The organism is Actinoplanes sp. URMC 104 (assembly GCF_051386375.1).
Lineage (GTDB): Bacteria > Actinomycetota > Actinomycetes > Mycobacteriales > Micromonosporaceae > Actinoplanes.
Genome location: NZ_JBPQTO010000011.1, coordinates 1,517,364 through 1,742,839, shown reverse-complemented (window position 1 = coordinate 1,742,839; position 225,476 = coordinate 1,517,364). Strand labels below are relative to the sequence as shown.

The 225,476-nt window shown below is 71.1% G+C and carries 200 protein-coding genes and 4 pseudogenes (1 of these 204 only partly in view); 105 read left to right on the top strand and 99 right to left on the bottom strand.

Annotated features, from left to right (window positions below):
• Nucleotides 1–153: 153 nt before the first annotated feature.
• The 3 genes and pseudogenes from ACSNN8_RS33770 to ACSNN8_RS33760 all read left to right on the top strand — a co-directional run.
• Nucleotides 154–487, top strand: a pseudogene (locus ACSNN8_RS33770) (ATP-binding cassette domain-containing protein); the annotation flags it as partial.
• A 6-nt stretch (nt 488–493) separates the two neighbouring features.
• Nucleotides 494–778, top strand: coding sequence for a hypothetical protein (locus ACSNN8_RS33765; protein ID WP_436655608.1), 285 nt, complete (start codon nt 494–496; stop codon nt 776–778).
• Nucleotide 779: 1 nt separating this feature from the next.
• Nucleotides 780–3,272: an ABC transporter permease gene (locus tag ACSNN8_RS33760; protein ID WP_436654146.1), complete on the top strand. Its 2,493-nt coding sequence runs from the start codon at nt 780–782 to the stop codon at nt 3,270–3,272.
• A 373-nt stretch (nt 3,273–3,645) separates the two neighbouring features.
• Here ACSNN8_RS33760 and ACSNN8_RS33755 read toward each other — a convergent pair whose 3' ends face one another.
• Both ACSNN8_RS33755 and ACSNN8_RS33750 read right to left on the bottom strand, forming a co-directional pair.
• On the bottom strand, nt 3,646–4,371 hold the full coding sequence (locus tag ACSNN8_RS33755; RefSeq protein WP_436654144.1) for a GAF and ANTAR domain-containing protein: 726 nt from the start codon (nt 4,369–4,371) through the stop codon (nt 3,646–3,648).
• Nucleotides 4,372–4,414: 43 nt separating this feature from the next.
• The gene (locus ACSNN8_RS33750) at nt 4,415–5,143 is read right to left on the bottom strand and encodes a GAF and ANTAR domain-containing protein (RefSeq protein WP_436654142.1); all 729 of its coding nucleotides are present in this window, start codon (nt 5,141–5,143) and stop codon (nt 4,415–4,417) included.
• 663 nt (nt 5,144–5,806) lie between these two features.
• Between ACSNN8_RS33750 and ACSNN8_RS33745 the strand changes: the two genes are divergently transcribed.
• Together ACSNN8_RS33745 and ACSNN8_RS33740 are read left to right on the top strand one after the other, a co-directional pair.
• Nucleotides 5,807–6,085, top strand: coding sequence for a hypothetical protein (locus ACSNN8_RS33745; protein ID WP_436654140.1), 279 nt, complete (start codon nt 5,807–5,809; stop codon nt 6,083–6,085).
• A 292-nt stretch (nt 6,086–6,377) separates the two neighbouring features.
• A complete protein-coding gene (locus ACSNN8_RS33740; protein ID WP_436654138.1) occupies nt 6,378–7,109 on the top strand; it encodes an ATP-binding protein in 732 nt (243 codons plus the stop codon).
• A 325-nt stretch (nt 7,110–7,434) separates the two neighbouring features.
• Here ACSNN8_RS33740 and ACSNN8_RS33735 read toward each other — a convergent pair whose 3' ends face one another.
• Together ACSNN8_RS33735 and ACSNN8_RS33730 are read right to left on the bottom strand one after the other, a co-directional pair.
• Complete coding sequence (locus ACSNN8_RS33735; protein WP_436654137.1) at nt 7,435–10,881, bottom strand: AMP-binding protein; 3,447 nt, start codon at nt 10,879–10,881, stop codon at nt 7,435–7,437.
• Nucleotides 10,882–11,048: 167 nt separating this feature from the next.
• Nucleotides 11,049–13,043, bottom strand: coding sequence for a sensor histidine kinase (locus ACSNN8_RS33730; RefSeq protein ID WP_436654135.1), 1,995 nt, complete (start codon nt 13,041–13,043; stop codon nt 11,049–11,051).
• 68 nt (nt 13,044–13,111) lie between these two features.
• Between ACSNN8_RS33730 and ACSNN8_RS33725 the strand changes: the two genes are divergently transcribed.
• Together ACSNN8_RS33725 and ACSNN8_RS33720 are read left to right on the top strand one after the other, a co-directional pair.
• Nucleotides 13,112–13,765 carry a response regulator transcription factor gene (locus ACSNN8_RS33725; protein WP_436654133.1) on the top strand — a complete coding sequence of 218 codons (654 nt, stop codon included), beginning with the start codon at nt 13,112–13,114 and terminating at the stop codon, nt 13,763–13,765.
• Nucleotides 13,766–13,867: 102 nt separating this feature from the next.
• Nucleotides 13,868–14,554 (top strand): DUF998 domain-containing protein, encoded by a 687-nt coding sequence (locus tag ACSNN8_RS33720; RefSeq protein ID WP_436654132.1) that lies wholly within the window; start codon nt 13,868–13,870, stop codon nt 14,552–14,554.
• Between the two features lie 186 nt (nt 14,555–14,740).
• On the opposite strand, the gene ACSNN8_RS33715 is transcribed toward ACSNN8_RS33720, so the two are convergent.
• Complete coding sequence (locus ACSNN8_RS33715) at nt 14,741–15,754, bottom strand: LacI family DNA-binding transcriptional regulator (RefSeq protein ID WP_436654130.1); 1,014 nt, start codon at nt 15,752–15,754, stop codon at nt 14,741–14,743.
• Nucleotides 15,755–16,030: 276 nt separating this feature from the next.
• Between ACSNN8_RS33715 and ACSNN8_RS33710 the strand changes: the two genes are divergently transcribed.
• The 4 genes from ACSNN8_RS33710 to ACSNN8_RS33695 all read left to right on the top strand — a co-directional run bounded on the left by ACSNN8_RS33710 (nt 16,031) and on the right by ACSNN8_RS33695 (nt 20,564).
• Nucleotides 16,031–17,302 carry an ABC transporter substrate-binding protein gene (locus ACSNN8_RS33710; RefSeq protein ID WP_436654129.1) on the top strand — a complete coding sequence of 424 codons (1,272 nt, stop codon included), beginning with the start codon at nt 16,031–16,033 and terminating at the stop codon, nt 17,300–17,302.
• A 63-nt stretch (nt 17,303–17,365) separates the two neighbouring features.
• The gene (locus ACSNN8_RS33705; protein WP_436654127.1) at nt 17,366–18,298 is read left to right on the top strand and encodes a carbohydrate ABC transporter permease; all 933 of its coding nucleotides are present in this window, start codon (nt 17,366–17,368) and stop codon (nt 18,296–18,298) included.
• A gap of 2 nt (nt 18,299–18,300) precedes the next feature.
• Nucleotides 18,301–19,197 (top strand): carbohydrate ABC transporter permease, encoded by an 897-nt coding sequence (locus ACSNN8_RS33700; protein ID WP_436654125.1) that lies wholly within the window; start codon nt 18,301–18,303, stop codon nt 19,195–19,197.
• Nucleotides 19,194–20,564, top strand: coding sequence for a GH1 family beta-glucosidase (locus ACSNN8_RS33695; RefSeq protein WP_436654124.1), 1,371 nt, complete (start codon nt 19,194–19,196; stop codon nt 20,562–20,564). Before ACSNN8_RS33700 ends, ACSNN8_RS33695 begins: the two co-directional genes overlap by 4 nt.
• Nucleotides 20,565–20,612: 48 nt before the next feature.
• Here the strand turns inward: ACSNN8_RS33695 and ACSNN8_RS33690 are convergent, their stop codons facing one another.
• A complete protein-coding gene (locus ACSNN8_RS33690) occupies nt 20,613–21,959 on the bottom strand; it encodes a diguanylate cyclase domain-containing protein (protein ID WP_436654123.1) in 1,347 nt (448 codons plus the stop codon).
• A 161-nt stretch (nt 21,960–22,120) separates the two neighbouring features.
• On the opposite strand from ACSNN8_RS33690, the gene ACSNN8_RS33685 reads away from it, so the two are divergent.
• The 8 genes from ACSNN8_RS33685 (at nt 22,121) to ACSNN8_RS33650 (ending at nt 30,325) form a co-directional block, all read left to right on the top strand.
• Nucleotides 22,121–22,693: a HEAT repeat domain-containing protein gene (locus ACSNN8_RS33685; RefSeq protein ID WP_436654121.1), complete on the top strand. Its 573-nt coding sequence runs from the start codon at nt 22,121–22,123 to the stop codon at nt 22,691–22,693.
• A gap of 60 nt (nt 22,694–22,753) precedes the next feature.
• Nucleotides 22,754–22,933 carry a hypothetical protein gene (locus tag ACSNN8_RS33680; RefSeq protein WP_436654119.1) on the top strand — a complete coding sequence of 60 codons (180 nt, stop codon included), beginning with the start codon at nt 22,754–22,756 and terminating at the stop codon, nt 22,931–22,933.
• 299 nt (nt 22,934–23,232) lie between these two features.
• A complete protein-coding gene (locus ACSNN8_RS33675; protein ID WP_436654117.1) occupies nt 23,233–23,406 on the top strand; it encodes a hypothetical protein in 174 nt (57 codons plus the stop codon).
• A gap of 541 nt (nt 23,407–23,947) precedes the next feature.
• Nucleotides 23,948–25,195: a hypothetical protein gene (locus tag ACSNN8_RS33670; RefSeq protein WP_436654115.1), complete on the top strand. Its 1,248-nt coding sequence runs from the start codon at nt 23,948–23,950 to the stop codon at nt 25,193–25,195.
• Between the two features lie 433 nt (nt 25,196–25,628).
• Nucleotides 25,629–26,729: a calcium-binding protein gene (locus ACSNN8_RS33665; RefSeq protein ID WP_436654113.1), complete on the top strand. Its 1,101-nt coding sequence runs from the start codon at nt 25,629–25,631 to the stop codon at nt 26,727–26,729.
• A 67-nt stretch (nt 26,730–26,796) separates the two neighbouring features.
• Nucleotides 26,797–27,678 carry a helix-turn-helix transcriptional regulator gene (locus tag ACSNN8_RS33660; protein ID WP_436654112.1) on the top strand — a complete coding sequence of 294 codons (882 nt, stop codon included), beginning with the start codon at nt 26,797–26,799 and terminating at the stop codon, nt 27,676–27,678.
• Nucleotides 27,668–29,917, top strand: a complete 2,250-nt coding sequence (gene bglX / locus ACSNN8_RS33655; RefSeq protein ID WP_436654111.1) for a beta-glucosidase BglX — start codon at nt 27,668–27,670, stop codon at nt 29,915–29,917. Before ACSNN8_RS33660 ends, bglX begins: the two co-directional genes overlap by 11 nt.
• 78 nt (nt 29,918–29,995) lie before the next feature.
• Nucleotides 29,996–30,325 carry a hypothetical protein gene (locus ACSNN8_RS33650; protein ID WP_436654109.1) on the top strand — a complete coding sequence of 110 codons (330 nt, stop codon included), beginning with the start codon at nt 29,996–29,998 and terminating at the stop codon, nt 30,323–30,325.
• A 106-nt stretch (nt 30,326–30,431) separates the two neighbouring features.
• On the opposite strand, the gene ACSNN8_RS33645 is transcribed toward ACSNN8_RS33650, so the two are convergent.
• The 3 genes from ACSNN8_RS33645 to ACSNN8_RS33635 form a co-directional block, all read right to left on the bottom strand.
• A complete protein-coding gene (locus ACSNN8_RS33645; protein WP_436654107.1) occupies nt 30,432–31,883 on the bottom strand; it encodes a HAMP domain-containing sensor histidine kinase in 1,452 nt (483 codons plus the stop codon).
• On the bottom strand, nt 31,880–32,554 hold the full coding sequence (locus tag ACSNN8_RS33640) for a response regulator transcription factor (protein WP_436654105.1): 675 nt from the start codon (nt 32,552–32,554) through the stop codon (nt 31,880–31,882). Before ACSNN8_RS33640 ends, ACSNN8_RS33645 begins: the two co-directional genes overlap by 4 nt.
• A 79-nt stretch (nt 32,555–32,633) precedes the next feature.
• Complete coding sequence (locus ACSNN8_RS33635) at nt 32,634–33,131, bottom strand: winged helix-turn-helix transcriptional regulator (protein ID WP_436654104.1); 498 nt, start codon at nt 33,129–33,131, stop codon at nt 32,634–32,636.
• 103 nt (nt 33,132–33,234) lie between these two features.
• Between ACSNN8_RS33635 and ACSNN8_RS33630 the strand changes: the two genes are divergently transcribed.
• The 3 genes from ACSNN8_RS33630 to ACSNN8_RS33620 are packed head-to-tail and all read left to right on the top strand — an operon-like array spanning nt 33,235 to nt 36,859.
• Nucleotides 33,235–34,578, top strand: a complete 1,344-nt coding sequence (locus ACSNN8_RS33630; protein ID WP_436654102.1) for a carotenoid oxygenase family protein — start codon at nt 33,235–33,237, stop codon at nt 34,576–34,578.
• Between the two features lie 4 nt (nt 34,579–34,582).
• A complete protein-coding gene (locus tag ACSNN8_RS33625) occupies nt 34,583–35,923 on the top strand; it encodes a DHA2 family efflux MFS transporter permease subunit (protein ID WP_436654100.1) in 1,341 nt (446 codons plus the stop codon).
• A 9-nt stretch (nt 35,924–35,932) separates the two neighbouring features.
• On the top strand, nt 35,933–36,859 hold the full coding sequence (locus ACSNN8_RS33620; protein WP_436654098.1) for a LysR family transcriptional regulator: 927 nt from the start codon (nt 35,933–35,935) through the stop codon (nt 36,857–36,859).
• Here ACSNN8_RS33620 and ACSNN8_RS33615 read toward each other — a convergent pair.
• Nucleotides 36,826–37,434 carry an NAD(P)-dependent oxidoreductase gene (locus ACSNN8_RS33615; protein WP_436654097.1) on the bottom strand — a complete coding sequence of 203 codons (609 nt, stop codon included), beginning with the start codon at nt 37,432–37,434 and terminating at the stop codon, nt 36,826–36,828. The two genes, ACSNN8_RS33620 and ACSNN8_RS33615, sit on opposite strands and share 34 nt — an antisense overlap.
• Nucleotides 37,435–37,666: 232 nt before the next feature.
• Here ACSNN8_RS33615 and ACSNN8_RS33610 point away from each other — a divergent pair, with 232 nt between their 5' ends.
• From ACSNN8_RS33610 to ACSNN8_RS33575, 8 genes and pseudogenes are all read left to right on the top strand, one after another.
• The gene (locus ACSNN8_RS33610) at nt 37,667–38,428 is read left to right on the top strand and encodes a sulfite exporter TauE/SafE family protein (protein WP_436654095.1); all 762 of its coding nucleotides are present in this window, start codon (nt 37,667–37,669) and stop codon (nt 38,426–38,428) included.
• A gap of 80 nt (nt 38,429–38,508) precedes the next feature.
• Nucleotides 38,509–39,105 (top strand): DedA family protein, encoded by a 597-nt coding sequence (locus tag ACSNN8_RS33605; protein ID WP_436654093.1) that lies wholly within the window; start codon nt 38,509–38,511, stop codon nt 39,103–39,105.
• Between the two features lie 9 nt (nt 39,106–39,114).
• The gene (locus ACSNN8_RS33600) at nt 39,115–39,432 is read left to right on the top strand and encodes an NIPSNAP family protein (RefSeq protein ID WP_436654091.1); all 318 of its coding nucleotides are present in this window, start codon (nt 39,115–39,117) and stop codon (nt 39,430–39,432) included.
• A 42-nt stretch (nt 39,433–39,474) separates the two neighbouring features.
• Nucleotides 39,475–40,563: an FAD-dependent monooxygenase gene (locus tag ACSNN8_RS33595; RefSeq protein WP_436654090.1), complete on the top strand. Its 1,089-nt coding sequence runs from the start codon at nt 39,475–39,477 to the stop codon at nt 40,561–40,563.
• Nucleotides 40,564–40,586: 23 nt separating this feature from the next.
• On the top strand, nt 40,587–42,329 hold the full coding sequence (locus ACSNN8_RS33590) for a CocE/NonD family hydrolase (RefSeq protein WP_436654088.1): 1,743 nt from the start codon (nt 40,587–40,589) through the stop codon (nt 42,327–42,329).
• 156 nt (nt 42,330–42,485) lie between these two features.
• Nucleotides 42,486–42,680: pseudogene (locus tag ACSNN8_RS33585) on the top strand (RNA polymerase sigma factor); the annotation flags it as partial.
• 199 nt (nt 42,681–42,879) lie between these two features.
• On the top strand, nt 42,880–43,044 hold the full coding sequence (locus ACSNN8_RS33580) for a sigma factor-like helix-turn-helix DNA-binding protein (protein WP_436655504.1): 165 nt from the start codon (nt 42,880–42,882) through the stop codon (nt 43,042–43,044).
• The gene (locus ACSNN8_RS33575; protein WP_436655502.1) at nt 43,044–44,198 is read left to right on the top strand and encodes a CU044_5270 family protein; all 1,155 of its coding nucleotides are present in this window, start codon (nt 43,044–43,046) and stop codon (nt 44,196–44,198) included. Before ACSNN8_RS33580 ends, ACSNN8_RS33575 begins: the two co-directional genes overlap by 1 nt.
• Nucleotides 44,199–45,017: 819 nt before the next feature.
• Here the strand turns inward: ACSNN8_RS33575 and ACSNN8_RS33570 are convergent.
• Genes ACSNN8_RS33570 through ACSNN8_RS33560 form a run of 3 tightly spaced genes read right to left on the bottom strand, consistent with a single transcriptional unit; the run spans nt 45,018 to nt 50,473 of the window.
• On the bottom strand, nt 45,018–47,981 hold the full coding sequence (locus ACSNN8_RS33570) for a Z1 domain-containing protein (protein ID WP_436654087.1): 2,964 nt from the start codon (nt 47,979–47,981) through the stop codon (nt 45,018–45,020).
• Nucleotides 47,981–48,967: a PD-(D/E)XK motif protein gene (locus ACSNN8_RS33565; protein ID WP_436654085.1), complete on the bottom strand. Its 987-nt coding sequence runs from the start codon at nt 48,965–48,967 to the stop codon at nt 47,981–47,983. The genes ACSNN8_RS33570 and ACSNN8_RS33565 overlap by 1 nt, the downstream gene beginning before the upstream one ends.
• Nucleotides 48,968–48,970: 3 nt before the next feature.
• Nucleotides 48,971–50,473: an ATP-binding protein gene (locus tag ACSNN8_RS33560; protein ID WP_436654083.1), complete on the bottom strand. Its 1,503-nt coding sequence runs from the start codon at nt 50,471–50,473 to the stop codon at nt 48,971–48,973.
• A 773-nt stretch (nt 50,474–51,246) separates the two neighbouring features.
• Here ACSNN8_RS33560 and ACSNN8_RS33555 point away from each other — a divergent pair.
• Nucleotides 51,247–52,194, top strand: a complete 948-nt coding sequence (locus ACSNN8_RS33555; protein WP_436654081.1) for a hypothetical protein — start codon at nt 51,247–51,249, stop codon at nt 52,192–52,194.
• 309 nt (nt 52,195–52,503) lie between these two features.
• On the opposite strand, the gene ACSNN8_RS33550 is transcribed toward ACSNN8_RS33555, so the two are convergent.
• Genes ACSNN8_RS33550 through ACSNN8_RS33540 form a run of 3 tightly spaced genes read right to left on the bottom strand, consistent with a single transcriptional unit; the run spans nt 52,504 to nt 57,000 of the window.
• Nucleotides 52,504–54,423: a DEAD/DEAH box helicase gene (locus ACSNN8_RS33550; protein ID WP_436654079.1), complete on the bottom strand. Its 1,920-nt coding sequence runs from the start codon at nt 54,421–54,423 to the stop codon at nt 52,504–52,506.
• A gap of 55 nt (nt 54,424–54,478) precedes the next feature.
• Entirely contained in the window at nt 54,479–55,822 is a 1,344-nt protein-coding gene (locus tag ACSNN8_RS33545; RefSeq protein WP_436654078.1) for an ATP-binding protein, read from the bottom strand.
• Nucleotides 55,819–57,000, bottom strand: a complete 1,182-nt coding sequence (locus ACSNN8_RS33540; protein WP_436654076.1) for a hypothetical protein — start codon at nt 56,998–57,000, stop codon at nt 55,819–55,821. The genes ACSNN8_RS33545 and ACSNN8_RS33540 overlap by 4 nt, the downstream gene beginning before the upstream one ends.
• A 297-nt stretch (nt 57,001–57,297) precedes the next feature.
• Here ACSNN8_RS33540 and ACSNN8_RS33535 point away from each other — a divergent pair.
• A pseudogene (locus ACSNN8_RS33535) lies at nt 57,298–57,511 on the top strand (IS256 family transposase); the annotation flags it as partial.
• Here the strand turns inward: ACSNN8_RS33535 and ACSNN8_RS33530 are convergent.
• From ACSNN8_RS33530 to ACSNN8_RS33510, 5 genes and pseudogenes are all read right to left on the bottom strand, one after another.
• Nucleotides 57,510–57,605 (bottom strand): annotated as a pseudogene (locus ACSNN8_RS33530) (haloacid dehalogenase); the annotation flags it as partial. The pseudogenes ACSNN8_RS33535 and ACSNN8_RS33530 sit on opposite strands and share 2 nt — an antisense overlap.
• A gap of 394 nt (nt 57,606–57,999) precedes the next feature.
• Complete coding sequence (locus ACSNN8_RS33525; protein WP_436654074.1) at nt 58,000–59,319, bottom strand: MFS transporter; 1,320 nt, start codon at nt 59,317–59,319, stop codon at nt 58,000–58,002.
• A complete protein-coding gene (locus ACSNN8_RS33520; protein ID WP_436654072.1) occupies nt 59,319–60,275 on the bottom strand; it encodes an extracellular catalytic domain type 1 short-chain-length polyhydroxyalkanoate depolymerase in 957 nt (318 codons plus the stop codon). Before ACSNN8_RS33520 ends, ACSNN8_RS33525 begins: the two co-directional genes overlap by 1 nt.
• Before the next feature lie 123 nt (nt 60,276–60,398).
• On the bottom strand, nt 60,399–62,321 hold the full coding sequence (locus tag ACSNN8_RS33515; RefSeq protein ID WP_436654070.1) for a helix-turn-helix domain-containing protein: 1,923 nt from the start codon (nt 62,319–62,321) through the stop codon (nt 60,399–60,401).
• 23 nt (nt 62,322–62,344) lie between these two features.
• Nucleotides 62,345–63,112 carry a 3-hydroxybutyrate dehydrogenase gene (locus ACSNN8_RS33510; protein ID WP_436654068.1) on the bottom strand — a complete coding sequence of 256 codons (768 nt, stop codon included), beginning with the start codon at nt 63,110–63,112 and terminating at the stop codon, nt 62,345–62,347.
• A gap of 152 nt (nt 63,113–63,264) precedes the next feature.
• Between ACSNN8_RS33510 and ACSNN8_RS33505 the strand changes: the two genes are divergently transcribed.
• Genes ACSNN8_RS33505 through ACSNN8_RS33485 form a run of 5 tightly spaced genes read left to right on the top strand, consistent with a single transcriptional unit; the run spans nt 63,265 to nt 67,829 of the window.
• Entirely contained in the window at nt 63,265–64,464 is a 1,200-nt protein-coding gene (locus ACSNN8_RS33505) for a substrate-binding domain-containing protein (protein ID WP_436654066.1), read from the top strand.
• Nucleotides 64,465–64,483: 19 nt separating this feature from the next.
• Entirely contained in the window at nt 64,484–65,269 is a 786-nt protein-coding gene (locus ACSNN8_RS33500) for an ABC transporter ATP-binding protein (RefSeq protein WP_436655500.1), read from the top strand.
• Nucleotides 65,266–65,970 carry an ABC transporter ATP-binding protein gene (locus ACSNN8_RS33495; protein ID WP_436654065.1) on the top strand — a complete coding sequence of 235 codons (705 nt, stop codon included), beginning with the start codon at nt 65,266–65,268 and terminating at the stop codon, nt 65,968–65,970. The genes ACSNN8_RS33500 and ACSNN8_RS33495 overlap by 4 nt, the downstream gene beginning before the upstream one ends.
• Nucleotides 65,971–66,837, top strand: a complete 867-nt coding sequence (locus tag ACSNN8_RS33490; protein ID WP_436654063.1) for a branched-chain amino acid ABC transporter permease — start codon at nt 65,971–65,973, stop codon at nt 66,835–66,837. It begins immediately after the preceding gene.
• Nucleotides 66,834–67,829 carry a branched-chain amino acid ABC transporter permease gene (locus ACSNN8_RS33485; RefSeq protein WP_436654062.1) on the top strand — a complete coding sequence of 332 codons (996 nt, stop codon included), beginning with the start codon at nt 66,834–66,836 and terminating at the stop codon, nt 67,827–67,829. Before ACSNN8_RS33490 ends, ACSNN8_RS33485 begins: the two co-directional genes overlap by 4 nt.
• Nucleotides 67,830–67,924: 95 nt before the next feature.
• On the opposite strand, the gene ACSNN8_RS33480 is transcribed toward ACSNN8_RS33485, so the two are convergent.
• From ACSNN8_RS33480 to ACSNN8_RS33445, 8 genes are all read right to left on the bottom strand, one after another.
• Nucleotides 67,925–68,275, bottom strand: coding sequence for a hypothetical protein (locus tag ACSNN8_RS33480; RefSeq protein ID WP_436654060.1), 351 nt, complete (start codon nt 68,273–68,275; stop codon nt 67,925–67,927).
• Nucleotides 68,276–68,565: 290 nt separating this feature from the next.
• On the bottom strand, nt 68,566–69,399 hold the full coding sequence (locus tag ACSNN8_RS33475; protein ID WP_436654058.1) for an alpha/beta fold hydrolase: 834 nt from the start codon (nt 69,397–69,399) through the stop codon (nt 68,566–68,568).
• Nucleotides 69,400–69,460: 61 nt separating this feature from the next.
• Nucleotides 69,461–71,416, bottom strand: coding sequence for an SDR family NAD(P)-dependent oxidoreductase (locus ACSNN8_RS33470; RefSeq protein ID WP_436655498.1), 1,956 nt, complete (start codon nt 71,414–71,416; stop codon nt 69,461–69,463).
• A 103-nt stretch (nt 71,417–71,519) separates the two neighbouring features.
• A complete protein-coding gene (locus tag ACSNN8_RS33465; RefSeq protein WP_436654057.1) occupies nt 71,520–72,494 on the bottom strand; it encodes an alpha/beta fold hydrolase in 975 nt (324 codons plus the stop codon).
• A 44-nt stretch (nt 72,495–72,538) separates the two neighbouring features.
• A complete protein-coding gene (locus tag ACSNN8_RS33460) occupies nt 72,539–73,258 on the bottom strand; it encodes an alpha/beta fold hydrolase (protein WP_436654055.1) in 720 nt (239 codons plus the stop codon).
• Between the two features lie 96 nt (nt 73,259–73,354).
• Complete coding sequence (locus ACSNN8_RS33455; protein ID WP_436654053.1) at nt 73,355–73,714, bottom strand: cupin domain-containing protein; 360 nt, start codon at nt 73,712–73,714, stop codon at nt 73,355–73,357.
• 17 nt (nt 73,715–73,731) lie between these two features.
• Nucleotides 73,732–74,640: an alpha/beta fold hydrolase gene (locus tag ACSNN8_RS33450; protein WP_436654051.1), complete on the bottom strand. Its 909-nt coding sequence runs from the start codon at nt 74,638–74,640 to the stop codon at nt 73,732–73,734.
• A gap of 65 nt (nt 74,641–74,705) precedes the next feature.
• Nucleotides 74,706–75,542 (bottom strand): alpha/beta fold hydrolase, encoded by an 837-nt coding sequence (locus ACSNN8_RS33445; protein ID WP_436654050.1) that lies wholly within the window; start codon nt 75,540–75,542, stop codon nt 74,706–74,708.
• On the opposite strand from ACSNN8_RS33445, the gene ACSNN8_RS33440 reads away from it, so the two are divergent.
• The 3 genes from ACSNN8_RS33440 to ACSNN8_RS33430 are packed head-to-tail and all read left to right on the top strand — an operon-like array spanning nt 75,511 to nt 78,933.
• Nucleotides 75,511–76,161 carry a response regulator gene (locus ACSNN8_RS33440; protein ID WP_436654049.1) on the top strand — a complete coding sequence of 217 codons (651 nt, stop codon included), beginning with the start codon at nt 75,511–75,513 and terminating at the stop codon, nt 76,159–76,161. The two genes, ACSNN8_RS33445 and ACSNN8_RS33440, sit on opposite strands and share 32 nt — an antisense overlap.
• Nucleotides 76,148–76,834, top strand: a complete 687-nt coding sequence (locus tag ACSNN8_RS33435; protein WP_436654047.1) for a response regulator transcription factor — start codon at nt 76,148–76,150, stop codon at nt 76,832–76,834. Before ACSNN8_RS33440 ends, ACSNN8_RS33435 begins: the two co-directional genes overlap by 14 nt.
• The gene (locus tag ACSNN8_RS33430) at nt 76,831–78,933 is read left to right on the top strand and encodes a GAF domain-containing protein (RefSeq protein WP_436654045.1); all 2,103 of its coding nucleotides are present in this window, start codon (nt 76,831–76,833) and stop codon (nt 78,931–78,933) included. Before ACSNN8_RS33435 ends, ACSNN8_RS33430 begins: the two co-directional genes overlap by 4 nt.
• 1 nt (nt 78,934) lies before the next feature.
• Here ACSNN8_RS33430 and ACSNN8_RS33425 read toward each other — a convergent pair whose 3' ends face one another.
• From ACSNN8_RS33425 to ACSNN8_RS33410, 4 genes are all read right to left on the bottom strand, one after another.
• Nucleotides 78,935–81,055 (bottom strand): GAF domain-containing sensor histidine kinase, encoded by a 2,121-nt coding sequence (locus ACSNN8_RS33425; RefSeq protein WP_436654043.1) that lies wholly within the window; start codon nt 81,053–81,055, stop codon nt 78,935–78,937.
• 65 nt (nt 81,056–81,120) lie between these two features.
• Nucleotides 81,121–82,098 (bottom strand): aldo/keto reductase, encoded by a 978-nt coding sequence (locus ACSNN8_RS33420; RefSeq protein ID WP_436654041.1) that lies wholly within the window; start codon nt 82,096–82,098, stop codon nt 81,121–81,123.
• Nucleotides 82,095–82,994 (bottom strand): S41 family peptidase, encoded by a 900-nt coding sequence (locus ACSNN8_RS33415; RefSeq protein WP_436654039.1) that lies wholly within the window; start codon nt 82,992–82,994, stop codon nt 82,095–82,097. The genes ACSNN8_RS33420 and ACSNN8_RS33415 overlap by 4 nt, the downstream gene beginning before the upstream one ends.
• 76 nt (nt 82,995–83,070) lie before the next feature.
• Nucleotides 83,071–84,321, bottom strand: coding sequence for an MFS transporter (locus ACSNN8_RS33410; protein ID WP_436654038.1), 1,251 nt, complete (start codon nt 84,319–84,321; stop codon nt 83,071–83,073).
• A 201-nt stretch (nt 84,322–84,522) separates the two neighbouring features.
• On the opposite strand from ACSNN8_RS33410, the gene ACSNN8_RS33405 reads away from it, so the two are divergent.
• From ACSNN8_RS33405 to ACSNN8_RS33365, 9 genes are all read left to right on the top strand, one after another.
• On the top strand, nt 84,523–85,383 hold the full coding sequence (locus tag ACSNN8_RS33405) for a rhodanese-like domain-containing protein (protein WP_436654037.1): 861 nt from the start codon (nt 84,523–84,525) through the stop codon (nt 85,381–85,383).
• A 121-nt stretch (nt 85,384–85,504) separates the two neighbouring features.
• A complete protein-coding gene (locus tag ACSNN8_RS33400; protein ID WP_436654035.1) occupies nt 85,505–86,491 on the top strand; it encodes a helix-turn-helix domain-containing protein in 987 nt (328 codons plus the stop codon).
• 87 nt (nt 86,492–86,578) lie between these two features.
• The gene (locus ACSNN8_RS33395) at nt 86,579–87,682 is read left to right on the top strand and encodes an aminopeptidase (RefSeq protein WP_436654034.1); all 1,104 of its coding nucleotides are present in this window, start codon (nt 86,579–86,581) and stop codon (nt 87,680–87,682) included.
• 84 nt (nt 87,683–87,766) lie between these two features.
• Entirely contained in the window at nt 87,767–88,870 is a 1,104-nt protein-coding gene (gene nemA / locus ACSNN8_RS33390) for an N-ethylmaleimide reductase (RefSeq protein ID WP_436654032.1), read from the top strand.
• 64 nt (nt 88,871–88,934) lie between these two features.
• Nucleotides 88,935–89,339: a hypothetical protein gene (locus tag ACSNN8_RS33385; protein WP_436654030.1), complete on the top strand. Its 405-nt coding sequence runs from the start codon at nt 88,935–88,937 to the stop codon at nt 89,337–89,339.
• A gap of 148 nt (nt 89,340–89,487) precedes the next feature.
• Complete coding sequence (locus ACSNN8_RS33380; RefSeq protein WP_436654028.1) at nt 89,488–90,984, top strand: S8 family serine peptidase; 1,497 nt, start codon at nt 89,488–89,490, stop codon at nt 90,982–90,984.
• Nucleotides 90,985–91,172: 188 nt separating this feature from the next.
• Complete coding sequence (locus tag ACSNN8_RS33375; RefSeq protein WP_436654026.1) at nt 91,173–91,838, top strand: hypothetical protein; 666 nt, start codon at nt 91,173–91,175, stop codon at nt 91,836–91,838.
• A 118-nt stretch (nt 91,839–91,956) separates the two neighbouring features.
• A complete protein-coding gene (locus ACSNN8_RS33370) occupies nt 91,957–92,466 on the top strand; it encodes a GNAT family N-acetyltransferase (protein ID WP_436654024.1) in 510 nt (169 codons plus the stop codon).
• Between the two features lie 164 nt (nt 92,467–92,630).
• Complete coding sequence (locus ACSNN8_RS33365) at nt 92,631–94,199, top strand: diguanylate cyclase (protein WP_436654023.1); 1,569 nt, start codon at nt 92,631–92,633, stop codon at nt 94,197–94,199.
• Between the two features lie 20 nt (nt 94,200–94,219).
• Here ACSNN8_RS33365 and ACSNN8_RS33360 read toward each other — a convergent pair whose 3' ends face one another.
• Genes ACSNN8_RS33360 through ACSNN8_RS33330 form a run of 7 tightly spaced genes read right to left on the bottom strand, consistent with a single transcriptional unit; the run spans nt 94,220 to nt 102,213 of the window.
• Complete coding sequence (locus ACSNN8_RS33360; protein WP_436654022.1) at nt 94,220–95,455, bottom strand: iron-containing alcohol dehydrogenase; 1,236 nt, start codon at nt 95,453–95,455, stop codon at nt 94,220–94,222.
• 1 nt (nt 95,456) lies between these two features.
• Nucleotides 95,457–96,926 carry an NAD-dependent succinate-semialdehyde dehydrogenase gene (locus tag ACSNN8_RS33355; RefSeq protein ID WP_436654020.1) on the bottom strand — a complete coding sequence of 490 codons (1,470 nt, stop codon included), beginning with the start codon at nt 96,924–96,926 and terminating at the stop codon, nt 95,457–95,459.
• Nucleotides 96,923–97,999: an ABC transporter ATP-binding protein gene (locus ACSNN8_RS33350; RefSeq protein WP_436654018.1), complete on the bottom strand. Its 1,077-nt coding sequence runs from the start codon at nt 97,997–97,999 to the stop codon at nt 96,923–96,925. Before ACSNN8_RS33350 ends, ACSNN8_RS33355 begins: the two co-directional genes overlap by 4 nt.
• A complete protein-coding gene (locus tag ACSNN8_RS33345; protein WP_436654017.1) occupies nt 97,999–99,066 on the bottom strand; it encodes an ABC transporter ATP-binding protein in 1,068 nt (355 codons plus the stop codon). Before ACSNN8_RS33345 ends, ACSNN8_RS33350 begins: the two co-directional genes overlap by 1 nt.
• The gene (locus ACSNN8_RS33340) at nt 99,066–99,953 is read right to left on the bottom strand and encodes a carbohydrate ABC transporter permease (RefSeq protein ID WP_436654015.1); all 888 of its coding nucleotides are present in this window, start codon (nt 99,951–99,953) and stop codon (nt 99,066–99,068) included. The genes ACSNN8_RS33345 and ACSNN8_RS33340 overlap by 1 nt, the downstream gene beginning before the upstream one ends.
• The gene (locus tag ACSNN8_RS33335) at nt 99,953–100,861 is read right to left on the bottom strand and encodes a carbohydrate ABC transporter permease (protein WP_436654013.1); all 909 of its coding nucleotides are present in this window, start codon (nt 100,859–100,861) and stop codon (nt 99,953–99,955) included. The genes ACSNN8_RS33340 and ACSNN8_RS33335 overlap by 1 nt, the downstream gene beginning before the upstream one ends.
• Nucleotides 100,858–102,213 carry an extracellular solute-binding protein gene (locus ACSNN8_RS33330; protein WP_436654011.1) on the bottom strand — a complete coding sequence of 452 codons (1,356 nt, stop codon included), beginning with the start codon at nt 102,211–102,213 and terminating at the stop codon, nt 100,858–100,860. The genes ACSNN8_RS33335 and ACSNN8_RS33330 overlap by 4 nt, the downstream gene beginning before the upstream one ends.
• A 384-nt stretch (nt 102,214–102,597) precedes the next feature.
• Between ACSNN8_RS33330 and ACSNN8_RS33325 the strand changes: the two genes are divergently transcribed.
• The 3 genes from ACSNN8_RS33325 (at nt 102,598) to ACSNN8_RS33315 (ending at nt 104,803) form a co-directional block, all read left to right on the top strand.
• Nucleotides 102,598–103,341, top strand: coding sequence for a GntR family transcriptional regulator (locus ACSNN8_RS33325; RefSeq protein ID WP_436654009.1), 744 nt, complete (start codon nt 102,598–102,600; stop codon nt 103,339–103,341).
• An 86-nt stretch (nt 103,342–103,427) separates the two neighbouring features.
• The gene (locus ACSNN8_RS33320) at nt 103,428–103,991 is read left to right on the top strand and encodes a DJ-1/PfpI family protein (RefSeq protein ID WP_436654007.1); all 564 of its coding nucleotides are present in this window, start codon (nt 103,428–103,430) and stop codon (nt 103,989–103,991) included.
• 41 nt (nt 103,992–104,032) lie between these two features.
• Nucleotides 104,033–104,803: an alpha/beta fold hydrolase gene (locus ACSNN8_RS33315; protein ID WP_436654005.1), complete on the top strand. Its 771-nt coding sequence runs from the start codon at nt 104,033–104,035 to the stop codon at nt 104,801–104,803.
• Between the two features lie 6 nt (nt 104,804–104,809).
• Here the strand turns inward: ACSNN8_RS33315 and ACSNN8_RS33310 are convergent, their stop codons facing one another.
• The 3 genes from ACSNN8_RS33310 to ACSNN8_RS33300 form a co-directional block, all read right to left on the bottom strand.
• On the bottom strand, nt 104,810–105,901 hold the full coding sequence (locus ACSNN8_RS33310; RefSeq protein ID WP_436654003.1) for a glycosyltransferase: 1,092 nt from the start codon (nt 105,899–105,901) through the stop codon (nt 104,810–104,812).
• A 108-nt stretch (nt 105,902–106,009) separates the two neighbouring features.
• Nucleotides 106,010–107,149 (bottom strand): endo-1,4-beta-xylanase, encoded by a 1,140-nt coding sequence (locus ACSNN8_RS33305; RefSeq protein ID WP_436654001.1) that lies wholly within the window; start codon nt 107,147–107,149, stop codon nt 106,010–106,012.
• Between the two features lie 191 nt (nt 107,150–107,340).
• The gene (locus ACSNN8_RS33300) at nt 107,341–108,081 is read right to left on the bottom strand and encodes an SDR family oxidoreductase (protein WP_436653999.1); all 741 of its coding nucleotides are present in this window, start codon (nt 108,079–108,081) and stop codon (nt 107,341–107,343) included.
• 157 nt (nt 108,082–108,238) lie between these two features.
• On the opposite strand from ACSNN8_RS33300, the gene ACSNN8_RS33295 reads away from it, so the two are divergent.
• Complete coding sequence (locus ACSNN8_RS33295) at nt 108,239–109,165, top strand: NADP-dependent oxidoreductase (RefSeq protein ID WP_436653997.1); 927 nt, start codon at nt 108,239–108,241, stop codon at nt 109,163–109,165.
• Between the two features lie 10 nt (nt 109,166–109,175).
• Here the strand turns inward: ACSNN8_RS33295 and ACSNN8_RS33290 are convergent, their stop codons facing one another.
• Nucleotides 109,176–110,081: a diguanylate cyclase domain-containing protein gene (locus tag ACSNN8_RS33290; protein WP_436653995.1), complete on the bottom strand. Its 906-nt coding sequence runs from the start codon at nt 110,079–110,081 to the stop codon at nt 109,176–109,178.
• A gap of 297 nt (nt 110,082–110,378) precedes the next feature.
• Here ACSNN8_RS33290 and ACSNN8_RS33285 point away from each other — a divergent pair, with 297 nt between their 5' ends.
• The gene (locus ACSNN8_RS33285; RefSeq protein ID WP_436653994.1) at nt 110,379–110,585 is read left to right on the top strand and encodes a DUF397 domain-containing protein; all 207 of its coding nucleotides are present in this window, start codon (nt 110,379–110,381) and stop codon (nt 110,583–110,585) included.
• Between the two features lie 14 nt (nt 110,586–110,599).
• Here ACSNN8_RS33285 and ACSNN8_RS33280 read toward each other — a convergent pair whose 3' ends face one another.
• The 4 genes from ACSNN8_RS33280 to ACSNN8_RS33265 form a co-directional block, all read right to left on the bottom strand.
• Nucleotides 110,600–111,409 (bottom strand): helix-turn-helix domain-containing protein, encoded by an 810-nt coding sequence (locus ACSNN8_RS33280; protein ID WP_436655496.1) that lies wholly within the window; start codon nt 111,407–111,409, stop codon nt 110,600–110,602.
• Nucleotides 111,410–111,476: 67 nt separating this feature from the next.
• Nucleotides 111,477–112,277 (bottom strand): SDR family NAD(P)-dependent oxidoreductase, encoded by an 801-nt coding sequence (locus ACSNN8_RS33275; RefSeq protein WP_436653992.1) that lies wholly within the window; start codon nt 112,275–112,277, stop codon nt 111,477–111,479.
• 49 nt (nt 112,278–112,326) lie between these two features.
• Nucleotides 112,327–112,788, bottom strand: coding sequence for a DUF427 domain-containing protein (locus tag ACSNN8_RS33270; protein ID WP_436653990.1), 462 nt, complete (start codon nt 112,786–112,788; stop codon nt 112,327–112,329).
• A 70-nt stretch (nt 112,789–112,858) separates the two neighbouring features.
• The gene (locus ACSNN8_RS33265) at nt 112,859–114,151 is read right to left on the bottom strand and encodes an outer membrane protein assembly factor BamB family protein (protein ID WP_436653988.1); all 1,293 of its coding nucleotides are present in this window, start codon (nt 114,149–114,151) and stop codon (nt 112,859–112,861) included.
• Between the two features lie 116 nt (nt 114,152–114,267).
• Here ACSNN8_RS33265 and ACSNN8_RS33260 point away from each other — a divergent pair, with 116 nt between their 5' ends.
• From ACSNN8_RS33260 to ACSNN8_RS33245, 4 genes are all read left to right on the top strand, one after another.
• Nucleotides 114,268–114,663: a GntR family transcriptional regulator gene (locus tag ACSNN8_RS33260; RefSeq protein WP_436653986.1), complete on the top strand. Its 396-nt coding sequence runs from the start codon at nt 114,268–114,270 to the stop codon at nt 114,661–114,663.
• Nucleotides 114,660–115,532, top strand: a complete 873-nt coding sequence (locus ACSNN8_RS33255) for an ABC transporter ATP-binding protein (protein WP_436653984.1) — start codon at nt 114,660–114,662, stop codon at nt 115,530–115,532. Before ACSNN8_RS33260 ends, ACSNN8_RS33255 begins: the two co-directional genes overlap by 4 nt.
• Nucleotides 115,529–116,467: an ABC transporter permease subunit gene (locus ACSNN8_RS33250; RefSeq protein WP_436653983.1), complete on the top strand. Its 939-nt coding sequence runs from the start codon at nt 115,529–115,531 to the stop codon at nt 116,465–116,467. Before ACSNN8_RS33255 ends, ACSNN8_RS33250 begins: the two co-directional genes overlap by 4 nt.
• Nucleotides 116,468–116,537: 70 nt before the next feature.
• A complete protein-coding gene (locus tag ACSNN8_RS33245; protein ID WP_436653981.1) occupies nt 116,538–117,362 on the top strand; it encodes an SAM-dependent methyltransferase in 825 nt (274 codons plus the stop codon).
• 101 nt (nt 117,363–117,463) lie between these two features.
• On the opposite strand, the gene ACSNN8_RS33240 is transcribed toward ACSNN8_RS33245, so the two are convergent.
• Nucleotides 117,464–117,652: a hypothetical protein gene (locus tag ACSNN8_RS33240; protein WP_436653979.1), complete on the bottom strand. Its 189-nt coding sequence runs from the start codon at nt 117,650–117,652 to the stop codon at nt 117,464–117,466.
• Between ACSNN8_RS33240 and ACSNN8_RS33235 the strand changes: the two genes are divergently transcribed.
• The 15 genes from ACSNN8_RS33235 to ACSNN8_RS33165 all read left to right on the top strand — a co-directional run bounded on the left by ACSNN8_RS33235 (nt 117,626) and on the right by ACSNN8_RS33165 (nt 137,688).
• Nucleotides 117,626–118,165, top strand: coding sequence for an alpha/beta fold hydrolase (locus tag ACSNN8_RS33235; RefSeq protein ID WP_436653977.1), 540 nt, complete (start codon nt 117,626–117,628; stop codon nt 118,163–118,165). The two genes, ACSNN8_RS33240 and ACSNN8_RS33235, sit on opposite strands and share 27 nt — an antisense overlap.
• A 146-nt stretch (nt 118,166–118,311) precedes the next feature.
• Nucleotides 118,312–120,984 carry a hypothetical protein gene (locus ACSNN8_RS33230; RefSeq protein ID WP_436653976.1) on the top strand — a complete coding sequence of 891 codons (2,673 nt, stop codon included), beginning with the start codon at nt 118,312–118,314 and terminating at the stop codon, nt 120,982–120,984.
• 229 nt (nt 120,985–121,213) lie between these two features.
• Nucleotides 121,214–122,728, top strand: a complete 1,515-nt coding sequence (locus ACSNN8_RS33225) for an APC family permease (protein WP_436653975.1) — start codon at nt 121,214–121,216, stop codon at nt 122,726–122,728.
• Between the two features lie 3 nt (nt 122,729–122,731).
• Entirely contained in the window at nt 122,732–123,853 is a 1,122-nt protein-coding gene (locus tag ACSNN8_RS33220; protein WP_436653974.1) for an LLM class flavin-dependent oxidoreductase, read from the top strand.
• Nucleotides 123,850–125,043, top strand: coding sequence for an acyl-CoA dehydrogenase family protein (locus tag ACSNN8_RS33215; protein WP_436653972.1), 1,194 nt, complete (start codon nt 123,850–123,852; stop codon nt 125,041–125,043). Before ACSNN8_RS33220 ends, ACSNN8_RS33215 begins: the two co-directional genes overlap by 4 nt.
• A 12-nt stretch (nt 125,044–125,055) precedes the next feature.
• Nucleotides 125,056–126,255: a GNAT family N-acetyltransferase gene (locus tag ACSNN8_RS33210; protein WP_436653971.1), complete on the top strand. Its 1,200-nt coding sequence runs from the start codon at nt 125,056–125,058 to the stop codon at nt 126,253–126,255.
• Nucleotides 126,255–127,631 (top strand): LLM class flavin-dependent oxidoreductase, encoded by a 1,377-nt coding sequence (locus tag ACSNN8_RS33205; protein ID WP_436653969.1) that lies wholly within the window; start codon nt 126,255–126,257, stop codon nt 127,629–127,631. Before ACSNN8_RS33210 ends, ACSNN8_RS33205 begins: the two co-directional genes overlap by 1 nt.
• On the top strand, nt 127,628–128,926 hold the full coding sequence (locus ACSNN8_RS33200; protein ID WP_436653968.1) for an NtaA/DmoA family FMN-dependent monooxygenase: 1,299 nt from the start codon (nt 127,628–127,630) through the stop codon (nt 128,924–128,926). Before ACSNN8_RS33205 ends, ACSNN8_RS33200 begins: the two co-directional genes overlap by 4 nt.
• A 176-nt stretch (nt 128,927–129,102) precedes the next feature.
• Entirely contained in the window at nt 129,103–130,713 is a 1,611-nt protein-coding gene (locus ACSNN8_RS33195; RefSeq protein ID WP_436653966.1) for an ABC transporter substrate-binding protein, read from the top strand.
• Nucleotides 130,713–131,669: an ABC transporter permease gene (locus ACSNN8_RS33190; protein ID WP_436653964.1), complete on the top strand. Its 957-nt coding sequence runs from the start codon at nt 130,713–130,715 to the stop codon at nt 131,667–131,669. The genes ACSNN8_RS33195 and ACSNN8_RS33190 overlap by 1 nt, the downstream gene beginning before the upstream one ends.
• Nucleotides 131,666–132,523 (top strand): ABC transporter permease, encoded by an 858-nt coding sequence (locus ACSNN8_RS33185; RefSeq protein WP_436653962.1) that lies wholly within the window; start codon nt 131,666–131,668, stop codon nt 132,521–132,523. Before ACSNN8_RS33190 ends, ACSNN8_RS33185 begins: the two co-directional genes overlap by 4 nt.
• A gap of 16 nt (nt 132,524–132,539) precedes the next feature.
• On the top strand, nt 132,540–134,204 hold the full coding sequence (locus ACSNN8_RS33180) for a dipeptide ABC transporter ATP-binding protein (protein ID WP_436653960.1): 1,665 nt from the start codon (nt 132,540–132,542) through the stop codon (nt 134,202–134,204).
• Between the two features lie 2 nt (nt 134,205–134,206).
• Nucleotides 134,207–135,457 (top strand): acyl-CoA dehydrogenase family protein, encoded by a 1,251-nt coding sequence (locus ACSNN8_RS33175; protein ID WP_436653958.1) that lies wholly within the window; start codon nt 134,207–134,209, stop codon nt 135,455–135,457.
• A 35-nt stretch (nt 135,458–135,492) separates the two neighbouring features.
• Nucleotides 135,493–136,380: a hypothetical protein gene (locus tag ACSNN8_RS33170; RefSeq protein ID WP_436653957.1), complete on the top strand. Its 888-nt coding sequence runs from the start codon at nt 135,493–135,495 to the stop codon at nt 136,378–136,380.
• 15 nt (nt 136,381–136,395) lie between these two features.
• Nucleotides 136,396–137,688 carry an NtaA/DmoA family FMN-dependent monooxygenase gene (locus tag ACSNN8_RS33165; RefSeq protein ID WP_436653955.1) on the top strand — a complete coding sequence of 431 codons (1,293 nt, stop codon included), beginning with the start codon at nt 136,396–136,398 and terminating at the stop codon, nt 137,686–137,688.
• A 70-nt stretch (nt 137,689–137,758) separates the two neighbouring features.
• Here ACSNN8_RS33165 and ACSNN8_RS33160 read toward each other — a convergent pair whose 3' ends face one another.
• A complete protein-coding gene (locus ACSNN8_RS33160; protein WP_436653953.1) occupies nt 137,759–138,748 on the bottom strand; it encodes an NAD(P)H-binding protein in 990 nt (329 codons plus the stop codon).
• A 70-nt stretch (nt 138,749–138,818) separates the two neighbouring features.
• Between ACSNN8_RS33160 and ACSNN8_RS33155 the strand changes: the two genes are divergently transcribed.
• Nucleotides 138,819–139,814 carry a helix-turn-helix domain-containing protein gene (locus ACSNN8_RS33155; protein WP_436653951.1) on the top strand — a complete coding sequence of 332 codons (996 nt, stop codon included), beginning with the start codon at nt 138,819–138,821 and terminating at the stop codon, nt 139,812–139,814.
• 188 nt (nt 139,815–140,002) lie between these two features.
• Here the strand turns inward: ACSNN8_RS33155 and ACSNN8_RS33150 are convergent, their stop codons facing one another.
• From ACSNN8_RS33150 to ACSNN8_RS33140, 3 genes are all read right to left on the bottom strand, one after another.
• The gene (locus ACSNN8_RS33150) at nt 140,003–140,482 is read right to left on the bottom strand and encodes a DoxX family protein (RefSeq protein WP_436653949.1); all 480 of its coding nucleotides are present in this window, start codon (nt 140,480–140,482) and stop codon (nt 140,003–140,005) included.
• A 105-nt stretch (nt 140,483–140,587) separates the two neighbouring features.
• Entirely contained in the window at nt 140,588–141,568 is a 981-nt protein-coding gene (locus tag ACSNN8_RS33145; protein WP_436653947.1) for an Lrp/AsnC family transcriptional regulator, read from the bottom strand.
• Between the two features lie 29 nt (nt 141,569–141,597).
• Complete coding sequence (locus ACSNN8_RS33140; RefSeq protein WP_436653946.1) at nt 141,598–142,239, bottom strand: alpha/beta fold hydrolase; 642 nt, start codon at nt 142,237–142,239, stop codon at nt 141,598–141,600.
• Nucleotides 142,240–142,483: 244 nt separating this feature from the next.
• Here ACSNN8_RS33140 and ACSNN8_RS33135 point away from each other — a divergent pair, with 244 nt between their 5' ends.
• From ACSNN8_RS33135 to ACSNN8_RS33125, 3 genes are all read left to right on the top strand, one after another.
• Nucleotides 142,484–143,374: a hypothetical protein gene (locus ACSNN8_RS33135; RefSeq protein WP_436653944.1), complete on the top strand. Its 891-nt coding sequence runs from the start codon at nt 142,484–142,486 to the stop codon at nt 143,372–143,374.
• A gap of 195 nt (nt 143,375–143,569) precedes the next feature.
• On the top strand, nt 143,570–144,403 hold the full coding sequence (locus ACSNN8_RS33130) for a helix-turn-helix transcriptional regulator (protein ID WP_436653942.1): 834 nt from the start codon (nt 143,570–143,572) through the stop codon (nt 144,401–144,403).
• Nucleotides 144,404–144,465: 62 nt separating this feature from the next.
• Nucleotides 144,466–144,945, top strand: coding sequence for a nuclear transport factor 2 family protein (locus ACSNN8_RS33125; RefSeq protein WP_436653941.1), 480 nt, complete (start codon nt 144,466–144,468; stop codon nt 144,943–144,945).
• 31 nt (nt 144,946–144,976) lie between these two features.
• On the opposite strand, the gene ACSNN8_RS33120 is transcribed toward ACSNN8_RS33125, so the two are convergent.
• Nucleotides 144,977–145,909: an NAD-dependent epimerase/dehydratase family protein gene (locus ACSNN8_RS33120; RefSeq protein WP_436653940.1), complete on the bottom strand. Its 933-nt coding sequence runs from the start codon at nt 145,907–145,909 to the stop codon at nt 144,977–144,979.
• A gap of 105 nt (nt 145,910–146,014) precedes the next feature.
• Here ACSNN8_RS33120 and ACSNN8_RS33115 point away from each other — a divergent pair, with 105 nt between their 5' ends.
• From ACSNN8_RS33115 to ACSNN8_RS33105, 3 genes are all read left to right on the top strand, one after another.
• The gene (locus ACSNN8_RS33115; protein WP_436653939.1) at nt 146,015–146,926 is read left to right on the top strand and encodes a LysR family transcriptional regulator; all 912 of its coding nucleotides are present in this window, start codon (nt 146,015–146,017) and stop codon (nt 146,924–146,926) included.
• Nucleotides 146,927–147,010: 84 nt separating this feature from the next.
• Entirely contained in the window at nt 147,011–148,423 is a 1,413-nt protein-coding gene (locus ACSNN8_RS33110; protein WP_436653937.1) for an FAD-binding oxidoreductase, read from the top strand.
• Between the two features lie 69 nt (nt 148,424–148,492).
• Nucleotides 148,493–150,295, top strand: coding sequence for a BTAD domain-containing putative transcriptional regulator (locus ACSNN8_RS33105; RefSeq protein ID WP_436653936.1), 1,803 nt, complete (start codon nt 148,493–148,495; stop codon nt 150,293–150,295).
• A gap of 27 nt (nt 150,296–150,322) precedes the next feature.
• Here the strand turns inward: ACSNN8_RS33105 and ACSNN8_RS33100 are convergent, their stop codons facing one another.
• A complete protein-coding gene (locus ACSNN8_RS33100; RefSeq protein ID WP_436653935.1) occupies nt 150,323–151,549 on the bottom strand; it encodes a PQQ-dependent sugar dehydrogenase in 1,227 nt (408 codons plus the stop codon).
• Between the two features lie 115 nt (nt 151,550–151,664).
• Between ACSNN8_RS33100 and ACSNN8_RS33095 the strand changes: the two genes are divergently transcribed.
• Nucleotides 151,665–152,924: a hypothetical protein gene (locus tag ACSNN8_RS33095; protein ID WP_436653934.1), complete on the top strand. Its 1,260-nt coding sequence runs from the start codon at nt 151,665–151,667 to the stop codon at nt 152,922–152,924.
• A 28-nt stretch (nt 152,925–152,952) separates the two neighbouring features.
• On the opposite strand, the gene ACSNN8_RS33090 is transcribed toward ACSNN8_RS33095, so the two are convergent.
• The 7 genes from ACSNN8_RS33090 to ACSNN8_RS33060 form a co-directional block, all read right to left on the bottom strand.
• Nucleotides 152,953–153,783 carry an SAM-dependent methyltransferase gene (locus ACSNN8_RS33090; protein WP_436653932.1) on the bottom strand — a complete coding sequence of 277 codons (831 nt, stop codon included), beginning with the start codon at nt 153,781–153,783 and terminating at the stop codon, nt 152,953–152,955.
• A gap of 502 nt (nt 153,784–154,285) precedes the next feature.
• A complete protein-coding gene (locus ACSNN8_RS33085) occupies nt 154,286–155,872 on the bottom strand; it encodes an acyl-CoA dehydrogenase family protein (protein WP_436653931.1) in 1,587 nt (528 codons plus the stop codon).
• A gap of 236 nt (nt 155,873–156,108) precedes the next feature.
• Nucleotides 156,109–156,654, bottom strand: a complete 546-nt coding sequence (locus ACSNN8_RS33080) for a GAF domain-containing protein (RefSeq protein ID WP_436653930.1) — start codon at nt 156,652–156,654, stop codon at nt 156,109–156,111.
• An 82-nt stretch (nt 156,655–156,736) separates the two neighbouring features.
• Complete coding sequence (locus ACSNN8_RS33075) at nt 156,737–157,312, bottom strand: GTP-binding protein (RefSeq protein WP_436653928.1); 576 nt, start codon at nt 157,310–157,312, stop codon at nt 156,737–156,739.
• Nucleotides 157,290–157,664: a DUF742 domain-containing protein gene (locus ACSNN8_RS33070; RefSeq protein ID WP_436653926.1), complete on the bottom strand. Its 375-nt coding sequence runs from the start codon at nt 157,662–157,664 to the stop codon at nt 157,290–157,292. Before ACSNN8_RS33070 ends, ACSNN8_RS33075 begins: the two co-directional genes overlap by 23 nt.
• Nucleotides 157,661–158,095, bottom strand: coding sequence for a roadblock/LC7 domain-containing protein (locus ACSNN8_RS33065; protein WP_436653924.1), 435 nt, complete (start codon nt 158,093–158,095; stop codon nt 157,661–157,663). The genes ACSNN8_RS33070 and ACSNN8_RS33065 overlap by 4 nt, the downstream gene beginning before the upstream one ends.
• A gap of 34 nt (nt 158,096–158,129) precedes the next feature.
• Complete coding sequence (locus ACSNN8_RS33060; RefSeq protein ID WP_436653922.1) at nt 158,130–159,479, bottom strand: sensor histidine kinase; 1,350 nt, start codon at nt 159,477–159,479, stop codon at nt 158,130–158,132.
• A gap of 297 nt (nt 159,480–159,776) precedes the next feature.
• Here ACSNN8_RS33060 and ACSNN8_RS33055 point away from each other — a divergent pair, with 297 nt between their 5' ends.
• Nucleotides 159,777–160,241 carry a cupin domain-containing protein gene (locus tag ACSNN8_RS33055; protein ID WP_436653920.1) on the top strand — a complete coding sequence of 155 codons (465 nt, stop codon included), beginning with the start codon at nt 159,777–159,779 and terminating at the stop codon, nt 160,239–160,241.
• A gap of 15 nt (nt 160,242–160,256) precedes the next feature.
• On the opposite strand, the gene ACSNN8_RS33050 is transcribed toward ACSNN8_RS33055, so the two are convergent.
• Genes ACSNN8_RS33050 through ACSNN8_RS33035 form a run of 4 tightly spaced genes read right to left on the bottom strand, consistent with a single transcriptional unit; the run spans nt 160,257 to nt 165,009 of the window.
• The gene (locus ACSNN8_RS33050) at nt 160,257–160,826 is read right to left on the bottom strand and encodes a TetR family transcriptional regulator (RefSeq protein WP_436653919.1); all 570 of its coding nucleotides are present in this window, start codon (nt 160,824–160,826) and stop codon (nt 160,257–160,259) included.
• Nucleotides 160,827–160,877: 51 nt separating this feature from the next.
• Nucleotides 160,878–161,327 carry a hypothetical protein gene (locus tag ACSNN8_RS33045; protein ID WP_436653918.1) on the bottom strand — a complete coding sequence of 150 codons (450 nt, stop codon included), beginning with the start codon at nt 161,325–161,327 and terminating at the stop codon, nt 160,878–160,880.
• Between the two features lie 29 nt (nt 161,328–161,356).
• Nucleotides 161,357–163,705 (bottom strand): family 78 glycoside hydrolase catalytic domain, encoded by a 2,349-nt coding sequence (locus ACSNN8_RS33040; protein WP_436653916.1) that lies wholly within the window; start codon nt 163,703–163,705, stop codon nt 161,357–161,359.
• A 5-nt stretch (nt 163,706–163,710) separates the two neighbouring features.
• Nucleotides 163,711–165,009 carry an MFS transporter gene (locus ACSNN8_RS33035; protein WP_436653914.1) on the bottom strand — a complete coding sequence of 433 codons (1,299 nt, stop codon included), beginning with the start codon at nt 165,007–165,009 and terminating at the stop codon, nt 163,711–163,713.
• A gap of 102 nt (nt 165,010–165,111) precedes the next feature.
• Here ACSNN8_RS33035 and ACSNN8_RS33030 point away from each other — a divergent pair, with 102 nt between their 5' ends.
• The 5 genes from ACSNN8_RS33030 to ACSNN8_RS33010 all read left to right on the top strand — a co-directional run bounded on the left by ACSNN8_RS33030 (nt 165,112) and on the right by ACSNN8_RS33010 (nt 170,469).
• Nucleotides 165,112–165,915 carry an IclR family transcriptional regulator gene (locus tag ACSNN8_RS33030; RefSeq protein ID WP_436653912.1) on the top strand — a complete coding sequence of 268 codons (804 nt, stop codon included), beginning with the start codon at nt 165,112–165,114 and terminating at the stop codon, nt 165,913–165,915.
• Between the two features lie 72 nt (nt 165,916–165,987).
• Nucleotides 165,988–166,830, top strand: coding sequence for an amidohydrolase family protein (locus tag ACSNN8_RS33025; RefSeq protein WP_436653911.1), 843 nt, complete (start codon nt 165,988–165,990; stop codon nt 166,828–166,830).
• On the top strand, nt 166,827–167,591 hold the full coding sequence (locus tag ACSNN8_RS33020) for an SDR family NAD(P)-dependent oxidoreductase (RefSeq protein ID WP_436653909.1): 765 nt from the start codon (nt 166,827–166,829) through the stop codon (nt 167,589–167,591). Before ACSNN8_RS33025 ends, ACSNN8_RS33020 begins: the two co-directional genes overlap by 4 nt.
• 10 nt (nt 167,592–167,601) lie before the next feature.
• Complete coding sequence (locus ACSNN8_RS33015; protein WP_436653908.1) at nt 167,602–169,239, top strand: (2,3-dihydroxybenzoyl)adenylate synthase; 1,638 nt, start codon at nt 167,602–167,604, stop codon at nt 169,237–169,239.
• Nucleotides 169,240–169,293: 54 nt separating this feature from the next.
• Entirely contained in the window at nt 169,294–170,469 is a 1,176-nt protein-coding gene (locus tag ACSNN8_RS33010; RefSeq protein WP_436653906.1) for a glycoside hydrolase family 1 protein, read from the top strand.
• 15 nt (nt 170,470–170,484) lie between these two features.
• Here ACSNN8_RS33010 and ACSNN8_RS33005 read toward each other — a convergent pair whose 3' ends face one another.
• Complete coding sequence (locus tag ACSNN8_RS33005) at nt 170,485–172,431, bottom strand: amino acid transporter (RefSeq protein ID WP_436655494.1); 1,947 nt, start codon at nt 172,429–172,431, stop codon at nt 170,485–170,487.
• 265 nt (nt 172,432–172,696) lie between these two features.
• Between ACSNN8_RS33005 and ACSNN8_RS33000 the strand changes: the two genes are divergently transcribed.
• Together ACSNN8_RS33000 and ACSNN8_RS32995 are read left to right on the top strand one after the other, a co-directional pair.
• Entirely contained in the window at nt 172,697–173,605 is a 909-nt protein-coding gene (locus tag ACSNN8_RS33000) for an ABC transporter ATP-binding protein (RefSeq protein ID WP_436653905.1), read from the top strand.
• Complete coding sequence (locus tag ACSNN8_RS32995) at nt 173,602–175,185, top strand: ABC transporter permease (protein ID WP_436653903.1); 1,584 nt, start codon at nt 173,602–173,604, stop codon at nt 175,183–175,185. The genes ACSNN8_RS33000 and ACSNN8_RS32995 overlap by 4 nt, the downstream gene beginning before the upstream one ends.
• On the opposite strand, the gene ACSNN8_RS32990 is transcribed toward ACSNN8_RS32995, so the two are convergent.
• From ACSNN8_RS32990 to ACSNN8_RS32965, 6 genes are all read right to left on the bottom strand, one after another.
• Entirely contained in the window at nt 175,182–176,813 is a 1,632-nt protein-coding gene (locus ACSNN8_RS32990; protein ID WP_436653901.1) for a PAS domain-containing protein, read from the bottom strand. The two genes, ACSNN8_RS32995 and ACSNN8_RS32990, sit on opposite strands and share 4 nt — an antisense overlap.
• 90 nt (nt 176,814–176,903) lie before the next feature.
• Nucleotides 176,904–177,197 (bottom strand): chorismate mutase, encoded by a 294-nt coding sequence (locus ACSNN8_RS32985; RefSeq protein WP_436653900.1) that lies wholly within the window; start codon nt 177,195–177,197, stop codon nt 176,904–176,906.
• Between the two features lie 78 nt (nt 177,198–177,275).
• Nucleotides 177,276–178,661, bottom strand: coding sequence for a non-reducing end alpha-L-arabinofuranosidase family hydrolase (locus ACSNN8_RS32980; RefSeq protein ID WP_436653899.1), 1,386 nt, complete (start codon nt 178,659–178,661; stop codon nt 177,276–177,278).
• Between the two features lie 54 nt (nt 178,662–178,715).
• A complete protein-coding gene (locus ACSNN8_RS32975) occupies nt 178,716–180,122 on the bottom strand; it encodes a glycoside hydrolase family 43 protein (RefSeq protein ID WP_436653897.1) in 1,407 nt (468 codons plus the stop codon).
• Nucleotides 180,119–181,753 carry a glycoside hydrolase family 27 protein gene (locus ACSNN8_RS32970; protein ID WP_436653895.1) on the bottom strand — a complete coding sequence of 545 codons (1,635 nt, stop codon included), beginning with the start codon at nt 181,751–181,753 and terminating at the stop codon, nt 180,119–180,121. Before ACSNN8_RS32970 ends, ACSNN8_RS32975 begins: the two co-directional genes overlap by 4 nt.
• A gap of 3 nt (nt 181,754–181,756) precedes the next feature.
• A complete protein-coding gene (locus ACSNN8_RS32965; RefSeq protein ID WP_436653893.1) occupies nt 181,757–182,860 on the bottom strand; it encodes a ricin-type beta-trefoil lectin domain protein in 1,104 nt (367 codons plus the stop codon).
• A 307-nt stretch (nt 182,861–183,167) separates the two neighbouring features.
• Between ACSNN8_RS32965 and ACSNN8_RS32960 the strand changes: the two genes are divergently transcribed.
• Nucleotides 183,168–185,243, top strand: coding sequence for a family 43 glycosylhydrolase (locus ACSNN8_RS32960; RefSeq protein ID WP_436653891.1), 2,076 nt, complete (start codon nt 183,168–183,170; stop codon nt 185,241–185,243).
• 39 nt (nt 185,244–185,282) lie between these two features.
• Here the strand turns inward: ACSNN8_RS32960 and ACSNN8_RS32955 are convergent, their stop codons facing one another.
• On the bottom strand, nt 185,283–185,750 hold the full coding sequence (locus ACSNN8_RS32955; RefSeq protein ID WP_436653890.1) for a nucleoside deaminase: 468 nt from the start codon (nt 185,748–185,750) through the stop codon (nt 185,283–185,285).
• Nucleotides 185,751–185,836: 86 nt separating this feature from the next.
• On the opposite strand from ACSNN8_RS32955, the gene ACSNN8_RS32950 reads away from it, so the two are divergent.
• Both ACSNN8_RS32950 and ACSNN8_RS32945 read left to right on the top strand, forming a co-directional pair.
• Nucleotides 185,837–188,071 (top strand): penicillin acylase family protein, encoded by a 2,235-nt coding sequence (locus tag ACSNN8_RS32950; protein ID WP_436653888.1) that lies wholly within the window; start codon nt 185,837–185,839, stop codon nt 188,069–188,071.
• Nucleotides 188,072–188,113: 42 nt separating this feature from the next.
• Complete coding sequence (locus ACSNN8_RS32945) at nt 188,114–189,346, top strand: alpha/beta hydrolase family protein (RefSeq protein WP_436653887.1); 1,233 nt, start codon at nt 188,114–188,116, stop codon at nt 189,344–189,346.
• A 51-nt stretch (nt 189,347–189,397) separates the two neighbouring features.
• On the opposite strand, the gene ACSNN8_RS32940 is transcribed toward ACSNN8_RS32945, so the two are convergent.
• Entirely contained in the window at nt 189,398–190,111 is a 714-nt protein-coding gene (locus tag ACSNN8_RS32940; RefSeq protein ID WP_436653885.1) for a helix-turn-helix domain-containing protein, read from the bottom strand.
• A gap of 223 nt (nt 190,112–190,334) precedes the next feature.
• Between ACSNN8_RS32940 and ACSNN8_RS32935 the strand changes: the two genes are divergently transcribed.
• The 9 genes from ACSNN8_RS32935 to ACSNN8_RS32895 all read left to right on the top strand — a co-directional run bounded on the left by ACSNN8_RS32935 (nt 190,335) and on the right by ACSNN8_RS32895 (nt 197,647).
• The gene (locus ACSNN8_RS32935; RefSeq protein ID WP_436653884.1) at nt 190,335–191,006 is read left to right on the top strand and encodes a DUF4097 family beta strand repeat-containing protein; all 672 of its coding nucleotides are present in this window, start codon (nt 190,335–190,337) and stop codon (nt 191,004–191,006) included.
• A gap of 137 nt (nt 191,007–191,143) precedes the next feature.
• Nucleotides 191,144–191,833, top strand: a complete 690-nt coding sequence (locus tag ACSNN8_RS32930; protein ID WP_436653882.1) for an alpha/beta fold hydrolase — start codon at nt 191,144–191,146, stop codon at nt 191,831–191,833.
• A gap of 67 nt (nt 191,834–191,900) precedes the next feature.
• Nucleotides 191,901–192,554, top strand: coding sequence for a trimeric intracellular cation channel family protein (locus ACSNN8_RS32925; RefSeq protein WP_436653880.1), 654 nt, complete (start codon nt 191,901–191,903; stop codon nt 192,552–192,554).
• A 68-nt stretch (nt 192,555–192,622) separates the two neighbouring features.
• The gene (locus ACSNN8_RS32920) at nt 192,623–193,300 is read left to right on the top strand and encodes a GntR family transcriptional regulator (protein WP_436653879.1); all 678 of its coding nucleotides are present in this window, start codon (nt 192,623–192,625) and stop codon (nt 193,298–193,300) included.
• A 46-nt stretch (nt 193,301–193,346) separates the two neighbouring features.
• A complete protein-coding gene (locus ACSNN8_RS32915; RefSeq protein WP_436655492.1) occupies nt 193,347–193,475 on the top strand; it encodes a MerR family DNA-binding transcriptional regulator in 129 nt (42 codons plus the stop codon).
• Between the two features lie 15 nt (nt 193,476–193,490).
• Nucleotides 193,491–194,162 (top strand): MerR family transcriptional regulator, encoded by a 672-nt coding sequence (locus ACSNN8_RS32910; protein ID WP_436655490.1) that lies wholly within the window; start codon nt 193,491–193,493, stop codon nt 194,160–194,162.
• Between the two features lie 47 nt (nt 194,163–194,209).
• Nucleotides 194,210–196,468, top strand: coding sequence for an AAA family ATPase (locus ACSNN8_RS32905; protein ID WP_436653877.1), 2,259 nt, complete (start codon nt 194,210–194,212; stop codon nt 196,466–196,468).
• A 47-nt stretch (nt 196,469–196,515) separates the two neighbouring features.
• The gene (locus ACSNN8_RS32900; RefSeq protein ID WP_436653876.1) at nt 196,516–197,241 is read left to right on the top strand and encodes an alpha/beta fold hydrolase; all 726 of its coding nucleotides are present in this window, start codon (nt 196,516–196,518) and stop codon (nt 197,239–197,241) included.
• 40 nt (nt 197,242–197,281) lie between these two features.
• Complete coding sequence (locus ACSNN8_RS32895; protein ID WP_436653874.1) at nt 197,282–197,647, top strand: nuclear transport factor 2 family protein; 366 nt, start codon at nt 197,282–197,284, stop codon at nt 197,645–197,647.
• A 16-nt stretch (nt 197,648–197,663) separates the two neighbouring features.
• Here ACSNN8_RS32895 and ACSNN8_RS32890 read toward each other — a convergent pair whose 3' ends face one another.
• The 19 genes from ACSNN8_RS32890 to ACSNN8_RS32800 all read right to left on the bottom strand — a co-directional run bounded on the left by ACSNN8_RS32890 (nt 197,664) and on the right by ACSNN8_RS32800 (nt 215,489).
• Nucleotides 197,664–198,254, bottom strand: coding sequence for a hypothetical protein (locus ACSNN8_RS32890; protein ID WP_436653872.1), 591 nt, complete (start codon nt 198,252–198,254; stop codon nt 197,664–197,666).
• Between the two features lie 173 nt (nt 198,255–198,427).
• Nucleotides 198,428–199,069, bottom strand: a complete 642-nt coding sequence (locus tag ACSNN8_RS32885) for a DUF4360 domain-containing protein (RefSeq protein WP_436653871.1) — start codon at nt 199,067–199,069, stop codon at nt 198,428–198,430.
• Between the two features lie 252 nt (nt 199,070–199,321).
• Nucleotides 199,322–200,098 (bottom strand): TIM barrel protein, encoded by a 777-nt coding sequence (locus ACSNN8_RS32880; RefSeq protein WP_436655488.1) that lies wholly within the window; start codon nt 200,096–200,098, stop codon nt 199,322–199,324.
• Between the two features lie 2 nt (nt 200,099–200,100).
• Nucleotides 200,101–201,099 carry a sugar phosphate isomerase/epimerase family protein gene (locus tag ACSNN8_RS32875; RefSeq protein ID WP_436653870.1) on the bottom strand — a complete coding sequence of 333 codons (999 nt, stop codon included), beginning with the start codon at nt 201,097–201,099 and terminating at the stop codon, nt 200,101–200,103.
• Nucleotides 201,096–201,506: a C-glycoside deglycosidase beta subunit domain-containing protein gene (locus ACSNN8_RS32870; RefSeq protein ID WP_436653869.1), complete on the bottom strand. Its 411-nt coding sequence runs from the start codon at nt 201,504–201,506 to the stop codon at nt 201,096–201,098. Before ACSNN8_RS32870 ends, ACSNN8_RS32875 begins: the two co-directional genes overlap by 4 nt.
• Entirely contained in the window at nt 201,493–202,440 is a 948-nt protein-coding gene (locus ACSNN8_RS32865; protein WP_436653868.1) for a sugar phosphate isomerase/epimerase family protein, read from the bottom strand. Before ACSNN8_RS32865 ends, ACSNN8_RS32870 begins: the two co-directional genes overlap by 14 nt.
• Nucleotides 202,437–203,375, bottom strand: coding sequence for a sugar phosphate isomerase/epimerase family protein (locus ACSNN8_RS32860; protein ID WP_436653867.1), 939 nt, complete (start codon nt 203,373–203,375; stop codon nt 202,437–202,439). Before ACSNN8_RS32860 ends, ACSNN8_RS32865 begins: the two co-directional genes overlap by 4 nt.
• Nucleotides 203,372–204,733 carry an MFS transporter gene (locus ACSNN8_RS32855; protein WP_436653866.1) on the bottom strand — a complete coding sequence of 454 codons (1,362 nt, stop codon included), beginning with the start codon at nt 204,731–204,733 and terminating at the stop codon, nt 203,372–203,374. Before ACSNN8_RS32855 ends, ACSNN8_RS32860 begins: the two co-directional genes overlap by 4 nt.
• Nucleotides 204,730–206,235: a GMC oxidoreductase gene (locus tag ACSNN8_RS32850; protein WP_436653865.1), complete on the bottom strand. Its 1,506-nt coding sequence runs from the start codon at nt 206,233–206,235 to the stop codon at nt 204,730–204,732. Before ACSNN8_RS32850 ends, ACSNN8_RS32855 begins: the two co-directional genes overlap by 4 nt.
• Entirely contained in the window at nt 206,232–207,701 is a 1,470-nt protein-coding gene (locus ACSNN8_RS32845) for a GMC oxidoreductase (RefSeq protein WP_436653864.1), read from the bottom strand. The genes ACSNN8_RS32850 and ACSNN8_RS32845 overlap by 4 nt, the downstream gene beginning before the upstream one ends.
• Complete coding sequence (locus tag ACSNN8_RS32840) at nt 207,698–208,078, bottom strand: C-glycoside deglycosidase beta subunit domain-containing protein (RefSeq protein ID WP_436653863.1); 381 nt, start codon at nt 208,076–208,078, stop codon at nt 207,698–207,700. The genes ACSNN8_RS32845 and ACSNN8_RS32840 overlap by 4 nt, the downstream gene beginning before the upstream one ends.
• Complete coding sequence (locus ACSNN8_RS32835) at nt 208,078–209,058, bottom strand: sugar phosphate isomerase/epimerase family protein (RefSeq protein ID WP_436653862.1); 981 nt, start codon at nt 209,056–209,058, stop codon at nt 208,078–208,080. The genes ACSNN8_RS32840 and ACSNN8_RS32835 overlap by 1 nt, the downstream gene beginning before the upstream one ends.
• Nucleotides 209,055–209,675, bottom strand: a complete 621-nt coding sequence (locus ACSNN8_RS32830) for a hypothetical protein (RefSeq protein ID WP_436653861.1) — start codon at nt 209,673–209,675, stop codon at nt 209,055–209,057. Before ACSNN8_RS32830 ends, ACSNN8_RS32835 begins: the two co-directional genes overlap by 4 nt.
• A 247-nt stretch (nt 209,676–209,922) precedes the next feature.
• Nucleotides 209,923–210,255 carry a hypothetical protein gene (locus tag ACSNN8_RS32825; RefSeq protein ID WP_436653860.1) on the bottom strand — a complete coding sequence of 111 codons (333 nt, stop codon included), beginning with the start codon at nt 210,253–210,255 and terminating at the stop codon, nt 209,923–209,925.
• Entirely contained in the window at nt 210,252–211,187 is a 936-nt protein-coding gene (locus tag ACSNN8_RS32820) for a sugar phosphate isomerase/epimerase family protein (RefSeq protein ID WP_436653859.1), read from the bottom strand. The genes ACSNN8_RS32825 and ACSNN8_RS32820 overlap by 4 nt, the downstream gene beginning before the upstream one ends.
• A gap of 72 nt (nt 211,188–211,259) precedes the next feature.
• Complete coding sequence (locus tag ACSNN8_RS32815; protein WP_436653858.1) at nt 211,260–212,093, bottom strand: carbohydrate ABC transporter permease; 834 nt, start codon at nt 212,091–212,093, stop codon at nt 211,260–211,262.
• 10 nt (nt 212,094–212,103) lie between these two features.
• Nucleotides 212,104–213,048 (bottom strand): carbohydrate ABC transporter permease, encoded by a 945-nt coding sequence (locus tag ACSNN8_RS32810; protein WP_436653857.1) that lies wholly within the window; start codon nt 213,046–213,048, stop codon nt 212,104–212,106.
• Nucleotides 213,033–214,328, bottom strand: a complete 1,296-nt coding sequence (locus tag ACSNN8_RS32805) for an ABC transporter substrate-binding protein (RefSeq protein ID WP_436653856.1) — start codon at nt 214,326–214,328, stop codon at nt 213,033–213,035. The genes ACSNN8_RS32810 and ACSNN8_RS32805 overlap by 16 nt, the downstream gene beginning before the upstream one ends.
• A gap of 243 nt (nt 214,329–214,571) precedes the next feature.
• Entirely contained in the window at nt 214,572–215,489 is a 918-nt protein-coding gene (locus tag ACSNN8_RS32800; protein WP_436653855.1) for a LysR family transcriptional regulator, read from the bottom strand.
• 94 nt (nt 215,490–215,583) lie between these two features.
• Between ACSNN8_RS32800 and ACSNN8_RS32795 the strand changes: the two genes are divergently transcribed.
• The 4 genes from ACSNN8_RS32795 (at nt 215,584) to ACSNN8_RS32780 (ending at nt 220,615) form a co-directional block, all read left to right on the top strand.
• Complete coding sequence (locus tag ACSNN8_RS32795; RefSeq protein WP_436653854.1) at nt 215,584–216,813, top strand: ROK family transcriptional regulator; 1,230 nt, start codon at nt 215,584–215,586, stop codon at nt 216,811–216,813.
• A 214-nt stretch (nt 216,814–217,027) separates the two neighbouring features.
• Nucleotides 217,028–217,912 carry an MFS transporter gene (locus ACSNN8_RS32790; RefSeq protein WP_436653853.1) on the top strand — a complete coding sequence of 295 codons (885 nt, stop codon included), beginning with the start codon at nt 217,028–217,030 and terminating at the stop codon, nt 217,910–217,912.
• Nucleotides 217,909–218,358 carry an MFS transporter gene (locus tag ACSNN8_RS32785; RefSeq protein ID WP_436653852.1) on the top strand — a complete coding sequence of 150 codons (450 nt, stop codon included), beginning with the start codon at nt 217,909–217,911 and terminating at the stop codon, nt 218,356–218,358. Before ACSNN8_RS32790 ends, ACSNN8_RS32785 begins: the two co-directional genes overlap by 4 nt.
• 4 nt (nt 218,359–218,362) lie before the next feature.
• On the top strand, nt 218,363–220,615 hold the full coding sequence (locus ACSNN8_RS32780) for a glycoside hydrolase family 3 C-terminal domain-containing protein (protein WP_436653851.1): 2,253 nt from the start codon (nt 218,363–218,365) through the stop codon (nt 220,613–220,615).
• 48 nt (nt 220,616–220,663) lie between these two features.
• On the opposite strand, the gene ACSNN8_RS32775 is transcribed toward ACSNN8_RS32780, so the two are convergent.
• From ACSNN8_RS32775 to ACSNN8_RS32755, 5 genes are all read right to left on the bottom strand, one after another.
• Nucleotides 220,664–221,020: a hypothetical protein gene (locus ACSNN8_RS32775; RefSeq protein ID WP_436653850.1), complete on the bottom strand. Its 357-nt coding sequence runs from the start codon at nt 221,018–221,020 to the stop codon at nt 220,664–220,666.
• A 124-nt stretch (nt 221,021–221,144) separates the two neighbouring features.
• Nucleotides 221,145–222,404 carry a ricin-type beta-trefoil lectin domain protein gene (locus ACSNN8_RS32770; RefSeq protein WP_436653849.1) on the bottom strand — a complete coding sequence of 420 codons (1,260 nt, stop codon included), beginning with the start codon at nt 222,402–222,404 and terminating at the stop codon, nt 221,145–221,147.
• Between the two features lie 246 nt (nt 222,405–222,650).
• On the bottom strand, nt 222,651–223,481 hold the full coding sequence (locus ACSNN8_RS32765; protein ID WP_436653848.1) for a carbohydrate ABC transporter permease: 831 nt from the start codon (nt 223,479–223,481) through the stop codon (nt 222,651–222,653).
• Between the two features lie 2 nt (nt 223,482–223,483).
• Nucleotides 223,484–224,416, bottom strand: coding sequence for a carbohydrate ABC transporter permease (locus tag ACSNN8_RS32760; protein WP_436653847.1), 933 nt, complete (start codon nt 224,414–224,416; stop codon nt 223,484–223,486).
• A gap of 63 nt (nt 224,417–224,479) precedes the next feature.
• On the bottom strand, nt 224,480–225,476 hold the 3' portion of the coding sequence (locus ACSNN8_RS32755) for an ABC transporter substrate-binding protein (protein ID WP_436653846.1). The gene runs 296 nt beyond the window's last position; 997 of the gene's 1,293 nt are visible here — the last part of the coding sequence; its start codon lies beyond the right edge, outside the window; its stop codon occupies nt 224,480–224,482.

The following is a 225,476-nucleotide window of genomic DNA, read 5'->3' as shown; positions in this document are numbered from 1 at the left end:
CGTCGTCAGTCACCGCTGTACGACCCGGGAGGAGATCCCCCATGAGCATCAGCGCCCGCAACCTCGTCAAGACGTACGGCCGGGGTGACACGGCCGTCCGTGCCCTCGACGGCGCGAGCCTCGACATCCCCGGCGGGACAGTTCGCCGCCGTCATGGGCCCGTCCGGGTCCGGCAAGTCCACCCTCATGCACGTCCTCGCCGGCCTCGACGACGCCGACGCCGGCGTGGTGCGGCTCGGCGACGTCGAGGTGACCGGGCTGAGCGAGCGGCGGCGCACGCTGCTTCGCCGGGACCGCGTCGGGTTCGTCTTCCAGAGCTTCAACCTGGTGCCGACGCTCACCGCCGCCGAGAACATCGCGCTGCCACTGACCCTCGCCCGGGCGGCGGCCGGACGAGGAGTGGCTGCGCCGGCTGGTCGCCACGCTCGGGCTGGCCGAGCGGCTCGGCCACCGGCCCGCCCAGCTCTCCGGCGGCCAGCAGCAGCGGGTCGCGGTGGCACGGGCGCTGATCGGGCGGCCGGAGATCGTGTTCGCCGACGAGCCCACCGGCAACCTCGACTCCCGGTCCGGGGAGGCGCTGCTCGGCTTCCTGCGGTACGCGGCCGGAGAACTCGGCCAGACGATCGTGATGGTCACCCACGACCCGAACGCCGCATCGTACGCCGACCGGGTCGTCTTCCTGGCCGACGGCCGCGTGGTCGACGAGGTCGCCGCGCCCACCGTCGGCGAGGTCCTGTCCCGGATGACCGGGCTCACCACCACCTCCGAGGAGCTCTGAGATGCTGCGTCTCATCGTGCGCAACACCCTGGCCCGCCGGGCCCGCCTGGCGTTGACCGTGTTCGCCGTGGTCCTCGGCGTCACGTTCGTGAGCGGTGCCCTGATCCTCACCGACACGTCGCGCCGGGTGCTCGACGACCAGTTCCGCACCGCGACCGCGGGGGTCGACCTCACCGTCCGGGACGCCGCCGCCTTCGGCTCCGCCATGGGGGTCGAGGTGAAACGCGACCCGCTGCCGGCGGAGATCCTGGACCAGGTCCGCGCGGTGGCCGGGGTGGCCGCCGCCGAGCCGATCGTCCGCGGCTCCGGCCTCGTCAACAGGATCGTCCCGTCCGGGCCGACGCTGTTGCAGTCCTGGACCGCGCCGCCGGTCGGCGCGTTCCCGCTGCGCGCGGGGCGGGCGCCCGCGGCCGACGGCGAGGTGGTGATCGACGTGGCGACCGCGACGGGTCACCGGATCGCGGTCGGCGACAGTGTCACGGTCGCGGGGGAGCGGGCGCGGGTCGTCGGCCTGGCCGGGTTCGGCGACCGGGACGGCCTGCCGGACAGCACCGTCGCGCTGGTCACGCTGCCCGCCGCCCAGCGGATCCTCAGGACCGGGATGACCGAGCTGGCCGTGACCGCGGCCGGCGGGGTCGATCCCGCCGGCCTGCAGCGGCGGATCGGCGCGGCCCTGGGCGCCGGATACGAGGTGACCGCGAGCCGTGACCTGGCGGCCGCCGCGTCGGCGAGCGCGCAGAACCAGATCGGCTACCTGCAGGTCATGCTGCTCGCCCTGGCCGCGGCCGGCCTGCTGGTCGGCGCGTTCCTGATCGCGAACACCTTCTCCATCGTGGTCACCCAGCGCACCTACGAGCTGGCCGTGCTGCGCGCCACGGGGGCCACCGGCCGCCAGGTGCTCGGCTCGGTGCTGGGCGAGGCGCTGCTCACCGGCGTCGTCGCGTCGGCGCTCGGCCTGGCCGCCGGGACGGGCGCGGCGTCCGGGCTGCGCGCGCTCGCCGGCGCGTTCGGGATCGCGCTGCCGGACGGCGCGATGGTGGTCGGCGCCCGTACGGTGCTGCTCTCGTTCGCCGTCGGCGTGCTGGTGACCGTGCTCGCCGCGCTGGGACCGGCCCGCCGCGCGGCCCGCGTCGCGCCGGTCGAGGCGATGCGCCGGTCGACGGCCGCCGAGCCGATCGGCCGGGCCCGCACGATCGCCGGGCTGATCGCCGTGGTCGCCGGTGTTGCCGGAATCGCCGTCGCCGGCACCATGGCGCTGCTGGGCGCGGCCGCGGTGACGCTGATCGTGGGGCTGACCCTGGCCGGTCCGGCCTTGGCGCCGCCGGCGGCCCGGCTGCTGGGCCGGCCGCTGCACGCGCTCGGCGTGCCGGGACGGCTGGCCCGCGAGTCGGCGGCGCGCACGCCCCGCCGTACGGCCGCGACGTCTCTGGCCTTGGCCCTCGGGCTGGCGCTGGTCAGCTTGACGGCGGTGCTCGCCACGTCGGTCCGCGACTCGGTGAAACGAACCTACGCCGAGACCATCACCGCGGATTTCGTGGTGGAGAGCGCCCGCAACGAGATGCTCGGCGGACTGCCGATGGCCGCCCATCACCACATCGCCGAGCTGCCCGAGGTCGCGGTGGCGTCCCGGCTGCGGTACGGGCACTGGAAGGACGGCACGACGACGGCCGCGCTCACCGCGGTCGACCCGGACACACTGCCGGAGGTTGCCACGCTCACGCTCACCGCGGGGCGGCTCGACGCGCTCAAGTCGGGCGGGATCGTGCTCGCCGAGCACGTCGCGGCCGAGCGCGGGATCGGCGTGGGTGACGCGCTGGCGATGACCTTCTCCCGTACGGGAGACCAGAAGGTGAAGGTCGTGGGCCTGTTGCGGGACCGGGACGCGCAGGCGCTGCAGACCGACTACGTCATCTCGCTGGCCACGTACGAGCGGCACTACGCGGAGGACGTCGACGCCGGCGTGTTCGTGAAGCTGGCCGGCGGCGTGCCGGCCGAGGCGGGCGAGCGGGCGCTGACGGCGGCGCTGGCGGACCTGCCGACCGTGCAGGTGCGTGACCAGGCGGCCGCGGTCGCCGGGCGTACGTCCACCATCGACCAGGTGCTCGGCCTGGTGACCGCGCTGCTGCTGCTCACTATCGTGATCGCGCTGCTCGGCATCACCAACACCCTGGCCCTGTCGGTGTTCGAACGGACCCGGGAGATCGGGCTGCTGCGGGCGGTCGGCATGACCCGGTCCCAGCTCCGCACGACGATCCGTGGTGAGGCCGTGCTGATCGCCGCGGTGGCGACCGTGACGGGGGTGGTGCTGGGCGGCGGGCTGGGTGCAGCAGCGGTGACGGCGCTGGGCTCGACGGTGGGGGCCTCGGTGGTCCTGCCCGCCGGCCGGCTGGCGCTGATCGTCGCGCTCACCCTGGCCGCCGGCCTGGTCGCGGGGCTGCTGCCGGCGCGGCGGGCGGCCCGCCTGGACGTCCTCGACGCGATCGCCGCTCAGTAGACCCAGCGCAGGTCCGCCGCGATCGCCGGCGGGGACACGCCGCGGTAGCGGTCCGCCTCGGCACGGCGGACCGCTACCACGGGGTCTTCGGAGAATGACGCAGCAGGACCTCGATGCAGACCCGCCGGGCCCGCGACCCGGTCACAGCGAACTGGAGGTGGCCACCCTGCTCGGGCGCGCGGTGGGTGACCTGTTGGAGTGTGACCGGCACCGGACCCGCCACGTCCTCACGGGACTGCCATCACCGCGACCCGAGAACCGGCTGGAATGTCGGTGAACCGCCGAGTCAGCGCCGAGCCGGCCGCCGGCGACGCTTGAGGGCAGGGTGGGATCGGGCCAGGCGCCTGCATCATCGGCACGACACCCGGCGCCGTCACCGGCCTCCCAGATCCGGCAGGTTCGGCAGCCCGGTGACGATGGTCTCCGCGACCTCGCTGAGGCGCCGATTGCGCCGACGGGCGAAGTCACGGATCTGCTTGAACGCGTCGTCGGGACTCACACCGCGGGCCTGGGCGACGATGCCCTTCGCCTGCTCGATGAGGACGCGACTGTGCAGGGCGCCCTGCAGCTGGCTGGTGAGCACTTCGCCGCGGCGGATGGCGCGTTCCTGCAGCAGGCCGATCACGGCGACGTCGGCCAGTGATTGCACGATATGGGCGTCCGCCTCGTCCAATTCGGTGGTGCTGCCGAACACGCCCATCGCGCCGATCACCTCCTTACGCAGCCGCAGCGGAAAGGCGTGCACCGACTCGAAGCCGGCCAGGGCAGCGCGCGGTGCGAACCCGGGCCACTTCTCCGTCGCCGCGGCCAGGTTCACGTTGGTCACCGGCCGAGCCGTGCGGAACGCGTCCAGGCAGGGGCCGTCGCCGTACTGCAGCTGGAACAACTCCATCAGGCGGGCGCTCTCGTCGGAGGCGGCCATGAAGGCCAGCCGATCGCGGTCGTCGGCGAGCATCAGTCCGACCTCACCGGTCTCGAACAGGTCGGCCACCCGCCGGGTGAGCATCTGCAGGAACTCGACCACGTCGAACTCGTCGACGAGCGTGTCGGCGACGTCGACGAACAACGTGGCCAGCCGCTCGGCGGAAACAGTCGTCACAGTGGTCTACCGCCCCTTCTGGCGAATACCGGACCGACGGTGGTCACGACCGGCCGTCATCGAACCGAACCCTACGCGTCACCACGTCGAACGCGATGTCTCCCAAGGGTTTGTCCTCGGCGTAGGCGTAAGCCCGCAACCGGGCCAGCGCATCCGCCAGGGAGATACCCAACTGCACCGCCACCATCCCTTGCGCCTGGAACAGTTCCGCCCGCTGCCCGACCACCTCGTCGTCCAGGCCGTCGGCGGCCGTTCCCGGCGCCGCCCGCGCCTGACCGTCGAGCAGGGTCGTCACCGCCACGTCGGCGAAGGTCAACGCGTCACGGAGCTCATCGGCCGTCAAGGAGCCCACCTCGCCGCGGAAGACGTCGAGGGCTCCGAGGCGGGCCGCGCCGATCTGCAGCGGGAAGGCGAACACCGCCCGAACCCCGTTGTCGTGCAGCGCGGCGGCGTAGCCCGGCCATCGCTTCACCGCCCCGGCCGAGAGGTCGGGGACGAGCAGCGGGCGGCGACTGGCCATCGCGTCCAGGCACGGACCCTCGCCGAGCGAGAACTGCAGCTCTTCGAGCGGCTCGTAGGCCGGCTGCGACACCGCGGCCACGCCCGGCATCCCGTTGCCGGCCAGCACGCTGACGCCGGCGCCCGAGGCGAACAGGGCCCGCTCGGCAGCGCTGCACAACCGGCGCAGCGTCCCGGCGACGCCGCGGCCGTCGGCGGGACGTGTCGGCTCGTCCGTGACCAGGCGGTTGACTCGGGCCGTGCGCTCATCCACGCCGGTCACCCGGTGGTCCGTCGTGCTGCGCCCGTACGGCTGGAGGATGGGAGTGGCTCGTCATGGCGGTGCCTTTCCCTAGGTGGGGAACCGCCGGGGACCAGGGCAGCAGCATGTCCGATGTCAGCTGGTGGGCGTCACGCTACGCCGCCGGCGCAGCCACGTCGTGGGGCGGGTGAGAGGTTCGCTCGAGCCACCGGAGCGTACGGGTCCGGCGGCGTTCCGGATGCTGTCGCGGGCGGCGGTGGCGACGGCTTGCGGGGCCTTCGAGCGGCGACCGGTGAGCTGGGCAGGAACGGAAAGAATGGGGTGGGGCGTAAATGCCGAACGGCGACCCGCTGAACCAGTCGGGCCGCCGTCAGACAAGACTCATGATCAGAGCGTGCGAATGTTTTCCGCCTGCGGGCCACGCTAAAAACGGAAAAGCGCCTGGATGGATCTTCGATCCATCAGGCGCGAAAACGTCTACGGAAATCAAAACTGCAACAAGGGTCACCGTAGCACAGAAATGGCTCGGATTACGGCTGGCCGCTTCGCAGTTTTCCGCACGGCACCGGTTCGGCTGATCACGCGGCCGCAGAGTGCGGCCCCGCACTGGTGGTATCGCTGTTCGGGCATCTGCTGGGCCACCGCCTGCACGGCGGGGACGGCTACGGTGAGGCCATGACGACCTACTCTGGCCCGGCAACGCTGGTTCTCGTCGACGGAGCGCGCGTCGCCGGGGTGGCCTCGTTACGGACGAACGATCGTGGAGACCTTTTGGGCTGGACCGGTTCCTTCCGGCCGGACCACGTCAGCGACGAGCTCCGCAGCGCCACCGACGGACTGGAGCTGGAGCTGCCTGACGAGGGAACCGGGAAGGTGGGCGTCACCGGCATGCGGCGTCTCCTCGCGACTCAGGTCCTGCTGTCGCTGGTCGGCCGCGGGCCGGCACCGTTCTGAAAACGGCGGTGCCTGCTTTGTCCTCGTGAAGCTTGCGTTCGCAGGTGCCACCGCCTGAGAGCGACGACCTTGGTCCGGTTGTATGTTTGTCCCACGTGGGGGAGACCTTTCCTCGCCGGCTGCTCCGGTCCCTGGCAGTGCACCCGTACTGACAGAGTGCCCGGGAGTAGCCGTGCTTGGGGATCATCGTCCCGTTCCGCTTGATCATGCCACCATCCCTGGGCGCGATGGCGAGGCTCCGCCGGAGTCTCCTTATCTGCTCTCCACCCGGGCCGACGGGCGCGGTGTGGCGGTGGCCTTCACCGCCGACGCGACCTCCGCGGTGGTCGAGATGACCCTGCACGGAGGGTGGTCACCGCACTTCGGGGATCAGATCTCCGCCTGTTTGCGGCTGTGTCTGGCCGGACCGTCCGTCTCCGTCATCATCGACCTGCACCATCTCGATGATCCGTCGGGCCTCAGCATGCCGTTCTGGATGGCGGCGTGGGACCGCGCCCGGCTCGCCGCGTCGCCGGTCGACCTGGTGTTCTGCCTGTCCGGCACAAGTGCGCTGGGCCGGCGGTTGCGCGTGGCCGAAGGGCCGCGATCGCAACTGTTCGCCGGTGTGGCGCAGGCGCGGCTTGCCGTCGCCACGCTGGTGTCCCCACGCGACCGGTTACAGGCGCGGCTGGCGCCGCGACCCGAATGTGTCCGCGCTGCCCGTGATCTCGTCAAGCAGGCTTGCCGAGCCTGGGACCTGTCCCATCTGCTGCTCGACACCTCGCTGATAGCGTCCGAGCTGGCCAGTAACGCCGTCGAACACGCCCGCACCGACTTCGTCGTCACGCTGTTCCGGCAGGGCGGCCGGCTGCACGTAGCGGTGCACGACGGCGCGGCCGGGCTGCCGCGTCTGCATCGATCGGCGCCGGCCGGTCCCACCGCATCGCCGCGTGGTCGCGGCCTGCCGCTGGTCCATGCGATTGCCGCCGCGTGGGGGGCCATGCCGGCTCGTGGCGGCAAGGTGGTGTGGGCCACGCTGACGTGACCGGGTCGGTTCCGCTCGCCGTCAGGCCGGATTTCTGGCCCGCGGGCCGAGTAGCCGGTCCGCGGCGCATCCAGGTACCTGCCGCCGCCCGACCTGGGGTCGGCGATCCGTGTCGCGCCGGGCACCCACAGGTCGGTGCCGCCGATCTCGTCGACGGCCTGCCCAGGCCCCACGTGCGCGAGCGGGAGCCGGACCGGATCGGCCGGTGCGAACGGGGACTCGAACGTCTCGTCGAGGCTCCCGGTCATGGTCGTCCCCATGCCTTCTCCACGGTTCCGGTCAGGTGCGGCGAAGAGGCGGAAGCGGTTGGCGGCATGGACGGCACCTACCGCGACGTCCGACGGGCCGGGACGCCCGTGCCGCTTCGGATCAGGTGGTGGAGCTCGTTCCGGAACCGGGTCATCCACTGATCGATCTCGGCTCCGGCCCACCACAGCCGCCGGGGTGAGTACTCCCAGACGATGCGGGTCGTGCCGCCGACGACTGCGCATTCGACGTAGAGCGGCGCTCGCCGGACGCCGGCCCCGGGCTCACGCACGTCACCGATCGCGGCCGCGCTCAGAGAGAAGAGGCCGCTGCGGCTCCGCGTCGGCATCTCGCCCCGGAAGTTGAACGAGAGCGTCGGAGCCGGCGCCTCGCGGATGCTCTGTCGCAGGTCCGGATCGTCGTTCAGATATTTGAGGCCTTCGAACGACAGACCGGCGGACGGGACACCGGCGAGCCGCTCGCTCACCGCGGTCAGCGTCTCGGCCGGCGCCTGGGACCGGCTGTCGTCGAAGGCGAGCGGGAAGGTGCAGTGCAGATCGCCGGCCGTCCGCGAAAGATCGAGGCCGTGCACCGCTGTCTGTCTCCCCGAGCCGGAGAGCTCGACCACGAGACGGCCGCAGCTCCACTGGCGCTGAGCGGTCCGCACCAGCGCCGTGAGCAGGGTGGTGGCGAGCGGTGCCCGGCCCGCCTGCGGCCCGGTCCTCCGTACGTCGCGGAGCGCGCGCGTCTCCTCGGGCGGCAGGCTGTGGCGGGCGGTGACCAGGTCCTCCATCTGCACGCCGGGATGCGCAAGCGGGTCGAAAGTAGCCGGTGGTGGCACTGCCAGCTGGGTACGCCAGAACTCCAGATCCGCCTTCGCGCCGCGGCGGGCGAAGTCGTTCATCCAGCCGGAGAACACCTCGAAGCGCGCCGATGTCCGGGCCGGCCGCAGGGCCTCGCCCTGTTCGTCCAACCGGCAGAGCTGGTCCAGGTCGTCCAGCAGGATGCGCAGCGTGACCCCGTCCATGACGAGGTGGTTGACCGCGAGGAACAGTCGTTGCCTCGAGCCGTTCTGGATCAGAAGGAGACGCATCAGCGGGCCGTGCTCGACGCTGACGCGGCGGTGCTGCTCGGTGAGGAGCGGCGGTAGCGCGTCCGGCCGGTCGAGCGTGACCGACTCGACGGTGAAACTGCCCTCGATGTCGCCGTAGCGCTGCGTGAATCGGCCGTCGTCCCGGCGGAACCGCAGGCGCAGCGCCTCGTGCCGGGCGACCAGCGCGAACGCGGCCCGGCGGAGGCGGTCCGGGGTGAGCCGCCGATGGACGTCGAGCATGACCGTACGGGTCCACCCGTCCCATCGCCCCAGCTCCAGGGCGTGCTGCTGCGCGGCGCTGAACGGGACGTCACCGGAGTCCGGAGCTTCGACCGGCTCGGACGGCGCCGGCTCGAAGTGCCGTACCACCGAGATCGCTATCGCCCGCAGGGTCGAGTCGTTGCTGAAGCTCGCCGCCGGGATGCGCGCTCCGGTCCGGTGCTCGACGCGCTGGGCCAGATCGATCAATCCCAGCGAGTCGAGGCCGACGTCGAGGAGCGGCCGATCCACCGATACGTCGTTCGGGTCGGTCAGGTGCAGCACCTCTGCGACTTCGGTCTGCAGCAGCCGGAGCACGTACTCCGGTTCGCCACCCGGGCCCGCCCGGGGCGACGTGTCCCGCGTCGGGCGCTGTTCCAGGATCGCCGACGAGCGCAGCGAGCCGACCGTCCACTGGCGCTTGCACTGTGTGCGCCGCAGCTTCCCGCTGGTCGTCTTCGGAATGCTGTCCGGTCTCATCAGCAGGACCTCATGACACTGCACCCCGCAGTGCGAGGTCACCGCGGCCCGGATCGCCGAGGCCGCGCGGTCCAGCGGGATCGCCGCCCCGCTCCGCAGGACCTTCCTGCGCAGCTCGGCCGCCACCACGACCCGCTCGACGCCGTCGACCCGCACCCCGAAGGCGACCGCGTTGCCCGGTCGCAGAATCGGGTCGGCCGCCACGACCGCCGCTTCCAGGTCCTGCGGATGGATGTTGCGGCCCCCGACGATGATGAGGTCCTTGAGGCGGCCGCAGAGGAATACCTCGCCGTCGTCGCCGATCACCCCGAGGTCACCGGTCCGCAGGAAACGGCGCCCGTCGTCCGGGCCGTTCCCGGTCGCCGGGCGCGCGGCGAAGACGGCCGCATTTTCCTCCTCGGTCCGTCCCCAGTAACCGCTGGACACACTCGGACTGGAGATCCACAGCTCACCGACGGCGTAGGGTGGCCGCGGCCGCCGGGTCACGGGGTCGACGGCGATCACCGAGACACCCCACTCCGCGTCGGGCACGCCGCTGCCCACGAGCGTCACCGTGGGTGCGCCGGGGGCCGGCGCGACGATCACGCCGTCGCGATCCAGCAGGGCCCGATCCCCGTGGAGCAGCGTCGGCCGCCGGCCGACCCGGCCGCAGACGAACAGCACGGCCTCGGCCATGCCGTAGACGTTGCCGAACGTCGCCGGATCGAAGCCCATCCGGCCGAGCGCGGCTTCGAAGCGGTCCATGGTGGCGACCAGCATCGGCTCACCGCCCTGCAGGGTGGAGCGGACCGACGAGAGGTCGAACGCGTCGCCGTCGCGCAGCCCGCGCAACACGTAGTCGTAGCCGAAGTTCGGCCCGGCGATGTGCGTGCCGCGGTAGCGATCGATCGCCTCGAGCCAGAGACGCGGGGCGGCCAGGAAGGTCGTCGAGGAGAAGGCGATACAGCGCGCCCCCGTGTACATCGCGTTGAGGATCCCGCCGGCCAGCCCCATGTCGTGGAACAACGGCACCCAGCCGACGAGCACCGACTCGCTGTCGACCCGGGTGTTGCGCGCGATCAGCTGAAGATTGTGCGTGAGGTTCCGGTGCCGCACGACGACGCCCCTGGGCGCCGACGTCGAGCCGGAGGTGTACTGCAGGTACACGACGTCGTCCGGGCCGAACCGGGCGGCCGCGCGGGCCAGCCGGGCAGCGGCCGCCTCCGGATCGGCGCGTTGGACGCGATGGGACAGCAGCCAGGCGAGGTCGGGCCAGCTCGACCTCTCGCGGCCGCGCCAGCGGCCCGCCACGCCGTCGCGTACCGACGCCAGCGTGGCGAGCGCGCGGTACCTCGCATGGGTGAGGGCGACGCGGGCGCCGCTGTCCTCGGCGATGTGCCGGAGCTTCGGCAGCTCCCGATCGAGATGCCGCGGGTCGGGGCTGGCCACCGGGACCGCGATAGCGCCGAGGAGCATGCACCCGAAGAAGCTCGCGACGAACTCCAGACCGTCGGGCGGGAAGATGAGCAGCACGCGGTCGCCGGGCGCGACCCCGGCCTCCTGCAGCAAGTCGGCCGTGCCGGCCGCCCGCCGCACGATCTCCTGGCGGTCCGCCGCGTCGATCTCCCGCCCGTGGCGATCGAGAAACGTGTAGAGGGGCGCCCCGGGAGCGGCGTCGAGGCGCTCGACCATGGTGGTCAGCAGGCTCGCGGACATCCGGCACTCCGATGGACGGGGAAGTGACTCGTTTGGACGCTACACCTGTCAACCTGCAGGGGGACCGGTCCTGCTGTGGAGCGCGTCCACCGTACGCCTGTTGCCGCGGCCGAATAACCGGATCAACTGTGCCCCTTTGATCGACGCGTACGGTCTCACGGTCCGGCTCACCCGCCCTGTCCGAGCCGCAGGGTGCCCGCGATGCGGGTGCCGGCGCCCGGCGCGGCGTCGATGCGGAGGACGCCGCCCACCGCGTTCAGCCGGTCGGCCATCCCGACCAGGCCCGTGCCGTCGCCGGCTGCCGCCGGGTCGAAGCCCGGCCCGTCGTCCTCGACCAGGAAGTCCAGCCGCCCGCCGGTCGCGGTGAGCCGCACGGTGATGGTCGCGCCGGCCGCGTGTTTGACCGCGTTCTGCATCGCCTCGAGGATCGTGAAGTAGACCGCCAGTTCGGTGTTCTCCTCCAGCCGTAGGCCGGCTGCGCCCGGGTCGGCGTCGACGCGCACGGTCGCCGGCGCGGTCCGCGCGCGGGCCCGCAGCGCCGCGGCCAGCCCGCGGGCGGCCAGGACCGGCGGGTAGATGCCGCGGGCCAGGTCGCGCAGGTCCTGCAGGCAGCGGTCGAGGTCGTCGCGGGCTCGCTGGAGCGCGGCCGGGTCGTCTCTCGCCGCGTTCAGGCTGACCGCCAGTGCGGTCATGTGCTGCTGGACCCCGTCGTGGATGTCGCGTTCGAGGCGGCGTCGCCCGCGCGCCTCGGCGGTGACGATGCGGCGCCGGCTGGCGTCGAGCTCGTCGAGGCGGGCGGCCAGCCGGCCGGCCAGGATCACCCCGCGCAGCGCGGGTCCGGCCTGGGTGGCCAGGTCGGCCAGCAACCGCCGGTCGCCGGCCGACAGCGGCCGGTCCGGCGACGGCCGTACGGCCACGTCGCCGACCAGCTCGCCCAGGTGCCGCACCGGGATCTCCACCAGGTCGTCGGGCTCGTCCGGCGCGGCCGGGAACCACACCTCGGCGGCCGCGTCCGTCCCGGTGAAGGCGCGTACCCGGGCGGCCGGGACGCCGAGGCCGGAGGCCAGCGTGCGCGCGGTCCGCGGCAGCACGTCGTCGACCGCCGGCGCCTCGGCGAGCTGCTGCGGCAGGGCGGCCAGCACCTCGTACGGGGTGGCTCGCACGCCCAGCACCAACCGCCGCGCCGCTCGGCCGATGCGCTCCTTGACCGGCGCGAACAGCACCGCGACCAGCGCCGTGACCACGACCGTCGGCAGCAGCGCGGGCGCCGTCGTCGCCGAGCCGGCCAGCCGGGCCGAACCGACCACCACGCCGACGTACACCGATGTGATCAGCACGGTCAGCGCGGCGTACACGATGGCCGTGACCAGCACCTGGTCCAGATCCCACACCCGGTAGCGCAGGGCGCCGACGATCAGGGCGGCGGGCAGCGCGACCGCCACCGCGGCCACGAAGCCGGCCACACCCACGCCGTGCAGCCCGGGCAGCACCTGCACGATGAGGAAGATCGCGGCGAGCGCACCGGCCAACGCCACCGGCACCAGCCGGCGGCGCTCCTCGCCGCGGGCCCGGGCCAGCCGGACGACGAGCTCGACCACCGCGGCGAGCAGGAGCAGCAGGCCGAGGGAGGTGATGATCTCCAGCAGGCCGGCCACCCGGTCCGCGGCGGCTACCGGCAGAAGGCCGCGCCACGGCAGCTCACGGCCGTACGACTCGTCGGTGACCGGGCCGGGGCGGATCAGGTTGAGCACGACCGCGGCGGTGATCAGCAGCAGCCCGGCGGCGACGGCTGGGCGCCACCGACGCGAGGGCAGCCGGCCGTCCGGGAACAGCAGCAGGAGCAGCGCGACAGGCACCGGGAAGAACAGCGGATCGAGGGCCAGGCCGAGCACGCCGAGCAGGGTGGGACCGTCCACCGCGTACGCCCGCAGCCCGAACTCCAGGGTGACCGCGCCGCCCGCCGTGAGCAGCAGCGGGCCCAGGATGTTGGCCGGGCGCAGCGCGGTGAGCAGCGCGCCGGTGAGGCCGAAGCTGAGGCCGGTGGCCAGCGAGGTCAGCACGAACAGGTGGGCGCCGATCCGGATGTCGAGGACCGCGCCGGTGACCGCGGCCACGGTCAGCAGCGCGGCGCCGCAGGCGCTGAGACGGGCTCGCGTACTCATGGCTTGCAGTGTGCCGGTCGGTGCGGCGGCGACGCAGTGGTGCACGCACCACGATCTATTGTCGTGCGGTGAGCGTGCGCGTGGTGATCGCCGAGGACAGCCTGCTGGTCCGGGCCGGTCTGCAGAGCCTGCTCGAGGCCCACCCCGAGGTGAGCGTCGTGGCGGCCTGCGCCGACCTGCCCGAGGTGCTCGTCGCGGTCGAGCGGCACGAGCCGGACGTGGTGCTCACCGACATCCGGATGCCGCCGTCGATGACCGACGAGGGGGTCCGCCTGGCCACCCGGCTGCGCCGCGAGCGGCCCGGCACCGGCGTGGTGATTCTCAGCCAGTACGACGATCCGGAGTTCGCGCTGGCCGTGCTGGCCGACGGCTCACCCGGGCGGGCGTACCTGCTCAAGGAGCGCATGTCGGACGCGCAGCAGCTCGTCGGCGCGGTGCTCGCGGTGGCCGCCGGTGGCTCGGTGGTCGATCCCAAGGTGGTCGACGCGCTGGTGCGCGGCAGTGCGGGCCGCTCGCCGCTGGCCGCGCTGACCGCTCGCGAGCGTGACGTGCTGGCGTTGATGGCGACCGGGAAGGACAACCGGGCCATCGCGGCGGCGCTGTTCCTGACCGTGCGCGCGGTGGAGAAGCACATCAACGGCATCTTCGCCAAGCTGGGGCTGGCCGAGGAGGCCGAGGTGCACAAGCGGGTGAAGGCGGTGCTGCTGCACCTGGCCGGATAGTGGTGCCTGCACCACCGTCGTTCTCGTGCCGGCACACTGCTGCCGGGGGCGCCGTGGCGGAAGTCTGTGGAGGCAGACAGCAACCTCCACGGAAGGACCACGATGTCCACCCAGCTCGAGACCCCGGCCCGTACGCGATTCCGGTCGATCCCGGCCCGCGTCGGCATCGCCGGCCTCGCCACCTTCTTCGCCGCGTCGGTCGTCGCCGCGGCCCTGACCCCCGGCTACCGCACCACCCGAGACCCGATCAGTGCCCTGGCCGCCCACGACGCCCCGTACGCCGGTTTGATGATCTTCGGGTTTCTCGCCGCGGCGATCGGACTAACCGGCACCGGCCTCGCGCTGGCCCGGCGCTTCGGCGCCACGCTGTCGGGGCGGATCGCGACCGGCCTGGTGCTGCTCGCGGCCGGGTCGATGGCGGTGGCCGGGGTGGCCCGGCAGGACTGCAACGCCGTCCTGCCGACCTGCGTCGACTACGACGAGGCGGCGCTCGCGTCGACCGGCTTCTGGATCCATCAGTACGTCTCGCTGGGGCTGTTCCTGCTGCTGGTGATCGCGATGTTCGTCCTGGTGCGCGCCGTGCGCCGAACCCCTGGCCTCGAGTACCTCAAGGTCCCGGCGCGGGTCGTGGCGTACGGGTCGCTGATCCTGACCGTGGCGACCGTGACGGTCGGCTTCGGCGACTACAACGGGCTCGTGCAGCGTCCCTACCTGGCCCTGCTGTTCGGCTGGCCGCTGCTGCTCGCGACCGTCACCGGCCGCGGGTCCTCGTCGAGCCCCAGCAGGTAGAGGGCCACTCTGCCCTCGTCCACCGTGTCGACCAGGCGGCGTGACGCCTCGTCGCCGGCATCCGTGCCGGCGCGCGGGCGTCGCGCCGCCCGGTCGCGGCGCAGGCGCAACTCGAAGCCCGCCGGCTGTTCCCGGATGATCAGGCCGCTCGCAGGACGACCACGCAACACCGAGCGAGCCGAGCGCTCAGGTCGAGCCGCGCAGGATCAGCGTGGTGGGCAGCGTCGTCGGTTCCGGTGGGGTCGCCGTGCCGGTGAGCATGGCCAAGAGGGACTCCGCGGCCGCTGTGCCGAAGCCGGTCTTGTCCTGCGTGACGGTGGTCAGGCCGGGCGGGATCAGCGCCGCCACCTCGATGTCGTCGAAGCCGATGACGGCGACGTCGTCGGGGACGCGCAGGCCGGCCTCGCGGATCGCCTTGATCGCGCCGACCGCCATCTCGTCGCCGGCGGCGAACACGGCGGTCGGGCGGGGGTCGCGGGCCAGCAGCCGCGTCATGGCGGCGTGCCCGCTGTCCAGATAGAAGTCGCCGGCCACGACGTCGTCCTCGGCCAGGGCAATCCCTGCCTCGGCGAGCGCCTCCCGGAAGCCGGCCAGGCGTTGTGCGGCCGGCCAGTTACCGGCCGGGCCGGTGATGGTGGCGATGTGCCGGTGACCGCGTTCGATCAGGTGTGCCGCGGCCAGCCGGCCGCCCCCAGCGTTGTCGGACGTGATGTAGGTGCAGGTCGGCCCGGTGAAGCGCAGGTCGAGGGCGACACAGGGCACCTCGGCGTCGACCAGGGCCAGCACCGCGGGGTCCCGGCTGCCGTTGTCGATGATGACCACGCCGTCGACGTTGTGGCGCTGGACGGCGCGCAGGAAACGCCGCGGGTCGGCCGGGCCGGCGCCCGGGTCGGGAGCGAGCATGAGCAGGTGCAGGCCGTGCGCGCTGAGCGCGCTCTTCAGCGCGACCAGGATGTCCTGCAGGAACGGATGCCGCCAGCCCGGGCGGCGATGGTCGGTGTCCCAGACGAGGCCCACCATGTTGGACTTCTTGGTCGCGAGGGTGCGGGCCGACTCGTTCGGCAGGTACCCGATCTCGACGGCCATGCCGAGAACGAGCTGGCGCGTCTGCTGGCTGACCACCTCCGGAGAGTTGAAGACGCGCGACACGGTGGCGACGGAGACGCCGCACCGACGCGCCAATTCTCTGATGCTGGACACGGCGAACACCCTAATGTAACCGGTTTCAAAAACGTAACAGCCGGGCGTCGCGCGAGTCAACACAGTGGATCGCGTTACCGTTTCGTGACTTGACGGAAGCGGCACCGATCGATGCAGACTCTTGGCTCAAGGGGCGACACCCACCCCCTCGAAGCGATTCTCCGGCCGCATCCACGCCGGCCTCTCTATCGACTCAGCTCGTTCGAAACTCCAGCTCTGCAGCATGTAACCGGTTTCATGTAACCGATTACATCAGATGAAAAGGGGAGAATTGTCATGCTCTTGTCTCGATCCGTGCGGGCCCTGACCGCGGCGGCGGCCGCCGCGGTGATGCTGACGGCCTGCGGCTCCGGCGGCGATGAAGGCGGCGCCGGTGACGGTGGCAACGTCACGCTCAACGTCAACCTGTTCGGCAACTTCGGCTACGAGGAGCTGTACAAGGAGTACGAGAACGCGAACCCCAACGTCAAGATCAAACAGAGCACGGCCGCCTACAACGATCACCACCGCAACCTCGCCACGCACCTCGCCACCAATTCGGGCGCCGGCGACATCGAGGCTGTCGACACCGGCTTCATCGCGCAGATGCGCGAGGCCGGCAAGCAGTTCACCGACCTCGGCACCGAGCGCCAGTCGGAGTACCTGCCATGGAAGTGGCAGGCGTCGCTGACCAAGGACGGCCAGCAGATCGGGTACGGCACCGACGTCGGCGGCCTGGCCATCTGTTACCGGCGTGACCTGTTCGGAAAGGCCGGCCTGCCCACCGACCGCGATGAGGTCTCCGCGTCGTGGGCGAGCGGCTGGGACAAGTACATCGAGCAGGGGAAGAAGTACACCGAGAAGGCGCCGGCCGGCACCGCGTTCTTCGACGGCGCGGGCGCGCTGTACAACGCCGTCATCGGGCAGGCGCCGGTGGGCTTCTACAGCGAGGACAACACCGTCGTCGTCGGCAGCAACCCCGAGGTGCGCAAGGCCTGGGACCTGGTCGTCCGGGCGGTGCAGAGCGACCTGTCCGCCAAGCTGATCGAGAGCTCCCCGGAGTGGAACAACGGCTTCGCCAAGGGCCAGTTCGCGACCATCGCCTGCCCCGCCTGGATGATGGCCAAGATCAAGGACCAGTCCAAGAACGCGGCCGGCAAGTGGGACGTGGCGGCCGTGCCCGGCGGCGGCGGCAACTGGGGCGGCTCGTACCTGACCGTGCCCAAGCAGGGCAAGCACGTCGAGGAGGCGAAGAAGCTCGCCGCCTGGCTCACCGCGCCCGAGCAGCAGGCCAAGGTGTTCACCTCGAAGGGGCTGCTGCCCTCCATCCCGGCGCTGTACGACAAGCCGGAGATCGCGCAGTACAAGGACCCGTTCTTCAACGACGCGCCGGTCGGCAAGATCTTCACGACGGCCGCGAAGGAGTTGAAGCCGCAGTACCAGGGCCCGCGCACCGGTGACATCCAGACCACCATCCGCGACGGCCTGGTGCGCATCGAGCAGGGCAAGCAGAGCTCCGACGAGTCCTGGCAGCAGACGGTCAGCGACGTCGAGCGCCTCGCCAAGTAGCCCATCCGCACGGCCGGCGGTCCTCGAGGATCGCCGGCCGCCCCGGCGAGAAAAGGATCGACCATGGCCATCCCTGCGCTGACCGCCCGCCGGGCGAGACTGAACCGGCTCGACACCAAGGGCTCGCCCTACCTGTACGTACTGCCGTTCTTCCTGCTCTTCGGCGCGTTCGGGCTCTTCCCGCTGATCTACACCGGATACGTCTCGTTCAACGACTGGAACCTTCTCGACGCCGGCGAGCATGAATGGGTCGGCCTGGCGAACTACCGCGAGCTGCTGCAGGATCCGTACTTCTGGAACGCGCTCGGCAACACGCTGAGCATCTGGGTGCTGTCCACGGTGCCGCAGCTGCTCGCCGCGCTCTGGATCGCGCATCTGCTCAACCACAAGCTGCGGGCCCGCACCAGCCTGCGCATGGGCGTGCTGCTGCCGAACATCACGTCCATCGTCGCGGTGACGATCGTCTTCACCCAGCTGTTCGGCCGCGACTTCGGCATGGTGAACTGGCTGCTCGGCGTCGTCGGCATCGGCCCGGTCGACTGGCAGGCCGACACGTGGAGCTCCCACCTGGCCATCTCGATCATCGTGGCCTGGCGCTGGACCGGCTACAACGCGCTCATCTACCTCGCCTCCATGCAGGCTGTTCCCCATGACCTGTACGAGGCCGCGGAGCTTGACGGCGCGTCGTCGGCGCAGCAGTTCTGGAAGATCACGGTGCCGATGCTGCGTCCGACGATCATCTTCACCGCGGTGATCTCGACGATCGGCGGCCTGCAGATCATCGCCGAGCCGCTGCTGTTCGCCGGCAGCTCGACGCCCACGGGCGGCTCCGACCGGCAGTTCCAGACGGCCGCGCTGTTCATGTACGAGCAGGGCTTCCGTGAGTTCCGGTTCGGCTACGCCTCCGCGATCGCCTGGACGCTCTGCCTCGTCATCGCGGTCTTCGCGATCGCCAACTACCTGATCACCCGGCGCATCGCCAACGACGAGGAGTAGTCGTGACCGTTCTCGCCGACCCACCGTCCACCCGCGCCGAGACACCGGCGCCGCACGGCCGGGCACGCCGCCGCAGTTTCGGCTATCCGCGCCGGGCCTCGGTCTGGACCTACGCCGCCCTGCTCGCCGTCGTGGCCGGATCGGTCTTCCCGCTCTACTGGTCGCTGGTCGTGTCGTCGCAGACCAGCGATGCCGTCGCCAAGGTGCCGCCGGTCCTGATCCCGGGCGGGCACCTGTTCGACAACATCGCGCGGGTCTTCGACTCCACCGACTTCGCCGAGGCGCTGCTCAACTCGTTCATCGTCAGCGGCTCGGTGACGCTCTCCGTGGTCTTCTTCTCGACGCTGGCCGGATTCGCGTTCGCCAAGCTGCGCTTCCGCGGCCGCAAGGTGCTGCTCGTCGTCGCCATCGGCACGTCGGTGGTGCCGCAGCAGCTCGGCATCATCCCGCTCTACCTGCTGATGGCCGAGTTCGGCTGGACCGACCGGCTCGCCGCCGTGATCGTTCCCGGCCTGGTCACCGCGTTCGGCGTCTTCTTCATGACGCAGTACCTGGGGCGGGCGGTGCCCGACGAGCTGCTGGAGGCCGGGCGGATCGACGGCTGCGGCACGTTCGGCCTCTTCTGGCACGTCGTGCTGCCGGCCGCGCGCCCCGCGGCGGCGGTGCTCGGCCTGTTCACCTTCATGCAGGCGTGGAACGACTTCTTCTGGCCGCTGGTCGTGCTGCAGGACAACGCCACGGTCCAGGTCGCGCTCTCCTCGCTGGCCAGCGGCTACACCACCGACTACACCCTCACCCTGACCGGCACGCTGCTGGCCACCCTGCCGATCCTGGTGATCTTCATGGTGCTCGGCCGGCAGATCGTCGGCGGCATCATGCAAGGAGCGATCAAAGGATGACGGACTCGGAACTGCCGCGGATGCCGGCCGGGTTTCTCTGGGGCGCCGCCACGGCGGCGTACCAGATCGAGGGGGCGGTGGCCGAGGACGGCCGAGCCGACTCCATCTGGGACACGTTCAGCCGGCGCCCGGGCGCCGTCGCCGACGGGAGCTCCGGGGCTCATGCCTGCGACAGCTACCACCGCTGGCGCGACGACGTGGACCTGCTCGACGGCCTCGGCGCGGACGCCTACCGGTTCTCGGTCGCCTGGCCGCGGATCGTGCCGTCCGGCGACGCCGAGGTGAACAAGCCGGGCCTGGACTACTACGACCGCCTCGTCGACGCCCTGTGCGAACGCGGCATCCGGCCGTTCGTCACGCTCTACCACTGGGATCTGCCGCAAGCGCTCGAGGACCGGGGCGGCTGGCGTGTGCGGGACACGGCGGAGCGCTTCGCCGAGTACGCCTCCGTGGTCGCCGGGCGGCTCGGCGACCGGGTGGGCGACTGGATCACGCTGAACGAGCCGTACTGCTCGTCGATCGTCGGCTATGCCGAGGGCCGGCACGCGCCGGGCGCCACCGAGGGCCACGGCGCGCTCGCGGCCGCCCACCACCTGCTGGTCGGGCACGGCCTGGCGGTCGCGGCGGTCCGGGCCGCCTGCCCGGGCGCCCGGGTGGGCATCACGCTCAACCTGTCCCCGGCCGTGCCGGCGAGGGACACCGAGGCGGATCGGGAAGCCGCGCGGCGGATGGACCTGATGGTCAACCGGCAGTTCACCGATCCGGTGCTGGGTGGCGCCTACCCGGACGGGTTCGACCGGCTGTACGCCGGGGTGAGCGACCTGTCGTTCCGCCGTGCCGGCGATCTCGAGCTCATCGGCGCCCCGCTGGACTTCCTCGGCGTGAACTACTACTACCGGATCCATGCCGCCGCCGCGCCGTACGAGCAGGCTGATCCGGCGCTGCGCACGGCCTGCGACATCGGCGTACGGTCCGTGCCGCGCGAGGGGGTGCCGGTCACCGACCTGGGCTGGCCGATCGAGCCGCGGGGCCTGACCGACACGCTGACCGATCTCGCCGGCCGCTTCCCGGGCCTGCCCCCGATCTACGTCACCGAGAACGGTGTCGCCGAGGTACGCGAGGATCCCGGCGCGGATCCGGACCGCATCCGATTCATCGCCACGCACGTGGCTGCCGCTGCCGAGGCTGGCGTGGACCTGCGCGGCTACTTCTACTGGTCGCTCATCGACAACTTCGAGTGGGCCCGGGGGTACGGTCCACGCTTCGGCCTGGCCCATGTGGACTATCGGACCGGGAACCGCACACCGCGGGCCAGCTACCACTGGCTGCGGGACCAGCTGGCCCGGCAGCAGGCCACCACCGTGTGACGACGCGGCCGGCGGGCGCCGAGCACCCGGTCGCCCGCCGGCCCGCGCTCAGCGCCGTTCCAGGACGGTGGCGAGCCAGATCTGGGTCTCCGCGCCCTCCACGATCTGTTCGGCGAGGTCGGTGGCTTCGGTGCCCGCTGCACTCGGCAGCAGAACAGCGAACTCGTCACCGCCCAGCCGCGCGACCGTGCCGGCTTCGCCGACCGCGCGCTCGAGGCGGCGGCCCACTTCGATGAGCAGCGCGTCACCCGCTGCGTGTCCCAGCCGGTCGTTGACGCCCTTGAACCCGTCAAGGTCGATCAACAGGACCGACGGGGGCCGCTCGGCGGACACGGTGGCGCACGCGGCGGACACACGCTCGTAGTAGAGGGATCGGTTCGCCAGGCCGGTGAGCGGGTCGTGGGTCGCCTGATGTTGCAGCAGGCTGCGGTGCTCGTGCAGCGTGGCGATCAGCCGCGGCTTGTCCCGGAACGCCAGCACTTGGCGCCCCACCACCAGCGTGGTCACCACGACCGAGGCGACCACCACCGGGATGCTGTACCGCCCGGTCGTCGCGGTGGTCAGCAGCAGCGCGTCGATGGCCGCCACCGCGGCGTACGGCAGCAGGTTGAACCGCCGGCCGGAAGTCTCTCGCAACGCGCCGGTGGCAGCCTGCGGTTGCAGGGCCGCCCATCCCACCAGGACGCCCTCGACCGTGCTGATCAGGGGACCGACGCCGAGCCATCGGGCGTCGCCCTCCAGCAGACGCGTGACCGCCGAGCTCAACGCGCCGACCAGCACGAGCAACCCCAACGCCTGCAAGGACGGGCGGGCGACGGCGTCCGTGCCGGCGATCACCAGCTTGACCACGGCCAGCACGGCGACGAGGCAGATCACACAGAGCACCAGGGGGACGAGGATGGTACGCAGCTGGGGGTCCGAGCCGATCATCGGTCGGATCTGGAACTCCCACAACACGGTGGCCGCCACGGCCATGACAGTCGCCGCGTCGAGACCGAGCCGCAGGGTCTCGCTCTGGCCGCGGCGTGCGGCCGGCAGCCGCAGGGCCGCCCAGATCATCACCAGCAGGCCGATCCCGATCGGGACGACGGCCGCGACGATCAGCGGGACGGCCGCCCGTACGAGATGGGTGTTGATGCCGTTGAGCAGGCAGGCGCCGGGGGTCACCAGGGCCGTGGCCACCGCGATGTGCCGCCAGAACCGCGCGCCCGCCGGGGCCAGGCCCGCGGACTTCGCGGTGCGCCAGGCCGCCCCGGCCCCGACCGCCAGCGCGACACCGCCGGGGAGCCAGCCGAACCACGTGAGGGTGCCGGGAACGAGCGCCTGCACCACCAGCCACAGCAGAGCGGCCGCGGTCGCCGACCACAGCCATGCCTCGGTGACGCGGAACTGCATTCTCTGGCCTCCTGATTCGCAAGCGCCTATCGGCATCCCGCGACCGCGGATGAGAAGCCGGGACAAACGTGGCCCGTAACGCGGAAGCGTTCGGACCGGCGAGTGAGCGGGCGCGTATCGCCGCGCCCGCCGGTAGGACCGATGATCAGTACGCTTGGGCCATGTCGGTGACCCTCGACGAGCTGTTGCGTGCGCTCGCCGCGGCGGGTCCGGGTGAAGATGTGTCGCCGCTCATGGATGACATCGAAGCGCTCGTAGCAGAAGACCCGGACGGTAGCCGCTCCGCGGTCTTGTCCTTTGCCGATGACGGGGGAGTGCGGCTGTGGTTGGTCGGCTTGCTCGCAGATCCGCGTGATTTCGATGTTCTCGCGGCGGCCCTGGCCGATCCCCGGCTGCGGGCTACGGCGTTGGAAGGCCTCATGAACCAACCCGACGTCGACCGGGTCGACGCTGTGGCTCGGAGGTTGCTCGACGACGCCGACCCGTTGATCCGCTCCCGGGCTGCGGGCATGGTGGCTTTCCGGGCGGGACCCGGGGCGCTCGACGTGTTGCTGCCGCGGGCTGACGATCCGGTTGCGCATGTTCGGATGGTTCTCGGCTGGTACCTGGGCGGGCTGGGTGACCCGGTGGCCGAACCCACCCTTCGTGGGTTGCTCGCCGACCCGGACGACCAGGTGCGAGCGTTCGCCGCTCGCGGCCTCGCGAGGCTGAACAGGCAGGGGTCTCTCCCATGACTCGGCTGGTTCAGCATCCCGCTGCTCATCGGCGCCGAGAACGCGCTCGACGCCGGCCAGATGTCGGTGTTCTTCTGCGATGCCCGCGACGACCTGATCCGCGAGCAGAATTACCTGCGCACGCTGCTCAGCCGCGTGTACGCGTTCATCAGCTCGGCCGCTCCGGACGACTGCTCGTCGTGCGCCATAGTGCTCCTTGAGAGAAACGGGAACGGCCCCACACTGAGTCACCGCACGTAGTCGGTGCCGGCGATGTCCACGGTCGCGCCCCGTGCTGCGCCGGGAACGACCCGACGCCAGAAAGGCGATCACCTCCGCGACGTCCTCCGGCAGTGTGGGCTCGTCCAGCGGAGGGCATTGCGCAACTCGTCGTCGAGCTCGCCAGCGGAAAGGCCGATCGCCACCCACCGTGGCGCAACGACTACGCGAGGATGGGACGCTGTGCAGGCTTCACCGTGTCGATCCGGTAGTCGATGCTGCGTCTGCGTCTACTCGCGTTCCGGTGCTGAGCGTCCAGGACACCGGCGGCCGCTCGCCGGGTGAGCGCATTGACCTGGACGCGGCGCCCGTCGTGGCGGCCGCCGAACTGCCACTGCCACGGCTTGGTCGCCAACGGCTACAACGCCAAGCAGATCGGCCTCTACGGACTGTTCGGCTCGGCGGCCGCCGGTTTCTCGCCGACCAGTTCGGCTCGGATCTCCCATGGTGGCTGATCACCTTCATCGCCATGGCCATCATCGCGGTGCTCGGCTACCGGCAGGTCGACCTGTCGGTCAAGGTGCTATCCGTGCTGGTGGCGGCAGAGTTCGTCATCCCGCCGATCCTGCCGGCTCCAGTGCCAGAAACCGTGTTGAGATTGCCCACACATGCGGATTCTTCAACCAGTCTGCGCCGCGTAACTGCGGTGATGTACCCGGCGATCGCCATATCATACGGCGTACCCGTCCACACTCCCTGCCCCGCCCGGCAACAGCTGCGCGATGAACGGCGTACCGCGCCGGCGCCTCCGCTGAGGAGGCTGATGGCATCACTTGAGTCAGCAGGCGCAGCCGACCGACTCATCCATGCAGCCGTAGCAGGAGCCGTTCGATCGGACCGCAAGCGGTGTTATCGAACGGCACCTGACCGTGGCCCCACGGCTCGGTGCCGTAGCTCAACGATTACAGCGACGGGCGTAATGCGCGAAGGTGGCTCAGGACTGCTCACTTACGTACCGCTTGGTTCGAGCCGGAGGATTCTAGCGGCGGTCACCCCATGACCTATTTCACCAAGTATTTTACCGAGGTGGTGGGAGAAGGTATTGCCAGTGAGCCTTCTACGCTGCGTCTCAACCCGATCTACCTGGAAGTGCATGCACGTCTGGTATCTGACGGCAAGCCCGCCCCCACTCGCCGAGCCTCTGATACCGCGGACGAGTTTCCCTTCGCTCGGAACGTATCGACGGTGGCGCGGGTGACTGGTCCCGACCGTATCAACCTCGAGTCGAGTCTCGCCGCTAAAGAGAAGGAATTGGAAGACGCTCGATTGGAGCGGCGGCAACTCGCCGAGCAACTCGCTGAGCTGCGCATGCTCCTAGACGCGACGAGGCAGCGACGTACAGTATCTTCAGATAACGCTTTGGCCGACGTCGAGCAGCAGGCTGGCACTCTCGCCGAGGAACTCCACCAGGCCGAGCGCCGAGTCCATCAAGATGAGCTGCTGGTTGAGGAGATGAGCCGTGCTGTTGCTGGCGAGACGTCTGCCATGCCACACCAAGAACCAAGGCCGACTCGCGAATGGATCCGGCGCAACGCTGCCCGTTTTGCGGTTGCTGCCCTGGGCGTCGCTGTGCTCATCGTCACCGTGATTCTCATCGCGAATAAACAGTTCGATCGCGGCAATGCCACTAAGTCAGGCGACGTTCCCGTCAACTTGCCGTCCCGTGATCAATCCGGCAGAGCCGCGCCTTCGTCAGCCAATGACGGCATTTCAGCCACAGGGGTATCGAGCGGTGAAACCGCTTACTTGCATGAACCATCGGTGCTTTACATGGCCTCGGCCCCGTGGCGCCTACAAGTTACGGGATCGTCTTGTTCGGTATATCTGCTGAATGACAACAACGAAGAAGTGGGCAGCGTTTACAGCCGGAGCGAAAAGTCAACAACGCACTGGTTGCAAGTTCGCCAGACGGGCCTCTTCCGATACCAGGTCTCCAAGCAGTTTGACTGCAAGGCGCGCGTCGTTCCAGGCGCAAGTGTGGCCTCGTTGCCGGCTCGCATCATCAGATCCGCATCCGACTCACTAGAAATCAAGGTCGTCGGCAAGATCCACGTCGTCGCGACGCCGGTTGAAGACCAATGCGATGTCACTGTCCGTGACAGTAGCACGGGCAATCCGTTGAAATTTAAAATCGGTCTTCCTGGTGAAGTGCTTAAGTTCGACGCTGACACGGGCGGGAAGAAATTGTACGTCAGTGCGGGTGTAAGTAATTGCACGGTTTCCGTCAGTGGGATCGCCACCTGACGGCGCAGATTGCGTTCCTTCATCTCTGCTTTCGGAATTGCTTCCAGTAGTAGGTGATCGAGCGAGCGAAATGGTCACCGCTCTGGACCACTTGCATCAGGTGGCACCTACTGTGCGCTCCTCTTGGAGTGACCGCATGAACACTCGGGAAAACTGCGAGCGTCAGAACTAAGGGTCAATTCGCCTCCGTATACAGACTGAGCCATGACGGTGCGCGCGTTCATTGCTTGAGCATGCATCGGTGCTGTTGGTAGGTGTTGGACATCATCAGTGCGAGTCCCGGTGGATTCGGCTCGGCGCGGGAGCCGGTCCGAGTCGCCGGCTGGGCAGCTACTCGACCGGCTCGTCGTACCGGTCCCCGCCCTGGGCATCGACCGTCGCGATGCGCACGAGCGGTTATGATCCCTGCTCCGAGCGACCACGGGGAGATCAGATGCGGCACATCGGCAAGATTGTCACGGCACTGCTGGGGGCCGGTGGGCTCGTCGCCCTCGTGGCGGTGGCGACACCGGCGCAGGCCGCCACCAACGGGCTTGCCACCGTGGTCGACGGAAAGATCGTGCAGTACCAGGCCGGCAAGGGCCGCGTGAACGGCGTGGTGTTCAGCCGCTCCGGCAACACGGTGACGATCGACGACCGTACGACGATCACGCCCGGCAAGGGGTGCAAGGCCGTGGACGCGACGACCGTCCGATGCTCGGCTGCGAGAGTGTGGTGGGTGCGGGCCTATCTGTACGACGGCAACGACACCGTGGTCAACAAGGCCGACGTGCCCATCTCGGCCGACGGCGGCACGGGCAACGACAAGATCGTCGGCGGGCCGTGGACGGACATCCTCAAGGGCGGCGCCGGCGCCGACGCCATCTGGGGCATGGACAACCACGACGAGATCGACGCGGGCGACGGCAACGACCGGGTGTCCGGCGGGAACGGCAACGACACGATCAAGGACGGTCCGGGTACGGACATCGTGCTCGGCGGCAACGGCAAGGACGAGTTCCTCGCCGGCCCGGGCAACGACACGTACAACGGTGGCCCGGACGGCGACGGGTTCGTCCCCTCCCAGCCCTCCAGTGACCAGGTCAAGGCGGATGCGGACCGGTTCATCGGCGGCCCCGGCCCGGACGGGATCAACTATTACAATTACCGCACCGGGGTGCGCATCGACGCGGACGGCGTGACCGGCGACGACGGCATGCCCGGCGAGCGCGACACGATCGGCGCCGACATCGAATCCCTGGTCGGCTCGAAGGGGGCCGACTGGATCGGCGGCACCGCCCGCAACGACGACCTCACCGGCGCGCTCGGCAACGACACCATCTACGGCTACGGCGGCAACGACTCCGTCGACGGCAATCAGGGCGCCGACAAGCTGTATGGCGGCGACGGCGACGACGTCCTCAACGGCACGGACGACGACGACCCCGACACCGCCGACCGTCTCGAGGCCGGCGCCGGCGTCGACACCTGCTACCTGACCGCCGGCGACGTCCCCGTCGACTGCGAGCGCACCGTCGGCCCACAGCTTCCGTAGGTCAGCGGAAGGTGGTGGCTGGCACGAGCATCCCGGGCGCCGGCACCGGGGAGTAGGGGGTGAAGTCATGGACCGGCTACAGATGTCCAGCTTCCTGCGGGTGCGCCGCGAGGCGCTGCAGCCGGAGGAGGTGGGGCTGCAGCGGGGGCCACGGCGCCGCACCGGTGGGCTGCGGCGCGAGGAGGTGGCCGCGCTGGCCGGCATCTCGGCCGACTACTACAGCCGGATCGAGCAGCAGCGCGGGCCGATGCCGTCCGAGCAGTTCCTCGCCTCGCTCGCCGGGGCACTGCACCTGAGCCCGTTCGAGCGCGACTACCTCTTCCAGCTCGGCGGTTTCGCGACGCGACCGCGTGACCACCACGACGGCGTCAGCTCCACCCTGCGGCGCGTCCTCGACGGCCTCACCGATGCGCCCGCGCTCGTGATGACCAATCTCGGCGAGGTGCTGATGCAGAACGACCTGGCCAAGGCCCTGATCGGTGACTACACCCGATTCACCGGCCTGTCCCGCTACCTGGTCTACCGCTGGTTCACCGACCCGGCGGCCCGCGACCTGTTCCCGGTCGAGGACCACCGCAAGCGGGCCGGGTCTTCACCGCGGACCTGCGGATCGAATATGCGGCCGACCCACCGGCCGGCCCGGCGAGATCGTCGCGGCGCTGCTCGAGGCGAGCCCCGAGTTCGCCGAGATCTGGCAGCTGCACGAGGTGGACGTCACCCACTACCTCGACCTCAGGCGCTACCGGCACGCCACGCTGGGCGAGCTGGAGCTGTACGCCCCCGCTGCTGGACGTCGACCACGCCCAGTACATGCTGGTCTACGCCGCCATTCCGGGTTCCCCGAGCGACGACAAGCTCAAGCTCCTGCCCGGCCTGGTCAGCGATGTATGCCCTCGTCATGGCCGGGTACATCCCCAGTGTCGAATCCTGGAGACGCCATGACCAGTGAACCGGTGGACCACCAGCACACTGCCGCTCGTGTCGACGAGCTGCTCAGCCGCATGACGCCGGCCGAGAAGGCCGGTCAGCTGACCCAGTACTTCTACTTCAAGCTGCCGGCCGGCGCGCAACCCGACGCCGCGCTCGGCATCGATCCCGACGCTCAGCCGCGTGCGGTCGAGGAGGCGCTGGCCCGCGGGGAGGCCGGGTCGCTGTTGTTCGTCACCGACCCGGCCGAGATCAACCGGCTCCAGCGGCTCGCCGTCGAGGGCAACCGGCTCGGCATCCCGGCGCTGTTCGGCTTCGACGTCATCCACGGTCTGCGCACCATCTTCCCGGTGCCGATCGCGATGGCCGCGTCCTGGGACCCGGAGATCATCGAGCGTGGGCAGGCGGTCGCGGCCCGTGAGGCCCGCGCGGTCGGCATCCACTGGGCGTTCGCCCCCATGGTCGACGTCGCCCGTGACCCGCGCTGGGGCCGCATCGTGGAGGGCGCGGGCGAGGACCCGGTGCTGGGCGCCGCGGTCGCCGCCGCCCAGGTGCGCGGCTTCCAGAGCCCGGGCGGCATCATCGCCGGGCCGAAGCACTTCGGCGGCTACGGCGCCGCGCTCGGCGGGCGGGACTACGACGAGGTCCACCTGTCGGACGAGGAGCTGTGGAACGTCTACTTCCCGCCGTTCCAGGCCGCCGTCGAGGCCGGCGCCGGCAACGTGATGACCGCGTACATGGACCTCAACGGCGTACCGGCGTCGGCCAGCCACTGGCTGTTCACGCAGGTGCTGCGCGACACGTGGGGCTTCGACGGGTTCGTCGTCAGCGACGCCAACGCCGTACGCAATCTGGTCACTCACGGCTTCGCCCCCGATCTGACCGAGGCCGGTGCGCGGGCGGTGACCGCCGGCGTCGACATGGAGATGGCCATGACCGACCCGGCCTACGCCCACCTGCCCGACGCGGTGCGGGACGGCACGGTCCCGGAAGAAGTGCTGGACCAGCGGGTACGGCGGGTGCTCGAGGCGAAGGCCCGGCAGGGGCTGCTCGACGATCCGTACGTCGACGAGGAGCGCGCCCGCGAGGTGCTGGCCGATCCGGCCCACCGGGAGGCGGCCCGCGAAGCCGCCCGGCGTTCGGCCGTGCTGCTGCGCAACGAGGGCGACCTGCTCCCGCTGGATGCCGGGACGCTGACCTCGATCGCCGTGCTGGGCCCGCTCGCCGACTCGCGCCGCGACACGATCGGGCCCTGGGTGTTCGACTACGACCTGGACGAGACCGTCACGGTCCTCGACGGCATCCGCGCCGCCGCCGGTGACCGGGTGCGCGTCGACTACGCGCAGGGCGTCCCGGTCGTGTCCCGTACGTTCCCGTCGCTGTTCGACATGTTCGGCGGCAACACGCCCAGCGACCCGGAGGGTTTCGACCCCGAAGCCGAGCTCGCGCGGGCCGTCGAGGTCGCCGCCGCGGCCGACGTGGCCGTGGTGGTCGCCGGCGAGTGGCAGAACATGATCGGGGAGGCCGCGTCCCGATCGTCGATCGAGCTGCCCGGCCGCCAGCTCGAGCTGATCCGGGCCGTCGTGGCCACCGGCACCCCCACCGTGCTGCTGGTCATGAACGGCCGCCCGCTCGACCTGCGCTGGCCGGCCGAGCACGTGCCGGCCATCCTCGACATCTGGTACCCCGGCAGCCAGGGTGGCGCCGCCGTCGCCGACCTGCTCTTCGGTACGGTCTCGCCCGCCGGCAAGCTGCCCTTCACCTGGCCCCGCACCGTCGGGCAGATCCCGATGATCTACTCGCACACCCGGTCCCACGAGCCGGAGAACCAGGCCCGCCGCTACTGGGACGAGGCGAGCACCCCGCTGTTCCCGTTCGGGCACGGGCTCAGCTACGGCCGCTTCACCTACACCGACCTCACCGTCGACCAGCCCGGCGTCGACCTCGACGGCACCGTCACCGTGACCGCCGAGGTCACCAACACCGGCGACCGCGAAGCCGCCGACGTCGTGCAGCTGTACCTGCACCAGCGCCACGGCACGGCGTCGCGGCCGGTGCGTGAGCTCAAGGGCTTCCAGCGCGTCGTCGTAGCGCCCGGCGAATCCCGGCGTGTCACCTTCACCGTCGGCCCCCAGCAGCGGCGCTACTGGCACACGTACGCCCGTGACTGGGCCCTCGACCCCTCGACCTTCGACGTCTGGGTCGGCGGCGACTGCACCGCCGACCTGCACGGCAGCTTCGAGGTGGTCGCCAAGTCCTGACGCCCACGACACAACGTCGGCGACTTCATGGCGCGCCCCCGGACGGGCCGGCCCGCGCGTGATGGTTGAGTGATCGGCATGCGGATGCCGGGAATCGTCAGTGTGGCGCTTGTGGCCGTCGCCGGGCTGGGTGGCGTGGGAGCCTGCGGCGGGAACGACGACAGCACGCCGCAGCGGCGGATCGAGGTGTGCGTCGCGGCTGAGGGGCAGCGGCGCGACGGTGATCGGACCGAGGTGGAGTTCCGGCAGGACGGCGCTGTGCTGGCGCACGGAGCGATCGAGGTGGGTGGCAGTTTCGCCGCTCCGGTGCCGGCGGACGCCTCAGTCGGCATCTTCGTGGACGGCAAGCCGTACGGCGACAGCCCCGCGAGCTCCGGCGACACCTCGTTCGGGTGTCCGGCCGCTTGACCCCGCTACGCGCCGCGTCGAGCAGAAGCAACCCCCAGGCTGTCCCCGTCCCGTGGCGGAGCCGCCGGACGGGCGGCACTCGCCGGCCGACCGGGAGGAGCCCGCGCTACAACGGTGAGCGCGTCCGCACGGACGAGATCCGGGACGGGCTCAGGCCCGTCCCGGATGCGGCCGGAAGGTCGACCCGCAGCAGCGCGCCACCGCGTGCGGATCGGGCGACGGTGACCCGGCCGCCGTGCGCGTCGACGACCCGCTGCACGATCGACAACCCCAGGCCGGATCCCGGCAGTGCCCGGGCGCTGTCGGCACGGTAGAACCGGTCGAACACCCGCGGCACGTCGGCGGCGTCGATGCCCGGCCCGGCGTCGTCGATCTCGAGCACCGCCGACGCGCCCTCGGTGCGGAGCCGGACCTGGACCGGCTGATCCGCGGGGGACCACTTGCCGGCGTTGTCGATGAGGTTGAGCACCGCCCGCTGGAGCGCGGCGGGACGCCCGCTCACCCACACGGGCGTGACGTCGAGCGCGATCTCGATGTCGGGCGCACGGGAACGCGCGCGGGTCACGCCGGCCACCACGACGTCGGCGAGGTCGAGCAGCTCGGTGCTCTCGTCGGTGACGTCACCGCGCGCCAGGTCGGTCAGCTCGGCGGCGAGGGTGCTCAACTCGGCCACCTGGGCGCCGAGGTCGTTGAGCAGCCGGGTCCGGCTCTCCGCCGGCAGCGCGCTGTCCAGGGTGCCCCGCCGATCGAGCCGGATCAGCAGCTCGACGTTGAGGCGCAGGCTGGTGAGCGGGGTCTTGAGCTCGTGGGCGGCGTCCTCGGCGAGCAGCCGCTGGGCCCGCCGGGAATCCCGGAGCGCGGCGAGCATGTCGTTGATCGACTGGATCAGCCGCCGGATCTCCCCGCCGCCCTCGTCCGGGATGTCGGCGTCGAGGTCCCGGGTGTGCGCGACGCGGACCGCGGCGGCGGTCAGCCGGTCGATCGGGGCCAGCCCGGCCCGCGCCACGGTCCGCCCGACGAAGGCGCCCCCGGCCACGCAGAGCAGCCCGATCAGCAGCATGCCGAACCCGAACTGGTTGATCGGGCTGTCGTCGGCAAGGTCGGCCACCTGGACCGCGCCGTCGCCGACCCGCAGCGTGTAGACGCGGTATCCGTCGTTCCAGTCGGTCGACTCCAGCAGGTCGGTAGCCGCGCCTTGCGCCACGCGCCGGGCGTCCTCGCTGACCGGGGGCAGCGCGGGCTGGCCGGCCGGCGTCCGGGTCGAGCCGTCGGGCAGGATGACCCGCACCAGCCTGCCGGATCCCGGGTACGGCGGCAGCGGGACCTGCGCCAGGCCGGCGCGCTCCGCGTTCGTTGCCAGGACGCGGGAGTCGGCGTGCAGCTGATCCGCGGCGGTGGCCCGTAGCTTGCGGTCCATCAGCTCGCTTGCCACCTGGAAGGACACGAACACGCTGACCGCGATGGCCGTCGCCGCGATCACCGTCATCCTGGTCCGCAACGACTGCCGGCGCCACCACCGGGTCCACCGGCGCGGCCCCCGGCCCCCGGACCCGGTCACGGAGGGGTCTCCCGCAACGTGTACCCCAGGCCGCGCAGCGTGTAGATCAGTCGCGGCTCACCGTCAGCCTCCAACTTGCGGCGCAGGTAGCTCACGTACACCTGAAGGTTGTTGGCGGTGGTGCTCATGTCGAAACCCCAGATCGCTTCGAACAGCGCGTCCCGGGTCAGCACCCGGGTCGCGTTGCGCACGAGGACCTGCAAAAGGGAGAACTCGGTCCGGGTCAGGTGCAGCGACCGCCCGCCCCGCCACGCCTCGAACCTGTCGGGATCGAGCCGGACGTCGGCGAACGTCAGGAGCTGTGAGTCGTCGTCGCCCGGCACGCGGCGGCGCAGCAGGGCCCGGACCCGGGCCAGCAACTCCTCGGTGGCGAACGGCTTGGGGAGATAGTCGTCGGCGCCCGCGTCCAGCCCGGCGACCCGGTCGGACACCTGATCCCGGGCGGTCAGCATGAGCACCGGCAGATCCCGGCCCGCCGCCCGCAAACGCCGGCAGGTCTCCAACCCGCCGAGGCGGGGCATCATCACGTCGAGGATCAGCAGATCCGGCCCGTCGCGACCGACCCCGTCGAGCACGGCGAGACCGTTGGCGACGGTGCTGGTGTCGTAACCCTCGACCTGGAGCACCCGCTCCAGCGACTCACGGATGGCCGCCTCGTCATCCGCGATCATGATCTGCACGTCGGCCCGCCCTTCCCCCTCGGCGCTTTCCGCTCATCCTCCTCGATCAACCTGAGGCCGGCATTAAGGTTCAGGCCTGCCGCATCGCGCTGGTGGGGGAGACGGTCACCTCGTCCAGCGGTACGGGATGACCCTCGGCGCACCTGACGGAGATCTTCACGGGCGCGCCGCACTCGGAGTGGCTCAGTTCCACCGGTGGCAGGCCGTCCGGGAACAGGTACTTCGACCCCCAGCGGTACAGGCCGAGGATCACCGGCGACAGGTCGCGCCCCATGCGGGTCAGCCGGTACTCGTACCGGGTCCGCCGGCCCGGCTCCCGGTACGGCTGTCGTTCCAGCAGGCCGGCCGCCGTCAGCTCGCGCAGCCGGGCGGCGGCGATCGCCTCGGTGATGCCGACCCGCTGGGTGAAGTCGTCGAACCGGGTCGTGCCGAAGTACGCCTCCCGCATGATCAGCATCGCCGACCGCGTCCCGACGATCTCCAGCGCCCGGCCGGCCGGGCACTGGTCGGCGCTCCAGGACAGCCGGTCCGACAGCTCGTCCACGAAGTTCGCGTGACCCTCACTCATCGCCCCAGCGTAGCCACGGACATCGGCGGTGCGGCGAAGGCTGGCTTGACACCACTAAAGTCAGCTTCTAGCCTCCGTTGCAGACAGCGACGGAGGGGGACCCTTGAGCTACCTGCCGTACGTCAGTGACCACTACCTTCCGGTGCCCGACGAGATCGAGGCGACCGACCTGAAGATCAGCGGCGTCCTGCCGCCCGAGCTGAACGGCCGCTACCTGCGCAACGGCCACAACCCGAAGCCCGGCATCACCCCGGCGCACTGGTTCCGGGGCAGCGGGATGCTGCACGGCGTCGAGCTCGCCGGAGGCCGCGCCCGGTGGTACCGGAACCGGTGGGTGCGGACGCCGGCCCTGGACGGCGCCCCGCTGGTGCGCCCGGACGGATCGGTGGACCTGACCGCCAGCGTCGCCGGCACGCACATCATCGAGCACGGTGGACGGCTGCTGGCCCTGCAGGAGGCGAACCTGCCCTTCGAGGTCACCCCCGGCCTGGACACGGTCGGGCCGTACGACTTCGGCGGCAAGCTCACCTCGGCGATGACCGCCCACCCCAAGCAGGACCCGGTCAACGGCAACCTCTACTTCTTCAGCTACTCGCCGTTCCCGCCGTACCTGACCTATCTCGTGGCGGACGCCGCCGGGACCATCGTGCGCAGCGAGGTGGTCGAGGGCGCCGGCCCCAGCCTCATGCACGACTTCGCGATCACCGAGACCAGGGTGGTCTGGCTCGACCTGCCGGTCGTCTTCGACCCGGCGGAGACCTCCGGCATCCCGTACCGATGGCACGACGACTACCCGCCCCGGATCGGCGTGATGGCGCGCGACGGCTCCACCGAGGTCACCTGGATTCCGGTCGAACCCGCCGCCGTGCTGCACACCACGAACGCCTACGACGGCCCCGACGGCACGGTCGTCCTGGAGGGCCCGCGGTACGACCGGGCCGGCTGGGAGACCTCCTGGAAGTGGTGGGTCGGCTCACCCGGCTGCCCCGACGTCCCGGTCACCGGCGCGACCGCCACCCGCTGGGTGCTCGACCCGGCCCGCGGCACGGCCGTGCACACCGAGCTCGACGACCTGTCCACCGACTTCCCGACCATCAACAACGACCGGTTGGGCCGCGCCAGCGCGATCAGCTACCACGCCGGCTTCCCCGGCGCCGGGCTGCACGAGTACGCCCTGGTCAAACTCGACACCCTGACCGGCGAACGTTTCGTCAGCCCCGCCGGTCCCGGCCGTCAGCCCGGCGAGGCGGTCTTCGTGGCGGCCGAGCACGGCGTGGCCGAGGACGACGGCTGGCTGCTCACCATCGTCAGCGACCTGCGCGAGAACGCCTCCGAACTGCTCGTCCTCGACGCGCACGACCTGTCCGTGACGGCGTCCGTCGCCCTGCCGCGGCGGGTGCCCAGCGGCATCCACGGTTCCTGGATCCCCGACTCCCGCCTCGGTTGACCCGATGACAGACGTACGGGAAAGCACCGGCCGCAGCGCCTGGACCGCGCTCACCTTCCTCGCCGCGGCGCAGTTCCTCGTCGTTCTCAGCACCTCGATCGTGAACATCGCGCTGCCTCAGGTGCGCGACGGCCTGCACCTGTCGGCGTCCGGACTGTCCTGGGTGGTCAATGCGTACGTGCTGATCTTCGGCGCGCTGCTGCTGCCCGGCGGCCGGATCGCCGACCTGGCCGGCCGCCGCCGGCTCTTCCTGGGTGGGCTCGCGCTGTTCACCGTGGCCGTGGCGGTCGCGGGTCTGGCCGGCTCCGGGGCGCTGCTGATCGTCGCGCGGGCCGTGCAGGGCATCGGCGCTGCGTTGCTCGCCCCGGCGGCGCTCGGCCTCGTGCTGGCCACCTTTCCGCCGGGCCGGGAACGCGGGCGCGCGCTGGGCGTGTGGGGTGCCGTGTCCGGGGCCGGCGGCGCGGCGGGGGTGCTGCTCGGCGGGGTGCTCACCCAGGCGTTCGGCTGGCGCGGCATCTTCCTGGCTACCGTCCCGCTCGGCGTCGCGGTGCTGGTCGGCGCGGCGCTCACGGTCCGGCCGGACCGGCCCGAGCCCGGGCATCGCCTCGACCTGCCCGGCACGGTCTCGCTCACCGCGGGGCTGTTGCTGCTCACGTACGGGGTGGGTGGCGTGCCCGCGGCCGGGCCGACGGTCGCGCTGATCGGCGGCGTCGTGCTCCTGGCGGTGTTCGTCGCCTGGCAGGCCCGCGCCGCCGATCCGCTGATCCCCCTCCGGGTCGCCCGGATCCGTGCGGTGGCCGGCGCGAACCTGACCATGCTGCTGCTCGGCGCGGTCTGGATCGGCCTGTTCTACGTGCTGCCGCTGTATCAGCAGCAGGTGCTGCACTACTCCCCGTTGAAGGCCGGCCTGACGCAGCTGCCGATGGCCATCATGATCATGGTCAGCTCCTGGGTCACGCCCTGGCTCGGCGCGCGTTTCGGCGCCCGTGTCACGCTGACCGGCGGGTTCGGCGCGCTCGCCGGGGGTCTGCTGTGGATTTCCCGTACGCCGGCCGACGCGGACCTGCTCCTCGACCTGATCGCGCCGACCCTGCTCGTCGGCCTCGGCCTGGGCATCGCGTTCGTCCAGCTCACCGGCCTGTCCGCGAGCGGGGTGGCGCCGGCCGACTCGGGGCTGGCCGGAGGCCTCATCAACGCCACCCGGCAGATCGGCGGTGCGGTCGGCCTCGCCGTGCTGACCGTCCTCGGCGGCTACGGCCGGCCGTTCGTGGCCATGGCCGCCCTCGGCGCGGTGGCCCTCGTGGTATCCGTCGCCGTCATCCGGCAGCGCATTCCGGAGAGGTAATTTACCCGGGTGCAACTGGATCTGAACCTGCTGGTCGTCCTCAACGCTCTGCTCGAGGAGGGAAGCGTGATGGGCGCGGCCGAGCGGCTGCACCTGTCGTCGCCCGCGATCAGCCGCAGCCTCGCGCGGCTCCGGAAGCTCACCGGTGACGACATCCTGGTCCGCGCGGGAAACACGATGGTTCCGACTCCTTATGCAACGGCGATCCGGGACGACGTCGGCCTGGCGCTCCGCCAGGCACAAGCCGTGCTGGTGCCGAACCGCATGCTCGATCTCGACCGGCTCGAGCGCACTTTCACGCTGCAGTGCCACGACGGGCTCGCCACGGCGCTGGCGCCGGCGCTGCTGCGCAACGTGCAGGAGGCTCCCGGCGTGCGGCTGCGGATCCTGTCCGAGAACTCCTTCGACACGGATGAGCTCCGGCGCGGACGCGTCGATCTCGAACTCCGTCAGGACCGCCCGGAGTTGTCGGAGTTCCGCTCCGAGACGCTCGGCTCCGACCCCCTGGTGGTGGCGATGCGGTCCGGGCATCCCTGCGCGGAGCACCTCGATCTGCGCGCGTACGCCTCGTATCCGCATGTGGTCGTGTCGAGGCGGGGCCGCCTCACCGGGCCGATCGACGAAGTGCTCGCCGCGGAAGGCCTCCGGCGTCAGGTGACCGCGGCGGTGACAACCGGCACCATGGCCCTGCACGTGGCCAGCCAGAGCGACCTGCTGGTCACCACGACCGCGCTGGTCAGCCGCCCCCTCGTCGAGGCGTTCACCATGATCAGCCGACCGTTGCCGGCCCCGTTCCCGCCGGCCTCGATCAATAGCGTCTGGCACCAGCTGCACGACTCCGACCCGGCCCACGCGTGGCTGCGTGGCCGGGTACGGGCCGCGGTCACCGAGGTCGTCGCCGCTCAGGCGGAGAGCGGCACGGCGACGGCGCCGTAGAAGCGGGACGTCTCGGCCTCGTCGAGCATCGCCGCGGCGACCGTCGCGCGGGAGATCTTCTGGGAGAAGTCGAGCGGGGGCGCGTCCGCCAGGCCGACCGTGCGCCGGTCCGGACTTTCCGGCCCTTCGCCGAGCAGGCAGGCGTGAAAGACCGTGCCGCAAGCGGCAAGCACGAAATCGTCGGCCCGCACCTTGTCGGCCAGGCGATCACCGAGCATCGCGCCGAGGCTCTCGGCCGCCTTCCCCGCCGCCCCGGCTGACCTGCCCGTGCCGTATGCGCCGAGCCAGATGATGCGCCGGGGCCGGGCGGCGATGACCGCGTTGGCGCCCGCGGCGAGGACGCCGGCTCGATCTGTGCCGAGAGCGGACAGGACGACGGAGTCGGCGTCGATGACGGCGGCGATGCTCCCGGCATCTTCGACGTCGGCGGCGGTCTTGCGCAGGGCAGGGGAGTCCGCGACGGCGATGCGTGCCGGATCGCGCGCGATGGCGGTGACGGTGTGGCCGCGTCGCAATGCCTGCCGGACGAGCTCCGCGCCGGTACGCCCGGACGCGGCAAGAACAGTGAGATTCATGCCGGCCACGGTAAGCAGCCACCATCGGATATATCCAATGCGTATTCGTTAAGTGGCCGTTAACCGCCACGCATGTGCGGTCCGGCGCGCGATTGCGTGGCAGTAAACGGCCGCTTCACCAGAGCGCACTGGCCTTCCCGGGAGGCGCGTCCTAACGTTTTCGGCGAGGCGGTCGCCGAATTCTTTTGTGTATGCGGCCGGACCGTCACTATTCCCAGGGATATCGGCAACCATGGTTGGACACGTACTCCTGCTGCTTGTCGCCGGCGTGGTCGCCGGTGGAATCAACGCCCTGGCCGGTGGCGGCGCGCTGATCACCTTTCCCGCTCTGATGGCGACCGGCCTGCCGTCGGTCCAGGCGAATGTCACCAACTCGGTCGCGGTGTTCCCCGGCGTCGTCTCCAGTGTGCTGGGCGGCCGCGCCGAGCTGGCCGGTCGGTGGTACCGCATTCCGGCGATGATGCCTGCCTGTGTCGCCGGCTCGGCGGCCGGCTGCGCCCTGCTGCTCAGCACGCCCGCTCGCACGTTCGAGCTGCTCGTGCCGTTCCTGGTGCTGGGCGCGGCCGCGACGCTGTTCTTCCAGGAGCGCCTGCGCGGTCTGGTCGGGCAGCCGCGGACGCAGAGCCCTCGCCGCCGGGCGGTCACCCTGCAGGTGGTCGTCTTCGCCGGCGCCGTCTACGGCGGCTACTTCGGTGCCGCGCTGGGCGTGATGTACGTGGCCGCGCTGGCCCTGGTGCTCGACGAGACGCTCACCCACATCAACGCCCTCAAGAACGTTCTCACCGTCACCGTGGGCGCCGTCACCGTGCTGGTCTTCGCCGTCTTCGGACCGGTCGACTGGCCGGCCGTCCTGATCCTGGCCCCCGCGGCGGTGGTCGGGGGCTACGCGGGCGCGGTCCTGGCCAGACGCCTGCCCGGCCGTCTCCTGAAGGCCCTCATCGTCACCTTCGGCACCACGATCGGCCTGGTCTTCCTGGTCCGTGCGTTCACCTGAATCCACACCGAATAAGAAAGGGTCTCCATGAGAAACAGAGACAGAGCACGACCGGCCCCGTTGTGCCGGCCTCGAGCCTCATGATCAACTGGATCGAGCTGGCGGAGTCGTTGGCAATCTCCCCGTGGCTGTACCTGGTTCTCCTGTCGGTGTCGCTGCTGGACTCGTTCCTGCCGCTGATCCCGAGTGAGCCCGTCGTCATCATCGCCGGCGTCTTCGCCGCCACGGGCACCACCGACCTCCTGCTGGTCATCGCGGCCACGGCCGCCGGTGCGTTCCTCGGTGACCAGGTTCCCTACGCGCTCGGCCGGGGGCTGAGCACCCCCATCACGAGGCGGCTTCCGCCCGGCTCCAAACGGCGCGCGACGCACGACTGGATTTCCCGGCATCTCGCGACGCGAGGCGGATTCGTCCTCGTGAGCACCCGGTTCATTCCGGTCGGCCGCTATCTCGTCACGGTCACCAGTGGGATGGTGCGATACGACTACCGGCAATTCCTCCTGTACACCGCTCTCGGAGGGACTGCCTGGAGCACCTATACCGTCCTGACGGGTTATCTGGGCGGCACGCTCTTCCAGGACAACGCATTGCTGGCCTTCGCCTTCGGTCTGGGACTCGCTCTCGTGCTGACCGGCGTGGTGGAGGCGATCCGGCGGATTCGCGTCCGCGACGCTTAGGAGCTCAGAATGTTTTACGAGATTCGCCGCGAGACGGCCCTGCCGGGGTGCGGCAAAGAACTGGCCCGATGGATGGACGAGCAGACGATTCCGTTCCACGAGGCGCACGGGATGACCGTCACCGGGGCGTTCACCGAATCGGGCGAGGAAGACGTCTTCGTCTGGATCCGCCGATTCCACAATGACGAGCAACGACAAGAAGTCCTGGAGCGGGTGCACCGGGACCCGCTCTTCGAGTCCGAGATCAAGCCTCGGATCGGGGAGCTTCTGGCAGCCGACGCGGTGACCGTGCGACTGGTGCCGACCGCGCACTCCCGGCTCCGCTGACGACCGACCGATGATGTCCAGTCCATTCAGGAGGTAAGAGACGTGCGTGCAGTAATCGCCGGAGCCGGGGTCGTCGGGCTCACCACCGCCATCGCGTTGCAGAGGTCCGGCATCGAGACGGAGGTCCACGAACAGGCACCCGAGATCCGGGCGGCCGGTGCCGGGCTCGGGCTGTGGGCCAACGCCTTGGCGGTCTTCGACGAGCTGGGACTGGGTGACCGGCTACGGGCCATCGGCAAGCCGGCGGAGATGTACTTCCGCGACCACACGGGCGAGCTGATCCATCCGCCGGGCTTCTCGGCGGACGATCACCGGTACCTGCTCGTGCACCGCGCCCGGCTGAGTGAACTGCTCGCCGACGCGGTCGGCAGGGACAACATTCGCCTGAACTCGCGACTGATCGGCTACGACGAGACCGATGCCGGCGTGGACGCCCGCTTCGACGACGGGACAACCGTCACGGCGGACCTCCTGGTCGGCGCGGACGGCGCGTACTCGGTCGTTCGTTCCCTGTTGCTGCCGGGCAGCGACGCCGTGAAGCACGAGGGGCATCACGCCTGGCGCGCGGTCGTCCGGCCGCCGGACGGCGTCACCATCGAGCGGGGCGTCATCGTGCTCGGGGAGAAAAGAACCCGCGGCGGGTACGTGCCCACCGTCGACGGCACGGTGTACTGGCTGGTCAACCAGTTCGACGCGGAACCGCTGCACGGTACGCCGAAGGAGCAGGCCGCGGAACGCGCCGCGTTCCTCGACACGACGGGCTGGAATCCGGCCCTGCCCGCCCTGATCGAGGCGACGCCGGACGACCAGGTGCTGCACAACCAGATCATGCTGGTTCCGCCGTTGCCGCGGTGGGTGTCGCACCGGGTGGCTCTGGCCGGGGACTCCGCTCATGCGCTTTCCCCGCACATCACCGCGGGTGCGTCGCTGGGAGTCGAGGACGGGCTGCTGCTCGCCCGGCTGCTCAGCTCGTCCGACGGGGTGCCCGGCGCGCTGGCCGCCTACGAGCAGGACCGGATTCCGCACTACCGCAGGGTCAACGAGTTGTCCAAGAGGGTGGAGGACTCCGCGACGCCGGAGGAGTTCGCGGCCAACTACGTAGCCTTCAGCCACTGGATGATCAGTCGATGATGGCGCCGGACAGGGATGGCCCGATGGGCTTGTGCATAGACACCGCCGTCGCCGTGCCGATGTGCGACGGTGTCACGCTGGCGACCGACCTGTGGCGGCCGGCCGGAACCGGTCCGTGGCCGGTCCTGCTCGCCCGTACCCCGTACGGCCGGACCTCCACCGCCCACCTGGGAAACCCGAAGCTGCCCGACATCCGCGCCCTCGTGGACAGCGGCTACCTCGTGGCCGTCCAGGACGTACGGGGCACCGGGGCCTCGCCCGGGCTGATGGAACCGCACCGCTTCGACCGGAGCGACACAGTCGACACGATCGCCTGGATCGCCCGCCAGGCGTGGTGCGACGGCACTGTGGGGATGTGGGGTGCGTCGTACATGGGATTCGCGCAATGGCGGGCGGCAGCCGAGGCCCCGCCGGCGCTGCGCGCGATCGCTCCGATGATGACTTCGGCGGACATGTACCGGGCCTGGTACTCGGCCCAGGGCGCGGTGTCGCAGGGCACGCTGTTCAACTGGTCGGCGCGCATGGCGGTGGCCAACCTGTCGCGCCCGCAGAGCAACGGCCCTTCGGATCAGCGGGACGCGGCCGAGATCCGGGCCGCGCTCGATGACGCCGGCATCCTGTACTCGCTGCCGGTCGGCGTCCGGGGCGCGCTCCTGCGGGGGCTGCCCTGGCTCGGGGAGATGCTCGCCCACCCGGGCTACGACGGCTACTGGGAGGCACAGTCGGCGTTGGAGCGCAGGTCGGCGATCACCGTCCCGGCGCTCAACGTGACCGGCTGGTACGACGTGTTCGCCGGTGAGGTCGTCCGCTCGTACACCACCATGCGACGCGCCGGCGGCAGCGTGGCCGCCCGGGAGGGTCAGCAGCTCATCATCGGCCCGTGGGGCCACGGCGACGGCGCCGACCAGGGGATCTTCCCCGATCGCTCGTTCGGGCTCGCGGGGTCCGTCAAGGCCGCGGCGATGACGCAAGCCCATCTACGGTTCTTCGACCGGTGGGTGCGGGGCCGCACGGGGGTGGATCCGGGTGCCCGGGTACGCATCTTCGTGATGGGGCTGGACCGGTGGCGCGAGGAGGACGATTGGCCGCTGCCCGACACCCGGTACGAGGACTACTTCCTGCACGGTTCGGGACGGGCCAACACCTCGGAGGGCGACGGCCGGCTGCACCGCAGTCCCGCCACCGACGCCGCCGCCGACCTGTTCTCGTACGATCCCCTCGACCCGGTCCCGACCGTGGGCGGAGCGACGCTCGGCGCCGACGGACCCGCCGGCCCCGCCGATCAGGCGGCCGTGGAAGGTCGCGGCGACGTGCTCTGCTACACCAGCGACCACCTGGAGCAACCGCTCGAGGTCACCGGTCATGTGGCCCTCACCGTGCACATGTCCTCGACGGCGGTCGACACCGACGTCACGGGAAAACTGGTCGACGTCTTCCCGGACGGTCGTGCCGTCATCCTCTGTGAAGGCCTGTGCCGGATGCGGTATCGCGCCGGCGTCGGCCGGCCACAGCCGCTGGAACCCGGGGCGATCGTCGAGGCCACGGTCGACATGGGCATCACCTCGAACGTCTTCGGTCCCGGCCACCGCATCCGGCTCGAGGTGTCGAGCAGCAATTTCCCGCGGTACGACCGCAACCCGAACAACGGCGGCACCCTCGCGTCCACGACGGCGACCCGGGTCGCCCTGAACCGGATCTTCCACGGACCGGCCCACCCCAGCCGGCTGACGCTGCCGGTGATCACGAGGCCCGATGAGCGCCTGTGAAGGCGATCGGGGGGTTCGGGCATTCATGGTTGTCCGAAACCACGGAGCCTGGGAGGCCCGCCTCGTGAACCATCCTTGACCGCCCTCGACGCCCGCCGGCTGCGGCGCCGGGCCGGCAGCGCCCAACCGGACGCCGCCGGCCAGGACGCCGCGGCCGTGCTCGCCTCGCGGGCCGACCCCGACCGGTTCGCTGTTCTGTTCGACCGGTACTTCGCCGAACTCCGCAACTACGCGGCCGGCCGGCTCGGCGCCGAGCGGGGCGACGACGTGGCAGCCGAGACGTTCCTGGTCGCCTTCCGCACGCGGGAACGCTTCCGGACCGACATGCCGGGCGGCGGCAACGTCCGCGCCTGGCTCTACGGCATCGCCACCAATCTGATCCACCGGCAGCGCCGCGACGAGGATCGTCGCTACCGCGCCCTGGCCCGGGCGGGCGCCGTCGCCGAAAGCGCCGTGCCCGGCGACGACGCGACAGTCGCCCGCGTCACGGCCGGCGCGCTGCAGCCCGCGCTGGCGCGCGCTGGCCGCCCTGCCCGCCCGGGATCGCGACGTGCTGCTGCTCACCGCGGTCGCCCAGCTCGACTACGCCGAGGTGTCGCTCGCGCTGGGCGTGCCGCCGGGCACGGTCGGTTCCCGGCTCACCCGCGCCCGCCGCGCCGTCCGCGCGGCACTCGGCGGCGACGACCCCACCCGCATCGACGAAGGGAAACCGTGATGGAACCCGAGAACCAGATGATCCGCACGCTGCTCGCCGTTCCACCGCCGTCCGCGCACACCACGACCGCCGCGCGCCGCCGGCTCACCGACGCCATCGCGGGCCGGCGACCGACGCGGCGGCGCACGCCCTCGTGGCGGTTGTCGCTGGCCGGCAGCGGCCTGGCCGCGGTTGCCGCCGCCGGTGTCGCTCTCGCCATGGCGGCCGGGACCGGAGGCCCCGCCGGGCTCGGCGTGACCGGCAGCGGCGGCGCCCCCGGGGTGGCGGCGCCACCGGCCGGCCCGCAGGCGGACGCCGGCGCCCCCCAGCTGCTGCTCGCCGCGGCCGAGCGAGCCGACAGCACCGCCGGAACCGGTCGCTACTGGCGGGTCGCCCGGATCACGCAGGGCGCTCTGTATCTGCCGGTCCATGCCGAGGGCGAGACCTTCTTCGTCTCCGAACGCCGGCTCACCGAGACGTGGACGCCGCGCGACCACCGCGAGCCGGCCTGGGAGGGACGCCAGTCGCTGGGCTTCCGGCCCCGCACCGCCGAGGATGTGGCGGCCTGGAAACGCGCCGGTTCGCCCCGTACCTTCGACCTCGGCCCCGCCGACAGCGCGGGGGGCGGCCACGTCATCCGCCGGATGGGCCCCGGCAAGGCCGAGCTGACCCGCACCACCGGCGACTACGCCAGCACGTACGGCCCCCTGGCCCTGGCCGACCTGCCGACCGACGCGGCGAAACTGCGGGCCGCCGTCGACACGCTGATCGAGAAGCGGGGCGCCGAGGCCACCGACCCCGCAGTGTTCGCCCTGCTGGGCACCCTGCTGACCGACGCCCCAGCGCAACCAAAGCTGCGCGCCGCCGCTTTCACCGTGCTGTCCACCCTGTCCGGCGTGATGAACGCCGGCTCCCGCGCCGACGTCACCGGCCGCACGGGCGTCGCGCTCGAGCTGAAGCAGGCCGTCAAGCAGCCCGGGGGCGGAACGTTCGTCGACCGCTCGTGGCTGATCCTCGACCCCCGGACATACCAGCTGCTCGGCGGCGGCATGCAGGGAGCGGTGACCGGCAAGGACGGCAAGCCCGACATCTCCAGCGGCGGCAAGGAGTCCTCGACGGCGGTCGTCACCGCGCAGTGGACCGACCAGCACCCGGCCGCCCCGCGCGGCCGCTGACCTCCGTGCCAGGCGGGCCGGGCGATCAGCTCCGGCCCGCCGAAGGCCTTCGCGAGAAGAAGCCGGTTAACTGGCTCGCCGCGGGTCGACAATCGGCGGAGATCCGCCGGGGTGACAACGGCGACAAGTGTTTGTGGCCTGACTTGTATGTCACCCCTCGGTCGATCTGGCCGTCGAGCTCCGCCCGATCGCGTGAACCAGCGTCGTCGAGGAGAAGCAGGCTGGTGAAGGCGTCCGTGATGGCGTCGAGCTGATCGGCGCTCATCGGCTGCGGGGGTGCCTCGGGGGTCAGCGCCATACCTCCGGTGGCGGCGCCGTGGTCACTGTCCCATGCACCCTCGGTGCAGCATTCCAGGCTCAGTAACGCACACTCCCCGGCTCTCCGACTCGATCGCCGTGGAGACCCCGCGATGACCAACGACCGCGCCGCCGATACCGACCACCTCTACGCCTACTCGACGACCGACCCGGCCCGCATTGACTGGAGTCGCTACTTCACGAGGAAAGCCAACGACATCCCGCGCCACGGTGTCCGCTTCTCCTCCGAGCCGGCAGAAACCCGTGCTGACGGCTCTTTCCGTGTGGTCCGCGTCGATATCCAGGGCTTGTCCGCCACCAGCGGCGCCACGTTGAAGGGCCGGTTGGCCCACCAACCGCGGCTCCGTCGGCGGTCGTCACCCCGACGGCGGCGCCCACCGCGGCAGCATCTTCCTCCACCACGTTGGCAAGACCCTAGCTAGTTCGCAACACACACTTAGCTGCGGAGGGGATATTCCCGGTTAGCGCAAGGTTCCGCCAATCGAGTCAGATGCCTCCGTGTCATGCCGAATCAGCGGCGGGAACGACGACGTCGCTTTTCTTGTCTGACACTACGACGCCATATTGGATAAGGTCCTGCCTGCTGCGCACAGAAGCATCAGGAACCCGCAACGAGATGAGTCCTACAACGTCAGATCGATCAACGTGGGTCTGCTCCGTGGTTTCGGGCTGGTCGGCAACGAGTGAAATGACCAGCACGCCGCGGGTGCTGCTCTTGCCGAGCTCCGGGAAGTCTTTCCCTTCGGCCACCGGGCTCGCAGACAGGAGGTTGCGCTTGTTTTCACCGGTGAAGTCGATGCGGGGAGGTTGACGACGCGCACGTTTCCAGATTGGTGCTTCTCTGCCCAGCTCATCAAACCACAGCATGCGTCCAGGGGATTGCCTTTGCGGCCAGACGATTGCCCAGTCCGTGATGCGGCCGTTCTTGGCTGCCGTGACGATGAAGTTTTTCAGTGGTTTGATCACCGTGGAATAGTCAGGGTGCCAGTTGAGCGACTCAAAATAGGTAAGGAAGTTGGCCGCGTCAATAGTACCGACTTTGGCCGTCTGAGTCCTAGGGAATCCGTCGTCTGTGTATGGCAGGACCGCGTCTTGGGTTGCAATTCTCAGCAGCGGCAGGATGACGTTTTCTAGGTTGGCCTGGTGCTTTTCTTTCTCGTCTCTGGGTGGAATTGAGTACAGCTGATGGAAGGTACCGACCGATGCGCGGGACTTTACCACGGCATTGAACATTTTGTTCCTCGCGGTCGGTTTAAGCCATGGTAAGTGTTGGCTTACCAGCGGCGGAATCTGCCGCGGCTCGACGAGAGGCTGACCGTCCTCGTCGAAGCCGGCGTACTTGGCCAGCTCGTCGCGAAAAGTTTCTTCGTCAAGGAGCAGGGCTTCGAACGCCTCGTACAGGTCAACCTTTGAGTCGCGTCGAATGTACAGCCGTACCAAATCGCGATAGCCCTGCCGAAAGCCGAACCAGCGCCCGGCTTGCATGAGGGTGTCGGCCTGTCCAGCTTTGCGGCGGAAGAACGACACTGTTAGGCCTTCGACGGTGAACCCGCGGCTGAGTTTCGTGCCGCCGACCAAAATGCGCCAAACCATGCCTGCGTCGAAGTCGAGCGCCTCTTGCTGGTCTTGGACGGCTTTATCTGAGTTCACAACGAGGACGGGGTCTAAGCCTCCGCTCGTCATCTCAGCGGTGGCTTGTGCCACAAAGTGTTTTATCTCGTCGAAGCTCGCCGGCGTCGGCTCGCCGTCAGCGCGGGCGGCCATCACCGGGAGGAAGTCGTCGTCGAAAAGCTTGCGTAGCCGTGCCAGCCCTTCCCCGGAAGTAAATTTGCCGTTGTTCCATAGTGAGCGCATGACAATGGCCGACTGATGTTGAGCGATGTTGGTCACGTCTTCGTGTACTAGCATCGTATGGTGCCTGTAGCGGTGGCCGTTTATGGATTCCCGATATTTCTTGATGGCGCCGCTTAAGACCCAGGCATCGAGTGCTTCGCTGAGTTCATTTCTGCGCAGGTCAGGATCATGGTCGGGGTTGCCTCGGACAGAACGAATAAACGCTAATTCGTTGGAGGTAGCGACCGTCTTTTGGACGTTTTCCCAGTCGCGGTCTACGTCGTGAAACTCTTGCACGCCCATATATCCGTCGGGCCGCGGCAACGAGAGCACGAAGTCTGATGGGAATAGGTCGCTGTCGTCATCAGGGTCAATGAATACGTTGGCGAATGGGGTAGCAGTATAGCCGACATACTGCGCGCGTGGCACGATCCTCATCATCTCTGTGATGAGTTTGTTGATTGTCGTCCGGTCCTTGGATTTCTTTGGGTCCGTGGTGTCGATCGACGCGAGGTCTGATTCGTCATCGACGATGAGCGCGGGGAGCTCGTTGAGCATGGTTTGCAGAGGCCGCAGATCTTTGATGAGCTTCCTGAGCGGCGCCGGGTTTTTCTTCACGACGACCACGTAGGCGTCTACGTGGAAGAGGTTCTCCGGAGCGTTAAGAGGCTTAGTCTTGTCGTGCCGCTCGTAGCGAAGCTGCGACATCCCTTGGGGAAGGCTCTTGTAGTCGTGGTGATGTGTTGTAACGCGACGGATCCGTGCGACCCCAGGCTGGTTTAGCGCTATCTCGGAGTGCCGGACAAACTTTTCGGCAATCCAGTCTTCGTCCTGCTGGTAGTCAAGGCCCTTCGCGACGTCAGGGTCGGTGGGATCCTGGCCGGCCAGCACGTTCTCGACGCCAATGAGTTCCATGTCGATACGGCGCTGGGTCTGAGCACGAAGAATCTCAATCGTGCCGGTCATGACAACGATCAGGCGGTATCCAGCGTCGATCGCCTTCGCGATGACGCCGGTGAAGTTTGCCGTCTTACCGCTCTGCACGTAGCCGACGACAAGTCCCTTGGTCTGCTTGACCTCGGCCCGCGTTGGATCGGTGAGGCGCTCGACCACCGAGCTGGTGCTCCGATCAAGCGTGATGATCGACGACGTCGGCCACTTCTTAACCTCGGCGAGGTACTTTTCGTAGTCGTCCCAGTAGAGGCTACTTCGCTGTGGCCTGGCCTCGTCGTACCAGGGCTCAAACTTCCGGCTAATATTAATGATGCCTTCGCTGTGGAGCGGAATGATGGCCCGAATCGCCTCCTCGGCGGCAGGTGATAGCTCCAACGCCTTGGCCACCGCGAGCCGCCGGGCGATCGTTCCTGAGCTAGTCTCGGCGCCATCGGGCCCAGGCACCATGACGTCATCGCTGGCATCCCACTTGGCGAAGGCCAAGCGCAACGCGATTAAGGCGTTGTCGTTGACCGGCGCGGTCTGAACAAAGTCGACCAGTTCCTTCTCCGAGACTTGACCGCCGAACATGGCGAGTGCCGGAAGCAGCGGTCGAGGAGCTTGCTCAGCGAAGCCTTGGAGTAGGTTGCGCAATGCGATCGTCCACGCTGGCGTCGCCTCACCTTGAGCCTCGGGCATCAGTGGTCCTCCTCAAGAGTGACAAAATCGGCGAGCGGTTCGGGCAGTGCGCTGGGCGTGAAGTCTGTGAGGTCGAGGCGGTAGGAGAGGTCGGAGATCGCCTTAAAATTCGGGATGACTTCGGCGAGTCGTGCCGCTGTCAGAGCGGGGAAGCGGTCATCCACGCCGAAGGCGCGGGGATGGTTCCGTTTCATCCAGTAGGTGTTGTAGAGCCCCACGTCCGCGTCCTCCCACCCCATTGCCTCAAGGGCGGCGTCCACCTTCGGGCGATGGCCGCCTGACTTCGCGCGAACGCTGGAGACCATCTGGCCGAGCGTCGCTCCGCCCTGATGGTTGCTGCGAGTGAGCTGTATGGAGATGACACTCAGTGGAACATTTCGCAGCGGCACCAGTTGTGTGAACCCGTGCATCATGTGACGTCGGTGCTCGCCTGAGGTGGTCTTGACCTCGAGGTGGACGTCGCTGAACACGAAATCGTGCTCTTCCGACAGCGGGCCCTGCCAGGCTTCCACAGCGGGACCTGCGCCGATCTTCTCGATAAGGAAGTCGAGGACGATCAGCTCGCCGAAGAGTCCGACCTCCTGCTCGGCGCTAAGCCCGGCCTTTCCCGCGAAAAGATCGCGGTGTTTCGCGATGGCCGTGGCCACTGCGGCGGCCAACGGCTGCTGGTGCAGCTGTAGCTGGTCGGCGACGCTGGTGAGCAGGCCGTACGCACCGTGCACGTTGCCCTCGACCGAGACCGTCAGCTCGCCGACGTTCTCATCGTCGGAGTTGACTGGACTAAAGGAGATGTTGCGCCACTTAGCGACGTCGGGCTCTGGAGGCGTAAAAGCGGTGAGGAGGGTGATGGTCCCGTGGACCGGGTGGAGGTCAAGTTTGCACAGCGGCGTCCCCGCAATCGGCAGCACCATTGGATGGCCGGACGTCCAGATGATGTCGACGTTTGCCATGGATAGGTGACGGGCGTCGTCCGACTGTTCAGTCATCCCTCACTCACCCCGCATCTCCTCTTCAGCGGTGACAGCCGCGCTGAGGATCGCGCGCCACAGCGAGATATTGTCTTTGTCTTTCGGTCCCAGGTGCGAACCTTCGAAAACTTCATGTGTCAGGAGGAACAGCAGCGCCTTGACGAGCGGCGCGTCGTTCAGGCTTCCCCGTTCCGGAGCAAACAAGTAGCGATAGCGAGAGTTGATCCAGAGGGTGCTGTTGCTAAAGTCTACGTCGATGAACTCCCCCTCGGGGAGCTTCTTCCATTGCAGGTTGAGTGAGTCCGACCGAAGCAACGGCAGCTCTGCCTCAATTGATCTGCGTAGCTTCGGCGCGAATCCCTTCTTGGGGGCAATAACGGGCTGTCGCTTGCTGACCCGTCGATTTCCCTCTGCGTAACAGGTCTCGGCATCCTTGAGATACGCGTCGAAGGTCGTGCCGTCCGCGGCTGCGGCATGCGCCAGCGCATCCCGGAAGATCGGTTCGAATCGAAGGCCGGCCTTCTCAGGGTTCATGGTGAGGAAGAAGCCGATCGCGGACTCGTCGTCGAGCACCACACGTGCGAGCTGCCGCTGGACCGAGGAGTTGGCGGCCTGCGACCACCCACCTACTTGAAGGAGGCGATCATTGCGGTAGATGTAGAAGCCCTGGAAGCGCTCACCCGACTTACCCTGAATCCGAAAGCCCGGAATGTCGACCTTAGGCGGCCAGATGTGGCAAAGCAGCGCTACCTTTTGCCCACCAGATTCGGCGACGATGGTCTTAGGGTAGTCGGGATGCCCAGATCTGGCGTAGCCGAAGGGGTCAATTGCCCTCACGGGCATGCCGATGCCCTCGTCGGCGTACTGCACTTCATCCACGAGGATCTCGATGGTGAGCGCGTCCTTAGTGATAAGGCGGTGGAAGGTCACGCCTAGGTGCGAGCGTAGGCTACGTTCCGCGTTCGCCATCCACGTGCGAGCCTCCTCGGTGTTGGCGCCGTGGTAAGCGCCACGAAGCTCGCTCCACACAACCGACGTTCCGCGGCCGGCTCCTGTTACGCGCTTGCGCTGAGCCTTCGCGTCCGCGGCGGCTTCGTCCGACAGAATTTCACACGAAAAGTCTTTGGAGAAATCAGTTCGCCGGATACGGCGCCCGACGGGCGTCGCTCCATCCTTCGACGACCAAATGGTCAGGACATCGGCGTGCCCAAACGATGCAGCCTTCATACCGATGCCAAAATGGCCGAGGTCATTGATGGCGTACTCGCGACGGTGGCCCAGAGTCATCGCCTTGTCCGCTGCCGCGCCGTCCATCCCTGTACCATTGTCGATCACTTGAACCTGGACGAGTCGGTCGGTTTCGGTTAGGAGACGGATGGTCACCTTGGTCGCCCGAGCGTCCAGGCAGTTATCGACGAGGTCCGCGATCGCTGACTCTAGGCTGTAATGGGCGCCGAGGCTTTTGACCAGGCCGGCATCCGGTTTTAGCCTGATGGTCTCAACGACATCCTCGCCGCTTACCATACGACATCCTCACATTCCTCATTCGCCAGTCGAACATTCGACCGTCTTCCTCGAATCACCCTGCCGGGCCCGTGCTGATCCAGCGCAGCTCTCCGCGAGGACCCTTAGCGCGAGCTCGGCGCCTTCGATCCCTGTCAAGCGCGACCTTACGGCGGACGGCCCCACCCGCTGTCTGTCGGCCTTTGTCTGCCATCGCTGCAGGTTCGGCGAGGCGAGTCTCGCATCCGTGCTTGCATAAAGCACGCGCGACCCGGATGTCTTTCGCTCCATCGGCAGCACGAAGCATTGATGGTCGGGGCAAGGCCGACGATAGGTATCGTCGATTCGGTCGCGAGCGGCGTCCGCACCCCACGCGGGCCTGCGCTGCGCGCGACTGTGTCGAACGACTGCATCTGCCGGCACGAACGCGAAGTGTGCTGGGCAGCGGGGCGTTCGCGCCGGACGCCTTTGTTGGTGGCGCGTCGCCCGTTGGCAGGTTCTCGCGGCAGCGTAACTTCGATCAGCGTAACCTTCTGCGGCACCTTACTCCTCGCCCGCGGCGCTCATGGCCTGTGATCCCCTTTGGCATATAGCGTACCGATAAGCGTTGCCGCGACACGGGCAGTGAGCCCGGTCGGATTTGGCCGCTGAACCTGTAATCTGAAGCCTCGACCGACATGTGGCGACGTTTGAGACTGGAGTGGAATCTGAGTTCGTTGCTTCGTCTTGGATGTAGCACGGGCCCGACGACGGATCTGCGTAGCGTCATGGGCTGATGTTGATACCGTCACTGCATGGTCAACTCGTGGAATCTCTTACCGGGCGACTATCTAACCAGGCAGGAACGAGCTGTCCGGTTCGGGGGTTCGACCATGGGCGGAATTCAGCCGTCAGCCAGATCGCCCCACGTGTTCGTGTACAGCGACCCGGCTGAAGGCCATCAGAACGGATACATCTTCGATGGCTGGTCTAAAGACCGGTCGGTCTTCCTCTACACCGGCGAGGGACGACACGGAGATCAGAAGCTAATCTCAGGAAACGCGGCAATTCTCAACCATAAGCAGCAAGGACGAGTCCTGCGTGTCTTTGTGGCCGACGGCAAGGTGGAAAACAGCGGCGCCAAGAATCAGCTCTATATCGGCGCCTTCGAGGTTGACAACGAGATCCCCTATGTCGTCGAGCGGGCCCCCGACGCCGACGGCATCCAACGTTCCGTCATCGTGTTCCGGCTTCGTCCCATGTCGGACCCAATCATTCGTGAGGCCGACATCAGCGAGACCGACGACGCGCCACAGGACACCGAGTCCGCCCTGGTAGACCTCAAGGTGCCAGTACCGGTGGGTTTTAGACGCGTGAGTCAAGAAGAGGCGGTGGTAGAAAGGCGGGAAGCCGATCTGGTTCAGCGTTATGCGCGGAGTCTGGGCCCCGCGGGCTTGGAACTGAAGCGGTGGAGAATTCGGCCCGGGGGTTCCCTGCTCACCCTGTACACCGGTCCGTACTACGTCCAGAAACGCGAGCTGTACGAGGCGAAGGCGTCCAGTACACGCGAGGACATCCGGATGGCGTTGGGCCAAATATTTGATTATGAGCGATGGATCTCGCCGCGGCCCATCAAGAAGGCCGTTCTCACGCCGAGCAAGCCGGCCCCCGATCTCATCGACCTTCTTCACCACTTTGACGTCGGTGTCGTCTTCGAAACAGCGGACGGGACGTTCCGACGACTCGACCCGCCCCTGCGGTGACCAAACGCTTCAGCGGCAGGGAGGGTCGCAAGAACCTGCGTGCCTCTGGATCCACTGCTCGCCTCTACCGGCGACGAAGTTTCTTCATAACCTTCGCTACTCGTTCGAGAATGGCTGTTTGCTCCTTCCGCGGGCGTTCCGGCCGAAACTACCGCTGATGTGGCGAGGCCGGCCACATTCGGTCAGGGGAGTCGTTGTGCTGCCTCAGCCAGGGCCGCGCGGGCGCCGGCTACGTCGTAGGCCTTGCTCGCGAAGTCTCGGATCGCCAGTGCCTTCGGCAAATAGTGGCCGTACTTACCGACGGCCTTCTCACCGACTCGGGTGACGAGCATGTCTGGCGACGGCTCGTCGTCGTCGAGCAGGTCGTGCACTGTTTGCTTCACGACATCGACAGGTGCATCGAACTCCAAGCCCACGGGGCTGGCTACCACTTCGAGGCCGCCGTGCGTCGAGATACGGCGGCACGGTGTCGTCGGCGTAGATTGCGCGCATTCGGCGGCGAACTGCCTTATGCACAGGCGGACCGCCCTTACCTGACCAGGTAACCGGCTGTCCATGCCCGGCGGGTTCGACATCAGCCGACCACCCGCTCTCGTGTACGGCAACCACACGCCACGGCATGCCCCCGAACGCAATTAGATCATTGCCGCGCAGTGGGTGTTCGATGCCGATCGAGCCGAGTGGTCGTCCGCGATGCAGCAACGTCAGTTCGGGTTGCGCGGCGAACGCGACGACGAAATCACGGTCGTTGACTATCGCGTGGCCCGCCTCGTCGAGCAGCAGCAGGCCAAGCCGGTCTTGTCGGATGAGCTGCTTGGCGGCCATCGCTCGCAGCAACGCCTCGAAGTCGGTTGGGCTGATGCTCCGCCATGGGCCTGCGGCGCACAGTAGGCGCCATGCCTGCCGGGCGGAGCAACCGTTGGCGTCGGAGAGCAAGGCTAGGACCTGCTGGACCAAGGTGGATAACCCTAACGGCGCCAAGTCGGGCGGCTCCACCCAATCCTGCTCATTGATTAAAGCAATGATCGCGAGCGTTTCGACAAGTCCAGCTCGGAGAAGATCGGCAATGGCCGGGCCATCGTCGGTGGGCTTCTCTGTGACGTGCACACGAAGAGTGGGGCGGGCGCCGTCGCGGCGTCCGCTGCGTCCCAGGCGCTGCCGCAACGACCCGGCGGAGACGCACGCGTCAACTTGAATCACGCGGTCGAGGTCGGGAAGATCAACGCCCAGTTCCAGGGTGCTAGTGCAGACCACCGTGGCGTCGGCAACGGTGTGTATGGCGTGTTCGGCGGCGTGCCGTAGAGCCGGGGAAAGCGAGCCGTGATGGGTGAAGAACCTGTCGGCTCGGTGGGTACCGGTGACCTCGGGGTCACGAAGGAGTGCCGCCAATTGCTCGACCTCGCGCCTGCTGCGGGCAAATACCAAGCTGCGGCGCCCGCGAGTCTCAGCATCCACTCGCCGGGCAATCTCGAGACGTTCGCGAGGCGCCACGTCTTTAGCTCGGAGTGCCTTCTGCTGCTCGTCGGTCATGTTGTAGCTGTCGACGTCGGCGTCTTGGTGGTCGTAGCCGTAGACAACGACATCGAGGTCGAAGCCCTCCGGATTGTCGGCACGCAGCACGAGTACCTTTTCGCCTCCGCCGGGGCGCAGAAAGCTCGCCATCGTGGCTGCGTCGGATACCGTGGCGCTAAGCGCGATGCGCGGGATCCGGCGAGCGAGGCGCAGGTCCATATGACTGAGCAACGCCTGCAGCTGGTGGCCGCGGTCGGTACCCGCGAACGCGTGGATTTCATCCACCATGAGATAGCGCAGGTTGCGCGCAGCACGCATGAACGTCTCCGGCCGGCGGAGTAGAAGGCTTTGCAGCGATTCCGGCGTGATGAGCAGAGCAGCCGGCGGGTGGCGCAAGGCCTCGCTCTTCCGAGCTTGTGAAATGTCGCCATGCCAGGGCTTGACGCCGAGATTGAGACGCTGACCGTATCGGCTCAGTCTAACCGCTTGATCATTAATCAACGCTTTGAGTGGGCTGATGCAGATGGCGCCGATCCCGCCATGGTCATCGTGGAGCAGTCGGCTGAAGACGGGCAGCCAGGCCGCCTCGGTCTTGCCGCTCGCGGTTCCAGAGATGATCAGTACGTCTCGGTCAGCGGCTAGGACAGGCGCGGCGGCTTGGATTTGTATGGGCCGGAGGTGACGCCATCCAAGGTCGGCTCTTACTAGCTGCTGCACCCGCGAATGCAGGACACGGAAAGCGGCTTGCTCACCGGCCGAGTCCGTGATGGCGCTAGAGTGTGAAATGGGAGAGCTCATCGCCGGCCTGTTCTGACGACTGCGCGGCCAAGGCGGTGAAATTATGGTCCATCCACTCGGGGCCGTCGCCTATCTGATCCCGGTCTTCCTTGACCTCCACCTGACCCAGGAGGTCGTGCCACTGCTGCCCGCGGTTCTGCGCGAGGATGTCGAGAAAATGCAGCCAGGTGCGGGTGGCCTCGCGCGGAGTCACGCTGCTCAGGCCACCCAACTGGTTGCCGGCGTGCGTGAGGAAAGCCCGCAGCGCGGTCTGTAAGTCAGGAAGAGGATCACGGTTGTTGTTGCTGCAGTAGACGCGATGGACATTTTCTAGCAGCACCCACAGATCTTCGGGTGAGAGCTGGTCCAGCCGCAGAACCGGGGAGGCCGTATCACGAAGACCGGGACGGTGGAACTCATTGTGGGACAGGCGCTGCCGCAACGCGCCGTAGCTATACAGTCCCCGGATCGGATCTGTCACGAAGTCGGGCGTGCCAGCCAAGATCACCATGAGGTTGGTGGCGTGTCCACCGTGCAAGCTGTTGACGATCGACAAGATTTGTTCGTAGTTCTGGTCCCGGGTGGGCTTATTCAGACGGGCCAGCACCGCCAACTCATCCAGCAGCACGACCAGACCGCCATAACCGGCCTTCTTCACAAGAAGCGCCATCAGCCGCAACATCGGGTACAGGTCGGCGTCACCGATGATGCCGCGCACGCCGAGGGCTTGGCGGGCCTCGGTGGCGGTTCGGTACTCGCCGCGCAGCCACCGCAGGGCGGCCTCGCGTAAGTGGTCGTCGTGCTGGCGGACGCCGCGCCAGTAAGCGAGCACGACATCGGCGAACTCGTGGCCGCTGCGGTACTGCGTCAGGTCTGCGAGTCGCTCACGGACAATGTGTTCGACGTCGCGCTCGACGCGGCGGCTTTCTTCCTGGGCCGAGCTGACGAAACGTTCCAGCACTTCCGCCATGCCGCCACCGCCAGGCTGGCTCTTCGTGCCGGCAGAGGCGACGAGAGAGGAGAAAAGGGTGCGAACCCGTCCTCCGGTGCCGTAGAGCCGGGCGTCCTGCGTGACATCGGTGCTCATCGTCACGCAGCCAGCGTTCTGCGCCGCATTCTTAATTACTTGCAGGAAGAACGTTTTGCCGCTTCCGTATTCACCGACAACGATGCGAATGGCCGCTCCGCCGTCGCGTATTGCGCGGATGTCTTCTGAGATGGCTGCCACTTCGTCGCCGCGGCCGACTTGAAGGTGGTGCAAGCCCCGCCCAGGCACCACGCCGGCTCGGAGTGCATTCAAAATGAGTTGGCGATCCCGCTGGCGCACCGGTGTGCTCATGCCAAGAGTTCCTTGAGGTAGTCGTCGATCCAGAGGCAGCCGTCGTCTTCGTCGACCTCGACCACCGCGGTCTCGACGCCGGCGCCGGCGGCCTCGGATTGTTCGACTGCCCAGTCGTTGATCCGGCGGATCACCTCGAGCGGCACCAACCCCAGCCGTTCAGCGTGCAGGCGAAACTCCGACAGGCCGAACCGGTCAGTACGGCTGAGCATCGTGGCGAGCGCGAGCAGACCAGGCGATAGACCCGTAGGTGAAGAGTCTGCCGGGAATGGAGCGTCACCTGGCCGTGCTCGCTCCTCCGCTTCCTCTAGGGCTGCGAGCGTCGCCTGGGCGCGCTGAGTTTCCGCTCGAATGACTTCCAGCCGTTCCGTATCCACCAACGTGGCGAGATTTTCCGCGCTGATGCTGACGGGTGTGTCGGCGTGGACAACGACGGGGATGTCTGCCGCGGTCGGCACGAGTGTCTGCGCACCGTTGTCGAAGGCCGCCGGCATAGCAAACACTGCCGGCACGGCGGGCGCAGGGGCCGTGGGCGGCGCACTCTGGCTTAGGTCCAGTCGGGTTAGAACGGCGAGCGCCGCCGCCCGGACGTCGCGCATATCGCGCAGCAGCCGTTGGGTCTCACGTTCTAGCTCATCGAGCGTGCTCAGCATCGTGATCGCGGTCTTGAGAGAGGTGTTGGCGCTGCGTACCATCGCGGGTATCTGAGCCGCGGTAGGTTCGGGGATTTCAGGTGGCTCAAGGCGAGCTTCGCCGCCATTCTCCATCTGGTCTGCTTTGACCACATCGACACGGACTTCATCGACCGACGCTGTGACGTCAGCCGGTGGCCTTGACGGGCTCGGATCGTGTACGTGCCCCGAGAACGCGTTGTCCCGGAAGCTGGTCTGGTCGGCTGGCCAGGCGTAGGGCACCAGGCCCAGAGAGCCGAGCATGTCTTCGTCTGCCGGTCCCAGGTCCTCGGCGCCGTGTGCCAACAGCCAACGAGTCAGCGCGGCCAGGGTTTCCCGATCTGCGAGCTCATCGCGGCTTGCGCGCTGGAAGTTACGCAGCCGAAAGACTGTCTCGTAGTCGCCAGGCCGATTCGTGGGACCGCAGATGGCGACGAGCTGACGGTGAGGCTGATTGACGACGTCCACCCGCCTGCCTTCTACGAACAGGGCGTCGTCTCGCTCCATGACTACGCTCCTAGCTGGCGTCCCCTTGCCCGCGGGGGTCGGTCCCCTCACCGTATACGCCTCTTCGGGTGCCTTATTGCTCTTTCAGTGAGTTAAGAGCGATGTTGCCGGCCAACGGGAGGCTTATGCCGTCCTCGCCGATGGGCTGCTGACCCCCGATGACGACCGAGTGCCCAAGAGATCGCCTCGCTCGAGCTGACACCGCCATCGTGCGTGTTGTCGGCCAGCAATTGGTCACCCTCGGGCACGGCGGCGCGTAACTATCGCCGCCTAGCCCAAGCTGGTCGTAGGGCGACCTCCGTGTCCGCCAGGGGCCTGACCGCCAGCGAGATCCGGACCCACCTAGCCGAGGTTTACGGCACTGACGTGCTGAAGCAAACCATCTCCACCATCACCTATCGCGTCCTGAAGCGATGGACGGAATCGCGGCGACGGCAAGGTTGCCAACCGGCTCCTGTATGTCGCACTGGCCGTCACCGTCGAAGGCACCCACGACATCCTCAGACTGTGGCGATGGTAGCGCCGAACATCGCGGAGAAGGTGTGCCGTGGTACGCCGAGGCAGTCGGCCCGGGCCCCGTACTCCCGGGTCTCATCGACAAGCACTCATCCACGTCGAACGCCCATGACACGGATCGTAGGTCGCTCCTGGACCGGCAGGATGCGATGCGGCCGCGAGAGTCGGACTTGCAATCTCGCACGAGCTTGGCCGGATCAAGAACAGCCGCAGATCCGAGATTCCAGACGGCCCGGCCGCAATTGGCGCACTTATCCGGGTCGAGGCGCTCCGGGATATCGAGAGTGCGTTCGCGGCGGGCGCTATTCGGCATGGCAACAGTGGCATAGCGAGGAACCTCAGTATGGCGGGCCTTTCGTGTTTGCTGCACCTGCCGACGCGGTCGCGCCGCCGCCGCTCCGCCGAGTGAGGCCTCGACCACATTCGCGCATTCGTCGGTCCGCCCGCCGCGGCCAGGTGGGCGACACGCCGCTGCGGTGGCGGTCACGAGATGATGCGGTCGTGGCTCAGCGACGACCGGGCCGTTTCGCGGGCGGCCACCACCGCGATGACGGTGAGCAACGACGCGACCGACATGTAGATCGCGACGGCGGTGGTGTTCGGGTGCTCCGTGCTGCCCAGCAGCTTCACGGCGACGATGGGGGCCAGCGCCCCGGCGAAGACCGAGGCGAACTGGTAGCCGACGGAAGCGCCGGTGTAGCGCACAGAGGTGCCGAACAGCTCGGAGAAGAAGGCGGCCTGCGGGGCGTACATGAGGGCGTGCAGGAGCAGGCCGACGATCACGGCGACGGTGATCAGACCCTCCGACCGGCTGCCGACCAGACCGAAGAAGACGAACGACCAGACGGCGACGCCCACGGCGCCGGCCAGGTAGAGCGGGCGGCGGCCCACCCGGTCGGACAGGGCGCCGATGAGGGGGATCGCCACGAACTGCACGACGGATCCGATCAGCAGCGCCTGAAGGATCGTGCCGCGGTCCGAGGAGGAGCCGGCGTACGTGGTGAGGTACGTGATGGAGATGACGGTGAACAGGTAGTACGAGATGTTCTCGGCCAGCCGCATGCCCATGGCGACGAAGACCTCGCGAGGGTAACGGCGGACGACCTCGAGCAGGGGCTGATGGCGTTCGGCGAGCCGGTCGCGGGCCGCGAGGAACAGCGGTGACTCCTCCACGGACAGCCGGACCCACAGGCCCAGCAGCACCAGGACGGCGCTGAGCAGGAACGGGATGCGCCAGCCCCAGGCGTTGAACGCCTCGTCGGACTGCACGGCGGCCAGCACCCACAGCACGCCGGTGGCGAGCAGGTTGCCCAAAGCCACGCCCGCCTGCGGCCAGGAGGTCCACAGTCCGCGGCGGCCGTCGTCGCCGTGCTCGGCCGCCATCAGGACCGCACCGCCCCACTCGCCGCCGACGGCGAAGCCCTGCGCGAGCCTGCAGGCGAGCAGCAGGATGGGCGCGGCCACGCCGATGGTGGCGTAGGTGGGCAGCAGACCGATCGCGACGGTGGCGAGGCCCATCGTCATCAGCGAGACGATGAGCATCTTCTTGCGGCCGACCCGGTCGCCGAAGTGGCCGAAGACGATGCCGCCGAGTGGACGGGCGACGAACCCCAGGGCGTACGTGCCGAAGGCGAGCAACGTCGCGGTGGCCGGCTCGGAGGTGGGGAAGAACAGCTTGCCGAAGACGAGCGCTGCGGCGGAGCCGTACAGGAAGAAGTCGTACCACTCGACGGCGGTGCCGACCAGCGACGCGAGAACCACCTTCACCAGGGAGGTGCGCGGGGTCGTGGTGTTCGTCGACATCAGATGCCTCCTCGCGGCTGGGTCTCATCGGTGAGCCCGAAGAACCGGGCGACGTGGTACGACGAGCAGATGGAGTCCGGATAGTAGGCGCCGGTGACGCCGCACTGGTCCTCCGCGCTGCCCGGGTGGACCGGCGTGCCGTGCCCGATGCCCGGCACGCGGTCGAGCTCGACGGCGGGCTGCCCGTGCGGCCCGGCGTAGCGCTCCTGGACGGTGCCGCCGGGAAGGGTCGTCGTGGTGGTCGGGGCCTGGGAGATCTCGTGGACGTCGGTCCACTGGTCGCGCAGCTCGGTGGCGTTGGCCGGAACCACGGTGGTGTCCGCCGTGCCGAACCAGATCGCCGTACGCGGCCACGGCCCGGCGTATCCGGGATGAGCGGCCCGGACCAGGTCGCCCCACTGCGCCGGCGTACGGGTCTGAGCCTGGTACTGGCAGATGATGCCGCAGCCGTAGGGCAGCCCGGCGATCACCGCCCCGGCGGCGAACACGTCAGGGTAGGCGGCCAGCATGGCTGCCGTCATCGCCCCGCCCGCCGACAGCCCGGTGACGTACACCCGCTGCGGATCGGAGCCGTAGTGGGTGACCGCGTAGTCCACCATCTGCCGGATCGACAGCGCCTCGCCCCGGCCGCGGGTGATGTCCCCGGCGGTGTACCAGTTGAAGCAGCGCAGCGGATTGTTGGCGGCGGTCTGCTCGGGCAGCACCAGAGCCACCCCGTACAGGTCGGCGTACTTGTCCCAGCCGGAGTGGGTGTAGTACTCGTCGGCGCTCTGCGTGCAGCCGTGCAGTGCCACTACCAGGGGACGGCCCGGGGGCAGGCCCGCCGGCACATGGCCGAACATCCGCAAGGCCCCCGGATTGGTGCCGAATCCGTGCACCTCGGTGAGCGTGGAGGCCGGCGCAACCGCCGATCCCAGGATGAGCGCGGCCACCGCCGTCGCGAACCAAGCCCGCACGTCCGACCGCCTCCTGTGATCGGGGACACATCGTCAAGCGACGATATTCCTCCCGCGTCGCATTTCCGATGGCTGATCAAGCCACATGGACCCGAGCCCTTATATGGCTGATCGACATGCTGCTCAGCCCGTGGGCGGCCGGAGGCACCCGCGCATCCGGTGCAACCGGAGGGCGAGCCTGACGTCGAGCGAACGGTCCGGATCCTGCCAGCCCGCGCCGAGCAGCTGACCGATGCGGTCCAGCCGCTGGCTCACCGTGTTGACGTGCACGTGCAACGCCTCCGCGGCGCGCGCCAGGCTGCCGCCGGCCGCGAAATAGGCGTCCAGCGTCGGCACCAGCGAGGTGCCGCGCCGCCGGTCGTACTCGATCACCGGCCCGAGCACGTCCGCCAGGAAGCCCGCGGCGTCGTACTGCCGGCCCAGCAGGAGGCCGACATAGCCGAGGTCGGCCGTGCCCGCGCCGGCGCCGGTCCGGCCGAGTGCCACCAGGGCCTGGACGCAGTGGTCCGCCTCCCGGCACGCCGTCGCGACCGCGGCGGGGTCGCTGGTGGGTCCGGCGCCGCCGGCGGTGACCGGCCGGCCGAGACAACGGGTCGCCTCCCTGGCCACCAGCCGCGCGGCCTGCCCGGGGTCGGCGCCCGGCAGCAGGAAGGTCATCCGCCCGTCACGAGCCATCGCCAGGCCGCTGTGCGAGGCGGCGAACCCGCGCGCCCACGAGGTAGCCTGCTGCCGGGACCCGGCCTGGGCCTCCTCGGCGACCACCACCACGTGCGGCGCGTCCAGATCCACGCCGACCCGCCGGGCCCGCGCCCGCAGCGCGTCCGGGTCGCGGGCGGGCCGGCTGATCAGGTCGTCGAGCAGCTCGCCGCGCACCTGGCCCTCGGCCTCGGCGACCGTGTGCCGGAACAGCAACAGCAGCGCGGTGATCTGCGCGGCCCGTTCCAGCGTGCGCTGGTCCGCCTCCGCCAGCGGCTGCGGCGGCTGAAAGACCAGCGCGCCGAGGTTGTCGGCGCCGGCCACCACCGCCGCGACGTACAACTCGCCGCGGCGCACGCTGCGCCTGGTGCCGCGCGAGGCCGCGACCGCTTCGGCCACGGCCTCCGGGTCCAGCGCCGGCAGGCCACCGGTCCAGGACGCGGACTTGGCGGTCGCCAGTTGCCGCCCCTGGGCGTCGAACACGAGCAGCGCCCCGTCGAGCACGTCGACCAGGTCCCGGGCCACGTCCTCGACCCCGCCGCCGCGCAGCACCAGCGCCGTCATCCGGTCGTGCGCGGCGGCGGCCCGTTCGACCGACTCGCTGTGCGCCCGGATGACCGCGTTCGCGGCGGACAGCTCCGACAGCGCCGTCTGCGTCTCGGTGAGCAGCCGGGCGGCGTCGATCGCCACCGCCGCGTGCGCCGCGAGCGACACCAGCAGCGAGACCTCCTCGCGGGCGAAGGGCCGCTCGGTGCGGTTGGCGGCGAACAGCACGCCGATCACCCGGGACCCCAGCCGCAGCGGCACGCCGAGGATGGCCACCAGCCCCTCGTCGGTCACGCCACCGTCGATCTCGCTGGTGTGCTGGAACCGCGGGTCGCCGGCGTAGTTGGCGGTCGCGTAGGGCGTGCCGGTCAGCGCGACCAGTCCGCCCAGGCCCGCGCCCGGGGGCAGGCGCAGGCTCTGGAAGCTGGCCGCGACGGAGCCGTCGGTGATTCGCATGTAGGTGTCGCCGCGGTCGGGGTCGTTGAGCGTCAGGTACGACACGTCGGCGTTGAGCAGGGTGCGAGCGCGGTGCACGATGGCCCGCAGGACGGCGTCGAGCCCGCGGAGGCCGGCCAGGTCACCGGCCGTGTCGTACAGCGCGGACAGTTCCTCCTCGCGCCGGCGGCGACGGTCCAGCAGGGCCCGGACCTGCAGCGCCCGCAGTTTGATGCGCTCGAGTTCCGCGAGGTCGTCGGCCGGCTCGCCGCGCATGCGGGCGGCCAGGAGCGGCTGCTCGAACTCCACCGGCGCCGCTTCCCGGGCCAGCAGATCGAGGAACTCCAGCGCGGACCCCATGGGAGGCATTCTGCGCGAACCGGGCCGCCGTGTCAGTGCGCGGTCCAGCCGCCGTCCAGCGGGATCGACGCGCCGGTGATCAGCGTGGCCGCCGGAGTGCACAGGTAGGCCACCAGTTCGGCCACGTCCTCCGGCTCGATCAGCCGCTTGATGGCGGCGCGCTCCAGCATGACCTTCTCGATCACCTCCGCCTCCGGAATGCCGTGCGCCGCGGCCTGGCCGGCGATCTGCCGGTCCACCAGCGGGGTCCGGACGAAGGCCGGGTTGACGCAGTTCGACGTGACGCCGCGGCCCGCGCCCTCGAGCGCGATCGTCTTGGACAGGCCCTCCAGGGCGTGCTTGGCGGTCACGTAGGCGGCCTTGAACGGCGAGGCGATGAGCCCGTGCACCGACGAGATGTTGACGACCCGGCCCCACCCCCGGGCGTACATGTGCGGCAGCGCGTGGCGGGCCAGCCGGAACGGCGCCTCCACCATCACCTTCTGCAGGTGGGCGAACCGGTCGGGCGGGAAGTCGGGCAGCGCGGCGACGAACTGCAGGCCGGCGTTGTTGACCAGGACGTCGACCTCCGCGTCGAGGGCGTCGACGGCGTCCGGATCGGCGAGGTCCGCGGTGACGGCCCTCCCGCCGATGGCCGTCGCCACCTCCTTGGCCGAGGCCTCGTCGACGTCGACGACCAGCACGAGCGCGCCGGCGGCCGCCAGCCGCGCCGCGCAGGCCCGCCCGATCCCGCTGCCGGCGCCGGTCACCATCGCGGTGCGCCCGGTGAGGTCGAGGGCCACCACCTCTGTCGTCGTCATGGCGCCGAACCCTACGACGACCCCGCCGTACCGGCCATGGCCGCCGGCCACATAGCACGGCCCGCTTGTGTGGGTTCCGCGGCCATGGATCGGTCTCGATGTTCGTCCTAGCGTGGGCCAACGCAGAACGTCGATGGAACGAGAGGCCTCCGATGAGTGGATCGGCGACATCCCGGCGCGCACTGCTCGCCGGTGCCCTGCTGACCGCGGCCGCCGTCGTCACGGCGGGATGCGGCAGCCCGCAGGAGGCGGCGACCGGGGGAGACGCGCAGGCGCCGCTGAGCGTGGGGATCGTGTACTCGAAGAGCGGTCCGCTGGCCAGCTACGGGCAGCAGTACGTGGAGGGCTTCCAGGCCGGCCTCGCGTACGCCACCGGCGGCACCGGCAAGGTCGGCGGCCGCGACGTCTCGGTCACCTACGCCGACGACGCCGGCGACCCGGTGAAGGCCGTGGCGGCGGCCAAGGACCTGATCGGCAAGGGGACCAAGGTGCTCGCCGGCTCGACCGCCTCCGGCGTCGCGCTCCAGGTGGCGCCGCTGGCGGCGACCAACAAGGTGTTGTTCGTGTCCGGGCCCGCGGCGGCCGACGCGATCACCGGCCTCAACCGGTACACGTTCCGCTCCGGCCGGCAGTCCTTCCAGGACGTCCAGACGGCCAGGAAGTACCTCGGCGCCGGCCGCAAGGTTCTCGTGTTCGCGCCGGACTCCGCCTTCGGCAAGTCGAACGTCGCCGCCGTCAAGGCAGTCCTCGGCGGCGCCGGCGCGACCGTGAGCGACATCGCCGTGCCCGCCACCGCCACCGACTTCACGCCGTTCGCCGGCCAGATCAAGGCGGCGGCGCCCGACCTCGTCTTCGTCGCCTGGGCCGGCAGCACGGCCAGCGCCATGTGGCAGGCGCTGGACCAGCAGGGCGTGCTGTCCTCGACGACCGTGGTCACCGGACTCGACATCCGGGCCACCTGGCCGGCCTTCGGCGCGGCCGGGGCGAAGCTGAACCTGCTCGCCCACTACTTCGACGGGGCCACGGACAACGCCGCCGAGCAGGCGCTGGCCAAGGCGGTGCCGGGCGGCCGGACGGACCTGTTCCACCCGGACGGCTTCGCCGCCGCCCAGATGATCGTGCACGCGCTCGAGGCCGGCGGGGGAGACGTGGAAAAGATGATCACCTCGCTGGAGGGGTACAGCTTCGAATCCGTCAAGGGCAAGCTGACTGTGCGCGCCGGGGACCATGCCCTGCTGCAGCCGATGTTCCAGGCCAAGCTCACCGGCAGCGGCGACGCGATGACGGCCACCTCGGTCGCCACGGTCAGCGACGCCGACACCGCGCCGCCCGCGGCGGCCATGAAGGGCTGACCCGGTGACCGGACCGGCCATGACCCGCGGGCACACGGCGTCCCCGCCCACCGGCGAGCCCGCCGCGCTGCTCGTCGACCGGGTGTCCTGGCAGATCGGCGGCGTACGGATCGTCGACGACGTCACGCTGCAGGTCGCCGCGGGGGAGTTCCTGGCGCTCATCGGCCCCAACGGGGCGGGCAAGACGTCGTTGTTCAATCTGGTCAGCGGGCTGACCCGGCCCACCTCGGGCCGGGTCGTGCTCGGCGGCGCCGACGTCACCCGGGCCAAGCCGCACCAGCGGGCGCGCCGCGGTCTGGGACGCACCTTCCAGACCTCGGCCGTCTTCGGATCGCTGAGCGTGGCCGAGAACGTCGCGCTGGCCCTGCACGCCCGGCGGGGCAGCGCCGCCCGGCCGTGGGGCCGGCGGGCGGACCGGGAGGTCACCGCCGATGCCGGACGCATCCTCGCCGAGGTCGGCCTCGACAGCCGAGCGGGACAGACGGCCGCCTCGCTCGCGCACGGCGACAAGCGGAAGCTGGAGATCGCCCTGGTGCTCGCCGGCTCACCCCGCCTGCTGCTGCTCGACGAGCCGATGGCCGGGGTGAGCGCCGAGGACGTGCCGGGGCTGGCCGCGGTCATCAAGGGACTCACCGCGGGCGGCGACCGCAGCGTGCTCATGGTCGAGCACCACATGGACGTGGTGCTCGAGCTCGCCGACCGGGTCGCCGTGCTGCACCACGGCGCCCTGCTCGCCTGCGACACGCCGGCGGTGGTCATGGCCGACGCCGGCGTGCAGGAGGCCTACCTCGGGGAGCCGTTGTGATCCTCCGCGTCCGCGACCTGTCGGCACACCTGGGCGGCTCGCACATCCTGCAGGGGGTGACCTTCGACGTCGCCCCGGTCGGCGTGACCGCGCTGCTGGGCCGCAACGGCGCGGGAAAGACCACGACGTTGCGGGCGGTGCTCGGCGAGGTCCCCGCCGGAGGCTCGGTCGAGTTCGGCGGCGAACAGGTCCTCGGCCGGCGCACGCACCGGCTGGTCCGGGCCGGCCTCGCGTACGTGCCGGAGGACCGGTGCGTGTTCGCCGGCCTCACCGTCGCCGAGAACCTGCGCCTCGCGGTCCGTACTGCAGACCCCGACTACGCCACGGTGTACGACCTGTTCCCGGAACTGCGGCAACGCTCCGGCCAACGGGCCGGCACCCTGTCCGGCGGGCAGCAGCAGATGGTCGCGCTGGCCCGGGTCCTGCTCAACCGCAACCGGCTCCTGCTCGTCGACGAACCCACCAAAGGCCTGGCGCCCGCGGTCGTCACCGCGGTCGCCTCCGTGCTCGCCAGGGTCGCCGAGCGGGTGCCGATCCTGCTGGTCGAGCAGAACCTCGCCGTCGTGCGCCGGCTCGCCACCGAGGCGGTGGTGCTCGCCGCCGGCCGGGTCGCCTGGACCGGCCCCGCCGGCGACCTGCTCGGCGACGCGGGCCGGACCAGGACGCTGCTCGGCGTCGGCACGACGACCCGGGGAGCCTGAATGGCCACAGTGACCCTCCTCCTGCTGACCGGCCTGGGACTGGCCGCCCTCTACTTCCTCATCGCGTCCGGCCTGTCGCTGGTGTTCGGGCTCGCCGGGGTCCTGAACTTCGCCCACGGGCTGTTCCTGTCGGTGGGCGCGTACGCGACCTGGTGGGCGGCGCCGCGCTGGGGGCTCGCCGCCGCCGTGGCGGTGGGCGTCGCCGCCGGCGCGGTCACCGGAGCGCTCGTCGAGGTGGTGCTCATCCGCCCGCTCTACCGCCGCCCCACCGAGCAGGTGCTCGTCACCGTCGGACTGTCCCTGGCCGGGGTGGCCCTGCTGCAGTCCGTGTGGGGAGCCGATCCCCGGTCCTACCCGCGGCCCGCCTGGGCCTCGCGGGTCACCTCGGTGGGCGACGCTCAGGTGCCCGACGACCGGTTCCTGCTGATCGGCACCGCGCTGGTCGTTCTCCTCGCCCTGCTGGCCTTTCTGCGCTGGACCCGCTACGGGCTCATCATCCGGGCCGGGGTGGAGAACCGGGCCATGGTCAGCGCCCTCGGCATCGACGTCCGTCGCGCGTTCACGCTGGTCTTCGCCCTCGGTGGCGCGCTGGCCGGCACGGCGGGGATCCTCGGCGGCATGTACTTCGGCTCGGTGTCGCCGGGCCAGGGCGGCTCGCTGTTGATCTTCGCGTTCATCGTGGTCGTCATCGGCGGGCTCGGGTCGGTCACCGGATCGGCGGTGGCCGCCGTCGCGGTCGGACTGCTCCAGCAGTTCGTCAACTACTACGGCGCCGCCGGAGCCGGGGACGTCGCCGTGGTCGCCCTGCTCGCGGTGGTCCTGCTCCTGCGCCCGTCCGGCCTCGCGAGAACGGCGGCACCGGCATGACGAGACTCCTCAGACGCGCGCTGCCCGCGCTCGTGCTCCTGGCGCTGGTCGCCCTGCCGTACTCCACCGTCGGGGTGCCCGTCCTGTTCGACGGGGCGCTCAACGCTCCCGGCACCCTGCAGATGCTGGCGATCTGCCTCGTCTTCGGGGGCCTCGCGCTCGGCTACGACCTGCTCTTCGGCCGGACCGGCCTGCTGTCGTTCGGCCACGCCCTCTACATAGCCGCCGGCGCGTACGGCACGGGCATCCTGGTCACCCACGCGCGGTGGCCGCTGTGGGCGGCGGTCGCCGTCACGGTGCTTGCCACGGCCGCCTTGGCGGCGCTGCTCGGTGCTGTCGCCCTGCGGACGACCGGGATCGCGTTCGCCATGGTGACGCTGGCCTTCGCCCAGGTCGCCTGGATCGTCGTCGGCCGCGACCCGGGCGGGCTGACCGGCGGGGAGGAGGGCCTGCCGCTGGACGCCGCCGGGCTGCCCGCGGCGCTGGTCGGCGTGGCCAACACCGCCGACCTGTACTGGCTGGCGCTCGCGTTCCTGCTCGTCGTGGTCGTCGTGGTGCACGGCATCGACCGGGCGCCGCTGGGCCGGGTGCTGACCGGCCTGCGCGACGACGAACGCCGCGTGGCGGTGCTCGGACTCTCGCCGTACCGCCTGAAGCTGGGCACCTTCGTGCTGGCCGGCGCGCTGGCCGCGCTCGGCGGGGCGGTCCACGTGCTGATCGTGGGCGGGGCGTCGCCGCACCTCGCCTCGGCGGACCTGACCCTGTCGCTGATCGTCATGACGGTGCTCGGCGGCGCGGGCACCCGCTGGGGCGCAGTGGTGGGCGGGGTGGCGTACGCGTACCTCGATCAGCGGCTCACCCAGGTCGGCGGTGGCCTGCCCGGCCCGTTGGGGCAGCCGCTGTTCATCCTCGGTGCCCTGTTCGTCCTGGCGGTGTACTTCGCCCCCGCCGGCCTGACCGGCATCGCCCGGCTCGTCCGCCGGACGGCGTGACCCCGCCTTTCGCGCCGGGCTCGTTCCGGCCTCGGACACGAGGCCGGCTCGATCTCGAGGTCGCCGAACGGTGAGCCCCTCGTCGCTCGGAGCCGCTAATGACGCCGTGGGCCGCGCCGCTCGGTACGTGCCTTCCCGGACCTGCGCGGCCGCGCCGGCGGGTCGGATGGGGCGTCGACCGCGCCGGGACTGGAGAACATTATCGGAGCAACCGTGGGGCGTACGGGCTCCGGCGGTGGCCAGGACGACGCCACGATCATGGTTCCGGTGACCGACGCGGAGGGTGCGACGACGTCGAGCATCTGCTGCGCCTGTCCGGCGTCGATGCCCCGGCTCGGATCGATGCGCACGCCTGCTGCATCGGCCACATCCTCGACATCGTGGCTGGTGACCGGTGCGGCGACGAGATCGCTGAGCCGTCGGGCCAATTCCTGCACGCTGATCATGCGCTGCGTTCCTTTACTGCTGATGACGTGACAGAGCCAACACCGCCGCCGGTTCGCTCCAGAACCTCTGCACAGGCTAGGCGTGCAGGCCCGCCGCGCGCTGATGGGATGCACGGCGGAGCAGCGGAGAAGTCGATAGAGGCCGCTGCGGAGGCCGTCGGGCGCGTTCGGCAGCGCTTCTGGGCCGGCATGGTGACCATCGCCGTCCGGAACCGGGCGGTCATTTCCTACCCTACTGGTCATTCGACGCCGCGTGGTAGGGGGGTCCGGACCGGTCAGGTCGCCGGGCGTCAGAGGACTTCGCCGAGGAAGGATCGCAGATGGTGACCGATCTCCGTGCCGTGCGTCTCGAGCGCGAAGTGGCCGGCATCGAGCAGGTGAATCTCGCCGTCCGGAAGGTCCCGCCGGAACGCCTCGGCACCCGCGGCACCGAAGATCTCATCATTTCTGCCCCAGGTGACCAGCAACGGCGGCTGGTGCATGCGGAAGTACTCCTGGAACGCGGGATAGGCGTCGAGGTTGAACTGATAGTCCCAGAAGAGCTGTAGCTGGATCGCATCATTGCCGGGCCGGTCCAGGGCCGCCTGGTCGAGCAGCCAGGTCTCCGGCGCTATCCGGTCGAGGCGTTCGACCGGGACGCCATGCGTGTATTGCCAGAACGTGGTTTCCTTGGTCAGGTATCTGCGGACGCTGGCCTCATTGGCCGGGCGGTCCTTCGCGTGTGCGAACAACCTGTCCCAGAACGGTGTGAAGCCCTCGACGTAGGCGTTGCCGCTCTGGCTGATCAGGGCGGTGATCCGGTGTGGGTGGCGACTGGCGATCCGCAGACCGATCGGTGCTCCGTAGTCGTGGATGTAGACGGCGAAGCGCTCCAGGCCGAGCTGATCGATGAACGCGTCGGTGACCTCTGCGAGAGAGTCGAAGCTGTACGTGAATTCGGTGACGGACGGCATCGATGACCGGCCGAAACCGATGTGGTCAGGGGCGATCAAATGGTATTCGTCCGCCAGGGAGGAGATCAGGTTGCGGAACATGTGTGAGCTGGTGGGAAAGCCGTGCAGAAGCAGGAGAGTCGGTTGTGACGGGTCGCCGGCCTCCCGGTAGAAGACCTCCAGGCCGTTCACACTCGCCGTCCTGTAATGAGTGCCGAAGGGGCTCATTGCTCTTCCTCCTGGTTCATGGCGGCTACTCGTTGATGCCCACGGCTGCGGCGGAGATCGCCCAGATGCGTTCGGCGTTTTCCGGGTTCAGGGAGTACGGCGCGACGCTGCGGTTGAGCTCGTCGACGTCGGCGGGTCGCTGGTCGGTGGGTACGGCTTCCTGGTTGTCGTTGAAGTACCGTCCGCTGATTCCTTCCAGCTGCGGCGAGGCTGCCAGCAGGACGGACGTCGAGGCGCCCTGCTCGGTGGTCTTCTGCAGTTCCACCGGGGTGGCGAGCTTGCCGCCGACATGGCGCTGCAACGGGGTCGCGATGGCACCGGGGTTGACCGCGTTCACCGTGATGCCGTCGTCGCGCCAGCGCGCGCCTGCCGCCACGGCGAACAGATTCACCGCCGTCTTCGATTGGGCGTACGCGAGCGTGGCGTCGTACGGGCGGAACTTGAAGTTGATGTCGTCGAAGACGACCGGCGAGAACAGGTGGGCGGACGAGCTGAGGCAGACGACCCGGGCCCCGCCTGCTGCAGCGAGGGCGGGATGCAGCCGCGTGGTCAAGGCGAAGTGACCGAGGTGGTTGGTCGCGAACTGGAACTCCCAACCCTGCGGGTCGGGTGTCAGCGACGGCAGTGCCATGACGCCTGCGTTGTTGATCAGCAGGTGCAGCGGCCCACGCCACTCGGCAGCGAATGCGGCGATCGACGCGTGGTGGGTCAGTTCCAGCTGCCGGACCTCGACGCCGCGACCGATGTCCTCGGCCACCTGGCGGCCGCGCTCGGTGTCGCGGACAGCCAGGGTGACCGCTGCGCCCCGGCGAGCCAGCGTGCGGACCGTCTCGACGCCGATGCCGGAGGCCCCGCCGGTGACGACGGCCCGCTTGCCGGTGAGGTCGATGCCCGCAGAGACCTCGTCAGCCGTCGACCTGGCCCCGTACGGCGTGGTGATACGCATGTCTTCTCCTGGCGGAAGGGGAATCCGGCGGCTGGGACAATCCTCAATCCGTGGTGGATCCCGCGGCCCGTGCCAGATCGCCGGCGTCGGCGGAGGCGACGTGCTGGTCACGGATGGCAGGTAGGAGGCGTTGGCGAGGCGCCGGACGGTGCGGACGCCCAGCGCCGCGACCGCGAGGGTGAGCACCGCGAGGAGCGCCATGGCCCAAGCGGTCCGGTCCGGGACCTGCTCGGCGCCCAGCCAGTTGACCGCCAGGGAGAAGGCGGCCGCGTACGAGAACGAGTAGGCCCACCAGCCGGGGCCGAACGGAACTTGCCGATAGACCGGGAACAATCGCAGCTGGACCAGGGCCATCAGGGCGGCGTAGCCGGCCAGCCCCGCGGCGACCGCATCGATGCGCCCGCCGTTGACGAGGAACCACGCGTTGCCCGCCACCACCGGAGGTGCCATCTCGATCGCGATCGTCGGACGCAGTGCCGACGACAGGGCGGGCGCGGTGAACAGGCGTACCAGGATGATGGAGCCCAGAATGAGCCAAGAGATGGTGCCGTAGCCGAACATCACCATGGCCAGGGTGTCGTAGCCGAACACCGCGCAGCCGCCGGCGGCGATCAGGCCGCCGGCGACCGTCGGCAGCAGGTATCCGGGGTGCCATTGTGCGAGCTGGAGATCGGCGACGATCCATTGACCGGAGAACCAGCTGCCGGCCGCCACGGTCAGCACCAGGGCAACCACGAAGACGGCTTCACCGGCGGCCCTGGCGTGGCCGCCGAGGGCGATGCCGAGCAGCATCGGCACGATCACGATGAGAGCGGTGAACGGCGCGAAAGCGGGGTCGCTCACCTCTGTCCGCAGCCGGCCACCACGGATGACGTTGTCGGCGTACCAGATCAGGGTGGCCAGCCAGACAACCGCCGCAATGATCCACAGGGTGTCGGCCGGCCACCGCGGTGTCCCGGCGACGGCATGTCCGGTCGACCAGGCCTGGGCGAGACCACAGACACCGAAGGACGTCCCGAACGTGTTGGGGGTCACCCGGTATGCGGGCTTGCGGGTCGGCCTCACTGTGTCCAGCCTTTCGGGAGAGGCGATGCCGGCGTGGTGCGCGCTCACGATGGGACCTCGCTGTCCCGGTCGGTCAGCGGATGAACTCGAGCAGCTCCGCGTTGAACTTCTCCCTTTCGTCCACGTAGACGGCGTGGCCGGCGGTGTCGAACGTGACCAGTCGTGCGTCACGGATGCCCGCCGCCAACGCCCGGCCGTGATCCAGGGGCACGATCTTGTCGTTGATGGCGTGGAACACCCGCGTCGGCACTCTCACCCGGGCCATGTCCGGGGTCAGATCGTCGTCGCGCAGGGCGATCAGACCGGCCCGGCTGGCCTGCAGCGAAGCCTGATCGAGGCATTGCCGTTCGAAGAACTGCAGGAAGGGGTCCGAGGCGATGTCGGTGTGGGTGGAGAAGAAGTTCGCCGTCAGGCCCCGGATCGTGGCCGCCCGGTCGGTGGCGTAACCGGAGATCAGGCCGGCGATCCCCGCGGCGAGGTCGGCGGATTTCGGGCCGTACACGTACCGGGGCGCCGAGGCCTCGGCCAGCACCAGCTTGCCCACGCGGCTGCCGAAACGTGCCGCATGGCGAAGCGCGATCGCGCCGCCCATCGAGTGCCCGACGAGCGTGACGTCCCGCAGCGACAACGCCTCGAGCACCTTGAGGATGTCGCGTGCCCAGACGTCGTAGGTGTACGGGCCGTACGGGGCGTCGGACAGCCCGAAGCCGCGCAGATCCAGGCCGATGGCCCGGTATCCGTGGTCGGCGAGGAAGAGATAGTTGTACTCGAAGGTCGTGGAAGCCAGCGGCCAGCCGGGAACGAACACGACCGTGCCACGGCGGCCGCCGTTCAGGTCGGAGACGTTGACCTCCACTCCCGGGGCCACCGGGATGCGGGTGCCGCCGGGGCCGCCCGAGGTGCGGGACGCGCCCTCCGCCGGCGACGCTCCCGTCCCGGCCACGGCTGCCGCCGTCAATGCGGCTCCCGTTCCGGCGCTCAGCACCGCGCGGCGGGAGGCCCCACGCCGGCCCGCCGCGTTCTCGTCCGGTTCGCTCTGCTGGTTCATGGGTGTGCTGCCCTTCGTCGTGGTGGTGCGGTCCTCGCCAGGCGTCAGGCGTCGGCGAGGTCGCTGCTGGCGGCGGCGTCGAGGATGATGCGGGCGGTCTCGGCCGGATGCGAGATGCCGACCACGTGAGAGGCGCCCGCGATCTCGACCGTGCTGCGCGCCTTCGCCCGGGCTGCCATGATCCGATGGGCGCCGACGGGAATGTTGTGGTCGAGCTCGCCGAACAGGAACCAGCTGGGCACCGACTGCCACAGCGGCTGATCGCCCGACGGCTCGGCCAGGGCGCGGTCGGTGACCGGACGCTGGGTGATGGCCATCAAGCGGGCCTGCTCGGCAGGCAGATCCGCGGCGAACTGATGGTGGTACCTGTCCGGTGCGATGTAGGTGTCCGCGCCGCCGGCGGCCGACGGCACGGGTACGAGCGTCTCGGCGAGGGTCGACCCGGGTGCCAGCGCTGACGCGTCAGCGCAGCTCTCGCCCGGTTCGAGAGCGAAGCCGGCGATGTAGACGGCGCCGACGACGTGGCCCGGTTCCGCGGTGACGTTGGTGATGACCGCACCGCCGTAGGAGTGACCGGCCAGAAGCACCGGGCCGTCGACGGTGGCGACGAGCTCACTCAGGAGCGTCGCGTCCGTGGCGACGCTGCGGAGTGGGGTGGCGAAGGCGATCACCCGGTGTCCCGCAGTGGTCAGGGGTTCGAGTATGCCGTTCCAGCTGGACGACTCGGCGTAGGCGCCATGAACGAGAATCACCGTCGGTCTCATCGTGTGTCCCTTCCGGAAAGCCCGCCACGTCGACGGGCGATGCGAGGTTGGCGAGGTGCGCGGGCGGCAACTGTCGGGCCCCGCCGGCGGCGGGCGTCAAGGCACGAACGTGGCCAGGGGTTGTCCGACCTCGACGAGGTAGGTCGACAGCATCACCCCGGTGTCCGGGCCGAGGTCGGTGGCGTTGTGCGGGGTGCGAGGTGGGATCAGGAAGCCGTCACCCGGATGCAGGGTCAAGGTCGTCCGATCGCGGATCTCCATCCGGACCGTGCCGGCGACGATGTAGCCGACCTCCTCACCCGGGTGCACGTGCCAGCCGGACGAAACACCGGCGGGGATCTCGGTGCGCACCTGGACGATCTCCCGGCCGGGTACGGACGAGCTCCGGCGCAGGGTCTCGGTGCGCTTCAGGGTGGCGGCGAGCTCGTCCGCCTGGTCGACAGCGTCGGATGACATGGTGAAACCTCCTGAGGTCACGCGCTCGGAAAGGGTGCCGGCCGGCGTTCGAGAAAGGCGGACAGGACCTCCGCGGTCGCCTCCGGCTGGTCCTCGACGACGAAGTGGCTGGTAGGCATCGCGCGGCCGGTGACGTCCTGCGCCCAGGGCCGCCAGACGTCGAGCACGTCCCCGTAGAAGCGGGGCAGTGCTCCGTCCGCGCTCCACACCGCGAGCAGGGGGCAGCCGATTCTCCGGACGCCCCGGTCGGCGTCGTCGTGGCGGCGATCGACCGTCGCGCCGGCCCGGTAGTCCTCGCAGATGGCCCGCACGGTGCTCGGGTCGTCGAGCAGCGCACGATATCCGGCCATCAGCTCGGGCGGGTACCGGTGCGGTGCACGGCCGAGTCCCAGGGCGCGGACGTGGAAGTCGAAGAAGGCGGCCGGGTCGGCGGCGATGAGCCTCTCCGGCAGCGGCGCCGGTTGGGCGAGGAAGGCCCAATGCCAGTACCCGAGCGCCATCTGCGCGTCGGCGCGCGCCCACACCTCACCGGTGGGCACGACGTCGATGACGGCGGCGGCGCTGACGCGGTCAGGGTGGTCGAGAGCCATCCGGTACGCGACCCGTCCGCCCCGGTCGTGCCCGGCGACGGCGAACTGCTCGTGGCCGAGCAGGCTCATGGCCTGGACGAGGTCCGCGGCCAGCGCCCGCTTGGAGTGCGGCACGTGGTCGGCGGCCGGTGCCGGGCGGAAGGATCCCCCGTACCCGGGCAGATCCGCCGCGACGACGGTGAAGCGTTGCGCCAGCATGGGGGCGGCGGCGTGCCACATGGCATGGGTCTGCGGGTAGCCGTGCAGGAGCAGCAGTGGCGGTCCCTGCCCCGCCACCCGGGCGAAGATGGAGCCTCGGGCGGTCCGCAGGCCGTGCTGCACGAATCCGTCGAACATGACGTCGTCCTCTCACTTCGCGGCGAGCGCCGCGCGCCGGAAGTGGGCGGCCCGGTCGACGGACATCAGGACGCTCCGAGAAAGGCGAGGAGTTCGCGGTTGACCTCTTCGGCGTGGGTGAGAGACATCAGGTGCGGGCCGCCGTCGATCTCGACGTAGCGCGCGGCCGGCAGGGCCGCGTGCATGCGCCGTCCCTGACCCTCGATCGACAGGATCCGGTCCGCCGTGCCGTGCAGCACGAGCGCCGGGATGTCGATGCGCTCGAGGTCCTTGTGAAAGTCGTCCAGCCAGGTCACCGGGCACGCCCAGGTGGCTTCCGGGGACGCGTCGGCGCCGGCGTTCCACAGGTTGCGGACGGCTTCCTCGCTGACCCGCTTGCCGAGCAGCTCGTCGAGGTTCACCATGTCGCCGATCAGGCCGGTGAGCCAGGCCGGCCGGTCGTGCAGGATGGCCTGCTGCACACCGTCGACGCCGGCCCGGTCGACACCGTTCGGGTTCTCCTCGGACTTGCCGAACGAGGGGGCGAGGCTCTCGATGAACACGCAGGACCTGAGCCGCCCGGTGCCGTTGACGCCGATGTACCGGGCGACCTCGCCGGTGCCGAGGGACAGGCCGACCAACGTCACGTCGTGCAGGTCGAGCGAGGTGAGGACCTTGTCGAGGTCCGCGGCCAGCGTGTCGAAGTCGTAGCCGCCGGCCGGCCGGCTGGATCGCCCGAAGCCGCGCCGGTCGTAGGTGATCACCCGGTGACCCGCGGTCAGCAGCGTGTGCACCTGGGGCTCCCAGGAACGGCTGTCGAACGGCCAGCCGCTGATCAGAACGACGGCCGGTCCGCTGCCGTGGTCCTCGTAGTAGAGGTCGATCGATGTCGTGTTCTCCGCGCCGACGGTGATGGTGGACATGTGTGCTCCTCGGTCGTCCGGTCTGATCTCAACCTCGCAACCACCGGGCCGGCCGAACAGCCGGTGCACCGGAGAAAGGGTCCGGTCGTCCCGGAACAGGAATCCGGCTGGCCTGGTGATCTGCGTCGATTCGCTTCCCGGGCTCCGCCGGACCGTCGGCGGCCGCGACACCGGATCGGTGGCGGAAGGCAGTTTTCCGGCCAGCCCTACCGTCACCGTGGCGCTGCGCTGGGAGGATGAGCTGATGCAGGGCTCGATCCTCGTCGTCGACGACGACCCGTCCCTCCGCGGGCTGGTCGTGCGCATCCTGCGGAGCTGGGGGCACACCGAGGTCGGCGAGGCCGGCTCGGTCGCCGAGGCACTCGCTTACGCGAAGGTCAGGCATCCCGGCATCGTGCTCGTCGACATCGGCCTGCCGGACGGTGACGGCTTCTGCCTCACCCGGCAGCTGACGGAGCGGGTCGGGGCCACCCGCGTCGTGATCTTCTCCTCGGACGCCGACCCGTCGAACACGGTCGCCGCGGCGCGGGCCGGAGCGATCGGCTTCTTCCCGAAGGACGAATTGCTGAGCCCCGCCTTGCAGCACCTCATCGAGGAACGGGCCGATGAAGACCAATGACGCCGGGCGACCGCTGCGGGTAGCGATCGGCGAGGACGATGTGCTGCTCCGCGAGGGCGTCGCCCGCATCCTCACCGGCGCCGGGCTCGACGTCGTCGCCCAGTCCGGCGATGCCGACGACCTGCTGCAGCGCACGCTCGCGTACCGCCCCGACGTGGTCGTCGCCGACGTCAGGATGCCACCCCGGCGGGAGGACGACGGCTTGCGCGCCGCGATGGAGCTGCGCCGGCGGTCGCCGCAGATCGGCGTGCTGATCTTGTCTCAGTTCTGTGAGCCGGCCTACGTGATGGATCTCGTCGGTGATCGGCCCGAAGGCGTCGGGTACCTGCTGAAGGAACGGGTGGGCGACGTCGCGGCTTTCCTCGATGCCGTCACCCGTGTGGCAGCCGGTGGCAGCGCGCTCGATCCCGAGGTGGTCGTCCGGATGCTCGGCCGCCGGGCCAGAGAGGGCCCGCTGAAGCCGCTGACGCCGCGTGAGCTGGCGGTGCTCGCGGCGATGGCCGAGGGGATGTCCAACTCGGGAGTGGCGGAAAGCCTGCTCATCAGCCACGCCTCGGTCGAGAAACACGTGACGTCGATATTCCGCAAGCTGCGCATCGCCCCGACCGACGGCGAGCACCGGCGGGTTCAGGCCGTCCTGACCTACCTGCGTGCCGGCGACCGCGGGCGATGAGGCCCGGCGTCGCGCAGAGCCAGGCGGCCCTGCGGCGGGTGACGGCGATCGCGGCCGCGGGCGAACCGCCCGAGGCGGTCTTCCAGGCTGTCACCGCGGAGATCTCCGCACTGCTGGACGGCGCGCTCGTCGCACTGACGAGGTTCGAGGGTGATGGCACCGACTCCGTCATGGTGGCGCAGACCGGTGGTCACGTTCACGTCGGTGCACGGCAACACCTGGCGGGCGACGGAATCGCCCTCCGGCTGTGGAGGTCGGGCCGTGCCGAGCGTATCGACGACTACACCCGCGTCTCCGCACCGACCATGGCGACGGATCTGGGTGTACGGGCCGTCGTGGCCGTTCCGGTGACCGTGGACGGAAGTCTCTGGGGTGCTCTCAGCCTGAGCTCCACCACCGATCCGCTGCCGGCCGGCACCGAGGACCAGCTCGAGCTGTTCGCGGAGATCGTCGCGGCGGCCGTGGTGAGCGCAGCGGCTCGAGAAAGCTTTCACGCCCTGGCCGACGAGCAGGCCGCGTTGTTGCGTGTCGCGGCGCTGGTGGCACAGCGGGCGGGCGAGAACGAGATCTTCGAGGCCGTCGCCACGGAGGCGGCCGGGCTCATGCACGACGAGCCGACCACGTTGGTCCGGTACGAAGGCGGCCGTACGTTCACGGTGCTCGCTCACCGCAACGGGCGCGCTCCGGTCGGCACCCGGTACACGGTCCCGGTCGACGACGCCGGCACCTCGGCCGAGGTGTTGCGGACGCTGAGACCGGCCCGGCTGGATCGCTACGATCTGGTCGCTGAGCACAGTTACGCCTTCCGGAACTTCGAGTGCGGGTCGAGCGTCACGGTCCCGATCATGGTCAACGGGCGGCTGTGGGGTGCACTGGGCATCCTGAACGATGGCCGGCGGTTGCCGGCCGACACCGAGCAACGCCTCGGCAAGTTCGCGCAACTGGTGGCGTCGGCCCTGGCCAACGTCGAGGCACACGCCGAGCTCGAGCGGTTCGCCGCCCGGCAGTCCGCCCTGCGCCGGGTCGCCGAACTGGTCGCCCGCGGCGCCGACCTGGACGAGGTCTTCGGCGCCGTCGCCACGGAGGGGTCGAACATCCTGGGCGAACTGGCCGCGAACCTCTTCCGGTACGACGGCATTCACTGCACCGTGGTCGCCTCGTGCCGGAGTTCCGTGCCGGTCGGGTTCCGAACCCGCGCCGACGGTGACTCGGCCGGCGCTCGCCTGCGTCGAGCAGGGCGGCCGCTGCGGTTCTCGACGCTGGACGGGACCGATTCCGCCGGGAACGCCGGCGCTCTCGGCATCGCGGCGATGGTGGCCGTGCCCATCCTCGTGGAAGGGCGCCTGTGGGGCGGAGTGTCGACCACCACATCGGGGGAGCCGCCGCCGGCCGGCGCGGAGGAGCAGCTCACCGAGTTCGCCGAGCTCGCGGCGGCCGCCATCGCCAACGCCGAGAACAAGGAGAAGCTGCGGGCGTCGCGGGCGCGGGTGGTGGCGACGGCCGACGAGGTACGGCAGCGACTGCAGCGTGACGTGCACGACGGCGCCCAGCAGCGGCTCGTCCAGACGGTGCTGTTGCTGAAGCTCGGCCTGGACGCGGCCGGCCGGGGCGAGGACGTTGTCGCTCTCATGCGCGAGGCCCTCGTGAACGCGGAGCGCGCGACGGTGGAACTGCGCGACATCGTGCACGGCATCCTCCCGCTGGCACTGGCCCGCGGCGGCCTGCGCGCCGGGATCGACTCGCTGGTCACCGCGGCCGCAATTCCCGTCGACCTCGACCTCGCTCTGCGGCCTCTTCAGCGGTTGCCGGGTGATGTCGAGGTGACCGCCTACTTCGTGGTCGCCGAGGCGTTGACCAACGTCGTCAAGCACGCCGACGCGACCCGAGCCCGGGTGGCTGTCATCGGTGGCGCCGACCGGCTCGTGGTCGAGGTCACCGACGACGGCGCCGGGGGCGCCGACCCGCGCGGTGGCTCGGGTCTGACCGGCCTGGCCGACCGGGTCGACGCCCTGAACGGCACGATGACGCTGACGAGTCCCGCCGGCGGGGGCACGACGGTCCGGGTCAGCCTGCCTGTTCCGGGCTCGGATCCGGCGTGAGTCACGCGGTGGAGGCGGGCGGGTCGCCGATCGGCAGCGTCGCCTCGACGGTCGTGCCCTGCCCCGGCGGGCTGCTGATGCGCAGCTGACCGCCGCGCGCCTCGACACGGTCGGACAAGCCGGTGAGACCGGAACCCGCTCCGGCGCGGGCGCCGCCCACGCCGTCGTCGCCCACCACGATGCGGATCGCTCCGGCGTCGAGGCCGGCCCGGACCCAGGCGCGGCCGGCCTTCGAGTGTTTGACCACGTTGGTGAGCGCCTCGGCGACGATGAAGTATGCTGTGGTCTCGACGTCCACGGACAGGCGCGGCACCTCGACGGCGATGTCCACCGGCAGTGCCAGGTCATCCAGGAGCGACTCCAGGCCTCCACGAAGGCCGCCCCGGGCGAGCGCCGCCGGAAGGATCCCGCTGACGATCTCGCGAAGTTCGTCGGTGGCCCGCTGGGCGTGCTTGAGCGCGTCCTCGACGTAGTGAAGGCCGGCCGGCACGTCGCCTTGGACGAGAGACTGCCGCGCCAGCTTCAGGGTGATGAGCGTGTGGACGAGGCGTTGCTGGGCGCCGTCGTGCACATCGCGCTGCAGCCGCCGTCGTGTCTCGTCCGCCGTCGCCAGAACCCGTGCCCGGGAGGCGACGAGCTGAGCGCGGCCCGTCGCGTTGCCCACCGCGGTGCCGACCAGGTTGGCGATCCGCTGCAGCCGGTTCTCGCTGCCCCGGGCAAGTGGCCGGTCGGCCGAGGTGGCGGCGAGCATTCCCCAGACGTGGCCGTCCACGATGATCGGTGCGGCGACGCCGGCCGCGAGGTCGTGCTGCCGGGCGAATGCGGCGTTCGGTTCGACGCTGAAGTCGTCGACGCGCACAGCCCGCGCTGTCCGCCGGACGCGGTCCGGCAAGGTCGCCGGCGCGTACGCGATCCGGGTCCCGGGTGGCGCCGGCCCATCGCGCCGGCTGATCACTGTCATGGCCTCGCCCTCCTCGAATCGGGCCAGGGTCATCGGCCGGCCGTCCAGGAGTTTCTGCGCCTCGGCGGCGACGGCTGCGAACACCGCATCGGACGGTCCGCCGCGAGCCACCTGTTCGGCGACACGCAGCAGGGCCGCCTGTTCGTCGGCGAGCGCCTGGACCTCGGCCCGTGCCTGCGAACTGGTGATCGCCGTACCGGCCACCTCCGCGAAGCGCGACAGGGTCTCCTCGGTCTGCGGCGGAAGCGCACGACGCCCCGCCGCGACCAGTACTCCCCACAGCCGGTCCTCCGCCATGACCGGAGCCGCCGCGCTGGCTCGGTAGACGGCGGCCACGCGCGCCCACCCGCCGGACATGTCCGTCAGGTGGTCGACCCGGGCCGCCCGCCCGGTGCGCCAGACCTGCTGGGTAGCGCCGTCACCGCCGCCGTGGGCGCTCATCCCCACCACGAACCCGTCCGGCGGATGGTGGACCGCGACGACGTCGGTGGCTCCGTCCGGCCCGAAGCGCAACAGCGTCGTGAACGACACGCCGACCAGACCCGCCGCCTCGGTGACGACCGCTTCGAGCACCAGCTCGGGCGAGGCGTCCCGCGCCGCCAGCCTTGCCACCCGCCGCAGCGCCTCGGCCACCCGTTCGAGCTGCTCGCGGCCCTGGGCGTTGGCGATGGCGATGGCCAGCAGCTCGGCGAACGGGACGAGTTGCCGCTGCGTGCCCGGCGGCAGCGTCCCGCCGTCCGTCACACCGACGGCGATCACGCCCCACGCCTGCCCGTTGACGATCACCGGGGCGCCGGCCGACGACCGCGGGCCCCAGCCCAGCACCAGGTCGTCCGGGGCCCCCGCTGGGTCCCGGTGGTCCGTGATCTCGCCCGGTTGCCGGATCTGCTCCGTCAACCGGGCGAGGGTGCCGGATCCGGATGGACGCCGCACGCCGATGCGCCGGTATCCGGTGGACCCGGCCCACCGGCCGATCACCGTGACCGTGTCGTCCCCGTGCTCCTGCACCAGGACGGCCTCGGCCGCGACCAGCGAGCCGACCTCGGTCACCACTGCCTCGAACAGCTCCTCATGGGCGGGCCCGCGAGCCACCAGCGTCGCCACCCGCCGCAGCGCTGCCTGCTCGGCGGCTGAACGCCACGGATCCGATTCGTCTGCCATGGATACCCCCGGCTCATCATGCGCCCGGGTGCCGGTCCGGCTCCAGCGTCGACCGGCCGCACCGACTAACGGGGCGAACTGAGGGCGGACGAGACGAGGGTGTCGATCTCCCGCACACTCGCCGCATCGAGGGGGCCGAAGCTGAGGGCCGCCGCGTTCTCGACGGCCTGCGCGACGGTCCGGACACCGGGGATCGGGACCACGGCGGTGCTCTTCGCCCACAGATAACCCAAGGCCCCCTGTACGGGCGTCCGCCCGCCCGCGGTGAGGATGTCCAGCACGCTGTCGCGGGCCCGCAGGTATCTGGCCATGCTGCCCGCGCGGAAGTAGTCCCAGTGCGGCGTGACGGCCCGTACGTCGTCCGGTGTGTCGATGCCGTCATGGCGGTACTTCCCGCCGAGAAGCCCCATGGCCAGAGGCGACCTCGCGAGGTGGACCCAGCCCAGCGAAGCGGCGCGCTCGGCGAGGACGAGGTCGCCCTCGAACAGGTTGAACTCCGATTGCACGGCCGCGGCGCCGGCCGAGAGCGCCAAGCGGCCGACCACCCTCCCGGCGGGATCGCTCGTTCCGAACCACCGGATCTTGCCGGCGTCGACGAGTCCCTCCAGCGCCGCCACCACCTCGTCCAGGTCGGTCGACTGCTCGATACCGCCATGGATCTGGTACAGGTCGATGGCCTCCACGTTCAGACGGCGGAGGCTGGCCTCGCAGGCTCGGCGAATGTAGGCCGGCGACACGTCGCTGCCGCCCGCGCGACCGGTCCCTTCGTCGAAGGTGAGCCCGAACTTCGTCGCCACACGGACGCGGTCCCGGCGCCCCGCGAGTGCCTTTCCCACCACCCTTTCGCTTCGCCCGGTGCCATAGCTGTCGGCTGTGTCGATCAGCGAGACGCCGCCGTCGATGGCGGCGTGAAGGGCGCGCACCGACTCGCCGTCGTCGACGGCGCCCCAGCCGGCCTGTCGGCCCCCGTAGGTCCAGGGGCCGCCCAGCGCCCACGTTCCGATCCCCAAGGGCGAAGCCGGATCGAGCTTCGACGGTGTCATCGTCCACTCCTGAGAAACTCGAGCCCCTTGGCCGGGGCATCGTCGGGATCGCATTCGACGTCGGGCCGGACCCCCTTGCCCTCCCAGTTCGTGCCCGTCCGGGTGTCCGTCACCGTGGCCTCGGGTACGAGAGCCCGGACGTACGGAGTGAGTCCGATCGGCGTCACGTGGTCGGCCGCGCCCGCTGTCGCCTCCCCGAGCACCGAGGCCCGCCCGAAGGTCTGGAGGTGGTAGGCCAGCGCTTCCCCCGAGGAGTAGGTGCGGCGGCTGACCAGCACGACCACTGTGGCGTCCGGCTCCAGCGCCGCGCCCGACGGCTGGGGGGTGGTCCACCATTGGCGGGTCTGCCGGCGGGAGGTCACGGTCGAGATCTGCTGCGCCTGCTCGCCCAGGAGGTGGCTGATGATGTGGGCCACCGTGCCGGGGTCGCCGCCGCCGTTGCGGCGCAGGTCGAGCACGAGGCCGCGCGAGCCGCGGATCAGCCGGAAGGCGGCATCGAGGTAGGGAGCCGCATGGACGATCGGGTCGAGGTTGTCGATCGTCAGGAGCGCGTAGTCGTCCGCGGTCCGCTCGACCTTGCTGACCCATGCCGCCCTCGTTTCGACCTCGGCGCGGGTGACGGGCGGCCAGCCCTGCGGCTCCCGGTCGACGGCGAGGGTCCCGTCCGGCACGTACTCGAGGGTCAGGTGTCGCGCGTAGCGGTGGATGACCTGCTCGAGCTCCGGGAGCCGGCGAGCGGTGACCGGAGTCGGGTCGCTGCCGAATCGGCTGGTCAGCTCCGCCGCGAGAGCCGAGAACCGCTGTTCCTCGGGGGCGAGTTCCCGAAGCCAGAACACCAGTCGCTCGACCAGGGTGTCGAGGCCGGTAGGGATCGCTGACGGATGATCAGTGTGCATGTGCAGTCCTGTCTGTGGTGCTGTCTCGTTGCCGGCGTGAGTGTTGCGTGTCCGCGCGGGCCCTCCCAGCGAGTTCTCACTCCGCATGCCGCATGGCCGCGGCCGACAGCGGCACGAAGCACGCCGCGGCCAGGACGGCGGCGACGACCGTCACGGCGCGCAGGCCCAGCAGTTCTCCGATCGCGCCCGCGAGCAGGGTGCCGACCGGCAACGCGCCCCACGACGCGAACCGGTGTACCGAGGTCGCGCGGGCCCGCATGGCCGGAGCGCTGTGCACCTGCCGCAGCGTGACCGCGTTGACCGCGAACGCGCCCTGCCCGACCCCGATGACGAACACGCCGAGTCCCAGGACCGCTTGCGCCGGCGCTCCGGTCGCCGTGCCCGCGATCGCGATGCCGAGAACCGAGGGAAAGGCGGCGAGCAGAAGGATCATGCCCCGGCCGTACCGCCGGTTGAGGGGTGCCGAGAGGATGCCGCCCAGCGGATAGCCGCAGGCGCCGACGCCGATGGCCAGGCCGAGCCGGCTCGGCGACAGGTGAAGGTCGCGAACGGCGAACAGGACGAGCGTCGCCTCGAACATGGCGGACCCGATGTTGTAGGTGGCGCCCGCCCACATGATGCCCCTGAGAACCGGTCTGCCGTTGACGTATCTGAAGCCCTCGGTGATCGCGGCACGCATCCCGATCTTCGCGATGGCCGGCTCGACGGAGGGTCCCGCACGCCGTCGGTACGACACGGCCAGGGCGGCGAGCGTCACGACGCTGAGGACGTACGTTCCCACGTCGAGCACGAGGGCGCCGACCAGGGACACCGTGCTGATGAGGAACCCGCCCAGGGCGGGCCCGGCGAGCAGGCTGGTGGACTCGGAGAGCGAGAGCCGGAGGTTGGCGGCGTGCCAGTGTCGCGGATCCTCGACGACCTCGGGGACGTACGACTGATAGGCGACCTGGAAGAACACGGTCGCCACGCCGACCGCGGTGACGGCGCCGGCGAGCGCCACCAGCGAGATGCGCTCCTGCGAGGCGAGCATCAGGACGACGACGGCCAGTGCCGTTCCCCGGGCGACGTCGGCGCCCATCATCGACCGGGCCAGCCCCAGCCTGGTCACCCAGACGCCGGCTTGCAGCCCGATGACCAGAAACGGCAGCTTCAGCAGGGTCGCGAGGACGCCGACCTCGAAGGTCGACGCGCCGGCATGGACGGTGGCGACGAGCGGTAGGGCGATCAGCGTGACCTGGTCCCCGAGGAGCGAGGCGGACTGTCCGGCCCACAGCAGGGTGAACCGATGTCCGATCCGGGAGGCAACGAGCGACGGGCGACCAGGCATGGTCATCAGAGTCGCCGAGGTTGCCGCGACCGAGCAGGGGCCGGCAGGCCACCGTGTGATCGCATCGCGCCAACCGTGGGCGCCCCGTCGGGATTGTTTTCGGCCGAATCCGGGCGGCCCGTGACCTGCGTGCCCCTGTTCGGCCCGCCGCACGATGCCGAAGGCTCGACCGCAGGACTGCCGAGCATCCCGGAGGCTCCCGTGGACCCTGACCGCCGACCCGACCCCGTGCCCGCCCGGCTCGAGGGCCGTGGGCTGCCGCCGTGGGAGGTGCCCGGCCCGCCCTTCCTCCTCGACGGCGGGACAGGGTTCGAGGGGCGCCTGTGGGCCGAGCTCGTCCATGCGATCGTCGACCAGCTCCTCGACGAGATCTTCGGCGTCGACCCGCTGGGGGAGTGCTATCCCGAGACGCCCGCGGAGGCTCGCCGTCTCGTCGATTGGCTCAGCCGTCACTGCGACACACCGCCCATCCTCGAGGGCGGCCCCGACGACGGCCGGGTTCTTTGGCTGGATCCGAGCATCGGCCGTCGCTCGCGGATCTCCCGCGACGATCGCCGGCAACGAGATCCTCGGAGCAACACAGCAGACCTCAGGAGGAACGAGATGACCCTGGTCACCCCCAACCGCACCGTCGAGATCCCGGCCGCCGCCCCGGAGGTGGCGGCCCGGCACTTCGAGGCCCGGCTCGCCTTCGAGGCCGACCCCGCCGACGTGGCGTCGGCACTCGCCTCCGGCACGCCCGGCTTCACGCTCATCGACTGCCGCCCCGAGGGCAACTACACCAAGGCGCACATTCCCGGCGCCATCAACGTCCCGTGGCCGACGATCGACGACGCGGTCGCCGCATCGCTCCCGGAGGGACTGCTGATCACCTACTGCTGGGGGCCCGCCTGCAACGGGGCGACCAAGGGCGCGATGCTGCTCGCCGCCTCGGGCCGGAGCGTCAAGGAGATGATCGGAGGCCTCGAGTACTGGATCCGCGAAGGCAACCCGACCGAAGGCAGGCGGCCGCTGACGGACCCGCGGCAGGCGACCCCCGCCGACTTCGGTCTGGTCGTCTGACGCGAGGCGCCGGTCTGCGGCACCGCCACGGCCGTCGAGGTGAGAAACCCTGGCCGGATCTGATCGAGCGATGGCGCTGCAGCCCTCCGGCCGTGGCCGCGCCCGACCGTACGATCGGATCGTGCCAGATCACCGAGTTGCCGTCGTGGTGCCGCAGACCTTCACGCTCTTCGAACTGAGCGTCGCGATCGAGGTGTTCGCCGTTCCGCGGCCCGTCTCCGCGCGCACCGACTGGTACGACGTCTCGATCTGTACCGGCCGGCCCGGGGGCGCGGCGGCGCGCGGAGGGCTGTTCACCGCCGTCATCCAGCACGGCATGGAGGCCGTCGACGCCGCCGACACCGTCATCGTTCCCGAGGCTCGCTCCGTCGACGACCCGGCCGACCCCGAGGTTCTGGACGCGCTGCGACGGGCCCACGCTCGTGGCGCTCGAGTGGCGTCGTTCTGTTCGGGAGCGTTCGTTCTGGCTGCCGCCGGCATCCTGGACGGGCGGCGAGCGACCACCCACTGGAGGTACGCCGCCGACCTGGCCGCTCGCTACCCGCGCGTCCGGGTGGACCCGGACGTCCTCTACATCGACGAGGGCAGCGTGCTGACCTCGGCCGGGACGGCGGCGGGGGTCGACCTCTCGCTTCACATGGTGCGGCACGACCACGGAGCCGGCACCGCTCGCGAGATCGCCCGGGCGATGGTCGTGCCGCCGCACCGGGAGGGCGGCCAGGCCCAGTTCATCATGACGCCGATCCCCACCCGGTCCGACAACGGCGACGGGGTGGCGCAGGTGCTGGAACACGTGAGCAACAACCTCGACCAGGACCTGTCCCTCTCGGAGATGGCGTCCATGGCGTTCATGTCGCCCCGCAACTTCTCCCGCCGGTTCCGTGAGGTCACCGGCACCACCCCGAACCGGTGGCTGTTGCAGCTGCGGCTGACCCGGGTCAGGGAGCTTCTCGAGGAGACCGACGAGCCGATCGAGCGCATCGCGATCGCGGCCGGCTTCGGCAGTCCGGTGACCCTGCGCCACCACTTCGCGGCCGCGCTGCACACGTCGCCGAGCGCGTACCGCAAGTCCTTCCGGACGCACGCGGCCGGTGCTCGCGCCTCCTGACGGCAGGGGAGCCGGGTGTCCGGATCCGGCCGCCCTCGGGCGCGGGAGCCACTGTCGGCGACAGGCGCCGGTTGACACGATCGGCCCATGATCGATGACGACGTCGCCTGCCGGCGGCTGGCGGAGGTCCTTGTCCATCATTCCGTCCGGGTCCGGCCGGGGGATCTCGTGCTGGTCAGGGCGACGGGGCCGGAAGCCGAACCTCTGGTACGCGCGCTGGTGCGCCGTGTGCTGGCCAGTGGGGCGACCCCCGTGCCGTACGTCCACCTCGCCGACGAAGACTCCTTGATCCTGGACGGTACGGCCGATCCCGAGCAGTGGCGGGCGCCCAACCCGCTGCTCGCATGGGCCTACGACCACGTCGACGTCGTGATCCGGATCGATGCGGACTCCGACCCGGCCGGCTTGCGCACGAGAACACCGCAGGAGCAGCAAGCGCGCCAGAACACCCGCTACTCCCTCATCTACCAGCAGCTGCGCCGCCTGGAAGAGGGAACCCTGCGTCGCGTCACCACCCACTACCCGACCAGGGGCTACGCCGCGATGGCCGGCCGGGATCCCGAGCGGTACCGGGCCATGGTGTGGTCCGCCATGCTGCTCGACGCCGAGGACCCGGTCGCCGAGTGGGAGGCGATGCACGCCAGGATGGCCCGCCGCGCCGCCGTGATCCGGGACGGGGCGGTCATGCGCGTCGAGGGCGACGGCGTCGATCTGACCATGGACCTCGGGCAGCGACCCGTCGACGTCGCGCACGGCAGGCAGAACATGCCGGACGGCGAGATCGACTTCGCGCCGCTGGAGACGAGCGTCAACGGATGGATCCGCGCCACGGAACCCGCCTTCATCCACGACGCCCGCGTCGAGGACCTCTGTCTGCGGTTCGAGCAGGGGCGGGTGGTCGAGTGGCGCGCGTCGACGAACGAGCAGGTCCTCGCGGCGAGCCTCGGGTTCGACGACGCCGCCGGCCGGATCGGCGAGATCGGCCTCGGCATGAACCCGCGGCTGGTCGAGCCCGTGGGGATCGAGCTGTTCGACAACAAGATCGCCGGCATGTTCTCGGTGTCCCTGGGTCAGGGACACGTGCCCACCGGCAGCGCCAACGCCTCCCCGGTGCACTGGACCTTCCTGCACCTGCTCGACGGCAACACGCGGATACGGGTCGACGACGTCGACCTCCTGGAGGCGACCTGACCGGCGGCCCCCTGGCCGGATACGGCCCCTCCACGGCGCGTCCGCCACTGTCAGGCGGCGACGACAGTCGGCATGATCGACTTCATGAACCACGATCACCACCTGTCACTGTTCGAGCCCCTGACCCTCGGCCCGATCACGCTGGCCAACCGCGTCGTGATGGCCCCCCTCACCCGCATGCGGGCCGACCGGCCGGGCGACGTGCCCAACGCGCTGATGGCCGAGTACTACCGGCAGCGGGCGAGCGCGGGGCTGATCATCTCCGAGGGCACCCAGATCTCCCCGCAGGGCAAGGGGTACATGGACACGCCCGGCATCCACACCGACGAGCAGGTCGCCGGGTGGCGGCGGATCACCGGGGCCGTCCACGCCGAGGGCGCCCTGATCGCGGCGCAGCTGTGGCACGTCGGTCGCGTCTCCCACGAGTCGTTCACCGGCGAGCTGCCGGTCAGCGCGTCGGCCGGCCCCTACCGCAACCGCACGACCGTCCGCGGCGCGGACGGCTCACCGACCCGCGTCGACTGCCCGATCCCGCGCGCCCTGCGGCTCGACGAGATCCCCGGCATCGTCGGGGACTACCGCCGCGCGGCACGCAACGCCCGGGACGCCGGCTTCGACTTCGCCGAGATCCACGCCGCGCACGGGTACCTCCTCCAGCAGTTCCTGGCGGCCGACAGCAACCAGCGCACCGACGAGTACGGCGGCAACCTGGCCAACCGCGCCCGGCTGACGCTGGAGGTGCTGGACGCGGTCATCGAGGCCTGGGACGCCTCGCGGGTCGCGATCCGCATCTCTCCCATCGGCGCGTTCAACGGGCTCGAGGATCCCGAGGGCGCGGAGATGGGCCTGTACCTGGCCGAGGAGATCGGCAGGCGCCGCGTCGCGTTCCTGCACCTCTCCGAGCCGGACTGGGCCGGCGGCCCGGTCCTCGACGAGGACTACCGCAAGCAGCTGCGCGCGGCGCACCCCGGCCCGATCGTCGCGGCGGGCAACTACACCGCCGAGAAGGCCACGTCGCTGCTGCAGGCGGGCCTGATCGACGCCGCCGCCTTCGGCCGCGCCTTCATCGCCAACCCCGACCTGCCGCGCCGGCTGCGCGAGTCGCTGCCGCTCAACGCGCCCGACCAGGCCACGTTCTACGGTGGCGGCTCCGCCGGATACACCGACTACCCGGCCTGGAGCGCGTGATCCCGACCGGGTGACTTCGGCCGGCGGGGGCTCCGTCCGCCGGGGCGGTGGGTATGGCGGGGCGATGGGCATGATGACTGGTTACCGGTGGCGTCGCGGTGCCGCCGCCTTCGCGCTGACCCTGCCGGTGTGGGCGGCGACCGGCTGTGACCAGCGGTCGGTGCTCGTGGCCGAGTCCTCGCACGCTTCCGCGGCCGGGCCGGATGCGAGCGAGCGGGAGGCCTGCGCGGAGTTCCGGTCGGGGTGGCGGCGGGCCACCGACACACCGGCGCGGTTGCAGCTCGCCGACTCGGTCGACCGGCGGGCGCGGGGCGCCGACAGCCCGGCGCTGACGGAGAGTGTCGCGGCGATGGGGCGCAGTGCCGACGACGGTGACCGGGCCTGGCGTGCCGCGGCGGCCGATCTGCTGCGCACCTGTGGCCGGGCGGGGTCGAGCACCACGGCACCGGCACTGCCGGTCACCGGTTGAGTGCGGCCCCCCCCCGGCGGTCGGTCGCCGGGTGACCGTTCGGTCGAGGCGGGCAACCGACCGGCCACCTCTGCGGCAACTCGTTCACAACCGGGGCAACGCTGCCGACGGGGCGGGGCACACAGTCACGTCGTCGAAGGAGCAGCAGTTGAGGAGCAAGGTTCGTCTCCGGGCAGCCGGGGCGACCGTCGTCACCGCGGCCGCCCTGCTACACCCGGGCATCGCGGATGCCGCCACCACGACGTCGCCCAGCGACTACAACTACACCGCCACCGCGACCGCGTTGCCCGACGTCCGCCGGATCATCCGTGACGACGTGGCGGCCGCGGCGGGCTACACCGGCAAGGGCGTCGGGATCGCGCTCATCGACACCGGTGTCGTCCCGGTCGCCGGGCTCACCAGCGGCAACGTGGCCAACGGGCCGGACCTGTCGCTGGAGTCGCAGATTCCGGGGCTGCTGCGCCGCGACACGTACGGTCACGGCACCCACCTGGCCGGCATCATCGCGGGCCGTGACGCCGCCGGCGGCACCTTCACCGGCGTGGCGCCCGACGCCAAGCTGCTCTCCCTCAAGGTGGGCGCGGCCAACGGCGCGGTCGACGTCACCCAGGTGATGGCCGCCGTCGACTGGGTCGTGGCGCACCGCAACGACGACCCGGCCAACCCCATCAAGGTGCTCAACCTGTCGTACGGCACCGACAGCACGCAGAGCTGGGTGAGCAGCCCGCTGAGCGAGGCCGTGGAGAACGCGTACCTGGCCGGGATCAGCGTGGTCATCGCCTCCGGGAACACCGGCGGCAACATCCTGAACCCGGGCTCGAACCCGTACATCATCACCGTCGGGGCGACCGACCCGCAGGGCACCACCAACCCGGCCGACGACACGGCGGCCTCGTTCAGCAGCCTGGGCGCCAACACGAAGGAGAACGCGCCGGACGTGATGGCGCCGGGCCGCTCGATCGTGTCGCTGCGCGACCCCGGCTCGTACGCCGACGTCAACTACCCGTCCGCCCGCGTGGGGGACCGGTTCTTCAAGGGCAGCGGCACCTCCCAGGCCGCGGCCGTGGTCAGCGGCGCCGCCGCCGTGCTGCTGCAGAAGTATCCGACGCTGTCGCCCATGCAGGTCATGTGCTACCTGAAGGCCACCGGCACGCCGGTCGCCGGCTCGTTCGCGCCGCAGATCAACCTGCAGACGGCGATCCGGTCGACGCTGACCGGGTGCAGCCAGAGCGGCAGCACGATCACCGGCACCGGCAGCATCCAGAAGGACCGCGGCTCCTCGCAGGTGACCATGGGCGACGGGATCGCGCTGACCGGCGAGCGGGACATCTTCGGACCGCTGAGCACCACGACCTGGGCCGCCGCGAGTGCCGCCCGCACCTCGTGGAACGGCGGCGACTGGATGGGCCACTCGTGGACCGGCGCCGGGTGGACGACCACCACGGACGGGCAGGCGAACTGGTCCGGAAAGGCCTGGTCGGGCAAGGCGTGGTCGGGCAAGGCCTGGTCCGAGGTCGCCTGGGCGGGGCAGACCTGGTCGGGCAAGGCGTGGTCCGGCAGCTCCGGAACCGCGCCGAACTGGAGCGGGGCGGCCTGGTCCTCGACCGGCTGGCTCAGCGCCGGCGACAAGGGCTGGTTGTTCTGACATTCCCCCGGACGGTGGGTGCCCGCACGCGGGGCACCCACCGGCCTTCGTCACGGAGCTCGAGCGCCGGACGTTCGCGACTTCCGGCGCTGGTTCAATGACCTCGAGAAGTAGTTCGCACCAACACCCTGCGGAGGTTCCAGCAACCGGTGGACCGTAGAGATCATCTCCATGAGTTGCTCCTGCGGATGCTGGCCCCGCTGGTGATGGCGCCGCTGGGACCACGGACCGTGGATCAGGTGCGCCTCGGGGGTGTCGTTCGCGCTGGTGCCGATCGGACGCGAGTCGTCCTGCTGGCCGGTGCTCAGGCGCAGGCCGGCGTCGCCGTCGAGTTCTCTCTCGTCGCCGAAGACGGCACCGAGCTCGACGTGGACGCCGCGACCGACTGGCTACGCACGCTCACGGCCGCTGCCCTGCGCGCCGGGGCGGGTCAGCGCGACAGCCACGGCAACGTGATCCTTTCCGCCGGCGAGCTGGGTTTCACGCCGCGTCATCGACCCGTCGAGTACGACGTCAACTACTTCACCATGCTGCGCCAGCTGCTCTACGGCGGTGGGATCCTGTGGTTCGAAGACATCTGCACCCTGGAAGGGTTCCTGCTCGCCGGGCCCGGACGGCACCGGCTCTACATCAAGAGCACCGATACCGGCATGATCACGGGGATCGACCTGCCCCTGACGGCAGCCGACGGCACCGTCCGACCCGGCCAAGGCGGCACCTTTCCGACGGTGCTGCCCTCGCTGGTCCGCGATGGTCAGCTGCGTTGTCAGCCCGAGGTCGCGGCCGCCGACGACTACTGCTCGACCCTCTACGACCTGAGCGGCTGGGTGGGCGACGCGGTGGACGCCGGCTGAGCCCGTCGTCCTCGGCGAGTGGCTCGGCAGCGCCGGGCAGGCCGACCTGCCCCGCATCAAGCGGTTCGGCTCCGAATATCGCTGTCGTGCACTGCCGGCGGCTTCCTATGGTCCTCGGATGAGGATCACGCTGCGAGCTCTGACGGACAGAGACATCGAGGCGCACAACGCGGGCGAGGACGAGCACACCGTTCGCTGGCTGAACGGCGCCCCCGGCACCACCGAGACGACGGCCGCCCACTTCACCAAGCTCGCCGACAACGCTCGCGCGGGGTGCGGCAAGCGAGGCTTCGGCGTGTGCCTCGATGACCGTCTCGCCGGGTACGTCGACTGCGACCCGGATGTCGTCGACGGCCTGGAACCCGGCGATGTCAACATCAGCTACGCCGTCCACCCGTGGGCCCGCGGACGCGGAGTCGCCGGTGAAGCAGTACGCCTCATCCTCGAGTACATGCGTGAGAACCGGATCGGCACGCGCGCCGCCATCCGAGTCGACCCCGGGAACGTCGCATCCGTCCGCGTCGCCGAGAAGTGCGGCTTCATCTACGTCCGCGACTTCACGTCCGGCACCGACGAGCAAGCCGATGGGACCCCGGCAAGAATGCGGCTCTACAGGCACGACTTGTAGGCACCCGGCTGCCTCGACCAGCCCCGGACTTGAGGATCAAGCACTCTTCCCGGGACAGAACCCGGACTTCACGGACGAAGCCCACCCGCCGTCCGTCTTCCTCAGTGAGGGAAATGCAACCGGAAAACCCTCGCGACGGCGGTCCGGATGTCGATACGGCTGGCATGAGTGCGGTCGGCAGCGAGGTGGGCGCTGACGCGCTTGCCCGGCTGCTGGATGATCTTGAGGCGTATCAGGGTCATGACATCGAGGCCAACCTGGCGTCGGCGACGGCGATCGAGCAGGCGGCCCGCGAGGGCGGAGACGTCGTCCTGCAGCTGCGGGCCCGGCTGGTGCAGGCCGACATGGCCCAGCGCAACGGGGACCGCGGCGGCGCCGCGCAGGTGTTCCTGGAGGTTCAGCGGCGGGCGCAGGACATGCAGGCGCCCGCGCTGCTGGCCCGCAGCCATTTCCACCTGGCGCTGACGTACAGCTACCTGGGCGACCACGCGGCGAGCCTCGAGCACGCGATCAGCGCCGTCGAGCAGCTCGACGACCAGGCCTCGCCGGGGCTGCGGCTGATGTACCTCATCCGGCTGGCGAACGCCCTCGGCGACGTGGGGTCCATCGACGCGGCCCGGGAGCGCTACCTGCAGGCCGAACGGCTGGCGACCTCGATCAACGACCTCACGCGGCGCCTGCTGGTGCTCAACAACCGTGCGTACACCGAGTTCGAGGCAGGCGAGCTCGCGGCCGCCGCGGCCGTCGTCGAGCGCATGCACCCGGTCGCGGCGGCGCTGGGCCGCGACTTCCTCATCGTCGAACGCGACACCATCGCCAACATCCAGATCGGGCTGGGGGAGTACGCGGCGGCCGAGCGGACCCTGCTGTCGGTGACCGACTCGCCGCTCTGGTACGAGGTGCACGACCTCGCCGAGGCGACCCTGACGCTGGCCGGCGCGCAACGTCGTCTCGGCGCGCTCGACCGCGCCCAGCGGAGCCTGGACCGCGCCCGCACGCTGTGCGAGGAGCGGGAGCTGACCGGCGTACGGGTGCGGGTCATGGCCGAGCAGGCGGAGCTGCACGCGGCGACCGGCGCGTTCGAGCAGGCGTTCGCCGAGTACAAGCGCTACCACGCCGCCGGCGAGGAGCTGCGGTCGGCGCAGCAGGAGGCACGGGCGCACACCCGGCAGGTGATGTTCGAGACCGCGCAGGCCCGCGACGACGCGCGGCGCTACCGCGAGCAGGCGCTGCGCGACCCCCTCACCGGGCTGCGCAACCGGCGCTACGTGGACGACCACCTGCCCGCCGCGGCCGCGCTGGCGGCCGAGACCCGCTCACCGCTGACCCTCGCGCTGGTCGACGTCGACCACTTCAAGCGCATCAACGACACGTTGTCGCACGACGTGGGCGACGAGGTCCTGGTCGCCGTGGCGCAGGTGCTCACCTCCGTGCAGCAGACGGTGGCGGACAGCGGCTTCGTCGCCCGCATGGGCGGTGAGGAGTTCCTGGTCGTGCTGCCCGGGGTGGCCGGCGGGCAGGCGGCCGGCCCGTTGGAGGCGCTGCGCAGGGCGGTCGCCGCGCACCGGTGGGCCCCGCTGACCGGCGAGCTGCCGGTCACGGTGAGCATCGGTGCCACGACGACCGCCGGCGACGACGCCCTGACCGCCCTGCTCGCCGACGCCGACCGCATGCTGTACGCCGCCAAGCGCGGCGGCCGCGACCGCGTGATGGTGCTGCCCCGCGCGGTGTGACGACACGCGGGGCAGCTCGCCTACTGTCTCGCCCGGGTCAGGACGAGCCGGGTCCGGTCCCCGGCCCAGGCCGCCTCGAGAAGCGCGGTCAGGCCGGCGGGGTCGGTCGGGCCCGGATGGTTCTGGATCAGGCGGGTGACACCGCCGGCCATCTCCGCGAAGCGCGGGAGATCGGCGCGGGACACGCCGATGTCCGCCAGGGTGGCAGGGATGCCGATGTCGGCCAGGAGCTCGTCGAGCCAGGCGAGGAACACGTCCGCGGCCTCGGCGTCCGAGGCGCCGGTCACGTCGAGCCCGCACACCCTGGCCAGGATGGCCAACCGGTCGCCGACGGCGTCCCGGGCCGCCTCCAGCGCGTAGGGCAGCAGCAGCCCGACGCCCAGGCCGTGCGGCGTGTGCGTGGCTGCGCCGATGGGGTACTGCAGGGCGTGCGGGGCCCCGTTCCCGGCGTGGGAGAACGCGAGCCCGGCGAGCATGGACCCGTACGACATGTCGGCGCGCGCCTCCGTGTCGCCTCCGTCCTTGACGGCTCGGCGCAAGCTGCGGGCGATCCGCTCCGCGGCCTGCAGCGCATAGTGGTCGGTGATCGCGTTGCGCCCGAGGAAGACCTGCTCCACCGGGTCGCGTGGTCCGTGCGGCCGGGGTCGTGCGGTGTAGCTCTCCACCGCGTGGCAGAACGCGTCGATGCCGGAGTGCGCGGTGACGGTCGCAGGGCAGCTGTAGGTGAGCTCGGGGTCGACGATGGCGAAGTCCGGCACGAGGTGGACGCTGGAGACCCCCACCTTCAGCTCGCGGCCGGGGTCGGTCAGCACCGAGACGGGGGTGAGCTCGGAGCCGGTGCCGGAGGTCGTCGGGACCGCGACGAGAGGGGTCGTCGGCCCCGGCACCTTGGACTCGCCGTAGTAGTCGCGCGGCGTCCCACCGTGGCACCGGACGACGCCGACGATCTTGGCAAGGTCGATCACCGTGCCACCCCCGATGGCGAGGATGACATCGGCGTCCACCTCGGCGGCGGCCGACACGGCGAGGGCGACGTCGGTGAGCGGCACGTCCGGGGTGGCGTCGGAGAAGACCTCGACGGCCTGGACCTTCTCCCGTACGGCGGCCACGATGCCGGCCACGCCCGGCTGCCGCAGGAGGACCTGGTCGGTCACGATGAGGACGCGCGAGCCGAGCTCGGACACCACTCGGGGGATGTTCTGCGCGACCCCTTCGCCGATGATCAGCTGGCGCGGTCCGCGGACGGTCTCGAGCATGTCAGAACCCCTCAGGTAGGTCGATCGCCGCGTAGGTGAGGTCGAGGTACTCGGAGATGCCCTCGTGCGACCCCTCCTTGCCGATCCCGGACTGCTTCACGCCGCCGAACGGGGCGGACGGGTCCGAGATCAGACCGCGGTTGATGCCGAGCATCCCCGTCTCGAGCCCCTCGGCGAACCGCAGCGCCCGCTGCAGGTCGCGGGTGAAGACATAGCCGACCAGGCCGTACTCGGTGTCGTTGGCCTTGGCCATCACCTCGACGTCGGAGGTGAACGAGACGATCGGCGCCACCGGTCCGAAGATCTCGGTCGCCAGCATCCGCGCGTCCTCGGGCACGTCGACGACGACCGTGGGCGGGTAGAAGTGGCCCGGCCCGTCCGGGCGCCTGCCGCCCACCACGACCCGGGCGCCGCGATCGACCGCGTCGGCGACGAGCTCGTCGATCTTGGCGACCGAGGCCTCGTCGATCAGCGCCCCGACGTCCACGCCGGCGTCGAGACCGTGGCCCACCGACAGCGCGGCCATCCGCTCGGCGAAGCGGGCCGTGAACTCCTCGCGCACCGGCTCCTCGACGTAGATCCGGTTCGCCGCGATGCAGGACTCCCCGATGTTGCGCATCTTGGCCACCAGGGCCCCGGCGACCGCGACGTCCAGGTCGGCGTCGGCACACACGATCAGGGCCGCGTTGCCGCCCAGCTCCATCGAGGTGCGCAGCACGTTGTCCGCGGCCTGCCGCAGCAGCACGCGCCCGACCTCGGTCGACCCGGTGAACGAGAGCTTGCGGGTCCGGCCGTCGGCCAGCAGCGCGGAGACCACCTCGCCCGAGCGCTTGGTGGTCACCACGTTGACGACGCCCGGGGGAACGCCGGCCTCCTCCATGATGCGGGCCAGCAGCAGCATGGTGAGCGGCGTCTGGGCGGCCGGCTTGGTGATCGTCGTGCAGCCCGCGGCCAGCGCCGGGGCGATCTTGCGGGCGCCCATGGCCAACGGGAAGTTCCAGGGCGTCACGAAGACGCACGGCCCGACCGGCTTCGGCACGGTGAGGACGCGATAACCGCCTGCGGGGGCGGTGTTGTAGCGCCCCTCGACGCGTACCGCCTCCTCAGCGAACCAGCGGAAGAACTCGGCGCCGTACGCCACCTCGGCCCGGGCCTCGGCGAGCGGCTTGCCCATCTCGAGCGTGATCAGCCGGGCGACCTCCTCGGACCGCTCGGTCAACGCCCGGTACGTCGCGGTCAGCAGCTCCGACCTTGTGCGCGGCGGGGTCGCCGCCCACTGCGCCATGGCCTTGCTCGCCGCGTCCAGGGCGGCCAGCCCGTCGGCCACGCCGGCGTCCGCCACCTCGGCGATGGTCCTGCCGGTGGCCGGGTCCTCGACGGCGAAGGTGGCTCCGCTCGCGGCGTCGCACCAGGCGTCGCCGATGCGGAGCCGCCGGTGCTCCGGGGCCAGGACGTTCGTGGGGTCACTCATCGCGTCGCCTCCTGCAGCGACAGCCCGCTGCTCGCATCGAACAGGTGCGCACGGTCGAGGTCGACCGTGACGTGCAGTCGCTCACCCGGCGTACCGGTGACGGTGGGCCGAGCCTTGACCTTGAGCATCTCCGTCCCCACCCGGACGTCGACCACCGTCCGGTCCCCGAGCGGCTCGATCCCGTAGAGCTCGCCCGGCAACGACACGTCCCCGCGGTGCTCGACGGAGACGTCCTCCGCCCGCAGGCCCAGCAGCAGCGGACGACCGTTCTCGGCCGTGGCCCAGCGCGGCCGGGGCAACGTCCAGCCCTGCGCACCGACCAGGCGGTCCCCCTCCGCGTGGCAGGCGAGCAGGCTGATCGCCGGGCTCCCGACGAACCCGGCGACCCACTGGTTGGCCGGCCGCTCGTACACCTCGGCCGGCGTGCCGACCTGCTGCACCTTGCCCTCCTTGAGGACCGCGACCCGGTCGGCCATGGACAGGGCCTCGACCTGGTCGTTGGTGACGTAGACGAAGGTCGCTCCGAGGCTGCGGTGGATGCGGGTGAGCTCGGTACGCATCTCGACGCGCAGCTTGAGGTCGAGGTTGGTCAGCGGCTCGTCCATGAGGAACGCGCGCGGGGTGCGGACCAGGGCCCGGGCCAGGGCGACCCGCTGCATCTCACCGCCCGACATCTGCGCGGGACGACGCTGCAGCAGCCGTTCGATGTGCAGCAGGCTCGACATCCGGTCGACGGCGGCGGTTATCTCGCTCGAGGAGCACCGGCGGGCCCGCAGCGGCGAGGCGATGTTCTCGTACGCCGTGCGCCGCGGATAGAGCGCATAGTTCTGGAAGACCATGGCCAGGTCGCGGGCGGCCGGTTCGTCACCGGTCGCGTCCCGCCCGTCCAGATGCACCGACCCGGCGTCGAGCTTCTCCAGGCCGGCGATCGCTCGCAGGGTCGTCGTCTTCCCGGCCCCCGAGGGTCCGAGCACGACGAAGAACGATCCCTCCGGCACCTCCAGCGTCACCCCGTCGAGAGCCTGGACCTTGCCGAAGGACTTGCGCAGCCCGTGCACTGCCACGGTTCCCATCAGGCCACCAGCTCTTCCGTGCGTACGTCGTACACCGCCGGGGTTCCACCGGTGTGCCGCAACCCGACCGGCGCGTCGGCGGCGAAACGAACGGTCGGCGCCATCCGGACCCGCACGTCGTGCCGGCCGCCGTGGTCGACCACGTAGATGATCTCGTCGCCCAGCCACTCCGCCGAGATCACGCGGGCCGGGATCGTACGGTCCGCCCCCGGTGCGGTGACCTCCAGCGCCTCCGGCCGGACGCCCGCGACCAGCTGCCGGTCGCGCGGCAGCCCGGACGGTGGCGTGAGGGCCAGCCCGCCCTGGCCGCGCAGCTTCCCGTCGGCCACCTCCACCTCGATCAGGTTCATCGGCGGGGAGCCGATGAACGCGGCGCAGAACAGGCTCGCCGGGCGGTTGTAGACCTCCAGCGGCGTGCCGACCTGCTCGACGCGGCCCTTGTTGAGGATCGCGATGCGGTGCCCGAGCGACATGGCCTCGACCTGGTCGTGGGTGACGTAGACCATCGTGGTCCCCAGCTCCGCCTGCAGGTGCTTGATCTCCGTACGCATGTCCGCCCTCAGCTCCGCGTCCAGGTTGGTCAGCGGCTCGTCCATGAGGAACGCGCGCGGTCGTCGCACCAGGGCGCGAGCCAGCGCGACGCGCTGCTGCTCCCCGCCGGACAGCCGGCTCGGCCGCCGGTCCAGCAGCGGACCGAGCCGCATCAGCCGGGCGGCCTCGTCGACGCGCTCGCGCACCTCCGCCTTGGGCAGTCCCTCGGCCCGCAGCGGGAAGGCCAGGTTGTCGCGGGTCCTCAGGTGCGGGTAGAGGGCGTAGAACTGGAACACCATCGCGATGTCGCGCTCGGCGGGCGGCAGGCCGTTGACCAGCGTGTCGCCGATGTGGATGTCGCCGGTCGTCTGCCTCTCCAGGCCGGCGACGGCCCGCAGCGTGGTGGTCTTGCCGCAGCCCGACGGGCCGAGCATCACGAACAGCTCGCCGTCGCGGATCGACAGGTCCACCTGGTCGACGGCGACCGTGCCGTCCGGGTAGCGCTTGTGCAGGGCGGTCACCTCGATGCCGGCCATCAGCGTCGCACCGCCCCGAGCGTCACACCGGCGACGAGGTGCCTGCGCACCAGGTACGCGAAGACGAGCACCGGCAGGGCGAACACCACGGAGGAGGCGGCCACCAGACCCCAGTCCACGGTGGTGCCGCCGATGAGCCCGGCGATGGCGGGTGGCGCCGTGCGCACGCTGTCGCTGGAGGTGAGGAAGATGGCGAACACGAACTCGTTCCACGAGAAGATCAGGGCGAAGACCGCGGTCGCGGCGATGCCGGGTACGAGCAGGGGGAGGGTGTACTTCCAGAAGGCCTGCAGGCGGGTGTAGCCGTCGAGCATGGCGGCGTCCTCGTACTCCGCGGGCACCTCGTCGACGAAGCCCTTCATCATCCAGATCGTGAACGGCAGGTTGAAGGCGGCGTAGATGAGGATCAGGCCCAGCTTGCTGTCGATGAGCCCGACCTGGCGGTACATCAGGAAGATCGGGATCACGACCACCACCGGCGGCATGAAGCGGGTGGACAGGATGAAGAAGAGCTGGTCCTTCTTGGCCTTCAAAGAGAAGCGGGAGTAGGCCCAGGCCGCCGGGACCCCCAGCACGGTGGCCAGCACCGTGGAGACCCCGGCGACCACGACGGAGTTGAGGAACGCCGTGGACAGGGCCGACACGTCCCTGAAGTGCTCCAGGGTGACGGCGAAGTGGAAGAACTTGGCCGGGACGGCGTAGACGTCGCGGTTCTCCTTGATGGAGGTCTCCAGCATCCACAGCGCCGGGAAGAGCATCACGACGGCCAGCACGACCAGCAGCGTGAGCTCCAGCGCGGAGCGGCCCCGGCCGCCGCGGCGGCGCGCGGGGGGCGCGTGGTCCCGGACCGGACCGGGGGACACGGCCTCGTCGACGGAGACGGTCATCAGTCCTCCTTGAGCTTGTTCAGGTAGCGCAGGTAGAGCTGCGTGAGGACGATGACGACGAGGACCATGAGGATCCCGTACGCCGAGGCGGTCCCGGTGTTGAAGCCCAGGAACGCGACCTTGTAGACGTGGAACGACAGCGTCTCGGTCGAGACCCCCGGGCCTCCGCTGGTGAGGATGTAGACCAGGTCGAACAGCCGGAAGGCCTCGATGGCCCGGAACAGCACGGCGATGAGCAGCAGCGGCCACACCAGCGGAAGCGTGATGGTGCGGAACCGGAACCACTCGGACGCCCGGTCGATCGACGCGGCCTCGTACAGGTACCGGGGAACTGCAGTCAGGCCGGCCAGGGCGATGAGCATGATGAACGGCGTCCACTGCCAGGTATCGACCACGATCAGCGAGATCAGGGCCGTGCGCTGCTGGGTGAGCCACTCCACCTGCCCCAGGCCGAGCGAGCCGAGCATGCTGTTGATCACGCCGAACTGCGCGTCGAGCATGAACTTCCAGAACAGCCCGACCACGACCGGCGACAGCATCATCGGCACCAGGAACAGCGTGGTCAGCAGCCCCCGCCCGTGCGTGCGCCGGGAGATCAGGTAGGCGATGGTGAAACCGAGCCCGGTCTGCAGGACGACCGCGCCGACCACGTAGATCACCGTCGTCAACGCCCTCAGGTGCACCTGCGCCGACGTCAGGATGGCGGTGTAGTTGCCGAACCCGACGAAATGGGCGGCGCCGCCGCGGGTGGCGGAGTAGTCGGTGAAGGACAGGTACAGCGCCCACAGCAGCGGGAACACCGACATGGCGAGCAGCAGCAGCAGTGACGGAGCGATGAAGACCACGGCCAGCCGGCGGTCGCTCAACCACCGGGACCGGCCCCGGGTGGGCGGCGTCGCGACGCTCACAGCCCGCCGCCGCCCTTGCCGTTGCCCGCGTCGAGCACGCCCTGCTGCTCCTTGGCGATGTCGTCGAGCGCCTGCTTCGGCTCCTTCGCGCCGTTGAGAGCCGCGTTCACGTTGGTGTTCTCGATGTTGATGAGGCGCGCGTACTCGGGCACGTTCCACATGTCGCGCATCCGCGGGACCGAGTCGGCGTACACCTTGTTGAACGGCCCGGCGTTGAGGAACTCGGGTGACTGGATGGCGTCCGTCCGCGAGGGCACACCACCGGCCGCGGCCCACTTCTTCTGGACGTCGGCCCGCTCGAACCACTTCATGAAGTTCAGGGCCTCGGCCTGGTTGGCCTGGGCGGAGTAGGCCGACACGTGCATCCCCATGCCGCCGAGCGGGACCAGGTCGGTCTTCTGCTTCGGCAGGGTGGCGAAGCCCAGCTTGCCGAGGATCTGCTCGCGCGTGGTGCCGAGCGTCGACTGCTTCGGATCGAGCAGGCCGCCGCTCGCGGCGATCCAGTTGAACGCGATGCAGGCCTTGCCCTGGGCGACCGCCGCGTTCACCTCGTCGATGAACCAGTTGCCGGAGCCCTTGGCGGTCAGCGGCTTCATCTTGTTGACCAGGACGTCCATCGCCTCCTGGCCGGCCGCGTCGTTGATGACGCCGTCGATCTTGCGGGCCTTGGAGTCCCAGAGGTTGCCGCCGTAGACGCCGTTGACCGTGTTGTAGGTGACGGCCGCGGCGTCGGAGCCGTTGGCCTGGTGGAAGGCCAGGCCGCTGACGCCGGGGTGGTCCGTCTGGCACTTTTGGGCGACCGAGATCATCTCGTCCCAGGTCTGCGGCGGCTTCTCGCCGATCAGGTCCTTGCGGTAGATCATCGTCCAGGTGTCGCCGAGCAGCGGGAGCCCGTACAGGCTGGCGTTCTCGTCCCGCTGACCGGTCTCGGCCTGCGGGAACTGGCCGTAGGCGGCCAGGAGGTACGGGTTGTAGGCGTTGACGTCGACGTTTGCCTTGACGAAGTCGGTGAGGTCGAGGATGTTGCCGTTGGTCACCGCCTCGCCGATGTGTTGCGAGTCCAGGATCGCGATGTCGAAGTCGGTCTTGTGCGCGGCGAACTGGGTGAACATGGCGTCGTGCCAGTTCGCGTTCGGCACGGTGTTGACCTTGATCGTCGTGTTCGGCCGTTCCTTCTTGTACTCGGCGTTCGCGAAGTCCTCCAGCGCGTGCGCGGGGGGCCAGTCGAACCAGATGAAGCTGAGGGTCAGCGGGTCCTTGGTGAGCTCCGGGATGGTGGCCGGCGCCTTCGGGGCGCTCGCCTTGGCGCTGTCGTCCTTGCTGCCGCCGCAAGCCGCCACAGTCGTGGCCATCAGCAGCATGGCCGCCGCGGCCAGCTGTACCCGGCCGGGAACGGACCTGCGTCCTCTTCGCTGGAGATACCGCATCTTCTTGCCTGCTTTCTGGTTTCCGGGAGGAGCGACCAGGGCTGTCCGGCGTGTCGCCCGGATGCCGCGAGGGCCGCGGGAGTCTTTCGTCCGTCCGCGACCCGTGGCGGAACGGGGGAGACGGCGAGCATGCTCGGGGCAGTGCTGCATGATCGAGAGAGAGCAATGAGGTGGCGGTTCCGCGACGGTGCCGGATGGCGGGCGGCCGGCGCGTTTCCTATACGATCCGGTGGTGGGCGTCAGCATCCCGCAGCGTTGTGACTGATGTCAACAGGTTCGCGAAGGCGTAAGAGAGGACCCCACATCACGATGGACGACGAAGCGATGACCGCCCGGGGCCGCCGGGTCATGACGGGCGCAGTGCCGCCGGGACGATCCGGCGGCCGGCTGGCCGACGAGGTGTACGACACCCTGCTCGGCCAGCTCATGTCGCTGCGGATAGAGCCCGGTTCCCGCGTCACGATCGACGCCCTGGCGCGGGAGCTGGGCGTCTCGCAGACGCCGATCCGGGACGCCCTGAACCGCATGGAGGCCGAGGGGCTGGTCGTGCGGGTGCCCCACGCCGGCTACCGCATTCCCCCGCAGATCACCCGGCACCGGTTCGAGGACATGCTTGAGGTCCGGCTGCTGCTCGAGCCGGCGGCGGCCCGCCGGTCCGCCGAGCGCGCCTCGTTGGAGCAGGTGGCAGCCCTGCGGCGGATGCTGGAGGAGATGGCGGAGCTGGAAGGCGGCAGCGGCCCCATGGCGTACGGCGCCTTCGGACTGCGCGACGCCGCCTTCCACGATCTCATCGCCCTGAGCGCGGAGAACCAGGTCATCCGGGAGTCGCTCGCCCGCCTGCACAGCCACGTGCACCTCTTCCGGCTGCACCGCGACACCCAGGTGACGCACCTGGCCATGGACGAGCACGAGCAGGTCGTGGCCGCGATCGCCGCGCGCGACCCCGACGCCGCCGCCTACGCGATGCGCCGGCACATCCTGCGGTCCGGTGAGCGCTTCCGGCGCCTGTTCGACGAAATCGAGGACGCCGAAGCGGTGGCGACGGACGCTTGACGGGCGGGCCGGCTCGGGTAATGCTTGCCACATCAGATCGGATCGGATTGGATCCGCTCTGCCGCCCCCGATGCGAGGAGAAGCAGGTGCCCAGAGCGCTGCTCCTGACCGGCGACGCCGCCGAGGAGCTCGACACCATGTATCCGTACTACCGCGTGCAGGAGGGCGGCTGGGACGTCGACGTCTCCTCCCGGACGACGCGCGACGTGCAGCTGGTCATCCACGAGTTCGACCCGAACTCCGACGCCTACGTGGAGAAGAACGGCCGGAAACTGCCGGTCGACGTGCCCTGGGCCGAGGTCGACGTCGAGCGCTACGACGCCCTCATCATCCCCGGGGGACGCGCCCCCGAGTGGATCCGGGTCGACGCCGACGTCCGGCGCATCACCGAGCACTTCTTCGCGCGCAACCTCCCGATCGCCCTGGTGTGCCACGGCGCGCAGGTGCCGGCGGTCTACGGGCTGCTGAAGGGTCGCAAGACGGCGTGCTTCCCCCCGATCACCGGCGACATGGAGAACGCGGGCGCGACGGTCATCGACGCGCCCGACGTGGTGGACGGCAACCTCGTCTCCTGCCGGGGCTGGCCCGACATGCCGCAGTTCGGCCGGGCGATGATGGAGGTCTTCTCGAAGTCCGTCAACGCCGGGTGACGACACCCCGGACCGTCACCGTCGGCGGTGCCCCTGTTCACGTGACGGAGAGCGGAACCGGGCCCGCGGTGCTGATGCTGCACGGCTCCGGACCGGGCACGACCGGGTCCGGAGCCTGGGCGGCGACGGTGGAGGCGCTCGGCCCGGCCTGGCGCTGGGTGGCTCCCGACCAGGCGGGATTCGGGCGCACACCTCTCCCGGCCGGCTCCCGGGGTGGGCTCCGGTTGTGGACGGAGCAGGCCGCGGGCCTGATGGATGCCCTCGACGTCCGGCAGTACGCCGTGGTGGGTCACTCCATGGGCGGTGCCGTGGCGCTGGCGCTGGCGGCCGCGCGCCCCGAGCAGGTCACCCGGGTCGTGGCGGTCTCCACGATGGGCGCGCCCGGGGCGCCGCTGTCCGCCGACCTCGACGCGGTCTGGGCTGCCCCCGCCGGCGAGGCCGGGGCGCGGGACATGCTCAGCCGCCTCGTTCTCGACCAGACGCTCGTGACCGATGCGGCCGTCGAGGCCCGCGCCGCCGCAATGCGCGAGGGCGAGGCCGCGTACGCGTCGTTGTTTCCACCACCCCGGGCACGGTGGGCCGCCGATCTCACCCTGCCGGCGTCGGCGCTGGCCGCGATCCGGGCGCCCGTGCTGCTCGTGCACGGCGCCGAGGACCGGCTCACCCCGCTCCGGACGGCAGCCCTGCCCCTGCTCGACCACCTGCCCGACGTCCGTCTGCACGTGCTCGGCCGATGCGGCCACGTGCCCGCGCTCGAGCACCCGCGCGAGTTCCGGCAGCTCCTGTCGTCCTTCCTCGCCCCCGAGCGGTGACGCCGTTCAGCGCCTGCGGCCGCCACCGCGTCTTGCCTGTGTCACCAGGCTCTCCAAGGTGGAAGCGGCGGCGGCCGCACCGTCGGTCGCGCGCAGCTGCTCGCCGAGCCGGGCGGCTTGACGGCGTAGCTCCTCATCGTCGACCAGCCGGAGGATGCTGCTGCGGATCCGGGACACCGGCGCCTCGCGGGGCAGGGCCAGGCCGGCGCCGGCCGCCGCCACGGAGGCGGCCACGAGCGGTTGGTCCGTCTGGCCGCTCATCGGAAACATCAGGACCGGGAGGCCGTGAGCCAGCGCCAGCATCGTCGTGCCGTGCCCGCCGTGGCCGATGACCGCGCTCATCCCGGGCATCATGCGCGCGTGCGAGGCAAATGGCCGCACCGTGACGTTCGACGGCGCGCGCAGCCCGCTCGCGTCCACCGATGAGCCGACCGTGGCCACCGCGCGTACCGGCAGGCCGTCGAGCGCGTCGAGGATGCGTTGCAGGCAGGCCTGCTGACCCGGATAACTGATCGTGCTGAGGCTCACCAGCAGGGGAGAGTCGCGGCCGGCCCGGGCGGCGGAGGCCGGGACCGGGCCGAGGACCGGACCGGTCTGGACCGTCGTGGCCTTCAGCAGCCCTCGGCCCCGCGGGATGACGTCGAGCTCAGGCAACGTCGTCACCACCAGCAGATCAGGCAACGCTCCGCGTCGTCCCGGATGGGCGCCGGTCATTCGCAGCCACCAGCCCATCGGGCGGCGAGGCGACCATTGCGCGCGCCAATAGCCCGAGTAGGCGTGCACCAGCATGGCCACCGGGACGCCGGTGGCGCGGGCCTGCCGCAGCGCTGCCGGAATCATGCAATCGGACAGCACCAGATCGACCCGATCCGCGTCGACCGCTGCCGCGATGTCGCGCCCGTAGCCGGGGTCGGACGCGAGCGGCAGCCAGGAGAGCAAGGTGCGCAGATCGGGATGGTCGGCTCGAGGGCTCCACGGGCGAGCGCTCGACCACTCTCGCAGGCCTTGACCGGTGGCGGCGAAGGCCGCCCGTTGAGCGCCGTGACCGAGCACGATGACCTCGTGGCCCCGGCGTGCCAGCTCGGCCGTGATCGCCACGGTCGGCGCAGTGTTGCCGCCCGCGTCGATCGTCGCTGTGAGGACTCTCATCACATGTCGATCCGTGCCGCTGCCGCCGGCTGCGCGCCGGCGGCAGCGGTCGGATGGTCAGCGGCGCGGCGCGCCCGAGGCGAGCGCGAGATCCTGCTGCAGCACGTCGTACTGGCCCTTCGGGTTCAACTGCTCGTCGTAGATCAGAGCGGCGCCCTCCTGCGGGTCGGTGAACCAGCCGGGCACCCACGAGTAGGCGTCGCCGAAGCCCCACGGCGTGAACGAGATGCAGGCGCGGACGGCCAGGCACGCTTGCAGCGTGCGGGACCAGTAGCTTTCCTGGGCGTACGGGGCGAGCGCGTCGACCGGCTCGTTGACGGCGTCCGGCTTGGTCCGCGTGCGGACGTCCACCTCGGTGAGGGCGACCTTCAGCCCCAGGGCGGCGAAGCGCTCGAGGTTGTTCGCGAGGTCGGGGTAGCCGTACTCGGTGGAGAGGTGCCCCTGGAACCCGACGCCGTGGATCGGCACGCGCTGCGCCTGCAGCGAGCGCACCAGCGCGTACACGGCGTCGCTCTTCACCCCGGTGAACTCGAGGTTGTAGTCGTTGTAGAACAGCAGCGCCTTCGGGTCGGCCTGGTGCGCCCAGCGGAACGCGTCGGCGATGTAGCCGGTCCCGCCCCACGCCTTGTACCAGATCGACTGGCGGGGCTGGCCGTTGTCGTCGAAGGCCTCGTTGACGACGTCCCACTGCCAGATGTCGCCCTTGAAGTGGCGGACCTGGTCGAAGATGTGCTTCTTGAGGACCGCCTTCACCTCGTCGTTCGACAGGGTGGTCGTGGTGCCGTCGGACGACAGCCATGCGGGCAGCTGGTTGTGCCAGACGAGCGTGTGGCCGCGTACCAGCTGCTTGTTCTTCTTCGCGAAGGCGACGAGCTGGTCGGCCTTCTCCCACGTGTAGGTCCCGCGGACGGCCTCCACCTCGGCCCACTTCATCGCGTTCTCCGGGGTGACCGAGGAGAACTGCTCCGCGGTGATCTGCGTGTACTTCTCGTCGGTGCCGAGCAGGTCGGGGTTCACGGCCGTGCCGATGCGCAGGCCCACGCGGGCGGCGAGCGCACGGAGCGAATCGGCCGGGTACGCCGGCGAAGGTTTCGCGGCCGGCGGCGTGGCGCTTGCCGGGACGGAGCCGAGGAAGGCCAGCTGTCCGCCGAGCACCGCCACGGCGCTGACAACAGAGAGGGCTGTTCGAAAACGCACCGGAACTCCTTGCAAGAGGACGACGAGGACGAGGCGGGTCCGAAACTTCCGGAAACCTTCCGGAAGTAATGACTGGAATCTATGCGTCGTCTCTCGGGCCGGTCAAGAGTTCCGTCCCCGGACGGCAAGGAGCCGGCCGGGCGAGGCCCGGCCGGCTCCTGTCTCGATGGGTTCGGAGGCTGAGCGCAGCCTCAGCTCTGCTGCTCGGTGCTCCAGAGCTGCCACACCGTCGTGCGCACCGAGCGGGGCTGCTCCAGCACGACGCGGATCGTGTGGGCGACGTCCTCGGGACGCAGGTAGGCGTCGAGGTCCGGGGAGCCTTCGGTGCGGCCGGCGCCGATGGCGAACTCGGTGGCCGTCCCGGCCGGGCAGATCAGGGTGACCCGGGTGCCCTCGGCGCGCAGCTCGCGGTCGAGGGAGCCGGCCAGCCCGACCTGGGCGTGCTTGGTGCCCGCGTACACGGCCTCGTCGGCGCCGCCCCGGAACCCGGCCACCGAGGAGACGATGATGATGTCACCGCTGCCGTCCTGCGAGCGGAATTGCTTGACGGCCGACCGCACGCTCCAGACCGTGCCCAGGTAGTTGGTCTGGACCATCTCGGTCAGGGTGTCGTCGTCGAGGTCGAGGATGCCGCCGTACGCGCCGATGCCGGCGTTGGCGACCATCGTGTCGAGCCGGCCCCACTTGCCGACGGCCGCCTCGACCAGGGCGTCGCTCAGGCCGGGGTCGCGGACGTCGCCGACGACCGGCACGACCTTGTCCTCGCCGAGGTCACTGACGATCTTCGCCAGGCGGTCCTCGCGGCGGGCCGACACGGCCACCCGCGCACCGGCGTCGACCAGCGAGTAGGCGGAGGCCGCGCCGATGCCGGCGCTGGCGCCCGTGATCGCGACGACGGTGCCGTCCAGGGAACGGGTGGTGGCATAGGGCATGAGAACTCTCCCGGTTGAGATGACGATCTTTTTGTACGGCGCTTACCCAGTGTCTGCCGAAGTACGACTGCAGCCGGCTGCAAATCTGATTTCTCGCCCGGATGGCGAACGAGTCGGCGGGGCAGGGAACCGGAGATCGAGGGTCTAGAGTGGACGCGTGCTGGGAGTTGTCGCGGCCGCGCTTGGCGGGCCTGAAGTGTTGCAGGTGACCGAGCTGCCCAAGCCCGAGGCGGGGCCCGGGCAGGTGGTCGTCCGGATCCGCGCGGTCTGTGTGCACCCGGCCGACGTCGCCGCGACCACCGGGGAGATCCCGCTCGGGCCGGATGTGCCGCCGTTCTCGCCCGGGTGGGACATCGCCGGCGAGGTGGCCTCGGTCGGCCCCGGCACGGCGGACTTCGGGGTGGGCGATCGCGTCGTCGGGATGATCCCGTGGTACTCGACCCGCGGTGTGCCGGGCGGGTACGCCGAGTTCGTGGCGGCCGACGCGGACTGGTTGGTGCGGTTGCCGGACGGGCTCGACTTCGTGTCCGCGGCCACGGTGCCGCTCAACGCCCAGACCGCGCACCAGGGGCTGTCACTGGTGTCCCTGGCCATGCTTCCGGCCGGCAGCAGCATTCTGGTCACCGGCGCCGGCGGCGGTGTCGGCGGTTTCGCCACCCAGCTCGCCGTTCAGAGCGGCTTCCGCGTCCTGGCCCAGGCCGGCCACGCCGATGAGCAGTGGGTGCAGGAACTCGGCGCTCACGAGGTCGTTCCCCGTTCCGTCGACCTGTCCACGGTCGGGCCGGTGGCCGCGGTGTTCGACGCGGTCCCCGTCGGCGAGGCGGCAGCCGCTGCGGTCGAGGACAGGGGAGTCGTGGTCGCGACCCGGCCCACGCCGGCCATCGTTCCGGCCCGCGGTGTGCGCCAGGAGCTGCAACTCATCCGGCACGACCGCGAGCTGCTGGCCGACCTGGTGGAGCAGGTGGCGGCGGGCCGGCTGCGCACGCGCGTGGCGGCCACGATGCCGCTGACCGAAGCGGCCGACGCCCACCGGCGGGTGCTGGCCGGCGGCCTGCGCGGAAAAATCGTGCTGACGGTGGACTGACGCGCCGTCGTCACCGGTGAGGCGACGACTCCCGGTCCAGGTACGGATCGGCTTCGGCCCGGACCGTGAGACAGCTCGTGGGGATCGTGTCGACCATCGTGCCCGCTCCGTTCGGGCACCGGTAGCGGACCAGGGCCGCCCATTCGCAGGCGCTCTCGACCACGCCCGCACGACGGGCGCCGCTGCGGTGCACCCACACCGGGTCACCCGGCCGGCACGCGACCGCGGTCGGCGAGGCGGCCGGCCGGTACGTCCCGGTGTGCTCGCCGCTGTCGGTGGCCACGACCCAGGTGATGCCGGCCTTGTCGGTGGCGCCCGCGTGTCGCTTGGCGCTGAACATCGCCCGGTCCGCGCGGCGCAGCAGGCCGGGAAGGTCGGCGGAGCGCCCGGCCGGTACGACGCCGATCGAGGCGGTGACGGACAGGGTGTGGCCCTGCACGTCCATCGGGGGCGCGATCGCGGCGCTCAGCGAGCCGGCCACCCGGTGCCACCACGTCTCCGGGGCGTCGGCGTGCGGGGCGCGCGGCAGTGCGGCGAACTCGTCACCGCCGAGCCGGGCCACCAGATGGTCGCCGAGGCAGGCGGCCATGCGCCGGGCGACCACGCGGAGGACCTCGTCGCCGGCGTCGTGCCCGTACGTGTCGTTGATGGGCTTGAATCCGTCGAGGTCGAGGACCAGGACGGCCGGCGAGCAGCCGTCGCCGCGCAGCAGGTCGGGGGCGAGCGCGTGGAAGAGGCGGCGGTTGGCGAGTCCGGTGAGCTCGTCGTGGCCGGCCATCCATCGCAGCGAGGCGCGCTCCTGCTCCAGCCGCTGGACGTGCGCCGCGAGCTGGTCGATGCGAGCTTGCAGGCGCGCGATGTCGTCATCCGGCGGGGCGCCGCCCGTGTCGGCGGCTGCAGGGGCGAGGATCCGCATCGGCCGTCCTCTCAGAACTGCGGCGGACCAGCTGGAGCTGTCGAGTCGACGGCGAGGGATCGCCAAGCGCCACAAGGGAATCATGTCAGCCGGTCGAGGCGCGTGCAAGATTTCACGAGGACAGGTGTCACGGTGACGTGATGCATCGGAGGCGGGTTTCGGCTACTCTGAGTGCCGCCACTTTCGTGGTGAAAGGGTCTCGCGTATACCTAACGTGCATGTCTGCACGTCAAGGGGTCGCCGGACGGGGTGAAACGTCGCTTACCCACAGTGAGCAACGCCAGGGGGAGGGCACTGATGAGCAGCGAAACCGGCTGGGTCATCTCCAGCAGGTCGACGGGTAACGGCGGCAGTTGCGTCGAGGCGCGTCGCCAGGACGGCCGCATCGAGGTCCGTAACAGCAAGGCCCGCGAGGCCGGCACCGTGGTGTTCACGACCGAGGAGTGGGACTCGTTCCTGTTCGGCGCCAAGCGCGGCGAGTTCGACCGGCTCCTGACCGACTGATCACGGCAGGCGGCTCACCCCCACGGGAAAGAGAACTCCCCGACCGGTACGGAATCCCTGCGGATCAGCTCGAAGATCCGCCGGTACTCGTCGACCTCCACCTGCTCCTCCAGATAGAGCGCGCCGACGTGGGACTCGAGGTAGACCACGTCGGGATCGTCCGGGTCGTCGAACTCCAGGATCCGGAAGGCGCCGGCCATCGCCGCGTGCGCGCCGACCGCGAACGGCAGCACCCGGATGTCGATCGAGTCCTGCCCGGACAGCCGCCGCAGATGCTCGATCTGCCCCTTCCTCACCTGCTCGCCGCCGACCGGCCGGGTCAAGGCCCCCTCGCCGAGCACCGTCACGAGGCGGATCGGCGGGTTGCGGGCGAAGAGCGTCCTCTGCCGCTGCATGCGGAGGTTGATGTGGCGCTCGGCGATCTCCGTGTCGGCCGGCTGCTCGGCGCCGAAGATGGCTCGCGCGTACTCCGGGGTCTGCAGCTCGCCGGGAACGACCTCGCCGTCGTACCCGAACATCCGCGCCGCGGACGCCTCCAGCCCGACGTACAGCTTGAACCACTCGGGGATCACCGGGCTGGCGTCCCACCACTCCTGCTGCGACGTGCCCAGCGCGAGGTCGGCGAGCGCGTCGGTGATGCTCTGGTCCGCGCCGTAGAGCCAGCAGAGCGCGCGGACGTTGGCCCCGGTGACCGGCACCTTGCCCGTCTCGATGCGGTGCAGGGTCGGCTCCGAGATGCCCAGCCGCGCCTCGACCACGTCGCGCCGGCTCATCCCGGACGCCGTGCGGAGCCGCGTCAGCCGCCGCCCCAATGCCCGCCGCACGACGCGTTGGCCCGTGACCGGCACGCCTTACCTCCGCTCGGCCAACCCCTGTGGACGGTGACGCCGACTACCGTACCTGCGGCGCCGCGTCGCCGACAGCCGGGAGCTCGACGCCGGTCAGGTCCGCGCAGAGCGCGAGCAGCTGCTCCTGCAGGCCCTCGTCGTACGCCTGCGGGTTGGCCGGCAGCGACGTGCGGCGCTTGAAGTAGTGGCCGGTCACCGTGGCCGCCGGCTCGTCCGAGGTGGCGAGCCAGACCTGCGTCTCCGCGCCCTCCGGCAGGTCGTCGGTGGCGTCCGGGCCGCCCAGCCGGGTGCGGATCCAGCCCGGGTCGACCGCGTTGCTCAGGGTGCCGGGCCGGAGCCGGGCCACCGCGAAGGCGAGCATCACGTCGTACAGCTTGGAGTCGCTGTAGGCCTGCATCCCGTCCCACCGGCGGGCCTGCCACTGCGGGTCGTCGAGGCGCACCCGGCCGTCCGCCTCCAGCCCCGAGGTCAGATAGATCAGGCGGGCCGGCGTCGGCATGAGCGCGGTCAACAGGTACGGGGCGAGCGTGTTGACCTGGAAGATCCGTTCCAGGCCGTCCTCGGTGACCACCGGGGCGGACTGCCCACCGCCGACGCCGGCGTTGTGGATCACCACGTCGAACGGGCCCGCCCCGATCGCCCGGGCGGCCAGCTCGCGGGTCTGCGTCAGGGAGGCCAGGTCGCCGACGATCACGTCGTGCGCCTGCGGAACGGCCTTCCGGGCGTCCTCGGCCCGGCGCTCGTTGCGGGCGTGCACCGTCACCCGGTGCCCGTCCGCCGCCAGGATCTCGGCCGTGTGCCGCCCGATGCCGTCGCTGGAGCCGGTGATCAGAATCGTCGCCATGGCAGCCATCCTGCCGCATGCCCGACGGCCCGAGCCGCCTCGGGGAGGATCACCAGCCCATCGTGCCCGGGCCGCCCTTGAACGGACCGGCGATGCCGGAGGTGATCCAGCCCCCGTAGAAGTCGCCCTCCTGCGGCCGGACGAGCTCGCCGTCGACCCGGCATTCGTCGACGCGGCTCGGATAGAAGGCCACGGCCCCGGCCATCTCCGCGTACGCGGGAGTGGGGCGCTCGTACGACCAGCCGGCCCGGGGCACCCGGCCGTCGCCGACGGTCAGGTCCCAGTACGTCGCGTCGCCCTTGAACTCGCAGAACGAACCCCCGGCCGCCCGCGCCAGCACACCGGCCGCGATGTCGTCGCGCGGCACGTAGTAGACCGGCGGGTGCGAGGTCTCCAGCACCCGCCAGCAGCTGTCGCTGTCGGCTATCACCTGCCCCGCGTGGACCACCGAGACCCGAGCGGCCGTGCGCTCGAGCCGGGGCGGGCGAGGGTAGTCCCAGACCGATTCCATCGGCTCACCTTTCCACGCGAATGCATGCGTTCGCCGGCAGGGCCGCCTCCCGGCCGCGACGTTTCGGGGGTCAGCCCACGGCGGTGACGGTCAGGGTGTTGCCGCGGGGGCACAGCAGGTAGCCGGAGACGCCCTGGCAGGTCTGCTCGGCGAGCCGGTCGACCGTGCCGAGGGTGGTCTGCCGGCCGTCGGCCAGGTCGAGACGGTTCACGGCGGTCCGGTCGTACGGCGTTCTCGTCGCTCGCAGCAGCATCAGCGAGCCGGCCGGGTCGACCACGAACGCCTCCTGGCCGCCGAGCGGGCGGCCGATCGTGCGGCCGGTGGTGGCGTCGACCAGCACCGTCGTGGCCGAGGCCAGGTTGGCGGCGGCGGAGAGCAGCAGGCGGTCGGCGCCGAGGTCCCACACGAACCGCATGTCGTCGCGCCGCCAGGTCTCACGGCCGGTGACGGGATCGCGGCCGGCCACACCGCGCACGCCGGCCGTGCAGATCAGCGGGCCGCAGCCTGTGACGTAGCCGATCAGCTCGTCGGAGTGCCACAGCGGGCGCAGGTCGGCAGCGCGGTAGATGGTGGCAGCGGTCTGTGCGGACGCCGTGCGGACCACCACGAGCTGCGCGCCCGCCGGAAAGACCGTCGCGGAATACACCCCGTTCCAGGGGATGCGGCCGCGGTGGCGTACCGCGCCGTCGTCGTAGTCGTAGACGGTGGCATCGCCGGTGGCCGTCACCGAGACGACCGAGGCGGGCCGGCCACCCTCCGTGAGGACCGTCCACTCCTCGGCCGGGACGATCGACCGTCGCCACACCTGGCGGCCGTCGCGCAGCCCGAGCAGGCGCAGACCCGTTGTCGCGCCGGAGCGGCCGGTCTCGGCGAGCAGGACCTCGCCACCCACCGACGAGGGGGAGGAGGCGCCGGTGGCCTGCCAGAGCCGCGCGCCGGTCGCCGCGTCGAGCGCGATCGTGCGGGGTCCCGGCGAGGACGCGGGCGCATCGATCGGCAACGGACCGGCGGTCACCAGCACGACACCTCCGGCGGACCGGATGCCGTACGCGTCGCCGGTCGACGTGCTCCATCGCAGGCGGCCGGTGTGCAGGTCGTACGCGACGACCTCCGCTGGCCCGGAAGCACTGCTGCGGTTCAGGTAGACGGCTCCGCCGTCCATGGCCACGGTGTCGCTCGGCTGGAACGCCGTCGTCCAGAGCGGTCGCACCAGCGACGGCACGGGCGGCGCAGAGGCGGTCATCGCGGCCAGCCCCACCGCGGTCAGGACGGCCAGCACCAACCGGCGCAGCCGCGGCAGGTCGACGGGCGCGGCAGACGGCTCGGCGGCAGTCCCCGCGTCACCGAGGTCAATCAGAGTCATCGTCAGCCGACCACCGTCACCGCGCACCCGTCCCGCACCTGCTAGGCAAGATAGCTCGCCGACGCGGGCGGGACCAGCGCTTTACTATGAAACTAGGAAAGCAGTAAGGTGCCACCGTGTTCGTCTTCCGGCTCGACACCCACTCCGGCGTGCCGCCGTACCTGCAGCTCGTCCAGCAGGTCCGCCAGGCGGTGCTGCTCGGCTTCCTCCGGCCCGGTGACCGCCTCCCGCTCATCCGCGAGGTGGTCGAGGACCTGGCCATCAACCCGAACACCGTCGCCAAGGCGTACCGGCAGATGGAGCAGGAGGACCTGGTCACCGGCCGTCCCGGCCAGGGCACGTTCGTCAACGAGCAGCAGTCGGCCGTGATCCCGCCCTCGACGTACACGTCGCTGCGCCGCGGCCTGGCGACCTGGCTGCGCCGCGCCTACGCGGCCGGCCTCGACGAGCAGGCGGTCGACGCGCTCTTCACCTCCGTCCACCAGCAGACGCGAAACGAGGACGTGGCGTGACGGCGACCGGGTTAGCGCTGCGCACCGACGGGGTGGGCAAGCGGTACCGGAAGGGCTGGGCGCTGCGCGACTGCACCCTGGCCCTGCCCGCGGGCGGCGTGATCGCCCTGGTCGGTCCGAACGGCGCGGGCAAGACCACGCTGCTGCGCCTGGTCGTCGGGTTGCTGGCGCCGAGCACCGGCACGGTGGAGGTGCTCGGCCACGTCACCGCCGGCACCCCGCAGACGCTGTCCCGGGTCGGGTTCCTGGCCCAGGACCACCCGCTGTACAAGCGCTTCACCGTCGCCGAGATGCTCCGCTTCGGCCGGGCCTGCAACCTGCGGTTCGACCAGGGGCTGGCCGAGCGCCGGCTGGCGAGGCTGGGCATCCCGCTCGACCGCCGGGCCGGCACGCTCTCCGGCGGCCAGCAGGCCCAGGTCGCGCTGGCCCTGGCGCTGGCGAAGCGGCCGGACCTGCTCGTCCTCGACGAGCCGGTGGCCAGCCTCGACCCGCTGGCCCGGCACGAGTTCCTCCAGGTCCTCATGGGCGCGGTGGCCGAGGGCGGGGTGACCGTCCTGTTCTCCTCGCACGTCGTGCACGAGCTGGAGCGCGTCTGCGACCACCTGATCGTGCTCAACCAGGGCCGGGTCACGCTCACCGGTGACATCGACACCCTCCTCGCCGAGCACCGGCTGCTCGTCGGCCCGCGCACGGCCACCGACCCCGGCCGGGCCGGCGCCGTCGTGGAGGCCGTCCACAGCGACCGGCACACGACCCTGCTGGTGCGCGACGGCGGGATCCCGGCCGCGCCGGGGTGGCAGGCGCGGCCGGTCGCGCTCGAGGACCTGGTGCTGGCGTACCTGCGGCGGCCGTCGGGGGTGGCGGCATGACGTGGCTGATCTGGCGCCAGCACCGGGCCGAGGTCTGCGTCCTGGGTCTGCTCGTCGGCCTGTTCGGCATCGTCCTGCTCGCGCTCGGGACGCAGGCCCACGACCTGTTCCCCGGCGGTGCCGCCCGGTGCGCGGTCGAGGACTGCGCGGCCTCCTTCCGCCGGCTCGACGAGCAGTACGGGTACGTCGAGAACCTCCTGGCCGCTTTCTACCTGGTCCCCGTCGTCATCGGGGCGTTCCTCGGCGCGCCCCTGCTCGCGCGCGAACTGGAGGACGGCACCTGGCAGCTCGCCTGGACGCAGGCCGTGCCGCGGATGCGCTGGCTGGCCGCCAAGCTCGCGGCGCTGGCCGCGGTCACCGTCGTGCTCACCGGGACGTTCACCGCGGTGCTGACCTGGTTCCGTGAGCCGTTCGACGCGTGGGAAGGGCGTTTCCAGTACGACGCCTTCGACCTGGAGGGCCTCGTTCCGATCGCTTACGCGCTGTTCGCGTTCGGCGTCGCCACCGCCGCCGGGGCGATCCTGCGGCGCAGCCTGCCCGCGTTCGGCGTCGCGTTCGGCGCGTTCCTCGCCGCCCGGATGTCGGTGGCGCTGCTGGCCCGTCCCGCGTACGCCACCCCGCTCACCACCGAGGCGCCGGTGTCCGCCGACAGCTCGAAGGACCGCGTCGCCGACTGGGTGATCGAACGCGGCTACGCCGACGCCACCGGGCGCCGGCTGAGCTCGGCCGAGTACCACGACCTGGAGGCCGCCGCCGACCGGGCCGGCGCCAACCTCAACCAGTTCCTGCACGCCCGGGGCGTCCAGCAGGTCACCGTCCACCACCCGGCCGACCGGTTCTGGACGTTCCAGCTCATCGAGGCGGCCCTGTTCGCCGCCGTCGCCGTGGTCCTGATCGGCGTGGTGGTGTGGCGCGTCCGGCGCCGTACGATCTAGCACCGGGGGCGTCTCGCACATGCGCCGGCACTAGCATGGCCGGATCGCATCGACGGAAACGGAGACGATGATGGGTAGCGACGAGGGCAGCGAACGGCTCGGCCGGCCAGATCTCGACCCCACCCGGCCGCACCCCGCGCGGCGCTACAACTACTGGCTCGGCGGCAAGGACAACTTCCAGGCCGACCGGGACGCCGGTGACGCCATCGCCAAGGTGTTCCCGCACATCCGCACCGCCGCCCGGGAGAACCGGGCGTTCATGCAGCGGGCGGTGCGTCACCTCACCCGCGAGGCCGGCGTCCGGCAGTTCCTCGACATCGGCACCGGTCTGCCCACCGCGGACAACGTGCACGACGTGGCGCAAGGCATCGCCCCGGAGTCGCGCATCGTCTATGTGGACAACGACCCGCTGGTGCTCAGCCATGCCCGGGCCCTGCTGACCAGTTCGGAGGAAGGCGTCACCGCCTACATCGACGCCGACGTGCGTGACCCGGAGAAGATCCTCGCGGACCCTGCCGTCCGCAGCACCTTGGACTGGTCCCGGCCCATCGCGCTGCAGCTCGTGGCGATCATGCATTTCGTCGAGGACCATGAGGATCCCTACGGCATCGTGAGCCGGCTCGTCGCCGCCCTGCCGGCCGGCAGCTACCTGATGTTGTCGCACGCCACCTTCGACCCGCTCGACGCCGAGACGATCGCCGCCATGAACGCGATCAACGAGAACATCAAGCCCCGGTTCTGCCCGCGCACGCTTGCCGAGGTCTCCCGCTTCTTCACCGGTCTGGAGCTGCTGGAGCCGGGAATAGTCTCGGTGTCGGACTGGCGTCCCGAGCCGGGCCCGCGACCGACGGCGGCGGAAGCCACCGGCTACGGGGCGGTCGCCCGAGTCGGCTGAGGACCGGCGCCGGCTTCCCGTGCGGCACTCACCGTCCCCCGCGACGGTGAGTGCCTGACTTGTCCGCCGCACGGCCGCCGGTGATCGTGGCCGCACCTCGGTCAGCGCAGCAAGGCCTGGGACAGATCGGTGCCGAGCGCGTCGACGGCCGTCAGATCGAGGCGGTAGAGCACCGATCGGCCGTTCCGGTGGCGGTCCGCCGGCCCGGCCTGGTGCAGCGTGCTCAGATGCCGGGCCACACGGCTGCGCTGCAGGTGCCACTGGTGCCGCTGCTCGCCGACGACTTCCACCTCGTCGTCCCGTCGATGCCGGGGTTCGCCTTCAGCACTCCCGTCGTCGGCAGCGGCTGGACGATGGACCGGGTCGCCCGCGTGTACGACGTGCTGATGCGCCGGCTGGGCTACGACTCCTACGGCGCGCACGGCAGCGACGGCGGCGCGATGGTCGGCCGCGAGCTCGCGGTGCTCGACCCCGACGGGTTCCTGGGCGCGCACGTGCTCCAGCTGTTCTCCTTCCCCTCCGGCGATCCGGCGGAGTTCGAGGCGTTCGGGCCCGTACCAACACCTCGGCCGGCGCGGTTCGCTACCACTACGCCGAGCAGCACCCGCCGCGGGAGACAGTGGTCAGCCACGGCCGCCTCGGTGTCGCGATCTTCAAGGACGACTTCCGGACCATCCGACCGCTCGCCGAGCGCGACAACACCGGAATCGCGCACTGGGGCGGAGTTCGATCGCGGGGGCCACTTCGCGGTCCTCGAGGTGCCCGAGCTGGTCGCCCGGGACCTGCGGGCCTTCTTCGGCTGACCACCGGGGACGGCCCCGAGACGTACGTCGAAATACGCGTCGGCGTTACGCATATTTCTCCACCATGCTCGTCGCGGGATAGAGGAATGCAAGTCGTTCGTGATATTCCTGGTGGCACATCACCGACGGAAATCACGGGGGAACAGTTGAAACGTTGGGGTGCCGCACTGGCGTGCGGCCTGATTCTGGCGTCCGGGCTCACCGGCACCGCGTACGCCGCCGAGCCGCAAGCCGCCGCGGCCGCGGAGCCGGTCGCCGCCGCGGCCGCCGAACCCACCGCCACACCGACGACTCCGCAGCCGTCGCCGACCACCGCGTGCGCGTCCCTGGTCGAGGGGCACTTCGGGCGGCTGGCGGCCGACCAGATCGGCTCCGGCACGATCGCCCGCGGCGAGACCCGCTGCCACGCCGTCCGGCTCACCGCCGGCCGCCACTTCATCCAGTTCACCGGCTTCACCGCGCTGCGCTCGGCGACCCTGCAGAACGCGCAGGGCGCCACGGTCTGCACCGCCCCGCCGGGCTACCAGTGGGAGTGCGACGTCCCGGCGGCCGGCGACTACACGGTCGTGGTGCAGAACCTGCGCGGCCCCACGCCGGTCGACTACAAGGTCGCGGTGACGTCGGAGGACCCCGCCCGCTGCACCACGCGCGCCGGCACGGCGTGGAACGCGGCGCCCGTCCGCATTCCCGCGGTCGGCGTGGAGGTGCAGTGCGTGCGGTTCACCGGATCGGCCGGCGAGCGGATCCTGGCGTACAGCAGCTCCGGCCGGATCGCCATCCGCGACGCCGCCGACCAGCCCGTCTGCACCGTGCCCACCGAGCGCAACGCGCCGTGCGAGCTCGCCGCCGACGGGCTCTACCGCGCGATCTCCGTGGCCGAGCCGGGCCGGACGACCAGCGAGATCCAGGTCCGGTCGCTCAGCCCGGTGAAGGGCTGCCCCACGGTCCGTCCGGGCAAGTTCGGCGCGACGCCCGGCGACCGCAGCGCCGTCCGGTGCCGCACGCTCAAGGTCACCGAGCCCGGCACATACTTCGTCGGCACCGTGGACGCCACCGGGGCCGACCAGACCTTCGTGATCATGGCCGCCGACGGCGGCCTGCCGTGCAGCACCAGCGGGTACCCGTACGTCGACGGGAACACCTGCACATTCACCGCGGCGGGCAGCTACACCCTGATCATCGACAGCCTGAGCTCCCGGATCTGGGACGCCCCGTTCACGACCACCTTCGTCCCGTACGCGACGGCGCCGGGCTGCACGACCATCTCCGCGTTCGGCCTGGACGAGCCGGGTAAGCGCGGCCGTTTCCGGGCGGCCGGTCAGGTCGACTGCTACCAGTTCGAGATTCCGGACGGCCTGGAGACGCACCTGGTGTACCCGGCCGGCGCGACCGGCGCGGCGAGCCCGCTCCCGCGCGTCTACGGTGACGACGGCACGCTGCTCTGCTCGTCGCTCGACTGCCCGCTGAGCGGCTCCAAGACGTACCAGCTGCTGTTGACCGCCCCCGGCGGCGCGACCGGCGACTACGTGTTCGCCCTGCGGCGCAACGCGATCAGCGAGAGCTGCCGGCCGTGGACGCCGGACGTGGTCGCCCAGTTCGGCCGGGACAGGTTCACGAACTGCTTCACCTTCACGCCCGACAAGAACGGTGAGATGGACATCGCCATCGAGCGGCTGTCCGGCTCCAACACGGTGGACGCCGTGGTCGACTACGGCGCCGGGCCGCCCTGCGACATCGGTACGGCGACCACGGTCACCTGTCCGCTCCAGACCGTCCTCACCACCACGCTCGTGCTGACCGGCCAGCCGTCGGCGGCGCGCTACCGCATCACCAGGACCGAGCGCGGCGAGACACCGCCGCCGCCGACCGATCCGCCGCCGCCGGCCACGTGCGGACCGGTGTCGTCGTTCAGCGAGAGCCGCTACGGACCGCTGTCGGCCGACCAGATCGCCACGGCCACCGTCCCGCCCGGCAAGCTCGGCTGCCACCCGATCCGGCTCACCGCCGGGTGGCACACCATGCGGATCGACGGGCCGCCGCTGCCCGGCTGGGGCTTCGTCCGCGACGCCGACGACAATGTGGACTGCCTGCTGCAGCGGGGCAGGTTGTTCTCCTGCCACGTCAGCGCGACCGGCGACTACACGATCCAGCTGAGCAACGCCTCCGGCACGACCGATTTCAGCTATCGCCTCGTCGCCACCTACCGTGACCCGGCGGACTGCACCACCGGGATCAGTACGGCGTGGAACGCGCCCGCCGTGCGGCTGCCGCAGAGCGACCCGCTGGAGTCGCACTGCGTACGGTTCGACGCCTCCGCCGGTGAGAAGGTGATCGGTTTCGCCGAGAACGGCAGCGTCGAAGTGAACAAGGCGGACGGCACCCCGGTTTGCGGCTTCCCCTGGCGCTCGACCAACCCGCCGTGCGAGCTGACCGACGGCGGCACCTACACGGCGTCGAGCCACGGGGCCGCGGGCAAGGACTCCGACGAGATCCAGATCCGGTCGGTCACCGCGCCGGTGGGCTGCCCGGTGGTCGAGCCGGGCACGCCGTCGCGCGACCCGTTCAGCGACGTCCGCTGCCGGCGGGTCACGATCCCGGCGGCCGGCACCTACGAGGTGCGCGCCGTCAGCGAGTCGGGGGAGCAGCGGTCGGTCGTCGCGCTGACCGAGCAGGGCACCCCGGCGTGCGGCTCGAACGGCACGGTCACCGACTCGAGGTGCGCCTTCCCGGCCGCGGGCACGTACACGCTGATCATCGACGGCAACACCGCAGCCATCAAGGGCGGCGCCTTCTCGGCGACGGTCGCCGCCGTCGAGTAACCCGGTGCAGAGGCCGGCTCGCGGGATGCGGGCCGGCCTTTTGCATGCCCGGCCTTCTGCCGATGAGTGCTTGGAGCGCCGCCGTGACGCCGAGCCCGGGCGATCATAGGCCGCCGGACGGCCATATGTCGACATGACATATAGGTTCAGTAGGAGATTGCGCTAATCCCTATTACTCCCATAGGCTTTGCAGCACCTCCTCCTGGCGCACCGTCCGAAAGGTCGTCCCATGACCACCACTGAACCGACCGCGGCCGCGGCCGCGCCCGCCTCCACCGGGCCGAGCGACGAACTGCCCGCCGGCGCCGTCTCCGGCCTCGGCGTCTTCGCCCAGGGCCTCGCAGCGGCCGCGCCCAGCGTCGCCATCGCCAGCGTCCCCGGCTCGCTGTTCCTCATCTCCGGCAAGGGCGCCTTCTGGGCGGCGATCGTCGGTGGCGCGCTCGTCTATCTCATCGCCGCCCTGATCGCCTTCCAGGCTCGGCGGACCGTCTCGTCGGGCTCGCTCGGCACGTACGCCGGAAACGGCCTCGGTCCGGTCGCGGCCTTCGTCACCGGGTGGGCTCTCATCCTCGGCTACATCGGCTTCGCCGCGGCCGGTGTGCTGGGGGCCGTGCTCTACTTCAACGCGTTCCTGCAGGAGATCGGGCTGCCCACCGATCACCTCGCGGTCAAGGTGCTCCTGCTGGTCCTGGCCTCGGCGGCGGCGTTCTACTTCCCGTTCCGCGGGGTGAGCGTGTCGGTCAAGCTGGGCTTGGCCTTCGAGGTGGTCTCGCTGACGGCCATCTTCGTCATCCTGGTCGCCTCCTATGTGCACTACGGCGCGAACCTCGACGCCGAGCAGTTCAGCCTGAGCCATCTCGGGGCCAGCACCACGCTGATCGCGGCGGTCACCGCTGTCGGCTCGTACGCCGGATTCGAGAGCTCCGCCTCCCTCGGCCACGAGGCCAGCAACCCCCACCGCAGCGTTCCGCGGGCCATCCTGCGACTGGTCGTCATCCTGTCCGCGCTGTACCTGTTCGCCACCTACCCCGAGGTGCTCGGCTTCCAGGGTCCGCGGCTGCTCGACGCCGACAGCACCCCGCTGCCAGTCGTCGCCGAGAACGCCGGCGTCAGCTGGGTCAACTACGCCGTCACGCTCTCGCTGGGCACGGCGATGATCGTTTTCTCGGCGGCCGTGATCAATTCGGGCGCCCGGAGCCTCTTCACGCTGGCCCGCGAGCGCGCGTTGCCCGCTTCGCTGAGCAAGGTTCACCCCAGCTTCCGTACGCCGTACGTCGCCATCGCCTTCGTCAGCGCCGTGGGCTTCGTGCTCGGGCTGATCGGCACGCTGAACTCGGTCGGCCGGTTCCAGTGGGACGTCTACGTCGGCGTCGTCTCCAGCTACGCCTACCTGTTCGCCTACCTCCTGGTCGCCATCGCCACCCCGCTGTGGCTGCGCAAGATCCGGGCGCTCACCCCGGCCGCCGTGGTGGTCGCCGTGCTCGCCACCGGCGGCATCCTCTACGTGATCTACAAGAACCTGATCCCGGTCCCCGAAGGCGCCTACCGCTACCTGCCGTACGTGTTCGTGGCTCTGCTGCTGGTCGGCCTGGTCCGCTTCCTGCACCTGCGGGCCACCCGCCCCGAGGTCGCCCGCCAGGTCGGCTCGATCCAGACCCTGTCCGAGGCCGAGCAGGAGCGCCTGGCCGACCTGGGGCTCCTCGACGCCGTCAACGGCAGCCACCGCCCCGCGGCGGAGGTCTGAGTCGTGCCGATCCACCTGCACTGGTATCTGCCGACCAACGGCGACAATCGGGACATCGTCGGGTCGGGCGACGGCTCGCAGAAGAGCCTGGGCGCGGTGCGCTCGGGATTCCGGCCGCCGACGATCGACTACCTCGGCGGCATCGCGCGGGCGGCCGAGCAGCTCGGCTACGAGGCGGTGCTCACGCCGACCGGGACGTGGTGCGAGGACGCCTGGATCACCACGGCGGCGCTGTCGGCCGTCACCACCCGGCTCAAGTTCCTGGTGGCGTTCCGCCCCGGGCTCATCTCGCCGACCCTCGCCGCCCACCAGGCGGCGACCTTCCAGCGGATCTCGGGCGGGCGACTGCTGCTCAACGTCGTCACCGGCGGCGACTCCAACGAGCAGCGGCGATTCGGTGACCACCTCGACCACGACCAGCGGTACGCGCGGACCGAGGAGTTCCTCACCGTGCTCCGCGGGGTGAGCGACGCTGCCGAGCCGTTCGACTTCCACGGTGAGCACTTCGACATAGACCAGGCGTCGATCCCGTTCGCCCCGCACGAGCCGCCGGCCATCTTCTTCGGCGGGGCCAGCCCGGCGGCCGAGCGGGTGGCGGCGCGGACCGTCGACACCTACCTGGCCTGGGGCGAGCCTCCGGCACAGATCGCCGAGCGGCTGGCCCGGGTCCGCAAGCTCGCCGAGGAGGCCGGGCGGAGCATCTCGTACGGGATCCGGTTCCACGTCCTGAGCCGGGACACGTCGGCGCAGGCGTGGGCCGAGGCGGACCGGCTGCTCGAGCGGATCGATCCCGACCGCGTCGAGCAGACCCAGAAGCTGCTGGCCGCCAGCGAATCCGTTGGCCAGCAACGGATGCAGGCCCTGCACGGTGGCGACCGGCGCAACCTCGAGATCTACCCCAACGTCTGGGCCGGCTACGGCCTCGTCCGCGGCGGGGCCGGAACCGCCATCGTCGGCAGTCACACCGAGGTGGCCGACCGCATCGCCGAGTACCACGACCTCGGGATCGACCACTTCATCCTCTCCGGGCAGCCGCACCTCGAGGAGGCCTACTACTTCGCCGAGGGCGCCGCCGCGGAACTGCGCAGCCGCGGGCTGATCAAACAGATCGGAGCACCGTCATGACCATCGCCAGCTCCACGTCCCCGCTGTTCGAGAAGGCCGAGCCGTCGGCCTTCCTCAGCGATGACGACTACCGGAGGTTCCACGACCGGGCCGCCGGCTACGACCGGGAGAACCGCTTCTTCATCGAGGACTTCGAGGAGTTGCGGGCCAAGGGCTATCTGCGCGCCGCCCTGCCGGCCGGGCACGGGGGCGGCGGGCTCGGCATCACCGCGCTCTCCCGCGAGCAGCGCCGGCTGGCGTACTGGGCGCCGGCCACGGCCCTCGCCGTCAACATGCACCTCTACTGGACCGGGCCCGCCGCGGAGCTCACGACGACCGGCGTACAGGACCTGGACTGGCTCCTGAAGGCCGTTGCGGACGGGCAGGTGCTCGCGGCGGGGCACGGCGAGCGGGGCAACGACGCCGGCCTCGACGACTCGGTCACCCGCGCGACGCCCCAGCCCGACGGCTCGTACGTGGTGAGCGGGCGCAAGACCTTCACCTCGCTCTCGCCCGTCTGGGACAGGCTGGGCATCCACGCCCGCGACGACTCCGACCCCGGCCGCCCGCGCATCGTGCACCTGTTCGTGAACCGCGCGTCGGCCGGCGTCACCACCGAGAAGACCTGGGATGCCCTGGGCGTGCGGGCCACGGCCAGCGACGACACCGTGCTCGACAACGTGCACGTCCCCGCCGATCAGGTCGTCGCCGTGCACGAGCCGGGACAACCGTATCCGCCGTACGTGGCCGGGATCTTCCAGTGGTACCTGCCGCTCGTGGCCAACGTGTATTTCGGCATCGCGCGCCGGGCCCTCGACCTGGCCGAGCTGACCGCGCAGGAACGCGATTCGCTGGCGCTGAAGGGGCAGAAGCACGCCGACAAGCCGGCCGTCCAGCGCCAGGTGGCCCAGGGCGAGATCCTGCTCGACGCCGCCTGGTCGCTGCTGGAGCGGGCCACGGCCGACCTCGACGCCGGCGCCGACCACGGCGACTGGTGGACCCCGAGGCTGTTCGCCGTCAAGGAGTTCACCGTCACCACCGCGCGGCAGGTGGTCGACATCGCCGTCCAGGTCGTCGGGGCGTCGTCGGTGAGCCGCGCCAACGAGCTCGAGCGGCTCTACCGCGACGTCCGCACCGGCAGCCTGCACCCGCCGAACACCGACCTCGTCCTGGACGTCATCGGCCGTACCGCCGTCCACCGGTTTTCCTGAGAGGCGTCACCCATGTCCATCGAGATCAGGCCGTTGACCACCCCGGACGAAGTGAACGCCGGGTTCGGCGTCTTCCTGCGGGCGATGGTCGGCCTGCCGTTCCGCGACCTCGACGCCGGGGAGCTGACCGAACCCGGTCGCTACCTCGGCGCGGTGGAGGCGGGCCAGGTGGTCGCCAGTGCCGACTCGTACACGAGCTGGCTGGTCGTCCCCGGCGGCGCCCGCGTCCCGCACGCCGCGGTCACCCACGTCGGCGTCCTGCCCACCCACCGGCGGCGGGGGATCGTCAGCGACCTCCTCGCCCGCCAGCTGCGCGACGTCGCCGGCCGCGGTGAGGTGGTCGCCTCGTTGCGCGCCTCGGAGGCGGTCATCTACGAGCGTTTCGGGTACGGCGTGGCGAGTTCCGCCCAGTCCGCGCGGGTACGCCTCCGGCGGGCCGTGCTCCGCCCGGAGGTACCGCCGGGCGGGGCCGTCCGCCTGGTCGACGGCGCCGTGACCACGGACCTGCTCGACGGCATCTACTCGCGGGCTGCGTGGACCGGGGCGATCCGCCGGCCGGAGGGCTGGTGGCGGCTCGAGCAACGTCTGCGCGAGGCCGACAGCGTCACCAGCTACGTGGTGGTGCACAGCACGGACGGGGCCGACGACGGCTACGCGATCTATCGCCCCGAGAACACCGGCAGCTGGTTCGGCAGCCCCGAGAAGGTCGTGACGGTCGGCGACTTCGTGGCCCTCGACGACAACGCGCGGACCGGGCTGTGGCGCCACCTGCTCTCGCTCGACCTCGTCGATGTGGTCGCCTTCACCGCGCTGGCGGTCGACGACCCGCTGCCGCTCGCGGTGACCGACCGGCGGGCGGTCGAGCTGGGCGGCGCGCACGACGAGACCTGGCTGCGGCTCGTCGACGTCGAGGCGGCCCTGCGTGCCCGGACCTTCGCCGACGAGGAGGCCGTGGTGATCGAGGTGACCGACGCCGTGCTCCCCGCCAACCAGGGCAGCTACGAGGTCGGCCCGAAGTCGGTGTCGCGCACCACCGCGGCACCCGATCTCACCGTCGACGTGGCCACTCTGGCCGCCACCTATCTGGGCGGCACGAGCTGGCGTCACCTGGCGGCGGTGGGCCGGGTCGACGTGCACACGCCCCAGGCCGTACGCCGGGCCGACGCGCTCTTCGCCGTTGACGCGCAACCCTTCGCGGGCACGGTGTTCTGATGATCCTCTCCGCCTTCACCATGTCGACGGTGTCGCACGGCAACGCCGGCCTCTGGCGGCATCCGGACGACCGGACCGCCGGGTACACCAAGCTCTCCTACTGGGTGGACCTGGCCCGCCGGCTCGAGGCGGGCGGCTTCGACCTGCTGTTCATCGCGGACGCGGTGGGGCAGCTCGACGTCCACGGCGGCGACGCCCGGGCCGCGCTCGAACGGGGTGTGCAGACGCCGGTGACCGATCCGCTGCTCGTTGTCTCGGCCATGGCGGCGGCCACCGAGCGGCTCGGCTTCGGCGTCACCGTCTCCACCACGTACGAGCATCCGTATCTGCTGGCCCGCAAATTCAGCACGCTCGACCACCTCACCGGCGGGCGGATCGGCTGGAACGTCGTCACGTCGCTGCTGGACAGCGCGGCCCGCAACATCATCGGCCGGGACCGCCAGATCGGCCACGACGAGCGCTACGAGATCGCCCAGGAGTTCCTCGACGTCACCTACCAGCTGTGGGAGGGCTCCTGGGAGGACGACGCGGTGGTGCGCGACCGCGAGCGGGGCGTCTTCACCAACCCGGACAAGGTGCACGCCATCGGGCACAGCGGCAAGTACTTCTCGGTTCCGGGCGCCCATCTGGTCGAACCGTCGCCGCAGCGCACACCGCTGCTGTTGCAGGCCGGCACCTCCCCGGCCGGCCGCGCCTTCGCCGCCCGCAACGCCGAGGTCGTCTTCGCCGCCGACCCCCGGCCGGAGGTGCTGCGCCGCAACATCGCCGACATCCGTGAGCAGGCGGCGGGCTTCGGGCGCAAGCCGGAGCATCTCAAGTTCCTCACGTCGGTCACGGTCGTCGTCGACCGGACCGACGAGGCCGCCCGGGCCAAGGCGGCCGAGCTGCGGCGGTATCGCGACACCCGCGGCGCGCTCGTGCTGCTGTCGGCCCTCACCGGGGTCGACTGGTCCAGGTACGACCTGGACCGGCCGATCGAGCAGTTCGAGACCGACGCCAGCCGCTCGGTGCTGGCCGCCGTCGACGATCCCTCGCTGCGGGAGCGGCTCACCCTGCGCGATTACGTCGGCGGGCTCAGCGGGTTCGGCGGCGAGGCCGTGGTGGGCAGTGCCGCCACCGTGGCCGACCGGCTGGAGGCGTACGCCGAGGCGACCGGCGTGGACGGCTTCAACTTCGCCTATCTGACCACGCCCGGCACGTTCGACGACATCGCCGAGCATCTGATCCCGGAGTTGCGGCGCCGCGGCCACGTCCGCGACCACAGCCGGCGTGCCGGTGTGCGGGACGCCGTGTTCGGTGCCGGCCCGCGGCTTCCCGACGACCACCCCGGCGCGGTCCACCGCCGTACGCCCAGCCCCGCAGGAGAGCCCCGATGACCCGTCAACTGCACCTGCTGGTGCTCGGCAACCCCCGCTTCGGCAGCTCGTGGCGCTATCCCGGCGTCGTCAACGGACCGGCGGCCGTCCTCGAGTCGCTCGTCGAGACGGCCCGGACGGCCGAGCGCGGAACCTTCGACGCCATCTTCTTCGCCGACACGCTCAACTACGGGCCCGAGGCGGCCTGGGCGCACAAGGCGACCGAGGACTTCGAGCCGTTCACCACGACGGCCGCGCTGTCGCGCGAGACCGAACGGCTGGGACTGGTCGTCACCGGCTCGGCGACCTTCCAGGCGCCTTACCACCTGGCCCGGCAGCTCATCTCGCTCGACCACCTCAGCGGCGGCCGCGCCGGGTGGAACGTGGTGACCAGCTTCGCCGAGGCGGCCGCGGCCAACTTCGGCGAGGGCGGTGTCGTCGCGCACGACGAGCGCTACCGCATCGCCGGCGAGACCCTCGAAGTCGTCCGGAAGCTCTGGGACTCGTGGGGACCGGACACCGTCGTGGAGGACCGCACGGCCGGCGTCTACAACGACCGCAAGGCCATCCGCGTGCCCGAGCACAAGGGCGAGTTCTTCTCGGTCCGGGGGCCGCTGGGAGCTGCGCCGTCCCGGCAGGGCCACCCGGTCATCTTCCAGGCCGGGTCGTCCACCGCGGGCCGGGCCTTCGCCGCCCGCCACGCCGAGGTCGTCTTCACCGGGCAGAGCGACGTCGACCGGGGGCGTGCCTTCGTCGAGCGCATCCACCAGGAGGCGACCGCCTACGGCCGGCCTGCGCCCCCGTTGGTGACGCCGTCGCTCGGCTTCATCGTCGGCTCCACAGAGGACGAAGCGAAAGCCCTGGAGCGTACGGTCTTCGAGCACTTCATCCCCGAGTATCAGATCGGCTGGCTCCAGGAGGTGGACATCGACCTCACCGGGGCCGACCTGGACGGGCCGGTGCCGTTGTCGGCCTTCGCCGCGTCGACCGAGACCCACCGGACGGCGCTCGACGGCTACCGCGCACTGGCCACGCAGGGCAACCCGACCGTACGGGAGTTCCTGTTCCGTACCGTGACGGCCTTCGGGGCCCGCGTGGCCGGGTCGCCCGAGCAGGTCGCCGACGAAATCGAGCGCTGGTTCACCGGACGCGCCGCCGACGGCTTCATCCTGAACCCGTCGGGCCTGCCGGGGCAGCTCGACGTGTTCGTCGACCACGTGGTGCCGATCCTGCGCCGCCGCGGGTTGTTCCGGCACGAGTACGAGGGGGAGACGTTGCGCGAGCACCTCGGCGTCGGCTCGGCGCCGCGATCCTGATCTCAAGAGGTTGACTCGGGTTCGATCCCCGTGCGATCGTCTCAGTATTCCTACTTCTCCGGTATGCAAAGCAGGCGTTGGGCCTGTTCCGGGCCGTTCTTCCGGCCTGATCCTCTGCCGGCTCTTCCCAGGTGCGATGCCGCGCCTTTCTTGCTCGACGAAAGGACCCACCAGTCATGGCCCTACCCAAGCGCGCGACGCTTGCCGGGACCGCCGCCCTCGTGACCGCCGCCCTGCTGGCCGGCTGCGGTGGCGGCTCGGGCTCCGGTGGCGCGGCGGCCGCGGACTCGAAGCCTCGCGACGGTGGCACGCTCATCGTCGGCCAGTACCAGGAGGTCACGCAGTTCGACCCGAACCGCCAGTACTCCTGGGAGACCTGGCGGATCGACCGCAACATCTACGAGACCCTGGTCAACGAGGACCTCACCGCGCCGACCGGCGTACCCAAGATCGTGCCGGGCCTGGCCGAGTCGTGGACGGTCAGCCCCGACGCCACGACGTACACCTTCAAACTGCGCCGGAACGTGAAGTTCACCGACGGTACGCCCTTCGACGCGAAGGCCGTCGAGTTCAACGTCCGCCGCTTCAGCGACCCGAAGTTCGAGTACTACGACAAGGTCAGCGCCGCCACCATGTCGCTGGTCTACGCCGACCTCGCCTCGTTCAAGGTGGTCGACGACCACACCGTCCAGTACGTCTTCAAGAAGCCGTTCCTCGACTACCTGCGGCAGATCCCGAACAGCGGCAACGCCGCGTCCGGCATCTTCAGCCCCGAGGCGCTCAAGAAGTACGGGCAGGACGGGCTGGCCGACAACCCGGTCGGCACGGGGCCGTTCAAGTTCCAGGAGCGGGTCCGCGGCGACCACACCACGCTGGTGCGCAACCCGGACTACTGGGGCGCCCGGCCGCACCTCGACAAGGTGATCTTCAAGCCGATCGGTGACGACCAGAGCCGGGTGGCCGCGCTGCGCAGCGGGGCCGTCGACCTGATCAGCCGCGTGCCCCCGGACTCGGTGCAGACACTGGACAAGGCCGGCTTCGCGGTGCCCGAGAACAAGAACGTCCCGCAGATCATCTACTACAGCTTCAACTACGCGAACAAATATCTGCAGGACAAGAGGGTGCGCCAGGCGATCATCCAGGCCGTCGACCGCAAGACCCTGGCCGAGAAGATCTACAAGGGCTACGCGACCCCGGCGACCTCGATCCTCAACCAGGGCAACGAGGCCTACGACGCCTCGGCCGTCGACTACCCGTACGACCCCGGGGCCGCCAAGAAGCTGATCGCCGACGCCGGCTACCAGCCGGGCGAGGTCGCGTTCACGATCCTGAGCGACACCACCGGGCAGCCCACCGCGGAGTTCATCCAGCAGCAGCTCAAGGCCGTCGGCATCGAGGCCTCGGTCGAGTCGTTCGAGTGGATCACGTACGGCACGCGCTCGGCCAACCTCAAGCCGACCGACGGCATCAACCTCGGCGAGTGGGGCTACATCGCGCCGAACTGGGTGAAGATCGCGCACAACTACGCCGTGGTGAACCGGGACGGGGACAAGTACTCCGACACCAGCTCGGCGACCACCAAGGCGATCGACGCCGCCGCCTACAACTCCGACCCGGCCAAGTCCAAGCAGCTGTGGCAGACCGCGGCCCAGACCTGGGCCAGGGACGCGACGATCTTCCCGCTGCTGTCGTTCAACCGCTACTACGCCGTGGCGCCGCGCGTCGGCGGGTTCGTGTGGCCGCAGCAGGACCACTACGACCTGTCGAAGGTGTGGGTGGCCGACTGATGACCCGCCGGATCCTGTGGCGGCTGGTCAACCTGGTCCCGCTCCTGATCGTGATCAGCGTGCTGGTCTTCTTCATCGCGAAGGCCGGCCCGGCCGACCCCATCAAGGACGTGATGAGCCAGAAGATGTCGCCCGAGCAGATCGAGCAGATCCGTCAGGCGTACGGGCTGGACCAGCCCGCCTGGTCGCAGTACCTGCACTGGGTGGGGGACATGTTCACCAACGGCGGGGGCATCTCGCTCAGCGTGCGCAGCCCGGTCTCGGGCATCGTGTGGCCGGCGTTCGTCAACACGCTCATCCTGGGCGCGGCGACGACGGTGGTGACGGTCGTGCTCGGCGTGCTGATCGGCTTCGTGTCCGGGATCCGGCACGGCCGGCTCGTCGACCGGGCTGCGATGCTGCTGGTCCAGATCGGCAGCAACCTCCCCATCTACTGGTTCGGTCTGATCGTCATCTGGCTGACCGCGGTCCGCTACCAGTGGCTGCCGGCCGGCGGCATGCACGACCTGCGGGGTGACGGCGGCCTCGGCGACCTCCTGCTGCATCTGATCGCCCCGGCCTTCGCCGCCTCACTGGTCTCGATGCTGATCATCGCGCGGTTCGTCCGGGCCGCGGTCGTCGAGAGTGCGGAGTCCGACTACATCCGCACCTACCGCTCGCAGGGCTTCGGCCGCGGGGCGATCCTCGGCAAGCACATCGGCCGCAACATCCTGCCGCCGATCGTCAACACGACCGGCCTCACGGTCGGCTCGGTCATCACCGGCGTGGTGTTCGTCGAGACCATCTTCTCGTGGCCGGGGCTGGGCAGCGTGCTGCTCAACGCGATCGCCGGCTCGGACTACCCGGTGATCCAGTCCGGCATCCTGCTGGTCGCCACCACGTTCGTGATCGTCAACCTGGTCACGGACGTGGTGCTCGACCTGCTCAACCCCCGGCTCCGGCACGGTGGCGCATGACTGCCGTGAGTGTTGCGCCGCCCCGCCTGCGGCGGTCGCCGGCCGCGCGGTTCGTCCGCAACCGCGAGGCCCTGCTCGGCCTGCTCGTGCTGGTCGCCGTGGTCGGCATCTCGGTACTGGCCCCGTGGCTGGCGCCGCACGACCCGAACGCCGGCGACCCGCTGGACGTGCTCTCGCCGGTCGGCACGCCGGGGCACCTGCTCGGCACCGACGACCAGGGCCGCGACGTGCTCAGCCGGCTCCTGTACGGAGGCCGGGGCGCACTGGTCGTCTCGATCGTGTCGGTCGCGACGGCGTTGCTGATCGGCACCCTGATCGGGTTGTACGGGGCGTTCGCCGGTCGCCGCACCTCGAACCTGCTGATGCGCGGCATCGACCTGCTGTTCGCCTTCCCGGTGATCCTCGTGGCGCTGTCGCTGGCCGCGATCGTGCGGCCCGGCCCCTGGGTGCTGATCGGCACGGTGATCTTCGGCGCCGTGCCGTACGTGACCCGCATCGTGTACGCCGAGGCGAAGATCGAGCGGGAGAAGGACTACGTGGAGGCGGCGCGCTCGCTGGGCGCCTCCGAGGCGGAGATCCTGCGCACCGAGGTGCTGCCCAACCTCGTCTCCTCGGTCGTCATCTACGGGACCAGCCTGGTCGGCGTCAACATCGTCTTCACCGCGAGCCTGAGCGCGCTCGGCCTGGGCATCCAGCCGCCCGACGCGGACTGGGGTCGCATGATCTCCGAGGGCGCCAAGGTCCTGGTCAACGGCAGCCCGGGCGTCGCCACCTTCCCCGCCGTCGCCATCCTGCTCGTCGCCCTGGCCTTCAACTGGCTCGGCGACGGCCTGCGCGACGTCCTCAACCCGTGATCGGCAGGTGATCGGCATGACCGCAGTGCTCGCCATCGAGGGTCTGCACGTCGAGTTCCAGTTGCCCGGGGCGGTGGTCCAGGCCGTCCGCGGCGTCGACCTCGAGGTGCGCCCGGGGGAGGTGCTCGCGCTGGTCGGCGAGTCCGGGTCCGGCAAGAGCGTCACCGCGGCCGCCGTCCTCGGGCTGCTGCCGCGGACGGCGCGGGTGACCGCGGGCCGCATCAGCTTCCTCGGCAACGACCTCGTCGGGCTGGGGGAGCGGCAGCTCAACGTCTTCCGCGGGGCCGGCATCGGCATGATCTTCCAGGACCCGGTGACCTCGCTCGACCCGTCGTTCACGATCGGCAGCCAGCTGGGCGACACCGCGCGCCTGCATCTGCGGGTGTCCCGTACGGAGGCACGGGATGTCGGCCGTACGTGGCTCGAGCGGGTCGGCATCGCCGAGCCCGATCGGGTCCTGCGGTCCTACCCGCACGAGCTCAGCGGCGGCATGCGGCAACGGGTGATGATCGCCCTGGCCGGACTGTCGGGCCCGAAGCTGCTCATCGCCGACGAGCCGACCACCGCTCTCGACGCGACCGTGCAGAAGCAGATCCTCGACCTGATCCTCGGGCTTGCCGGGGAGACCGGGACAGCGGTCCTGCTCATCACGCACGACTTCGGCGTGGTGTCGCACACCAGCTCCCGCGTGGCCGTCATGAACCAGGGCGCGATCGTCGAGCAAGGACGAACGGCGAAGGTCCTGAGCGAGCCGTCGCACCCCTACACCCGTACGCTCATCGAGTCGGTCCCCGAGATCGGGCAGCGCAACCAGCAGCGCCGGCTCCTCGGCGCCGCACCGCTGTTCGTGGCCCGCCCCCGGCCGGACGACGACGCCCCGATCCTGCAGCTGCGCGGCGTCACCAAAGAGTTCACGCTCGGCGGGCTCGGCACCGGCAGGCACAAGTCGATCGTCCGCGCGGTCGACGACGTCTCGCTGAGCGTGCGGCGCGGCGAGATCTTCGGGCTCATCGGCGAGTCCGGGTCGGGCAAGTCGACGCTGGCCCGACTGGCGGGCGGGCTGCTGCCGCTCACCGCCGGGTCGGTCACCTTCGACGGCGCCGACGTGAGCGCCGGCCTGCGGGACCTGCGCCGCCGGTTCCAGTACGTCTTCCAGGACGCGGCAACCGCGCTCAACCCGCGCATCAAGGCCGGGCACCAGATCGCACGGCCGCTGCTGCGGCTGGGCAAGGCGGCCAGCCGCAAGGAGGCGACCCGCCTGACCCATCGGGCGCTCGACCTCGTCGGGCTGGACGCCGGCTACGCCGACCGCTACCCGCGCGAGTTCTCCGGCGGGCAACGGCAGCGTGTGGGCATCGCGCGGGCCATCGCGCTCGAGCCCGACCTGCTGATCCTCGACGAGCCGACCTCGGCCCTCGACGTCTCCACCCAGGCCACCATCATCAACCTCCTGCTCGACCTCAAGGACGAGCTGGACCTGACGTATCTGTTCATCGGCCACAACCTGGCCGTCATCGAGTTCGTCTGCGACCGCATCGGCGTCATGCGCCGGGGCTCGCTGGTCGAGACGTTCCCGGCGGCCGACCTGTTCGCGGCCGGCCGTCACCCGGCCACCCGTGCCCTGCTCGACTCGGTGCTGCCCATCGGCGCCCGGCAGCTCGAACCCACCGCAAAGGACTGATCATGACGACCACCGACGCCCCCGCGGCGCTGACCTATCTGCGCCCCGCCACCGCCACCGACGCCGGCCTGAGCGCCGAGTTCCAACCCGTCTTCGACCGCATCGCCGAGGGCAACGTCGCCCGCGAGAAGGCCCGGATCTTCCCGCACGAGCAGGTGCAGTGGCTCAAGGACGCCGGGCTGGGCCGGATCCGCATCCCGGTCGAGCGGGGTGGCTTCGGCGCCTCCCTGGAGCAGACCTTCGCCCTGCTGGCCGATCTCGCCGAGGCCGACCCGAACGTCGCGCACATCTGGCGCAACCATCTGGCCTTCGTCGAGGACCGGCTCAACGCGGCGCCCTCGGCGACAAACGACCGGTGGATTCACCGGTTCCTGGACGGCGAGTTCGTCGGCGGGGGCTGGACCGAGGCCAACAACGGCACGTTCGCCAACCTCAAGACCACCGTACGCAAGGAAGGTGACGGCTGGCTGGTGAGCGGAGCGAAGTTCTACGCCACCGGCAGCCTCTACGCCGACTGGCTGGACGTCCTCGGCAAGGGCGACGGCGACACCGTGCTGACCGCGCTGGTGCGCCGCGACGACCCCGGCGTGCAGCTGGTCGACGACTGGACCGGGTTCGGCCAGCGCACCACGGCCAGCGGCAGCGCCACCTACACGGACGTGCCCGCGGCCGAGGGCGACGTCTTCCCGGCCGGGGAGCGCTTCGTCTACCAGGGGCACTTCTACCAGACCGCGATGCTGTCGGTGCTGACCGGCATCACCCGGGCCGCGCTGCGCGACGGCACGAGCGCGTTGAAGGCCCGCGGCCGCAACTACCCCCAGGCCCTCGACCCGGACCCGGTCCACGATGGGCAGCTGCTGCAGGTCATCGGACAGGTCTCGGTGCACGCCTTCGCGGCCGGCGCGGCGTTGCGGGAGGCCGCACGCTCCATCGACACCGTGGCGGCCGCCGTCGCGAGCGGCGACGAGGCGCTGCGCCAGGAACGGGTGCTACGGACCGAGGTCGCGGTGGCCCAGGCTCAGCTGACCATCATCGAGGCCGCACTGCAGGCGACCACCACCGTCTTCGATGCCCTGGGCGCCTCCGGGGTCTCCGAGAAGCTGCTGCTCGACCGGCACTGGCGCAACGCCCGCACGCTCGCCTCGCACAACCCGAGGGTCTACAAGGCCCGCATTCTGGGCGACTGGATCGTCAACGGCGCCGACCCGGTGCCCAACCTCGCCTTCGTCGACCGCGGCGGCCAGGGCAACTGACATGACCTGCCTCCCCGCTCGCCAAGGAGTCGACGATGTCTGACCCCTACCTGGTTCTCGGGCTCTCCGGCCCGCACCTCGTCGAGCTGGCCCGCGACGCCGGACAGCTCGCCCGCTGGGATGCGCTGCCCCTCGCCTTCACCGTGCTCGGCATCGATCGCATCGACGGCAGCGAGCCGTCGTCGTCGACTCTGGACAGCAGCGCGGTCGGCGCGATCCTGGCCCGGCGCACGAGCCGGGCACGGTTCCTGATCGTCGCCGGCCCGCAGCGCGACCACCCCTACAACCTGGCCCGACGGGTGGCGTCGCTGGGACACCTGTCGCGGGGGCGCAGCGGCGTGCTGTTCGGGGTGACCGATGCGTACGCGCCGCCCGGCCCGGACGGCGCGGAGGCCTGGGGCGGGGCCGGCCTCGGCGGCGGCGCGCCCCTGAACCCGGCGACGGCGCTCGACGCGGCCCGCGCCGTCCGGGCGCTCGAGCAGAGCTGGCCCTACGACTCCATCGTCGGCGACCGGGAGACCGGGATCCTCGTGCAGTCGGACCGTATCGTGCACGTCGACCACGACGGCGCCTACTCGATCGCCGGCCCGTTGAACGCGCCGGAACCTCCCACCGGCGCCTCGGTCATCGGCTGGCTGGAGACGACGCCGGACACGGTCATCCCCGCCGAGCCGCCGATCGACCTCACCATCGGCGCCGACGGATCCGTCCGAGGGACCCCGGCCGACGGCGTCGTGCTGCGTCCGGCGGCCGGCCAGAGCCTGACCCACGCGTTGAACGAGGCCGAACGGCTGCTCGCCGAGGGCCGTACGCCGGTGGCGCCGGGCGGATCGCTGCGGGCCGCCCTCGGTCTCGCGGTCCCCGCCCCTCCCGCGAACCGCCGAGCCGCCTTCCCGGTACCCGCACCCCACCCCTCACTGTGATCCGGAGCAGAAACCATGACCCAACGCCGTACGGGGCACGTCATCCTCGGCATCAACGTGCTCGTCCTGGGCTATCTGCCCGCCGCCTGGCAGTCGCCGCTGCTCGACAAGGACTCGTTCGTCGACCCGGAATACTGGGCGGGCATCGGCCGGACCGCGGAGCGGGGGACGCTCGACGCAATTTTCCTGGCCGACGGGGCGTTGCTCGGCGACCCCGCCTACGACGCCAACCCGGTGCGGCTCGAGCCCACGGTGAACTGGGGCTACGTGGCGGGCGCAACCGAGCACGTCGGCCTGGTGTCGACCGCGTCGACGACCTTCAACGACCCGTTCGAGCTGGCCGAGCGGCTGCTGTCCTGGGACACCCTGTCGGGCGGCCGGGCGGGCTGGAACATCGTCACCTCGCGGGGAGCCCCCGCCGCCCGCAACTTCGGGCTGCCCGACGTGCCGCTGCGCGACGACCGGTACGAGCGGGCGTCGGAGTTCGTGGACGTGGTCACCGCGCTCTGGGAATCGGCCGCGACCGGCCGGGACGTCCACCACCACGGCGACCACTTCGACCTCGACGGCCGGCTGCGGGTGCCGCCGTCGGCCCAGGGCCACCCGGTGCTGCTCCAGGCCGGCGGCTCACCCAAGGGCCGGGCGCTGGCCGGCCGGGCCGCCGAGGGCGTGTTCGCGGCCGAGCTGACCAAGGGCCAGGCGATCGAGCACTACCGCCTCGTCAAGGGGCTGGCCCGCGACCACGGCCGATCACCGGACGACGTGAAGATCCTGCCGGGCCTGCTGCTCAGCCTGGGCAGCACCGAGGAGGAGGCGCGGCGGCGCAGCGACGAACTGCACGACGCCGGCCCGGCCGCGTACTCGGTCCAGTGGCTCTCGCAGTCGATCGGATACGACGCGTCGAAGCTGGAGCTCGACGAGCCGTTCCCCGAGGAGGTGCTGGCCGCTCCGGTCGACCCGCAGACCTTTCAGGGCAGCGTGGGCTTCCGCGAGTCGATCGTGACGCAGATCCGGCGCACCAACCCGACCGTGCGCGAATATCTGAAGCAGACCCGCTACACCGGCTCCGGGCACGCGGGCTTCGTCGGCACGCCCGAGCAGCTCGCCGACCACATCGAGGACTGGTTCCACTCCGGCGCCATCGACGGCTTCAATCTGCAGCCCGACGTCCTCATCGACGGCCTCGACGTCATCGCCGACGAGCTCGTCCCGATCCTGCGCCGGCGCGGGCTCTACCGGCACGAGTACGAGACCAGCACCCTGCGGGGCCACTTCCGGGCGGCTTCGCCGACCCCGGATCTCGGCTGAGCGGCCTCTTCTCCCCGGGTCTCTCCCTGTGGCGGCCGCCGCCCAGGCGGGCGGTGAACTGGACGGTCCGTCAGCCCAGGCGCAGCGTGTCCAGCGGCAGGGTGGCGAGGAAGTCGGCCGGATCGAACGCCTGCCCGGCGGTGACCAGCCCGGTCGCCTCCACCCGCCCCTGCAGCACGCGACTGGTCGCCTCGGCCGCGATGGCCGCGCTGAACGCGTAGATGTCGCGCCCGGACGCCGACACGCGGTGGTCCCTGCCACCACGGCGGATCGTGACCTCGACCAGGAACCGCTGTTCGGGCCGGCGTGCCTCGCTGCCGTCGTCCGCGCCGGGCGCCGCCGGTGTGTGCAGGTACGTGGTGATCTCCCTGACCGGCAGGTGGCGGGCGATGGCGACCACGTCGGCGGTCGGGAACTCACCCTCCACCTCGCGCACCCCGAACGGGGGCGGGAACCGCCAGGAGGACACCGGGGGTGGTTCGTCGCCGGACTTGATCCGCAGCCGGCCGTCGGTGAGGACGACCCGCCGGCCGGCGCGCAGCTTGCCGGCCAGCCGCGACCCTCTGGTCGGCACCCAACTGTCCAGGGCGACGGCCACGACGACGGCCTCGGCGGGCGGGCCGTTGCCGTAGGCCGCGGTCGCCAGCAGATCCCCGAGGGCGCCGAAGAAGCCGAGAGCGGGCGCGACGACCATCGTGGGCGGCGGTTCCGAGGCGGTGAACATGCGCCAGGCGACCAGCGTCTCGCCGGCCACGTCCAGGTAGTGCACACCCGCCCGCCGGGCGGCGTCGACCAGGGCGGGCGGGGTGTCGCCGAACGGGCCGGCGCAGTTGACCACGGCGGCCGCCCCGCGCACCGCCCGGTCCAGTTCCTCGGGCGAGCCGAGCGAGGCGGGCCTGACCCGGGCACCGGGATGGCGCTCCGCCAGCGTGTGCAAACTTCCGGCGTCCCGGCCGCTGAGCACCAGGTGCAGGCCGCGCTCACGTAGCGCTGCGACGACGAGCTGCCCGGTGTGGCCGTAGGCGCCGTAGACGACGACGGTGTCCGAACGAGAAGGCATGTTCCGATCATGGCGATCCGTCGGAGCGCACGGGAGTGTCGCGAACGTCAGGGTGCGCTAGGTTCGCGACATGGTGGCGCACCGGGTGGTGATGGCGATCTCGCCCGGCATGCCGATCTTCGAGGCGGCGGTGCCGTCCATGATCTTCGGCGTCGATCGGTCCCACGTCGTCACGCCGTGGTACGACTTCTCGATCGTCGGGGTCGGCGACGGCCCGATGCCGCTGCTCCCCGGGTTCCACTTCGAGCAGACCGCCCCCGACAGCGACCTGCGGCGAGCCGACACGCTGGTGATCCCCGCCTGCCTCAACGTGCACGACGCTCCACCACCGGCCCTGGTCGACATCGTCCGGTCCGCGCACCGGCGCGGAACCCGCATCCTGTCCATCTGTTCCGGCGCGTTCGTGCTGGCGGCCGCCGGGGTCCTCGACCACCGCCGGGCGACCACGCACTGGCTGCACGCCGACGAGCTCGCCCGTCGCTACCCGGCCGTCGAGGTCGATCCGAGGGTGCTCTACGTCGAGGACGGCACCATCATCACGTCGGCCGGCACCGTGGCCGGCATCGACGCGTGCTTGCATCTCGTACGCCTCGACCACGGCTCGGCGGTCGCGGCCGAGGTGGCCCGCCGCATCGTCACACCACCGCACCGCGACGGCGGTCAGGCCCAGTACTTCCGCCCGGCCCTGCCGGCCGCCGGTGACGGCTGGCTCGCGCCGCTGCTCGACTGGGCGACCCGGAACCTGCACCGGCCGCTCACCACGGCCGACCTGGCCGCTCGCGGCAACGTCAGCGTCCGCACCCTCGAGCGCCGGTTCGCCCAGGTGCTCGGCCTGTCGCCGTTGCAGTGGCTGCTGCGGCAACGGGTGCGGCGCGCTCAGCAACTGCTCGAGACGACGGACCGCCCGATCGCCTGGATCGCGGCTCGATGCGGCTTCGGCACGGCCGCCGGCATCAGGGCGCACTTCGCCCGCATCGTCGGCGTCTCACCCGCCGCCTATCGGCGCGCCTTCAAGGGCGAGCGGGCTCAGGCCGCATCCCCTTCCCGGAGTCCGGAGGCATCATGACCCTCGGCGTGGCCACAGGACGTCCGGGAGGCGCTGCTGGATGGGCGCGGTGAAGGTGCCGGGTCCGAGCTTCAGGACGGCCGGAGGAGCCCGTTGCCGTCCCCGTCGCCGTGGCGACTTCGGCCAACACTCACGGTAGGGCTTCGCGTGCGAATGCGAAAAAGGACGACACAGCTGGAAGTCCGGTCTCACCCGGGATGGCGATCGCCGCGTGTGGACCACAGCGCGACGGCGATGTAGACGACCTGTTCGGGGATGCGGAACCACAAAGGTGTGGCGGGATCGCCGTTGAGCGGGATGTCGTCGGCGGCGGCGTAGATGTTCGCGGGGATGAGGCAGGCGAACAGCAGCGCCAGGCATCGTCCGGCGAGGCGCCGGGTGGGCCGCAGGACGAGACCGGCCGCGCCGAGCAGCTCCAGCACGCCCGTTGCGTACACCATCAGGTCCGGGGCCGGCACGAACGGCGGCACCATCGCGGTGAGGTCGTTGTGGCTGGGCATGACGGTCTGGCTGTCGGGGGCGAAGTGTGCCGAGCCGGTGAAGACGAGCATGACGGCGAGCGCGTGCGCCGCGCTGGACCGCCAGCCGGCGAACCGCGTGACACCGAGCGCGCCGGCCGCGCGGAACGCCAGTAACGGAACGAACAGCAGCAGGAGACCTTCGAACATGGCATCACGCTGCGCCCGGGACGCGTACCGGCGTTCCGGAGCCGAAGAATCTGTCCCGAAACGACGGCCGGCACCACGGATCCGGCGGATTCCGTCAACGTCGGCTCATCCCACCAGCACCGTGCCGGCGCCCTTGACCCGCCGTACGACAGGAGCCGTCTCGGCGCTGACCACGCCGGGCAGCGCGCCGATGCCGTCGGCGAGGTAGTCGTACAGATCGCCGAGATCGCGGCAGATCACCGACGCGGTCACGTTCGCCGAACCCGTGACGGCGGCGGCGTAGCCGATCTGCGGATGGGTGGCCAACGCCTCCGCGACCGTGGTCAGGCAGGCCGGGGACACCGTGAGCCACAGGCTCGCCTCGGCCCGGTAGCCGAACAGGGCGGGCTCGACCTCGACGTTGAAATACATGACGTTGCTGCGGCGCAGTTCCTCCAGGCGCCGCCGGACGGTGGTCTCCGACCATCCCGTCGCCGCGGCCAGCGCCGGATGGCTCGCCCGTCCGTCGACGGCCAGCGCGGTCAGCAGGCTGTTGTCGGCCGCGGTCAGCACGACGGGTTCCCGCGGCGCCGGGTGTTCCGAGGGGAGGTCGCGGCTCAGCGCCTCGGCCTGATCGGACGTCAGGGCGGCGGTGCGACCGGGCCAGCCCTTCGTGCCGGCCACGAGGCGCAGGATGCAGTGGGCGGTCACGGAGGTGACCCGCGGGGTCCGGGGCAGCTTCTGCAGGAGGAGATCACCCTCGGCGGCCTGCGTCCTCGTCCGGGTGATGCAGCTGATCTCCGTGCCACCGGACAGGATGGTCACCCACGACGTGTCCGCACGCCGTGCCAGGGCGGCGCCGACCGGCGCGGCCACGTCGGGCGCGCACCGCATGCGCACCAGCCAGTCGACGTGACCGAGCGCGGCCGCGTGGGGCAACCCGACCACGCGCAGAGCCCCCGACCGGCGCAGGCGCGCGTACCGCCGGGCGACCGTGCGGTCGGACGTGCCCAGCACCGCCGCGATGCGGCTGAACGGGGCCCGTCCGTCCACTTGCAGCGCGTGCGCCAGCTGGCGGTCGAGTTCGTCGAGGACGATCACATCCACCGCCCGACCCTATCGACGGTTCCTGCGCGTCACCGATCCAGAGCGTCGGCCAGTTCGACCGGTCGGCTCAACGCGACACAGTGCCCGGCCGCGATCTCGACGGGCTCGACACCCAGCCGCTCGCCGGCGACCCGGCGCAGGAAGGCCGCCGGGAAGAGGCGGTCCTCGGTGCACAGCACGAACCGGGTCGGCACGTCCGGCCATTGCGGGAGCGGCCACGGCTGAGCCGACGCGGCGCTCGAGGGATGCGCACGTTGCTTGCCGACCGCTTCCTCCGCGAGCCCGCGGTCCACGTCGTGATAGAAGACGACGTACGGGTCCTCGCTGTCGACCAGGCCGCCCTCGTAGCCGGTGTTGCTCCACCACTGGTCCGGCGCCTCTCCCGGCGCCGGCACCATCCCCGCCACCAGCACCAGCCTCTCCACCGCCCGGCGCGCGGCCACCAGCGGCGCCGTGAACGCCCCGAACGACTGCCCCACCACGACCAGCTCGGACCGGTCTCCGACCGCTTCGACGACCGCGTCGGCGTAGTCGTCGAGGGTGAGCGAGTCGTCCCCGGCGGGCAGATCGGGTGCCACCGTGTCGTGCCCGCGGGAGCGGAGCTCGGCCTCGACGAGGTGCCAGTACCAGCCGACATCCCCGGCGCCGTGGATCAGGGCGAACGTACTCAAGGCAGCCTCCCGTCGTCGCCGAGGGTACGACCATGCCGCACGTTCTGACCGCCGCCGTTCACGGAGCGAATGCTTTTCCGGCTGTTTCCCCACTTCACGGCGACGGTTCTCGAAGCAGGCGTAACTGCCGCTGATCAGCGCTGCAAGATCAACCGAACGGATCATCTGAGTGCCTGCGACGGTCGTTAGCGTGGCCGCGGAGCCGGACCTTCGTGGGGTCCGGCCGGCATCTCGAGAGGGTCCGATGAGCAAGCGTAAGTGGATGATTTCTCTCGTCGGCGGGGCGGTCGTAGCGGCCACGGCGGCCGGCGTCACAGGGGCGAACGCGGCGGTCACGCCCGCACCGGTCGCCAAGGCGGTCGCCGTGAAGCCTGCGCCTGGGCCGGCAGCAGCCACGAAGAAGGCCGTGACCATGACCTTCGCCGTGTCGCCGAGCTCGGTGCGCTACACCTGGGGCGCCCACCTGACCGGCAAGGCGGCCAACGGCACGACGGGCAACGGCGGTGTCGTCGACATCTACTTCATGGCCGACGGGGCGACGACGTACACCAAGATCTTGTCCACCAGGACCACCGCGGCGGGCGCATTCAGCGCCTGGGACGTCGGCACGCTGGACGAGCACCGCGTCCGCACCGGCGTGACGAAGCCGGGGACCTACAAGGCCGTCTATCTGGGCAACGCCCAGCGGCAGAGCGCCACCCGCACCGCGAAGATGACCGTTTTCAGCTACGTGGTCGCGGGTCTGACGCCGACTCACCCCTTCACCGGCGCGGGCCTCTGCGAGCCCGGTCAGCCGGCGACCGAGTGCGTGTTCACCACCGCCACCGTCCCGGTGCGGCCGGGAATCCTGCGCGGAAACTACGAATTCGCCTGCAACGCCCGGGCCGACCTGACCAAGAAGATGGTCGTCGCCTACCTGCCCAAGGGTCCGAACACCAAGCCGGTTCCCGGCCCGGCAACCGCGTACCGTCAGGTCAACTGGGTCGAGCTGCCGATCAGCGAGGCCGCGACCAGCGGCAGTTTCGAACTGTCCGCGCTGACCCTCGACGGTCACTTCTTCGTGAAGTCGGTCGACAACTGCTCCTGGGACATCCGGATCATCGAGCTGCACGACAGCGCCAGAAGCCGCCGCTGACCCCGGTCGCCGGCATGCGGGCGGCCTTCCAGCCGCCTGCATGCCGGTGCGGGCCGTGAGCCGTGGGACGTCAGCACGTTGAAGCGTTCGTCGGCCGCGATCCGCTCGACATCGTCGCCGGCGCCGGTGTGGATCTAGACACAGACAGGTGGCGACCGGTACGGCATTCTGGTAGCCGGACGCGGGAGGTGGCACGTGGATCGGGCGTTGCTGGCGGATTTCCTGCGCGCACGCCGCGAGGTGCTGCAGCCGGAGGACGTCGGGCTGCCGCGCGGCCCGCGGCGGCGCGCCGGTGGGCTGCGCCGGGAGGAGGTCGCGGCGCTGGCGGGCATGTCGGCCGACTACTACAGCCGGATCGAGCAGCAGCGCGGCCCGGTGCCCTCGGAACAGATCCTCGCGGCGCTCGCCGGCGCGCTGCAGCTGAGCCTGAGCGAGCGCGACCACCTCTTCCGGCTCGGCGGTCACCCGGCTCCGCCACGCGGCCGCAACGATCGGCTCAGCCCGGCCATGCGGCGCATCCTGGACGGTCTCAAGGACGTACCCGCGCTGGTCATGACCAACCTGGGGGAGACGCTGGCGCAGACCCCGCCCGCGGTTGCGCTGCTCGGCGACTACACGCGGTTCCAGGGTCTGTCGCGCTACCTGGTCTACCGCTGGTTCACCGACCCGGAGCAGCGCGAGCTCTTCCCCGTCGAGGACCACCGCAAGCGCGGCCGGGTCTTCACCGCGGACCTGCGGGCCGAGTACGCCGCCGACCCCGACGGCGTGCCCGGCGAGATCGTCGCGGCGCTGCTGGCCATCGGCGGCGAGTTCGCCGAGATCTGGCGGCTGCACGAGGTGGACGTCACCCATCACCACGATCTCAAGCGGTACCGGCACGCCGTGCTCGGCGAGCTGGAGCTGTACGCGCAGGGGCTGCGCGATCTGGACCAGGACCAGTACCTGATGGTCTACACCGCCGTCCCCGGCTCGCCGAGCGAGGAGAAGCTGCGGCTCCTGTCGACCCTGCGGGGCCTGACCCGACCCTGAACGACAGCCGGCGTCAACGTTTCGTCGGCGTTGCGTCGGCGCCCGCCCGGTGGGATGACCTCATGACCGACACGACCCTCGCCGGCCTTCTCGACCGGGCCGCCATCACCGACACCCTCCACCGTTACGCCGCCGGCCTCGACCTCAACGACGCCGACCTGCTCGCCTCCTCGCTCACCGAGGACGCCGTCGTCGATCTCGGCCCGGCCATGCGGCGCATCGGGTACGACTTCCCTCCGCTCGCCCCGCGGGAGACCGTCGTGAGCACCCTGATCGGTGCGGTGGGGCCGCTGGACTCCAGCCACGCCATCAGCAACATCCGCATCACGATCGACGGGGACGACGCCACGGTGCTCGCCTACGCCCAGGCCCAGCACTTCAAGCCGGGCACCGGCTCCGACCCGGCGGTGACCCGCCACGCCCTGATGATGAACCGCTACACCGCGACCCTGGTCCGCGACGGTGAGCAGTGGCGCATCCGCCACCTCGACATCGCCAACGCCTGGTTCGAGGGCGACGCGCTCATGCTGCTCGGCGACTGACGCGACGGCGCGCCGGAAAGTGCCCAGGGTTTCAGGCCGCGCTGCGGGTGACCGCATCCCGCAGCGCCGCCAGCCCATCCGCCTGCGTGACGATCGCCCGGTATCCGAGTTCGGCAGCGGCCTTGCCGGTGCGCAGCGTGCAGGTCTGCTCGAGGAACCAGCGCGCCGGAACGGGAATCACGCGGGCGGCGGTGCCGGCGTCGATATCGGGGATCGCGGCGTCGACTCCGTAGATCGCGAAGTTCGTCTCGAGGAAGTCGCGGAGTGTCACGCGCTGCTGGTCGGTGATGAAGTACGCCTCACCCGGCCGGCCGCGCAGCCAGCCCCGGACGAGCCCCTCGACTGCGTTGTCGACGAAGGTGACGTCGGTGGTGTGCCTGCCGCCCTCGATCCAGGCGAACTCGCCGTGGCGCGCCGCGTGCACGAGGCCTTCGACCAGTGAGCTCTCGGGTCCCCACACGAACCGCGGCCGGATCGACACGGTGGCGAACCCGGGCGCGTTCGCGGCCAGGACCAGCGCCTCGGCTTCCGCTTTCGTCGCGCAGTACGCGGCTTCCGAGTCCGGTCGCAGCGGGGCGCTCTCGTCGACGTCGACGAGCGGCTCGCCGGCCAGGAGGGCGGCTTCGCTGCCGCAGTGCACGAAACGGGCGACCCCGGCCCGCCGGGCCGCTTCCAGCGCGGCCCGGGTGCCGCCGACCGTCACCAGTTCCTGGCGCTCCCGCCCGGCCGTGATGTCCGTCTCCGCCGCCAGGTGGAACAGCACCTCGCTGCCCTCGACTGCGGCGCGCCAGGTGTCGGGATCGGTCAGCTCCCCGTGCACCGGCCGGGCGCCCAGCGCGCTCACGACGTCCGCGGACGCCGCGCTGCGGACCAGCACCTTGACCGCATGCCCGTCGGCCACCAGGCGCCGGATCAGGCTCCGGCCGATGAAGCCCGAACCGCCGGTGATGAACGTCTGTGCCATGTCGCTCTCCTCATCAGTGATCTCTGCCCGGTTCCAGCAAGGTGCGAGCGGCATTGCTTCCCTCGGCCGCATTTATGTTCCGAAGCACTCCGATAAGATTTCCGAATGGCTACGCTGCGTGCACTGGAGTGTCTGGTCGCGGTCGCGGACGTCGGGTCGATCACCGAGGCGGCCCGGCTGCTGCACTCGTCGCAGCCCGCGGTGTCCCAGCAGATCGCCGCGCTGGAGCGCGAGACGCGTACGCCGCTGCTGCGCCGGGAGCCCCGGGGCGTCTCGCTCACCCCGGCCGGGCGCTCCGCGGTCGCGGACGCCAGGCGGGCGATCGACGCGGCCGCCGCGGCGGTGCGGTCGGCCCGGGCCGCGGGGCAGGCGGAGGGCGGATCGCTGCGCCTGGTCTGCGCGCAGAGCCTGACCGTGCCGTTGCTCGCCCCGGTGATCCGCGCCTGGCACAGGCGCCATCCGCAGGTGGTGATCGGGATTCGCGAGGCGGTAACACCGGACGGCCTCTTCGATGGCGGGGAGGTCGACGTCTGGGTGCTCCCCGGTCCGATGGACGGCGGTTTCCCCTCCACGGTCGTCGCCGAGGAGGAGATCGTGCTGACGGCGCCGAGGGATCATCGGCTGGCGGGGCGGAGCTCGGTGACCCTTGCCGAGATCGACGGTGAGGACCTGGTGCACTTCGCGCCGGACAACAGTTTGAGCAGCTGGCTCGACCGGTCGCTCGGCGCCGCCGGCCTCCGCCTCAAGCCCGTGCTGAGAACGTCGGTCACCTCCGCGGCGCCGCAGCTCGCGGCGGCCGGCCTCGGCATCGCGATAAGCCCGGTCAGCGCCGTCAGCGCGGGCTTCCCGGGTGTGGTCCGTTCCTTCTCCCCCCGGTGGTCGCGCCAGGTGGTCGCGGTGACGCCGGGCGAGCCCGATCCGCTCGCTGCCCGCTTCATCGCCGATCTGCGTGCCCGCGGCGTGCGGGTGCCCCGGGATGTGCGGAACCAGCTCGAGGCCGGCCGGGGCCAACCATGACGCGACCGCCGCCGGCCCGAGCGTCCGGGCGGCTGTCAACGTTTCGTCTGCGTTCCGTCGGCACGCCGCCGGTGGACTGGGGCCATGGAAAATGCGATCACCGATGTCCCGGCCGTGGTGGATCCCGCCGTCGCCGCCGAGCTCGCCCACCGCGTCGCCGGCGTCGTCCTGCTTCCCGGTGACGAGAGCTACGCCGAGGAATGCGCGACGTACAACCCGGCCGTCCCGAACAACCCGGCCGTGGTGGTGGGCGCCGCCGGGCCGTCCGACGTCCAGGCCGCGCTCGCGTTCGCGAAACAGCACGACCTCGCCGTGGCGGTGATGAACACGGGTCACACCACCGTCGTGGCCGACAACCGTACGCTGCTGGTCACGACGCGCCGGATGGACGAGGTCACCATCGACCCGGTGGCTCGCCGCGCCCGGGTCGGCGCCGGCGTGCGCTGGCAGCAGGTCGTCGACGCCGCGGCGCAGCACGGGCTCGCGCCGCTCACCGGCTCCTCGCCGCTCGTCGGCGTCGTCGGCTACACCCTCGGCGGCGGGCTGAGCGCCACGATGGGACGCAAGTACGGCTGGGCCTCCGACCACGTCACCGGGCTGGACATCGTCACCGCGGACGGGCAGGCGCGGCACGCCGATGCCGATTCGGAGCCGGAGCTGTTCTGGGCCGTGCGCGGCTCGAAGAGCAATCTGGGCATCGTCACCGCCCTCGAGTTCGAGCTGTTCCCCGTCCGCCGGCTGTACGGCGGGGCGCTGGTCTTCCCGGGCGACCACGCCGAGCCGGTGCTGCGGGCGTACGCGTCCCTGACCGCCCAGGCGCCGGACGAGCTGACCACCTCGATCGCGTTCATGCGGCTGCCGGACGTGCCGGTGTTCCCCGAGCCGTTGCGCGGCACCTTCACGGTGCACGTGCGGGTGTCCTTCCTGGGCGACGCCGCGGACGCGGACGCGTTGCTGGCGCCCCTTCGCGCGGCCGCGCCGATCATGATCGACACTGTCGGCGACCTGCCGTACACCGGCTTCGCCGCCATCTACTCCGACCCGGAGGGCCCGGCGCCGTTCGCCGAGCGGACGCTGAGCCTGCCGCCTCTGACGGACGATCTGGTGGCGCAGCTGACCGAGAGCGTCGGGCCGGTCGCCGACGTGCCGGCGAACATCATCGAGCTGCGTCACCTCGGCGGCGCGCTGCGCGACACGCCGGTCGGCGCCGGTGCGGCCGGCCTGCGTGCTGCGGAGTTCGTCCTGTGGGTCGTCACCGTCGGTGGCCCGGACCTGACCGGGCCGGCCCTGCGCTGGACCGGCGAGCTGTTCGACGCCCTGAAGCCGTGGGCCCTGGAGGGCAAGCACCTCAATTTCATCGGTCAGGAGGACCTTGCCGAGCAGGCGGTCCGCTCCGCCTACCCGGCGGCGACCTACAGCCGGTTGGCTCGGGCGAAGGCCACGTACGACCCGGCCAACGTCTTCCGGCTCAACCACAACATCCCGCCGGCGTCATAGGGGATGCGGTCGTGAAGGTCACGTCCGGCGGAGTTGGTGGATCCTTGCGGCCGCAACGAAGATTCAGCGGTGCGTTTCACTCTGCTGGGCCCGGTGCGGGTCGTCACGGACGCTGCAGATGTGGCTCTCGGGCCGCCCCAGCAGCGTGGGCTGCTGGCCCTGCTGCTTCTGCGGAACACGCCGGTGCCGATCGACGACGTGGTGGACGCGTTGTGGGGCGAGAACCGGCCGGCGTCGGCGCACAGCACCGTCCGCACGTACGCCGCCCGCCTGCGACAGGTGCTCGCCGGCGGTGCGGCCGAGCTGCGCCGGTCGGCGAGTGGCTACCACCTCGTGCGCAACGGGGCCGGTGTCGACGTGGACGAGTTCGAGCGGCTCGCCGCCGCCGCACGTCAGGCCCGGCGCTCCGGGGACGTCGCTGCCGCCGCCACCGCGCTGCGCGCGGCGCTCGAGGTCTGGTCCGGCCCGGCGCTGGGCGGCGTCCGGGCGGAGTTCGCCGCCGCCCAGCGCACCCGGCTCGAGGAATCCCGGCGTGCCGCCCACGAGCAGCTGTTCGACGCGGAACTGGCGCTGGGCCGGCACGAGGCTATCTGCGCCGATCTGGGCGCGGCCGTCGCCGATCGACCGTTGGACACGCGACTGACCGAGCTCTGGATGACCGCCCTGCACCGCTGCGGGCGGACGGCGGAGGCGCTCGAGGCCTTCCGCCGGTTGCGCACCGAGCTGAGCGACCAGCTCGGCATCGAACCGGGCGCCGAGCTGCAGCACCTGCATCAGCGGTTGCTGCGGGGCGACGAGGCCGTCGCCGTTGCGGAGGTGGCGGCGGACCCGCCGCCGGCCCGGCCCGATCAGATGCCCCTCGGCATCCGGGATTTCACCGGTCGCCGCGCCGAGGTCGACCGGTTGTGCCGGGTGCTCACCGAGGAGGGTGGGACACCGGTCGCCGGCATCACCGGCCTCGGCGGGTCGGGCAAGACGACCGTGGCCGTGCACGTGGCCCATCTCCTCACCGACCATTTCCCGGACGGGCGGATCTACCTGGACCTGCGCGCCCGCACCGGCCGGGCCGTGAGCGCGCACGAAGCCCTCGGATCGCTGCTGCGCTCGATCCGGCCGGACAGCTCGCTGCCCGGTACGACGGCCGAGCGCTCGACCCTGTGGCGCACCCTGACGGCCGGCCGCAGGATGCTGGTGGTCCTCGACGACGCGGACAGCAGTGAGCAGGTCGAACCGCTGGTGCCGGCCTGCGCGGTGATGGTGACGGCGGGCCGCCGGCTGCTGAGGCTGCCGGCGGTCGCGTGGCAGCGCCTCGGCCCGCTGAGCGACCAGGAGTCGCTGGACCTCCTCGGCAGAATCGCCGGACGGCAGCGCGTGGCGGCCGAGCCGGATGCGGCCCGGCAGCTGGTCGCCGCCTGCTCCGGGCATGCCCTGTCGGTCCGGGTGGCCGCCGCCCGGCTGCTCGACCGACCGGCGTGGACGATCACTCAGATCATGGAGCAGCTGGCGGACGACCTGCGTCAGCCCGTCGTCATGCACGAGGACTGCAAGATCGTCGACGAGCCGATCCGGCGCGCGGAGGCCGGATTGCCGGCGGGGCCTGCCGAGGTTTTCCGCCTCGCCGCGCTCGCCGCTTCACCGGTCCGCACCGTTGCCGAGGTGACCGCGATGACCGGGCTGCCCCGAGCCGAGGCGCGGGCCGCCCTGGAGGACCTCGTCGACGCCCATCTGGTGGAGGCTGTCGATGCAGACACCTATCGTTACGCCGTTCTGATCCAGGCCTTCGCGCGGCGCCGTGCCGAGCAGGTGGAAGGCCCGGATCGCTGCCGGGCCGCCCTCGCCGGTCTGGGCCGGAGGCTGTCCGCGGTGGCATGACGGCTCGCGCGGCTGAGGCGAGAGCGTTCAGCGGCTCCCCGCCGCACCGCCGGAGGCGGGCGCGACCCGCTCGAAGCGCACCCGGCTCAGCCAGCCCGGGTAGTCGCTGAGCACGTACAGCTCGCCGTGCACGTCGGCGCCGAACGCGGTCGGCTGGGTGGGGAAGGTGCCGATCGTGGCGGACTCGTAGCCGCCGCCCGGCCTGGGTCGCACGGCGAACGCGAGGGTCGAGCAGTAGTCGCTCGCGATGTAGGTGCCCCGCGCCTCGGGGGTGCGCGATCCCCGGTACACCAGGCCGCCGGTCACCGAGCAGCCCTCGGTCATGTAGTGCTCGTACTCGAAGACCGGGTCGACGTACCGCACGCCGGGGCGACACTGCTCCGGGTCGAACACCGGGGTGCCCTCCCTGCAGGACCAGCCGAGGTTCGCCCCGCCCTGCCAGGGGCGGACGTGGTCGACCTCCTCGACCAGGCCCTGGCCGACGTCGCCGATCCACAGCGAGTTGTCGACGTCGACGGAGAACCGCCACGGGTTGCGCAGCCCGTACAGCCAGATCTCCGGCCGGGCGCCCGCCGTGCGGACGAACGGGTTGCCGGCGGGCACGCAGTAGGGCCTGGTCCCGCAGGCGCGGTTCACGTCGATCCGTACGATCTTTCCGAGCAGGGTGCCGAGGTCCTGACCGGCCTTGAAGGGGTCGTTCGCGTGGCCGCCGTCGCCGGTGGACCAGTAGAGGTAGCCGTCGCGGCCGAACGCGACCTGCCCGCCGTTGTGGTTGCCGTACTCGGCGTGCTCCTGGGTGAGCAGCACCTGCAGCCGCTGCGGGGCGCCGAGGGGCAGTCGCGCCAGGGTCAGCGTGCCGGCCGGCAGGCTGGTGTAGGAGACATAGACCATTCCGGTACGGGGGAAGTCCGGCGCGGGCGTGATGCCGAGCAGGCCGCGCTCGTTGTCCGAGGTGTCGACCCGGGCGGTCAGGTCGAGCACCGAGTCGGGCGCCAGCCCCGTGTCGGGGTGGTAGGCGCGGACGGTGCCGTCCTTCTCCGCGATCAGCATCCGGCCGTCCGGCAGCCCGGTGATCGCGACCGGGCGCCGCAGACCGGAAGCCACCTGCTCGGACACCACGGTGAGCTCCGTGAGGGGCACCGGCCGGGTGCGGGGCGTGCCGGCCGCCGGCACCGGAGCGGACAGCAGCGCGGACAGGACCGGAACGAGCAGCCCGGCCAGCACGGTGACCGTGCGACGACGCCGTCGGGACATGGTGGGCTCCTTGAGCGAAGTGGCGGAGGCGATCTGGGAGCGCTCCCACTTTACATTGATGAACTCCGATACTCAAAGCCCGTGGTAGCGTCCGCGCACACATGGGGGAGGATCAATGAGTTCCACGCGCCGCAATGTCTTTCGCGCGGGAGTCGTCGCCGGTGGGGCGATGCTGCTGGGCCAGGCCGGGGCCGGGGCCGCCCGGGCCGCCGTCAACCCGTCCGTGAGCGGCGAGGATGCCGCCACCACCGGTCTGCGGCGCGCCCTGGACGACGCCGCCGGCGGGATCGAGAACGCCGCCGGGCGCGACGAGCGCGGGCGCATCATCGTGCGGGTCGGCTCGGGCACGACCATCACGCTGCGGGACACCCTCGTCATCGGCGGCGGCACCCACCTCGACGCACGCGGCGCGCGGATCCTGGCAGCCTTCCCCACCGTCGCGCAGACGTACACGGCGGACACCGCCAACGCCCACTCCGACGCGCCGGTCTACGGCTCGACGTTCTCGAGCGTCCGTACGGCCGCCGGTGTCTCGCACGCCACGATGGTCCTCAACCACGTGCCGTCGGCCACGACGGGCGGCTACCGGGCGCCCGGCAACATCATGATCAGGGGCGGCTCGTGGGACCCGATCTGGTCCGCGATCCAGGGTGCGAGCGGCGACGACCAGGCAAAGGCGAGCGCGGCGCCGCCGATGAACGTCATCACCATGCAGCACACCTCGGACGTCCAGATCGACGGCGTCTCGATCTACAACGTGAAGTGGTGGCACGCGATCGAGCTGAACGCGGTGCACACCGCGACGGTGTCGAACTGCCAGTTCCTGGGCTGGGTCGAGGACCCGACGGTGGGCCTGTGGCACGGCGAGGCGGTCCAGCTCGATGCCGCGGTGCCCGCCACCACCTGGGCCGGCGCCGCCGACGACACCGCCTGCGCGAACATCCGCCTGGTCGACAACCAGTGCGGCCCGTCCGGCAGCAAACCCGGCTGGGGCCGCTTCACCGGCTCGCACACGAGCGTCGCGGGTTCGGTCCACACCGACGTCGCGATCGAGTTCAACAGCGTGACAGGTACGAAGTTCGACGCCATCGGCCCGCAGGACACCCGGCGGCTCTCCGTGCGGGGCAACACCCTCTCGGGCTGCGCGGGCGGGATCTATCTCAAGGCGTACGCGAACAGCCTGAGCCGCGTCGACATCGTCGACAACGTCGTCGCCACCACCGATCCGGCACGCCCGGCACTGGCGGTCCACGACCCGGGCGGCCGGCTGTCCATCACCGACGTCGCCGTGTCCGCCAACACCGTCTCCGGCCCCGGCGGCTGTTGGTACACCGGCGCGTCCGCCCGGCCGAACCACACCCTGCAGGGCCGGTGAGGCCGGGAGGCGTACGGCGTCCTGACCGTCACACGCGGGCCACGGCGCCGTAGACCGACACCTGGTCGTCCGACGGCGGCGGCTGATCGCCGGGCTCGCCCAGCTCCGGCCGCCAGGCCGGGAGGACCTGCAGGCCGGGGTCGACCACGTCGAGGCCCGTGAAGAAGCGTTCGATCTGCTGCCGCGAGCGGACCTGCATGGTGACGCCCTGACGCCGGTAGACCTCGGCGATCCGGGCCCAGGCCTCCGGGCGGAAGTCGCCGGTCAGGTGGGACAACGCCAGGTAGCTGCCGGCCGGCAGGGCGGCCAGGAGCCGCTCGACGATGGCCCACGGGTCGTGCTCGTCGCCGACGAAATGCAGGACCGCGATGAGCAACAGGCCCACCGGGCGGTCGAAGTCGAGGGTGCCCGTCGCCCGCACCTTGGCGAGCAGGGCGTCGACATCGCGCAGGTCGGCGTCGACATAGTCGGTCCGGCCGTCGGGATGGCTGGTCAGCAGCGCGCGGGCGTGCGCCAGCACGATCGGGTCGTTGTCCACGTACACGATGCGCGAGCGCGGGTCGACCTGCTGGGCCACGTGGTGCACGTTGGGCGCGCTGGGGATCCCGGTGCCGATGTCGAGGAACTGGTCCACGCCCTGCTCGGCCAGGAAACGCACCGCCCGGCGCAGGAACAGCCGGTTCTGCCGGGGCGGGATGCGGCTGTCCGGGTTGGCCTCCAGGCCCTTCTGCGCCGCCGCCCGATCGGCCGCGAAGTTGTCCTTGCCGCCGAGCAGGTAGTCGTACACCCGCGCCGGATGCGGGCGGTCGGTGCGCAGGTCGATCCTGGTTGCGGCATCCGGCTGGTGGTCCTCGGCCATGATGGAGCCCCTCTCTTCGCGAGCGCCCCTCACCATAGTCAAAAGATCACCCCCTCCACCGTCCACCCAGGACAGCGATCACCCGGCGGGCCGGCGGGCGTGGTGGATCTCGGCCCAGCCGCGGCCCGCGAGCGCGATCTCCTCGGCTGTCCACTGCCGCGGCGAATCCTGGCTCACGGGGCGCTCCTCGCTCTGCCGGAGGGCCGCCTCGGGCGGTCAGCCGGAAGTCGCGCGGCGCCATCGGGCCGCCTTCTTCGATGCCGACCGCGGCCACCAGGGCCGTGCGAGCACCCGCGCTGTCCACGAGGTACCCGGCGGCGAAGGGCACGTCGGCCGCGTCGCGGAGGCGCTCGAGCGCGTTGGTCAGCGCGTCCCGCCGGCCGCTGCCGCGCGGCGTGCTCCCGAGCGCGTGCAGCATGGCGAGCCTCGGCGGAGGCGTTCCGCTGTCGCCGACGCGCCACGGCTGCGGCCACGCGCAGGTTCGTTGCGGATGCGGGCGGGCTCACCTCAGCAGCGGGTCCGAGCGCCACTCCTCGGCGGGCCAGCGCCGCTGGTCGACGTCGCCGATGACGCCGGCGTAGCCCTCGACGTGGGCGGCGAACTCGGCCTGGGTGGGCAGGGCGCCGCGGGAACGCGGCCGCGCGCTGCGCAGCCTCTGCTGCAGCTGCTGCTCGGCCCACGATGCGGTGTAGCCGTGCATGGGGGAGTGGTGGGCCACCTCGCCGGTCACCGTGGCCAGCAGCGTCCAGCACGCCAGCTCGCCCACGACGGCCGCGTGCACGTGCCGGCCCGCGGCGTCGCCGGGACGGTCGGCGCCGATCTCCGCCACCTGGTCGGCCAGCCGGAGCGTCTGCGCGGTGGGGCGCGTCCGGCCGACGAGCCTGGCGAACTCGTCGGGGTTCCGCACGAGCGTGGTGCCCAGATACACCGTGATCGCCTCGGTGGAGCCCTCGAAGATGCGGAACAGCCGATAGTCACGGAAATGCTGCCCGACGGTGTTGGTGTCGAGGAAACCGCGCGCGCCCATCACTTGAAGCGCCGTGTCGATGGCGTTCCAGCCGAGCTCGCAGCCCAATATCTTCGCGCAGAAATACCACGCCTCGGGCACGTCCCGGCCCGCGTCCCGCCACTGTGCTATCCGGGCGATCAGCGTTTGCACCGCTTGGATCGCGGCGGCCGCCTCGGCCAGCATCTCGCGGATGCGGCCGTTGCCGGCCAGCGAACCGGTGGCGACCTCGCGGCCCCGGGCGAACCGCTGCGCCAGCTCGAGGGACCGCATGGCCGCTCCCAGCGCCATCGCGGCCAGCACCACGCGACCGTCCATGAACGCCGCCTTGGCGGTGGCCAGACCGTCCCCCTCCGCGCCCAGCAGCGCGGAGGCGGGCACCCGCAGGTCGCGGAAGCTGAGGTCGTACTGCGGCACCGCGCGCAGGCCCAGGGTCAGCATCTCGGGGCCGATCCCGAAACCGGGAGTGCGGCTGTCCACCAGGAAGCCGGTGATGCCCAGCGGCCGGCCCCGGTCGTCGCGGAGCCCGGCGAAGATGTTGACGTAGCGCGCGTCCCCGCCCAGCGAGATCCACTTCTTGGTGCCGTTGATCGTGTAGGAGCCGTCCCGGTTCCTGACCGCGCTGGTGGTCATGCCGCGCACGTGCGAGCCGATGCCGGGCTCGCTGATCGCGCTGGTGGTCAGGGCCTGGCCGGTGGCCAGGCGGGGCAGCACGCAGCCCTTGACCTCCTCGCTCGCGGACCGCAGGATCGGCGCTATCCCGAGCGTGTTGTGCACTGCGCAGAACACGGCGAGATTGGCGTCGATGGCTCCGAGCTGGGTGAACACCCGGTTCATGTCGGCGTGGCAGATGTCCTGCCCGCCGAGCGCGCGAGGGATCTGCAGACCGAGCAGGCCCACTTCGCCGAAGTCGGCCACCATTGCCGGTGGCAGGGAACGGCGCTCGTCCATCAACCGGGAATTGAGAAAGTTCTGGGCGTATTCGCGAAGGAAATGCAGCATCCTCGGCGTCGATGACGGCTCCGGCCGGTCGCCCGTCGCGGCGCGGGAATCGGCGTCCCGACTGAGGGTTTTGGTGTCCATCACGTGCTCCAAGTCCACCTTGAGCGGCTTTACCGTGGTCTTTGAGCCGACGTCCGCCTTTTGTCTGACCGAACAGTACAGCGACCCCGTTGGTTCCTCAACGGGGTCGCGTCGTCACGGTCAGTGAAGGATCTGTCGATGATGTCCACGCCGGAGTGCCGGATGAGGCGCTACCAGTGGCGCAGCGGAGCGGCCCGGGAGGGCTTCGCCCGTTTTCGCGGTGGATGCTGCTCGCTCTACTTCCCCTCCCGGGCGTGGATCTGGGCGACCAGCTCGGAAGCGAGCGCCTTGATCGTCTCCAGCCCTGGCCGGCCCCACGGCCGCGGCTCGACGTCGACCACGCAGACCGTGCCGAGCGCGACGCCGGTCCGGTCGATCAGCGGAGCGCCCAGATAGGAGCGGATGCCGATCTCGTCCACCACCGGGTTCCCGGCGAATCGGGGGTAGTCGCACACGTCGTCGAGCACCAGCGCCTTACGCCGGACGACGACGTGCGGGCAGTATCCGTGCTCCCGGGTGAACGTGCGGCCGGCCAGCCCGGTGCGCAGGGCCTCCGGAACGGCGGCGCCGGTGTAGAGGCCGCCGAGGTACTGACGGTCGTCCCGGATGAAGTTGACCATCGCCAGCGGCGCCCTCGTGATGTCGCCCGCCCGGCGCGCGAACTCGTCGAGATGCGCGTCCGCGACTTCGCCCAGGCCCAGCTCCTGCAGCCGGCGCAGGCGGGCCGGCACTTCCGGGTCCGCCGGGGTGAGGGACTGGTGTCCGGAAAGGTCGTAGATCATGCCAGGGGCTCCGTTCGGTCGTCGGCGGGCTCGCGGGAGGAGGCGGGCTCGCGGAGGGAGGCGGGCTCGCCGGGCGAGCAGGTCATCGGCGGGCTTGCTGGGCGAGCAGGTGGTGCATCAGGTTGACGAGCACGCCGGTGGCCGATCGCTGGTCGCGGGCGTCGCAGAGCACGATCGGGGTGTCCGGCTTCAGGTCGAGGGCGCTGCGCAGGTCGTCCGACTCGTACCGGCAGTCGCGGTCGAACTCGTTGACCGCGACCAGGAACCCGATGCCCCGCGACTCGAAGAAGTCGACGGCGGGGAAGCAGTCCTCCAGCCGGCGGGTGTCGGCCAGCACGACCGCGCCCATCGCGCCGCTGGACAGCTCGTCCCACATGAACCAGAAGCGCTCCTGGCCGGGGGTGCCGAACAGGTAGAGCACGTGCTTGCTGCCGATCGTGATCCGGCCGAAGTCCATCGCCACCGTGGTCGTCGACTTGCTCTCGACGCCGGTCAGCCGGTCGGTGCCCACGCCGGCGGTGGTGAGCAGTTCCTCGGTGTGCAGCGGCTCGATCTCGCTGACCGCGCCGACGAACGTGGTCTTGCCGACGCCGAAGCCGCCGGCGATCAGCAGCTTGAGCGCGGACGGGATGCCGTCAGAGCCGTCGTTCAAGAGCATTGAGGATGGTCTCCAGTACCGTCAGGTTGGAAGAGTCGGCCATCGGGTCAGGGGAGTGGGCGTCCACCGCTCCGCAGTCCACCAGATCGGAGAGCAGGATCTTGGTGACGACGGCGGGCAGCCCCAACCGCGCCGCGACCTCGGCGACCGTGGTGACGCTGCCGCAGAGCCCGAGCGCCTGAGCGTGGTCCGGCCCGAGCGGGCTGTGCGGCCGGCGGCCGGTCGCGATCACCATCGACAGCAGCTCCATCGGGGTGGTCGGCTCGGTCCTGCCGTCGCTCACCGTGTAGGGCCGGATGAGCCGTCCCGCGGCGTCGTCGAACCAGTGCTCGTCGGTCTCCCGCACGTTCACCGGCCGCGCACGCCCAGGAACTCGGGCTCGTTGCGAGCCGGCGTCGTCAGGTACGGCCGCACGCTCTTGACCATCTGAGCCATCTCGTAGCCCAGCACGCCCGGGTCGGCCGCCTTCCCCGCGACGACCGCGAGCACCGCCCCGGAGCCGGCCGCCGAGACGAACAGCAGCGACTCGTCCAGTTCGGCCACCACCTGACGGACGCCGTCGCTGCCGCCGAACCGGGTGCCGGCGCTGCGGGCCAGGGAGAAGAGCCCCGACGCGACCGCCGCCAGGTGGTCCGCGCCGTCGTCGTCGAGCCCGTGGGCCGCCTTGCGCAGCCCGTCCGAGGACAGCAGCAGCGCGCTTCTCGTGTCCGGAACACGGTCGACCAGGCCGGACAGCAACCAGACCAGGTCCTGGGACGTACGTGCGGGATCGGTGCGCGACATGTGAGCCGGGCCTTTCTCGTTGCGGGGCCGGTGGTCAGCCATGACGGTCGGGGAGGGGCCCGTCCGCCTCGCCCTCGGAGACGCCGCTCATGAACGACGCCATCAGGCCCGGGCGGTGGTCCTCGGCCGGCTCGGCGGCCGGCTGCGGCGGGCCCAGCTGCAGTTGCGGGGCCATGTGGGTCTGGCGGCGGCGACGCGGCAGCGGAGGGCGCGCCGGCGTGGCCCGGGTGGGCTGTTCGGGAACGGTCGCGGTGGCGACCGGGCGGGCCTCGGCCTGGCCCCGCCCCGCGCGCGGCAGGAAGACGGTGTCCGCCGAGACGTCGGCCGGTGTCGCCCGGGCCGGCGCGGCGGCCGGCCAGACGGACTGCTGCGGAACGCGCCTCTCGAGCGGAGGCAGCGCCCGAGCCGGGACCTGCTCGGGCGCCCGGGGCAGGCTCGGCGGACGGGACGCCTCCGGTTCCGGCTCGGGCGCCGTGCCGACCAGCTGCGGCGGCAGGATGATCACCGCCTGGGTCCCGCCGTAGATGTTGGTCTGCAGCTGCACGACGATCCCGTGCTGCCGGGCGATCATCGAGACCACGTACAGGCCGATCCGCCCGTCGCGCAGCAGGTCGTCGAGGTCGGTGTCGTCGGGGTTGGCCAGCAGCTGGTTGACCCGGTCGAGGTCGGCGCGCTGCATGCCCAGCCCGCGGTCCTCGACCTCGACCGCCATCCCGGCGGCGACCGGCTGGGCGCGGAGCAGCACCTGGGTGTGCGGCGGCGCGAACATCGTCGCGTTCTCGATCAGCTCGGCGATCAGGTGGATGACGCTCGCGACGGCGTGCCCGGGCAGGGTGCCGTCGATGGGCGGCACCAGCTTGACCCGCGAGTAGTGCTCGACCTCGGCGATCGCGGAACGCAGCACCTCGGTCAGCGCGACCGGCCGGCTCCACTGGCGGCGCGACACCGACCCGCCGAGCACCGCCAGGTTCTCCGCGTGCCGCCGGATGCGGGTCGCCAGGTGGTCGACCTGGAAGAGGCCCTTCAGCAGGTCGGGGTCCTCGACCTCGTTCTCCAGCCCGTCGAGCAGCTTGATCTCCCGGTGCACCAGCGACTGGAGCCGCCGGGACAGGTTGACGAACACCTCGACGCGCCGGCCGCCGGCCCGGGCCGCCGGGACCCCGACGGCCTTCGCCGTCTGCGCCTGTGCCTGCCGGAGCCGCTCGATCTCGGCGCGGGCGGCGGCCAGCTCCGAGCGGGCCTCGGCGAGCGCGGCGGGGGTCTCGGCGTCCGGAGGACGTGGCGCGCTCGGCCGGGCGCCGGAGTGCCGGGCCGCCCGGACGGCGAGGAGAACCGCGGCGGCCAGCACAGCGCCCATGACGATCAGATAAAGAGTGGCGGGCATGACCGTCCCTGTTTCGATGATGCGGCGATGTCCGGGAGAGGTCATTCACTGTAGTGCGCGGATTATGCCCGGCCAAAGCGAGACCGTCGTCCCGCATCGATCCGGTGAATTGGTCGCCCTCAATTCTGATCCCCGTCATCTGAATAGGTGAATCGACCGTGACAGCGGCTCCGGACCGCGGTTAGGGTCCTGGCGGCTGCAGTCCGCGCTGATGTCCCGGCGAGACATCGGTGGTAGAGTGATGTCGTGGCGCGACATCACGGTCGCACCCGCTGACCCCTCAGGGAGGGTTCCTCCATGGCTCCAGTCTCGATCGTCCGGCCCGGCGAAGGCGAGCTCATCGCCGGCAACGGGCCGTCGCAGATCCGCATCCTCGAGGACGGCAGCAACACCGGCCACCGCCTGGGCATCGGCGAGATCACTCTCAGCCCGCACACGCCCGGCCCCATCCAGCACCGCCACGCCCAGCACGACGAAGGCTTCTACGTCCTCTCGGGCACCGTGCGGTTCACCGTGGGCAGCGACGACTACGACGCCGGCCCGGGCACGTGGGTGATCGTCCCGCCGGGGGCGCCGCACACCTTCGCCAACCCGGGCGACGAGCCGGCCGTCATTCTTTCCACCTTCACGCCGGACCTGTACGTGCAGTACTTCCGCGACCTCAAGCAGATGGTCGAGTCGGGACGCCCGGTGACGCCGGAAACCATGACGCCGCTGTGGCAGAAGTATGCGACCGAGATCTCGTCGGAATTCAAATCCTGAATTGCGGCGACGCCTTTATCGGTCGCGGTGCACGATCGTTTTCAGCAACGCCATCACGGCCTCGGTTCTCGTAGCCAGATCGGTGTCGCCGTCGCCTCGCAGCCACTGCCGGTAGGCGGTGCGGAACACCTGACTCCCCGTGGCGGCTGCGAGCTCGGCGGTGTCGGGGTGGACTCCGCGCTCGAGAAGTGCGCGGCGCAACGCGTCGGCCGTCTGCTGCTGTTTGATCAGGTCTCGTTCGAGCAGCCGGGGGTCCGACGCGATCATGGCGTCGCGCTGCTTCAACGCCTCCCGCGTGCCGAGCCGTTGCCAGTCGTGACCGGCCAGGGTCCGGACGACGGCCTGCAGCGGCTCGGTCACGTCGGCGGTCTTCAAAAGCTCCCCGACGAGCTCGTCCGTGAGCGCCTGCGCCTCGGCGAAGAGAATCTCCTCCTTGTCCGGGAAGTACCGGAAGAAGGTGCGGGTGGTGACCCGGGCGCGTTGCGCGATCTGCACGGCCGTGGTGGCTTCGAAGCCCTGCTCCTCGAACAGCTCCGTGGCGGCCTGTTTCATCCGCTGCTCACTGCCGTGTTCCCACCGGGGCATGGCGCCAGCATAGTGGCCCCGCCGACCCGTCTCGGCCTGCTGGGGCGCAGGTCAGCGGAACCAGTCGGCCAGGCGGCGGGGCCAGTCACCGGTCCGTACCTCGACGTGCGGGGCGGCGCGGCCGACCTCGTCGGCGAACTCCTCGAGGCCGCTGCCGGACAGCACGTTCCACGAGCGCCCGTCCCGCCGGGTGACCCGGATGGCGCCCTCGTCGACGGGCAGGCCGATCTCGGCGAGCTCGGCCAGCGGGATGCGTTCCCGGACGATCGGCGCGCGCAGCACCAGTGCGGTGCCGGTGAGGTCCATTCCGTAGAACATCCGGGTCAGGGCATGCCACCAGCCGAGGGGGATGGCCACCAGCAGGAACAGCGTCTCCATCCACCACGGCGCCGCGTCGACGAAGATGGCGACGACGGGGAACGCGACGGATCCCACGATCAGCAACGGGAAGACGAGCCAGGCGGCCCGACAGCGATAGCGTGCCCGGGTCTGCTCCATCATGGACGGCTGGTACCCACTCGCGCGCCGTTTCAGACCGGCAGGGCGAGCGGAACGGCGTCGTAGCAATGCCTGCCGGGCGCGGCGTCGATGCGCCGGCCGTCGGGCAGGCGGACCTCGGCACGCGTGCCCGCGGGAATCTCGACGTCGAGCCGGAACCGGCCGTGCTCCAGCCGCCAGGCGCTGCGGACGAGGCCGTACGGGCTGTCGTGCTCGGCCTGTGCCCAGGTGAGCTCGCCGCCGGGGCGGGGCTGGATCACGAACCGGCGGTAGCCGGCCTCGCCCGGTCCCGGGTCGGCGGGCAGGCGGATGCCCGCGACGTGGGTGTGGAGGAACGCGACGACGGCGCCCTTGCTGTAGTGGTTGAGCGAGCCCTGGGCGCGGTCGCCGGTGACGCCGTCCCACCGCTCCCAGATCGTGGTCGCGCCCCGGTCGATCATCTCCAGCCAGGACGGCACGCCGGTGGAGAGCAGCACCCGGTACGCCGTGCTGAGGTGCCCGGTGTCGGCGAGCACGGGCAGCAGCATGCCGGTGGACAGGAAGCCCGTTCCGAGGTGGTGGTCGCCGGCGGCGATCAGCGCGGCCAGCCGGTCGGCCACCGCCGCGCGCCGCTCGGCGGGCACCAGGTCGAAGGCGAGGGCCCGGACGTGGTTAGCCTGTGTGGGCACCGCGATGCGGCCGTCCTCGGCGAGGTACTCGCGCTGCCAGGCGTCCCGGACGGCTGCGGCCAGCGCGCGGTGGCGGGCGGCGTCTTCCGTACGGCCGAGAAGCGCGGCGATGCGGCCCAGCAGGTGCGCCGAGCGGGCGAGGTAGGCGGTGGCGACGATGCCGTGGTCGGCCGACGGATCCGGGCGGGGCGTCTCGCCCGGCTCGAGCCATTCGCCGAAGTGACCGCCGGTGTCCCACAGGTATTGCTCGTGAGCCGCCGCTCGGGGGCGGGCGGCGGCCCGGTCCGGATGGCGGCGGGTGCGGGCCGCGGTCGCGGCGTAGCCGACCCAGCGGACCATCGAGTCGTACTGCCGCTCGAGGACGGCCCGGTCGCCGTACGCCCGCCACAGCTCCCACGGCACCAGCACCGCGGCGTCGCCCCAGCCCGCCGAGCCCTCCATCGCGTCCATGAACGCGATCCCGGAGGGGCCGGGCCCGGCCGGGTTGGGCGTGACGGTCGGGACCCGTCCGTCGGGCCACTGGTCGGCGGCGAGGTCGCGCAGCCACTTGCCGGAGAACGCGGCCACGTCGTGGGTGAGCGCGGCGGTCGCGACGTACACCTGCCAGTCGCCGGTGAACCCGGAGCGCTCCCGCTGCGGGCAGTCGGTCGGGATGTCGCACGCGTTGCCGCGGAAGCTCCACACCGCCGCCTCGTGCAGCGCGTCGAGCCGGTCGTCGCTGCACCGGAACCGGCCGGTCGTGGCCAGGTCGGTGTGCACCACCACGGCGGTGACGGCGTCGGCTACCGGCCGCCCGGGGTGCCCGTCGATCTGCACGTAGCGGAAGCCGTGGGTGGTGTGCCGGGGTTCGAAGACGTCGCCGGCGCGGCCCGCGGACACGACCCGGTCGACCTGCCCGGCGGGCGCCGGGCCCCCGGTGGTGACGTCGAACGCCCGCAGGTGGTCGGTGTCGACCCGGCCGTCGGCAGCCCGGTGCTCGCCGTGGGTGAGCGTCAGCCGGCAGCCGGCCGGTCCCAGATCGCTCAGCCGGACCCACCCGTTGATGTTCTGCCCGAAGTCGATCACCGTGGCGCCGCCGGGCAGGTGGTCGACGGCGACCGGCCGGAGTTCCTGGATGCGGCGTACCGGGGGAGCGTCGGAGGCGTGCAGGCGCCGGCGGTCGTCGTAGAGACCGCCGGTGACCGGGCGTGCGGGCCGCCAGCCGGAGGCGGGCTGCCGCAGGTCGGTCTGCTGGCCGTCCATCAGGTCGGCGGCCGTGATCCGGCTGGGCCGCGACCACCATCCGGGCCCGGTGCCGACCGTGGTGACAGTGCCGTCGGGATGGGTGACCTCGAGGGCGAGCAGGGCGGCCACCCGGTCCCCGAAGCCGTTCGCGGTGCGGGCGAAGCCGTGCCGGCCCCGGAACCAGCCGTCCGAGAGCAGCACCTCGATGGCGTTGCCGCCCGCCCGCAGCAGGTCCGCGACGTCGTACGACTGGACCTGCAGCCGGGACCGGTAGGCGGTGAAGCCGGGCGTCAGCTCGAGGTCGCCGACGCGGGTCCCGTTGACGAACAGCTCGTAGATGCCGTGCGCGGTGGCCTGCACGGTGGCCGCCGCGACCGGGCCGGGCAGCTCGAACTCGTGCCGCAACTGGTACGCCGGCCGCGAGCCGGGCGGGGGCGTGACCGGCTCGTCGGGCTCGATCCACGTCCCGGTGGACAGCGTCACGGTCACCGGCCTCAGCGCACCTTGCGGATGGGCAGGATGAGCACCGCGCCCAGCAGCCCCGCGATCGCGCCGAACAGGAACAGCGCCGTGAAGTTCTGCGGGGAGGCGGCCGTCGCCCCGATCGCGAGCACGGCGGGCGCGACGGTCGGCACGATGGTGCCCGGCAGCGTGCTGGCCAGGTTCATGATGCCGAGATCCTTGGCGGGGTTGTCCGGGTCCGGCAGCACCTGGGTGACCAGCGCGATGTCGACGGCCATGTAGACGCCCTGCCCGACCCCGACGACGCCCATGGCGACCAGGAACGCCGGGAAGCTGCCGGCCAGCGACGCCAGCGTGAGGCCCACCGCGAAGATGGCCGCGGCGACGACGACGAACGGCTTGCGCCGCCCGATCCGGTCGGACAGCTTGCCCGCGACCGACGCGCAGACCAGCGCGGCCACGGTCAGCACCAGCGTCGACAGGAAGACCGCCTGGGCCACCTCCTGCGGCGCGAAGTGCAACACCATGATCAGGTAGAAGGCCTGGTACGCCTGGATCGCCGCGACGCCGAGGAACAGCAGCAGGCGGCTCCACCAGGCCCAGGCGTAGTTCGGGGCGCGCCGGGGGTCGACCCAGAAGGTGGTGAGGAACTGGCTCCACCCGAAGTGCGGCCGTTCGGCGGCGGACAGCCGGCGGTCGCTCAGCCGCAGCGCGAACAGCACGGCGCCGAGGACGGCGATGCCCGCCGGGATCAGCACCATCGCGGTCAGGTTGGGCGCCACCAGCTGCGCGATGAACAGGCCGGTGACCGCGCCGACCGGCAGGCTCAACCCGACCAGGGCGGACGCGGGTCCCCGGCGGTCCGGCGCGAACTGGTCCGGGATGGCCGCGGTGAAGGCCACGGCGGCCGAGCTGTAGCCGACGGCGGTGAGGACGTTCGCGACGACCAGCATCGCCGTGTTCGACGCCGCGACGATGCCGGCCGCGCCGAGCGCGAACAGCAGGCCACCGAGCAGCAGGAAGGGGCGGCGCCGGCCGAAGCGGCCGGTGGTGCGGTCGCTGAGCCGGCCCAGGGCCGGGAACGCGACCAGCGAGAACACCGAGCCGACACCGACCACGACGGACAGCACGGTGGTCGCGTTGGCGGCGTCGATCTGCGAGGCCTTCAGCGACAGCGTGAGGACCGCCGGCACCAGGCTCGCCATGCCCGCGCCGATGGCGGCGAAACCGAGGAAGAACAGGAAGCCGCGGCGGGGGTTGGGCCAGGCGGGCGGCGCGCCGGAGTCGTCGGCGGTCAGCACCGTCGCGCTGTCGAGGGGGGAGGTAGTCATGCCGTCACGATGAGCTGTCCGTCCGCGCCGGGGCAGGCATAATGCCGTTCATCGAAACGACGTTTCCAGGGTGTTTCGCGACGGCCGGAGGGACGTGAGGCTGTGACCGAGTCCCCGGCGCGCGCCCGCGGCGGGCGCCCACCGCAGGGTGAGCCCGTCATCGACCGGGCCCTGACGCTGCTGTTCGCGTTCGACGCGGCGCACCGCCGGATGTCGCTGGGCGAGCTGAGCCGTCGCAGCGGCATCCCCACCAGCTCGGCGCTGCGGCTGGCGAGCCGGCTGCAGGCCCGCGGCGCGTTGGAGCGCGACGACGCGGGCCGCTACTCGATCGGGCTGCGCCTGTTCGAGGTCGCGTCGTTGTGCCTGCGCGGGCACGGGCTGCGGCAGGTGGCCCTGCCGTACATGGGTGACCTGACCGAGGCCACCCACCAGCACGTCCTGCTGGCGGTGCGCGAGGGCGACGACGCGGTCCTGGTGGAACGGCTGTCCGCCCGCAACGCGGTGCCGATCCTCTACCGCGTCGGCGGACGCCTGCCGCTGCACTCCACCGGGGTCGGTCTGGTGCTGCTGGCGTACGCCGACCCGGCGTTCCAGGACGAGTACCTGTCCCGGCCGCTGCTGCGGGAACCGGAGAAGACGCCCGTGTCACCGGCCGCGCTACGCCGGACGCTGGCCGAGATCCGCCGGGACCGCGCGATCACGTTCCGGCGGCGCGCCCCGCAACCGCTGGTCTCGGTGGCGAGCCCGATCTTCGACGTGGACGACGCGATGGTGGCGGCGCTGTCCGTGGTGGTGCCGGAGCAGCAGGTCGACGCCCGCCGCCTCACGCCGGCCCTGCAGACGGCGGCGCGCGCCATCTCCCGCGCGCTGGGCGCCCGCCGGTCCATCGGGCTCGACACCGGCTGACTTCCGGCGCGGCTGTGCCGATGAACGGCATCGCCGTATCCGGCGGGCGCACGGCGCGGCCATCGTGTCCCCATGCGCACCGTCGATCTGCACTGCTATCCCGGCACGCAGCCGTGGATCGCCTCGCAGGGCCCGTACGTCGAGGCCCTCGCCGCGTACTGGAAGCGCCCGTGGGTCGCCAGGGACGAGGCGGACGTGGCGGCCGAGCTGACCACGCTGGGCGTCGAGGCGGTCCTGGTGGCGTTCGACATCGAGACGGTGACGGGCACCCCGCCGTGCTCCAACGCGTACGTGGCCGGGCTGCGCGACCGCTACCCCGACGCCTTCATCGGCGCGTGGGGCGCGGTCGACCCGCTGAAGGGTGAGGTCGCGATCCGCGACGCCGAGGAGGCCGTGAAGACGCACGGCGTGCTCGGCTTCCACTTTCACCCGATCATGGGGCACTTCAGCGTGGACGACCGCGCGCTGTACCCGCTGTGGGAGACGATCGCCGCGCTCGGCGTGCCGGTGATGGTCGACGTCGGCACCACCGGCATGGGCGCCGGGATGCCCGCCGGCATGGGCGCGCGCATCCGGCACGCCCACCCGCTCGCGGTCGACGAGCTGGCCGCCGACTTTCCGAACCTGACGATCGTCGCCGCCCACCCGGGCTGGCCGTGGATCGACGAGATGACCGCGGTCGCGCTGCACAAGGGCAACGTCTTCTGGGAGCTCTCCGGGTGGGCGCCCAAGCACTTCCCGGCGCAGCTGCGCACGGACATCCGCGGCCGGCTGCGCGACAAGGTCATGTTCGGCAGCGACCACCCCAGCCTGCCGTACGAGCGGATCCTGCGGGAATGGGCCGAGCTCGGCCTGCCGGACGAGGTGGTGCAGGCCGTGTTCCACGGCAACGCCGAGCGGGTGCTGGGCCTGTGAGCGCCGGCCGCCCGGTCGCGCTGGTGACCGGAGCCTCCCGCGGCATCGGCCGCAGCGCCGCCCTGGCCCTGGCCCGGCACGGCTACGACGTCGCCGTCAACTACGCCACCGGTCGCGAGCGGGCCGAGCAGGTCGTGCGGGAGGCCGGGAAGGCCGGCGCCCGGGCGCTCGCGGTGCAGGCGGACGTCGCCGACGAGGACGCGGTGCGCGGCATGCTCGGCGCGGTGGAGCACGGGTTCGGCCGGCTCGACGCGCTGGTGAACAACGCCGGCACCACGATCGGCACCCCGCCGTCCGACCTCGACGGGCTGTCCCTGGCGGACTGGGACCGGGTCTTCGCGGTCAACGTGCGGGGCCTGTTCCAGGTGACCCGCGCGGCGGTGCCCCTGCTGCGCCGCGCGCCCGGCGCGGCGATCGTCAACACGGCCAGCATCGTCGGCCTGCGCCCGGGGCCGCAGCCGTTCCCGTACGCCGCCTCGAAGGCCGCCGTCGTCTCGCTCACCCGGACCCTCGCCGGCGCGCTCGGCCCGGACATCCGGGTCAACGCCGTCGCGCCCGGCTGGATGGTCGGCGAGTGGATGGAGGACCAGCTCGGCGACAACTACGAGCGGCTGATGGACCGGCGTGCCCGGCTCACCCCGCTGCGCCGCTGCGTCACCGCCGACGACGTCGCCGCGACCGTCGTCTCGCTCATCACGTCCAACCCGTTCGTCACCGGCGAGATCGTGGTCGTCGACGGCGGGTTCTCCGCAACTACCTGAGGAGCGACCGATGCCTCTGGACGGTGTCGTCCCCTTTCCCGCCGAGTTCGCCGCCCGCTACCGCGAGCGCGGCTACTGGCGCGACCGGCCGCTGCGCGACGTCCTCGACGAGCACCTGACCGCGTACGCGGACCGGATCGCCCTGCACGCCGGTGGTGAGGACATCACGTACGGCCGGTTGGCCGAACGCGCCGACCGGCTGGCCCGCAACCTGTACGACCTCGGGCTGCGCCCGCTCGACCGGGTCCTGGTGCAGCTGCCCAACGACGCGCCGTTCGCCTGCCTGTACGTCGCGCTGCAGAAGCTGGGCGCCATCCCCATCATGGCGTTGCCGCAGCACCGGTACCGGGAGATGGAGCAGTTCGCGCGGCTCGCGGGCGCCGTCGCGTGCGTGGTTCCCGGCCGGGTCCGCGACGCCGACCGCGACATCGTCGCCCGGGTGCGGCGCACGGCGCCCACGCTGCGGCTGGCGCTGGTCGACGGGCCCGCGTCGGCCGGCTTCCGGTCGCTGCGCGAGCTGATCGACCGGGAGCCGGCTGCCACCAGCGCCGACCTCGCCGCGCTGACGATCGACCCCGACGATCCGGCGGTGTTCCAGCTCTCCGGCGGCACCACGGGCATTCCCAAGCTGATCCCGCGCACGCACAACGACTACGCGTACAACTCGCGCCTCGCGCTGTCCGTGTGCGACGTGCGCGACGGCGACTGCCTGCTCGACGTGCTGCCGATCGCGCACAACCTGCCGCTGGCGTGCCCGGGGATGCAGGGCTTCTGGTTCGCCGGCGCCCGGGTGGTGCTGCACCCGGGCACCCGCGGCGCCGAGGTGTTCCCGCTGATCGAGCAGCACCGCGTCACCCACATCCACGTCGTCCCGGCGCTGCTCATCCGGTGGCTGAACGACCCGGACATCCACCGGTACGACCTGTCGTCGGTGCGGGTCGTGCAGAGCGGCGGGCAGCGGCTGCAGCCCGAGATCCGCCTGCTCGCCGAGAAGCTGCTGCCGCACTGCACGGTGCAGGAGAACTTCGGCATGGCCGAGGGGCTGCTCATGTTCGTCCGGCTCGACGACCCGCCCGAGGTGCGGCTGGAGACGGTGGGCCGGCCGGTCTGCCCGGACGACGAGGTGCGGCTGGTCGACGACGAGGGCCGGCCGGTGCCGGACGGCCAGGTCGGGGAGCTGCTGTGCCGCGGCCCGTACACGCTGCGCGGCTACTTCCGGGCGCCGGAGCACAACGCGCGCGCCTTCACCCCGGACGGCTTCTACCGCTCGGGTGACCTGATGTGGCGCCACCCCACCGGCAACTACGTGGTGGCGGGCCGCAGCAAGGACCTGATCAACCGCGGCGGCGAGAAGATTTCCGCCGAGGAGGTGGAGAACCTCATCCTGGGCCACCCCGCCGTGCAGAACGTCGCCTGCGTCCCGGTCCCGGACCCGGTGCTGGGGGAGCGGATGTGCGCCTGCGTCGTGCCGCGGGCCGGCGCGAGCGTCCCCACCCTGGACGAGCTGGTCGCCTTCCTGCGGCGCCACGAGATCGCCACCTTCAAGCTGCCGGAACGGCTGGAGATCCTGGACGCGTTCCCGTTGTCGCCGATCGGCAAGGTGTCCAAGAAGGACCTGGCCGCCCGCTTCGCCGCGGAGACCCGGTGACGCCGGTCGCGCCCGCCGGCTCTACCCGGACCCCCTCGTCGAACGGAGACCTTCATGAGTTCCGACCAGTCGTTTCCCGACGGGTTCCTCTGGGGCGCGGCCACCGCGTCGCACCAGGTGGAGGGCAACAACGTCGGCAACCACTACTGGGAGTGGGAGCACGCGCCGGACACCCCGTTCGCCGAGCCCAGCGGCGACGCCGTCGACCACTACCACCGCTGGCGCGAGGACCTCGACCTGCTCGCCGGCGCCGGGCTCACGGCGTACCGGTTCAGCCTGGAGTGGAGCCGGATCGAGCCCGAGCCGGGCGAGATCTCGCGCGCCTCCCTCGACCACTACCGGCGGATGGTCGACGGCTGCCGCGACCGCGGGCTGGCCCCGGTGGTGACCCTCAACCACTTCACGACGCCGCGCTGGTTCCACCACGACGGCGGCTGGCTCGGCCCCCGGGCGGGCGACCACTTCGCCCGCTTCGTCGAGACCGCGGCGCCGCTGGTGCGCGACGCCGCGTACGTCCTCACGCTCAACGAGCCCAACCTGGCCGCCTGCCTGCCGGTCCTCGCCGGCATGGCGGCCCGCGGCGAGCCGGTGGCCGGGCTGCCCCGGCCGGACCAGCGCCTCAGCGAGGCCCTGATCGCCGCGCACCGCCGCGGCATCGAGGTCCTGCGCGGCGCCGGCTCGCCCCCGGCCGGGCTCGCGCTCGTGGGCCAGGAATGGATCGCCGAGGACGGCGCCGGCGAGCAGATGGCCGCCCACCGCGCCGCGATGGAGGACAAGTTCCTCGCCGCGTGCCAGGGCGACGACTTCGTGGGCATGCAGATCTACAGCTGCGCCCGGATCGGCCCCGACGGCCCGGTCACGCCGCCCGGCACGGTCCTGACCCAGGCACACGTCGAGTACCGGCCGCAGGCGGTCGGCGCCTCGGTGCGCCGGGTGGCCGAGGTGCTGCCCGGCACGCCGATCCTGGTCACCGAGAACGGCCTGGCGACGACCGACGACGACGAGCGGATCACCTTCACCGCCGAGGTCCTGCGCGGTCTGCACGCCGCCGTCCACGACGGCGTCGACGTGCGCGGCTATCTGCACTGGAGCCTGCTCGACAACTTCGAGTGGTTCAGCGGCTACGCGGTCACGTTCGGGCTCATCGGCGTGGACCGCGCGACGTTCGCGCGGACGCCGAAGCCCAGCCTGGAGTGGCTGGGACAGGTGGCCCGCCGCAACGGCGTCTGACGCGCCAGGCCTTTGTCACGACCCGACGTGGATGCCGGGGCGGCGGGACTGGTCCGGCTCGTGCTTGCGGATGATCTCCCGGGCCACCGGGGCGGTGTCGCCGCGGCCCAGCAGGAAGTAGCGGACCATGTGCACCAGTGGGCTGCCCTCGGCCCAGGAGAAGTAGCAGTGCGGACGCACCCCGGTGGCGTCGCGCAGGGCCAGCAGGATCGCCGCGATGGCGTTCGGCGCGGCCGGCGCCTCGGTGCGCAGGATCCGGTAGCCGCCCACGTCGACGCCCCGGACGTGCAGCGTGTCGCTGAACGTCGACGGGTCGACCACGTCCACCTCCAGGAACAGGATGTCCGCGCCACCCGGTACGGGATTGTCGCCGCGCTGCTCGCGTTCCTTGAGCCGGTACTCGGTGACGTCCCCGCCCTGGCGGCGGTTCGCGATGAGGTTGAGCTCGCCGTCGTACGCGATCGACTCGGTGACGAACCGGCGCGCGGCCTCGTCGAACTCGATGCTGTCGACCCGCAGCTCGGTCGTGCGGCTGACCCGCGAGATCAGCGACACGACGATGATGCCCGCGATGAACAGGCCGGAGATCGCGATGCCGTCCGGCTTCTCGTGGATGTTCTCGACCAGCGCGTACGCGAGAACGGCGGCGAGCAGCCCGAATCCGGCCGAGGGCAGGCGCCGGCGGTGCCGGACCGCCCAGACGGTGACCGCGACGGCGCCGGACACCATCATCGCGAGGATCCCGGTCGCGTACGCGCCGGCCTGCGCGTCGACGTCGGCGCCGAAGGCGATGGTGAGCAGCACCGCGATCGCCGTGTAGACCAGGACCACCGGGCGCACCGCCCGTCCCCACTCCGGCGCCATGCCGTAGCCGGGCAGATAGCGCGGCACGATGTTGACGAGACCGGCCATCGCCGACGCCCCGGCGAACCACAGGATGAGGATCGTGCTGATGTCGTACGCCGTCCCCAGCGCGTCCCCGAGCTGGTCATGGGCCAGCCACGCCAGGGCCCGGCCGTTCGCCTCGCCGCCCGGCCCGAACTCCTCTGCCGGGATGAGCACGGTCGTGACGAAGCTGGCCGACAGCAGGTAGACGCTCATGATGACCGCGGCGGTGGTGAGCAGCTTGCGGCTGTTGCGGATGCGGGCCGCGAGCCGCGCCTCGGCGCCGGCGCCCTCCGCGGCGACCAGCGGCATCATGCTCACCCCGGTCTCGAAACCCGACAACCCCAGCACGAGCAGCGGAAACGCCACGATGGCCGGCTCGATCAGCCCACCGGCGCCGCCGCCCACGTCGCCGAGCGCCCTCGTCCACGCCGACCACGCCCCGGGCTGGGTGACGATGTGGGTCAGCCCCGTGCCGATGATCAGCGCGTTGAGCGCCAGGAAGACCGCCACCAGCGGGATCGCGACGCTCACCGCTTCGCTGAAGCCGAGCAGGAAGACGAAGCCGAGCAACAGCAGCAGCACGACGGTCAGCGCCACTTCGTGGCCGTGCAGGAACGACGGGAAGAACGGGTTCTCGACCACGTGCACGCTCGCGTCCGCGGCCGACAGCGTGATCGTGATGATCCAGGACGTGGCGACGAAGCCGAGCAGGACCAGAACGAACAGTTTGCCCTGCCAGAACGGGAGCAGGCGCTCCAGCATGGCCACCGAGCCGGCGCCGTGCGGGCTCTCGCGGGCCACCCGCCGGTACATCGGCAGCACCCCGAACAACGTCAGCGCCACGATCAGCAGCGTGGCCAGCGGGGAGACCGCCCCCGCGGCGGCGACGGCGATCGCCGGCACGTACGCCAGGCTGGAGAAGTAGTCCACCCCGGTCAGGCACATGACCTTCCACCACGAGTGCTGCTCGGTGTGCCCCTCGCCCGCCTCGGGCCCGACCGGCTGCACGCGGTGCCGCAGCAACCAGCCCGCCACCCCGCTCGACGGCGGCGTCCTGCGCGCCGGGGACTGCATGACCGGGGGGACGACGAACTCAGCCGGAGCGTTCTCCGGCTTGGACTGGCTGCTCACGAGGGGTCAGCGTACGAGGTGCCGCCCGTCGCCGCTTCCGGGGCAGCCCCGGCTTGCCGGGTCGGCGTACGCTGCGGACAGGAGTGCCGGGAAGCCTGGTCGGCGAGTCGCTGACCCGTGGAGGCGTCATGGTCGTCCCGCCCGCACCCCGGCCCGCGTCCGCGCCGGCATCGGTCATCATCGCTTGTCCCTCCGCAGAGGAGCTGACATGACTGCGTCCACCGGGGCGGCCATCGCCGTCACCGCGCTGCACAAGTCGTTCGGGGTCACCAAGGCCCTCGACGGGCTCGATCTGAGCGTGGCCGGGGGAGAGGTGCACGGCTTCCTCGGGCCGAACGGCAGCGGCAAGACCACCGCGATCCGCGTCCTGCTCGGGCTGTTGCGGCCCGACTCCGGCGAGGTGCGGCTGCTCGGCGGGGATCCGTGGCGCGACGCCGACACGTTGCACCGCCGGCTGGCGTACGTGCCCGGCGACGTCACGCTGTGGCCGGGCATCACCGGCGGGGAGGTCATCGACCTGCTCGGCCGGCTGCGCGGCGGCATCGACCGGCGCCGCCGCGACGAGTTGCTCGAGCAGTTCGACCTGGACCCGCGCAAACGGGCCCGCACGTACTCGAAGGGCAACCGGCAGAAGGTCGCGCTGGTCGCCGCGCTGGCGTCGGACGCCGAGCTGCTGCTGCTCGACGAGCCCACCTCGGGGCTGGACCCGCTGATGGAGGCGGTGTTCCAGCGGTGCATCCGCCAGGTCAAGGACGAGGGCCGTACGGTCCTGCTGCCCAGCCACATCCTGGCCGAGGTCGAGGCGCTGTGCGACCGGGTGAGCATCATCCGGCTCGGCCGCACGGTCGAGTCGGGCACGCTGAGCGAGCTGCGCCACCTGACCCGTACGTCGATCGCGGTGGAGACGGCACGGCCGGTCAGCGGCCTGGAGCGCCTGCCCGGCGTGCACGACGTGGTCGTCGAGGACCACCATGCCCGCTTCGACGTGGACACCGCGCAGCTGGACGCCGTGGTGCGGGAGCTGGCGCCGCTGGGCGTCCGCAGCATGACCAGCACGCCGCCGACGCTCGAGGAGCTGTTCCTGCGCCACTACGGGCCGGACGGGGCGGCGTCGTGACCGGCACGCTGTCGCTGCTGCGGTTCCTGCTGCGCCGGGAACGCCGGAGCCTGCCCTGGTGGCTGCTGGGCGTCACGCTGCTCGTGCTGGTCCAGTCGACGCAGAGCCAGCAGCTGTACGGCACCCCCGAGGCGCTGCAGCGGCTGCGCGGGACGATCGGCGCCAACAACGCCGTGATCGCGATGAGCGGGCCGACCGACCTGCTGGCCTCGATCGGCGGCGAGATCGTGTTCGAGATCTTCGCGTTCGCCGCGATCGTGGTCGCGCTCATGAACATGTTCCTGGTCGGGCGGCACACCCGGGCCGACGAGGAGTCCGGCCGGGCCGAGCTGATCCGGTCGGCCCGGGTGGGCCGGCACGCGCCGCTCGCCGCGGCCCTGCTGCTCGCGGGCCTGGCCGACGGGGTCGCCGGTCTGCTGGTGTTCGCGGTGGCGGCGGGAACTGGGCTGCCGGTCGCCGGGTCGCTGCTGTTCGGCCTCGCGGTCACCGCCGTCGGCGTCGTGTTCGCGGCGTCGACCGCCGTCGCGGCGCAGGTCTTCGAGAGCACCCGCGCGGTGTACGGAACGGTGGCCGCCCTGCTCGGCGCCGCGTTCGCGTTGCGGGCCGCCGGTGACGTGGGCAACGACGCGCTGTCCTGGGCCTCGCCCATCGGGTGGGGCCAGCGGACCCTCCCGTACGCCGGGGACCGCTGGTGGCCGCTGCTGCTGTCGGTGGCCGTGGCCGGGCTGCTGGGCGCCGCGGCGGTGGCCCTGCTGGCGCGCCGCGACTTCGGCGCGGGCCTGGTGCGGCCGCGGCCCGGCCGGGCGCGGGCCTCGGCGCTGCTGGGCACCGCGTACGGGCTGGCGTGGCGCCTGCAGCGCGGCTCGCTCGCCGGCTGGGTGGCCGGGCTGTTCCTGCTCGGCGTCGCGTACGGCTCGATCGGCGACAGCATCGAGCAGTACGTCCGCGACAACCCGGAGATCGCGCAGTTCCTCACCGGCGGCGCCGCCGATGTGCTGAACGCCTACCTCGCCGTGACCGCCGGCGTGGCCGCCCTGCTCGCGGCCGCGTACGGCGTGACCAGCGTGCTGCGGGCGCGGGCCGAGGAGACGTCCGGGCGGGCCGAGGTCGTGCTGGCCACCCCGGCGAGCCGGTGGACGTGGCTCGCCGGTCAGCTCAGCGTCGGCCTGGCCGGCACCGCCCTGACCCTGGCCGCGTTCGGCGCCGGCGAGGGCTTCGCGTACGGGATGACCGTCTCCGACCTGGGCCAGGTGCCACGGCTGACCGGTGTCGCGCTCGCCTACGTGCCCGCGGTCTGGCTGGTCGTCGGCGTGACGGTGCTCGCGTTCGGCTGGCTGCCCCGCCCGGCCGCGGTCATCGCCTGGGTCGTGGTCGCCTACTGCGCCGTCATCACGCTGTTCGCCGACCAGTTCGACCTGCCCGGCTGGTCGCGGGAGGCCTCGCCGTTCACCCACACGCCGCAGGCGCCGCTGGACGACGTGACCCTCACGCCCCTGCTCGTGCTGGGTGTGCTGGCGGCCGCACTCGTCGCCGCCGGCTACGCGGGTTTCCGGCGCCGGGACGTCGCCATCGGTTCCTAGTAGCGGTACTTGTGTCGAGAGCTGCGCCGGTTCGCGCCGGCCGGTAACTCGTCCAGGTCGCCATGGCGCAGCTGCTCGTCCGGCTCATGGCCCTGGGGGAAATCCCGCATCGTCACGACGAACCCCTGGACCAGGCGGTCGTCGCGCAGATCGCGGTAGGTGGCTTCGACCGGCACCGGGCTGCCGTCGGCCCGCACCAGCGAGCAGAACACCACCCCGTCGCCGGAGCCGCGGAACGCCTCCCGCAGCCGCTTGCGGTCGTCCGGATGCACCAGGTCGTCGAGGGTGGCCAGCGGCGGAAGGTCGGCGCCGAGCAGGCCGCGCAGCGAGGGGGTGGCGTACCGGATGCGCTGGTCCTCGTCGATCACCGCCATGATGTCGGCGCTGTTGCGGATCACCGCGCGCAGGTAGAGGTCGCTGTCGCGGCGGCCGACCGCCTCCACCAGACAGATGCGGTCGAGCGCGAGCGCCGCCTGACCGGCCAGCACCTCGAGGGTGTCGCGGGTGGCGGTGAGGGTGTCCCGGCGACCGGTCAGGATCAGCGCGCCGCCGCTGGGCCGGGCGACGGCGAGCGGCTCGAGCCACAGCGGGCAGACCAGCGTGGCGTAGTCGGGATCCGCGTCCTCGATCCACCAGCTGCGGTGCGGTGGGCCCGTCCCGGCGCCGGGCGCCGCCTCGAGCGGGACCCGGCTGTCGTCGGCGGCGAAGACGGTGCTCCGGATGGCGTCCGGAGGCATGAGCTCGGCGATCGCGGCTCGGACGGCCTCGTCCACGGCAGCCGTGTCGGACGCGGCGACCAGCGCGGCGCTCGCCTGCCGCAAGCCGCGCTCCCGTCTCAGGGCGTGGCCGTTCAGGGTCACCGAGTCGGTCAGCCGGGTGATGGTCAGCAGGAGGGTGATCGCCCCCGCCGCGGCGATCACCACGCCGTCGCCGACCCTGCCGTTGAGCGCCTCGATCAGCAGAACGACCGGCGGCGTGGCGACCGAGATCCCCAGCAGCGCCGCCCAGCGCCCCAGCCACGGGCTCGGACGCGGCTCCGCGGGCTCGGTGAGCCGGACCATCGACGGGTGCAGCGCGGCGGCGCCCCAGGCCAGGTAGAGCACCACGAACCCGGTCTCGCTGAGCCGGCCCGGCCACAGCGGCTGCACGATGTCGCCGACCAGCACCCCCGTCGCGCCGACGACCAGCAGCACGGCCGAGGGGTTGCGGCCCACGGCGACCAGCAGGCGGACGACCACCGCGAGCAGCAGCAGGGCCCCGATGACGTACGCCCCGGAGATGTCGCCCATCCAGCCCGCATCACCGACGACGGACACCCAGATGACCAGCAGCGTCGAGCACGCGAACGCCAGCAGGTCGATGAGCCGTGCCCGGTCGACGAGGATCGCACCGGCGCGGGTCAGCTGCAGCAGGCCGCAGGCGACCAGCACGAACATGACGTAGAAGCAGACGTTCGCCACGTCGGGCCGGCCCAGCGCGGTCAGCACGTCGCCGGCCGCGCTCGCCACGATGGCGCCGGCGAGCAGCAGCCAGGGTCCGGTCCGGGCGGGCCGGTGACGCCGCACGCCGTAGACGATGGCGGCCGCGCTACCGGTCCCCAGCACGATCCATTCGATGGCCCTCAGCACGCACCACTAGTACCAGTGGCGTCGCTGTGTGTCCATGCCGTTATATACGGAGCGCGATGACTTGCCCCATCCGTGCGCGATGCGCCGGCGTCATCCCTGCGTCGAGCCGCGATGACGGGTCAGCTCGAGCTCGGTGAACGCGGTGATCATCGCGCGCCAGACCGCCTCGGCCACGGCGGCGTCGAGCCCGGCGGCCGTGGCCTCGGCGCGGACGGCGGCGATGACCCGTTCGACCCGGTCGGGCGCTCGCACGGCGTGCTCGTCGCGCTTGAAGCCGGCCGCCGCCTCGACGAGCTTCTGGCGGCGGGCCAGCAGCGCGACGATCTGCGTGTCGAGGTCGTCGATCCGGGAGCGGACCTCTGCGAGGGACTCGGGGTCGGACATCGATGCGGATCCCGTCTGGTGGTCGGCCGGTGAGCAGCGGTGGTCATTGTGTCACCCGTCCGGGATGCGGTCCCGACGTCATCGCTGCCGGGTGAGCAGCCCCGGTCGCCACGGCAGGTTGTTGTAGTCGCCGCCGGCGTTGGGGTTCTTGCCCTGGTAGAGCAGTTGCAGGTTGCAGGGGTCGACGGTCTTGGTCTGGTCCGGGTTGGTGCGGACCAGGTCGCCGTGGCTGATGTCGTTGGTCCAGGTGGCGCCGCTGTTGGCCTTGCCGGCGAACGGGTTGCTCTCGGTCGCGGCCTGCGGGGTCCACGAGCCGTTCAGGCTGGTCGCGGTGAACGAGCGGAAGTAGCGGCCCTGGCTGCCGATCGCTTCGACGATCATCAGGTACTGGTTCTGGCCGGCGACCTTGTAGACCTCGACGGCCTCGAACAGGTTGTTCGTGGAGTCGCTCATGATCGTGGTGTACGACGAGCCGAAGCTGCCCGGGAAGTTCCCGATCGGCATGGTGGCCCGGTAGATCTTGCCGTTGTCCCCGGCGAAGAACAGGTACATGTTCTGGGCGTCGCCGATGAGCGTCTGGTCGATGACACCGTACGGGGCGTCGGCGATCGTCCCGGTGAACAGCGTCTGCGGGGCCGACCATCCGTTGGCGTTGGTGGGATCGGTGGAGGTCTTGTAGCTGAACGACGTGGGTCCCCACTGGTAGGCCAGCACCCAGATGTTCTTGGGTGCGAAATAGAGCAGCGTCGGCGCCACGGTGCCCTGGCTCATCGCGTTCTGGCTGGCCGAGGCCATGTCCGACCAGTTCGTGAACAGGCCGAAGTTCATCGACCCGTACGAGCCGTTCGCCACGTTCGACGCGTACACCAGGTGCTTGCCGTTGTAGACCACGTTCGTGAAGTCCTTCAGCGACGTCCAGCCGTTCTTCGGCTCGGCCAGCGGGCCGGTCGACGTCCAGCGGTAGCTCGACGGCAGGGTGCACGTGCCGCCCGGATCCGATGGCGGCGGGGACGTCGGGGGTGAGGTCGGGGGTGAGGTCGGCACGGTGCCTCCGGTGCAGGCCACGCCGTTGAGCGCGAAGCCGGTCGGGGCCGGGTTGCTGCCGGTCCACGACCCGGTGAAGCCGAACGACACCGTGCCGTTGGTCGCGACCGACCCGTTGTAGCTCGCGTTCCTGGCCGTGACGGCCGAGCCGGTCTGCGTCACCGTCGCGTTCCACGCCTGCGTCACGCTCTGCCCGGCGCCGTACGACCAGGTGAGCGTCCAGCCGGAGAGCGCATCGCCCAGGTTGGTGATCGACACGTTGGCGCCGAACCCGCCCTGCCACTGCGACGACACGGCATAGTTCACCGAGCAACCGGCCGCGGCGGCGCCCGCCGGCCGCGCCGCGACGACGGCGGTCGACGCCAGCAGTGTTGCGCCGGCCACCACCACGGCGGCCTTGTTCGATGACGACAGCTTCATGGGGATCTCCTGATCGGGGGACGGCTCGAGGGGGAGTCGCGGTGCCGGACAGCGTCAGTCGTGCGCATTCACCGTCGGGGTCGACGTCGTCCTGGGTGTGAACTGCCACCAGTTCACGTTGAACAGGTAGCCGGCGCCGCCGGTGAACCTCAGATAAAGGTCCTGCGTGCCGGTCAGGCCGGTCGTGGCGCACGAGACCGACGTCCACGCCTGCCAGCCGCCGGTGCCGGGCACGGTGCAGGTTCCGGCGAGCGCGCCGCTGGGGCTGCCGGTGCGGACCTCGATGCGTCCGCCGTTCGCGCCCGAGGCGACCCGGGCGGTGAACGAGCCGGCGCCACCGCCGAAGGCGACGCCCTTCACCTTGACGTAGTCGCCGTTCTCGAGATAGCCGACGTTCATGGTGCCCTCGGACGACGGTTCGGTCTCGGCCCCGGAGCTCCAGGCGATGGTCTCGGCTTCCTGCCGGACGTACGGGTTGAGCGTGCCGTTCTGCGGGGCGCCGGCGGTGGTCATGCTCATTGTGGGGATGGTGCCGTCGGCGTTGTAGGTGAACTTCTCGACGGCGACCGAGCGGGTGTATCCGCCCCCGCCGGGCAGCGCGCCGTTGTGGTAGAAGAAGTACGACCCGCCGTTGAAGTCGACGATCCCGGCGTGGTTGGTGAAGCTGCTGCCCTGGGTGGGCATGACGGTGCCGCGATACGTCCACGGGCCGGTCGGGCCGGGGGCCGTGGAGTAGCCGATGAACTCGGAGCAGCACCGGGCCGCGAACACGTTGTAGTACAGGCCGTTGCGCTTGTAGACCCAGGGCCCTTCCTCGTACAGCGTGGGCCGGGCGGTGTTGCCCGTCCGGGTGCCGAAGCCGGCGGTGGTGAGCGGGATCCGGGTCGCGCTGCCGCTGTAGCTGATCATGTCGGTGTTCAGCCGGACGTACCACAGGTTGGGGTTGCCCCAGTAGAGGTAGGCCTGGCCGCCGTCGTCGATGAAGACGGTCGGGTCGATCTCGCCGTTCTCGACCAGGGGGCGCCCGATGGCGTCGGTGAAGGGGCCGGTCGGGCTCGACGACACCCCCACGCCGATGGCCATCCGCCCGGTCGCCCGGTTCTTGACCGGCACGTACCAGTAGAACCTGCCGTTGCGGTTGATCACCTGGCCGGCCCACGCGTCCGCGCTCGCCCAGCTGAACGTGGCGAGGCTCATCGGGGACCCGTGATCGGTCCAGTTCACCATGTCGGCCGAGGAGTAGACCCGCCACTCTTTCATCGTGAAGTAGGTGGAGTTGTCCTCGTCGTGCCCGGTGTAGAGGTACACGCGGCCGTTGTGGACCAGCGGCGCCGGGTCGGCGGTGTAGATCGTCTGCACGATCGGGTTGTCGGCCCGCGCCGGTGCGGCGAAGGCGGGCAGCGCGATCGCGCAGAGGGCCGCGGCGACCGAGGCGGCGATGCGTCGCAACCGGCGGCTCATCGCCTGCTCCACTGCTGGTTGGCGGCGCCCGTGCAGGTCCACAGCAGGGTCAGCGTGCCGTTGGCCGTCTGGTTGTTGTTGACGTCCAGGCACAGCCCGGACTGGTTGCCGCGGATCGTGCCGTTGGACTGCGATGTCCACTGCTGGTTCGCGCCGCCGTTGCAGTCCCACAGCTGCACCTTCGCGCCGGCCGTGGCGCCGATCGGCGCGTCGAGGCACTTGCCCAGCGCCTGCAGGGTCTGGCCCGAGGCGGTCCACCGCTGGTTGGCGGCGCCGCTGCAGTCCCAGATGACCGGCTGGGTGCCGTTGGCGGTGGTGCTGTTCGGCACGTCCAGGCAGCGGCCCGAGGGCGCGCTGACCAGGCTGAAGGAGGCCGGGGTGGACGGGTTGCCGGTGGTGCCGCCGCTGACCCGGTACACGGCCGTGCCGTGTGCGGGCACGCTCGCGCTGATCGTGCCGGTGGTGGTGCTCGTGGCGCCGGTCCAGGCGTCGACCAGCGTGTACGACGAGGCCCCGCTCTTGCCGATCGCCGCGGCCGTGGTGGAGATCGTCCGGGTGGCGTTGCTCTGGTTGAACAGGGCCACCGCGACGTCGCCGTTCGCGAGCCGCTTGGCCAGCACGCGCTGGTTGGCGTCGCCCGCGACCTGGATGCCCTGACGGCCGAGCGTGTCCTGGTTGATCGCGATGAGCCGGGGGTTCTTCAGGATCGACTGGGTGGCGCTCGACATGGAGCGGATGTCGTTGCCCGCGATCAGTGGTGCGGCCATCACCGCCCACATGGCGAAGTGGGAGCGCTGCTCGGTGTCGCTGAGCGTGCCCCGGCCGACCTCCATCATGTCGGGGTCGTTGAAGCCGCCGGGCTCGGCGTACCCGGCCAGCGGCACGTTGACGTCGATGATGTTCTGCACGCCCATCGGATAGCCGTTGACCTGGTCGGTCCTCCACACCAGTTGGATGTCCTCGGTGGTGCGCCAGATGTTGGCCACGTCGCCCCAGTCGCGCTGCGGGCCGGTCTTGGCGTGGATGCTGTTCGGGTTGATGCTGTAGAGGATCGGCCGTCCGGTGGCGGCCAGCGCGTCGCGCATCCTGGCGAACGTGGCCACCTGCTCGGTGATGGTGCCGGCGGGGGAGCACCAGTCGTACTTCAGGTAGTCGACGCCCCAGGCCGCGAACTGCCGGGCGTCCTGGGCCTCGTGCCCCTGGCTGCCGGTCGCGCCCGGATAGCTGCCGAAGTACTGCGCGCACGTCTTGTCCAGCGGCGCCTGGTAGATGCCGAACTTCAGGCCCTTGCCGTGGATGTAGTCGCCGAGCGCCTTCATGCCGCTGGGGAAGCGGGTCGGGTCCGCCTGCAGGTTGCTGCTCGCGTCACGGTTCGGGTTCATCCAGCAGTCGTCGACCACCACGTACTGGTAGCCGGCGTCGCGCATGCCGGTGCTCACGATGCTGTCGGCCATGCCGCGGATCAGCGACTCGTTGATGTTGCAGAAGAACGTGTTCCAGCTGTTCCAGCCCATCGGCGGGGTGCGGCCCACCCCGTTGTCCAGGGCCTGCGCCGGTGTGGCGGTGGCGACGAACGCGGTGCCCGACAGCAGCAGCAGACCCGCCGCGAGCAGGGACTTCAGGCGTCTCATGGCTTATCGACCCGTCCAGACCTGGTTGGCGGCGCCGGTGCAGGTCCACAGCTGGACCCGGCTGCCGGCGGCGGTGGCGTTGGCTGCGACGTCCAGGCACAGCCCGGACGCGACGTTGCTGATGGTGCCGTTCGCGTTGCGGTTCCAGCGCTGGTTGGCCGCCCCGGAGCAGTCCCAGATCTGCACCTTGGCGCCGGCCGTGGCGCCGGTCGGCGAGTCGAGGCACTTGCCCAGGGCCTGCAGGGTCTGGCCGGAGGCGGCCCACCGCTGGTTGGGGGCGCCGGTGCAGTCCCAGATGACCGGCTGGGTGCCGTTCGTGGTGGCGCTGCCCGGCACGTCGAGGCAGCGCCCGGAGCCGGCGCCCACCAGGGCTCCGCCGGTGGGGGTGCCGGTGGCATCGCCGATGGTGCCGGGAACCGAGCGCAGGGCGGCGTACCAGACCGCGGCCATCTTGTCGTAGCCGCCGGCGGTGGGGTGAACGCCGTCGATCAGGTCCGCGGTGGTCAGCGCTGCGTGCATGTCGACCAGGTGAACCCGCCGGCCGCTGCTCGCCTTGCTCTGCACGATGCCCGGAAGCGCGGCGTTGAACGTGCGCGCGGCCGCCTCCTGGCCGGGCGAGGCGAGCGGGATGAGCGTCGCCACGAACACGTCCGCGGACGGCGCGGCCCCGGTGATGCGGTCGATGAGGGCGGACAGCCGGCTGGGCGCCGACGCGACGTTGTAGTTCTGCAGAATGTCGTTGGTGCCGATGTGCAGCAGAACAGTGCGGGGACCGGCGGCTGCCAGCCAGCGGGTGACGTTGGCATCGATCTGGTCGATCCGCCACCCCGGGTGACCCTGGTGGTCGTGATCGCCGAGGCCGGCCGGCCCGTTGGACTGGGTGCCGACGAAGTCGATCCGGTAGCCGGCGCCGGACAGACGCTGCCAGAGCCCGATGCGGTAACCACCGGGCACCTGTGTCCCCTCGGTGATCGAGTCGCCCAGCGGCATGACCCGGACTCCGCCGTTCGACTCCGAGGCGGCGGCCGCGGTGGGCGCAGCCGCGCCGGTCAGCGAGAGCGCGAGGGCGAGGGCGGTGGCGAGAAGCCGGCCTCTTCGCTGGTGCATCGGTGCTCCTCTCGGCGGACTGCCGGTTCGTCGCGCCACGCCCGGCATTGCCGGACGCGTGGTTAACGCTAACAGCGTGTTGCAGGGAGATTGCCACATCGATGTCACGCATTCAAGAACGCAAATAGATATCGCGATCGGAGGAATCGCGGTGTGAAAAGGTGTTACGTCGCTGTCGCGGGATGAGTCGCCTTGACGCTGCCGATGCCCGGGCTCACGCTGAGAACTCCCCGAATATGCGACCTCGTGCGAGGTGCACCGTGCCGCCGGCTCGCATATGTGATCGTTCACTAAGGTCGGAGTGATCATGCGTGCACGCAATGCCATGGCGGGAGGGCCCGGCCGCCGCGGGCGCCTGCCGATCGTCCTCGTGCTGACCCTGCTGGCCTGTCCGGCGGTCGCGGTCGTGGCGCCGGCCGCGGCGTCGGCGGCGAGCATCGACACCACTGCCTCGTACGTGCTGGTCAACCGCAACAGCGGCAAGGCCTTGGACGTGTACGGCCTGGCCACCAACGACGGAGCCCGGATCACCCAGTGGTCGCGCAACGACGGCGCCCAGCAGCAGTGGCAGTTCGTGGACTCCGGCGGAGGTTTCTACCGGCTGAGGTCGCGGCTGTCGGGCAAGGTCCTGGATGTCGCCGACGCGTCCACGGCCGACGGCGGCGCCATCGTGCAGTGGAGCGACAACAACGCCGCCAACCAGCAGTTCAGCGTGCAGGATCTCGACGGTCACGTCCAGCTGATCAACCGCAACAGCGGCAAGGCCGTCGAGGTGCAGAACGCCTCCACCGCCGACGGCGGCGCCGTCGTCCAGTACGCCGACTGGAACGGGGCCAACCAGCAGTGGCAGCTCGTGCGGGTCGGAGCGGGCACACCGCCGCAGTCGGGAACCTTCACCAACCCGGTGGTGTGGCAGGACTTCGCCGACGGCGACATCATCCGGGTCGGGGACACGTACTACTACTCGGCCTCCACGATGCACTACTCGCCGGGCGCACCGGTGCTGCGCTCGTACGACCTGGTGAACTGGGAGTTCGCCGGGCACTCGGTGCCCCGGCTCGACTTCGACTCGGGCGCCTACGATCTGAGCGGCTCCCGGGCGTACGTGAAAGGCATCTGGGCGTCGGCGTTCACCTACCGGCCGGCCACCAGCACCTTCTACTGGCTGGGCTGCACAGAGTTCAACCGCACGTATGTCTACACGTCCGTCTCGGCAGGCAGCGGCTGGAGCAAGAAGGCCCGCATCAACAAGTGCTACTACGACGCCGGGCTGCTGTTCGACAACGACACCCCGTACGTCGCGTACGGCAACGGCACCATCAGCGTCGCCCAGCTCAACGCCGATCTCACCGCGGAGGTGCGCTCGCAGACGGTCTACCAGACCCCGTCGAGCATCGGCACGCTCGAGGGCGCCCGGATGTACAAGCGCGGCGGCTACTACTACATCTGGCTCACCCGACCCGCCAACGGCCAGTACGTGCTGCGCTCCACCAGCCCCTGGGGACCGTACGAGCAACGCCAGGTGCTGCTCGACCTGCCCGGCCCGATCACCGGCGGCGGGGTCCCGCACCAGGGCGGTCTCGTGCAGACGCAGAACGGCGACTGGTGGTACATGGCCTTCACCGACGCCTATCCCGGCGGCCGCATGCCTACCCTCGCCCCGATCACGTGGAGCGGCGACGGCTGGCCCGTGCTGCAGACCGTCAACGGCCGCTGGGGCACCAGCTACCCCAGGCCCGCCATCAGCACGACCAGGACCGTCCAGCCGATGATCGGCCCCGACACGTTCACCGGCCCCACGCTGGCGCCGCGCTGGGAGTGGAACCACAACCCGGACACGACGAAGGTCAGCGTCGGCAACGGGTTGCGGCTGTCGACGGCCACCGTCACCAACGACCTCTACAACGCCCGCAACACGCTGACACACCGGATCCAGGGCCCGGCGTCCACGGCGACGATCCAGCTGAACTACTCGGCGATGGCCGACGGCGACCGGGCCGGTCTCGCCATGCTGCGCGATCAGTCGGCGTGGATCGGCGTGCGCAAGGACAACGGTGTGACCCGGGTGTCGATGACGAACGGGCTCACCATGTCGACCAGCGGCTGGACCACCACCGCAACCGGCTCCGAGGCGGCCGGCGCGGCCGTCTCCGGTGGCACCGTCTGGCTGCGGGTCAGCGCGAACATCCAGCCCGGAACCGGGCGTACGGCGACCTTCTCCTACAGCACGAACGGCAGCACGTTCACGACGCTGGGACCGGCGTTCCCGCTCAACAACAACTGGCAGTTCTTCATGGGGTACCGCTTCGGCATCTTCAACTACGCCACCCGCTCCCTCGGCGGCGCCGTCACCGTCAGCCGGTTCGACCTGACCGCCCCGTGACAGCGCTTGGTCCTCGGCCGCGGTACCTCGGCCCCGGCGTCAGCGGCTCGCTGCCCTCCGGTGCAGGCGTTGCATCTGCTCGTCGAACGGCGCGACCGGGCCGGTCACCTTCAGGCCGGGCGCGATCGCCGTGATGGGGAGCACGGCCACCGGGGACGCCGGCTGTCCCCATCCGGCACGCCAGGTGGCGAGCTGCTCGGCCGAGGCGGCGTACACGATGGGGCCGAGCCCCACCCAGCCGTGCGCCGCTGCGCACATCGGGCAGTGCTCGCCCGAGGTGTAGACCGTGCAGGCGGCCCGCACCCCGGCCGGCAGGTTGGCGGCGGCCCAGCGGGCCAGGGCCAGCTCCGGGTGGGCCGTCGGATCCGCCGCGGTGACCTCGCGGTTGCGCTCCTCGGCCAGCACCGCGCCGTCCGGGCCGGCCAGCACCGAGCCGAACGGATGGTCGCCGGCTTCCAGGGCCTCCGCCGCCAGCTCGACACAGCGCCGCAGGTATTCGGTCGTCATGCCGCCACGATCGCGCACCACCCGATCACCGGCAACCGACCGGCCGTCCGGCCCTGTTGATCGACGACTGGCGATATGGTGCCGGGATGACGGACCAGGAGGGTTTGAGCCGTCGCCGGATCCTCGGTGGAGCAGTGGGTGCCGCGGCCGTCGCCGCGGTGGGGCTGCCGCCGGGGGCCGCGACCGCCGCCGGAAAGGACACATCCGAGATCGCCCGCTGGCGCAGGCAGGCCGCGCGGGTGACGATCACGCGGGACGACTGGGGCATCCCGCACGTGGTCGGCCGCACCGACGCCGACGCGGTGTTCGGGATGATGTACGCCCAGGCCGAGGACGACTTCCCCCGCGTCGAACGCAACTATCTGGTGAGCCTCGGCCGGCTCGCCGAGGCCGAGGGCGAGACCGCGATCTGGCAGGACCTGCGCCAGCGGCTGTGGCTCGAGCCGGGGGAGCTCAAGCGCGACTACGCGCGCTGCCCGGCCTGGCTGCGCCGGCTCATGCAGGCCTGGGCCGACGGGCTCAACTTCTACCTCGCCACCCACCCCGAGGTACGCCCGAGCGTGCTCACCCGGTTCGAGCCGTGGATGCCGCTGAGCTTCTCGGAGGGCAGCATCGGCGGCGACATCGAGCGGGTTGCGCTCGGCGGGCTCGAGGCTTTCTACACCGGGCGTACGGTCGAGACGACCGTCGAGGAGCGCGAGCCCACGGGCTCCAACGGCTTCGCGATCGCGCCGCACCGCACCCGCGACGGGCACGCGCTGCTGCTGATCAACCCGCACACCAGCTTCTTCTTCCGCTCCGAGCAGCACGTGACCAGCGGCGAGGGGCTCGACGTCTACGGCGCCGCGACGTGGGGGCAGTTCTTCATCTATCAGGGATTCAACGCCGACGCGGGCTGGATGCACACCTCCAGCGGCGTGGACAACGTCGACGAGTTCGTCGAGACCGTGGACACCGCGAAACTCCGCTACCGGTACGGCAACCAGTGGCGCCGCATCACCACGAAGAGCGTCACGCTGACCTACCGTACGGCCGACGGCGGGCGCGCCAAGCGGACCTTCACCACGTACGCCACCCATCACGGCCCGATCGTGCGCGCGGCCGACGGCAAGTGGATCGCCTTCGCGCTGATGAACCGGCCGGTCCCGGCGCTGCAGCAGAGCTTCCTGCGCACCAAGACGCGCAACTACCGGGAGTTCGTCCGGGTCGCCGGGCTCCAGGCGAACAGCTCCAACAACACGCTGTTCGCCGACAGCAGCGGCGAGATCGCGTTCCTGGTCCCGCAGTTCATGCCGATCCGCGACGACCGCTTCGACTACCGGCGGCCGGTCGACGGCAGCGACCCGGCCACCGACTGGCGGGGCCTGCACAGCCTCGCGAGCCTGCCGCAGGCGGTGAACCCGCGGATCGGCTGGGCGTTCAACACCAACAACTGGCCGTGGACGGCGGCCGGCCCGGACAGCCCGGACGCCGAGGACTATCCGCCCTACTTCGACCAGGCCGGCGAGAACCCCCGCGGCCCCCAGGCGATCCGGGTGCTTTCCGCTCGGCGCAAGTTCACCCCCCGTACGCTCCGGGATGCTGCCTTCGACCCGTACCTGACCGCCTTCGCCCGCCTGGTGCCGCAGCTGGTGTCGGCGTGGGGCAAGCTGCCGTCCGGCGACGCGCAGCGGGCGCGGCTCGCCGAGCCGATCGACCTGCTGCGCCGGTGGGACCACCGCTGGGGCTACCAGTCGACGGCCACCTCGCTGGCCGTGTTCTGGGGCGAGGCGCTGTGGGCGCCGCTGGCCCAGGCCGCCCGCGACGCCGGCATCTCCATGTGGGACTACCTCGCCGAACGCGCCACCGACGCGCAGCGGCTCACCGCGCTCGACGAGGCGGTGAACCGGCTCACCCAGGACTTCGGCAGCTGGCGGGTGCCGTGGGGCGAGATCAACCGGTTCCAGCGCAACGACGGCGCGATCACCCAGACCTTCGACGACCGCAAGCCGAGCATCCCGGTGCCGTTCACCTCGGGTCAGTGGGGCTCGCTCGCCTCGTTCGGGGCGCGGCGCTATCCCGGCACCAAGCGCTACTACGGCACGAGCGGCAACAGCTTCGTGGCGGTCGTCGAGTTCGGTCCGAAGCTGCGGGCCTGGGCGATCACCGCGGGCGGCGCCAGCGGGCATCCCGAGTCGCCCCACTTCAACGACCAGGCCGTCCGCTACGCGAACGGCGACCTGCGGCCGGTCTACTTCTCCCCGCGCGACCTGGAGGGGCACATCGAGCGGCGCTACCGGCCGGGCGAGGTACAGCCTGCTGTACCGGCGAAAGGGGTGTGAGCCGGATCGATCTTCGCAATCCCGGGAAATAGCGTTCTTCCCATGACAGCGACGACGAACAATCTCCGCAGACTGACGGTCGGCCTGACCGCCGCCGCAGTGCTCGCCGGCGGCGTCGGGGTCGCCCACGCAGACGTCTCCGGTCCCGGTCGCGGCGACGCGCAGGCGGCCGCCGCGACCGGGCAGACCGGCTGGCAGGGCATCACCCGGGAGCAGGTCCGGATCGACTTCGGCCGCGGCTGGGTCACCAAGGCCGAACTCACCTATCCCGCCCACGCGAAGGGCCGGCTGCCGCTGGTCGTCCTGCTGCACGGCAGCGGGCACAACGACATGAACCAGACGCTGCCGGACGGCGGGGGCGCGACGTTCGTCCCGCTCGCCCAGGCCGCGAGCCGGGAGGGCTACGCGACGCTGCGCTTCAACAAGCGCGGAGTGACCGACATCGGGCCGGTGGAGAGCACCGATCCCGCGCAGCTGAACCCGAAGAACCCGTACGACCTCATCCAGCGGGACGCCGCCGCGGTGGTTCGCTTCGGCGCCCGCTCGCCGAGGGTCGACCCGTCGCGGATCGTCCTGCTCGGCCACAGCGAGGGTACGAACGTGGCCGCCAACCTGGCCGCCGCCCCGCAGCGGTTCGGCATCCCGGAGCCGGCCGGTGTGATCGCGATGGGCGTCGTCGGCAAGGACATCAGGACGCTGCTGACCCTGCAGCTCTTCGGGCGCCTGCTGCTGCAGATGCACGACGAGTTCGACGTCGACGCCGACGGCCGGCTCACGGCCCGGGAAGCGGCCGACGGCCTCGTCGGGCAGCCGAAGGAGGCCGCCGACCAGTTCCGTTCCGTGCTGCTCGACGGCAACAAGGTCAAGGCCGGCACCGACACCGACCACGACGGACGGATCGCGATCGACGCCGAGGCCGGTCCGGTGCTGCGCAAGGCCAGCGGCATCGACGACTACCCGGACACGCCCGGTCTGGAGACGCTGAAGGACTACGTCACCGACATCGCCCGCTTCCCGACGGTGACCGAGGCCCTGCCCCGGTTCTCCGGCCCCACGCTGCTGCTCAACGGCGAGAACGACCTGCAGACCCCGGCCCGGGCGGCGCTGGCCGCCGACGCCGCCGTCGCCGCGGCCGGCAACCGGGACCACAAGGTGATCATCTATCCGGGCATGGCGCACACCATGAACATCACGCCGAAGTTCCGCCCCGAGTTCGGCGAGCCCGACCGCCAGGTCGTCACCGACATCCGCGCGTGGCTCCGCTCGCACCGCTGACGGGCCACGACCCACGGGCGGCCGCCGATCCGGCGGCCGCCCGCGACGCTGTCAGACGGGCTTGGTGTGCAGAATCTCGCGGGCCTGGTCCGCCGCGCGGGCGATGCTCTGCGAGACGAAGTCGACGAAGCGGGCGATGTTCTCCAGGCGGGCGGCGGCCGGGGTGCCGGGGCCGAGGATGGGCACACCCTGCCGGGCGACCTCCCCGAGATGGGCGGTGGATCGGGCGCTGGCCATCACCGATTGGTACAGCACGTCGTCGTCGACCACGTAGCGTTCGCGGCGACGTTCGTCGCGTTCGCGGCGGATCAGGCCCTGGCTGTCGAGGAACGCGACAGCCTTGGAGACCGATCCCGGGCTGACCTGCAGTCGCCGGGCGATCTCGACGGCCGTGAGGCTGCCGGCGTCGGTGGTGTACAGCCCCGCCAGCGTCCGGGCCGCCATCCTGGGCAGGCCCGACTGCGTGAAGATGGCGGCGAACGTCTCCTCGTACGCGCGCAGGGCGTCGGTGTCCCGCCCGTCGGCCGGCCGGGGTGGGGCAGGCGGCCCGGGCGCGGCTCTCACCCGGCGGCGGGCGCGGCGTTCGGTGGCGTGATGGGCCAGGTCGGCACGGTACGCGCCGGGACCGCCGTTGCGCATGACCTCCCGCGTGACGGTCGAGGTCGGACGGCCGAGCCGCCGGGCGATCTCCGCGTAGGCGAGGCCGTCGGCCAGCCCCGAGGTGATCTGCTGGCGTTCCTGCTGGGTGAGCCTGCCGCCGGGCATCGCGGCCTCCTTCACGGTCGGCGACGGACGTCACCTTAGCGTTCACTTCACATTCATTGCAACGAACAGGGTGCCTTGTATTGCGTTGCATCCACGCTCATTGCAATGATTATCGGCTTCTGAGCAGCCAATATGACCTTCGTGCGTGACAACGACGTTGCCCGAACTGAAAAGGCAACGTAGCTTTTCCGTTGTCAGAAACAATCTTCACGAAGGAGCTCCCATGCCGAACTTCGCCACCCCCGCCCCCGTCTCGGCCGTGCTCGCCCTCCCCGCCGGGCGGATCCAGGTCGTCGCCGCCGAGCGGACCGACACCACGGTCGAGATCCGGCCCGCGGACGCCACCAAGGGCCGCGACGTGAAGGCCGCCCAGCGCATCGAGGTCGCATACGCCGAAGGGGTTCTGCGCATCGAAGCCGCGGAGCCGGCCGGCCGGCTGGTCGGCTCCTCCGGACACGTCGAAGTGACGGTCCAGCTGCCCGCGGGTTCCCGCGTCGAGGTCACGGCGGCCACCGCCGAGCTCCGGGGCGTCGGACGGCTCGGCGACGTCAAGGTCGAGAGCGCGAACGGCTCGATCACGCTCGACGAGGCCGCGAGCGCCCGGCTGAGTCTGCAGGCCGGTGACGTGAGGGTCGGCCGGCTGGGCGGGCCCGCCGAGATCAGCACCCGCAAGGGCGACCTGAGCATCGCCGAGGCCGTCGGCGGCACCGTCACGCTGAGCACCGAACACGGCAACATCTCGGTCGGCGCCGCCCGCGGCACCTCCGCGACGTTGGACGCCGGCACCGCCTTCGGCCGCATCCACAACACCCTCGACAACTCCGACGGAGCGGCTGCCGCCCTGACCGTGCACGCCACCACCACCCACGGCGACATCACCGCCCGCAGCCTGTAGCCCGAAGGCTGAGGGCACAGACGATCGTCGTTGCCATCGACCGGCGGCGTGCAATATATTGCATGCCGAGGCGGTGATCGCCGGCTCATGTGCCCGCTCCGCGGCAACGGCGGCGCGGCGACGAAAGGGGATGCCTCATGAGCACCATCAAGAACGTCGTGCTGGTGCACGGCGCGTTCGCCGACGGGTCGGGCTGGCGCGGCGTGTACGACAACCTGACGGCCCGCGGCTATCGGGTCACGATCGTGCAGAACCCGCTCACCTCGCTCGAGGACGACGTCGCCGCCACCACGCGAGTGCTCGACCTGCAGGACGGGCCGGCGATCCTCGTCGGCCACTCCTGGGGCGGCACGGTGATCACCGAGGCGGGCGTCCACCCCAAGGTCGCCGGGCTGGTCTACGTGTCGGCGCTGGCCCCCGACGCGGGCGAGACCACCGCCCAGCAGTACGAGGGATTCGCCGAGACGCCGGACTTCGTCATCGACGTCCGCGAGGACGGCTACGGCTTCATCAAGCACGACAAGTTCCAGGCCGGGTTCGCCGCGGACGCCGGCGACGCGGACGCGGCCTTCCTCCGGGACTCGCAGGTGCCCATCAACATGTCGGTGTTCTCGACGGCGGTGAAGAACGCGGCCTGGCGCGACAAGCCGAGCTGGGCCGTGATCGCGACCGAGGACAGGGCGTTCGACCAGGCGATGCTGCAGCACATGGCCGAGCGCATCGGTGCGCAGGTCACGAACGTCTCGGCCAGCCACGCCCTGTTCGCGACCCAGCCCGGTGTCGTCTCCGACGTCATCGTGACCGCCGCGCAGAGTGCGGCTCGCTGACACGCCGCCCGGGCCGGCTCGCACGCCTCGCGTGAGCCGGCCCTTCATCCCGCCGGAGTGTGACCGCATGTCCCTCGCGCCGTTCCAGGTGACGCTGTGGATCGAGCTTCTCGCCGCCGGGCTCGGCGGCCTGCAGGGCGCCCTGTTCGCGGCCGGGGACAAGCATCGCCGCATCGACGTGCTCGGCGTCATCGTGATCGGGCTCGCGGTCTCGCTCGGCGGCAGCCTGCTGCGCGACATCGTGCTCGACCGGCCACCCGTCGTGATCTGGATGAACTGGTACCTGTTGGTGGCCGCCGCCTCGGCCGTCCTGGGCATGGTGCTGCAGCCGGTGTTCGCGCGGGCGGACTGGCTGATCACCGTGCTCGACGCGGTCGTGATGGGTCTGTTCGGCGCGATCGGGGCGTCGAAGGCCCTGTCTCTCGGGGTGGGCGAGGCCGGGGCGCTGGTCGTCGGGGTCATCGGCGCCATCGGAGGCGGGATGCTGCGCGACGTCCTCCTGAACCTGCCGATCTCCTTCCTGCACGTCGGCACCCTCTATGCGGTCGCCGCCGGGACGGGGGTCGGCGTGCTCATCCTGCTCGCCCAGTTCGGCACGCCGATCCTGGTCGCCGGCATCGCCTGCACGGTGGTGACCACATCCGTACGGCTGGCCGCCATCCGCTTCCGCTGGACCTTTCCCGAGCAGCGTGCGGTGGGCCGGCCGCGTCTCCGCCGCTGACCCGCCGACCGGCCGGCCGGGGGTGGCTTTCGTTGACTCGTGCCTCTCGTCCGTGTGTAATATGTTGCATGCCGGTTCCCTCGCATATGGGTGCGATCCCACGATCACTGCTGCGGGAGAACGCCTACCGGTCGATCCGGGACGCGATCGTCGACGGCACGCTGGCCCCGGGGGAGCGGCTCAACGACGTCGAGCTGGCGCAGTGGCTCGGCGTGAGCCGGACCCCGGTGCGGGAGGCGCTGACCCGGCTCGAGGAGGCCGGCCTGGTGCAGACCAAGCCCGGCCGCTACACGATGGTGAGCCCGCTCGACGCCCGCGCGGCGCGAGCCGCGCAGACGGTCACCGCCGCCATGCACGAGCTGGCCGTACGGGAAGCGGTCCCGCACCTGTCCGCCGAGGAGATCGAGGCCATGCGGGCGGCCAACGCCCGTTTCGCTGCGGCCCTTCAGGCCCACGACGTCGATGCGGCCATCGCCTCGGACGACGAGTTCCACGGCGTCGCGGTGACGGCCTCGGCCAACCCCGCCCTGCGTACGGTCGTCGACCAGTTCACGCCGGTGCTGCGACGGCTGGAGCGGCTGCGGTTCTCGTCGCTCGACGGCCGCTCCTCGGTGGCGCTGCACGAGCGCATCATCGCGTTGTGCGAGGCCCGCGACGCCGAGGGCGCGGCGGCCGCCGCCCGCGACAACTGGATGAGCCTCGACGAGGTCTTCGACCTGGAGGAGAACGCCGACCGGCCGCAGTGACCGCTGACCGGCTGGGCGCCGACGAGGCCGGAGGAACACGGTGACGATGCGCAACGGCCTGACCATCGGCGAGTTCGCCACGCTCAGCCACCTGAGTGTGCGCACCCTGCGCCGCTATCACGGGGCCGGATTGCTCGAGCCGGCGGCGGTGGACCCGTTCACCAACTACCGGTAGTACCGGCCCGACCAGATCGGCACCGCGCAGGTCATCCATCGGCTCCGCGAGCTGGACATGCCGCTGGCGGAGGTCAAGTCGATCCTCGCGACCGACGACCCGGAGCGGCGCGCCGAGCTCGTCGCCGGTCATCTGCGGCGGCTGGAGGCCGAGCTCGACCGTACGCGAGCCGCCGTCGTGTCGCTGCGCCGGCTGCTGCGTCCGGACGTGGCGCAGCTCGACGTCGACCTGCGCTCGGTTCCCGCCCGTTCCGTGGCGGCCATCAGCACGCCGGCCGTCCGGCTCGAGGAGGCGGTCGGCTGGTTCGACACCGCGCTGGACGAGTTGGACGCGGCCTTCCCGCCCGCCGAGCGCACCGGGGCGCCCGGTGGGCTCTACACCAACGAGCTGTTCACCGAGGGCCGCGGCGCCATGACCCTGTTCCGGCCGGTTCACCGGCCGCGTTCCGGTGGCCGGATCGAGACGGTCACCCTGCCGGCCGCCGATCTGGCGGTGGCCGTGCACGCGGGCCCGCACGACGACATCGACGTCACCTACGGCCGGCTGGGCGCCTGGGTGGTCTCGCAGGCCCTCGGCGTCGACGGTCCCGTCCGCGAGACCTATCTGGTCGGTCCGCGGGACACCGCCGACAGCCGGCGATGGCGCACCGAGATCGGCTGGCCGGTGTTCCGTCTGACCCCGGCCTGACGAGCGCGGCACGGCACGCCGACACGGGACGGACCTAAGCTCGGGACATGGTCGGACGCCGTCGCGAGCTCGCCGCCGTGCAGCGGCTGCTGGACCGGGCGGTCGCCGGCGCGGGTGGTTGCCTGACCGTGGTGGGCCCGGCCGGGTCGGGAAAGACGATGCTCGCCGACGCCGCGGCGGAGCTGGCCCGGCGGCAGGGGTTGCCGGTGGTCCGGGCCGGGGCGCCCGGCGGACCGGGCGCCCGGCTGGTGATCGTCGAGGACCGCGACCCGGCCGCCGGGACGGCGGATGTCGACGAGCTGGTCACGGATGGCGCCGCAGTGCTGGTCACCAGCACCGGAGCAGTGGGGTCCGCCCCGAAGCTCTTTCTCGCCCCGCTGACCGAGGCGGAACTGGCCGTCCTGCTGCCCGGGCGGCCGCGCGCGACCGTGCACGCGATGTGGTTGCTCACCGCGGGGTGGCCCGGCCCGGTCCTCGATCTCGCGGCGGCCGTGCCGGTGGACTCCGGGGCGGAGGCGGTCGTGGAGCTGGCCCTCGTGACGCCGTCCCGGGGCGAGTTCCTCGCGGTCGACACGGCGCTGATCCGGCTGCTGGAGGACGCCGCGTCGCAGGCTCTGCCGCCGGACGTCCGGGCCCGTGTGCTGGTGCGGCTGGCCGCCGAGCTCCTGGGCGATCCGTCCTCTGTGGCGCGTCGCCGCGAGCTCGCCGACGAGGCGGTCCGGCTCGCCCGGCTCGCCGACGACCCACGGATCCTGGCCGAGGTGCTGGATGGGCGGCTGCACGCGTTGTGGGACCCGGCCGCGGCCGCCGAGCGGTTGTCCACCGCGTCCCGGATCGTCGACCTGGCCCGCCGGGCCGGGGAGGCGGCTCTCGAGCGGCGCGGGCTGTTCTGGCGCTTCACCGCCCTCGTGGAGCTCGGCGACCTGGACGCGGCGGAGGCCGCCCTGGTGGCGTACGCGCGGGCGGGGGAGCGCGACGGGGATCCGCAGTCGGCGGTCGTCGCGCTGTCGCGGCAGGCGGTGCTGGCGCTGATCCGCGGCCGCCTCGACCTCGTGGAGGCGCTCGCCGCCGAGGTGGCCGAGGCGGGCCGCCGGGTGGGGCTGGCCGACACCGCCCGGCTCACCGCGTCGCTCCGGGGCCGGCTGGCGTTGCTGCGCGGCGAGGCGGCCGGTCAGGTCGAGCCGTTGCAGGCGCTCGCCCGGCGACTGCCCGGGCACTTCTTCGAGGCGACCGCCGCCCGTGCGCTGGCCGAGGCCGGCCAGGTCGCGCAGGCGCTGCTGGAGGTGGACCGCCTGCTGCCGGCGGTGCTGGCCGGCGCCGGGCCGCGCTGGACCGGCGCCGTGGCCGACCTGGCCCTGGTCGCGTCGCTCGGCGCCGACCGCGGTGCTGCCCGTGCCCTCTACGACGCGCTCCTTCCGTACGCCGGTCGCCTGGTCGTCTGGGGCGGGGCGAACACGGTCACCGGGCCGGTCGACGACTACCTCGGCCGGCTCGCCGCCCGGCTGGGCCGCTCCGACGAGGCGCGGGCTCACTTCGACAAGGCGATCGCCCTGGAGGAGCGCCTCGGCGCGCTGCCGTGGCTGGCAGCCACCCTCGCCGCCCGGGGCGACCGGGCACGGGCTGCGGCGATCGCCACGAGGCTGGGCCTGGCGGCGGCGGCCACGGAGCTGGGCGCGGTGGGGGCCGTCGCGGAGCTGGGCCCGGCGGGGGCCGTCGCGGCGCTGGGCCCGGTGGGGGCCGGCGCGGACGGCGGCCGGCCGAGCGCCGACGTGTGGCGGCTGGAGCGCGACGGCGACGACTGGGTGATCGACGCGGGCCGGGAACGCGCGCGCCTGCGCGACGTGCGAGGGCTGCACCATCTGCGCACCCTGCTGGCCAACCCGGGGCGGGACATCCCCGCCCTGGATCTCGTGGCGGGCGGGGCCGGGCTCGTCGCGGCCCCGCCCGCACCCGTGCTGGACACCGCGGCCCGTGCCGCCTTCCGCAAGCGGCTCGACGACCTGGCCGGACAACTGGATGCCGCGGACCGCGCCGGCGACGTCGAGCGCGCCACGAGGCTGGCTGCGGAGCGGCAGGCGCTGGTGGGCGAGCTGCGGCGGACCGCCGGTCTCGGGGGCCGTGCCCGCCGGCCCGGCGCCGAGGCGGAACGCGCGCGGGTCAACGCGACGCGTGCCCTCCGCGCGGTGCTCACCCGGCTGGAGGCCCTCACCCCGCTCGCCGCGGCACACCTGCGCGCGTCCGTGCGTACCGGCAGCTCCTTCCGCTATGCGCCGGCCGCGGGCGGCCCGGTGCGCTGGCGCGTGTGACCACGGCCACGAACAAGTTGTTCCCCGACGAGTTACGCCTTCCGGGTATGACGTCTCCCCTCGTTCTCCTCCACGGGCTCACCTTCGACCGGCGGCAGTGGGAGCCACTGCGCCGGGAGATGGCGGCGGTGGACGCCGACCGGGTGATCCTCGCGCCGGACCTGCCGGGCCACGGCACCGCCCCGGCCCGGGCCTCGTACCGCCTCGAGGAGGTCGCCGAGGTGCTGCACAGCCAGATCACGGCTGCGGCCCTGCCCGAGCCGCCCACCGTGGTGGGCCACTCCCTGAGCGGGGTGATCGCGACCGTGTACGCCGCCCGCTACCCCACCCGCGCCGTCGTCAACCTCGACCAGCCCCTGCTGCCCGGTCCCTTCGGCGCCCTGGTGCGCGCGGCGGAGCCGGAGCTGCGGGGACCGGGCTGGCGCAAGGTGTGGGAACGCCTGGTGGCCGGCATGGGGATCGAGGCGCTCGAGGGCGAGGCGAGGCGCCTCGCGGAGGCCTCCGAGCCACGGCCCGAGCTCCTCCTGGGCTACTGGGACGAGCTCCTGCACGGCACGGACGAGCAGCTCCGCGCGGACCGCGAGAGGGACCTGCGGAGGATCGGCGAGAGGGGCATCGGCTATCGGTGGGTCACCGCCGCCGAACCGCTGGCCTCCTATGTCGACTGGCTGACGGCGATGCTGCCCGCGACGGCCGTCACGGTGTGGCCCGGGAGCCATCTGCCGCACCTGGAGCGACCGCGCGAACTCGCACGGCTGCTGTCCACCCAATGATCTTGACCCTCTCCCGGGGGGAGACCCGAGGGTGGGGGACATGGACACGACATCGAGCCGCGGCGCCGGCCTCACCTGGAACGAGTTGCCGGCCGCCGTCACCACGTATCTCCCCGCGCACCAGGCGCACGACACGACGACAGCGATCGGCGTCTTCGCCGTCGACGCCGTCGTGACCGACGAGGGCCGCACCTACCACGGCCGGGACCAGATTCGGGGCTGGCTGGACAAGTCGTCCAGCGAGTACACGTACACCACCGAGTTCGCCGGCGCTTCCCGCGACGGCGAAGCCCGGTGGGACGTGGTCCAGCACCTGGAGGGGAACTTCCCGGGCGGTACGGCCGACCTGCACTACCGTTTCACCCTCGACGGCGACCGGATCACCCGCCTGGTGATCGAACCGTAGGCGCCCCCCGGCCTGATCAGGGCCGGAGGTCGTCGAGAACGTCCCCGAGGACGGCCTTGAGCTGGTCGGCCTGCCCGGTCAGGTCGGCCTCGTCGCGCACCGGCCGGGCGAGGGGCACGTTCGCCGAGATGTAGGCGTTGCCCGACCAGGTGGCCGCGAGAACGGTCGGCTTCGTCCGGTCCGCGGACTTGTCGGCGATGGCGAACCCGCCGTCCCCGATGCCCGGCAGCTCGACCATCAGGTTTCCGGCGGAGCGGACGGCCAGCTCGGCGGTGTTCGTCTTGTCCGACCAGTCCCGCCTCTCCGGGTGCGCCCGGTCGATCTCGATCGTGACGAAGAGCTCGGGTACGGGGCCGGAATCGCCGTAGCCGCAGCTGACCTCGTACGACGTGGCGTCGTCCGAGCCGTTGGCGTTGCCGAACGGCCCGTCGGTGATCCGTGTTCGCCCCGACACGGTGGGGCAGCCGCCCTCGACCGACTTCCAGGCCGCCGCCCGCGACGGGGTGGGCGACGCGTCGCTGCTCGCCCCGGGCGAGGCCGTCGTGGCCGGGTCGCCGCAGGCGCTGACCAGAAGAACTGCCGCAAGGAAACCCCGCCGCCCGCGCATGTACGTCCTTCCACCGCTTGAAGATCACGCATTCTGGCACGGGCGCGGTGAAAGGGCGGCGTTCCCCCGCGACGGAACGGTCCCGGACGCGTCTGGCACCGTTCCGTCGAGAGCGCGGGGCGGACCCGCACGAGTGCGGCCGCTCCGGTCAGCGGGAGATGAGCGGAAGAACGTCAGCACTTCTTCCAGGCGACGTGGTAGACGGTGTCGAGGTTGCCGTCGGTGGAGTCCATGGTGAGCATGCTGGTCGTCTTCTTCTTGTCGGACCAGCCGGCGTTGACGCGCAGCTCGGTGTTGACGTTGAGGTAACGCTGCTCGCCGCAGGGCAGGAACGACAGCGAGCTGACGCCGATCTTGTCGGTGCGCTGCCAGTCGCCGTCGACCGGGCCGGTGAACGTGTGCCGGCTGCGGCTGGTGTGCGATTCGCCCTGGAAGTAGTAGAACGCCGTCTGCGTGGCGGAGGCCCCGCGCTCGAGGTGGGCGAAGCCGCGGTAGTCGGTGCTGGCGATGGCGTACGTGTAGCCCTGCGGCACGCGCACGTTCAGCGCGAGCTGGCAGTTCTTGCGGAAGTCGGTGGGCTTGGCGCCGACGCCGACCTGCGCGGTGAACTCGCTGTAGGTGACGGTGAACGCCTTGTTGTCCGGCGACACCGTGACGTCCGCGGTGCCCCACGGGCAGCCGGAGCCGTTCGCCGCGACCACGTCGATGACCATCTCGTCGTTCGGCAGCGGCGCCGTGAACTCGGCAGCGGCCGGGGCGGCGGTGGCGGCGAGCGCGGCGGCCACGGTGGCACCGAGGGCAAGGGCTTTCAGCATGGTGGTCCTTCCGATAGGGGCGGTGTGATCACCGCAGGCGTAATGTACGTTTCATCACCTTCGTTCCCGGGGGAAGACTCGCCACGACGATCCCGTTCAGGACGGTTTTGGGCCGCTTGGTTGATCAAGGCATGGCCCGACCGGCCATCGGCTCACGACGGACGGCCGACACCGGCCCGCATACGGGCCAGGCGATGCCGGCTCGTATGCGGGCGGTCGGGCCGTGAGGCGCCGCGGGGGAGTGGTGGGGCGTCAGGCGCGGGCGGCTGCCGCGCGGATGTGGGCGGTCGACGCTGCCGACTCGGTGGTCGGGAAGTACTCGAGGCCGATCGGACCGTCGTAGCCGGCGCGGCGCAGGGCCGCGAGCTGAGCGGGCCAGTCGAGGCTGCCGCTGCCCGGCTCGCCGCGGCCCGGGACGTCGGCGATCTGCACGTAGTCGACCAGCGGTCCGGCGTCGGCCAGCACCGTGGCGGGGTCCTCGGACTCGGTGACGGAATGGTAGAGGTCGTACAGGATGCCGAAGGACGCCGCGTTCACGGCGCGGGCGACGGCGACGGCCTCGGCCGTACGGTCGAGCAGGGCGCCCGGGTGATCGACGCGGGTGTTGACCGGTTCCAGCACCAGCTTGACGCCGGAGCCTTCGGTGCGGGCCACGGCCTCGGTGAAGACCTCGACGAGCCGTTCGAGGTTCTGCGCGCGTTTGGCGCCGGGGAAGCCGATGCCCGAGCCCAGCACGATGCGGGGGGAGCCGAGCGCCCGCGCGTTCTCGACCCCGCGCCGGAGCCCGTCGAAGAAAGGCTGCAGGTCGGTGCCGGGCAGCGTGAAGTTGGTGCGCGGCTCGGCGAGCACCGAGGTGAGCATGATCCCGGTGTCCGCCAGAGCCTTCGCGAGCGCGGGCACGTCCTTGTCGAAGGTGCCCCACATCTCGACGGCGTCGAAACCTGCGGCCGCCGCGGCGCGGACGCGGTCGGCGGGATCGGGACCGGCCTCGGTGAAGAGCAGGTCGATGTTCGGGGACAGCTGATACATGGTCACCCCACAAGAGCGATGGATCGGCGGATGAGGTCGTGGTGCCGGCGGACGAGGTCGACGGGATCGGCCTCGTCGAGGTCGGCGAAGGCGTGCCCTTCCCACTCGCTGGAGAAGAAGCCGGAGTAGCCGCCCCGGACGAACTCGCCGACCAGCGCGGGATAGTCGATGGCCGGCTCGTTGCCGTCCTCGTCGATGTCGTAGAACTTCGCGTGTACGTGGACGATCCGCGGCATGATGTCGGACCACTCGCGCGGGTCGACGTGGCCGTGCATGTTGAACGCGAGCCGTGCGAACGAACCGAGCGATTCGGGCGCGATGCCGCGGGTGTGCAGGTAGTCCACGAACTCGCCGTGCCGAGCGTTGATGTCGGCGTCGGTGGCCCAGATCTCCTGCAACCGGTCGAGGTCCTGCGGCTCGAGGCCGAGCCTGGCCAGCTTGCGCAGCAGCGTCGGCGACATGCGGCGCATGGTCGAGCTGAAGTCGGCGACGAAGCCCAGCCGCGGCGAGTCGATCTCGTCGTACAGCTCGCGGATCTCGAGCACCTTCGGCGAGTTCGGCCCCAGCGGGGCGTGGATCTCCCAGCCGAGCGTCAGGTCGAGCTCCTCGACCAGCGGCATCAGCCGGCGGATCAGCGACGGCTTCGCGCTCTGGATGCGGACCAGCCCGAAGCCGAGGGCGCGGGCGCTGCGGAACTGCGCGACCGTGAACTCGTACTCCTCGTCGTCGGTCATGTCGCGGTCGCGGCGCCGGCCCATGTCGAGGTTGCAGCCGAACGAGCTCGGCACCAGACCGTGCCGGTCGAAGGCGTCGCGCCACTCGCGGACGAACTGCTCGGTGACGGTCGGGTAGGTGCGCAGCGTCTGCGACGCGACGATCTCCACGCCCGGGCCGATGCCGGCCTTGGCGACCGTCTCGAGCTCCCCGGCCAGGTCGAAGCGCCGCGCGGCCCACTCGCTGGTGAGCGAGTAGAGGGTGAGGCCCAACTGGATCCCGGTCATCGGTCAGCTCCCAGCGTGACGAGGGTGCGGCGGGTGGCGGCGTGGTTGGTGACGTACTTCTGCGGGGCGATCTGCATGTACGGCAGGCGCAGGTCGACGGTCACCTCGACGTCGACGTGCTGTCCCGCGGCGGCCGGCGCGTCCAGCGGGACGACCAGGGTCAGGCGGTCCTGGATGAACCACAGCACGTCCCACTGCTCGGGCAGCTCGTCGATGCGGTACGTGTGCCCGTCGAGCTCGGCGCGCAGCCGCTCGGCCGGGATCGGCTGCCCGTCGACCGCGACGGCGATGTCGCTCACGCTGGACAGCCAGAGGCTGCGGTACCAGGGCAGGGTCACCGCGATCGCGAGACCGTCGGGGTGGGTGGTCAGACTGTCGTGGGTCAGGACGGTGTCACCGGTTGCCATGTCGCTCCCATCCGAGTTCGTGCTGCAGGAACCAGCTGTTGAGCATCGCGAGCTCCGCCGGGTTGCCGCCGTGGTCGCTCTCGACCACGACCCAGCCGGGGTGGTCGTGCTCGCGCAGGGCGTTCACGAAGCCCTTGACGTCGACGAGGCCGCCCTCGGTGCCCAGCTCGTGGAACCAGCGCTCGATCCGCCGCCCGCCGCCGCCGCGCAGCATCGTCGTCTCGGCGCCGGGCATCAGGTACTCCTGGCCCGTGTCGGCGTACCGGGTGTCCTTGAGGTGCACGTGGGTGACGCGGTCGTGATGGCGGCGGTAGAACGCGACCGGGTCGATGCCGCCGATCGTGAGCTCGGCGGTGTCCAGGGCGAGGCCCACATCCGTGGCGGCCAGCAGCGATTCGAGCTGCGCCTCGGTGTGCACCGCGCCCAGGCAGTCGTAGTGCAGGGCGACGTCGACGCCGAGCTCGCCCACCCGGTTCCACAGGTCGCCGATGCGCTTGAGGGCCTCGTCGTCCACCGGCGGGCTCATCCACGCCGACCCGGCCGGGCGCACCACGAGCGTCGTGGCTCCGATCGCGGCGAGGAAGTCGGCGAACGGCTTGGCGGACTCGACGATCGCGTCGTGGTCGGCCGGGTTCGCGGTCGACCGGAAGGCCCAGCCCTCCTCCTCGACCGGCTGACCCGGGTCCCAGAACATGCTGGAGACGCCCCGGATCGCGCAGCCGCGCAGGAACTCGAGGAAGCCGGCCGGGCTGCCGTGGTTGAGCAGGATCGTCTCGGGCCGGCCCAGGTTGTCCCAGCGGCCCGTCCCGGCGGCCAGCTCGACGTGGTCGAAGCCGCACGCCGACACGGTCTTCAGGGCGCGTTGCTGGTCCTCGTGGCGCACGAACACGTCCATGCGCACGTTCCACTGGTTGAGCGCGTAAGCCCACCTCATGCCGCCACCTCCTGCAGCACGTTGTCGATGTACCACTTGGCCACGCAGGTCGCCTCGGCGTAGCTGCCGCCGCCCAGCTCGGCCTTGTCGTGCTCGACCGTGAGCCAGCCGTCGTAGCCCGACGCGACGATCTCGCGCATCAGGGCGGGGAAGTCGACCAGGCCGCCCTCGGTGCCCATCTCGTAGAACCACCGCGTCGTGCCGGGCGCCATCAGCTCCGGATCGGGCGGGGTCCGGTACGCCTCCTCGGTGTCCACGGTGTGCGTGTCCTTGAAGTGGAAGCCGGTGCAGCGGTCCCGGTAGTCGCGGAACATCTGCAGCGGGTCCACGCCGGCGATCGTGTGCTGGGCCGTGTCGCAGAAGAAGTGCACCAGCGCCGGATCGGTCTCCGCGAAGAACAGGTCGAGCTGCTCGCGGGTGCGGATGGCTCCCCAGAACTCGAAGTGGCACGTGGTCTTCATGCCGTGCTCAAGCGTCATCCGGCCGACCCGGTTCCACAGGTCGGCCATGATCTTGATCTTGTCGTCGGTGACCGGCTCGACCTGGAAGTAGGTGCTGGTGGGCATGACGATGAAGTTCTCGACCGCCAGACCCTCCACCGCCCGTACGGTGGCCTCGCAGTCGGCGAAGATGCGGTCGTGCGTCTCGCGCACGTGCGGGGCGGTGTACCGGGTGGCGTACGGATAGGCCGAGAAGATGCCGGTGATCTTGTCGAAGCCGTGGTCCTGGAGGAAGCGCTCGAAGCCCGCCACCGACCCGTACAGGCCGGCGAGCATCGGCAGGTAGAAGAAGAACGTGTCGAAGCCCTTGAAGCCGAGCGCCGACAGCTGCTTGACGTAGCGGTCCATGTGGGCGCGGTTGAACGACGGGGGCTGCGGCCCCTGCGGCGTCTCGGTCACCCAGTGGTCCATGTAGGACCACTTGTTCCAGGTCATGTCGGATTCCTTCCGGGGAGAGCGAAAGACAGGAAACAGGCGGCGGCAAGCAGCCCGGCGCCGAGCAGCAGCCCGGCGCCGGTCGACCCGGCCACGCTGGCGACGGCGACGAGCACGGCCAGCCCGACCGCGCCGCCGACCTGCCGCGAGGCGTTGAGCAGCCCGGACGCCAGCCCGGCCCGTCCGGCAGGCAGCGCCGAGGTGGCGGTCACCGTCAGCGGCAGCCCGGAGGCGCCCAGACCGGCCATCACCAGCACGAGCGGCCCCAGCACGGTCCAGCCGTAGCTGCCCTCCGGCCCGATCCGCGACATCCAGACCAGCCCGGCCACGGCGACCAGCGACCCGATCACGAACAGCCGCCGCGACCCCAGCCGGTCGATGCCGAGCGACGCCGCCCGGGCGCCCAGCGCGATGCCGAGCGCACCCGGTGTCAGGGCCAGCCCCGCGGTCAGCGGGTCCATCCCGAGTTCCTGCTGCAGGTGCAGGCTGAGGAAGAACATGGTGGCCGGCAGCACGCCGCCGGCCAGCGCGGAGAGCCCGTTGGCGGCAGTCACCGCGCGGATCCGGAACACCGAGAGCGGCACGATCGGCTGCGGCGCCCGCCGCTCGAGGCGGACGAACAGCAGCGCCGCCGCGACGGCCAGCGTCAGGCATGCCAGCGCGCCGGCCGACAGCGGGCCGTGCTCCTCGGCCAGAATCACGGCCGAGACCAGGGCCGCGGTGCCCACGGTCACGGTCGCCGAGCCGGGCAGGTCCAGGCGTCCCCCGGCCGGCGCCGCCGCCGACGTCATCGCCCAGGCGGCCGCCACCACCAGGACGACGCCCAGCGGCACGTTGACGAAGAAGACCCACCGCCAGCTCAGCAGGCCGGTCAGGACGCCGCCGATGATGCCGCCGAACGCGCCGCCCGCGGCCGCCGCGGCGGTGAGCAGGCTGAGCGCCCTGGCCCTCGTACGCGGCTCGGTCAGCCCCCTGGTGACCAGCGTCAGCGTCGTGGGCACCAGCACCGCCGCGCCCACGCCCTGCACGAACCGGGCCGCCACGAGGTGCCAGCCCTCGGCGGCGAGACCGCACACCAGGCTCGCGACCGAGAACACCAGCAGCCCGCCCAGGAAGGCCCGCTTGAGTCCCCACAGGTCGCCGACGCGGCCGCCGAGCAGCAGGAAGCCGGCGAACGTCAGCGTGTAGCTGCTGACCACCCACTGCAGCCCGGTCGCCGACAGGGCGAGGCTCTGCTGCAGGGGCGGCAGCGCGACGTTGACGATCGAGGCGTCCAGCACGCACACGAACTGCGCCGCGCACGCGATGGCGAGCAACGCGCGCGGATGCCGGGTGACGGCCTCGACGACGGCGGTCATCGGCCGGTCAGCTCCGCGGCCAGCGCTGCGGCACCGCGCACGGCCAGGGCCACGCTGGTCAGGGTCGGGTTGCAGGAGTTGGCGGTGGGGATGAGCCCGTTGCCGGCGAGCACCAGGCCGGGCACGCCCCAGACGCGCGACTCGGGATCGCAGACGCTGGTGCCGTCGTCGGCCGGGCCCATGCGGACCGTGCCCATGTAGTGCAGCGAGCTGCCGGCCGGCATCACCTTGGGCATGCCGTCCACGAAGGAGCCGAGCGCGGCGGCGGCGCGGGCCTGGTGGGCGCGGGCGCGTTCGAGCTCGGCCCGTTCGCGGTCGGTCAGCTCGTAGGCGATGCGGATGCCGGGCAGGCCGTTCTCGTCGGGCTCGTCGTCGGCGAAGGTCAGCCGGTCCTCCGGGCGGGGCCACTTGCGCACGCCCCAGCCCATCCCGGCGTACCCGGCGGGGTTGTCCTTGGCGGGGCTGCCGTCGGGCAGCGGGACCGGGCAGATCGGGCTGAACATGATCTGTGCGTGGTAGGGATGCTTCTGCTCGTCGAAGCCGATCGACACCACGGCCCGGATGGGGTCCACCGGCGCCACCGTGCCTTCGCGCGGCGGCACGGCGTCCCGGCGGAGCGCGACCACGCCGAACAGCAGCGGGTGCTCGGTCAGGTAGCGGCCGAGCGCCGCGGGGCGGATGCCCGACGCCCACAGCAGTTGCGGGGTGCGCAGGGCGTCCGCCGCGACCACCACGGCGTCGGCGTGCACCTCCTCCTCGGCGCCGGTGCGCTGGTCGCGCAGCACCGCGCCGGTCACGCGGGCGCCGTCGTGTTCGCCGTCGCGCAGGATCCGTACGCAGAGGGTCTCGGGAAGAAGCGTGAACCGGGAGTCGTCGAGCACGGGCGCGAGGACGACGTCGGTGCCGCTCCAGCGCAGCGTGCCGTCGGGACGGGGATCGGCCGCGACGGGCAGCGGGCGGACCGCGAGGCCGTCGGGCGCGAACTCCTTGCCGAGCAGCTCCAGGATCGCCGACGCCTGCGGGGAGTCGCCGAACGCGGCCTTGGTGGTGTGCAGCAGGCGCTCCGCCTCGGTGATGTGCTGCTCCCACTCGTCCGGGTCGAGGAAGCCGATCCGCTCGCTGCCGACCGGCCGGGGGGTCGCACACGTCCAGTGCACGCCCTGCCCGCCGACGCAGGCCGACGCCGCGGCGGCGGGCATGCCGGGGGAGCCCTCGGCGGCGCGACCGACGAGGAAGGTGCCCTGGCGGGCGGTGACCGTGCCCTCGACGACCACGCCGCCGGGGATGCCGGAGACGCCGCTCTCGGTGTGGCGGCCCTGCGACGCCAGCCGTGCCCGGGCCTGGCGGTCCGGGTCGTGGATGTTCTTGACGTTGGTGCCCGGCGGGTCGGACACGACGGGACCGGCCTCCACCATCAGCACGGTGACGTCGGGCCGGGCCTCGAGCAGCCGGCGGGCGTACGTGGCGCCGGTCGGCCCGCTGCCGACGATCAGGACCTTCACTCGGGAGCCTCCTGGGGGACGAGCGCGCGGGCGGTCAGCACGCCCAGCGCGACGGCGGTCAAGGTCGGGTTGCAGGCGGTGGCCGTCGGGATGACGTTGTTGCCGCCCACGTAGACGTTGGCCGTGCCCCAGACGCGGCCGGTCGGGTCGCACACACTGGCGCCGTCGTCGGCCGGGCCCATCCGGGTCGTGCCCTGGTAGTGCAGCGAGCTGCCGGCGGGCAGCACGAACGGCTCGCCGAGCGGGCGGCCCAGCGCCTTGGCGGCGGTGCGCAGCTCCTCGACCGCCGCGGCGATGGTTGCCTGGTCCGCCTCGGTCAGGGCGTAGTCGATCCGGATCGCCGGCATGCCGTGCGCGTCGGGGTCGGCGTCGTCGAACCACACCCGGTCGTCCGCGGACAGCTCCTTGCGGCAGAACCAGCCGAGCCCGACGACCTGGCCCGGCCGCACGGTGACGCCGGGGTCCAGCTGCACCGGCGAGGCGTCCATCTGCATGACCTGGCCGTGGAACGGCCGGTCGGCGGCGTAGGGCACCCAGGACACGCCGGACAGCGGCACGATCGGCCCGCCGCCCGGCGCGGTGGCCGACTGGCCGGAGGGCCTCGGCGCGGGCGCGACCGGTCCGGTCGCGTGCAGCAGGGCCGCGGTCATCACCTGCGGCTGGTCGTTGAGATAACGGCCGAGCGCCCGCGGCCGGATGCCGGAGGCCCAGAGCAGCTGCGGCGTCCGGAAGGCATCGGCGGCCACGACCACCGCGCCCGCCTCGACGACGCTGCGCGCACCGGAGGCGACGTCCACGACCTCGACCCCGGTGGCCCGGTCGCCGTCGAGCCGGATCCGCCGCGCGAGCGTGCCCGCCCGCAGGACGACGTTCGGCCGCTCCCACAGGTCGCCCGCGATCACCGCGGGGCCGGTCCAGTGCAGGTCGCCGTCGCCGGAGACCGCCACGGCCACCGGCATCGGCCCGACCGGGCGCCGGCCGGGCCGGTCGAAGACCTCGCTCAGCACCTCGAGCACCGTGTCGCGCAGCGGCGCCCCGTCGAAGGCGTGCGTGGTGACCGACAGCAACTCCTCGGCCCGGGTGAGCGCGTCGTCGAGCACACCGGGGTCGAGGAAGCCGGGCCGCTCGTCGTCGCCCGGCCGGGGGCAGGCGGCCGTCCAGTGCGCGCCCATGCCGCCGACGTTGGTCGAGACGGCCGCATTGGGCATGGCCGGGGTGCCGATCAGCGCGGTGCCGGGCCGCGCCGGGGTGGCGCCGGGCGGCGGTTGGGCCCCCGCGGGAAGCACAGCCAGCGCGGCGTCGGCGTCGGCGATGTTCTTCACATGGCCGCCCGGCACCGCGCCGAGGGCCGGCCCGGCCTCCAGGACGAGCACGCGCAGGGCCGGCGCCCGGTCGGACAGCTCCCGCGCCACGGCGGTGCCGACCGGGCCGGAGCCGACCACCACGACGTCGTACGCGGCGCTCATGACGCGGCGAGCGTGAGGCGCTTGCTGTCGCGGCCACCGCCCGGGACAGGCATGTAGGAGATCCGCAGCCGGACGACCACGGTGACGTCGTGCTCGCCCGGCGCGAGCGGTGCGCCGGTGTCGAAGCTCAGCTGGGCGCGCTCGCCCATCTCCCAGCGGTCGTCGGTCACGGTGGGCAGTTCGGCGAAGGTGTACGTGTTGCCGTGCACCGTGAACGTGGTGCGCGAAGCCGGCACCGGCTCGCCGTCGAGCACGAGGTCGACCGCCTCCACCATGGACAGCGTGAGCCCCCGGTAGTACGGCATGCGGACCTCGACCACCCCGCCCGAGCCGGCGGCCCGGAAGCCCTCCTCGCAGACGATGTACTTGTCGAACATCAGGCTTCCTCTCCGAGCAGGCGGGCGAACATGGCGTGCTGACGGCGGACCTGCTCGACGCTGTCCACCGGATAGATGTCCTGGATGTGGCGGTTGCCCTCGTACTCGCTGGACAGGTAGCCGTCGAAGCCGCCCTCGGCGAGCACGGGCACGATCTCGTCGTACGGGATGGAGTACTCGTCGCCGTCGCCGGTCATCTCGTAGAACTTCGCCTGGATGTGGCCGATGAGCGGCATGTGCGGCAGCATCGCCTTGGGCTCGGACCAGATGTAGTGGGTCGCCTGCCGCGCGAGTCCGAAGTCGACGGGCCCCCCGCCGCGGTAGTTCACGATGTCCATCAGCGCGTGGGTGTCGCCGTGGTCGTCGTAGGTCTTGACGATGAGGTCGACCAGTTCCGGCTTCGCGCCGTCGCGCAGCGCGCGCTCGCTGACCACGCGCGGGAAGCGCTTGACGAAGGTGCCCATGTCCGGCATCAGTCCGAGCGCCGGCGATCCGGTGCGGTGCATGACCTCCAGGTGCTGCAGGATCCACGGGTGCGAGTAGTGGAACGGCGCGTGCACCTCCAGCAGCAGCCGGACGCCCTTCTCCTCGGCGTACGGCGCGGCGCCCTCCATGACCTCCGGCGGGGTGTTGATGATGGCCCGGATGACCTTCGCCCCGAGCCGTACGGCGATGTCGATGTCGCGGCGCACCGAGGCGATCTGCTCCTCGAGGGTCAGCCGGCGGTCCGGGTGCAGCTTGGTGTCGAGGAACAGGTCGGTGGCCACCGGCGTGGTGCCGTACTTGTCCATCCAGGCGAACCAGTCGGCGACGAACTCGTCGGTGAGCTCCGGGAAGCCGGGGATCGACTGCTCGGGGATGATCTCGATGCCGCGCGCGCCGATCTCGCCGGCGACGCGGATGCAGTCCTCCAGCGACAGCGTCCGCAGGAAGTACTCCTCCTGGAACGAGTAGAGGCTCACGCCCCGCTTGATGGTCATGCGACGGTCCTTCCTTTGCGGTGGTCGACCCAGTGCGGCAGGTCCCAGGGCCGGGCGAGGGCTTGCTTCAGGCGTACGGCGAGGTCGTCGCGGCCGGGCAGCGGCGAGAGCCTGCCGTCGGGTCGGGTGTAGACGCGGCAGCCCAGCGCGGGCGGGCTGCCGTCGGCGAACAGGTCGGCGCCGCCGACGTGGAAGGTCGGCGAGCCGGGGAAGCCGTCCTCGGCCGTACGGACCTCGCGCTCGACGACGTGCACGTCGGCCCGGCCCGCGTCGGCGAGCACGCCGCGCAGCAGGTCGGCGGCCTCGTCGTGCGACGGGCAGCCGGCCCACCAGAGCAGCTCGACACGCCACTTGAGCGAGCAGCCGGCCGGCGAGGTGATCGGCCGTTCGACCTCCCGGCCGGCGAGCACCGCATCGAGCGCGTCGCGCACCCAGCGGGCGTTCTGCGCCGGGTCGTCGTAGTCGCCGTCGGGGGCGCCGTGGTAGCGGACCGTGCCGGAACGGTCGACGACGAAGACCTCGGGCGTCGCGGTCGCGCCGTACGCCCGGGCCACGGCCTGGGTGGCGTCGTGCAGGAACGGGCCGGCGAGCTCGCCGTCCGCGACCCGCTTCGCCATCCCCCGGCCGAGTCCTGCGGGTGACCGGCGTCGTCGTTGCTCACGATCTGCAGCAGGAGAATGTCCGGATAGTCGCGCGCCAGGGCCTGGATCCGGTCGTGCCAGGCCCGGGCGTACGGGCATCCGTTGGCGGTGAAGACCACGACGGTGGCCGGGCGCCGGGCCGGATCCAGCCGCACGGTGGCGCCGTCGGTGGCGGGCAGCGCGAAGGGCGGCGCGGCGTCGCCGACGGTGAGGCGGTGTGTCGTCATCGGACCACTGCTTTCGTTCGGGCCGTGGCGCGCTGCACGAACGGCACGCCGGGCGCCTGCTGGATGTAGGGGATGCGGACGGCGACGGTGACTTCGAGCTCCGGGCCGGTCGGGGGAGCGGTGAGCGTGACGACCAGCGGGTCGCGCAGGTCCCAGATCCCGTCCCCGGCGCGGTCGAGGCCGGCCGTGCAGTCCCGGCCGTCGACGGTGACGGACTCGAGGCAGGACAACGGCAGCGAGCGGTACCACGGCAGGTGGATCGCCAGGAGCGTCCGGCCGTCGTGGACGGTCAGGCAGCCGGGGCGGAGCATGCCCTCGTGCATCGTCATGCCGTCACCGCCGGCTCGCGCAGCAGGCCGAGGTGGGCCCGGGTGAGCTCGACGGGGTCGGCGTCCGCGCGGTCGAGCAGCTCGTGACCGCCCCACTCGCTGACCACCGCGCCGTCGTACCCCGCGGCGGCCAGCGCCGACATCCAGGCGCGGTGCGGCTCCTCGATGGAGGAGAGGTCCGGGTCCCAGAACTTGGCGTGCGCGTGCCGGACGGCGGGCAACACGTGGGCCCAGTCGCCGGGCCGGGTCCGGCCGCAACGGCCGAGGACGCCGGCCACGAGCATCGTCGCCATCGGATCGCCGGCGACGATGCCGAGCGCCTCGCCCATGCGGAACCGGGCCCGGTACACGGCGTCGACCGCGTCGCCGGGCAGGCCGAGGCGCAGCAGTGCGGTGCCCAGCGAGGCCGGAAGCTCCGGGGTGCTCAGGCTGAAGTCGAGCGTGAAGCCCAGGTGTGCGCTCTCCGTCCGGAGAACGTCGAGCACGGCCGGCGCGTCGGGCGCCGTGGTGCCCTGGATCTCTAAGGTGAGCACGACGTCGTGCTTCTCGGCCGCGGCCACCGCGCGCCGGAGCAGCCCGGGCGTCATGCCGAGCGTGGCCCGGACGACCGGGAATCCCAGGCGGGCGGCGGTCTCCAGCTGAGGGAGGAGCTCGTCGTACGCCTCGTCCTCGGTCAACGCCCGGCCGGGGTGCCGGTACAGGTCGGTGTAGACGCCGAGCGCGGCCGGTCGCAGACCCAGCCGGTCGACGGCCTCGTGCCAGTCCCGCTCGTCGGCCGGATCGAGGCCGGGGAAGCCGCGCCACGTCTGGTGCCCGATCACCTCGATCGCCGGGCCGCAGCCGGCCCGAGCGATCTGCTCGAACACCTCGACCGGCGAGGATCCGAAGCGCCACAGCGGCGTCAGTGAGAACGTCGTCGTCCCGAGATCCACGGCGCGACCTCCTTCAGGGTGTGTTCGGCCGGGCCCACCGGGCGGTGGGCCGGAAACGGTGATGCGGGAGGGCTACTTGACGCCGCCGGCGAACCCCTGGATGAACTTCTTCTGCGCGAAGAGGTAGAAGCCGAGGATCGGCACCATCGAGATGATCACGATGGCGAAGATCTTGTTCCAGGCCGAGACGAGCGAGCCGACGTAGTAGTACATCGACACGGTCAGCGTCTGGTAGTCCGAGCCGCCCAGGAAGATCAGCGCGGTGAAGAAGTCGTTCCAGATGATCAGTCCGGTGAGGATCGCCACGGTTCCGGTGGCCGGGGCCATGAGCGGCAGCACGATCCGGGCGAACACGCGCCCCGGGCCGGCCCCGTCGATCGCCGCGGCCTCCTCGAAGTCCCGGGGCAGCGCGCGGAAGAACCCGGCGTACAGAAAGACCGCGAGCGGCATCAGCGTGCCGACGTACAGGACGATCATGCCCCAGGGCGTGCCGACCAGGCCCATGGTGCGCGCTCCGATGTAGAGCGGGATGATGCCGAGCTGGGCGGGCAGGATGATCGCGATGAGGAACAGGTAGAACGTCACCGAGCTCCACCGGCGGGTGCTGCGGGCCAGCACGTACGCCGCCAGCGAGCCGAGCGCCACGAGCCCGAGGATGCTGCCGGCCGTGATCATGACGCTGTTGATCAGGCTGAACAGGATGTTGTTGTCCCCGCCCGAGGTCAGCACGTCGGTGAAGTTGGCGACCGTCGGGCGGCTCGGCGGCGCCGAGGACGTCGTGGTCAGCAGGTCCTCGTCGGGCTTGAGCGCCGTGCTGACCAGGAAGTAGAACGGCATCAGCCCGATCAGCGCGGCGATCCAGACCAGCGCCTCGCGCAGCAGCGTGACCTTGGTGTATCGGAACATCGGGCTCTCCCTACGTCCGGTCCCGCGTGGCGGCCTGCTGCAGCGCGGAGAACACGAGGATGATGGCGGTCAGCATGAGCGCGAGCGCCGCGCCGAAGCCGAAGTTGCTCAGCGCGAAGGTCTCCTTGTAGACCTGCGTCGCCAGGGTCTCGGTCGCGCCGCCCGGCCCGCCGCCGGTCAGCGCCATCACCTGGTCGAAGACCCGCAGGCCCTGCACCAGCATGAGCGTGGCGGCGATGGCGACGGACGCGCGGATCGAAGGCAGGGTGATGTGCCGGAACCGGCCGAACGTGCCGGCGCCGTCGAGCGCGCCCGCCTCCTCGATCTCCGGCGGCACCGTGGCGAGCCCGGCCAGGTAGATCACCATCACCAGGCCGGTGGTCTGCCAGACCATGACCACGAGCACGGCCCACAGCGCCAGGCGGGGCTCGGCCAGCCACGGCCGCTGCCAGTCCTCGCGGCCGATCCAGCCCAGGAACTGGTTGATCGGCCCGTTGAAGTCGAAGATGAACTTCCAGATGTACGACACCGCGAGCGGGCTGAGCACGACCGGCATGAAGATGAGCACCCGCAGCAGGTACCGGGTCTTCAGGGTCCGGTTGAGCGCCAGCGCCAGCAGCAGGCCCAGCACGTTGGTCAGGATCAGGAAGCCGAACGCCAGGAACAGCGTGTTCTTCAGCGAGCCGAGCAGCGTGGGGTCGTTGAGGATCTTGCGGAAGTTCTCGAGGCCGATGAAGTCGAAGCTGCCGACGCCGGTCCAGTTCGTGAAGGCGTAGAACGCGCCTCCGGCGGTGGCCACGTAGTGCACGAGCAGCACCATGAGCACTGCCGGCAGGGCCCACCACCACCGGCCGTACGCGATAAGGGATTTGCGGCGGCCCCGGGGCGTCGTCACCGGCGTGGGCGGGGCCGGCCGCACGTCGGTGCGGGGGCGCGGGGCTACTTGCTGTCCCATGCCTTGTCCGCGGACTCGAGGACGGACTGGACGTCACCCTTGCCCGCGACCAGGCCCTGCAGGCCCTTCGCGAGCTCGTCGTAGACCGACGGGTTGGGCCAGGACAGGTTGGGCAGCGGGGCGTAGTCGCCGTCCGCGAGCAGCGTCTTGACCGGCGCGTACTGCGGAGCCAGCTGTGCGCCCCCGACGCCGGTGATCGGCACCTGGCCCTCGATCTTGGTGAACTCGGCCGCGTTGTCGGGCTCGGCGAGCCATTCCAGGAAGGCCTGCGCCGCCTGCTTCTTCGCGGCGTCCGCCTTGGCGTTGATCGAGATCGCGTAGTTGGGGCTGGCCAGCAGGTACTCCTTGCCACCGGACGCCGGCGGGAAGGCCCTGATCTCCAGGGTGACGCCCTTGGCGTTGTTCATGATCTCGGTGGCCGCGCCGCCCGGGATGAAGGCGCCCAGCGACGTGCCGCGGGCCAGGCCCTGGGTGATGGCGTCGAAGCCGCCGCCGGCCGCGCCCTTCTGGAAGCAGCCGCCCTTGTTCATCCGGTCGATGGTGGTGACGACGTCCTTCCAGCCCCCGTCCCCGGCGAAGGTGACCTTGCCGTCGGCGCGCTGGGTGTTCCAGTCCGGTGTCTGCGCGTAGACCCGGCTGGCGGACATCGACATCGCCATCAGGCCGACGTTCGGCGGGGCGGACCCGGCCACGGCGAGCAACGACTTGCCGTCGCTCGCGAGTTTCTGGCACAGGCTCAGCAGCGCGGCGGTGTCGGCCGGGAACTGGGCGCCGGACTGCTGGGCCGCGCCGCTGTTCCAGGCCATGCCGACCGGCACGATGTCGGTGGGCTGGGCGTACGTCTTGCCGTCGAGCTCCACGAGGTCGGCGGAGGCCTCGGGCACCACCTTGGTCGAGCCCGCGCTGAGCGGCTCCAGCAGACCGGCCTCGGCCAGCGGCAGGACCGCGTACTCCTGGCCGCGGCCGGGCGCGACGACCATCAGGTCCGCCGCGTTGCCGCCCTGCAGCTGGGTGCGCAGCGAGGTCCCGTAGCTATCGTTGGGCAGCTTGCGGGTGTCCACCTTGACGCCCGTCTCCTGCGTGTACTTCTTGGCCAGCGTCTCGTACGGGCTCTCGGTGGTGGTCGAGGTGGGGTACAGGAAGCTGAAGCCGGTCGAGCCCGCGGCCGCGTCGCTGCCGGAGTCGCCGCTGGTGGAGCAGGCCGAGAGCGACAGCACCCCGGCGAGGGGCACCGCCACGAGGGCGCCGATGCGCCTGCGTCCGGAGGTTCGGTGAGTCATGTCGGAGCCTTTCGTGACGGGTTTCTCGGGGGCGGGCTCGGGAGGAGGAACCGCTGACACCACGCTCCGTGTCGGAGCAGTGGCACCGCCGTGAGGCTGCACCCAGCTTCTGCAGATGAGCGGAAGAAGTCAATGGATGACGAACGTGAGAACGCTGATGCCAGACATAAGTCCAGTCGATGACAGCGCTGTTAAGGGCGTGCCGGAGCTGCTGTGAAGTGGCCCGGAGTACTTTCTCCGCTGTTATGCAGAAGGGGCGGCGAGTCGGACGGCGCGCACGACGACCCCGCGCAGGTAGCGGTGGGCGGGGTCGGCGTCGTACATCGGGTGCCACCACATCGCCTCGATCAGCGGCGCCGCGTCGAAGGGCGGCGGCAGCGCGCGGATGCCCGCGTTGAGGGGCAGCAGGTCGACCAGGCGGCGCTGGAGCAACCCGACGCGATCGGTGCCGGCCACCAGGCTGGGCACGGTCAGGAAGCTCTCGGTGACGACCTGGATGTGCGGTTCGATGCCGAGCATGCGCATCTGCCGGCCGGCCGGGGTGGACGCCGTGGGGCCGTGGAAGGTGACGACCCAGGGCAGCGACTCGAGTTGCTCGACGGTCAGCGTCGCGCCGACCGCGGTGTTGTCCGCGGACACCACGCACACCCAGTCGTCGCTGTAGAGGTCGCGGTGCGACAGGTCGGTGACGAAGCCGTGCGGCATCACCAGCAGGTCGTTGCTGGTGAGCACCTGCTCGGCGCGGTCGACGCGCTCGGGCGTGTTGCTCAGGTAGCGCAGCCGGCTGCGCGGCGCCTCCTCGGCGAGGATCCGGGCCAGGGTGTCGCCCAGGACCGCGACCATGTAGTCGCTGACGAGCAGGGAGAACTCGCGGTTCGCCGAGCGCGGGTCGAAGTCGGGCTGCACCGTGAAGACCCGTTCGACGCCGGACAGCGCGATGCGGGCGCGGTCCTTGAGCTGCACAGCGAGCGGGGTGAGCCGGTACTCGTTGCCGACCCGGGTGAGCAGCTGGTCGCCGAAGTGCCGGCGCAGCCGGGCGAGCGAGGCCGACAGGGCCGGCTGGCTCAGCCCCATCTGCGCGGCGGCCCGGGTGACGCTGCGCTGCTGCAGCAGCGCGTCCAGCGCCACCAGCAGGTTGAGATCGAGGCTGGCCAGGCTCACGACGTCAGGCTATCGGCGCGGCTTATGCCGGGCATCAGTCGTACGGCCGGGCCTGGCGCGCCGCCTCCGGCCGGGCATGCAGGACACTTTCCTCATGGCGAACGAGCGCTTCACCGGGATGGCCGCCGTGCTGGACGCCGTCCGCACCGAGGAGGGCATCACCCAGCCCGAGCTCGTCGACCGCGGAGATCTGGGCCGCAGCATCATCGCGAGCCGGGTCGCCGAGCTGGAGAAGGCCGGCCTGCTCGCCTCCGACGGACTGGGCCGGTCGACCGGCGGGCGGGCGCCCCGGCGGTTGCGGCTGCGGGCCGAGGCGGGCTTCGTGCTGGCCGTCGACATCGCCCCCAACGAGCTGACGATCGGCCTCGCCGACCTGGCCGGAACCCTGCAGGAGTCGAGGCACGAGCACATCGACGTGGGCGCCGGCGCCGACGCGGTCCTGGCTCAGGTCGAGAAGATCGGCGACGCCCTGGTCGAGCAGGCGGGAGCCCGCGAGCGCCTGCTCTCCGTGGCAGTGGGCATGCCGGAGCCGGTCAGCTTCGACGGCGGCCAGGTCGCGGTCCCGACGATGCGGGAGTGGAACGGCCATCCGATCCAGAACCGGTTCGCCTCGCTGTGGTCGGCCCCGGTGTGGATGGACGACCGGGTCAACCTGCTGGCCCTGGGCGAACGCCGGTCCAACCCGGCGGCCGGCCGCTCGCAGCACATGCTCTACCTCGGCGGCGGCGCCAGCATCGGTGCGGCTGTCGTGATGGACGGCCGCCTCTACCGGGGGGCGCGCGGGCTGGCGGGAGCCATCGGCCACGTGGCCGTCCCGGGCGCGGAGGAGGAAGTGTGCCGGTGCGGCAACCGGGGCTGCCTCGACGCCGTCGCCGGCGGCGCGGCCCTGTCCCGCGCCGGACGGGAGCTCGCCGCGAACGGGCAGAGCACCGCACTGGCCGCGGTGCTGGCGAGCACGGGCACGATCAGGCCGGTCGACATCTCCCGCGCCGCGGACGACGGCGACCCGGGCGCCCGGGCGCTGCTGAACCGGGTCGCCACGGTGATCGGCGACGGCCTGGCCACGCTGGTCAACGCGTACAACCCCGACCTGGTGGTGGTCGGCGGCGGCATGGCCCGCGCGGGCGTGCACGTGCTGAGCGCCCTCCGGAGGCAGACCTACCGCCACGCCCTGCCGGCCGCCACCGAGAACCTGCGGATCGAGCTCTCCGTGGTCGACGAGGAGGTCGCCGGGGTGGTGGGAGCGGTCCAGTTCGGGCTCGACCAGATCTTCTCGGCCGCCTACCTGCCGACGCTGATCCGGAGCACTCATCCACCGCGTTGATGAGCCACCGGAGCGTCCCGTCACCCGGCGGCCGGGCCGCACTCCGTCACGCCTTCACTACTGAAGGCTACAAGTCACAAATCGTCCGAATCGGCGCTCCCGGAGGGTGACCTTCGAGCGGCGGCGGTAGACAGCGGAGGGAGGGCCGCCCGGACCCACGAATCGATTCAGCAGGCGACGGGCCCTCGGATCCGGACCGTCGAGGAGGTCGACGATGAGTGGAACCGCCAGTCCGTACGGGGACCTGCCGCCCGGCGATGAGGCGGCCGTCGGGCTCGACGTCACGGACCCGCACGAGCACCACTGGTTCGCCGAGCCGACGAGGGCGGTGACCCCGAGATACGTCGCGGCGCTGGTGTTCGCTCAGCTGATCTTCTTCATCGCGCTGCTCGGACCGGCGATCGTCGGCATCGGGATCAAGGTGCAGGACATCGTCCCGGAGGCTCAGCGGACGTCCGCGCTGGGCACGGTGGCGGGCTTCGGCGCCCTGTTCGCGGTGATCGGCAACGTGCTGTTCGGACGGTTCTCCGACCGCACCACCTCGCGCCTGGGCCGGCGCCGGCCCTGGATCGTCGGCGGCACCGTGGTCATGACCCTCGCGTTCCTGATCATGGCGCTGGGGCAGAACGTCCCGACCGTCACCGCCGGCTGGTGCCTGGCCCAGCTGGGCGCGAACGCCACCCTCGCGCCGTTCATCGCCACGATCGCCGACCAGGTGCCGAGGTTCCAGCGCGGCAGCGTGGCCGCCCTCATCGGCATCGCCCAGAACGTCGGCATCCTCGGCGGCACGTACGTCGCGCAGATCTTCCAGGATCAGATGGTCATCATGTTCGTGGTGCCGGCCGCGGTCGCCGTCGGCGCGATGCTGCTGTTCGCCGTCGTCCTGCCCGACCAGCGGCTGCCGGGCCGCCCGCCCCGGATGGACCTGCGGGAGTGGGTCACGACGTTCTGGGTCAGCCCGCGCCGGCATCCCGACTTCGCGCTGGCCTGGTGGTCGCGGTTCCTCATCACCCTGGCCACCTTCATGTTCACCACCTTCCGGCTGTTCTTCCTGGAGGACCGGGTCGGGCTGCCGAGGACGACGCGCCCGCCGCGGTGACCATCGGCGTGCTCGTCTACACGATCGCCCTGCTCGCGTCGGGCTGGGTCGCCGGGAAGATCTCCGACCGTACCGGCCGGCGGAAGTTCCTGGTGGCCGGATCCACCCTGCTGTTCGGCCTCGGCACGGTCCTGCTGGCGCACGTGACGACGGTGAGCCAGTTCTACTTCGTCGAGGCGCTGATGGGGCTGGCGTTCGGCATCTACGTGGGCGTGGACCTGGCCCTGGTCGTCGACGTGCTGCCCAACCCGGACGACTCCGGCAAGGACCTCGGCGTGTTCAACATGGCCAACGCCCTGCCGCAGACCGTGGCCCCGGCGATCGGCGCGGTCCTGCTCGCGGTCTCCAGCGCGAACAACCAGAACTACACGCTGCTGCTCTACACCGCCGGCGCCGCCGCGCTCGTCGGCGCGCTGGTCGTGCTGCCCATCAAGAAGGTGAGATGACCCGATGCTCGACGTCGACCGCCTGCTCGGCGAGCTGACCCTGCCGGAGAAGGCCGCGCTCACCAGCGGTTCCTCGTTCTGGTACACCACGCCGGTGCAGCGGCTCGGCATCCCGCGGGTCATGGTGTCCGACGGGCCGCACGGCCTGCGCGCCCAGCCGGGGGAGGGCGACCACGTCGGCCTGGGCGGCTCGGTCCCGGCGACCTGCTTCCCCACCGCCTCGGCGATCGCCTCCGCCTGGAACCCGGACCTGCTGCGCCGCATCGGGCAGGCGCTGGCGCAGGAGGCCCGGGCGATCAACCTGTCGGTGATCCTCGGCCCCGGCATCAACATGAAACGCTCGCCGCTGTGCGGCCGGAACTTCGAGTACTTCTCCGAGGACCCGTTCCTCGCCGGCGAGCTGGCCGTCGGCATCGTCGACGGCATCCAGTCCCGCGGCGTCGGCACCTCGGTGAAGCACTACGCCGCCAACAACCAGGAGACCGACCGGCTGCGCGTCGACGTCCGCGCCGACGAGCGCACGCTGCGCGAGATCTATCTGCCCGCCTTCGAGCGCGTCGTCAAGGCCACCCAGCCGTGGACCGTGATGTGCGCGTACAACAAGGTGAACGGCACGTCGTGCTCGGAGAACACCTGGCTGCTCACCACCGTGCTGCGCGAGGAGTGGGGATACTCCGGCCTCGTCGTGTCCGACTGGGGTGCGGTCTACCACCGCGTCGCCGCGCTGCTGGCCGGGCTGGACCTCGAGATGCCCCCCGCGCTCGGCCGCAGCCCGCAGGCCGTCGTCGCGGCGGTCGAGGCCGGCAAGGTGCCCGCCGAGGTGCTCGACGCCCGGGTCCGTACGGTGCTGGAGCTGGTCGCCAAGGGCATGCCCGTGCTCGAGCTGGACGAGTCGTTCGACGCCGACGAGCACCACGCCCTGGCCCGCGAGGCGGCCGGCGAGTCGATCGTCCTGCTCCGCAACGACGGTGTCCTGCCGCTGGCCGCCGACGCGCGGATCGCGGTCGTCGGGGAGTTCGCCCGTACGCCGCGCTTCCAGGGCACCGGCTCGTCCCAGGTCAACCCCACCCGCGTCGACGCGCTGCTCGACGAGCTGCGCGCCGTCCACGGCGAGGTGCCGTTCGCGGCCGGGTACGGCATCGGTTCCACCGCCGACGACAGCGCCCTGCGCGCCGAGGCCGAACGGGTGGCCGGCGCGGCGGACACCGTCGTCATGGTGATCGGGCTGCCGGCCGCCGACGAGTCCGAGGGCTTCGACCGCACCCACCTCGACCTGCCGGCCAACCAGCTGAGCGCACTGCGGGCGGTCGCGGCGGTCAACCCCGACGTCGTCGTGGTGCTGGTCAACGGGTCGACGGTGGTCCTCGGCGACGTCACGCCGCACGCCCGGGCGCTGGTCGAGGCGTGGCTCGGCGGGCAGGCCGCGGGCGGCGCGATCGCCGACGTGCTGACCGGCGCCGTCAACCCCTCCGGCCGGCTCGCCGAGACCGTCCCGCACCGCCTGGAGGACAACTCGTCGTACCTCAACTTCCCCGGCGACCCGCAGGTGGTGCGGTACGGCGAAGGCGTGTTCATCGGCTACCGCGGCTACGACAAGTGCCACCAGGACGTCGCGTTCCCGTTCGGCTACGGGTTGTCCTACACCAGCTTCGAGCTGTCCGGGCTGCGGGTGGCGACCCGCGGCTCGGTCGCCGGGGGAGACCTCGGGGCCACCGTCACGGTGACCGTCACCAACACGGGCGCCCTCGACGGCGCCGAGGTGGTGCAGGTGTACGTCCAGGACGTGCAGTCGAGCGTCGCTCGCCCGGTACGGGAACTGAAGGGTTTCGCCAAGGTGAGCGTGCCCGCGGGCGGGTCCCGCCAGGTGACGATCGAGCTGGACCAGCGGGCCTTCGCGTTCTGGTCGACGCGGCACCACGACTGGGTGGTCGAGGCGGGCGACTTCACGATCGCCGTCGGTCCGCACTCGCGGGACCTGCCCCTGACCGAGACCGTCACCGTCGAGGCGCCCAGCCTCGCCGCGCCGCTCGACCGCGACTCCACCCTGCAGGAGTGGATGAACGACCCGCTCGGCAGGCAGCTGGTCGAGAGCGAGGTCAAGAACGGCCAGCCGGCCGCGGTCCTCGACGACGAGCTGGTCGACGTGATCGGCACGATGCCGATGAGTACGCTTGCCAACTTCACCGGGATGAGCCTCGACCACGACGCCCTCGACCGGATCACCGACGCCTGGCGGGAGCAGACCCACGCCCGGTGAGGAGCAGGCACCGGCGTGATGCGCGAGCTGCTCCGGGCCTGAACCGCTTCAGGCCGCCTCCTCCTGCCAGGCCTGCCGGCCGGACAGGTGCTTGCCGGGATGGCCGTCGAACAGCGCGCAGTCCCGGTCGTCGCGGTGGGCGACGTGCGGCGTGCTCGACGCCGGGCACCAGGTGTAGGGGTTGATCTCGGAGGCGCTCAGCGTCCATTGGATCCACCACGTCGTCGTCTCGACGTGCTGGCCGAGCGCGGCGTGTGAGCCCTCGTGACCCAGTTCGAGCTCGCAGCGCAGTTCGGACTGCACGCTCGGCGCGTCTGTCGGCAGCTCATTGAAGAAAGCGAGCTGACCCGCGTCGAGCGTGATCCGGGCTGGGCAATTCTTCACATCCTCGTAAGCGATCGACATGCGTACATGGATGCCCACGGGAAGGCGCCTCTTAACCGGTTAATCGTGCCGGGTTGCGATTGCCTCCGACACGGCGAAACGCCGGCAACCCTGAGGGCTGCCGGCGTTCCGGTGGTTCAGCGCGTCAGGCGCGCGTCCACTTCTGGTTGGGGGTGCCGGCGCAGTCCCACAGCTGGAGCTGGGCGCCGTTGGCGGTGTTGCGGTCCTTGACGTCGACGCACTTGTTGGCGGAGACGTTCACCAGGTCGCCCGCGGCCGACAGGGTGAACCGCTGCACCGGGTTGCCGTTGCAGGTGACCAGCTGGATCGGCGTGCCGTTGGTGAGGGCGCCGCCGGCCGGGTCCATGCACTTGCCGAGGGCGCGGAGCGTGCCGTCGCCGTTCGCCGCCCACTTCTGCGCGGCGGTGCCGTTGCAGTCGTACGTCTGCAGGCGGGCGCCGTCCACCGGGTTGGCGCCGGGGATGTCGATGCAGCGGCCGCTCAGGCTCGACTTGAGCGCGGTGCCGGCGGTGGCCGGCGGCTGGGTCGTGGCCGGCGGCTGCGTCGGCGTGGAGGCCGAGGTGCTGACGTGCACGTAGTCGACCAGCATCTTGCTCTCGGCGGGCAGGCTCGCCGGGTTGCCCTGGCCGAAGTTACCGCCGACCGCGAGGTTGAGGATGATGAAGAACGGGTGGTCGTACACCCAGCGCGCGCCGCCCTTGGCCGCCGCGAGCGAGGCCGGCGTGGCCCGGAAGTACTCCCGGCCGTCCACGGTCCAGACGATCAGGTTGGGCGACCAGTCCACCGCGTAGTTGTGGAAGGCCTGGTACCACGGCGTGCCGGTGTTGAGAGTGCCGCCGTACGAGTTGCCGCCGGAGTAGCCGGGGCCGTGCAGCGTGCCGAACAGGTTGTTGGGGTCGCGGCCGACGACCTCCATGATGTCGATCTCGCCGTCGGTGGGCCAGTTGCCGCCGCCGAGCATCCAGAAGGCGGGCCAGAGGCCGGAGCCGTTGGGCACCTGGATGCGGGCCTCGACATGCCCGTACTGCTGGGTGAACTTGCCGGCGGTCTGGATGCGGCCGGAGGTGAACTGACAGGTGCCGTTCCAACAGTCGTTGTGCCCGCCGCTGCCCTTGCGGGCCGTGATGACCAGGTGACCCTGGCCGTCCATGGCGACGTTGCTCGTGCCGCTGGTGTAGTACTGCAGCTCCTGGTTGCCGAAGCCGCTGCCGCCGGTGTCGAAGTTCCACTTGGACGTGTCGACGCCGGTGCCGGCCGCGCCGTTGAAGTCCTCGTTCCAGACCACGGCCGCCTCGGCGGTGTCGCTCCGGGAGGCGACGGTCAGACCGGCGCCGAGTGCCACCGCGACGACGGCCGCGGCGACGAAGAACCTGGATTTACGCATTCGGGGATCCTCGGGGGGAGGGGGTAATGAACAACAGTCTTAAGAGATCGGCCGTGACCAGTCAAGCCGGGGCCGGCCCCGCCACCGTAACCGCTGGTGACGGGGCCGGCCCCGGCTCTTAAAGCTGCGCTAAGGAGATGTGGCCGAACCGGCAGACTTTGCCCCGCGACGCGAGGCGAAGGGGAAAAAGCGTTATCCGCGTCCGTCAGTTCAGCAGTACCGCGGTCACGTCCGCCAACTGGGCGCTCACCCCTTGACCGCTCCGGTGAGCCCGCCGACGATCCGGCGTTCGAACAGGCTGAAGAAGACCAGCGCCGGAATCATCGACAACGATGTGAAGGCGAGCACCTTCGCCGTGTCGACCGAGTACTGCGACGCGAACGCCTGCACGCCCAGCGGCAGGGTGAACGTTTCCTGGTCGTTGAGGATGAACAGCGGCAGCAGATAGCTGTTCCAGCTGTTGATGAAGGCCAGGATGCCGGTGGTGATGAGTCCGGGCACCGACAGCGGCAGCACCATCCGCCAGAAGAAGCCGAGCCGGCTGCAGCGGTCGATGGCGGCGGCCTCCTCGATCTCCTTGGGGATGGCCCGCAGGAAAGGCACCAGGATGATGATCGTCGTGGGCAGGCCGAAGGCGATCTGCGGCAGGATCACGCCGGGCAGCGTGTTCACCAGGCCCAGGTTCTTCACCAGGATGTAGAGCGGCGTGATGGCGACCGTGACCGGGAACATCAGCCCGGCGGCGAACAGCGCGTACATCGCGCCGCGACCGCGGAACTTGTAGCGGGCGAGCACGTAACTGGCCATGACGCCCAGCGTCACGACACCGATGGTGGTGACGACCGCAGCGATCGTCGAGTTGCGGACCTGGCGCCAGAAGGTGTCGCCGGTCAGCACTTCGGTGTAGTTGGCGGCCACCCATGGGTCGGGCAGGCCGGCGGGGGCGACGGTGATCTGGGAGTTGGTCCGGAAGCCGCCGATGATGATGTAGACGACCGGGCCGAGCATGAGGCCGATCAGCAGCAGCGCGGCGAAGTAGATGAGCAGGCCGCGCCCGGAGCGCGTCGTCGTGGACATTCCTACTGCCCTCCGGTGAGCGCGCCCTCGGTGTCGCGGCGCAACACGAATCGCTGGTAGACCAGCGCGATGATCAGGGAAATGGCGAACAGCACGACCGCCACGGCGTTGCCGTAGCCGTAGTTCGCGGCGTTGCGGCCCTCGGTGACCATGTACGTCGCCATGGTGGAGGTGCCGGCGGTCGAGGCGACGTACTGGCCCCACACGATGTAGACGAGGTCGAACAGCTGCAGCGAGCCGATGATCGACAGGAACGCCCAGATGCGGATGGTGGGCCCGAGCAGCGGCAGCGTGATGTGCCGCTGGGTCTGCCAGAACGAGGCGCCGTCGACCGCTGCCGCCTCGGACAGCTCGTCCGGGATGTTCTGCATGCCGGCCAGGAACAGGATGACGGCGAATCCGACGTACTTCCAGACCAGGATCAGCATCAGCGACCAGATGGCGAGCCGCGGGTTGGCGAGCCAGTCCTCGGCCAGCCCGCCCAGGCCGATCGACCGCAGCACGTCGTTCACCGCGCCGTTGGTCTGCAGCATGAGCGCCCAGGCCGTCCCGGTGATGACTTCGGAGATCACGTACGGGACGAAGATGAGCACCCGGATGACGGACTGACCGCGCATCTTGCGGTTGAGCAGCAGGGCGAGCCCCACGGCGACCGGGCCCTGCAGGACCAGCGAGAGCACGACGATCTGCCCGTTGTGCCACAGCGCCTGGTGGAACCCGCTGTCCTGCAGGATGGTCACGTAGTTGTCGAGCCCGACGAAGTTCGTCGGCTTGCCGTATCCCTTCCACCGGTAGAAGCCGTAGTACGCGGCCATCACCACCGGGAAGATCACGAAGCCGACGAACATCAGGATCGCCGGGCCGGACAGCGCCGCGATCTCGAGGCGCTGCGCCCAGCCGATGCCGCGCCGGCGAGGGCGCGGGGGAGGCGCCACGGATGCGCCGCCTCCCTCGCGTACCCGGCCGCCGGGCGCGTCGTGAGTGACCGCCACGCTTGCTCAGCCCTTCTTGGCGGCGTCGTTCACGGCCTTGATGATTCCGGCGACGTCGCCCTTGCCGGCCAGCAGGTTCACGACGCCGACGTTGAGAGCGTTGCCCACGTTCTGGCCGTAAACCGTGTCGAGCCACTGCGAGACGTACGGCGCCTTGTTGTAGGCGTCGAGGACGGCCTTCAGGTAGTCCTCGGTGACCGCGCCCTGGGCGTCCTTGTTGATGGGCAGTGAGTTGAAGGCCTTGTAGTACTCCTCCTGGACGGGCTTGGTGACGATGTAGTTGAGGAAGTCGGCGCACTCCTTGGGGGCCTGCGCGGAGCAGGAGTAGCCGTCCGCGCCGCCCATGATCGCGGCCGGATCGCCCTGGCCGCCGGACACCGCGGGGAAGGGGAAGAAGCCGAGGTCCGGCAGCGGCTTCTTGTCCTTCGTCAGGCCGGCGATGACGCCCGGGTCCCACGAGCCCATCAGTTCCATGCCCGCCTTGTAGTTGGCGATCAGGCCGGCCGAGCTGCCCGCGCCCTGCTGGGCCGAGGTGGTGAGGAAGCCCTGGTTGAACGGCTGGGTGTCGGCGAAGGCCTTGAGGTCCTCGCCCGCCTTCGTCCAGCAGGGGTCGGAGAAGTTCTTGTCCTTGGCCGCGGCGTCGAGCGAGTCCTTGCTGCAGTTGCGCAGCGCGAAGAAGTAGAACCAGTGGGCGGCCGGCCAGGCGTCCTTGGCGCCGAGTGCGATCGGCGTCCCGTTGGCCTTGAGCTTGGTCGCCGCGGCGCTGAGCTCCTCCATGGTGGTCGGCGTGGCAGTCACACCGGCCTTCTTGAAGATGTCCTTGCTGTACCAGAACCCGCCGGGGAGGATCGAGACCGGCACGGCGTACGTCTTGCCGTCGACCTGCCCGGTCCCCAGGGCGGCGTCGCCCACCGCCTGCTTGGTCTCGGCGGTGATGTCGTCGGTGATGTCCTTGAGCTGACCAGCCTCGACCATCGCGGCCATCTTGCCGCCGCCGCGCTGC

What these genes read in the sequence shown, in the direction of transcription:
- ACSNN8_RS33695 (WP_436654124.1), top strand. Translation starts at nt 19,194, where the DNA reads ATGACGGACTCGGAACTGCCGCGGATGCCGGCCGGGTTTCTCTGGGGC.
- ACSNN8_RS33600 (WP_436654091.1), top strand. Translation starts at nt 39,115, where the DNA reads ATGTTTTACGAGATTCGCCGCGAGACGGCCCTGCCGGGGTGCGGCAAA.
- ACSNN8_RS33100 (WP_436653935.1), bottom strand. Translation starts at nt 151,549, where the DNA reads ATGTCCCGACGGCGTCGTCGCACGGTCACCGTGCTGGCCGGGCTGCTC.
- ACSNN8_RS33055 (WP_436653920.1), top strand. Translation starts at nt 159,777, where the DNA reads ATGGCTCCAGTCTCGATCGTCCGGCCCGGCGAAGGCGAGCTCATCGCC.
- ACSNN8_RS33735 (WP_436654137.1), bottom strand. Translation starts at nt 10,881, where the DNA reads ATGTCCGCGAGCCTGCTGACCACCATGGTCGAGCGCCTCGACGCCGCT.
- ACSNN8_RS33525 (WP_436654074.1), bottom strand. Translation starts at nt 59,319, where the DNA reads ATGTCGACGAACACCACGACCCCGCGCACCTCCCTGGTGAAGGTGGTT.
- ACSNN8_RS33425 (WP_436654043.1), bottom strand. Translation starts at nt 81,055, where the DNA reads ATGGCAGACGAATCGGATCCGTGGCGTTCAGCCGCCGAGCAGGCAGCG.
- ACSNN8_RS33015 (WP_436653908.1), top strand. Translation starts at nt 167,602, where the DNA reads ATGCCTCTGGACGGTGTCGTCCCCTTTCCCGCCGAGTTCGCCGCCCGC.
- ACSNN8_RS32895 (WP_436653874.1), top strand. Translation starts at nt 197,282, where the DNA reads ATGGACACGACATCGAGCCGCGGCGCCGGCCTCACCTGGAACGAGTTG.
- ACSNN8_RS32875 (WP_436653870.1), bottom strand. Translation starts at nt 201,099, where the DNA reads ATGACCGGGATCCAGTTGGGCCTCACCCTCTACTCGCTCACCAGCGAG.
- ACSNN8_RS33150 (WP_436653949.1), bottom strand. Translation starts at nt 140,482, where the DNA reads ATGTTCGAAGGTCTCCTGCTGCTGTTCGTTCCGTTACTGGCGTTCCGC.
- ACSNN8_RS33340 (WP_436654015.1), bottom strand. Translation starts at nt 99,953, where the DNA reads ATGACCGTCTCCGTCGACGAGGCCGTGTCCCCCGGTCCGGTCCGGGAC.
- ACSNN8_RS32860 (WP_436653867.1), bottom strand. Translation starts at nt 203,375, where the DNA reads ATGACCTGGAACAAGTGGTCCTACATGGACCACTGGGTGACCGAGACG.
- ACSNN8_RS32925 (WP_436653880.1), top strand. Translation starts at nt 191,901, where the DNA reads ATGTCCCTCGCGCCGTTCCAGGTGACGCTGTGGATCGAGCTTCTCGCC.
- ACSNN8_RS32930 (WP_436653882.1), top strand. Translation starts at nt 191,144, where the DNA reads ATGAGCACCATCAAGAACGTCGTGCTGGTGCACGGCGCGTTCGCCGAC.
- ACSNN8_RS32940 (WP_436653885.1), bottom strand. Translation starts at nt 190,111, where the DNA reads ATGCCCGGCGGCAGGCTCACCCAGCAGGAACGCCAGCAGATCACCTCG.
- ACSNN8_RS33450 (WP_436654051.1), bottom strand. Translation starts at nt 74,640, where the DNA reads ATGTTCGACGGATTCGTGCAGCACGGCCTGCGGACCGCCCGAGGCTCC.
- ACSNN8_RS33170 (WP_436653957.1), top strand. Translation starts at nt 135,493, where the DNA reads ATGTCTGACCCCTACCTGGTTCTCGGGCTCTCCGGCCCGCACCTCGTC.
- ACSNN8_RS33215 (WP_436653972.1), top strand. Translation starts at nt 123,850, where the DNA reads ATGACCATCGCCAGCTCCACGTCCCCGCTGTTCGAGAAGGCCGAGCCG.
- ACSNN8_RS33560 (WP_436654083.1), bottom strand. Translation starts at nt 50,473, where the DNA reads ATGGTAAGCGGCGAGGATGTCGTTGAGACCATCAGGCTAAAACCGGAT.
- ACSNN8_RS33610 (WP_436654095.1), top strand. Translation starts at nt 37,667, where the DNA reads ATGGTTGGACACGTACTCCTGCTGCTTGTCGCCGGCGTGGTCGCCGGT.
- ACSNN8_RS33625 (WP_436654100.1), top strand. Translation starts at nt 34,583, where the DNA reads ATGACAGACGTACGGGAAAGCACCGGCCGCAGCGCCTGGACCGCGCTC.
- ACSNN8_RS33050 (WP_436653919.1), bottom strand. Translation starts at nt 160,826, where the DNA reads ATGCCCCGGTGGGAACACGGCAGTGAGCAGCGGATGAAACAGGCCGCC.
- ACSNN8_RS33760 (WP_436654146.1), top strand. Translation starts at nt 780, where the DNA reads ATGCTGCGTCTCATCGTGCGCAACACCCTGGCCCGCCGGGCCCGCCTG.
- ACSNN8_RS33680 (WP_436654119.1), top strand. Translation starts at nt 22,754, where the DNA reads ATGTCGGTGTTCTTCTGCGATGCCCGCGACGACCTGATCCGCGAGCAG.
- ACSNN8_RS33710 (WP_436654129.1), top strand. Translation starts at nt 16,031, where the DNA reads ATGCTCTTGTCTCGATCCGTGCGGGCCCTGACCGCGGCGGCGGCCGCC.
- ACSNN8_RS32830 (WP_436653861.1), bottom strand. Translation starts at nt 209,675, where the DNA reads ATGGCGAAGCGGGTCGCGGACGGCGAGCTCGCCGGCCCGTTCCTGCAC.
- ACSNN8_RS33265 (WP_436653988.1), bottom strand. Translation starts at nt 114,151, where the DNA reads ATGACTCTGATTGACCTCGGTGACGCGGGGACTGCCGCCGAGCCGTCT.
- ACSNN8_RS33515 (WP_436654070.1), bottom strand. Translation starts at nt 62,321, where the DNA reads ATGCCTCCCATGGGGTCCGCGCTGGAGTTCCTCGATCTGCTGGCCCGG.
- ACSNN8_RS33665 (WP_436654113.1), top strand. Translation starts at nt 25,629, where the DNA reads ATGCGGCACATCGGCAAGATTGTCACGGCACTGCTGGGGGCCGGTGGG.
- ACSNN8_RS32845 (WP_436653864.1), bottom strand. Translation starts at nt 207,701, where the DNA reads ATGAGCGCCGCGTACGACGTCGTGGTGGTCGGCTCCGGCCCGGTCGGC.
- ACSNN8_RS33650 (WP_436654109.1), top strand. Translation starts at nt 29,996, where the DNA reads ATGCGGATGCCGGGAATCGTCAGTGTGGCGCTTGTGGCCGTCGCCGGG.
- ACSNN8_RS33065 (WP_436653924.1), bottom strand. Translation starts at nt 158,095, where the DNA reads ATGTCGCGCACCGATCCCGCACGTACGTCCCAGGACCTGGTCTGGTTG.
- ACSNN8_RS33045 (WP_436653918.1), bottom strand. Translation starts at nt 161,327, where the DNA reads ATGATGGAGCAGACCCGGGCACGCTATCGCTGTCGGGCCGCCTGGCTC.
- ACSNN8_RS33455 (WP_436654053.1), bottom strand. Translation starts at nt 73,714, where the DNA reads ATGTCATCCGACGCTGTCGACCAGGCGGACGAGCTCGCCGCCACCCTG.
- ACSNN8_RS33300 (WP_436653999.1), bottom strand. Translation starts at nt 108,081, where the DNA reads ATGCCCTATGCCACCACCCGTTCCCTGGACGGCACCGTCGTCGCGATC.
- ACSNN8_RS33080 (WP_436653930.1), bottom strand. Translation starts at nt 156,654, where the DNA reads ATGATCTACGACCTTTCCGGACACCAGTCCCTCACCCCGGCGGACCCG.
- ACSNN8_RS33360 (WP_436654022.1), bottom strand. Translation starts at nt 95,455, where the DNA reads ATGCTCGAGACCGTCCGCGGACCGCGCCAGCTGATCATCGGCGAAGGG.
- ACSNN8_RS33125 (WP_436653941.1), top strand. Translation starts at nt 144,466, where the DNA reads ATGACCGACACGACCCTCGCCGGCCTTCTCGACCGGGCCGCCATCACC.
- ACSNN8_RS33375 (WP_436654026.1), top strand. Translation starts at nt 91,173, where the DNA reads ATGCTGGCCCCGCTGGTGATGGCGCCGCTGGGACCACGGACCGTGGAT.
- ACSNN8_RS33745 (WP_436654140.1), top strand. Translation starts at nt 5,807, where the DNA reads ATGACGACCTACTCTGGCCCGGCAACGCTGGTTCTCGTCGACGGAGCG.
- ACSNN8_RS32810 (WP_436653857.1), bottom strand. Translation starts at nt 213,048, where the DNA reads ATGGGACAGCAAGTAGCCCCGCGCCCCCGCACCGACGTGCGGCCGGCC.
- ACSNN8_RS33590 (WP_436654088.1), top strand. Translation starts at nt 40,587, where the DNA reads ATGGGCTTGTGCATAGACACCGCCGTCGCCGTGCCGATGTGCGACGGT.
- ACSNN8_RS32915 (WP_436655492.1), top strand. Translation starts at nt 193,347, where the DNA reads ATGCGCAACGGCCTGACCATCGGCGAGTTCGCCACGCTCAGCCACCTG.
- ACSNN8_RS33275 (WP_436653992.1), bottom strand. Translation starts at nt 112,277, where the DNA reads ATGGCGACGATTCTGATCACCGGCTCCAGCGACGGCATCGGGCGGCAC.
- ACSNN8_RS32805 (WP_436653856.1), bottom strand. Translation starts at nt 214,328, where the DNA reads ATGACTCACCGAACCTCCGGACGCAGGCGCATCGGCGCCCTCGTGGCG.
- ACSNN8_RS32935 (WP_436653884.1), top strand. Translation starts at nt 190,335, where the DNA reads ATGCCGAACTTCGCCACCCCCGCCCCCGTCTCGGCCGTGCTCGCCCTC.
- ACSNN8_RS33445 (WP_436654050.1), bottom strand. Translation starts at nt 75,542, where the DNA reads ATGTCCACCATCACCGTCGGCGCGGAGAACACGACATCGATCGACCTC.
- ACSNN8_RS33290 (WP_436653995.1), bottom strand. Translation starts at nt 110,081, where the DNA reads ATGCGGATCCTCGCCCCTGCAGCCGCCGACACGGGCGGCGCCCCGCCG.
- ACSNN8_RS32920 (WP_436653879.1), top strand. Translation starts at nt 192,623, where the DNA reads ATGCCGGTTCCCTCGCATATGGGTGCGATCCCACGATCACTGCTGCGG.
- ACSNN8_RS33035 (WP_436653914.1), bottom strand. Translation starts at nt 165,009, where the DNA reads ATGACTACCTCCCCCCTCGACAGCGCGACGGTGCTGACCGCCGACGAC.
- ACSNN8_RS32780 (WP_436653851.1), top strand. Translation starts at nt 218,363, where the DNA reads ATGCTCGACGTCGACCGCCTGCTCGGCGAGCTGACCCTGCCGGAGAAG.
- ACSNN8_RS33605 (WP_436654093.1), top strand. Translation starts at nt 38,509, where the DNA reads ATGATCAACTGGATCGAGCTGGCGGAGTCGTTGGCAATCTCCCCGTGG.
- ACSNN8_RS33095 (WP_436653934.1), top strand. Translation starts at nt 151,665, where the DNA reads ATGAGTTCCACGCGCCGCAATGTCTTTCGCGCGGGAGTCGTCGCCGGT.
- ACSNN8_RS33385 (WP_436654030.1), top strand. Translation starts at nt 88,935, where the DNA reads ATGGGCATGATGACTGGTTACCGGTGGCGTCGCGGTGCCGCCGCCTTC.
- ACSNN8_RS32975 (WP_436653897.1), bottom strand. Translation starts at nt 180,122, where the DNA reads ATGAGCCGCCGGTTGCGACGCATCGCCGCCTCGGTCGCCGCGGCCCTC.
- ACSNN8_RS33200 (WP_436653968.1), top strand. Translation starts at nt 127,628, where the DNA reads ATGACCCGTCAACTGCACCTGCTGGTGCTCGGCAACCCCCGCTTCGGC.
- ACSNN8_RS33555 (WP_436654081.1), top strand. Translation starts at nt 51,247, where the DNA reads ATGGTCAACTCGTGGAATCTCTTACCGGGCGACTATCTAACCAGGCAG.
- ACSNN8_RS33545 (WP_436654078.1), bottom strand. Translation starts at nt 55,822, where the DNA reads ATGAGCACACCGGTGCGCCAGCGGGATCGCCAACTCATTTTGAATGCA.
- ACSNN8_RS33570 (WP_436654087.1), bottom strand. Translation starts at nt 47,981, where the DNA reads ATGCCCGAGGCTCAAGGTGAGGCGACGCCAGCGTGGACGATCGCATTG.
- ACSNN8_RS33345 (WP_436654017.1), bottom strand. Translation starts at nt 99,066, where the DNA reads ATGGCCGGCATCGAGGTGACCGCCCTGCACAAGCGCTACCCGGACGGC.
- ACSNN8_RS32835 (WP_436653862.1), bottom strand. Translation starts at nt 209,058, where the DNA reads ATGACCATCAAGCGGGGCGTGAGCCTCTACTCGTTCCAGGAGGAGTAC.
- ACSNN8_RS32840 (WP_436653863.1), bottom strand. Translation starts at nt 208,078, where the DNA reads ATGTTCGACAAGTACATCGTCTGCGAGGAGGGCTTCCGGGCCGCCGGC.
- ACSNN8_RS33460 (WP_436654055.1), bottom strand. Translation starts at nt 73,258, where the DNA reads ATGAGACCGACGGTGATTCTCGTTCATGGCGCCTACGCCGAGTCGTCC.
- ACSNN8_RS33420 (WP_436654041.1), bottom strand. Translation starts at nt 82,098, where the DNA reads ATGACACCGTCGAAGCTCGATCCGGCTTCGCCCTTGGGGATCGGAACG.
- ACSNN8_RS32870 (WP_436653869.1), bottom strand. Translation starts at nt 201,506, where the DNA reads ATGGCAACCGGTGACACCGTCCTGACCCACGACAGTCTGACCACCCAC.
- ACSNN8_RS33115 (WP_436653939.1), top strand. Translation starts at nt 146,015, where the DNA reads ATGGCTACGCTGCGTGCACTGGAGTGTCTGGTCGCGGTCGCGGACGTC.
- ACSNN8_RS33705 (WP_436654127.1), top strand. Translation starts at nt 17,366, where the DNA reads ATGGCCATCCCTGCGCTGACCGCCCGCCGGGCGAGACTGAACCGGCTC.
- ACSNN8_RS33085 (WP_436653931.1), bottom strand. Translation starts at nt 155,872, where the DNA reads ATGGACACCAAAACCCTCAGTCGGGACGCCGATTCCCGCGCCGCGACG.
- ACSNN8_RS33430 (WP_436654045.1), top strand. Translation starts at nt 76,831, where the DNA reads ATGAGGCCCGGCGTCGCGCAGAGCCAGGCGGCCCTGCGGCGGGTGACG.
- ACSNN8_RS32960 (WP_436653891.1), top strand. Translation starts at nt 183,168, where the DNA reads ATGCGTGCACGCAATGCCATGGCGGGAGGGCCCGGCCGCCGCGGGCGC.
- ACSNN8_RS33120 (WP_436653940.1), bottom strand. Translation starts at nt 145,909, where the DNA reads ATGGCACAGACGTTCATCACCGGCGGTTCGGGCTTCATCGGCCGGAGC.
- ACSNN8_RS32865 (WP_436653868.1), bottom strand. Translation starts at nt 202,440, where the DNA reads ATGAGGTGGGCTTACGCGCTCAACCAGTGGAACGTGCGCATGGACGTG.
- ACSNN8_RS32825 (WP_436653860.1), bottom strand. Translation starts at nt 210,255, where the DNA reads ATGACGATGCACGAGGGCATGCTCCGCCCCGGCTGCCTGACCGTCCAC.
- ACSNN8_RS33355 (WP_436654020.1), bottom strand. Translation starts at nt 96,926, where the DNA reads ATGAGTGACCCCACGAACGTCCTGGCCCCGGAGCACCGGCGGCTCCGC.
- ACSNN8_RS33640 (WP_436654105.1), bottom strand. Translation starts at nt 32,554, where the DNA reads ATGATCGCGGATGACGAGGCGGCCATCCGTGAGTCGCTGGAGCGGGTG.
- ACSNN8_RS33090 (WP_436653932.1), bottom strand. Translation starts at nt 153,783, where the DNA reads ATGGCCGAGGACCACCAGCCGGATGCCGCAACCAGGATCGACCTGCGC.
- ACSNN8_RS32985 (WP_436653900.1), bottom strand. Translation starts at nt 177,197, where the DNA reads ATGTCCGACCCCGAGTCCCTCGCAGAGGTCCGCTCCCGGATCGACGAC.
- ACSNN8_RS33025 (WP_436653911.1), top strand. Translation starts at nt 165,988, where the DNA reads ATGCGCACCGTCGATCTGCACTGCTATCCCGGCACGCAGCCGTGGATC.
- ACSNN8_RS33690 (WP_436654123.1), bottom strand. Translation starts at nt 21,959, where the DNA reads ATGCAGTTCCGCGTCACCGAGGCATGGCTGTGGTCGGCGACCGCGGCC.
- ACSNN8_RS33005 (WP_436655494.1), bottom strand. Translation starts at nt 172,431, where the DNA reads ATGCAGTCCCCGGCGCGCAGGACGCCGCCGTCGAGCGGGGTGGCGGGC.
- ACSNN8_RS32950 (WP_436653888.1), top strand. Translation starts at nt 185,837, where the DNA reads ATGACGGACCAGGAGGGTTTGAGCCGTCGCCGGATCCTCGGTGGAGCA.
- ACSNN8_RS32770 (WP_436653849.1), bottom strand. Translation starts at nt 222,404, where the DNA reads ATGCGTAAATCCAGGTTCTTCGTCGCCGCGGCCGTCGTCGCGGTGGCA.
- ACSNN8_RS33500 (WP_436655500.1), top strand. Translation starts at nt 64,484, where the DNA reads ATGACCCGCGGGCACACGGCGTCCCCGCCCACCGGCGAGCCCGCCGCG.
- ACSNN8_RS33185 (WP_436653962.1), top strand. Translation starts at nt 131,666, where the DNA reads ATGACTGCCGTGAGTGTTGCGCCGCCCCGCCTGCGGCGGTCGCCGGCC.
- ACSNN8_RS33010 (WP_436653906.1), top strand. Translation starts at nt 169,294, where the DNA reads ATGAGTTCCGACCAGTCGTTTCCCGACGGGTTCCTCTGGGGCGCGGCC.
- ACSNN8_RS33175 (WP_436653958.1), top strand. Translation starts at nt 134,207, where the DNA reads ATGACGACCACCGACGCCCCCGCGGCGCTGACCTATCTGCGCCCCGCC.
- ACSNN8_RS33195 (WP_436653966.1), top strand. Translation starts at nt 129,103, where the DNA reads ATGGCCCTACCCAAGCGCGCGACGCTTGCCGGGACCGCCGCCCTCGTG.
- ACSNN8_RS33110 (WP_436653937.1), top strand. Translation starts at nt 147,011, where the DNA reads ATGGAAAATGCGATCACCGATGTCCCGGCCGTGGTGGATCCCGCCGTC.
- ACSNN8_RS33540 (WP_436654076.1), bottom strand. Translation starts at nt 57,000, where the DNA reads ATGGAGCGAGACGACGCCCTGTTCGTAGAAGGCAGGCGGGTGGACGTC.
- ACSNN8_RS33615 (WP_436654097.1), bottom strand. Translation starts at nt 37,434, where the DNA reads ATGAATCTCACTGTTCTTGCCGCGTCCGGGCGTACCGGCGCGGAGCTC.
- ACSNN8_RS33225 (WP_436653975.1), top strand. Translation starts at nt 121,214, where the DNA reads ATGACCACCACTGAACCGACCGCGGCCGCGGCCGCGCCCGCCTCCACC.
- ACSNN8_RS33720 (WP_436654132.1), top strand. Translation starts at nt 13,868, where the DNA reads ATGTCCACCCAGCTCGAGACCCCGGCCCGTACGCGATTCCGGTCGATC.
- ACSNN8_RS33465 (WP_436654057.1), bottom strand. Translation starts at nt 72,494, where the DNA reads ATGAACCAGCAGAGCGAACCGGACGAGAACGCGGCGGGCCGGCGTGGG.
- ACSNN8_RS33670 (WP_436654115.1), top strand. Translation starts at nt 23,948, where the DNA reads ATGACCTATTTCACCAAGTATTTTACCGAGGTGGTGGGAGAAGGTATT.
- ACSNN8_RS33075 (WP_436653928.1), bottom strand. Translation starts at nt 157,312, where the DNA reads ATGCTCTTGAACGACGGCTCTGACGGCATCCCGTCCGCGCTCAAGCTG.
- ACSNN8_RS33395 (WP_436654034.1), top strand. Translation starts at nt 86,579, where the DNA reads ATGATCGATGACGACGTCGCCTGCCGGCGGCTGGCGGAGGTCCTTGTC.
- ACSNN8_RS33575 (WP_436655502.1), top strand. Translation starts at nt 43,044, where the DNA reads ATGGAACCCGAGAACCAGATGATCCGCACGCTGCTCGCCGTTCCACCG.
- ACSNN8_RS33245 (WP_436653981.1), top strand. Translation starts at nt 116,538, where the DNA reads ATGGGTAGCGACGAGGGCAGCGAACGGCTCGGCCGGCCAGATCTCGAC.
- ACSNN8_RS33270 (WP_436653990.1), bottom strand. Translation starts at nt 112,788, where the DNA reads ATGGAATCGGTCTGGGACTACCCTCGCCCGCCCCGGCTCGAGCGCACG.
- ACSNN8_RS33370 (WP_436654024.1), top strand. Translation starts at nt 91,957, where the DNA reads ATGAGGATCACGCTGCGAGCTCTGACGGACAGAGACATCGAGGCGCAC.
- ACSNN8_RS33730 (WP_436654135.1), bottom strand. Translation starts at nt 13,043, where the DNA reads ATGAGTACGCGAGCCCGTCTCAGCGCCTGCGGCGCCGCGCTGCTGACC.
- ACSNN8_RS32980 (WP_436653899.1), bottom strand. Translation starts at nt 178,661, where the DNA reads ATGAAGCTGTCGTCATCGAACAAGGCCGCCGTGGTGGTGGCCGGCGCA.
- ACSNN8_RS33510 (WP_436654068.1), bottom strand. Translation starts at nt 63,112, where the DNA reads ATGACGACGACAGAGGTGGTGGCCCTCGACCTCACCGGGCGCACCGCG.
- ACSNN8_RS33155 (WP_436653951.1), top strand. Translation starts at nt 138,819, where the DNA reads ATGGTGGCGCACCGGGTGGTGATGGCGATCTCGCCCGGCATGCCGATC.
- ACSNN8_RS33205 (WP_436653969.1), top strand. Translation starts at nt 126,255, where the DNA reads ATGATCCTCTCCGCCTTCACCATGTCGACGGTGTCGCACGGCAACGCC.
- ACSNN8_RS32970 (WP_436653895.1), bottom strand. Translation starts at nt 181,753, where the DNA reads ATGAGACGCCTGAAGTCCCTGCTCGCGGCGGGTCTGCTGCTGCTGTCG.
- ACSNN8_RS33165 (WP_436653955.1), top strand. Translation starts at nt 136,396, where the DNA reads ATGACCCAACGCCGTACGGGGCACGTCATCCTCGGCATCAACGTGCTC.
- ACSNN8_RS32905 (WP_436653877.1), top strand. Translation starts at nt 194,210, where the DNA reads ATGGTCGGACGCCGTCGCGAGCTCGCCGCCGTGCAGCGGCTGCTGGAC.
- nemA (WP_436654032.1), top strand. Translation starts at nt 87,767, where the DNA reads ATGAACCACGATCACCACCTGTCACTGTTCGAGCCCCTGACCCTCGGC.
- ACSNN8_RS33325 (WP_436654009.1), top strand. Translation starts at nt 102,598, where the DNA reads ATGGACGACGAAGCGATGACCGCCCGGGGCCGCCGGGTCATGACGGGC.
- ACSNN8_RS33060 (WP_436653922.1), bottom strand. Translation starts at nt 159,479, where the DNA reads ATGCCCGCCACTCTTTATCTGATCGTCATGGGCGCTGTGCTGGCCGCC.
- ACSNN8_RS33180 (WP_436653960.1), top strand. Translation starts at nt 132,540, where the DNA reads ATGACCGCAGTGCTCGCCATCGAGGGTCTGCACGTCGAGTTCCAGTTG.
- ACSNN8_RS32855 (WP_436653866.1), bottom strand. Translation starts at nt 204,733, where the DNA reads ATGACCGCCGTCGTCGAGGCCGTCACCCGGCATCCGCGCGCGTTGCTC.
- ACSNN8_RS33660 (WP_436654112.1), top strand. Translation starts at nt 26,797, where the DNA reads ATGGACCGGCTACAGATGTCCAGCTTCCTGCGGGTGCGCCGCGAGGCG.
- ACSNN8_RS33000 (WP_436653905.1), top strand. Translation starts at nt 172,697, where the DNA reads ATGACTGCGTCCACCGGGGCGGCCATCGCCGTCACCGCGCTGCACAAG.
- ACSNN8_RS33190 (WP_436653964.1), top strand. Translation starts at nt 130,713, where the DNA reads ATGACCCGCCGGATCCTGTGGCGGCTGGTCAACCTGGTCCCGCTCCTG.
- ACSNN8_RS33480 (WP_436654060.1), bottom strand. Translation starts at nt 68,275, where the DNA reads ATGATCAGCGTGCAGGAATTGGCCCGACGGCTCAGCGATCTCGTCGCC.
- ACSNN8_RS32955 (WP_436653890.1), bottom strand. Translation starts at nt 185,750, where the DNA reads ATGACGACCGAATACCTGCGGCGCTGTGTCGAGCTGGCGGCGGAGGCC.
- ACSNN8_RS32945 (WP_436653887.1), top strand. Translation starts at nt 188,114, where the DNA reads ATGACAGCGACGACGAACAATCTCCGCAGACTGACGGTCGGCCTGACC.
- ACSNN8_RS32765 (WP_436653848.1), bottom strand. Translation starts at nt 223,481, where the DNA reads ATGTCCACGACGACGCGCTCCGGGCGCGGCCTGCTCATCTACTTCGCC.
- ACSNN8_RS33350 (WP_436654018.1), bottom strand. Translation starts at nt 97,999, where the DNA reads ATGGGAACCGTGGCAGTGCACGGGCTGCGCAAGTCCTTCGGCAAGGTC.
- bglX (WP_436654111.1), top strand. Translation starts at nt 27,668, where the DNA reads ATGACCAGTGAACCGGTGGACCACCAGCACACTGCCGCTCGTGTCGAC.
- ACSNN8_RS32965 (WP_436653893.1), bottom strand. Translation starts at nt 182,860, where the DNA reads ATGCACCAGCGAAGAGGCCGGCTTCTCGCCACCGCCCTCGCCCTCGCG.
- ACSNN8_RS33685 (WP_436654121.1), top strand. Translation starts at nt 22,121, where the DNA reads ATGTCGGTGACCCTCGACGAGCTGTTGCGTGCGCTCGCCGCGGCGGGT.
- ACSNN8_RS33285 (WP_436653994.1), top strand. Translation starts at nt 110,379, where the DNA reads ATGAGCAGCGAAACCGGCTGGGTCATCTCCAGCAGGTCGACGGGTAAC.
- ACSNN8_RS33635 (WP_436654104.1), bottom strand. Translation starts at nt 33,131, where the DNA reads ATGAGTGAGGGTCACGCGAACTTCGTGGACGAGCTGTCGGACCGGCTG.
- ACSNN8_RS33410 (WP_436654038.1), bottom strand. Translation starts at nt 84,321, where the DNA reads ATGCCTGGTCGCCCGTCGCTCGTTGCCTCCCGGATCGGACATCGGTTC.
- ACSNN8_RS33415 (WP_436654039.1), bottom strand. Translation starts at nt 82,994, where the DNA reads ATGCACACTGATCATCCGTCAGCGATCCCTACCGGCCTCGACACCCTG.
- ACSNN8_RS33490 (WP_436654063.1), top strand. Translation starts at nt 65,971, where the DNA reads ATGGCCACAGTGACCCTCCTCCTGCTGACCGGCCTGGGACTGGCCGCC.
- ACSNN8_RS32815 (WP_436653858.1), bottom strand. Translation starts at nt 212,093, where the DNA reads ATGTTCCGATACACCAAGGTCACGCTGCTGCGCGAGGCGCTGGTCTGG.
- ACSNN8_RS33365 (WP_436654023.1), top strand. Translation starts at nt 92,631, where the DNA reads ATGAGTGCGGTCGGCAGCGAGGTGGGCGCTGACGCGCTTGCCCGGCTG.
- ACSNN8_RS32900 (WP_436653876.1), top strand. Translation starts at nt 196,516, where the DNA reads ATGACGTCTCCCCTCGTTCTCCTCCACGGGCTCACCTTCGACCGGCGG.
- ACSNN8_RS32890 (WP_436653872.1), bottom strand. Translation starts at nt 198,254, where the DNA reads ATGCGCGGGCGGCGGGGTTTCCTTGCGGCAGTTCTTCTGGTCAGCGCC.
- ACSNN8_RS32795 (WP_436653854.1), top strand. Translation starts at nt 215,584, where the DNA reads ATGGCGAACGAGCGCTTCACCGGGATGGCCGCCGTGCTGGACGCCGTC.
- ACSNN8_RS32885 (WP_436653871.1), bottom strand. Translation starts at nt 199,069, where the DNA reads ATGCTGAAAGCCCTTGCCCTCGGTGCCACCGTGGCCGCCGCGCTCGCC.
- ACSNN8_RS33160 (WP_436653953.1), bottom strand. Translation starts at nt 138,748, where the DNA reads ATGCCTTCTCGTTCGGACACCGTCGTCGTCTACGGCGCCTACGGCCAC.
- ACSNN8_RS32880 (WP_436655488.1), bottom strand. Translation starts at nt 200,098, where the DNA reads ATGTATCAGCTGTCCCCGAACATCGACCTGCTCTTCACCGAGGCCGGT.
- ACSNN8_RS32775 (WP_436653850.1), bottom strand. Translation starts at nt 221,020, where the DNA reads ATGTCGATCGCTTACGAGGATGTGAAGAATTGCCCAGCCCGGATCACG.
- ACSNN8_RS33435 (WP_436654047.1), top strand. Translation starts at nt 76,148, where the DNA reads ATGAAGACCAATGACGCCGGGCGACCGCTGCGGGTAGCGATCGGCGAG.
- ACSNN8_RS33330 (WP_436654011.1), bottom strand. Translation starts at nt 102,213, where the DNA reads ATGGCCACGACTGTGGCGGCTTGCGGCGGCAGCAAGGACGACAGCGCC.
- ACSNN8_RS33135 (WP_436653944.1), top strand. Translation starts at nt 142,484, where the DNA reads ATGAGCAAGCGTAAGTGGATGATTTCTCTCGTCGGCGGGGCGGTCGTA.
- ACSNN8_RS33505 (WP_436654066.1), top strand. Translation starts at nt 63,265, where the DNA reads ATGAGTGGATCGGCGACATCCCGGCGCGCACTGCTCGCCGGTGCCCTG.
- ACSNN8_RS33485 (WP_436654062.1), top strand. Translation starts at nt 66,834, where the DNA reads ATGACGAGACTCCTCAGACGCGCGCTGCCCGCGCTCGTGCTCCTGGCG.
- ACSNN8_RS33565 (WP_436654085.1), bottom strand. Translation starts at nt 48,967, where the DNA reads ATGACTGAACAGTCGGACGACGCCCGTCACCTATCCATGGCAAACGTC.
- ACSNN8_RS33210 (WP_436653971.1), top strand. Translation starts at nt 125,056, where the DNA reads ATGTCCATCGAGATCAGGCCGTTGACCACCCCGGACGAAGTGAACGCC.
- ACSNN8_RS32790 (WP_436653853.1), top strand. Translation starts at nt 217,028, where the DNA reads ATGAGTGGAACCGCCAGTCCGTACGGGGACCTGCCGCCCGGCGATGAG.
- ACSNN8_RS33250 (WP_436653983.1), top strand. Translation starts at nt 115,529, where the DNA reads ATGACGTGGCTGATCTGGCGCCAGCACCGGGCCGAGGTCTGCGTCCTG.